We start from the raw sequence: 230,686 nt of genomic DNA, 5'->3' as shown, positions 1-230,686 counted from the left end.
CGTAGCCAACGCCCTGCATCATGCCCGAGAGGTGCGCGGCGGTGTGCCCGTCCCGGGTCCGGAGCATGATCAGGGTCAGCGCACAGGCGGTCAGGCTTCCCTGGCCCAGGCCCAGCAGCCCCGCCCAGACCCAGACCAGATCCAGCGGGCCCACAATGCTCAGCACGAACCCGCTCCCGGTCATCAACGCCACCACGGTATTGATGGCCCGCTGGTCGCGGAACCGCGCGGCCAACGCAGGGGCGAACAGGGACCCCAGCATCTGCAGCACGATGCACACGGCAACGATCAACCCAGCCGTGGCCCCGTCAACGCCTCTTTCCCGGAGGATGGGCGCCAGCCACGCAAAACCGCTGAAGGACATCATTGCCTGCAGCACCATAAAGATCGTCACCTGCCACGCCACCGGCGACCGCCACACGTTCACCCCGTCCCTGACCACCTGGTGCCGGACCGTCCCCTGCCGCACGGCAACGGGCAGGAACAGCAGGAGCACGACGGCGGCCGGCACCGCCCAGACCCACAGCGCCCTGGTCCACTCCCCCGTCGCCGTGTAGACCGGGTAGGTGAACCCGGCCCCGAGCGCCGCGGACGCGCAGATGGCGGTGGTGTACAGGCCGCCCATGAGGCCCAGGCGGTGCGGGAAGTCCCGCTTCACCAGGCCCGGCAGGAGCACGTTGCACAACGCGATCGCCGCACCGCACGCCGCCGTGCCGGCCAGGAGCGCAGGCAAATGCCCGGCCCCACCCACCCCAGCCCCGGCATCCACAGGCCGCAACAACAAGCCCGCCGTCAGCAAGGCCATGGCCCCCAACAGCACCCGCTCAGCACCAAACCGGCGCGCCAAAACCGGGGCCACCGGGGCAAAGACACCCAGCAACGTCACCGGAACAGTGGTTAACATCACCACGGACCAGCCAGGCAGCCCCGCCTGCGCGGTCACCTCCGGCAACACAGCAGACAGGCTGGAAAAGACACTCCGCAGGTTCAAGCCGATCAACACCAGGCACACACCCAGATAAGCCAAGTCGCGGCGGCCGCCCACACGGGTGGGCCCGGGCGCGGGGAGTTCGTCAACCTCCGCGTCCACCAACGTACCCGGATCCACCAGGCTGCTGCCCGTCCTGGGACGTCTTTGGCTTTCTTCGGAGACAGCCCCTCGCCGTTGCTTCCTTGCGTCGGCATTCGTTGCGTCCGTCATCCGCCCATTCTTGCAGGAGCGCGCTGCGCCGGGCTGCCCGAATGATGCCCTGACCGCCGTTCCCTTCGCGGCGCTATTCTGGAAGGGATGAGCGAATCCCCTGAAAACCCCCAGCAGCCGCATGTCCCCAGGCCCGTCACGCCCGGAACCCAAGCCTCCTTCGGTACCTACGGCGGCCGGCCGGTGAGTTTCGTGCGCCGCGGCACCCGGTTGCAGGGCCGCCGCCAGGCCGCCTGGGCCGAGCATGCGGAGCGGTGGGCCGTGGACGTTCCCCGGCACGTGGCCAACACCTCGGTCCACCCCGACTACACCTTCGACGCAGCGGCCGAGTTTGGCCGCGAGGCCCCGCTGGTCGTCGAGATCGGGTCCGGACTGGGCGATGCCATCTGCCACGCGGCAGAACAGAACCCGGACACGAACTTCCTGGCCGTCGAGGTCTACACGCCCGGGCTCGCCAACACCATCATCAAGATCAACAGCCGCGGCCTGACCAACGTCCGCGTGGTGGAGGCCAACGCCCCGGAGGTTTTGGCCACCATGCTTCCCGCAGGCTCCGTCAGCGAACTGTGGGTGTTCTTCCCGGACCCGTGGCACAAGTCGCGGCACCACAAGCGCCGCCTCATCCAGCCAGAGTTCGCCGCCCTGGCGGCAAAGGCGTTGAAACCAGGCGGCCTGTTCCGGATCGCCACCGACTGGTCCAATTACGCCATCCACGTCCGGGACGTCATGGCGGGCTCGGCGGACTTCGAAAACCTGCACACCGGCGAGCGCCGCGGACCTGAAAGCCCGCTCACCCAGGTGTGGCAGTCCGGCGTCGAATCACTGGTGGGCGGTGCACCGGTCAGGGAAGGACGGGCGCCCGTAAGCACTGGGCACACCGGCCCCAATGAAGGCGTGGACGAAACCGGCGGCTGGGCGCCACGGTTCGAAGGCAGGATCCGGACCAGCTTCGAGGCGAAGGCCCACGAGGCCGGCCGGCTGATCTTCGATCTTTGCTACCGCCGCCGCTGACACGCCGAACGGCAAGGCCCTCCCGGCTGCTGCGGCGCGGGCGCGTTATCCCACGTTGATGGCGGCCACGATCTCCTTGAGCATGTCCAGCCGGGGCTCCGCCTCAGCGCTCAGGTACGGCCAGATGACCACCACGCCGATGAACCGGCCGCCCTCCCACACGCCTACCGTGGCTGCCACCTTGGCCGCCCCTTCGGCGTCGTCATAACCCACCACCACGCCATACGCGGACTTGCCGGGGAGGTTCAGCTCGCCCTCGGCCAGCAGGGTGCCGCCGCGCTCCTCACGGTAGAAGTCGGACATCAGGTGGGCCCAGCCGTTGGCCTGCGGCGCATCCTGGACGGAGGTGTCGTCCTTGATCACGGTGACCAGGACGCCGCCCAGCAGGCCGTACTGCTCGCTGTTGGGCCCGGCGGTGGAGTCGTCCAGGACCTGGGTGTGCTCGGGGAAGTCTGCGGTGAAGCCCAGCGGGGATTCGATGTGCACTGACATGGTTTCAGAGCCTCTCGAGCTTGGTGTCGTTGGGGACTTTATAGTACGTGGAGACGTTGGTGGTGGCCTGGTTCTCGGTCTTCACTTCCACCTCGCCGAGCTTCACGTCGAACCCCGCCTCGTTGGTGGCGGTGACCACGGAGTTCACCTGGACGGTGGCGGAGCCGGCCTCGTACAACCTGGCGGCGTCCCGGGCAGCACCGGCCTCATTGCCGAGGGCAACGTTGCGAAGGTAGCTGTCGATGACGGGCCGGTTTTCCGGGGAGTAATCCACGTTGATCTTGACCGTTCCCTGGGTACCCGCGGTCACGGTCGAGTCGAACTTGGCGGCCTTCCCGTCCACGCCTTCGGTGACGCCCTGGGCCACGGTCCCGTCCATGGAGACGGACACCGAATCGATGTTGTTGCCCTTGTCCATATTGACCTGCAGGCCGCCCTTGCCGGAGGCCTCGAAGACACGGCCGTCCAGGTTGAGCTTGCCCTGTGCCGAGACCTCGCCGCTGGCCGTTGACGTTCCGTCCGTCAGGTTGCGCTCGTACGCGAGGTCGAGCTTCGCCGAGCCGGACGCCGGGCCGGATTCGCCCGAGGCCTCCAGCGAGAACGTTCCCTTGGCCTTGTCCGTCTGGCCGGTGGAGCCGTTGTCGTGGGCGGCATCGTTGATGGTGTCCAGGATGTAGCCGGGCGGGTTTCCGGCCACGTCCTTGATATCGCCGATGCTGTCCGGCGGCAGGTCCTTGTACATTTGCTCACGGGCCGCCATGGCTTCCTCCACGCTGGCGAACGTGTACTCACGGGATACTTCCCCGGTCAGGGTGGCTCCTGCCGTGCCGGTGGTGTCGTTCACGCCCAGGCCCATGTTTCCGTACACCTTCATGGTGGCGGAACCGTCGGCGTTCTCCACCACTTCGGTGCCCACTTCGGCGCCGCCGTGGACCCAGGCCACCCGGGCCTCGATGGAGGCCTTGCCCGTCTCCGAGTAGATCGGGATATCCGCCTTGGCAAGCTCCTGGAGGTGCTGCTTGGCCAACTGCTGGGCTGCGGCCGGGATGCCGCCGTCCATGCGCATCAGGTCCTCGGCGAAGGGCCCGTCGCTGCCTTCGCCTTCTATCAGGTATTTGCGGTCTGCCGCTGACAGGCTGTCCCACCACTTGGCCTGCTCTTCCGGGCTGGCGTTGACCATGCGCTCCAGCCCGGCTTCGAGTTCCTGGCGGTGCTCGGCTGCCGCCCTGGCCGCCTCGGCCTTCTCCTTCAGCCACTCCCGGGCCTGGGCGGCCAGCGAGGTCAGCCGGTCCCAGGTGCTGGTCCCGGAACCGCCGGAACCCGCGGTGGAGGCTTTTTCCTGCTCGTCGGCCTGCCGCATCAGGACCTTTGAGTTCTCCCGCAGGCTGGCCACCACCTTGTCCAGGCTGGGCCGGTGGCTTCCGCTCCACTCCTGGCGGAAGCGGTCACCGTCCCGTCCCTTCCACGGAGCGGACTGGATCTGGCTGTGCAGGGTGCCGGCCCGGCTGCTCAAAAGAGACGCCGCCTGGTCCGCTGCCTTGGCCAGAGCCCGCAACTGGCTGACGTCAGCGCCGTAAAAAGTCATGGTTTCCCCCGGAAAGTGTGCAGTGCGTGTGAATCGCTGGTCCTTATGGTTGCACAGGTGGCCGGGCCCGGCGATGGGGATCCCTCCCCATCCCCGTACTCGGGAGCAACGGCTGGGCCGTGCGGCGGCCGGCGGACGCTTGCGGGGCCGGCTGTTCCGGACCGGGCCGGCGTGGCACGATTGCCCTTGTAAGAAGGGCACGCACACCAGCGCACCACCGCGCTTGGCCAAAGGAACGACGATCAAAAAAGAATTGCAGCAGGCCGTTGACAAGGCCGAAGACGTCACGAATTCGCGTGTCCTGGAAATTCTTGCCCGGCTGGGTTTCGCGGTCAGCGGCATCCTGCACCTGCTGGTGGGGGCGATTGCCATCCGGCTCGCCGTGGGCGGTACCGGCAGCGCCGATTTCAGTGGGGCCGTGGCCGAGTTGGCCACCATGCCCGTTGGCCCCTTCCTGCTGTGGGGCAGCTTCGCCGCGTGCGCCGCCCTGTCGTTGTGGCAGACCAGCGATGCGATCTTCGACTTCAACCACCAGCCCACCAAGACCAAAGCGAAGAACAAGGCCAAAGCCGTCCTGCAGGCCATCGTCTACGCCGTGCTGGCCCTGACGTTGTGGCACTTCGTCACCGGCACCGGCTCCGGCGGCGACAACCGCAAGGCCACCAGCGACTTCACCGTTTCCATGATGGTGGCGCCCGGCGGTGTGGCGTTGCTGGTGCTGATCGGCGTGGCGGTGGCGGTCACGGGCGTGGTGTACGGCATCAGGGGACCCAAGAAGTCCTTCCAGAAACAGCTGCGGATGCCCGCTCCCGGCCCGGCCAGGACGGCGGTCACCGCGTTGGGTGTGACCGGCTACCTGGCGAAGGGAACGGTGCTGCTGCTCGCCGGCCTGCTGATCGTCGTGGCCACCGTGAAACAGCACCCGGAGGACTCCACGGGCCTCGATGGTGGCCTGCGCGCCCTCCGCGACCAGCCTCTGGGTCCGTACCTCCTCGCCGCGGTGGGGGCGGGCCTGATTTGCTACGGCGCGTACATGGTAATGCGCGCCCGGATGGCAAAAATGAGCAAGTAAACGGCGGTGCGGGTGGCTAGGGTTGGGGCATGCCCCAGGTACGAGCCGAACGTTTCATCCGCATCGACCCGGATACTGCCTTTGCCTTCTCCCAAACCACCGGGACCTTCCGGCTGAAGTGGGATCCCTTCATTTCCGCGCAGGGGTTCCTGGACGGCGCCCGGGCTCCCGGAAAAGGCGTCCGGACCCGCACAAGGTCGCGGCTGGGCCTGTCCATGGTCAGCCAGTATGTCTCGTTCGCGCCGCCGCGCAGCGTCGGGATGACCATGGTGTCCGGTCCGTGGTTCTTCGATAATTTCGGCGGCGGCTGGCGCTTCACCGCGGACGACGGCGGCACACGGGCGGTCTGGAAGTACACCTTTTCCTGCCGGCCGGCCGTCCTCCGGGCAGCAATGGAGCGGATCGGCAGCCGGCTGCTCGGGTACGAGATCGAACGGCGGATCGAGGCTTTCGCCCGCGCCTGCGAGGACGAGGCGCTGGTGGCAGAGTTCCGGGCGATGAACGCCGGGCAGGGTGGGCCTACGGAACCGTAATCACCGCCACCGCGTGCTGGGCGCCGTCGCGCAGTTCCACGCTGGAGATGCTGGCCAGCTGGATGGGCGTTGCCCCGGTGACCTTGACCTTCCCCGTGGGGGTGGCCGACCAGGCGCAGGCACGGTCCTCGCCCCCGGCGCGGTCGCGGACCCACAGCGAAAGCGTCCCGTCCGCGGGCAAGCTGCTGCCGCTCACGGCGAGCTCGGTCCCCCAGGCTTTGCGCGCCATGTCGATGTGGACCTGCAGCCCGTCCCCGGAAGCCACGGAGTAGGTGGCATCCGGCTGCGGCGGCCTGACCAGCAAGGGCCCCACCGCAAGGCCCACTGCCAGGCACGCGGCCGCAACGGCGCCCGCCAAAGCCACCCACCGCCGTCGTACATTCCGACGCCGGCGGGACAATTCCTCGAAAAGGCGGGCGGGAACGTTGCTTCCGGCATCCTCGCGCCCACCGGGTACCGCGGTGAGCGCCAGGGCGTCAGGGACGGGAAGGGCGTCCAGGAGCACAGGCACCTTTTCCAGCGATGCCAGCTCCTTGCGGCAGGCAGCGCAGTCCTGGAGGTGGCTTTCGAAGACGGCGACATCCTGGGGATCGAGCCCGCCCAGGACATAGGCGCCGAGCAGGTGGTGCGGGTTGGCGCTCACCGTTCCACCCCCATCTCGTCCAGGATGGTGCGCAGGGCCCGGAGCCCGTAGTACGCGCGGGACTTGACCGTGCCGCTGGGGATATTGAGCTGGGCGGCCGCCTCGTTGACCGTGAACCGGCGGTAGTGCAGGGCCACCAGGACCTCACGGTGTTCCTTGCTCAGCCTCAACAGCGCTTCCTCCATCAACACCCGGTTAAGCATGTCGTCGACGCGTCCCACCACCTCGACGGGATCTGCGAGGCCGCTACCGAGGGCCTCAGCCGGCCGGCGTTGGCTCCGGCGATAGTTGTCGATCATGACGTTCCTGGCTGTGCGGTACAGGTAGCTGCGGAAGCTGCCGTTGATGTCCGGGGCGTGCTGCCAGACGCGGAGCACAGTTTCCTGGACCACGTCCTCCGCCAGCTGCGGATCCCGGATTGCGCTGAGCACGAAGCGGCGCAGGGCGCTGCCGTGTTCGCGGTAGATTGCCTCCACCACGCCGTCATCGAGCGGCATCCCACCCTCCCGTCACCTGGCTTGTCGCCGAAACACTGCGCTTCCGGCTGTTACGACGCCCGCGGGGCGGAAAAGGTTCAATCGCGCGCAGCGTGTGAACCATTCTTCACCCGAAGGCGTCGTAGGGGTTAGCGTCCGGTGATCCGACGCCGGGCCTACCAAGGAAAGAACCAGCCAAGGGAGCACACCATGAAGCACCGTCTCGGGCCGGGCCTCGCCATCCTGGCCCTCGCCGCAGCCCTCAGCGGCTGCGGCAGCAGCTCCGGCACCGCGCCGGCTGCCACCAGCCCGGCAACAGGCACCGCGGCTTCCGCGTCCTCCGCCTCCTCGCCTTCGTCCTCCGCATCATCCTCGCCGGCCGGGGCCGCCGTCGAGCTTAAGACGGCGTCCTCCTCAGCCGCGGGCAGCATTGTGGTGGACGGAAAGGGAATGAGCCTCTACCTCTTCACGAAGGACACCAAGGATTCCGGCACCAGCGCGTGCACCGGCTCCTGCGCCGTCCAGTGGCCGCCGCTGACCACCACATCCGGGACGCCCACCGCGGAGGGGGTCACCGGCAAGCTGGGGACCATCACGGGCGCGGACGGAAAGAAGCAGGTGACCTTGAACGGCATGCCCCTGTACTACTTCACCAAGGACACCAAACCCGGAGACACCCTCGGCCAGGGCGTCGGCGGCGTATGGTTCCTGTCCGATCCGTCAGGTGCCATGGCCAAGGCGGCGGCGCAGGCCTACTGATTGGCCTTCGACGGCAGTCCGGCTTACTTCAGGGGAACGTCTGTGGCTTTGCCGGGAAGCGGGACCCCGGTGGGGACGGGGACGGGGAGTTTCGGTGCCTGCTCCAGGCCCTTCCTGACGTCCCCGGGGACCTCCGTGGGCAGTGACGGCTCCGCCTGCACCCCGGCCGGCTTCGGGGCCGGGGACGCGGACGATCCGTGGCTGGGGGTGCTGCCCGGCCGCGAGGCAGCCGACGACGACGCCCCGCCGGCGGGTGCCGGAGCGGTTGCAGGTGCCGCTGGAACGGCCTCCGGGCTGGCGGCCGCGGGCCGGGTCGGCGCGGGGCCAGGCACCGGCACTTCCCCGCCCTTGGTGCCAGCGGGTGCGGCGGTGGAACCGGTCACGAAGGAGGTGACTGCCTGGTTCAGCTGGCTGAACGAATCACGCAATCCCTGGTCGGAGGCGGCGGCGACCGCGCCGCCGGCCGCGAGGGACGCGGCAACGGAGAGCGTGGTGAGCGTAATACGGCGCTTGGCCCTGCGGCGGGCGGCCAGTTCATCTGCCGGTTTGGCCGCAGGAAGCGCCGCCGTTGCCGGGGCCACGGCGTGAAGCACGGTGGTGGCCGGGGCGGCGGTTGCCGCGCCGGCCATCAGGGCGGCGATTCCGGCTGAAGGCTCCGGGGTCCCGGCTGCCAGCGAACGCAGGTCGAGCAGGGCGTCACGGAGCTGGCCGTCGTCGTCGAGGCCTGCCTCCAGCAGGAGTTCGTCAACCACCCCGTCGTTGCGGGGTCCTGCGGTGTCACTCATGATTCGCCTGGTTTCTCTTGAGCGTTTGGGCCTTAAGGTTCTGCAGGGCGCGGCGCTGGAGCTGCTTGATGGCTCCGGCGCTCTTGCCCATGATGGCGGCCACCTGTTCGATGGACAGGTCAGCCACGACGCGAAGGGCCAGGACCTCCTGGTGTTCTTCGCTGAGTCCTTCCAGCATGGCGGCGGCTCCGCCGGTCAGTTCAACGGCGTGGTCCTCCGCGGACGGGGTTGTCCGGCCGTCGTGCTGGGGGTCGTACGGTGTCAGCTGGGGGCGCCGCTCCAGCCGGCGGTAGTGGTCCACCATGCGGGCGTGGGCGATGGAAAAGAGCAGCGACTTGGCGCCCTGCAGCCCGCCGGTGAGGTTGCCGATCCTGGGATAGAACGCCATGAAGACGTCCTGGGTGACGGCTTCGGGGTCATCAAGTCCGCGTGCTTTGAGGTAGCCCTGCACCGGCCCCGCAAAGGTTCTGTAGGCAGCAGCGAACAACGCGGCCGGATCCGTTCCGGCTGCGTTGTCGAATATGTCGGACTCTTCTTGGGCCAAAGTGTCTAGCACCAGCGGCTCCTCCATCCCGGGATCCGGTTCGCGGCTTTCCCGGTTTGCGGTATGGACTGCCAGTTTCCGTGGTCTTCCGGCTGCCTTGTTGCGGGTGGTTCAGGGGTGCTGTCCCAGGCATGCGCACCCCGCCCGGGTGCCCGGACTGCGGCCGCAGCCGCAGTCCAGACTAGCCAACTGCCTTAGCGGACCGAAACTGAAGGGGCGTGGGCGGTGTTGCCACCCACTGCCGGAACGGCCGGAACGGCGGGCACGGTGGTGTTGCCTTCGGCGCCCGGAACGGCAGGGACGGCGGGCACGGACGGAACCGCGGGCTTTTCGGCCTCAACCGAGGCTGAACCCTTGGCTGCGGCAGCAGCCTTGGCGGCAACGTCGGCCTTGGCCACGACGTCAGCGCAGTAGCTCTTGATGTTCGCGTCACCCTTGGCGGCGATGGACAGCGAGGAGAACGCCGTCGAGGACGCGTTCAGTCCGCCATTGGCGAAGGCGGTGCAGAGGCCCAGGGCAGCCGGACCGGCAGCGTCTACAGCGGTCTTGGCGTCGGCGGAGGCGGTGGTGGTGGCGGAGACCTTTTCGTCTCCGGCCGCAGCGGTGCCGGTGGCCTTGGCACCGGCGTCCGCGGAAGCGTCAGCGGTCTTCAGGGCGTCGGAAACGGCGGCGGTGGCGGCGGGCGCCGGGGTGGCCTGGCCGTTGGCCGCGGCGTCGGCGCCGAGCTTGGGGGCCGGTGCGCCGAAGACTTCATGGGCCGTCTGCTGGGCCTGGGCGGGCAGGACGCCCGAGATGGCGGCGGCGCCGGTTCCGCCAACGGCCAGGGTTCCTGCAGCCAGGACTCCGGCGGCGACTTTGCTGGTGGCGAGCACGGTGAACACAGACATTTAACTTCTCCAAACCTAGACAACACGTCCGATTGGGCCCGGCGGGCGGACCCATCAGTGACTACATCGCCGGGGACGTGGCGGAGGTTACGGGTGTCTGCTTTTTTATTTCCGGCCTCCCCGGGTGGCCGCGCCGGGAACGGAGCGGCCACCCGCGCTGCTAGGCCTCCACCAGGTCTGCGTCCTCGAATTCCACGGCGGCCACGATCTCCTGGGTCTCGGGATTGATCATGAAAGCCTCGTCCTCCTCTTCCACCATGAGGAAGTCGCCGTTGTCGGTGCTGAAGTGCCACGCCAGGGTCTTTTCGCCGTCGTGAATGTAGTTGGGGTCGCCCATGGTGATCTTCGTGAGCTCGACGCCGGCAATGTCGCACAGTTCGCGGATGACCACTTCGAAGTCCGGCGCGTCCTCGAGGGCTTCGGCATCGGCTTGGGCGCGGCGTTCCGGCAGGTCCGGGATGTGCGCAACCAGGCCCTGGATGTATGGCCCCACCTCCTCGTCGTCGAGCACCACGAGGTCTGCCTGGCGGCGGAGCCAGCCGGCGTTGAGCGCCGTGATGTTCTCCTGCTCCAGCAGCTCCTCGAATTCGCCGTCCAGCTCCTCCATCCGGAGGACGGCGTCGGGGACATCGCCGCTGTCATCGACGCTGCCGTCGAGGTAGAGCTCCGTTTCCTCCACGGACAGCGCGTCGTAGCATTCGACGGCGCGGTTGAACAGTTCCAGGTGCGCGGTGGCCCCCATGCCCGCCATGCCCTCGCGGATGAGCGTGTCCATGGCGGTGCGGTCGAGCGCCAGGAAGGCGTATTGCGCGAAGCCGCCTTCCAGCGCCTGCGTCAGGTAGAAATCGACGTAGTAGCTGCGGACAGCCACCGGCGCCATTTCCTCGGTGCGGAGCAGGGCCGTATGCATGGCGTCGATGACGGTGACGTTGGCCTGGACCGCTTCCTCATCGCTCGCTTCAATGCTGCTGCTGGTCAGGACGACGGGCTGGGGCGTGGTGATCATGGAATTCCTCGCTGCTGGGGTGGTGGTGCTCCGGACGCTGTTCACGCTACGGGGGCCAGTTCACGGCAGCATTGAGGAGGAAGTGAACGTCAAGCGAAGTTTTCGAGGCGGCCCAAGAAAGAGCGCGGGACATGGGCCTGCTGCCGGGAGAACTAAGATGGATCAGATAACCACCCACCGGACCCGGCTCCGCCGTGGCCTGCCGAAAGTAGCGCGCACCATGCCATCCCAACCGGACGAAAGTGCGGCACTGGCAATACAGACACCCGCCATCAACGACCGTTCCCTCGCGGCCGGGCTGGCGTATGCCATGGCCAGCAGGGTTTCGGGCATGTCGTTCGACGCCGGTACCGGGCTCATGCTGGGCAAGGTCCGGGGCGGCGCGGAAGTTCCGTATTCCACTACCGCCAAGCTGGTCCGCAAGGCGGGCGGCTGGAGCTGCACCGTTGGCGTCTGCAGCTGCCCCGTGCGCAAGGACTGCAAGCATGTGGCTGCCTTGCTCTTCGCGGCGGAGGACAACCCGGCCATCCGGATGCAGCTGTTGGCCCCGTCCACGGCCACGCAGGTCTCCCGCGCCCCCTCCGCGGCCCTCTCGGACTGGGAGCAGGCCCTCAGCCCGCTGATTTCCCAGCCCGGCGCCGCGCCTTCGACCAGCGGTGTTCCCCTGGCGCTGCAGTTCGAGGTTGAAGAGCCGCCGCCGCATTTCTCCTACACCGGCCGCCGCGACCCGGTGCGCGGCGTGCGCCAGCTCAAAGTCCGGCCCGTCATCATGGGGGCCAAGGGCAAGTGGATCCGCGGGGACGTTTCGTGGAACACGCTGAGCTACCTGAACTTCCGGCGCGAATCGAACCACGCGCACGTGGAATGGATGCAGGAGTTCCTGGCCGGGCACTCGCCGTCCGCCAGCCGGATGCACAATTCTTCCGGCCTGTGGCTGGGCCTGAACTCCTATGCCGGGAAGAACCTGTGGGGCCTGCTTTCCGATGCCCGCAAGATCGGGCTGGCCCTGGTCCACTCGCGCGGCGCTGAGCCGGTCCGGGTCGCGGAGGACCCCGCCGCCGTCGGGCTTTCCCTGAGCAGGTTCGGGGCGCCGGCGGATCCCGGCGGCTCCGGAAATCCAGTGTCCGACGCCGGGCTGGAGTTGTCGCCCACCATCACCGTGGCGGGGGAAGAGGTTGATCCGGCAGCGGTAGGCACCATCGGCCGGCCCGCGCACGGCCTCTTTTTCACCTCCGGTGAGGCCGCACTGCCGGGCGTCCCGGATCCGGACGGCGCCATAACGCTGGCGCCGCTGGAGAACGGGCTGAGCGAAGAGCTCCTGGCATTCGTCACGGCCGGCAGCACCCTCCACATTCCCGCCAAGGATGAATCGCGGTTCCTCACGGGTTTCTACCCCAAACTCAAGCAGGCTGCCCGGGTCACGGCGCGGGACGAGTCCGTGGAGCTCCCCGAGCTGGCCGTCCCCACCCTGTCCCTGCTGGCCAATTACGGGGCGGACCACCGGGTGCGGCTGCACTGGGAGTGGCACTACCGCACCGGAAAACTGGTCACGGCGCAGCCCCTGTGGCGGCACCCCGGCGATCAGGGTTACCGGGACGACACCGCCGAGTCCCGCATCCTGGAAGGAATCGGCCAACCCTGGGACACCGTGGCCGCCCTGGGCGAGTCCGCCACCGGCGGCTGGGGCACTCCGCGCCTGGCGGCGTCGGTGGAACTCAAGGGCCTGGATACGCTGGCGTTCACCGAAGAGGTGCTGCCCAGGCTGCGGGAAGCCCCGGACGTGGACGTGGAAACCGTGGGCGAGATCGCCGACTACCGCGAAGCGGAGGAGGCACCGGTGGTGTCGATCTCCACCAAGGCCACCGAACAGCGGGACTGGTTCGACCTCGGCATCCAGATCTCCCTGGAAGGCCAGCCCGTCTCCTTCGCAGCCGTGTTCTCCGCGCTCGCCTCCGGACAGACCAAGATGCTGCTGCCCAGCGGCGCCTACTTCTCGCTCGACCTGCCGGAACTGCACCAGCTGCGGGCACTGATCGAGGAAGCCCGTTCGCTGCAGGACAACAAGGATGCGCCGCTGCAGATCAGCCGCTTCCAGGCAGGGCTCTGGGACGAACTGGCGCAGCTGGGCATCGTGGACCAGCAGGCCGCCGCCTGGCGCTCGGCCGTGGGCGGGCTCCTGGAGGGCGGGGTGGACGGTTTGCCGCTGCCGGCGTCCCTGAACGCCGAGCTGCGCCCCTACCAGCTGGAAGGCTACAACTGGCTCAGCTTCCTGTACAAGCACGGGCTGGGAGGCGTCCTGGCCGACGATATGGGCTTGGGCAAGACCGTGCAGGCGCTGGCACTGATGTGCGCTGCCAAGGACCATGGGCTTGCGTCCGGGGAGCAGCCGTCCGGAGACCGGCACGACGGCGGAGCTGCCGCCGGCCCTGGAACCCAACCCGCCGGCGTCGCGCCCTTCCTGGTGGTGGCACCCACCAGCGTGGTGGGCAACTGGGCGCTCGAAGCCGCCCGCTTCGCGCCCGGCCTGACCGTGCGCACGGTGGGCGAGACGTTCGGGAAGAGCGGCCAGGACGTGGCCGAGGCCCTGGGCGGGGCCGACGTCGTCATCACCTCCTACGCCTTGTTCCGCATCGACTACGAGGCCTACGCCTCCCGGTCCTGGGCAGGGCTGGTCCTGGACGAGGCGCAGTTCGTGAAGAACCACCAGTCCAAGGCCTACCAGTGCGCCCGGAAGCTGCCGGCGGTCTTCAAGCTGGCCATCACCGGCACCCCGCTGGAGAACAACCTGATGGAGTTCTGGGCGTTGACGTCCATCGTGGCGCCCGGCCTGTTCTCCAGCCCCAAGCGCTTCGCGGAGTACTACCAGAAGCCGGTGGAAAAGAACGGCGACAAAGCGCAGCTGGAGAAGCTCCGGCGGCGGGTCCGGCCGCTGATGATGCGGCGCACCAAGGACCAGGTGATCAAGGACCTGCCGCCCAAGCAGGAACAGATCCTGGAAGTGGTGCTGAACCCGAGGCACCAGAAGGTCTACCAGACGCACCTGCAGCGCGAGCGGCAGAAGATCCTGGGGCTGATCGAGGACGTCAACAAGAACAGGTTCACCATCTTCCAGTCGCTGACGCTGCTGCGGCAGCTCAGCCTGGACGTCTCACTGGTGGATCCTGCCTTGTCCGCGGTGCGGTCCTCGAAGCTGGATGTCCTCTTCGAGCAGCTCGAGGACCTCGTGGCAGAGGGGCACCGGGCCCTGATCTTCAGCCAGTTCACCGGATTCCTGGGCAAGGTCCGGGATCGGCTGGACGAGGAAGGGATCGAGTACTGCTACCTCGATGGCGGCACCCGGAACCGCGCCGACGTGGTCAGCGAATTCAAGAACGGCAGCGCGCCGGTGTTCCTGATTTCGCTCAAGGCCGGCGGATTCGGGCTCAACCTCACCGAGGCCGACTACGTCTTCCTCCTCGATCCCTGGTGGAACCCTGCCTCGGAGGCGCAGGCCGTGGACCGGACCCACCGGATCGGGCAGGCGCGGAACGTGATGGTGTACCGGCTGGTGGCCAAGGACACCATCGAGGAGAAGGTCATGGCGCTGAAGACCCGGAAGTCCCAGCTGTTCGCCGACGTCATGGAGGGCGATGCCCTGGCCGGCGGCGCCATCACGGCGGAGGACCTGGCGGGGTTGTTCAACGAGTAGCACCCGGTTTTGACGCATATGATGGACTCCACCACAAACTACAACGTTGGAGAAGACTGTGCACCAGCAGCCGGCCGCCCAGGAAACCGTTGCCCTGACAGCACCGCCCCTGCGCGCGGACGCCTTCACCCTCCCGTACCGGGATCCGGTATGGGATGGACCCACGGACCCCATCCTCGTGGCCGACCACCTCAACGGTGAGTGGGTCCTCCTCTACACCCAGCGGCGCGCCACAGCGCCCGGGCTGACAGGCGTCGAGTGGGTTCATGGGACCGGCATCGGCGCTGCGAGGTCGTCCGACGGCGGCGCCACCTGGCGCTACCAGGGCACCGTTGAGGGACTCATCCCGCCCGGAACGGAACCACCGGCAACCCTCTGGGCTCCCGACGTCGTCCGCATCGGCAAACGGTGGATCATGTACCTGACGGTGCTGGGCGGGCGGCGGACGGACTGGAGCGGGAAAGCTGAATTCGTGCAGTTCGCCAGCCATGACCTGGCGAAGTGGGAGTACCTGGGCGCTGTGGACCTGGATTCACCGCGGGTCATTGACGCCGCCGTCGCCGGGTGCGGGGACGGCCGGTACCGGCTTTGGTACAAGGACGAAACCCGCGGCTCCAATACCTTCAGCGCGGTCAGCGACACCCCGGATGATCCGTCGTCGTGGGTCCTTGAAGGGGTGGCCATCCCGGGGCGGCCGCACGAAGGCCCCAAGGTCTTCGTGCTGGGCGGCTGGTACTGGATGATCGTGGACGAATGGCGCGGCCAGGCGGTGTACCGCTCGGTGGACGGCACCGGAAACTGGACCCGGCAGGAGCACCTGGGCGGGCTGATCCTCACGGCGCCGGAGTCCTGGGACGGACGGCCCGTCGTCGGACGCCACGCGGATGTGGTGCCGCTTGGCGGGGACCCGGGCGACGGCGGCGCGGAGCGGGCGCTGCTGGTCTACTTCACGCATCCCTGCTGGGGCGGGGAGGACATCGGCACCATGGCGCCCGGCCCGCGCACCCGCCTCAGCCACGTCCGTGCCGCTGTGCTCGAAGTGCGCGGCGGCGTCCTGGCCTGCACGGAACAGTAGGCACGCCGAAGGGCCAAACCCTGGAACTATAAGCCGGCGGCTGCCGGCACCGGTCCAAGGTTTGGCCCTGACTCGTGCGCTGGGACCCGCGACGCGGAAGCGTCCACCGGGCGCCGCCCCCAGCAGGCGGGCGCCCGGTGCGTTGCGGCGGTTACACCCGCTGCGGCGAGCCCAGTTCCACCGGGTCCTCATCCGTAAGGTAGGCGAGCTCGGAGTGGGCTGCGAGGTCGATGCCGCGCAATTCGTCCTCGGGCTTGATGCGCAGGCCCCCCATGGCCTTGTCCAGGATCTTGGCCAGGAGCCAGGTGATCCCGAAGGAGTAGGCCAGGACGCTGACGGTGGCGATCGCCTGGACGCCGAGCAGGTCGAAGCCGCCGCCGTAGAACAGGCCGCTGACGCCGTTCGGGGCCTTGTCGGTGGCGAAAAGGCCGATCAGCAGGGTGCCCAGGATGCCGCCGACCAGGTGGACGCCGACGACGTCGAGCGAGTCGTCGAAGCCGAGGCGGAACTTCCATTCGATGGCCAGCGAGCAGACGGCCCCGGCGATGGCGCCGATGGCCAGGGCGCCCAGCGGGCTGACGGCGCCACAGGCCGGGGTGATGGCCACCAGCGCGGCGATCAGGCCCGAGGCGGCGCCCATGCTGGTGGCGGCGCCGTGGCGGACCCGCTCCACGAGGGCCCAGGCAAGCAGGCCGGCGGAGGCGGCGACGGCGGTGTTGAGGAAGACGACGGCCGCGGACTGGCCGGCGGCGAGCGCGGAGCCTGCGTTGAAGCCGAACCAGCCCACCCACAGCAGGCCTGCGCCCACCAGGACCAAGGGGCGGCTGTGCGGCTTCGTGTGTTCCATTTTCGGCCAGCCGGAGCTCTTGCCCAGGACCAGGGCCAGGGCCAGGGCGGCAGCGCCGGCGTTCATGTGCACCGCGGTGCCGCCGGCGAAGTCGATGGCCTTGATCCCGTTGGCGATCCAGCCGCCCACCGTGCTGCCGTCCGCGGAGTCGAACGCGAACACCCAGTGCGCGATGGGGAAGTAGACCACAGTGGCCCAAATGCCGGCGAACACCATCCAGGCGCCGAACTTCATGCGCCCGGCGGCGGCTCCGGCAACCAGTGCGGTGGTGACGCAGGCGAAGAACAGCTGGAACGCTGCGAACAGGATGACGGGGATGGACGCGGAATCATCCTTGGCCAGCAGCTGCCCCATGCCGGGGAATTCGGTGACGTCACCGATCAGGCCCAGGCCGCCCACGGAGTTGCCGAAGGCCATCGAGTAGCCGAACAGGGCCCAGAGGACGGCCACCAGGCTGGCGCCGCCGAAGCACATCATCATCATGTTGAGAATGCGGCGCGACCCCACCATGCCCCCGTAAAACAGGGCCAGGGCGGGGATCATCATGCACACCAGCGCCGAGCTGGCCAAAATCCAAGCGACATTTCCCGAATCCATGGGAAACCCCTTTCGTGATGCGAAGAGAGAACGGTCGTTTGCCGTCAGAGCCGCTCTGCGGAGGGACGTGGCCGGAGAAACCACGTTCAGCGGGTGGGGCGGCTGTTGCCGTCTGATTCCAACTGTATGGCGGCAATTCCCGGGTGGGTTTCCGGTGTGTTAAATGGTGATTTCAGGCATCCACTCCCCCGTTTCAGGCGCCACGCCACGCGCAGGAGGCACGCGCGCGTCACGGCAGGCACGCTTTTGCGGGAACGTCCGACGGCGGAGGCCGGGTTTGCGCCGGACACGGCACCGCGGCGGGACGAAAGCGTGCTCCGCGTGACGCCGGGCACGCTGCCGGCGGCCGGCTGGCGGCTAAGCTGAAAAACACCCAAACAAGGCAGGACCCGGCCCCGGAAGGACACACTGGAATGGCTCGAGCGACCGTGCAGGACGTCGCCAAAACGGCGGGAGTATCCGTGGGCACGGTCTCCCGCGTCCTCAACGGCAGTCCCGCGGTGAGCGCCTCCAGCCGTGAGAAGGTGGCCGGGGCGATCCGGGAGCTCAACTACCGGCCGCTCGCCTCCGCCCGGGACCTGCGCCGCGACCGGACCATGCGCATCCTGGCCCTCGCCAAGAACCTTGAGTCCCCGGTCATCAGCGAAGCCTTCCGCGGGGTGGGCGACGCCGCGGCACAGTCCGGCTACGTGAGCCTCATTGCCCCAACCGCCGGAAGCCCGGATCGCGAACAGCAATTGGTGGACATGCTCCGGAACGGGTCCGTGGACGGGCTGGTCCTGTTTTCACCCACCATGCCCGACGACGATGTGGAAGCCCTTGCAACCTCGCTGAGCGTGGTCCAGTTGTGTGAAATAGCGGAGTCGGAAGCAGCCTTCGGCGTCTCGATCGACGACCGGCAGGCCGCCCGCGACATCACCCGGCACCTCATCGGAACCGGCGCCCGGCGGCTTGCCATGATCGGCAACCGGGCGGCCCGGTCCGGGCGGCTGCGCGAACAGGGGTTCCGCGAAGCCCTGTCCGCGGCAGGCCTGGAGGCGGCGCAGAGCCTCTTTGCCGCCGGGGACTTCGACTTCCACGCCGGCCGTCAGCTGACCCGCGAACTCCTCGCCGCGGACCACCTTCCCGACGCCGTATTCTGTGGCAGCGACACGGTGGCGGCCGGTTGCGTCCGGGAAATCACCGACGCCGGCCTCCGGGTTCCGGAGGACGTGGCGGTTGCCGGCTTCGACGATTCCATCCAGGCGGAGATGTGCGTTCCGGAACTGACCACCATCCGGCAGCCCGCCTATGAGATGGGCCGTGTGGCGTTTGGGGCGCTCCTGGAACGGATGACGGAGCCGGGGGTGCACCGCCGCGGCCGGATGTTCCTCCCGCACGAGCTGGTCATCAGGGACTCCACGAAGAACTGACCAGGGGGTTGACGTCCCCGCGCCGAACCTGACAAGCTTTTGGAATCGATTCCAAACGCCCCTTGGGTTCGTTGCGAACCGTTTTGGAATCGATTCCACAAACCCAGTCCAGCACCAGCCCGGCACCGAAAAGGAAGCACCCTTGAACTACCAGCAAAGCCCCGGCCCGAAGCCCCCGGAACCAGGAAAGGCCCCGGCCAAGGAGCTCCGCGTCGGCGTCGTCGGCATCGGCTGGGCCGGCCAGCAGCACCTGAAGGCCTACAGCGACCTGGAGGGCATCCGCATCGTCTCGCTGGCAGGAATGGAGCAGGAACTCCGGACGGACCTGCAAGCCGAATACGCCATTCCCAACGGTTTCGCCGACTGGCAGGACATGCTGGACCACGGCGGCCTGGACGCCGTGAGCGTGGCCGTTCCCACCTTCCTGCACGCCCCCATTGCCATCGCGGCCCTGGAGCGGGGAATCCATGTGCTGAGCGAAAAGCCGATCGCCCGCAACGCCGTGGAGGGCCAGGCCATGGTGGATGCTGCCCGCAAGGCCGGACGGGTCCTGGATGTGGCGTTCAACCACCGCCGCCGCGGCGACATCAAGGCCCTCAAGGACGTCATCGACGCCGGCGGCCTGGGCCGCCCCTACTACGCCAAGGCCTCCTGGCTCCGCCGCTCCGGCATCCCCACCCTGGGCAGCTGGTTCACCAACCCCGAGCTCGCAGGCGGCGGACCGCTGGCGGACATCGGCGTCCACGCACTGGATTACGCCCTGCACCTGCTCGGAGAACCGAAGGTGGTGGCCGTCTCTGCCGCCACCCACTCGGAGCTGGGCCCGCAGGGACGCGGCGGCGGCAGCAGGTACTCGGCCCAGGCCACGAGCCACGCCTTCGAAGTGGAGGACTTCGCCTCTGCGTTCCTCCGCCTTGAGGGCGGCGGAACGCTGCTGATCGAGGCCGGCTGGGCAACATACCGGGAAACGGACGATCTCCTCGACTTCACGGTCTACGGCACGGACGGCGGCGCCGAACTGAAGGTGCACGGGGCGCCGTTCCCGCCGGTGGGCCAGCTCCGGGTGTTCACGGACACGGACGGCGAGTCCGCCGACTACGTGCCGCCGGTGCTGCCCGGCCGTGCCCACGATGCCGTGGTGGAAGACTTCGTGGCCGCAGTCCGCGACGGCGAAGCGGCCTGGGCTGGGCATGACGGCTCCCTGGCGCTCTACCGGGCACAGGTCATCGACGCGTGCTACCAGTCGGCGCTCGAGCAGAGGGAGGTCAGGCTCTAATGAACGGAAAACTGAGGATCCGGGTCTGGAATGAGGGTGTCCACGAGGCCAACAACGAGCCCGCCCATATCGGCGATATCTACCCGGATGGTATCCACGGCGCCATCGCCGCGGGGCTCCGGCCCTACTACCCGGACGCGGACATTACGACGGCGGTGCTCGCCAGCAACGACGACCACGGCCTGGACGAGGAGGTGCTCGCGGAAACGGACGTCCTGCTCTGGTGGGGCCACATCGCCCACCACGAGGTGAGTGACGCCGTCGTCGAACGCGTCCACCGGCACGTGCTCGGCGGGATGGGACTGATCGTGCTCCATTCGGGGCACTTCGCGAAAATCTTCACCAGGCTGCTGGGCACCAGCTGCTCCCTCGCCTGGCGGAACGACGGCCAGCGCGAGCTGGTGTGGACGGTGAAGCCGTCGCATCCCATCGCGGAAGGCGTGGAGAGCCCCATCGTCATTCCCGAGCAGGAAATGTACGGCGAACTGTTCGACATCCCGGACCCTGACGACCTGATCTTCATCAGTTCCTTCGCCGGCGGCGAAGTGTTCCGTTCCGGCGTCACGTTCACCCGGGGCAAGGGCAGGATCTTCTACTTCAGCCCCGGCGACCAGGAGTACCCCGTGTACCACCATCCGCAGGTCCAGCGGGTGCTCGCCAACGGCGTGAGGTGGGTGGCGCAGCCGGGGCTGGACCGCTCGGCCCCCGCGGTGACCAACCCGGCCCGTGAGTGGTTCGAAGGGGCCGCCCGGCATTGACATCGCCTGCGCCGGAGAGCAGATTGAAATCGTTGCGATGCAAGGTCCGGCGGGTTCCGGACGGGCACTTCCTGCCCCGCCGGACTGTCATTCCCTGAGCGGCTCAGCGCCCGTGGGCGAATTTCATAACCACTCCCTTTCGAGGAGCCAGAAATGCCTGCAATAACGGTCAAGGACCTTGAAACCAAGTCCTTCAACGACGCCGACGAAAAGCGCCGTCCGCCCAAGACCCAGGTGGACGTAGTCAACATTGGCGGCGCCACCCTGGGCCGGCTTACCTTCGAGCCCGGCTGGCGCTGGTCCGAAACGGTCAAAACCGTGGTCCACACGGACAGCTGCCAAAACAACCACCTTGGCTTCTGCACCGCCGGGACCCTGACCGTCCAGCTGGACGACGGCACCCGCACCACCATCCACGCGGGGGACGCCTACTCCATTCCGGCCGGCCACGACGCCTGGGTGGAAAACGACGAGACGTTCGTTGGTTATGAAGTCATGAGCGCGGCCGAGTACGCCAAGCCCGCCTGACAACCGGACAAGCGCCAGGCCGCGCGCCGCCACCTTTCGCGGCACGCGGCCTGGCGTTTCTGCGCCGCCTACCGCCGGCGCAGCCTCGCCACCAGCGTGGCGGCCACCAGGGCGGTGGCCAGCTCCAGGCCGATGACCAGCAGCAGCCGGGCGCTGCCGCCGGACTCAGCACCAGTGAACGACGACGGCACTGCGCCGTGCGCGTGGCCGGCACCGCCGGCTCCCAGCAGGAGGCCCGCATGGACGGCGGCCATGGCCACGGCGGCCGCGGTGACCCGGTGGAGTGCGGCCACCCCGCCGTGCCGCCAGATATGGACGGCACATGGGATGCACACTGCGGCAAGGGCCAGCATGAGGGCGCTAAGCCAGGCACCGTGGGTGCCTGTGGCGGCCAGCCAGACGTGCGTGGCGCAGGAAACGGCGGTGACCACGGCCGCGAGCCGAGGGTGGACCACCCGACCGCCGGCACGGGCCCGGGCCGCCGCCGTCGTCCTTCCTGCTGCTGCCCTGCCTGCTGCCGGCGCCGGGGCAGGGGCGGCGCTAGTGGCAGCCACCGCTGCCGCCCTCGGTGTGGCAGGACGCGGCTTGCCGGTTCGGGTTGGCCGGGACATCCAGCACCGGACTGCGGTCGAAGAAACCTTCCGGCCGGAGCTTGAAGCCCACGGTGTCCACGGGCATGATGGGCCAGTCCTCCACCCGGGGGAAGTGGGTGAGGCCGAAGGTATGCCAGACCACGATGTCCTGGCCGTCGATGTCGCGGTCCTGCGCCACGTAGGCCGGCAGGCCCGCGCCGCCGGCGTGCTGGTTGACGAAGTCGCCCGTCGGGTAGCGTTCCCCGTCCGTGTGGCGGGTGACCCAGAGATCCTTGGTGGCGAAGGCTGCGCGGCGGGCGATCGAGGAGTCCGGATCGGCCAGGAGCGTGGGCTGATTGTGCGGGTGGAGCTTGTAGCCCACGGGCTCACCCAGCCGGTTGCGGGATTCGGGATTGGAGATGATCCAGGTGCGGCCTGCGCGGGCGTCGGCCTCGCGGACGGCCTCGGATTCCCGCGCCAGCACGGTGCGCTTGCGGGAGAAGGCGTTGCCGCGCTCGTTACCCGGCCCCATGGCCTGCCGGACCACGTCTTCCTCCTCCACCCGGTTGGTGAAGCCGTCGATCGCCATGTCCAGCCGGGCGCTGAAGAGGTGCTGGTGGAACGGGGCGCCAAGGCCCGGGGCCAGCTGGGAGATGTTGTCCGAGCCGCCCGCCGGGAACGCGGACGTGAAAACGACGCCGGTGGCCTTGGCTTCGAACTCGATGGTGCCGTCCAGGTAGAGGTACCAGTAGAAGCCGTAGTCGTAGTTGCCGATGGTGGTGAAGAAGGAGATCACCAGGCGGCGGTTGCGGCGGGTGTAGGTGACGCCGCTCCAGAGGTCCGAGTGCTTGGCGAGGATGCCCCAGTCTTCCTCGTGCATGCAGATGCCGTTGCGGATTTCGCGCGGGTTGCCGAACGCGTCGGAGATGACGGGGCTGAGGTAGGTGATCTCGCCCAGGCAGTCGCAGCCCAGTTCCAGGGAGTTGGCGTACTGGCCCACCAGGTATTCGCCGGTGTCGAAGTAGTTCTGCCATGACCGGACCGGCGACGGGTCGCCGTAGGGAACCACCATCTCGGCAATGGACGCCCGGTTGATGATGGGCCGCTTCCGGCCGCCGTCCCGGAAGGCGAGATTGTGCAGGACAACCCCTTCGCGGACATCGAAGCCAACGTCCACGCTCCACTTTTCCCATTCCACGTGGTTTCCGCCGGTGACAGTGAAGCTGGGGCCTTCGGGCTGGGTGATGCTGATGGGCTTTTGGGTGGTCCGCAGCGGGCCGGTCAACTCCGGGTCGGTGTAGTTGCCGTGCTCGGCCGGGACGGGCATCACGCCGAGGTCGACCACCTGGGTGACCTCCTTGCTGACCACATCCACATAGGCCACCAGGCCGTCCACCGGATGCGCCCAAGCACTGTCCTCCGGGAACTCCTGCACGAATGCCAGCCCGCGGAGGATCCGGCGGCCCTTCTCTTCGGCGTATTCGAAGACCCCGGCGGACAGCGGGGCCACCCGGACCTTCCCGACATCCAGCCCGCGGTCCGCGAGCGCTTTGAGCCACCGTTCGTCCGCGGCCAGCAGCGCCTCCACCACCTCGAACTCCTCCTCGAGGACCGGAAGCTCGCCGGTCACCGCGGTGTCCAGTTCGACGGCGGAGAGCACCTCGTGCCGGGTGGTGGAGACCACGACATCGCGCGGCGCAGCGCCTGAGACATCGTGGATGAAGATGCGGAAGCGCCGGTCGGCCGGCGCTGGATCGGTGCCGCGCGAAGGATCCAGCTGGCCCAGGTAGGCGATCCTGTGCTGCGGGCCGAGGTGGCCTTCCGACTGCAGGATGGAGCGCACGTCCAGGATTTCCTGCGCCGTGGCCAGCCGGTAGGCCGACGCAGAGGCTGATGCAGTGTCGGTGGGTGCAAGCGTCATGGAGCAAACCTTCGTCCGGGCCGTCGCCGGCCATTGGGTTTATTTTCTATAGTTGTAGAGAATAAACGTCCGTAACATGGCTCACAAGAGGTTGGGCAAAGAAATTTCCGGGGAGTGGCCGCCGTGCCGAAGATTGTTGACCATGACGAGCGCCGCCTGGAACTCGTGGATGCCACGTGGCGGATCATCGCCCGGCAGGGGCTTGAAAGTGCCACCATGCGCGAGATTGCCATGGAGGCCGGCTTCGCCAACGGCGCCCTGAAGCCATACTTCCCCACGAAGGACACGCTGCTTGAGTTCGCCTTCAGCCATGTGTTCAACCGGACCAATCAACGCATCGCCCAGGTGACGGCAGGCAAGGCCGGATTGGAGGCGCTGCGGTCCTTTTGCCTGGAGGTCCTCCCCCTCGATGAAGAGCGCATCAATGAAGCGCGCGTGGTCATCCCGTTCTGGCAGAAGGCCGTCAGCGATCCACGGAAGGCTGACATCCACCGCGAATCCATGGCCGAATGGCTGGCCACCATCCGCCGCTACCTCGGAGAGGCACGGAACAGCGGGGACGTCAACGCCGGCGTCGCCGACTCCGTCCTTGCCGGCCAGCTGCTGAACATGCTGCTGGGAGCCCAGGTCGAGGCCGCCCTTGCGCCGGAGGGCCAAGTGGAGTTCGGCCACGCCGCGCAGCTGGAAGGCTACCTCGCCCTGCTTGGCAAAATTCCAGGCAGCAAATGAGCCCTAAACTCGAAAGTATGCTTACTATTGACTGGTCAGGTTCTGGTGCAGACCGGAGCGAGCACGAATTGTTAGGAGCATCTCCATGGGTTTGGACGACAAGATCGGCAACGCTGCAGAGAAGCTTGGCGGCAAGGGCAAGGAAGCTGCCGGCAGCGCCACGGGCGATGAGAGCCTGAAGGCTGAGGGCCAGGGCGACCAGGCAAAAGCCGACCTCAAGCAGGCCGGCGAAAAAGTCAAGGATGCCTTCAAGAAGGATTAATTGACGCCTCCCACAATGGGTGCAGCTCCCGCAGGGGCTGCACCCATTGGCGTTAACGGAGCCAACCCGCTCACGCGGGCGTTTAGTGGATGAGGCCGGACACCAGGTTGATGGTGGTGGCCAGGACGATGGCCCCCAGCAGGTAGGACAGCAGGGCTTGCCGGAGGACCGTGGAGCGGATGGCGTTGGTCTTCAGGTCCGTATCCGATACCTGGAAGGTCATGCCAACGGTGAACGCCAGGTACGCGAAGTCCGCATAGCGGGGCTGGGTTTCCTCATTGAAATCGACGCCGGTCCCGTCGCGGTAGTAGATGGCCGCGTAGCGGAGCGTGAACAGGGTGTGGACCAGGAACCACGACAGGGCAATGCTGCCCAGGGCCATGGCCACCGTGGCATCCTTGCTCATGCCCTGCGAGTTGGAGGCATCCAGCAGGATCAGGGCCACTCCGGCAAAGCTGGCCACCGTGGCACTGAGGACCATCGTGTCCGAAAAGACCCGGCCCGGATCCTCCCGGCGGGCATGGGCGGCGGTTGCGCCGGGCCCCAGGTGCCGGATCACACTCCAGACCCAGACCAGGTACGTGGCCGAGGCGGCCGCCCAGCCGAGGGCGGGCGCATAGGTCCAGTGCCCCAGCGCACCCACGGCAAGTGCCACCACCACGCCTACAGCGAGCATCACCACCATCCGCAGCCGGGAATGATGCGCGGGGGAATTGAAGTTGCGGTGGCGGTCCTGCGAAGCGGCGACGGCGTTCATGCGCGGATCATGCCACGGGAAGCTTGGAAACGCCTGACAGGCAGCCGAGCCATTCTTTTTTCGCCAACCGTTGAAAAAAGATTCGGCCCGCGCTAGCCTGAACGTACTGTGTCGCAGGACACAGCCCGGGGGGACATCAGGTGGCCATCTGTCGCAAGGAACATCCATGCCAGCAACAGCTACAGCCGGAAAAGTTACCCGGCCCGAACGCCAGCACGTTACCGCGAGCGTTGCGGCATCCTTCGACCACTGGCGGCACCTGGTGGCGGAATCCTTCGTGCCCCTCACCGCACAGACAGCTGACGTGGACGGGTTCCAGGGCCGGATGCGCTCCCGGGTGCTGGACCGGATGTCCGTTGTTGAAGTGACCGCCACCTCGCACGAAGTGCACCGCACCCCCGCCCTGATCGCACAGGCCCACGAACGCTATTTCAAGCTCAACCTGCAACTGGAGGGCACCGGGCTGCTGATCCAGGACAACCGCGAAGCCGTGCTCCAGCCCGGCGACCTGGCCATTTACGACACCAACCGGCCGTACACCCTCGCCTTCGAGGACACGACCCGCATCATGGTGCTGATGTTCCCCTGCGACGCCGTGTCCCTGCCCACCGACTATGTGGGACAGTTGGCGGCAGTGCGGATGGGCAGCGGAGGCCTGAGCGGACTCGTGGGTCAGTTCATCCGCCAGTTGTCGGAAAACCTGGACGTCCTGAACGGCCCCAGCGGGTCCCGGCTGGCAACGAATGCCCTGGACCTGGTGTCCACCATGCTGCATGCCGAAATGGATATTAAGCCGGACCGGATGAAGCCGCAGGCGCTGCTGGCCGTCTCGGTCCGCGAGTACATCGAGGCGCACCTCTCGGACCCGCTGTTGTCCCCGGCGAGCATTGCAGCAGCACATTTCATCTCCACCAGGCACCTGCATAACGTCTTTCACGAGTCCGGGACCACGGTGGCCAGCTGGATCCGGACCCAACGGCTTGAGGGCGCCCGCCGCGAACTCCGCGACCCGCTGAACGCGGGGCAGTCCGTCGGCACGATTGCCGGCCGCTGGGGTTTCCTGGACGCAGCCCACTTCAGCCGCACCTTCCGCGACGCCTTCGGCGTCTCACCCAGCGAGTGGCGCAAAAGCGCCTAGGCCGCACCCGGCCGTCCCCACCAATTACGACCAGGGCCCGTTGGGCACCGCCCCTCCGCTTCCGCTAACGTCCGTCAGGTGACAAAGAAGTTCCGCCTTGCGTTAGTTTTCCGGGAAGAGGGCCGCTGATGCCTTTCATTTGCCTCCTGCTCTCCGGTGCCGCGCTGCTGGCCAACGGGCTGGCGACCCTCGGGCACGTTCCCCGCCGCGACGCCGCGGCCCTCAACCTGCTGGTGGGCGGCACCCAACTGGTGCTCGCCGTCGTCTATGTCTCTGCCGCCGGGGACGCTCCGGCGCCGCTCCTCACGGCCGCCGGCATGTTCCTGTTCGGAGCGACCTATCTGTACTCGGGGCTGGACGTGTTGCTGGGGCTCGGGTCACGCGGCCTGGGCTGGTTTTGCGGGTTGGTGGCGTTCTGCGGCATGCTGCTGGCCACCGCTTGGCTGGGCGCGGATCCGCTGCTCGCGGTGCTGTGGGTGTGCTGGTCCGTGCTGTGGGCCCTGCTGTTCGCCTGCCTGGCCCTGGGCGCGGTGCGGCTTGAACGTTTCACGGGCTGGGCCTTGGTGCTGGCTGCTCCGGCGTCGGCCACAATTCCGGCGCTCCTTGGCCTGGCAGGGCTCTGGCCCGCTTCTCCGGCCGCAGCGTGGGGTGGCGCGCTGATCGGGGCCATCCTGATCGTCGCGGCACGCGCACTGGCCCGGCGCGAACCAAAGGTTCCACGCCGGGCCAGTGCCGGAGATCCCGCGCCAGCTAGGTAAGCACGTGGCCCGGGGAAGCTGAATGGTGGCGCCGCTCGATGACCCATTCCACCAGCACCCCGGACAGGAAGACCGCCGGGACCGCTGCGAGCAGGGCCGTGGCCGTCTCGGCATTGCCGCCAATGAGGGCGGTGAAATTGCTGACCACCAGGTAGAGGACCCATGCCAGCAGGACTGCCGCCAGGGCCGGGGCAATCCGGGTCTGCCACAGCCCGGCGCCGGCATGTTCCCGTCGGAAGAACGCGACGACGGCGGCTGAGCAGAGCATGTACAGCACCAGGAGAGCTGCCACAGCAAGGCCGCTGAACCATGAGAACAGGGTCAGCACAGGGTCCATCGCCAGGATGGCGAACGGCACCACCAGGACGACGGCGGTGGCGGACTGGATCCAGGCGGCAACGGCAGGAGCCCGGTGCCGGTTGGTCCGGGCAAGGACGGCGGGCATGGAACCGCGCAGGGCCAGGGAGTGGAGGTAGCGGTTGATGCCGTTGTGGAAGGCGATGATGCCGGCGAGCAACGAGGTGACCAGCAGGATGCCGGCCACGATGCCCGCCCAGGGGCCGAACAGTTCCTTCAGCGGACCCAGCACGAAGGACGTCGCATCCCCCGACTCGAGGGCGGCGCCCGCGGCGTCCATGACGCTTGAGGGCCCGTAGTAGCTCACCAGCATCCAGGAGATGAAGGCGAAGAACACCGAGATCACCCCTACCGAGAGGTAAGTAGCCCTGGCGACGGTGCGGTGCGGGTCCTTGGCCTCGGCGGAGTAGATGGCGGTGGACTCGAAGCCGAACATGGACGCCACCGCGAACATGATGGCAACGCCGGGGGCACCTGCGCCTATCGCTTCGGGGGAAAAGGACGCCGCAACGCTGATGCCTTCCGGGCCGCCGCCGTGGAACAGTACGGTGAAGCCGAACATCAGCAGGATGGCCACCTCCAGGCCCACCAGCACTGCCAGGACGCGGGCGCCGATTTCGATGTTGAGGGAGCCCAGTACCTGGACTCCCGCCATGGTGGCCAGGGCCAGCAGCCACCAGGGAATGTCCAGGCCGGTCGAGGCCAGGAGCCCGGAGAAGGCCGCACCGTACAGCCCGTACATGGCGGCCTGAACGGTGCTGTAGGCCAGCAGGGCCAGCCAGGCCGCCCCGGCTCCGGTCCGCCTGCCAAAGGCTGCCGTCACGTAGGCGTAGAAGGCGCCGTTCGCTTGGATCTTGCGGCTCATGGCAACGAAGCCGACGGCGAAAACCACGATGACTATGCCCACGATCAGGTACGCGCCGGGGGCACCGGCGCCGTTGCCCAGGGCCGCCGCCAGCGGCGCCGCGCCCACGATCCCCGTCAGGGGCGCCTGGGCGGACAGGACGAAGAACAGGATGCCGAGCACGCCGATGCTGCCGGCGCGGAGGGCGGTGGAATGCTCCTTGGCCGGAGCGTCAGCGGTCCGGGTCTCGGAATTCGAAATACTCATTGGATCCTTCTTAACGGTCATGAGCTCGGGAAAATTGCTGTGGAATCCAGCTTGGCAGCGGCAGGGATTTCCGCTTTGTCCACCAGCGATCAGTTGTTGTCGGTCCGCGCAGCGCCGGTCCGGGCATCCTCCCGCCGCTGAATTTCCCCACCTTTCCGCCCGCATCACTCGCAGCCGGCGGCGTGTGGCGGGGACACGCCGTCGGGCGAGCCCAAACATGGGGAGAATCAGCCGGGCACAATAAAGCGCGGCCGGCCTCCCCTGGAAGGAAGCCGGCCACGCCGTCGTAATTCAGTTATCTGGGGTTACCGCAGCACCACGGTGCGGTTGCCCTGCAGCAGGACCCTGCCCTCGCAGTGCCATTTCACCGCGTTGGAGAGGGCCTTGCATTCGGTGTCGCGGCCGGCGGCCACCAGGTCCTCTGGCCCGTAGGTGTGGTCCACCTCCACCACCTGCTGGGCGATGATGGGTCCTTCGTCCAGTTCAGCGTTGACGTAGTGGGCTGTGGCGCCCACGGTCTTGACGCCACGCGCGTAGGCCTGGTGGTACGGCTTGGCGCCCTTGAAGCTGGGCAGGAATGAGTGGTGGATGTTGATGGCCCGGCAGTCCAGCTTGCGGGTCAGGTCGTCGCTGAGCACCTGCATGTACCGGGCCAGCACCACCAGTTCCACCTCCAGCCCGTCAACCAGGTCCATCAGCTGCGCCTCGGCCTCGGGCTTGGTGTCAGCCGTGACCGGGATGTGGTGGAACGGGATGCCGTGCCACTCGACCAACGCCTGGTGGTCACGGTGGTTGGACACCACGGCCACCACGTCAACGGGAAGTTCGCCGATCCGGGCACGGAACAGCAGGTCGTTGAGGCAGTGTCCGAACTTGGACACCATGATCAGCACCCTGCGCTTTGAACCGTGGCGTTCCAGCTGCCACCGCATGCCGAATTTGTCCGCCACGGGAGCAAACGAGTCCCGCAGGACTTCCACGGTGGAATCGTCGCCCTCGGAAACGAAGTGCACCCGCATGAAGAAGTGGCCTTCGGAGCGTTCACCGAACTGCTTGTTGTCAATGATGTCGCAGCCGTGTTCCAGCAGGAAGCCGGAGACGGCGTGCACGATGCCGGGGCCCTCGGCGCAGTCGAGGGTCAGGACGTGCTCCACGGTGGTGGGCGCCTTCGGGGCGGGCATCCGGGTCTCAGTAACAGTCATGGCTCAGCACTCGATCACATTCACGGCGAGGCCTCCTCGGGAGGTTTCCTTGTACTTGGTTTTCATGTCGGCTCCGGTGTCGCGCATGGTCTTGATGGCCTTGTCCAGCGAGACCTTGTGGCTGCCGTCCCCATGGAGGGCCAGCCGGGCTGCGTTGATCGCCTTTACGCTGGCGATCGCGTTCCGCTCGATGCAGGGGATCTGCACCAGGCCGCCCACGGGATCGCAGGTCAAGCCCAAGTTGTGCTCGATCCCCACCTCCGCGGCGTTTTCCACCTGCGCCGGTGTCCCGCCGAGCACTTCGCAGAGCCCGGCCGCGGCCATGGAGCAGGCGGAGCCCACCTCACCCTGGCAGCCCACTTCGGCGCCGGAGATGGACGCATTTGTCTTGAAAAGGATTCCGACGGCGGCCGCCGCCAGCAGGAAGCGGACCACGCCGTCGTCGTCTGCTCCCGGAACAAATTTCACGTAGTAGTGCAGGACGGCCGGCACGATCCCGGCCGCGCCGTTGGTGGGAGCCGTGACGATCCGCCCGCCGGCGGCGTTCTCCTCGTTCACGGCGAGTGCGAACAGGTTGACCCATTCCATGGCCAGCAGCGGGTCCGCCGGTGCCTGGACGGGCGACGGCGTTGCTGCCGCCGCCTGGGCGGAGGCCTCCGCCGATGCCGCAGCGGACGCCGTCAGGGTGCGGAACAGCGCCGGTGCGCGCCGGGGTACCTTCAGGCCGCCCGGCAGGATGCCCTCGGCGTTGCAGCCGTTCTCCACGCATTCGCGCATCACGGCCCAGAGCCCGAGCAGCTTCTCCCGGAGTTCTGCCTCGCTGTGCCAGGTGAGTTCGTTGGCCAGCATGACATCGGAAATGGACATGCCCTCGCGGCTGCAGATCTGCAGGAGCTCGTCCGCCGTGGCGAACGGGTAAGGCAGGACGGTGTCGTCCGCCACCACCTTGTCGGCCCCTTCGGCGTCGCCGTCCACCACGAAGCCGCCGCCAATGGAGTAGTAGCTGCGTTCGCTGAGCACGGCGCCGGTGTGGTCGAGGGCGCGGAAGGTCATGCCGTTGGGGTGCGCGGGAAGGGACTTGCGGCGGTGCAGCACCACGTCCTCTTCCCAGTTGAAGTCCACCCGGTGGCTGCCGGCGATGTGCAGCTCGGCGTTCAAGGCCGCTGCTGCCACTTGGTCGTCAGCGGTGAACGTGTTCACGGTTTCGGGCTCCAGGCCCTGCAGGCCCAGGACCACCGCCTTGTCGGAGCCGTGGCCGCGGCCCGTGGCGCCCAGGGAACCGAACAGTTCCGACTGGACACGCACGGTGGAGGCCAACTGGCCGTCGCCCTTCAGGCCGTCGGCGAAGAGCTTGGCAGCCCGCATCGGGCCCACCGTGTGTGAGGACGAGGGCCCGATGCCAACGGAGAACAGGTCAAGGACGCTGAGCGCCATCAGGGTACCTCGGGTGAGGCGTACTCCCGCATGGCGTCCAGGAGCCACCGGCCCAGGAACTCGGCGAACGATGCCCGGGGGAAGATCCGGAAGGAGTCCTCCCCGGTCTTCCAGAGGATCGCTGGGATGTTCGCGATTTCGGTGGAGAAGGCGGTACCGGCCTTGAACACCCGGGGGTGCAGGTCCAGCGAGCAGCCTTTTTCCAGGACGGCGCGGGCCCGGGGGCCCACCAGTTCGAACGTGGTGCGGTTGGCGGACAGGTCCACCACCTGGCCTGCGTCGTTGCCCAGCGCTTCGCGGAGGGCCGGGATCAGGTCCCCGCCAAGGGATTCGTGCGCCTCGGTGGGTGCCACCACCAGGAACTCGGAGGGCCCCAGCCACAGGACAGAGGTGTCCCCGGTGGTTGCCACAGCACCGGAGGCGGCGGGCAGTCCGCCGGTGGCGGCGGCCAGCCGCTGCGCCGTTTCCGAGCCGGCGTCTGCCCGCAGCCCCACCATGGTCAGGAAGGGGAGCTCGGACAGTTCGACGGTGCCGGCCAGGGAGCCTGCGGTGAAGGCTTCCGCCAGCTGGCGTGCCGGGCTGACGCGTGCCGAGAGGTTCTGCTCTGCGGAGCTCTGGGTGGGGGATGCTGCTGTTTCAGCCATCTTTACGGGTCCCTTCTGGGTCAAAAAGCACTGTTTCCGCAACAACCACGTCCACCAGCTGGTCGCCGGCGGCGGCCACCAGTGTTTCGCCGATGCGGTTGCGGCCGTTCTTGATCAGGGCCAGGCCGAAGGACCTGCCCAGCGCTGCGCTGTGGTAGCTGGAGGTGACGAAGCCTTCCATCGGAACCGGCCCGTAGGCCGGGTTGGTGGAGCGTCCCTTTTCCACCAGCTGGGTCCCTTCAGGCAGCCGGAGCGTTCCGTCGACGGGAAGGACGCTGACCAGGTGCTTGCGGTCCTCGCGGCTGGAATCGGCGCGGGAGTACGACCGCTTGCCAATGAAGTCCTTGGCCTTGGAAACGATCCACTCCATGCCGGCGTCCTGCGGGGTGACGGTGCCGTCCGTGTCCTGGCCGACGATCGGGTAGCCCTTTTCGGCGCGCAGCACGTGCATGGTTTCGGTGCCGTACGGGGTGATGTTGAACTCGGCTCCGGCGGCGGCCACGGCTTCCCAGGTGTTCAGCCCGTACCAGGCCGGGATGTTGATCTCGTAGGCCAGTTCGCCGGAGAACGAGATCCGGCAGATCCGGGCGCGGACGCCGGAGGCCAGGGTGGTTTCGCGGAAGGTCATGAACGGGAACGCCTCGGCGTCCAGGCCGCCGTTGGCAGCCAGTTCCGGTGCGACCCTGGCGATGACTTCACGGGACTTGGGGCCGACGACGGCGATGGTGCTCCACTGTTCCGTCACCGAGGTGCACTTGACGTCCAGTTCCGGCCACTCTGTCTGCAGCCACTCTTCCAGCCAGTCCAGGACCTTCGCGGCGCCGCCGGTGGTGGTGGTCATGAAGTAGGTGTCGTCGTCCACGCGGAGGGTCACGCCGTCGTCGAAAATCATTCCGTCCGGCGTGCACATCACGCCGTAGCGGGCCGAGCCCGGGGCGAGTTTCTTGAACGCGTTGGTGTAGACCCGGTTCAGGAACTCCCCCGCATCCTTGCCGCGGATCTCGATCTTGCCCAGCGTGGTGGCGTCCATGAAGCCCACGGACTCGCGGACAGCGGCACATTCGCGCAGCACTGCGGCGTCCATGTCCTCCCCGTCCTGCGGGTAGTACCAGGGGCGCTTCCACTGCCCGACGTCCTCGAAGAGCGCACCCTTGGCCACATGCCAGGGGTGGATGGAGGTGATGCGGGCGGGGTCGAAGAGTTCGCCGCGCTGGCGTCCGGCCAGTGCCGCGAAGGCCACCGGGGTGAACGGTGCACGGTAGGTGGTGGTTCCGATGTCGCCGATGCCGCGGGAGGCTTCGCCGGCCGTGCGGAGGGCCGCGGCGATCACGCCGATGGCGTTGACGCCGGAGGTCTTGCCCTGGTCGTTGGCGGTGCTGATGGAGGTGTACCGCTTGATGTGCTCGACGGAACGCATGCCGGCCCCGGTGGAGCGCAGTACGTCAGCCACGGACTGGTCGCGCTGGAAGTCCACGAAGTGGTGGTGCCAGTCGTCGGGGGTGCCGTTCTCGCCCGGCACCAGCCAGAGCTGGCGGGTGGGCGCGGCGGCCTTGGGCTCACCGAACGTTGACGGTTCGACGGCGGATTCGAAGCCCGCTGCGATGGCGGCCCGCGCGCCGGCGGAGACGCCCTCGGCAAGGCAGTCGGCGGTGGCGAAGGAGCCGCGGCCGGAGCCGATGGTCTGCTGGTTGGGCACTTCGGTGCTGGGGACGAAGGCTGCCAGTCCGTCGTCCCAGCGCAGCTTGCCCTGGCGCTGGGAGTGCAGGTGGACCAGCGGGCTCCAGCCGCCGGACACAGCCAGCAGGTCGCAGGCGATCTGTTCGACGCCGGAGGTGAGCTCGCCGTCGTCGTTGATGCTGCGGACGGTGACGCCGTCCAACCGGCCGTCGGCTGCGCCTTCTCCGGAGGAGGAAGTGTTGGCCACCGCGCTGCCGATCAGCACCCGGATTCCGGATTCGACGGCGGCAGTTGCCACGGCGGTCAGCGCGGGGCGGGCGTCCACGACTGCGGCAACCTTGACCCCGGCGGCGGCGAGATCGGCTGCGGCGGCGTAGGCACTGTCGTTGGTGGTGCCGATGACCACGCGCTTTCCGGCGGCCACGCCGTACCGGTTGAGGTAGGTGCGCACGGCCGATGCCAGCATGATTCCCGGGCGGTCGTTGTTCTCGAACACCAGGGGGCGTTCGTGGGCGCCGGGTGCCAGGACCACCTGATTGGCACGGATGTGCCAAATCCGCTGCCGGGACACCCCGGGGGCGGCGGGGCTGGAGAGGTGGTCGGTGCGGTTCTGGACGGCGATCACGTAGTTGGCGTCGTAGGCGCCGAATGCGGTGGTGCGGTTCAGGACGGTGGATTCGGCGCCGGACACCAGCTCGGCTTCAACGTCCGCCACCCACTCCAGGGCGGGCTTGCCCTCGATGGTCTCGGCCAGGCCGGGCGCGGTGGAACCGGAGAGCAGGGAGCCGCCCAGTTCGGGCTGGTCATCCAGGAGCATGACGCGGGCGCCGCTGCGGACGGCCTCGCGGGCTGCGGCAAGTCCGGCGGGGCCGCCGCCGATGACCAGGATGTCGGTGTGGACGTACTTCTTGTCGTATTCGGCGCGGTCATCTTCCGGGTCCAGCTTGCCCAGGCCGTTGAGCCGGGTAGCCTGGAGCCCGTCCACCAGGGAAACGGTTGTGGCAGGCAGCATGGATTCGGCGACGTGGCCGGGGAAACGGGCCTCGATGCGGACCAGGGCGTTGGCCTCTTCCACTCCGGCGGACATGATGCCGCGGGGCCGGTCCTCATAGAGCGAATTGCCGGCGGCGATGCGGCCGTTGGCGAGCAGGGCCGAGGCCAGCGTGTCGCCGGGGTGCCCGGTGAATTCCTCGCCGTCCACGCTGAAGCGCCAGGAGATGGTGCGGTCGATGCGGCCGCCGATTGCCAGGCGGGCGTTCTGCGAGGTCACTTGGTGGCTCCTTCCGGGGCGGTGCGGGTAGTGCTGGCGGCAAGGCTGGTTGCTGAGAGGCTGGGTGCCGCGGTACCGGTGGTGGTGCTGTCGGCGGCTGTACTGGCGGTGCCTGCCTCGACGGCCGGACCAGCGGCAAGGTCCGGCCGGCGCGTACCCATCGGGTAGACCGCCTGGATGTCGTAGCTGACGGTGTCGCGGAGCATGTTGAACCATTGGCGGCAGCCCGTGCTGTGGACCCAGCGTTCGGCGAAGATGCCTTTCGGGTTCTCCCGGTAGAAGAGGTAGCGGGACCATTCGGTGTCGGTCAGCTCGTTCGGGTTCTCCGGGTAGGGCACGTGGGCCTGTCCCCCGTAGTGGAATTCGGTTTCGTCCCGCGGGCCGCAGTTGGGGCATGGGATCAGCAGCATGTGCGTAAGTCCTTTTCTGGTGGCGGCGGCTAGTGGGCCACGGCGGCGGCGCCGTGTTCGTCGATGAGCGCGCCGGTTTCGAAGCGTTCCAGCGAGAACGGCTTGTTCAGCCGGTGCGGGGTGCCGGTGGCGATGGTGTGCGCGAAGGTCATGCCGGCGGCGGGGGTTCCCTTGAACCCGCCGGTCCCCCAGCCGCAGTTCACGAACATGTTCTCCACCGGGGTCAGGCCCACGATCGGGGAAGCGTCCAGGGTGGTGTCCACGATGCCGCCCCAGGTCCGGAGCACATGGGCCCGGGCAAAGATCGGGAAGAGCTCCACGGCGGCCGCCATCTGCTGCTCGATCACGTGGAAGGAGCCGCGCTGGCCGTAGCCGTTGTAGGAGTCGACGCCGGCGCCCATGACCAGTTCGCCCTTGTGGGCCTGGGAGACGTAGACGTGGACGTGGTTGGACATGACCACCGTGGGGTGGACCGGCTCGTGCAGTTCGGACACCAGTGCCTGCAGCGGGTGGGACTGGATGGGCAGCTGGAAGCCGGCCATTTCGGCCAGGACCGAGCTGTGGCCGGCGGCGCAGAGGCCCACCTTTTCGGTGTTGATGGTGCCGCGGTTGGTCTTGACGCCCACCACCCGGTCGCCGTCCTTGAGGAAGCCGGTGACTTCGCAGTTCTGGATGATGTCCACGCCCATTTCGTCGCACTTGCGGGCAAAGGCCCAGGCCACGTGGTCGTGCTTGGCGATGCCGGCGCGCGGCTGGTATGTGGCGCCCATGACGGGGTAGCGGATGTTGTCGCGGATGTTCAGGATGGGGCAGAGTTCCTTGACCTGCTGCGGATCCAGCCATTCGGCGTCCACGCCGTTGAGCTTGTTGGCGCCCACGCGGCGGATGCTTTCGCGGACGTCGCCCAGGGTGTGTGCCAGGTTCATCACGCCGCGCTGGCTGAACAGGAAGTCGTACTCGAGTTCCTCGGGCAGGATCTCCCAGAGCTTGAGGGCGTGCTCGTAGATGGCCGCACTCTCATCCCAGAGGTAGTTGGAGCGGATGATGGTGGTATTGCGGGCCATGTTGCCGCCGGCCAGCCAGCCCTTTTCCAGGACGGCGATGTTGGTCATCCCGTGGTTCTTGGCCAGGAAGTAGGCGGTGGCCAGGCCGTGCCCGCCGCCGCCAACGATCACTGCGTCGTAGGAGGACTTGGGTTCGGGGTTCCGCCAGAGGAAGTCCGGGTGTTCCGGAAGGTGCTGGGTGCTCACTGGGCGGCTCCAATCAGGTCTGCTTCAGCGTCGGCCAGGCCGGCATCGGCGGTGAGGTGCGGGTAGAGGGGGAAGGCGTTGGCAAGGGCCGTCACCCGTTCGCGGAGTTCGACGGCGGTGTCCCCGGGGAGGGTGCCCGTGCCGTTTGTGCCAGAAGCGGCAGCCGCGATCAGCGCGGCGGCGATGATGTCGGCCACCTCGGTGAACTCGGCGGCGCCGAAGCCGCGGGCGGCCAGGGCCGGGGTACCGATCCGGAGGCCGGAGGACACCATCGGCGGGCGGGGATCGAACGGGACGGCGTTGCGGTTGACGGTGATGCCGATCGTGTGGAGGGCGTCCTCACCCTGCTGGCCGTCCAGTTCGGAGTGGCGGAGGTCCACCAGGACCAGGTGGACGTCGGTGCCGCCGTTGACCACGGAGATGCCTGCGGCCCGGACGTCGGGCTGGAGGAGCCGTTCAGCCAGGAGTTTGGCGCCCTGCAGGACGCGTTCCTGGCGTTCCTTGAATTCAGGGGCGGCGGCGAGTTTGAAGGCCACGGCCTTGGCGGCGACGACGTGCTCCAGGGGTCCGCCCTGCTGGCCGGGGAACACGGCGCTGTTGATCTTCTTGGCGTATTCCTCCTTGGCCAGGATGACGCCGCCGCGGGGTCCGCCAAGGGTCTTGTGGGTGGTGGTGGTGACCACGTCGGCGTAGGGGACGGGGTTGGGGTGCAGGCCCGCGGCCACCAGCCCGGCGAAGTGGGCCATGTCCACCATCAGGTACGCGCCCACGAGGTCTGCGATGCGGCGGAATTCGGCGAAGTCCAGCTGGCGGGAGTAGGCGGACCAGCCGGCCACGATCAGCTTGGGCTTGTGTTCCAGCGCCAGTGCTTCCACCTCTGCCATATCAATGCGGAGGTCCGATTCGCGGACGTGGTAGGGCACCACGTTGTAGAGCTTGCCGGAGAAGTTGATTTTCATGCCGTGGGTGAGGTGGCCGCCATGGGCCAGGGACAGGCCCAGGATGGTGTCGCCGGGGTTGAGCAGGGCGAACATGGCGGCGGCGTTGGCCTGCGCGCCGGAGTGCGGCTGGACGTTGGCGAATTCGGCGCCGAACAGGGCTTTGACGCGGTCGATGGCGAGCTGTTCGATGACGTCCACGTGTTCGCAGCCGCCGTAGTAGCGCTTGCCCGGGTAGCCCTCGGCGTACTTGTTGGTCAGGACCGAGCCCTGGGCTTCCATCACGGAGGCCGGAGCAAAGTTCTCCGACGCAATCATTTCCAGGGTGGACTGCTGGCGGTGCAGTTCCTTCGCAACGGCGGCGGCGACGTCGGCGTCCACCGTGGCGAGCGAGGCGTTCAGTACGTCCTGCATTGTTCTCCTTCAAAGCCCTTCGGAGTTACTGATCCATAACTGATCTGTAACTGATATATTAGAACTGACGTAATAGTATGTTGTAGATCACGCGGCAGTCAATAGCTACCTTGGGAGAGCTCGCAATGAGCGTAATGACAGAGAACCAGCTGGCCGGCGAAGGCGACCTCTCGCTTGCGGAGCAGGCCTACCGGCACCTGCGGGACCGGCTCATCATGCTCGATATCAGGCCCGGGGAAGCCATCAACGACGGCAAACTGGCCGCGGAACTCGGGATCGGCCGCACGCCGGTGCGCGAAGCGCTCAAGCGCCTGGAAGGCGACCACCTGGTGGTCTCGTACCCCCGCCGCGGAACGTTCGCCACCGTCGTCGACATCACCGAACTTGCCGACGTCTCAGAGCTCCGCGAGTCCTTGGAGCCGCTGGCCGCGCGCCGCGCCGCCAAGCTGGCTTCCCCCGCACTGCGCAAGGAAATCCGCGACACCGCCGCCGCCATCGCCACCATGGGCGGCGCCGAGGACCCCTATGACCTCATGCGCTATGACATCAAGGTGCACCGCCTGATCTACCGCGCGGCCGCCAACACCCACCTCGAAGACGTCCTGATCCGCTACGACAACCTTGCCACCCGCATTTGGTGCATGGTGCTGGAAAAGGTCCCGTCCGTGGCGGAGCACATCGCCGAGCACGTGGAACTCCTTGAGGCAGTGGCCGACGGCGATTCCGACCGGGCGGGCAAGCTCGCCTTGGAGCACGTCACCAGCTTCGAGCAGGCCATCCGCAACGTGCTGTAGTCCACCCCGCTTCGCAGGTCCCATCCCGCACCAGCGGCGGGCCACCTTTCCTCGGCGCCACCAAACAAAACCCTCATTGCAGCGCCGCCCGCGAGCTTTCTCCGCCCCGCCTCTTGACAGATAAGAGCTGAACCGGTTTAGTGAATACAACAAAACCGGTTCAGTGATTCATATCACCAGGCATTTTGAGGCAAACATGACAGTAACCATCAACGACGTTGCGCAGGCTGCCGGCGTCAGCAAGGGAGCCGTCTCGTATGCCTTGAACGGCCAGCCGGGAGTCAGCCAGGAGACCCGTGACCGGATCCTCAGGGTGGCAAAGGAACTTGGGTGGACGCCAAACCTCCGGGCCAAGGGCTTGTCGTCGTCGAAGGCGTACGCGCTGGGCCTCGTTGTCGCCAGGGATCCGTTGCTGCTGGGAACGGACCCCTTCTTTCCGGCCTTCATAGCGGGCATCGAAACCGCCCTGGCCGAGCACGAGTATGCGCTCGTCCTCAGTGTCGCCACAGCACCCGGCGCGGAGGAACGCTGCTACCGGAAACTGGTCGATAACGGCAGGGTTGACGGCTTCATCCTTACGGACGTCCGCCACGACGACTCCCGGATCGCGCTGATGCTCGAACTCAAACTTCCCGCCGTCACGCTGAACCGGCCGGACGCGGCATCGCCGTTCCCGGCGGTATCTGTCGAAGAGTCGGAAGGGATCGTGGCCGCTGTCGAGCACTTGATGGAACTTGGCCACAGCCGCATAGCCCATGTGGGCGGGGCCCAGGAATATATCCACGGCCGGAGCCGCCGCCAAGCCTGGGAGGATGCCCTGAGGGGCGCCGGCCTCCAGCCGGACCTCTTTGCCGCTGCGGACTTCACCGCTGCAGGCGGCGTCGCGGCCACCGCTGACCTGCTGCGGAGGCCCGACCGGCCCACGGCCATCGTGTACGCCAATGACCTCATGGCCACAGCCGGGCAATCCTATGCGCAGTCCATGGGCCTCAGCGTGCCGGGCGATCTTTCCATCACCGGCTACGACAATGCGGAATTCACAAAGTACCTGAATCCGCCGCTGACCACGCTTGCAACAGATCCAATGCTGTGGGGCCGGGCTTCCGCCCAGCTCATGCTGAATCAGCTTGCCGCCCCGCGCGGCGTGGAGGACATCACGCTTCCTTCACCACGGCTGATCGTCAGGGCTTCCACCGGGCCGGTCCCTGCCACCCCCACGGAACCGCTCCGCAGTTCCTGACACCACAACATCCCACTACCCCGAACCCCATTAATCCCTCCCCAAGGAGTCGCAATGAAGCGCATCAATACTGCCACGCGCCTACTGTCCGTGGCCGCCCTCACCATCATGGGCGCCGGCCTGGCCGGCTGCGGCAGCCAGGCCGGCGGAAGCTCGGACGCGTCGTCGGCCACGACGGCCAAAGGCCCCATCAAGATCTGGTACTCCAACAACGAGTTCGAGGTGAAGTGGGGCAAGGAAATGGTGGCTGCGTGGAACGCGGCGCACCCGGACCAACAGGTGGATGCCCAGGAAATCCCGGCCGGCAAGAGCTCAGAGGAAACCATTGGGGCGGCCATCACGGCCGGAAACGCTCCCTGCCTGGTGTTCAACACGGCCCCTGTAGCGGTACCGCAGTTCCAGAAGCAAGGCGGACTCGTGCCGCTGGACTCCTTCCCGGACGGCGCCCAGTACATCAAGGACCGCACGGGCGACCTGGCCGACCAGTACAAGTCTTCTGACGGCAAGACCTACCAGTTGCCGTGGAAGTCCAACCCCGTGGTGCTCTTCTACAACAAGGACCTGTTCAAGAAGGCGGGCCTGGACCCGGAGAACCCGAAGCTGGGCACGCAACAGGAGTTGCTGGACGCCTCCCGTACGCTCGTGAAATCCGGCGCCGCACAGAAAGCCATCTGGCCGTCCCCGGCCAGCGACTACTTCCAGTCCTGGTTCGACTTCTACCCGTTCTACGCGGCCAACACGCAGGGCTCGCAGCTGATCAAGGACGGCAAATCCACCTTCGACAGCGATCAGGGCAAGCAAGTGGCCGGCATGTTCCAGAGCCTTTACAAGGAAGACCTGGCCTCCAAGGAGACCTACCAGGGAGACTCCTTCGCCGAGGGCAAGTCCGCCATGGCGCTGGCCGGTCCGTGGGCCATCGCCTCCTACAAGGACAAGGTGAACTGGGGAGCGGTGCCGATTCCGGGTGCCCAGCAGCAGGACAAGTCGTACACCTTCTCCGACGCGAAGAACGTCTCGATCTATTCGGCCTGCAAGAACCAGGGCACTGCCTGGGAGGTACTGAAGTTCGCCACCAGCAAGGACGAGGACGGCAAGCTCCTCTCGGAGACCGGCCAAATGCCGATGCGGAAGGACCTGACGACCGCCTACGCAGACTTCTTCACCAAGAACCCGCTCTACAAGAACTTCGCCGACCAGGCCGGCCGCACGGTGGAGGTCCCCAACGTCACCAACTCCGTGCAGATCTGGCAGACCTTCCGCGACGCGTGGAACAAGTCGGTCATCTTCGGCAACCAGAGCATCGATGACGCGTTCAAGTCCGCCTCGGACAAGATCAACCAACTGGCTGCCACCAAGTAACGGACTGTCCCATGTCACTCCGCTCCATCAAAGGCAGCCCGGCTGCGCAGCGGGACACGACGGCGGTCCGGCCGGCGGGCGGTGCCGGGAAGCGCAAGAACTTCCTGGGCCGCCAGCCGCTGGGCCTGCTGTTCAGCGCACCCTACGTGGTGTACGTCCTCGGCGTCCTGGCCTTCCCCCTGGGCTACGCCGTCTGGATCTCCTTCCACCAGTACTTCTTCACCGCCCCCGGCGTGCAGGTGGACCGGCCGTTCGTCGGGCTGGACAACTACATCACCGTCCTTTCGGACCCTGCGGTCCAGCGCTCGTTCGTCAGTATCGGCATCTTCCTGGTCATCAACGTCCCGCTCACCGTGGGCTTGTCCCTGGTCCTCGCGAACGCACTGAACCGGGTGCAGAAATTGCGGACCTTCTTCCGGGTCAGCTACTACGTCCCGTACGTGACCGCCAGCGTCGCCGTCGTCGGCGTTTGGCTGTTCCTGTTCCAGCAAGGCGGCCTGGTCAACTCCCTCTTGGGGCCACTGGCACCCAACCCGTCGTGGCTGGTCAACAACTGGCTGGCCATGCCAACGGTGGCCCTGTATGTGACATGGAAGCAGCTGGGATTCTTCATCCTGCTCTACCTTGCGGCGCTGCAAAACATCCCCGATGAGCTGTACGAATCAGCCTCGGTGGACGGCGGGAACAAGTGGGTCCAGTTCTGGAACATCACCGTGCCGGGTGTCCGCTCGGCCTCCGTGCTGGTCACCCTGCTCGCCACCATCACGGGCGCGAACCTCTTCACCGAGCCCTACCTGCTGACCGGCGGCGGCGGACCGGACGGGGCCTCCGCGTCCCCGGTGTTCCTGATGTACCAGAAGGGGATCCTGCAGGGAAGCCCGGACGTCGCCGCCGCCCTGGGCGTCGTGCTGGTGATCGGCGTCCTGCTGATTGCCCTGATCCAGAAGCGCCTCGTCGGCGGAAAGGAGGACTGAGATGTCCCTGGCAAAGCCACTGAAGACCCCGGACGACGGCGGGGCGCGGCCCGTGCGGGTCAGGAAGACCGGCGCGGGGGCCGTGGAAACGCGGCGGCACCTTGGCATGGGCAGCTTCCTGCTCCTCGCCGTCGGCGCGTTCGTCTTCCTGTTCCCCTTCTACTACATGTTCATCGGCTCGCTGCAGACCAACCCGGACACCTCGGTGGGCGGCGCATTCCCCAACCCGGGCAACCTGACCGGGGAAAATTACACCAACATCAACGGCTCCATCAACCTGTTGCAGGGGCTGGCCAACTCAGGCATCTTCACCGGCGGGGTCATCCTCTTCACCGTCATCTTTGGCCTGCTGGTGGGTTACGCACTGGCACAGATGCAGTTCCGCGGCCGCGGCGTCGTCTTCGGAATGATGCTGCTGGTGCAGATGGTTCCGTTCCAGCTCCTGCTGATCCCGCTGTACGTGATGATCGTCCGCGACTACGGCCTGGGCGACAACTACCTGGGGATGATCCTGCCGTTCGCCATCAACTCGACGGCTGTCTTCGTCTTCCGGCAGTACTTCATGCAGCTGCCTTCCACCTTGTTCGAGGCGGCGCGGATCGACGGGGCCAGCGAACTGCGGATCCTCTGGCAGATCGCCATCCCCCTGGTCCGGCCCGCGATCGTCACCGCGGTCCTGCTGACCTTCATTGGCCCCTGGAACGAGTTCCTCTGGCCGTTCCTGGTCACCAAAGACCAGGCGTTGCAGCCGCTGGCGGTCTCACTCGCGAACTACATCTCCAATATCGCCTCCACGGCTGCAAACCCGTTCGGCGCCATTCTCGCCGGCGCGTGCGTCCTCGCGGCACCTGCCGTCGCGCTCTTCATTTTCTTCCAACGCCAATTCATTTCCACCAATATCGGATCAAGCGTAAAGGGCTAATCACCTATGACTTCCTCTTCCCCCACACTGCCCTCCGTTCCGTTCACCCTCACCCGTGCCGGCGTCATCATGACCCCCGAGGCGGGCAATGCATTCGAAGCCGAGGGCGTGCTCAACCCGGCTTCCGGCCGGGGACCCGACGGTGAGCTCTACCTGTTGCCGCGGCTCGTCGCGAAGGGCAACGTCTCCCGGGTCGGAATTGCCCGGATCATCATCGAGGACGGCGTACCCACCGGCGTGGAACGCGAAGGCGTGGTCCTGGCTCCCGACGAAGGCTGGGAACGCGGCACGAACAACGCCGGCACGGAGGATCCCCGGACCACGTGGGTACCCTCGCTGGGCAAGCACCTCATGACCTACGTAGCCTATGGCCCGCTGGGCCCGCGCCTGGCCTTCGCCTGCTCCGGGGACCTGCGCGACTGGACACGCCTGGGGCCGTGCCACTTCGAGTACCAAGCCGATCTCTCCATGGACCTGAACCTTTTCGCGAACAAGGATGCCGTCTTCTTCCCGGAACCGATCAAGGATCCGGACGGCGTCCTTTCCTATGCGATGCTGCACCGCCCCATGTGGGACCTGGGCTGGATCCGGCAAGGGGAAGGGGAACACCTTCCGGCCGGCATCACGGACAACCGACCCGGCATCTGGATCTCCTACGTTCCCGTGGAGGACGTCGAAAAGGACATCCGAAACCTCGTGCACATGGCCAAGCACCGGCCCGTAGCGTACAGCGAGTTCCCGTTTGAGGAACTCAAAATCGGCGGCGGTCCGGCGCCCATCCGCGTCGATGAAGGCTGGCTGCTGATCCACCACGGCGTCTCCGGGAAAATGGAAAAGTCGGCCTTCGACCACCAGCAAAACGTCAACTACACCGCCGCTGCCATGATCCTCGACGCCGATGACCCCTCCAAAGTCATCGCCCGCAGCGACAAGCCGCTCCTGGCTCCGGAAACCCAGGAAGAAACGTCAGGCATCGTGCCCAACGTTGTGTTTCCCACCGCCATCGAGAAAATTGGCGACCAGTTGTTCGTCTTCTACGGCATGGCTGACTCGAAGATCGGCGTCGCCAGGCTGGACCGGGTCTAACCACCACCGCGCCCCCAGGCAATCCCGTCCACCCCGGCTACAGGAGTTAGACATGACCCGTCACGCCGTTAACGCCCGCCTCAAAACCGCTCCCGTGGCCGTCGTCGCGGCCCTGTCCGTGCTCCTGGCCGGGGCAGGGGTTGCCTCTGCCACTGAGCCAGCCCCCGCGCCGGCCCCGGCCGCGGCCTCCCCGGCGCCGCTGACCAATCTGGCCCATCTGGACTTCCTGCTGGACACCGTTCCGCTGAATCCGGTGGAGGGCCACACCACCTACCAGATCGGTGAGCGGCCCGCCGCCAAGGCGCCGTGGACCTACGCCAACAAGAACGCGGACGGAAGTTACAGCCGCGTCGGGGGCGGGACGCTGGACCCGGGGAGCGGGTACTGGAGCCAGGGCGCCTTCAACGCAGACGACATCGCGCGGACGGCGGTGGTCTATCTACGGCATTGGCAGCAGACCGGAGACACCTCGAGCAAGGACCGGGCCTTTGATGTGCTGCGCGAGCTGACGTTCCTGCAGACGTCAAGCGGCCCGAACGCGGGCAACGTGGTGCTCTGGCAGCAGCCGGACGGCTCGCTCACCCCGAGCGCCAAACCGGTGGAACTCCCGGACCCCAGTGATTCGGCCGAGTCATACTGGCTGGCGCGGACAGTGTGGGCGCTCGGCGAAGGGTACGCCGCCTTCAAATCCGCAGACCCGCAGTTTGCCGCGTTCCTGCAGTCCCGGCTGGACCTCGCCGTCGCGTCCCTGAACCGGCAGTCCCTGGCCAAATACGGACAGTACGACGTCGCCGAAGGCGCCAAGGTCCCGGCCTGGCTCATCACCGGCGGAGCAGACGCTTCGGCCGAGGCCGTACTGGGACTTGCGGCATACGCCAAGGCCGCACCCGCCGACGGGGCCGCCACCGCGGCGCTGCGGGAGCTCACCGAGGGCATCGCCGCCATGTCCTCGGGAGCTGCCCGGCAGTGGCCCTATGGCGCGATCCTTCCTTGGAGCCAGTCCAGGACCCTGTGGCACGCCTGGGGCGGCATGGCCCCGGCCGCCGTCGCCACGGCGTCGGCCCAACTGCAGCGGCCGGATCTCCTGGACGCGGCGGTGAAGGACTCCGCCCAGTTCACCCCCCAGCTGCTCGCGGCAGGCGGACCCAGCAATGCATGGAGCCCGGTGCCCGGCGAAGCGCAGATCGCCTACGGAGTGGATTCCCGGATCGAGGGGCTCGTGGCGACGGCGGAAGCCGCGGACGCCCCGGGGCTGCTCGACGTTGCAGCGGTGGCAGCCGGTTGGTACTTCGGTGCAAACCGCAGCGGCAAACCCGCCTACAACCCCGCGACCGGAACCGCCATCGACGGCATCGAAACCGACGGCCGCATCAACCCCAATTCCGGGGCCGAATCCACCATTCACACCCTGCTCTCGATGCTTGCCCTGGACGCCGATCCTGCGCTCAAGGCCAAGGCCCTTGGTATCAGCCACACCGTGGGCACCGACGGGCTCACGGTGGCCGAAGCCGAGGCGGGATCGTTCACCAACGGCGGCGTCGTCAAACCTGCGTCCGCGTGGACAGGGGAGGCGAACTGGTCCGGCGGGGCTTACGTAGCCCTCAAAGCCGGAGGAACCCTCACGATTCCCGTCCCGGCAGCGGACCAGGACAGGAACGTTTACCCCATCGTCAACCAACGGCCCGAAGCTGCCGGCACCACATCCTGGACCTCCGGGCGCGCACCGCTCGGCAGCACACCGAACGGCGGCGCCGGCGCACAGGGCATTACGGCGGCGCCCGGCATCCTCTTTCCGTTCTCCCTGGACCGGGTTCTTCCTGCGGGCGCCGGCAGCATCTCGGGGAAGACCGACGGCGACGTTGCGATCGACGGTGTCCTGCTCCAGCCCCAAATTTCCTCGGTGTCCGTATCCGGCCAAGGAGGTGCGTCGACGCTGTACGTCAGCGCGGCACCGAACACCGTGGAACGAAAAGTGGACCTGCCCCAAGGCTTCCACTTAAGCCAGCAGGCGTTTGACGCCGAGGGCCGGCCCGTTCCCCGGGACCCCAACTACAACGGCCAGGACCACTCCGGCCGTGTGACTGTCGCTCCGGGCGGCTTCACCTGGGTGACCCTGGTCCGCAACTAGTCCAGCACTGAAATACAGGAAGAAAGCAATGCAGAAAATCACCACGCAGGCTCTGGCCGACAGCTACCAGGGGGCGCTCACCTTCAGCAACCCCCTGACGGACACCATCTCCACCGACCAGTTTTCCGCCGCCTACCCTGAACATCCCGCCTGGGCCGTGGGTCCGTTCCGCAAAGACGATGCCCTGACCTTCCGGCAGGTCAACGATTGGGAGGACCCCACCGGCATCGGCTGGACCGCGGACTCCATCTTCAACCCCTCCGTCATCGAGCGGGACGGCAAGCTCTACCTGTTCTACCGGGCCTCCCCCCGCAAGGAGTCGGTCTCCAGCCGCATCGGCGTGGCGGTCTACGATCCGGAGGCCGGGTGGCAGGACAACCCGTCCAACCCCGTCATCTACCCCACCCAGGACAACGAAATCCTCGGCTGCGAGGACCCGAAGGTGTACCAGGCCAACGGCCGATACTACATGTTCTACAACGGGATCTGGACCATCGACAGCACCGATCAGATCGACGGCCAGGACCCCGCGGCCTACCCGCTCGGGGAGGTCGGGTGCGATATCAACGTGGCGGTATCCGACGATCTGCTCCACTGGGAGAAGCTTGGCCTGGCCGTACCGCACGAGGTATCCCGGTACTGGGCCAAGGGCGCCGTGATCCCCCGGAACGCCCGCGGCGAAGCCGTGAAGATTGACGGGTCCTACCTGATGTACCTGTCCGAGGGGTGCGGGGGCAAGACCCACGTCGGACGCTCCGACAACCTGGTGAACTGGGCCTTCGAGCCGCAGGAATACCTCGACCTGGGCCCGCTTGGCGGATCACTGCACGAAGTGGCGTGCGCAATCGTGGTGGAGGACGACGGCGCCGGGCCCAGGCTGGTCCTGGACTTCGTCTACGGCGATGTCGACGGTCAATTTTCCGCCGCGCAGGCGTTGTACGACCTGGACGCGCCATTCACCCAAAAAGAGGTGCACCGGGGTGGATCGTTGGCCTGGGGCGGCCTCACCCAGTACGCCGGAACATGGATGTTCGCCCAAGGCTGGGACGCCCCGTCCGGGTCCCGGGAGATGTACTTTTACCGGACGTCGACTGAATAGGCCACCCCCATGATCGAATCCACCGAGCTCACCAGCGGATGGACGGTTCGGCCGGCATCCCCGGCACCCGGCGCCCCGGCCGGAGCCAAGAAGTGGAAGCTGCCGGCAACCGTCCCCTCGGTCGTGCACACGGTTCTGCTGGAGAACGGGCGGATAGCCGACCCCTACGTGGGCCAGAACGAGGAGCTCCAGCACTGGGTGGGACGCAGCGAATGGGAGTACGCCACCACCTTCACGCATGACCCTGCCGATTCCCGGCGGACCGAGCTCGTGTTCGACGGACTGGACACGGTCGCCGTCGTGCGGGTGAATGGACAGGAAGTGGCTCGGACTTTCAACCAGCACCGCAGCTACGTCGTCGACGTGACGGACCGGATCCGGGCCGGCGCCAATGATCTCACCATCACCTTCTTGAACGTGCGCGACTACGCGGAGGGCATCCGGGCGGCGGCCGGGGTGCAGCCGAACGGGAACCCGGAGCCGTTCCAGTACGTGCGCAAATCAGCCTGCAACTTCGGCTGGGACTGGGGACCGAACCTGGTCACCGCCGGGCCTTGGCGGCCGGTGAGCATCAGGCGGTACGATACGGCACGCCTCCACACGGTTCGCCCGTCCATCACAACCACGGCAGCGCAAGAGCCCGACGGCGGCCTGCCGGCCCGAGGCGAAGCCCGCATCGAGGTCGACGTCGAGGTTGCGCGGGCCGCCGGGGCGGCGGCCCGCGAACTAACGCTCACGATTGAGTGCGGCGGGCGGTCCGCATCGGTTCTCCTGCACCCCGGGTCCACGACGGCCCGCGCCGTCGTCGAACTCTCCGACGTGGACTTGTGGTGGCCGCATGACATGGGCGAGCAGCCGCTGTTCCAACTCACGGTGACGTTGCAGGCTGACGGACGCCGCCTGGACGCGTGGTCCAAGAAGATCGGATTCCGCCAGTTCGAGCTGAAACCCGAACCGGACGAGGCCGGAAGCAGCTTTGTCTTCGCCATCAACGGCATCGACATCTTCGTCAAGGGTGCCAACTGGATCCCCGACGACTGCTTCCCCTCCCGCATCACCGAGGACCGGCTGCGCCAACGCCTCACCCAGGCAACGGCCGCGAACATGAACCTGCTGCGCGTCTGGGGCGGCGGCATCTACGAGTCGGATGCGTTCTATGAGCTCTGCGACAGCCTGGGGCTCCTCGTGTGGCAGGACTTCCTCTTCGCCTGCGCCGGATATCCCGAGGAAGGCCCGCTCTACGACGAGGTGGCCAGGGAGGCGCAGGACAACGTGGTACGCCTCATGCACCACCCAAGCCTGGTGCTCTGGAACGGGAACAACGAGTGCATCTGGGGCTTCTGGGACTGGAATTGGAAACAGGAACTGGACGGCCGGGGATGGGGCCGGCGTTATTACACGGACCTTTTGCCTGCTGTTGTCGCCGAGCTGGACCCAGCGCGGCCCTACTGGGCCGGCAGCCCATATTCCGGCGATCCGGAGCGGCACCCCAACGACCCGCGGCACGGAAATGTGCACATCTGGGACGTCTGGAACCAGGACGACTACGTGCGCTACGCCGACTGGAACCCGCGGTTCGTCTCCGAATTCGGCTACCAGGGTCCGCCCAACTGGTCCACCCTGACCCGGGCCCTGGAACCGGCCGAGCTGGACCTCGACGCCCCCGCCTTCCAACAGCATCAAAAGGCCGAGGACGGCGGGGCCAAGCTCCAGCGTGGGCTGTCAGCGCATCTGCCCATGCCGAGCGATTTCCAGGAATGGCACTTCCTCACCCAGGTCAACCAGGCCCGCGCCATCAAATTCGGCATTGAGCACTTCCGTGCCGGATGGCCCCGGTGTGCCGGCTCCATCGTCTGGCAGCTCAACGACTGCTGGCCGGTGGTCTCCTGGGCCGCCGTCGATGGCGACGGACGGCCAAAACCGCTGTGGTTTGCGATCCGGGAGGCCTACCGGCCGCGTCTTGCGACGGTCCAGCCCCGGGGTGGCTCGCTTGCCCTGGTACTGGTCAACGATTCTGCGCGGGCGTGGGAAGGGACTGTCGGCCTGGAGCTGCTCTCTGCTTGGCCGCCGGCGGCGGCCGACGGTCGGGCCCTGCCCGTCGAGGCGTCGGGTCAATTCGATTTCCGTGTCCCACCGCGGGGGACGGTTGAGGTTCCGGTGCCGCTGGAGATGCAGGAAACAGGCCTGCCCTCCGCGGCGGTGCTGGCGATCCGGGGCGCGGACATCAGCGGTTCGGGGCGGCTGCTGTATTTCTTCGGCGAAGACAAGGACCGGATCACGACGCCGGCCCGGGTCACCGCCCGGTCAATTCGGGTTCCGGACGGCATAGACGTGACGGTCACGGCCCTTACCGTCGTCCGTGACCTCGTCCTTCAAGCAGACCGGCTTGATCCTGCTGCAAGTGTGTCGGATCAGTGTGTGTCGTTGCTGCCCGGCGAGAGCCACACGTTCCGGATTACGACCGTCTGTGCCGGTGAAGACTCACCCGCACTCGAGGCTTGGTGCCGCCACCCCGTCCTGCAAGCGGTAGGCCTGAAGGAGGACGGGATCGGGGCACCGGCCCCGTACTACGGAAGCGGCGCACCAAGACAGTCCGTGCCCGGTCCCGTGTGACGTGGAATACTTCCGTACAGGTGCGCGGCCGGGACGTCCGGCGGAGTTGCGGAAGGGGCCGGTCACATGCAGGAACACGTCAACGAGGACGAAGAAGCGCGCCGGCAGGTGCTGTCCGCGGTGGCACGGGAACGGGAGCTTGGACTGCGCCCGGACCCGGACTTTGACCGGCGGCTCGATGAACACTTCCCCACCCTGCGCAGCCTGTTCCACTCCCTCTACGGTGCGCGCCGGGACTGGCTGGACCAGCTGGCCGCCCTGGTGGTCCAGAGTGCCCGGTCCTGGCAGGAGCGCTCCCCGGAACTGAAGGCCCTGGACGCCGGCCGCGAACAAGAGCCGGACTGGTTCCAGTCCAACCGCATGCTGGGCGGAGTGTGCTACGTGGACCGCTATGCGGAAAGCCTGGAAGGGGTACGCGCCCGCATCCCGTATTTCAAGGAGCTGGGCCTCACCTACCTGCACCTCATGCCCCTGTTCCTGGCACCCGAACCCCACTCGGATGGCGGTTACGCGGTGTCGAGCTACCGCGAGGTCAACCCGAAGCTGGGCACCATGGAGCAACTGCGCGGCCTGGCGGCCGAACTGAAGGCCAACGGGATCAGCCTGGTGGTGGACTTCATCTTCAACCACACCTCGGACGAACACGAGTGGGCGCGCAAAGCTGCCGCGGGGGACCCGGAGTTCAGCGACTACTACTGGATCTTCCCCGACCGGACCATGCCTGACGCCTTCGAGGCGAACGTCCGCGAGATCTTCCCCGAGAACCACCCGGGGTCCTTTATCCGGATGGATGACGGCCGGTGGGTCTGGGCCACCTTCCACACGTACCAGTGGGACCTGAACTACTCCAATCCCGAGGTCTTCCGGGCCATGGCGGGCGAGATGTTGTTCCTGGCCAACCAGGGTGTGGACATCCTGCGCATGGACGCCGTGGCTTTCATCTGGAAGCAGCTGGGCACCCCGTGCGAGAACCTGCCCCAGGCGCACACGCTGCTGCGGGCCTTCAACGCGGTGTGCCGGCTGGCGGCGCCTTCGCTGCTGTTCAAGTCCGAGGCGATCGTGCACCCGGACGAGGTGGCGCTGTACATCGACCCGGCAGAGTGCCAGCTGTCCTACAACCCGCTGCAGATGGCCCTGATCTGGGAGTCCCTGGCCACCAGGGACGTGTCCCTCCTGTCCCAGGCGTTGGAGCGCAGGCACAACATCCCGGACGGCACCGCCTGGGTGAACTATATCCGCAGCCATGACGACATCGGCTGGACCTTCGCCGACGAGGACGCCGCCGAACTGGGCATCAACGGCTTCGACCACCGCCGCTTCCTGAACTCCTTCTACGTCAACCGGTTCCCCGGCAGCTTCGCCCGCGGCGTCCCGTTCCAGGACAACCCCAAGACGGGTGACTGCAGGATTTCCGGCACGACGGCGTCCCTGTGCGGGATGGAGGTTGACCCGTCCCAGGCAGTGGAACGGATCCTCCTGGCCCACTCGGTGCCGTTCAGCACCGGCGGCGTGCCGCTGCTGTACCTGGGCGACGAGGTGGGGCAGCTCAACGACTATTCCTACGCCTCCGAACCGGGCCATGGCGAAGACAGCCGCTGGGTGCACCGCCCGCACTTCCCGGCGGAACAATACGGCCGCCGCCTCGATCCCGCCACACCGGAAGGGGCAATCTACGCGGGCCTCAGGCGGATGGTCGAGGTCCGCGCCGGCACCCCGGAATTTGCCGGAACCACGCTGGTCGATTTCCGCACGAACAACCGCTCGGTGCTCGGCTACCAGCGCCCAAGCGGTCCGGACGGCGGCAGCACGGTCCTGGCGCTCGCCAACTTCAGCGACTCACCCCAGGCGCTGCCCGGAGAAACCTTCGGCGGATTCTCCCCTGCCGCCGTCGACCTCTTCTCCGAAGCCGGCCTGCACCTGCACGACGGCGTCACGCTCCTCCCCCGGCAGTACCTCTGGCTGCGCGTTACGTCGCAGTAATTGGGAGCTGGCGCCGGGGCGTGAAACCATACGGATCATGGCCTCCAAGATTGCGTACCAGGGTGAGCCCGGCGCCAACTCCAATATCGCGTGTCAGCAGATGTTTCCCGACGTCGAAAGCGTGCCGTGCGCCAGCTTCGAGGACGCGTTCGAACTGGTGACCACCGGCGAAGCCGACCTGGCCATGATCCCGATCGAGAACTCCATCGCGGGCCGGGTGGCGGACATCCACATCCTGCTGCCGCAGTCCAACCTGCAGATCGTGGGCGAATACTTCCTGCCCATCCACTTCGACCTGCTGGGCATCCCCGGCAGCACCATCGAAGCGGCTACGGAAGTCCACAGCCACATCCACGCCCTGGGCCAGTGCCGGAAGCTGATCCGCGAGCACGGCCTCAAGCCCGTCATCGCCGGCGACACCGCCGGGTCCGCCCGGGAAGTTGCCGAGTGGAACGATCCCCGCAAGCTCTCCTTGGCTCCCCCGCTGGCGGCGCAGATCTACGGCCTTGAGGTGCTGGCCTCGCGCGTGGAGGACGACCCTTCCAACACCACCCGCTTCGTGGTCCTGGCCCGGGAAACGGCATTTCCGGCCAAGGACGAGCTGCCCGGACCGGCGGTGACCAGCTTCGTGTTCCGCGTCCGCAACGTCCCCTCCGCGCTGTACAAGGCGCTGGGCGGCTTCGCCACCAACGGCGTCAACATGACACGGCTCGAGAGCTACATGGTGGGCAACGAATTCGCGGCCACCATGTTCATGGCCGACGTGGAAGGCCACCCCGAGGACCTGCCGCTGAAGCTGGCCCTCGAGGAACTGGACTTCTTCACCACCGAGGTTCGGATCCTCGGCGTGTACCCGGCCGCGGACTACCGGGCCGCGGCAGCCACCGCCTGACGCGGTACCTGCGCGGGTGCCGGGCGGTTTAGCAAGGGCCCGAAGAACGCACCCAGCTCCGCCGTTGCGGTGAGCGGCAGGACGTTGGCCACGTACTGGTCGGGGCGGACCACCACCACGGCGCCGGCACGGTCGATGCCGCGCGCGTCGAAGATGTCCGCCTTGGGGTCCGTGGCGTACACCTTCTCGTAATCGGTCAGCTTGAAGGGGCCCACCAGGGGCTTGAACACGGCGGGCACGGCATTGATGTCGACGGCGGTGTGCGGCTGCTGGTAGATGACCTTCAGGTCGAACCACGCATCCAGGTCGGCGCCGGAAGGCGTGGCGGCCAGCGGGGACTCCGACGAGTTCGCGAACCACTCGGCGAGCAAGTCCGTGGCGGAACCGGTGCCGGGCAGCGCGGGATCGGCGAAAACGTAGATCCGCCACCGTCCATCCGCTGTGGCGTGGTGGCCCAGATGGATGGGGTTCGTGTCCCCCACGCGGACCACCGGTGCGGACTTGAAACGCTTGCCCACGGGGAAGCCTGTGGCCAGGTCTTGGTGGTCGGTGCCGCCAACAATCAGCGACGGCGCGTACTGGGTCATGAACCCGGCCGGGAACTCGGCGGTCTGGACGTAGAAGTCCTCAAGGTCGGAGGGGTGCTCGAACTCCTCCGGCTTCTTGGCCATCATGGTGGACCATTCCTTGTCGAAGTCGATGAGGTTCTTTGCCACCACCTGGCGCTCCTCCGAGTAGGTGGAGAGCAGGCTTTCCGGGCTGCGGCCCTCGAGGACGTGCCCCAGCTTCCAAGCGATGTTGAAGCCGTCCTGCATGGAAACGTTCATGCCCTGGCCGGCCTTGGCGCTGTGGGTGTGGCAGGCGTCGCCGGTGATAAAGACCCGCGGGGTTCGCGTGCCGCGGTCGGCCGGCAGGACGTCGTCGAACCGGTCCGTGAGGCGGTGCCCCACCTCGTACACGCTGTGCCACGCAACGTTCCGCACGTCCAGCGTGTACGGGTGCAGGATGGCGTTCGCCTTGGCGATGATCTCCTCGATGGTGGTGTTGCGGATGGAGTGCTGGCTGTTCGGGTCCACTTCCCCCAGGTCCACGTACATGCGGAAGAGGTGGCCTCCTTCGCGCGGAATGAGCAGGATGCTGCCCTCGGCGCCCTGGATGGCGCATTTGGTCCGGATGTCCGGGAAGTCGGTGACGGCGAGGGTGTCCATGACTCCCCAGGCGTGGTTGGCCTGGTCCCCGGCGAGCGTGCAGCCGATCGCCTGGCGGACCTTGCTGCGGGCGCCGTCGGCACCCACGACGTATTTGGCGCGGACTACCCGCTCCTGTCCCTCCTTGGGGCCGGAGGTGTGGACCAGCCGCACGGTGACCGGGTAGTCACCCTCGCCGGTGACCTCCAGTCCTTGGAAGTCGTAACCGTAGTCGGGCTTCATCCGGGTGGGTGCGTCGGCCATGTACTCGGCGAAGTAGTCCAGCACGCGCGCCTGGTTAACGATCAGGTGCGGGAACTCGCTGATGCCCATTTCGTCATCCACGGCGCGGGCGGTGCGGACGATGTTGGCGTGGTTGGCGGGGTCCGGCTTCCAGAAGGCCATCTCGGTGATCCGGTAGGCCTCGGCGATGATGCGCTCCGCGAACCCGAACGCCTGGAAGGTCTCCACGCTGCGGGCCTGGATTCCGTCCGCCTGGCCGATGGCGAGCCTGCCGGGGCGGCGTTCAATGATGCGGGTGCTCACGTTGGGGAACATGGAGAGCTGAGCGGCGGCGAGCATTCCCGCCGGGCCGGTGCCCACGATGAGAACGTCCACTTCCTCGGGGAGCTCCTCGGGGCGGTTCAGGCCGACGCCGGCCGCCGGTTGGACGCGGGGGTCGCCGGATACGTATCCGTGGTGGTGGAACTGCACGGGATGCCTCACTTCGTTGTGGATGATGATCTCCGCATGTGTTCTATATGAGAACTGGAGATTCGATAATAGAAAATCAGGAGCCTGGTTTCCACTGTACGCCGGATGTGACGCGGGCGACAAGTACCGCCGGGGACGCCCGCGTACCAGCGGAATTCCGGGGGTTGACGGATGCGGCAGCATGCGTGATAGTGATCGTATACGATTTCGTACCTGATGAGGAGAAGGCTTTGGAGCAGGTCAACGGCGACACCCTGGCAGCAGCCCGCAAGGTGGTCGCGGTGCACATCAACTACCCCAGCCGCGCTGCCCAGCGCGGCCGCACGCCGGCGCAGCCGTCCTACTTCCTCAAGCCTTCGAGCTCGCTGGCCCTGAGCGGAAGCCCCGTGGAGCGCCCGGCCGGCTGCGAACTGCTCGGCTACGAAGGCGAAATTGCGCTCATCATCGGCAAGGCCGCCCGCCGCGTTGCGATCGAGGACGCCTGGAGCCACGTTGCCGCCGTCACCGCCAGCAACGACCTCGGCGTCTATGACCTGCGCTGGGCGGACAAGGGCTCCAACCTCCGGTCCAAGGGCGGCGACGGGTTCACCCCCGTGGGCCCGGCACTTCTTCCGGCAGACGCCGTCGACCCTTCAAAACTTCGCATCCGCACCTGGCACAACGGTGAACTGGTCCAGGACGACACCACCGGGGACCTGCTCTTCCCCTTCGCCCGCCTGGTGGCGGACCTGTCCCAGCTGCTCACCCTCGAAGAAGGGGACCTCATCCTTACCGGCACCCCGGCAGGGGCGTCCGTGGCGACGCCGGGCGACGTCCTGGAAGTGGAAGTGGAGACTATCGACGGCAGCCTCAGCACCGGGCGGCTGGTCACCACCGTTGAAGAAGGCACGACGACGTTCGCCGACTTTGGTGCCCAGCCCAAGGTGGATGACCTGCAGCGGGAGGAAGCCTATGGCTCCCGCGAGGCCGCCGGGCTGGCACCCGTTGCTGAACAAGCCCAGGCTCCTGCCGCCGTCGCGCCGGCCCTGTCCCCGGAGCTGAAAGCCAAGCTCGAATCCGTTGCCACCGCCACGCTGTCCTCACAGTTGCGTAAGCGCGGCCTTAATAACGTCAGCATCGACGGCCTTCAGGGCACCCGACCGGACCGCCGCGTGGTGGGCCTGGCCCGGACCCTGCGCTATGTTCCCAACCGCGAGGACCTCTTCAAGATCCACGGTGGCGGCTTCAATGCCCAGAAACGCGCCATCGATTCCGTCAACGAGGGCGAAATCCTGGTGATGGAAGCCCGCGGCGAAAAAGGCACCGGCACGGTGGGCGACATCCTGGCCCTGCGTGCCCAGGTCCGCGGCGCCGCAGCCATCATCACCGACGGCGGCGTCCGCGACTACACCGCGGTAGCCGGCCTGGACATGCCCACCTGGTTCGCCAACCCGCACCCGGCCGTGCTGGGCCGCCGGCACATCCCGTGGGACACCGACATCACCATCGCCTGCGGCGGCGCCACTGTCCAGCCCGGCGACATCATCGTGGCCGATTCCGACGGCGTCCTGGTGATCCCGCCCGCCATCGCCGAAGAACTCGTTGAGGACTGCATCCAGCAGGAAAAGGAAGAAGCCTTCATCTTCGAGATGGTCAAGCAGGGCAACAGCGTTGACGGGCTCTACCCGATGAACAAAGAGTGGCAGGCAAAGTACAAGGCATGGGAAGGGCAGGCCAATGACTGACACGGCGACCGACCTCCCCGCTGCCACTCCCGGCAGCAAGTCCGAGCAGGCATACCAGGCCGTCAAGGCCCGCATCGTGGAAGGCACTTACACGCCGGGCTACCGCCTGGTCCTGGGTTCCATTGCGAAGGACCTCGGCGTCAGCGTGGTCCCGGTCCGGGAAGCCATCCGCCGGCTGGAGGCCGAGGGCCTGGTGACGTTCGAGCGAAACGTCGGCGCCACCGTGGCCGGCATCGACCCCACCGAATACCTCTACACGATGCAGACCCTGAGCATCGTCGAGGGTGCCGCCACAGCCCTCTCGGCCCCGCTGATCGACCCGGCGGCCATCGCCCGGGCCCGCGCCGTGAACCAGGAAATGCGCGAGTGCCTGGACCACTTCGACCCTGTCCGGTTCACCCGGCTGAACCAGGACTTCCACAGCGTCCTGTTCGAGCACTGCCCCAACCCGCACATCCTGGACCTGGTGCACCGCGGCTGGAACCGGCTCGCCTCGCTCCGGTCCTCCACCTTCCGCTTTGTCCCCGGCCGCGCCCGCGACTCCGTGGAGGAACACGAGAACCTGCTGAAGCTCATCGAAACAGGCGCGGACGCAGAACAGATCGAAAAGGCGGCCCGGCTCCACCGCTCCGCCACCCTGGACGCCTACCTCGCCCAGGCCAACAACCCCTGACCCCCAGATAGGACTTCAACGATGACGACCTCGGTAGAAACCAGCACGCACTACGTCCCTGAGGACCTGCCCACCCATATCCAGCACTTCATTAACGGGAAGTTCGTGGACTCCGTGGGCGGGGCGACCTTCGACGTCCTGGACCCGGTGTCCAACCGGAACTACGCCACCGCCGCCGCCGGCCAGAAAGAGGACATCGACCTCGCCGTCGCCGCGGCCCGCGAAGCCTTCAAGAACGGCCCATGGCCGAAGATGAAGCCCCGGGAACGCGCCCGCATCCTGAACCGGATCGCCGACGCCGTCGAGGCCCAGGAAGCCCGGCTCGCCGAACTGGAAACGTTCGACACCGGCCTGCCCATCACCCAGGCCAAGGGCCAGGCCCTCCGTGCGGCGGAGAACTTCCGGTTCTTCGCGGACCTGATCGTGGCCCAGTTCGACGACGCCATGAAGGTCCCCGGCTCGCAGATCAACTACGTCAACCGCAAGCCGATCGGCGTGGCCGGCCTCATCACCCCGTGGAACACGCCGTTCATGCTGGAGTCCTGGAAGCTCGCCCCGGCCCTGGCCACCGGCAACACCGTGGTCCTCAAACCGGCCGAGTTCACCCCGCTGTCCGCCTCCCTGTGGGCCACCATCTTCAAGGAGGCGGGCCTGCCGGACGGCGTCTTCAACCTGGTCAACGGGCTCGGCGAAGAAGCCGGCGACGCCTTGGTCAAGCACCCTGATGTTCCCCTGATTTCCTTCACCGGCGAGACCACCACGGGCCAGACCATCTTCCGCAACGCCGCCGCGAACCTGAAGGGCCTGTCCATGGAGCTCGGCGGCAAGTCCCCCTGCGTCGTCTTCGCCGACGCCGACCTGGACGCCGCGATCGACTCCGCCCTGTTCGGAGTCTTCTCCCTCAACGGCGAGCGCTGCACCGCCGGCTCACGCATCCTGGTGGAGCGCGCCATCTACGACGAATTCTGCGAGAAGTACGCCGCCCGGGCAAAGAACATCGTGGTGGGCGATCCGCACGACCCCAAGACCCAGGTGGGCGCCCTGGTCCACCCCGAGCACTACCAGAAGGTGGCCTCCTACGTGGAGATCGGCAGGTCCGAAGGCCGGCTCCTGGCCGGCGGCGGCCGCCCCGACCACCTGCCCGAAGGCAACTACATCGCACCCACGGTGTTCGCCGACGTCGCCCCTGACGCCCGGATCTTCCAGGAGGAGATCTTCGGACCCGTCGTGGCCATCACCCCGTTCGAGACCGACGAGGAGGCACTCGCCCTGGCGAACAACACCAAGTACGGGCTCGCCGCCTACATCTGGACCCAGAACCTGACCCGCGCCCACAACTTCTCGCAGAACGTCGAAGCCGGCATGGTGTGGCTGAACAGCCACAACGTCCGCGACCTGCGCACCCCCTTCGGCGGCGTCAAGGCCTCCGGCCTGGGCCACGAGGGCGGCTACCGCTCCATCGACTTCTACACCGACCAGCAGGCCGTGCACATCACCCTCGGCACCGTCCACACCCCCAAATTCGGCGCCTAGCCAGCCCCCTTTCAAAGAAGAGAGAATCCCATGACCAACTTCGTTCCCACCCCCACCGTCCCGGCACCGGACATTGTCCGCTGCGCCTACATGGAGATCGTGGTCACCGACCTCGCCAGGTCCCGCGAGTTCTATGTCGACGTCCTGGGCCTGCACGTCACCGAGGAAGACGACAACGCGATCTACCTGCGGTCCCTGGAGGAGTTCATCCACCACAACCTGGTGCTCCGCAAGGGACCCATCGCCGCCGTCGCCGCCTTCGCCTACCGGGTGAAGTCCCCCGCCGAGGTGGACGCCGCCGAGGCCTACTACCGCGAACTCGGCTGCCGGGTGGAACGCCGCAAGGACGGCTTCACCAAGGGCGTGGGCGACTCCGTGCGCGTGGAGGACCCGCTGGGCTTCCCGTACGAGTTCTTCTACGACGTGGAGCACGTGGAGCGGCTCACCCAGCGCTACGACCTCTACTCCGCCGGTGAACTGGTCCGCCTGGACCACTTCAACCAGGTCACCCCGGACGTCCCGCGCGGCCGGGCATACCTGGAGGACCTGGGCTTCCGCGTCTCCGAGGACATCAAGGATGCCGACGGCGTCACCTACGCCGCCTGGATGCACCGCAAGCAGACCGTCCATGACACCGCCCTGACCGGCGGCAACGGCCCGCGCATGCACCACGTCGCGTTCGCCACGCACGAGAAGCACAACATCATCCAAATCTGCGACAAGATGGGCGCCCTGCGCATCAGCGACCGGATCGAACGCGGCCCCGGCCGGCACGGCGTGTCCAACGCGTTCTACCTCTACATCCTGGACCCGGACGGCCACCGCATTGAGATCTACACCCAGGACTACTACACCGGCGACCCGGACAACCCCACCATCACCTGGGACGTCCACGACAACCAGCGCCGCGACTGGTGGGGCAACCCCGTGGTCCCCTCCTGGTACACCGAGGCCTCCCTGGTCCTGGACCTGGACGGCAACCCACAGCCGGTCATCATCCGCGAGGAAAAGTCCGAGATGGCGGTCACCGTGGGCGCCGACGGTTTCTCCTACACCCGCAAGGACGGCTCGCCCGAAGGCGACCGGACGGGCTTCAAGCTGGGAGTCCAGGTCTAGCCATGCTGGAGCCCACGACGATTGAGGCCATCGCGGACGAGCTGGTGGAAGCCGGCCGGACCCGCACCCCTGTCCCCCGCCTGACCGCCCGGTACCCGGAGATGACGGTGGAGGATTCCTACGCGGTGCAGCAGCTCTGGCGGCGCCGCAACGAGGACGCCGGCCGGACCCTGGTGGGGCGAAAGATCGGCCTCACGTCCAAGGCCATGCAGGCCGCCACGGGCATCACCGAACCGGACTACGGCGCCATCTTCGATGACATGGTGCTGGAGACCGGCTGCTCCGTTCGGTGGGACCAGTACACCCACCCGCGCGTGGAGGTGGAGCTGGCGTTCGTCCTCAAGGACGGACTCAAAGGCCCGGGCGTGACCATCTTCGATGTCCTGAAGGCCACGGACTACGTGGTTCCGGCCCTCGAAATCCTGGACTCCCGGATCGAGATGGAGGGCCGGACCATCGTGGACACCATCTCCGACAACGCCGCCATGGGCGCCATGGTAATCGGCGGCCGGCCCGTGAAGCCGGACGCCGTGGACCTCCGCTGGGTTTCCGCGATCCTCTACAAGAACCAGACCGTGGAGGAAACCGGTGTGGCCGCCGGCGTCCTGGACCACCCCGCCAACGGGGTCCACTGGCTGGCCAACAAGATCGCCGCGCACGGGGACTCGCTCAAGGCAGGCGACATCATCCTGGCCGGGTCCTTCACCCGTCCGCTCTGGGTCTACAAGGGCGATACGGTACACGCCGACTACGGACCCCTGGGAGCTGTGACATGCCGCTTCGAATAGAAGACACCTTCCGCTCCGCGCTGGCCGCGCAAAGGCAAAAGGGAAAGGCAGGCCGGCCACTGGCCGGGATGTGGGTGTGTTCCGGCAGCCCGCTGGTGGCCGAGCTCTGCGCGGGTGCGGGCCTGGACTGGCTCCTGGTGGACGCCGAGCACAGCCCCAACGGGCTCGAGTCCATCCTGGGGCAGCTGCAAGCCATCCACGGCTACCCGGTGCACACCATGGTCCGGCCGCCCGTGAACGACACTGTGGTGATCAAGCAGTACCTGGACCTCGGCGTGCAGAACCTGCTGATCCCCATGGTGAATTCGGTGGCGGAAGCGGAGGCGGCGGTGGCGGCCACCCGGTACCCGCCCCAGGGCGTCCGTGGGGTTGGCTCGGCCCTGGCCCGTGCCGCCCGTTGGAACCGGGTCCCGGACTACCTCGCCCGGGCCAGCGAGACCATCAGCGTCACCGTCCAGATTGAATCGACGGCGGCCGTCGAGGCTGTGGAGGACATCCTCAAAGTCGACGGCGTGGACGCCATCTTCGTCGGCCCCTCCGACCTCGCCGCCTCCATGGGCCTGCTGGGACAGCAGGAACACCCCGAGGTGCGCGCCGCCGTCGAACACTGCCTGTCCGTTGTCAAGGCGGCCGGGAAACCCGGGGGCGTCAACGCCTTCAACCCCGACACCGCCCAGCACTACCTGGCGTGTGGCGCGGACTTCATCCTGGTCGGCGCCGACGTCGCCCTCCTGGCCCGCGGCTCGGAAGCCCTCGCCGCCAACTACATCAAACCCGTCGACGGCGACACCCCTGCCAGCTACTGACGTCTGTTCCCCAAGGATTTCTTTCATGACAGTGGCTTCTGCGCTTCCCCGGTAGGTTGCGAGCCCGCCAACAACACCGAATACCGAAGGGGCGACGGCGTCACGCACGGCAGCCTTTAGGGCCAACTTCGGTGGCGGGACCCAGGAAACACGGGGTCGCGCCACTGTCTGTTGCGCAAAAACGTGCTTGGCGTGACATTGCGTTCGCTGCCGTCCAAGGGCTTTGCGCACACAGACAAGAGCGGGACGGGGCTCTCAACCAGACTGGGAGCAACCCGCTATGCCGCCCGGCTGGCGCCCTTGACTACTCGAAGTGGAGTACCCCTTGGAAACCTACGATGCGCTCCTCGCGTCCATTGCCCCCGCTGCCGGCGCCGGCCGGACCATCCTCGATCCGGCCACGGGCCAGCCGGTCGGCGAAGCTCCCGTCCACGGCCTCGAAGACCTTGAAAGCGCCGTGGCCGCGGCCGTCGCCGCGCAGCCGGCCTGGGCTGCGCTGGGCCATGAGGCCCGGTCCGCTGCGCTCCTGAAGGCAGCAGACGCCGTCGAGCGTTCCGCCGAGGAACTGGCCCGGTTGCTCTCCCGTGAGCAGGGCAAACCACTGAACGGCCCCAACGCCCGGTTCGAGGTGGGCGCCTGCGTGGCGTGGCTGCGTGCCACGGCCGGCCTGCCGCTGGAGCCGGAAACCATCGTGGACGACGGCGAAACCCGGGCTGAGCTGCATTACCGGCCCATCGGCGTGGTGGGCGCGATCGGGCCTTGGAACTGGCCCATGATGATCACCGTCTGGCAACTCGCGCCCGCACTGCGCATGGGCAACGCCATCGTGGTGAAGCCCTCCGAGTACACACCGCTTTCCGTCCTGGCGCTGGCCAAGGTCATTAATGAGGAACTCCCGGAAGGCCTCCTGACCGTGGTCTCCGGCGGCCGCGACGTCGGCGCCCGGCTGGCCGAACACCCGGCGATCGGCAAGGTCATGTTCACCGGCTCCACCGCCACCGGCCGGGCCATCATCAAGTCCTCCGCGGACACCGTCAAGCGGCTCACCCTGGAACTGGGTGGCAACGACGCCGGCATCGTCCTGCCCGACGCCGACCCCAAGGCCATCGCCCAGGACATCTTTTGGGGCGCCTTCATCAACACCGGCCAGACCTGCGCCGCCCTCAAGCGCCTTTACGTCCACAGCGACATCTACGACGCCGTCTGCGAGGAACTCACCGCCGCCGCCAAGGCCATGCCGATGGGCAACGGCCTGGACGAAAACAACGTGCTGGGCCCGCTGCAGAACAAGGCCCAGTACGACGTCGTCGCGAACCTCGTGGAGGCGGCAAAGGCTTCCGGCGCACGCATCCTGCTGGGCGGGAACCCGGACACCGGCCGGCCCGGGTACTTCTACCCCACCACCCTGGTGGCGGACATCGACAACGACAACCCGCTCGTCGCCGAAGAACAATTCGGCCCTGCCCTGCCAATCATCCGCTACAGCACCATCGACGAAGCAGTGGAGAAGGCCAACGCCCTCGACGTTGGACTGGGCGCCTCGGTCTGGTCCCGGGACCTGGCCGCCGCGCGCGAGGTGGCCGCCCGCATCCAGGCCGGGACCGTGTGGATCAACCGGCACGGTGCCGTGGATCCCCGCATCCCCTTCGGCGGGGCCAAGCAGTCCGGCTACGGCGTCGAATTCGGCGTGGAAGGGCTCAAAGCACTCGGGGTACCGCAGGTCATCAACGGCTGAGGTTGAAGCGGGAGCCCGGCACGCAGGTTGCCGATGCCGGGCTCCCGGGGCTTTGCGGGGCTTATCCCAGGGCCGGGGCGGCAGCGGTCCGGCCGGCGAACTGCCGGCGGGCCCAGCGGGCGAGCTTCCTACCCTTGCCTTTCCACCAGTTGTCCTCGTCCTGGTTGTGGTGGAACCGGAAGACGATGGCCACCAGCACGAACATGCCCATCACCACATCCACCCAGGAGGCCATCACCAGGGCCACGAAGACCGTTAGTGCGTTGGCGACGATGGACGGGATGGCCAGTGTCCGGAACACGGTACTGGCCACATAGCGGCGGTGCGACCTCGGGACGGACAGTTCGCGGACCATGTCGAAGCAGACGCAGACCACCACAATGGTCTGCCCCAGGGCCAGGAGCATCTGGCCCTGCATTGAGCCGCTGAATGCCGCGACGGACTCCATGCCCGGGCTCATGGCCGGGCCTTGCGGTTGACACCGTTGCTGACTGCACCAAACACGGAAAACCCCCAGAACTTGCGGAACCACCGCCGCTGATCCGGCGATGGTTCCATTCAAGGTTCGGGAGGCTTTGGGGTCACGAGTAGTGGGTACTCTAGTTTTCGCAGGGACCCAACCGCTGTACTTACTTGCCGATGGCGCGCGGCCGCCACAGCATGACGGCCTGCGACCGTGGCCGGGGCCGCTGCCCGCGGGAAAGGCTCACGACGTCGCCGGCGGCACCGGCCGCGAAGATGCGCGAGTCCACGGCCCGCGGCCGGCGCCCCAGTTCCTCGGTGAGTTCCGCGATCCGGCTCTGGAGGGCAGCCACCTGGTTTTCAAGTTCCAGGATGCGCTTGATGCCCTCCAGCGAGACCCCCTCCTGGGACAGCCGCTGCACCTCCCGCAGCATGTTGACGTCGCGCTGCGAGTAGCGCCGGGACTTCCCGGGGGCACGGCTCGGCTTGACGATGCCGAGCCGGTCGTATTGCCGCAGCGTCTGCGGGTGCATGTCTGCAAGCTCGGCCGCCACGGAGATCACGAAGATCGGCTGGTCAGCACTGATGTCCACGGCTCACCTCCGCTCCTAGAGCCGGGCCTTGGCTGCCAGGCCCTCACGGACGTCCGCCGACGACGTCGCCTCGGCGAACGCCTTGACCGCAGCTTCGGCGTCCTTGTTGAGATTCTTGGGAACGGCGACGTCGATGGTCACCAGCAGGTCACCGGTCGCCTTGGACGTCTTTACGCCTTTGCCCTTGACCCGCAGTGTGCGGCCCGACGGCGTTCCTGCCGGAACACGGACCTTGACCTTGTCGCCGTCAATGGTGGGAACTTCGATGTCCGCGCCCAAGGCAGCCTCGGGGAAGGTGACAGGGACGTGGATGCGGAGGTTGTCGCCGTCGCGCGTGTAGAACGCATGCGGCTGGACCGCGACGGACACCACCAGGTCACCGTTGCCGGCCGCACCCGGCTGGCCCTTGCCGCGGACGCGGACCTTCTGGCCGTCCTTGATGCCGGCGGGGACACGGACGTCGATCACCTCGCCGCTGGGCTCGCGCAGGCCGATAGTGGTCCCGCGGATGGAACCGGCAAACGAGATGCTGGTGGACGCGGTGCGGTCGGCACCCTTCTGCGGCGTGCGCTGGAAGCCGGGGGAACCACCGAAGCCGCCGAACAGGTCTGCGAACTCGGGCGGGATGCCGCCTGCGGACGGGTTGAACCCGCCCGAGTGGCGCCCGGTGTTGCCCGTGAAGAGGCCACCGAACATGTCCTCGAACCCGCCGTTGGGGGCGCCGGCGCCGCCGGGGGCAAAGCGGGCTCCGCTGCCCATGGCGCGGATGGCGTCATACTGCTGTCGCTCGTCCGGGTCCGAGAGCACCGAGTAGGCCTCGGAGATGTCCTTGAACTTCTTCTCGGAAGCAGCGTTCCCGGCGTTGGTATCAGGGTGGTGCTGCCGCGCAAGCTTCCGGTAGGCCTTTTTGATGTCGGCTTCGGAAGCGTCCTTGGCAACACCAAGGATCTTGTAAAAATCCTTGTCCACCCAATCCTGGCTAGCCAATGGCGTTTCCTTTCAAAGTACAAAAGCGTATAGCGAGATTACCGCTAAGCCGGAGCGGATGAGGGGGCCCGGGAGTGGCATCGGGCCTGCCGGAGCTGGGTGGCTAACGATCGTAGATCGTTAGCCACCCAGCGTAGGGGCGGGGCCCCCTCATCCGCGGAGGCGTTGGGGTAATGCTACGCAGGGACGGCGACGATGACCTGGGCGGCGCGGAGGACGCGGTCTCCTGATTTGTAGCCGGAGCGGAGGACCTGGCTGACGGTGTCAACCTCGATGTCCTCGCCGGGCTGCTGGATCAGGGCTTCGTGGATCGTGGGATCGAACTCCACGCCGGTCTCGTTGATCCGGACCAGGCCGTAGGTCTTCAGCGCGTTCTCCAGCTTGGTGGCGATCGCGGCGAAGGGCCCGTCGGTGAGGTCGCCGTGCTGCCGTGCGGCGTCGACGTCGTCCAGGACCGGGAGCAGGGAGTTCAGGACGCCGATGACGGCCATCTCCCCGGCCACGGCGCGGTCCCGTTCAACCCGCTTGCGGTAGTTGACGTACTCGGCCTGGAGGCGGAGCAGGTCGTTGCGCAGTTCGGCGGCCTCTGCGTTGCCGGCGGCGGCCGGAGCCCCCTGGGCCACGGATTCCTCCGCGGGCACGTCCACCCCGTTGAGGATTTCCTCTGCCTGGGCCAGTGCGTCGCCATCGGAATCGGCAGCGCCATGCTGGTGGCCGGCGCTTGGAGCGTGGCCGCCTTCGGGGTGCCGGGCCTGGCCGGTCACCGGGTCAACCTTACGGTTGTCCCGGATGACCGGTTCGCCGTTGCCCTGCCTGGCGTCATGGTTCGCGGATGAGTTGTGCTCTTCCTCGTTACCGTGGTGCGGCATGGCTACTTCTTCGCTTCGTCTTCGTCGATGATCTCGGCGTCGACGATGTCCTCATCGGCCTTGCTGCCCGCAGAGGCACCGGCGGCACCCTCGGCACCGGCAGCGCCGGCACCGTCCGGCGAACCGGCCTGCGAGTAGATGGCTTCGCCCAGCTTGGTCTGCGAGGCCTGCAGCTTCTCGAACGCGGCCTTCACGGCGGCGTCGTCCGTGCCTTCGAGGGCCTTCTTGAGGCTGTCGACGTCGCCCTGGACCTCGGTCTTGACCTCTTCGGGCAGCTTGTCCGCGTTGTCGGCGATCAGCTTGTCCACGGAGTAGGCGAGCTGCTCGGCCGTGTTGCGGGTGTCGGTTGCCTCGCGGCGGGCCTTGTCCTCGGCTGCGTGCTCCTCGGCGTCCTTGACCATGCGGTCAATGTCTTCCTTGGAGAGGCTGGAACCACCGGTGATGGTCATGGACTGTTCCTTGCCGGTGCCCTTGTCCTTCGCGGAGACGTGGACGATGCCGTTGGCGTCGATGTCGAAGGTGACCTCGACCTGGGGGACGCCGCGCGGAGCCGGCGCGATGCCGGTCAGTTCGAAGGTGCCCAGCGGCTTGTTGTCGCGGGTGAACTCGCGTTCGCCCTGAAAGACCTGGATGGCCACGGACGGCTGGTTGTCGTCCGCCGTGGTGAAGGTCTCGGACCGCTTGGTGGGGATGGCGGTGTTCCGCTCGATCAGGTGCGTCATGACGCCGCCCTTGGTTTCGATGCCGAGGGACAACGGGGTGACGTCGATCAGGAGGACGTCCTTGCGCTCACCCTTCAGCACACCGGCCTGCAGGGCTGCACCGACGGCGACGACCTCATCCGGGTTGACGCCCTTGTTGGGCTCCTTGCCGCCGGCCAGTTCCTTGACCAGTTCGGAGACGGCGGGCATACGGGTGGAGCCACCGACCAGCACGATGTGGTTGATGTCCGAAAGCTTGATGCCGGCTTCCTTGATGACGTCGTGGAACGGCTTCTTGGTGCGCTCCAGCAGGTCCTTGGTGAGGTCCTGGAACTTGGCGCGGGTCAGCTGCTCGTCCAGGTGGACCGGGCCGTCGGGGGTGACGGAGAGGTACTGGAGGGAGACGTTGGTGCTGGAGGAGGAGGAGAGTTCCTTCTTGGCCTGCTCGGCTGCCTCACGGAGGCGCTGGAGGGCGATCTTGTCCTTGGACAGGTCGATGCCCTTGACCTTGAGCTGGTTCAGCAGGTAGTCGACGACGCGCTGGTCCCAGTCGTCGCCGCCCAGGCGGTTGTCACCGGCGGTGGCGCGGACCTGGATGGTGGAGAAGTTGTCTTCGTCCTTGCCGACTTCCAGCAGGGAGACGTCGAAGGTGCCGCCGCCGAGGTCGAAGACGAGGATGAGTTCGTCTTCCTTGCCCTTGTCCAGGCCGTAGGCGAGGGCTGCGGCGGTGGGCTCGTTGACGATGCGCAGGACGTTCAGGCCTGCGATCTCGCCGGCTTCCTTGGTGGCCTGGCGCTCGGCGTCGTTGAAGTAGGCCGGGACGGTGATGACGGCGTCGGTGACCTTTTCACCCAGGTAGGACTCGGCGTCGTTCTTCAGCTTCATGAGGATACGCGCGGAGATTTCCTGCGGGGTGTACTTCTTGTCATCGATCGCGACGGTCCAGTCGGTGCCCATGTGGCGCTTGACGGATGCGATGGTGCGGTCGATGTTGTTGACGGCCTGGCGCTTGGCGATTTCGCCGACCAGGACTTCGCCGGACTTGGAGAATGCAACGACCGACGGCGTGGTGCGGCCACCCTCGGCGTTGGCAATAACGGTGGGCTCGCCACCTTCGAGAACGGAGACGACGGAGTTGGTGGTTCCGAGGTCGATACCTACTGCACGTGACATGTGTTGCTTCCTTCTTTCCTTGGAAACTGGGTGGCGCCCAATGATTGAGCGTTCTGGACTCAACTTTACTCAGGCACCACCAGATGTCAACACAACTTGAGCGAACTACGCTCAACTTTGCTCACGGCGTACAAGGAGGACGGACGACGGCGGCCCGTCGCCATCGGCGCGGAGGCTTCAGTCGCGGGCGGGCGCATCCAGCACCGCCGCAAGCAGTCCGGGGAACCGCGCCTCAAGATCCTCCGTGCGCAGGGTCAAACGGCGGCCGCGGCCGTTGGCCTCGTTGCGGATCACGCCGGCCTCGCGCAGCACCTTCATCAGGTGGGACTTGGTGGACTTGGGCATGTCCGGGTTGCTCAGGGCACACTCGGCCATGTCAAGGGGGCCGGCGCGAAGCTGGCGCGCGATCTCCAGCCGGTCCGGGTCACTCAGGGCAAAAAGCACACTGGGCAACTGGAGGTCCGCGCGTTCGGGATGGGGAAGGTTCGCCGGTGTAGCCACAGTTCGACTTTAGTTGAACCATTAGCGTCACTGCCAGTAGGCTGAGGTTTCGACTATTTTCGAACCAAATTCACCCTACGCGGAAGGCGGCACGTTTTGACGCACTCCCCCGCAGCCCGGCCCCAGGAGGCACGCCGGCGGCTGGGCTTTGCCCTGATCGCGGCTGCCACGGCAGCGATGATGGCCGGAGCCAGCGCGCCGTCGCCTTTCTACCCCACACTGCAGGAGCAGCTGCACCTGCCGCCCGTGGCAACCACCGGGATCTTTGCCGTGTACGCCGTGGCGCTGCTGGCAGCCCTGCTGGTCTTCGGCTCGATTTCGGACCACTTGGGCCGCAGGCCGGTGATCAGCGCAGCCTTCATCCTGCTCGCCTCCAGCGTCACGGCCTTCCTGGTTGCCGATTCGCTGGCCATGCTCCTGGTGGCCCGCGTACTGCAGGGCATCGCCAGCGGCATCCTGCTGACCACGCTCTCTGCCGCGATCACGGACCTGGAAGCAGAGGATGACCCGGGCTCCAGTGCGGCCTGGAACACCGTGGCGCCGCTGGGCGGCCTGGCACTGGGCGCCCTGGCATCCGGCCTGCTGCTGGACCTGCTGGCTGAGCCGCGCACGCTGGTGTTCGTTTCGCTGACCGTCCTGTACATGGTGTTCGCCGCACTGGTGTGGGCCGCCCCCGAAACCTCGCCCCGGACGCCCGGGGCAGCGGCCTCGCTCAAGCCGCACCTGACCCTGCCACCCGCCGCACGCCGCGGATTCGTCGCCGGCGCCCCGGCCGTCTTTGCCGGCTGGGCCACGGGCGGGCTGTACCTCTCGCTCGGCGCCGCGATAGTCCACGCCACATTCGGCATCCGGGAGCACCTGTGGCAAGGCATGGTGATCACCATCCTGGCAGGCACCGGAGCAGCCACCGCTGCAGTCCTGCACCGCTTCGGAGCCCGTACCATCACCATTTTCGGCACCTCGGCTTTGGCCTTGGGAACTGCGCTGTCCCTGCTGGCCATCGGCCTGGGCTCGTTTGGCCTGTTCCTGGCTGCCGTAGTGGTGGCCGGAGCAGGTTTTGGCACGGCGTTCATGGGCGTGATCCGGTCCATCAGCCCCCTGGTCGAGGACCACGAACGCGCCGGCACCTTCGCCTCGCTCTTCGTGGTGGCATATACGGCTTTCGGCGTTCCGGCAGTGCTGGCCGGCCTGCTGGCCCCCGTGCTGTCCCTCCCGGTCACCACCTACGCGTATGGCGGGCTGGTGACGGTCCTGGCCGCGGTGGCTGCGATCAGCCGCGCCCGCAGCAGCGACGCCGAACCGGCCGGGGACGCCACAGTGGCGGCACCGGACGCCGGGAACCACTCGGGCAGCACGGAAAACGTCGCCGCAGGAGCGGTTCCGGAATCCGCGGGCCGCTAGCCGCGCCGTTGCGATAAATGGGCGAAGCGGGCCGCACAGGAAGCGGCCCGGGAGGACTCCTTACCGGTCGGAGTCCGGGCGGCCGTGCAACGGTCCCCGGTCCTCCGCGGTCGACTGGACCTGGCCGTCGGTCAGGCCGTCTCGGATCGCTTCCTCCGTGCGCGCGCCTCCCGTGGTTCCGGCGTCGCCGTAGTTGCCTTCCTCGTATTCGCCGTCGGCTTCGCGTTCCGGCTCGTTGATGGTGCCCGCGGCGCCGTAGTCCCCGTCCACGTACTGACCACCTTCCCCTTCCAGGCCCGGGGCGCTGCTGCCCTTGCGTGGTTCCTCGGCTGCAACTTCAGGGTTCTCAGTCATGGTGCATCTCTCCTTCGAGGCTCCGCGTCCGTGCGGGCGCACTGGCAGTCTACCGAGGCCCCCTGGCCGCCAACAGGGCCAGGCCTACCCGTCATCACGGGACGCGCGCAGCTGCAGCCCCGCCACGCCGGCAAGGACGGCAAGATGGTGGTCGAAAAGTTCCGCCGGAACGCTGAAGGTATCCGGCCCGTACTGGTTGAAGGCCTCGAAGCTGACGGCGCCAAACAATGCGCTCCACACCAGGACTCCCCGGGCCACGAGTTCCTCGGGGACGGTAAGGCCGAACTGTGCCCGGATGGTGTCCAGGTCAGCTTGGAGCGCGGTGGGGATCTCTGCCCGCACGGCATCCGCCACGGCCAGCCGCCCGGCCCGGAAGGCAGACTCCAGGATGCCAATCAGGGCGACGATCACCCGGGTACCGGGGACCGTGGTCCGCTCGGCGGGCGCGTTGTAGCCGGGGACCGGGCTGCCGAACAGGAGCGCATAGCTTGCCGGCTCCCGCAGCGCCCAGGTCCGTACCGCGCGGCCCAAGGCCGTGAAGCGGCCGGCGTGGTCATCGACTGGAACCGCCCCGATGGCGGCGTCCACCTCGTCCCCCAGCTCATTGAAGGCATCTATCAGCAACAGCGTCAGCAGCTCATCCCGGCTTTCCACGTAGCGGTACACGGCTGAGGAAACCACTCCCAAGTCCCTGGCCACCGCCCTGAGGGACAGTGCCGCCGCCCCGTGCAGGGCCAGGTGGCGCCGTCCCAGCCGGATGATGTCGGCCACGGTCTGCGTCCGTGCCCGCTGCCTGGGCGTCAGGGCCCGGGCCGGTGCCGCCGTCGCGTCCGTTTTTTCTGTGTCCGTCACAGGCTCCAGCATGCCACAACCGAGAGCGGTGCCAACAGAGGAGAGCAGTGCTCTTGACAAGGTTGCGACACCCGGTCCATGCTGAAAGCGAGAGCACCGCTCTCGCTACAAACTTTCCCAGGAGGACTCATGGTCAAGAATTTCGTCGTCACCGGTGCGGGGCCGGTGGGCTGGACGGTTGCCGAGCAGCTCGCGGCCGATGGACACCGCGTCCGCGTAGTCACCCGGTCCGGCAGCGGGCCCGACCACCCCTTGGTTGAGCGGATCACGGGAGACGCCAAGGATCCCGAAACCCTGCGGCAGGTCTTCACCGGTGTCGATGCCGTCTTCCACTGCATCCACGGCTCGTCCTACACCGCCGCAGCTTGGGAGGCGGAATTGCCCGCAGCCGAGCAGGCGGTGTTGAACGCGGCACACGAGGCAGGCGCCGTCGTCGTCTTTCCGGAAAGCCTGTATTCATACAGCGAGCCGGACCGCGTGATGACCGAGGACAGCCCGCGCCGGGCGGCCGGCGGCAAGCGCGGCGTGCGCACCCGCCTGCTGCAGGCGAGGGAGGACGCAGCTGCGGCAACTGTCAGCGTGGTGGCCGGGGACTTCTTTGGTCCGCGGGTCCAGATGGCGCACGGCGGCGAGCGCATCGTGGTCCCCATCCTCGCCGGCCGGAATGTCAGCGTGGTGGGGAGCGCGAACCAGCCGCACTCCTTTACCTACGTTCCGGACCTGGCCGCAGCGATGGTCGCCGCAGCCGCCAACCCCGCCGCCTGGAACTCGGTCTGGCACGCCCCCACCGGCCCGGCCCTGACGCAGCGGGAGCTGGTTCGTGCTTTTGCCCGGGCCGCGGGCGTGCCGGCACCCAAGGTGCGCGTCCTGCCGGGCTGGGCTTTGCGGGCGGCGGCGTTTGTGTCCGCCGACATGCGGGAACTGGCGGAGCTCGGCTACCAGTTTGAGCACCCGTTCGTGATGGATTCGGCCCGTTCGGAGGCCATCCTTGGCGTACGGCCCACCCCGCTGGACGCGGCTGCCGCCGCCACCGTGGAATGGTGGCGGCGGCAGGGCTGAGCGTCAGCGGGTGGGTACCTCCGTGCGGGGCTCGAGGCCGGACTCCCGGGATCGGGTGCCGGATCCGGCCTGGGCGCGGGCCAGTTTTCCGGGCCACCAGATCTTTGGGCCGATGTCGTAGGCGAGCGCCGGAACCAGTAGCGAGCGCACCAGCACGGTGTCCAGCAGCACGCCGAACGCCACGATGAAGGCCAACTGCACCAGGAACATGATGGGGATGACGCCAAGGGCGGCAAACGTTGCGGCCAGCACCACACCCGCCGAGGTGATCACCCCGCCGGTCACGCTGAGGCCGCGCAGGATCCCGGGCCGGGTGCCGTGCTTGAGCGACTCCTCCCGGACCCGGCTCATCAGGAAGATGTTGTAGTCCACGCCCAGGGCCACCAGGAACACGAAGCCGAACAGCGGGACAGTGGCATCCGCTCCGGGGAACCCGAAGATGTTGTTGAAGACGAACGCGGACACGCCGAGCGCCGCCGCGTAGGACAGCACCACGGACAGCACCAGCAGGACCGGGGCAACGATGGAGCGCAGCAGCAGCATCAGGATGAAGAGGATCACCACGAGCACCACCGGGATGATGACCACGAGGTCATGCTGGGCGGTGGTGTTGGTGTCCAGGGCTGTGGCGGTCACGCCGCCCACCAGCGCGCCGGGATCCACGGCCTTGACCTCGCTGCGGAGGGCCTTGATGGTTTCTTCAGCCTGCAGGGAGTCGGCGGCGTCGTTCAGCGTGGCGTTGATCAGGACCTTCCCGTCCCTCACGTCCGGGGTGTTGGGAGCTCCCGGCGCTCCGGTGATGGGCACGCTGCCCGGCCCCAGGAGGTAGGCCTCGCCCACGCCGTCGTCCGCTTTGACCCGGTCCAGCACTTCGGCGGCCTTGGCCTGGTCCGCAACCACGACGGCGGGGCTTCCGCTGCCGGCGTCGAAGTGGCGCGCCAGCGCGTCCTGGCCGTCAACGGCGTTGGAGGCCGTGAGGATGACGTCCGTTTGCGGTACGCCGTTGGCTTTGAGCTGCAGCAGGCCGCCGGCCGCCACCAGGAGCAGCAGGACCGACGCGACCCATACGGTCCTGGGGCGCCGGGACACCAGGGAACCCGTGGCGCGCCACAGGCCTTTCTGTCCTTCCAGCCCGGTCACCAGCTCGGGTTCGCGCTGGTCGGCGGGGACGAGCTTGGGGCGGAACGGCCAGAACGCGGCCCGGCCCAGGAGCGCCATCAGTGCCGGCAGCAGGGTCAGCGCGGCGAACAGGGCGCACAGGATGCCGGCGGCGGCGACCGGGCCGAGGGCCTTGTTGGAGTTGAGGTCCGAGAACAGCAGGCACAGCAGGGCAATGATCACCGTGGCGCCGGAGGCCAGGATCGGCTCGAACGAGGCTTTCCAGGCGGTGAGGACTGCGGCGGTGCGGTTGGTGGTGTGGGTGAGGGCTTCGCGGAAGCGGGCCACGAAGAGAAGGGCGTAGTCCGTGGCCGCGCCGATCACCAGGATGGACAGGATGCCCTGGCTTTGGCCGTTGAGCTGGATCCAGCCTGCCTTGGCCATCCCGAACACCAGCAGGATGGCCGCGCAGAGGGCAAAGACGGAGGTCAGCAGCACCATGATGGGCAGCAGCAGGGAACGGTAGACGATCAGCAGGATCACGAAGACGGCGGACAGGGCCACGATCAGCAGGATGCCGTCAATGCCGCCGAACGCGGCGGCAAGGTCGGCGGCCAGCCCTGCCGGTCCGGTCACGAAGGTTTGGGTTCCCTGCGGCGCCGCCGCGGACACCGTGTCACGGAGCTCCTTGACGGCGTCCTTCAGTTCGGTGGAGGACCCGATGGGGACAACGAACTGGACGGCTTTGGCGTCTTTGGAGGGGATCGGGCCGATCACGGCGCTGCCCAGTTTGAGGCCTTCGAGGCTGGTCTTGAGCGTGGCCAACCCGCCCAGCTGCGCGGGGGTGAAGGCGGCGGTGTTTTCGATGACGATGATGCCGGGCACCTCGTCCGAGTCCCGGAACTTTGCCTGCCAGTCCTGCGCCTCGGTCGCTTCGGCGCTGGCGGGCAGGAAGGACGCCTGGTCATTGCTGGAGACTTCTTCGAGGCGGCCGAACGTGGGGCCGCCCACCCCGGCCAGTCCCAGCCAGGTCACGACCAGGACGACGGGGATGAGCCAGCGCAGCCAGAACGGGACGCGCTCTTTGGCAACTTTTGTTCGTTTCATGATGCCTTCCATCCAGGGTGCCGCGAGTAGGATTGATTCCAGCATAGATTATCTCCATCATGGAGATAAGTGCCAGTCGAGCTTTTTTCCGGTACCGCCGGTACGGATAGCGCGGACAGGGCCGGGCCTCGGGCTTCTGCAGTAATATCCGTCAGTACGGTCGGGCGGAAAAGGCCCGGCAGGAACGGTCCGGCACGAACGCAAACACGAATGGCTGAAGGGAGGCGGGCATGGCAGGACAGACTGCATCAGGTCCACCGTCCTTTCCCCAGGCCGGACCGGAATTCGGCCCGCCGAACCCCCTGCTTCGGCTTTTGCAGGAGTTCACCATCGAGGCGAACCGGTACGTGGACGCGGCCGGTGACCGCAAGGACATGCACCGGACAGACATGAATGCCCTGGCGGTGATCATGCGCCATACGGCAAGGGGCGAGGTGGTAACCCCCGGCGTCCTGCGGAAGGAGCTCAACCTGAGCTCCCCCGCCACCACGGCACTGATCGACCGGCTGGACAATTCCGGGCATGTGGTCCGTGAACGGCACGCCACGGACCGGCGCCAGGTCCAACTGAAGATGACGCCCAAGGCTTTCAGGGACGGCGGCGCCATCTTCGCCCCGCTGGCGCAGCACATGGACAGCGCCATGGCAGGGTTCTCCGCGGCGGAACTGGAAACAGTGACCCGTTTCATGACCGCCATGGTCGAGGCAACCGCCGCGGCCCGGGAAGAATCCGACGACGAAAAACCCAAGGGCGGCCACCCCGGATAAGCCCCGGGGCTTGTGGTGTTGGCCGCGAAGAGGCGCCAACCGCAGCCCGGTTGGGAGTAACGTTTGGTTATGAGTGCGCAGCAGCCAGGGGAAGACGTCTACACGCACGGCCACCACGAATCGGTGGTCCGCGCCCATGCCGCCCGGACCGCCGAAAATTCCGCGGCGTTCGTCCTCCCGCACCTTACGCCGGGAACAGCCCTGCTGGACGTCGGCTGCGGGCCCGGCAGCATCACCTGCGACTTTGCCGCGCTGGTCAACCCCGGGCACGTCACCGGCCTGGACCGCTCGCCGGACGTCATCGCCCAGGCACAGGTCCTCGCCGCCGAACGCGGCGTTCCCAATGTTGAATTTGTTGCCGGCAATATCTACGACCTTGACTTCGCGGACGAAACGTTCGACCTCGTCCACGCACACCAGGTGCTCCAGCACCTGACGGACCCGGTGGAGGCCTTGCGGGAGATGCGCCGGGTGGCCAAACCCGGCGGCATCGTGGCGGTCCGGGACGCGGACTTCCACGGGATGAGCTGGTATCCGGCCATCCCGGAACTGGACGAGTGGATGGACCTGTACCAGCGGATTGCCCGCCGCAACGGAGCAGAGCCCGACGCCGGGCGCCGGCTGGTCAGCTGGGCCCAGTCCGCGGGGTTCAGCGACGTCGCCCCCAGCAGCAGCAACTGGTTGTACGCCACGGCCCAGCAGCGCCGCTGGCAGGCGCGGGTGTGGGGCGAGCGGGTGCTGCATTCAGCCTTCGCGGAGCAGGCCCTGGAGTACGGGTTCGCCAACCCGGCGGACCTGGCCAGGATTTCCGCGGGCTGGCACCGGTGGGGTTCCACCGACGACGGCTGGTTCCTGATCCCCAATGGCGAAGTGATCGCCAGAGCCTAGCGCTGAACCCGAGGCGCGCCGCCCCTAGGATTGATGAGTGGAATTTTCCCTTTGGCTGGCCCTTGCAGGTGCCGGCGCCCTTATCAGCTTCACCCCGGGTGCCGGGGCCATCAACACCATGAGCAACTCGCTGAATGCGGGGTTCCGACGGTCCATTTGGGGAATCCTGGGCCAGCAGGCGGCCCTGGTGGTGCATGTGCTGATTGTTGCCCTGGGTGTAGGGGTGCTGGTGGCGAGCTCGCCCGTGGCCTTCAACGTGATCCGATACGCCGGCGCCGCGTACCTGGTGTACCTGGGTATCCGCCAGTTCCTGAGCAAGCCCACGGCCGCCCGGGAGGAGGCCGCCGCCCTGCGCGATGAACCGGCGTGGTCCATCTTCCGGCGCGGCTTCTGGGTCAACCTGCTGAATCCGAAGGCGATCGTGTTCTTCCTGGCGTTCACACCGCAGTTCATCCGGCCTGAGCAACCCTTGTTCACGCAATACGCGGTGCTCACGGCCACCATCGTGGTCATCGACATCCTGGTGATGTGGTTCTTCTTCGCCGCGGCCGCCAGGTCCTTCCAGCGCTTCACCAGCACCGAGCCGGGCCAAATCGTCCTCAGCAGGGTCTTCGGCACCCTGTTCGTGGGCGTTGGCATCCTGCTGGCCCTGATCCACTAGCGGCCGGGCGGAGGGCACAGCCACACGGAAGCCATCCCCATATGACAGCCAGTAATTCATCTTTACAAACCCGTAAAACATTGTGAACAGCCCGCTAGCCAAGACGGGCAACCAGCGCGCATGCTTAGCTTCATGAACTCAACGTCGAGCCCATACCGTGTCATCACCGTCTGCACCGGCAACATCTGCAGGTCCCCCATGGCCGAGCTCATGCTCGCGGCAGCGCTGGAACGGGAAGGGCTGGACGGGCTGGTGGAGGTGGACTCCGCCGGCACCACCGGCTACGAGGCCGGCAGGCCCATCGATCCCCGGGCCGCCCGCCGGCTCGCGGCAGCACAGTTGGCCTCCGAAAACCATGTCGCCCGGGAGTGGGACCCGCGGTGGTTCAGCGAGCGCGACCTGATCCTGGCCCTGGACATCGACCATTACGCCTGGCTCACCGAGGCAGCACCGGGCCGGGATGCCTTGAACAAGATCCGGATGCTCCGCAGCTTCGACCCGGCCATGGCCGGCCGCGACCGGCTGGACCAGGGCATCGAGGATCCCTGGTACGGCGGCCACGCCGATTTCGATGCCGTCTGGCACCAGATCCACTCCGCCCTTCCCGGGATCGTGGACCACATCAAGTCGGAGGCCCTGCGGGACACGGGACTGCAGCGGCAGGCACGCTGAAAACGGTACGCTCTAGTCCATGAGCCCAGCCCCCGTCATCATCGCCATCGACGGGCGCTCCGGCGCAGGCAAGACCACCTTGGCAGTCGAACTCGCGGCGCTGCTCCGCGCCCACCACAAGGTGTCCTTGTTCCACCTCGAGGACATCTACCCGGGCTGGGACGGGCTCGCGGCCGGCGTCGAACGCTATGTGTCCACGGTCCTCACGCCGCTGAGCCTGGGCGAGGCCGCCACCTGGACCAGCTGGGACTGGGCCAACCATTACGACGGCGATGCCCGGGTAACACTGCCGGCCGAGATCGTCATCGTGGAGGGCGTGGGCGCAGCGTCCGAGCCTGCCCGCCCGTTCCTGAACGCCGTGATCTGGGCGGAGGCACCGGACGACGTCCGACGGACCCGGGCCCTGGACCGCGACGGCGACACCTACAGGCCGTTCTGGGACCAGTGGGCGGCCCAGGAGGAAGAATGGCTGGGCCGCGACAACGTCCCCGGCCGGGCGGACCTGCGCGTCAACAACCGCGCTGACGGCTCCGCGCCCGCAGACCTGTTGCGGCTCCTCCCCTACCTGCCTGCGCTGGCACCGGTGCTCGCCCCGGAATTGTCCGCCCGCCGCGGCCTCCGCCTGCACGCCGAGCGCCTGGACCTGGCACCGGACGCACCGGCCCTGTTCGAATCCCTGTACGGCCGCTCCCCCAACGCCGTTTGGCTGGACTCCTCCAACCACCGGGACGCACCGGCCGCCGAACGCAGCCGGTTCAGCATCATGGCGGACGACGCCGGCACGTTCGGGCAGTATGTCACGCACCGCGCGGGGATGGGCTTCATCAGCGCGGGTTCGTCCGTGGCGAAGGTTCCGGGCCCGTTCTTCCGCTGGCTGAATACCGTCTGGGGCCGGCGGGCGGTCCGGACTCCCGAGGGCTATCCGGGCGAGTTCACCCTGGGGTGGCTTGGCTGCCTGGGTTACGAACTCAAGCGCGAAACCGGCGGCAGCGACCTTTCCGCCCCCACACCGGACGCCGCCCTGATCTTCGCCGGCCGGGCCGTGGTGCTTGACCATGCCGAAGGCACCGCCTGGCTCCTGGCGCTTGCGGCACCTGACGCCGATGAATGGCTGGACCGCGCACGGGCAGCCGTGCAGGCCGCCGCTTCAGCCTCCACGACCCCCGCGGGCCCCGCCGGAGCGGTGGGCACAAGAGCGGTGGGCGCCGGGGATGCCGGCGGCAGCACCGGCGTCGGACGCCCCGGCCCGCCCGTTTTCCGCAGCCGGGACACGGGCGCCCGCTACCGGGCGAAAATTGCGGCCGCCCAGCACGAGATTGCGCAGGGAAACACCTACGAAGTCTGCCTGACCACCACCCTGGAAGCCCGGATGTCGGCGGAGACCCTGGATCCCTGGGCCATCTACCTCGCGCTGCGCCGCCGCAACCCGGCCCCGTTCGCCAGTTACCTGCGGCTGGGCGGCCTTTCCGTCGCCAGCACCTCGCCCGAACGGTTCCTGAAGATAGCAGCCGACGGCGGCATGCGCGCCGAACCGATCAAGGGCACCCGCCGCCGGGCTGCCGATCCGCAGGAAGACTTGCAACTGCGCGCCGACCTGGCCACGTCCGTGAAGGACCGCGCCGAGAACATCATGATCGTTGACCTGCTGCGCAACGATCTCAGCCACTTTGCGGTGCCCGGCTCCGTGACGGTCAGCCGGCTGTGCGCGATCGAAAGTTACGCCACCGTCCACCAGATGGTCAGCACCATCGACGCCCGGCTCCTCCCCGGGGCGGCCCGGGCCGAGGCAGTGGCGGCCTGCTTCCCGGCAGGGTCCATGACCGGCGCGCCCAAGATCAGCACCATGGCCATCCTGGACCGGCTGGAGGCCGGGCCCCGCGGGTTCTACTCGGGGGCCATCGGGTACTTCTCGCTCAACTCGGCGACCGACCTCGCCGTCGCCATCCGGACCCTGGTGATCGACGCCTCCGGCGACGGAGCCGCGGACCTGACGCTCGGCGTCGGCGGTGCCATCACGTCGGACTCCGACCCGGACGACGAGTACGACGAGATCCGCACCAAGGCCTTTGGCGTGCTCTCCACCCTCGGCTCGGACTTCCCGGAGGACTGACCCTGGCTTAGCGGAACACGGCGGTCCTACTGCACCGTGGCCGTCAGCCGGGCCACGTTGTCCACATACCGGGCGGCCAGCGGCCGGTTCAGCCAGTCCGCCAGCTTCAACTCGTGGGAGATGTCCCGGTAGGTGTCCTCCACCGCGCGCATCTTGTTGACGATCTCCTCGCCCAGGAGCATCACGGAAACCTCAAGGTTCAGCGAGAAGGAACGCATGTCCATGTTGCTCGATCCCAGGACGGCCACTTCGTCGTCGATGGTGAAGTGCTTGGCGTGCAGCACGAACGGCGCCTTGTACAGGTAGATGCGTACGCCTGCCTCGAGGAGTGCTTCGTAGTAGGACCGCTGCGCGTGGTGGACCAGGAACTGGTCGCCCTTTTCGGAGACGAACAGTTCCACATCGACGCCGCGCTGCGCCGCGGTGGTGATGGCATACAGCAGGGAGTCGTCCGGGACGAAATAGGGGCTGCAGATGGAAATCCGGTGCTGCGCGGAGTAGATGAGCGTGTTGAAGAGCCGGAGGTTGTTTTCCGTGATGAACCCGGGGCCGCTGGGCACCACCTGGGCCGTGACATCTCCGGGCTCGGGATTCGCCGGCAGTTGCAGCTGGTGTTCCAGGGATTCGTCGGTCTCGCTCAGCCAGTCGGTGGCGAAGACGACGTTAAGGGTGGTCACGATCGGCCCCCGCAGGCAGGCCATCAGTTCCACCCATTCGCGGCCGGCCTTGCGGTGCCGCGGGTTGTTGTAGGAGGGCTCGATCAGGTTCTGCGACCCAGTGAAGGCGATTTCGCCGTCCACCACCATGATCTTGCGGTGGTTGCGCAGGTCCGGCCGGCGCCATTGGCCACGGATGGGCAGTAAGGGGAGCATCCGCTTCCACTGGATCTTGCCGGCCCGCAGGCGCTTGAGCAGCTTCCGGTAGCCCTTGATGCGCAACGTGCCGATGTGGTCGAACAGGAGCCGCACTTCCACGCCCCGTTCGGCCGCCTCTTCCATGGCCGTGAGCAGGTCGTTGGTGACGTGGTCCGAGCTCATGATGTAGAACTCGGCGTTGACGAAGGTCTTCGCCTTCCGCACCGCGTTGGTCATGGCCAGGATGGAGTCCGGGTAGCCGGGGATGAGCTCAACGGAGTTGCCGTCCACCATGGGAAGCGAACCCAGGGTGCGGTTGAGCTCCGCCGCGGACTTCACCCATTCCGGCCCGGGGTAGTCGCTCTCGACGTCCGACAAGGCAGTGATGCCGGCCCGCACGCGGTCGTTAACCTGCTCCTGCTGCGCGCGGCGGCGGCTGGACAGCTGGAAGTTGCCGAAGAGCAGGAACAGGACGATGCCCAGGAACGGGATGAAGAAGATCCCCAGCAGCCACGCCATGGCTGTGGTGGGGCGCCTGTTGCCGGGGATGATGCCCAGTGCGAGGACCCTGATCACCAGGTCGGCAAAGCCCAGGAGCACCACAACCCACGTCGGCGCGGTGCCGGCAAGCGAAAAAGGCCACAACACGTCAATATCTCCCGGGGAGGTCGGGCTCCGGGGACGGTTCCGGCCGGCGCACTCCGCCCAGCTTAGCGGCGCCGCCGCACTAAGCTGGTGCCATGAGCTCTCCAGCCCCCGTTGTCCTCGTTTTCCTTGACCCTGCCTACCCCGACGGCAGGGTAGCCGACGCCGCCAAACCGCAGCTCCTGGTCACGGACCTGGGCGTCACCCGGGGTGACGGGATCTTCGAAACCATGCTGGCCGTCGGCGGGACAGTCCGGAAAATGCAGGCCCACCTGGACCGGCTTGCAGGCTCCGCCCGCGCGCTGGACCTCGACATTCCGGGGCAGGACGTGTGGCAGCGCGCCATCGCGGCCGCCGTTGCCCGGCACCGCGCCGGGAACCCGCCGTCGGACGCTGCCGCCGACGAACTGGTGGTCAAGCTGGTGGTGACCCGCGGCGTCGAGGGCGCCCCGGCCCCCACCGCCTGGGTGCAGGTCTCACCTGCCGGAGCGGCGGGCCGCCGCCAGCGGGAAACCGGCATCGACGTAATCCTGCTGGACCGCGGCTATGACAGTGACGTGGCCGAACGGGCCCCGTGGCTGCTCCTGGGTGCCAAGACGCTGTCCTACGCGGTGAACATGGCGGCCCTCCGGCACGCCCACAAGCAGGGCGCGGACGACGTCATCTTCACCTCATCCGACGGCCGCGTCCTGGAAGGGCCCACCTCCACCGTGCTGCTGGCCCACGTGGAAAAGTCCGACGACGGCACTGCGGTCAAGCGCCTCATCACGCCGCAGCTGGACAGCGGCATCCTGCCCGGAACGTCCCAGGGCGCGCTTTTCGCGGCGGCCAAGGCGGCGGGCTGGGAGCTGGGGTACGGCCCGCTGGAGCCCCGCGACCTGCTGGATGCGGATGCCGTCTGGCTGATCTCCAGCGTCCGGCTGCTGGCCCCCGTGAACCGTATCGACGGCAAGGAAATCGGCACGCCGGCCGTGCAGAAGGAACTGACAGCGGAGTTGAGCGGACTTTTCGCCGGGATCCAGTAGCCGCGCAACAGGGCCACCGGCCCCTTTTGCCCTCCCGGCTTCACCCGTAAGGTGTGGACCATGGACTCGCACAAGCTGCCGATCGAAAACCTCTCCTTTGACGACTGCTGGGAACTCCTCGCCAATGACACCGTGGGCAGGCTGGCCATCGTGGTGGACGAGCATCCCGAAATCTTTCCCGTGAACTACATCGTCCACCTGCGCAGCATCGTCTTCCGGACAGCGCCCGGTTCCAAGCTCTGGGGCGCCAAAATGGAGCGGCCGGCGGCGCTGGAGATCGACGGCTACGACCCCGCCACCGAAATGGCATGGAGCGTGGTGGTGCGCGGCGATACCGGGATCATCGAGGACCAGGCGGTAAAGGACCAAGTGGACGGCCTCGGTCTGGAACCGTGGCAGCCCGGCGAAAAGGCCAACTACGTCCGGCTGAACGCGAAGGCCCTGACCGGCCGCAGGTTCCAGGTCAACCGGCCGGATGTCTGGAACACCCGCGTGCAGGACCGGCGCAGGGCCTCGTTCGAATAATGCCCCGCCGCCCGCTTCCGTTCTAGCCGAGCGCTGCTGCCGCCTGCCGGGACAGCTGTGCTTCCAGTCCGGACAAGAGGATGGTGAGCCCCTGGTCAAGCTCGCTGGCGCCGTCGTAATCTGCCAAGGCCGGGGCCAACGCCCGCAGGTTGGGAAATTCCTTGGCGGGCAGGCGGTGGAGCCCCAGCCGCAGCAGCACCTCGTTCTCTTCGGGGTCCACTACGAACTCCTGCAGTTCGTTGAGGATGTGGCCGTAGAGGAAGCCGTAGTACACGCGGTAGACGTGCAGCGCGTCTGAGGGATCGAATCCGGCCGACACCAGCAGGGAAAGGATCTTCTCCAGCGGCCGCAGCGTGCCCAGCGGGCGCAAGCCGAGGGGCGTGGAGAGTGGCCTGGTCACCAACAGGGGCACCACGTTGGGATGCTGGAGCGCCAGGGTCCGCAGGTTGTGGGCGATCGCCCGCAACTGCGCCTTCCAGTCAGGGTCATCCTGCTGGATGGTGAGCTGGTCCAGCACCAGTTCCGAAACCCCGTCGAGCAAGGCAGCCCGATTCTCCGCATAGCGGTAAAGGCTCATCGGGTCCCTGCCGAGCTCCTGGCCCAGGCGGCGCATGGTCAATGCTTCGAGGCCTTCCGCATCCACCATTTCCAGCGCTTTGGCCAGCACGATGTCCCGGCTGAGCCTGGCCTTGGCCTTGCCGGTGCCGGATGGTTTGGGGGAAGTCATGAATTTGTCCTCGCTGCGGACAACTGACCCGAGATCATTCGAGAGGGTTGCCTCATATGTAGTCTACGGGTAAAGTCTACAGTGTAGACAGGCGTTGACGGCGCTCATGATCCCGGTTTCTTTCACAGGATTAATCTATGGACCCGATTGCCACCAGTGCAGGGCATCGAGGTTCGCTGCTGTAGCCGAACGGCGGCGCCACGCACTTAGCGAAGGGACGCCCTCATGGCACATTCCCAGTTTGATCTCTTTCTCCAAGACGCCACCTACTTCGACCAGACCTCCGAGTCCACCCTGGAACGCGACCGCTTCTACGGCCTGTACATGAGCTGGTGCTTCATCAACCAGCACCTGCCGGGTACGGAGACGACCTTCTGGTCAGCGATGAAGACGCGGTTGCCGGGCAGCCGCAAGGGCCTGCGCATGAAAGGTCCGGCTGCCGCCGACTACATCGTGTCCTCGTATCCCGAGCTGGTCTAGGACACATACCCTCCAAGGGATTCCCAGTCCTTACCTGGCACGTGATCGAAATGCTGTGGCACCCACCGTGCCGCAGCATTTTTCATGCCCGGGCCATGGTTCCCCGGTGGAAGATGGGGCCTAGGTGGGAATGATCCGGAACAGGAACCTGGTGCGGACCATCACCCACAGCAGGCCCAGCACCACGGCGTACGCCACGGTGTTGAGGAAGATACTCTCCTGCTGGAGGGCGGGGATGTTGGCCACGACGGCGATCAGCACCACGTGCATGATGAAGACATAGAGCGTTGCGCGGCCCAGCGGGATCAGGAACCAGCCCAGCGCCCGCTCAACCGGTTTCCAGTAGGCGCTGAGGAACGCATACGCCGCCACCACCAGCAAGACGACGTTGAGCAGGCGGCCCGGAGCCAGGTAGGTCCGGCCAAAGAGGGCGTCATACATGGCCCGGTAGGTGGCGTCCGGCATCAGCGCCAGCCGGACGTCGTAGTTGTTGGCCAAGTAGGGGTTGCCCCAGGATAGGAAGGCCAGGGCGACTGCAGCCACCGTACAGGCGGCCACCACCCAGGCATGGGCCGACAACCACGCGATAATGCTGCGCCGGTGGTATCCCACCACGAGCCCCAGCACGAACAGCACCTGCCACACCAGCAGCGGAAAAGAGTCCTCGAACTGCGACGGCAAAATCCGGAACCTGGTTCCGGCCCCCACGGCGTACACCGCCAGCGATACCACCAGGACCCATACGGCCTTTCCGCGGTTCAACAGGGCCAGGATCAAGGGGCTGGCCAGGAGCAGCACCACGTACAGGCCCATCACGTTGAACTGCCAGGGCCCGAACTGCAACAGCAGGATGGCCGGCAGGACCTGGGGCGGCACCGGGAACTGGAACAGCGACGACATCCCGGCGTAGAGGTCGTACGTCCGGCCGGCACCGTTATGCCCGGCCCCGCCGGTCCCCTGGTCCACGAACGTGGTCAAGGCCTCGGTGTGGAAGAACGGAAGCTGCGCGATGAGGAAGACGCCGATCAGCACCGACAGCGCGGTCACATAGAGCTTCCCCGCCCGGCGGGAGGTGAGGTCCACAACCTTGCCGAAGTCTTCCCTGGCCTTCGGCCCGTAGACCATGCCCACCACCAGGCCGGAGAACAGCACGAAGAGTTCGGCACCCGATACGAAGCCCACGGCCTCCTGGGTGAGCAGCTGGAACAGCGAGACCAGGCCCAGGTGGTTGACCACCACGAAGACAATGGCCATCCCGCGCAGCAGATCCACGCGCGAGTCCCTGTTTCCCGGCTCCTGGTAGCTCCATGCGGTGGCGGCGTTGACCCGGCGGGGAATCTGCCACAGCGCCGCCAGGAGGATGGCCATCGCCACGGCCACGGTCCAGACCGCAGCCCCGGACAGGGTGTTGGCCCGGACATACGATCCGTCCGCGGCCACATCGGTGACCGGCCCGGTGACCACGGCAGAGGACTTCAGCCGGTCCAGCGCAGCTTTGGCGATGGCGGGATTTCCGGTGAGCAGCCAGTCGATGCTGGCCACGCCGGTATCCCTGGTGCTGGTGCGCTCGTCCCACACCACCGCCGCCGTCCTGGCGAAAGCCGGCGAGGTGGCGGTACCCACCACCTGGTCCCACCAGGCCGTCTTGATATCCGCCTCCGGCGGTCCGCCCGCGGCAGGGCTGTAGAACGCCGACGTCTGGAGCAGTAGCGGCTTCCTGCGGACCTCCGCGTAGGCACTGTAGAAGTTCTCGCTGCCCGCGCCGGTCAGCATCTCCTGGAGTTCACCGGCACGCGGCACGGTGTTAACGGCAGCGGCGCCGGCAGTGTCGTCATGGTAGGCAGTCAGGCCCACCCAGTCCACGGCGTCGTCCCCCGGATAGTAGGGGGCGTAGGCGGCGTCGGAGCCGTTCCAGGCGCCGTCGCCGTTGGTGTCCAGGAGGGCGAAGCCGTCACTTCCAGGCTGCGGGGCATTCCTGCTCCGGTCAAAGGGGTAGTCCTTGCCCAGGTACGGCGCCCAGACCATGGCGGCCCGGCCGCCGTCGTCCTTTTTGACCGCTGCCGCGACCGCCTTGAAGGCCTCCCGGTAGGCGGCCGGCTGCTGCCCCCAGGCCACCCAGCTCGAGTTCATGTCCGGCGCAAACCGGATCAACAGCCGGCCCTTGAACCCGGAGGCCAGGTCGCGGACCTTGCCGGCGAAGGCTTCCGCTTCGGAGGCGCCGATCTGGTCCAGCGGCACCGTGGGCTTCACGGTGAGCATGGCGTGGGCGCCCTTGGCCGAGGCCTGCTGCAGGAACCCCTCGATGTTGTTCCGGTCCGAGTCGCGGAACGGCAGGCCGATGTCGTGGCCAAACACGGCCGGGCTCGCACCCAGCCGGTCGGAGAATCCAGCGGCGGTATCCTCGCCCCATTCAAGGACGGCACCCAGCCACGGCTTGCCTTGGTCCGGTTCCGCGGAGGCCGCCTGCGCAGCACCGGCGGGCGCCAGCAGCGCCAGGAGCACGACGACGGCGGCGGCCAGGAACGCCCCGGGGGAACGGTGACGGGCACGACGACGGCCGGCCTGGTGGTGCGATGTTGCTGCTCGCATGCTGGCAAGACCCCCCGGTACTCCCACTGTGACGGCAGGGCGGCGCCCCCGGTAGAAACTTTATCGGCCCGGCCGCCTTGCCGCGTTCCCGTGACGCGGTGGTCGCGGGCTCTCAATTACGGAACATGACGACGGCGGCCGTGCGGCTTGGCGGCGCAGGTGTTACGTTTTTGGGGAGTAATGAGTACCGGTGTTAAGCCCTGACTGGCCGGTCGGCAACCCTCCTCTCGCGGCGGGGTGCCTCAGGTGAATACTTGGCATATCGACCGATTCGAGCTGCAAGCGTGAAAGAAGGAGATCCGTCGTGTCTGACGCACCCGCCCCTGACGAAAAATTGTCCTACCGCCTGATTACGGGCCCGGACGACCGCTCCTTTTGTGAGCGGATCTCGGCTGCGCTTGCGGACGGTTACGTCCTGCACGGCAGCCCGGCGGCCACTTTCAACGGCAGCAGCGTCATCGTGGCCCAGGCCGTTGTCCTCCCGGCCGCCATCGCGTCGGCTGACGCCGCGGTGGCCACGGCTGTTGACGACCTGGAAGGCGAGTTCGACGGCGAGGGCCACGCATGAGCTACGCGGGAGACCTGACGCCGCAGGAAGCGTGGGCCAAGCTGGAGCAGGGCGCCATCCTGGTGGACGTCCGCACCGAGGGCGAATGGGCCCACATTGGCATTCCGGATACCAAGGCAACGGACAACGATCCGCTCTTCATCCAGTGGACCTTCCCCGGCGGCATCCCCAACCCCGATTTCGTGAAGGACCTCAAGGAGCAGGCGCCTGAGGACCCGGGCGCTGAGCTCGTGTTCCTTTGCCGTTCGGGCCAGCGATCCATCGCCGCGGCCGTGGCGGCCACCCAGGCCGGCTTCACTTCCTACAACGTCCTGGAGGGCTTCGAGGGGGAACCTGACCGCTACGGCGAACGGACCGTCAACGGCTGGAAGAACCGCGGCCTGCCCACCAACCTCGGAAAGAACTAAGTGACTTTCAATCAAGATGCCCCCGGCTGGAGCCCCGACACCCAGGCTGTCCGCGGCGGGCTGGACCGCACCAACTTCCAGGAAACCTCAGAGGCCGTCTTCCTGAATTCCGGGTTCGTCTACGAATCCGCGGCCGCGGCCGAACGCGCCTTCACCGGCGAGGACGAGCGCTTTGTGTACTCGCGCTACGGCAACCCGTCCGTGGCCACCTTCCAGGAACGGCTCAGGCTGCTGGAAGGCACCGAGGCCTGCTTCGCGACGGCGTCGGGCATGTCCGCGGTGTTCACGGCCCTGGGCGCGCTCCTTGCAGCCGGTGACCGCGTGGTGGCCGCCCGCTCACTGTTCGGGTCATGCTTCGTGATCCTGAACGAGATCCTGCCGCGGTGGGGAGTGGAAACGGTCTTCGTCGATGGCCCGGACCTGGACCAGTGGCGCGAGGCCCTGTCCAAGCCCACCACCGCCGTCTTCTTCGAATCCCCGTCCAACCCGATGCAGGAAATCGTGGACATCGCCGCGGTGAGCGAACTTGCCCATGCCGCCGGCGCCACGGTAGTTGCGGACAATGTCTTCGCCACTCCCCTGCTGCAGCGCTGCGGGGACCTGGGCGCGGACGTCATCGTGTACTCCGGCACCAAGCACATCGACGGGCAGGGCCGGGTCCTGGGCGGTGCCATCCTGGGCACCAAGGAGTTCATCGACGGCCCGGTGAAGCAGCTGATGCGCCACACAGGTCCGGCGCTTTCGGCGTTCAACGCCTGGGTCCTGACCAAGGGCCTGGAAACCATGAGCCTGCGCGTCCGGCACTCCTCGGCCACCGCCCTGCGGCTCGCTGAATGGCTCGAGGAGCAGCCTGCAGTGAGCTGGGTGAAGTACCCGCTGCTGACATCGCACCCGCAGTATGAGCTGGCGGCGAAGCAGATGAGCGCCGGCGGCACGGTCCTCACCCTTGAGCTGGCGCCCTCGGGCGGGCGCTCCGGCAAGGAGGCGGCCTTCGCCCTGTTGGACGGGCTGCGGATCATCGACATCTCCAACAACCTGGGCGATTCGAAATCCCTGATCACCCACCCCGCCACCACCACGCACCGCGCCATGGGGCCGGAGGGGCGGGCCGCCATTGGCTTGAGTGACGGCGTGGTCCGGCTCTCCGTGGGGCTCGAGGACGCGGACGACCTCATCCGCGACCTGGAACAGGCCCTGAAGCAGATCTAAGGCGTCAGGCCTGGCGGACCCGCAGCAGTTCCGGGGTGTCTTCCACGCCGGAAAGATCCAGGGCGCCGCGCATGGTGGCGTCTACGGCGTGCCGGACCACTGCACCGAAGCCCATATCCTCGGGAGGCGGTCCGGCCAGCGCCCTGTCGCGGGCCCGGCGCTGCTCGGCGGCCCCTGTCCCGCGGGCGATGATGTGCTCCACGCCCTGGCGGGCCATGGCCAGTTCGCCCTGTTCCTGGAGGACAGGCGCCAGGTAATCCACCAGGGAACGGGCTACGTCCGCGGCCGGGGCCGGGCGGAAGTTCCCAAAGTCCAGGAGCTCGCCGCCGAGTCCCGAACTGCTGGCCTGCCAGGAGGCCATCCGCAGCAGGACAGTGGGCACGGGGGCCGGGTCCACCCCCTCGCGCCATTCCCTGCCGGCCGATTCCACCAGGGCGCGGACCAGCACGGCGATCAAGGCTGCATCCTCGGCGCGGAGGCAGACGTCCGCCACCCGCACCTCAACCGTCGGGTGGTTCCGGGAGAGCCGCGCGTCGAAATACAGCATCCCTTCATCGAGCATCACGCCGGTGTCCAGCAGCCGGGTGACCACCCTCCGGTAGGCGGGGTACGTCCCGTAGATCGCGGCCGGGCCGGACGTCGGCCACCGGTTCCAGGCCTGGGTACGGTAGCTTTCGAACCCGGTGGGGACGCCGTTCCAGTACGGCGAGTTGGCGCTCAACGCCGTCAGCACCGCCAGCTTGTCGCGGATCCGGTCCAGGACCGCCACGCCCTCTTCCGGCGATTCGATGTAGGTGTGCACGTGGAAACCGCAGGTCAGCTGTTCCTGCGCCGTGAGGCCAAAGCGCTCCAGCATCCTGGCGTAGCGAGGGTCCGGCGTGGTGTGGCTGGCGGATGCCAGCGGAGACGTGGCCAGCGCAGCCACCCTGGCTCCGTTCTTGGCGGCCGCCTGATTGGCCATGGCGCGGCCGGCCCTGATCTGCTCGAGCAGGGCCCCGGACTCCAGGCAGGGCTTTGTCTGCGTCTCGATCTGCTCAAGCTTCAGCTCGGCACTGAGGCCCATCTCGTCGTCGTGATCCGCCTGCTTCCCGGAGTGGTGGAGGTCCGGGTCCACCGGGAGATCGTCCGCAGCGACACGGTGTCCGGCGAGGAGGGCGTCCGCCAGGGCAAGCGGCTCCCCGGACTCCGGATCAACAATCAGGAGTTCTTCCTCGACGCCGAAAGTACGCATACGAACATTCTGCGTCAGGGCCAGGAAATTCCGGGCGCAGCTGCTGATCATGACGAAGCATGAACGCCTAGTCCTGGAAGTACTCCACCTTGGCGCCGATGGTGTTGAGGCGTTCCGCCAGGTCCTCGTAGCCGCGTTCGATCACGTAGATGTTGCGCAGCTCGGAGACGCCCCGTGCGGCGAGCATGGCCAGCAGCAGGCAGGCAGCGGGGCGGAGCGCCGGCGGGCAGCCCACCTCCGCGGCACGCCACTTGGTGGGTCCGTTGACGTAGATCCGGTGCGGGTCCAGCAGCTGCACCTGTGCACCGAGCCGGTTCAGCTCTGTCAGGTAGATGGCACGGTTTTCGTACACCCAGTCGTGGATCATGGTCTGCCCGTGGGCGTTCGCGGCGATCACGGCAAAGAAAGGCAGGTTGTCGATGTTCAGCCCGGGGAACGGCATGGGGTGGATCTTGTCCTCGGGCGCGCGCAGCTCCGACGGTTTGGTGGTCACGTCCACCAGCCGGGTGCGCCCGTTGCGGGCCATGTATTCGCCGGAGATTTCGAGCTTCTGCCCCATCTGGCCCAGGGTGGCCAACTCGATTTCCATGAATTCGATGGGTACCCGGCGGACCGTGACCTCGGAATTGGTGACGATGCCGGCCGTAATCAGGCTCATGGCCTCAATCGGGTCCTCGGACGGGAAATACTCGATCTCGGCGTCGATCACGGGCCGGCCGGTGATCCGGAGCGTGGTGGTTCCCACGCCCTCGATGGCCACCCCGAGCATCTGCAAGTAGAAGCAGAGGTCCTGCACCATGTAGTTGGGGCTGGCGTTGCGGATCACGGTTGTTCCCGGCCGGTGGGCCGCCGCCATGATCGCATTCTCGGTAACGGTGTCCCCCCGTTCGGTGAGGACGAAGGAACGGTCCCTGGTGTCCGCGGGAGGCGCCTGGACCGTGTAGAAACCGGCGGTGGCTTCCACCGAGAGCCCGAATTCGCGCAGTGCCTGCATGTGGGGTTCCACCGTGCGGGTGCCGAGGTCGCAGCCGCCGGCGTAGGGCAGCCGGTACTCCCGTGACTCGTCCAGGAGGGGGCCCAGCAGCATGATGACGCTGCGGGTTCGCCGGGCCGCGTCAACGTCCATCCCTTCCAGGTCCAAGACGGCCGGGCGGCGCAGGCGCAGATCAGTGTCGTTGAGCCAGGTGCATTCCACGCCGATGCTGGTCAGCACTTCAACGATGCGGTTGACTTCTTCGATCCGGGCGAGGCGGCGGAGCACGGTGGTGCCCCGGTTGATCAGGCTGGCGCACAGCAGCGCCACGCCGGCGTTCTTGCTGCTGTTGACGTCCACCGCGCCGGAGAGGGTGCGGCCGCCCTCCACCCGCAGGTGCGTCATCCTGGGCTTGCCCACGTTGACGATGCTCCGGTCGAAGATGGTCTCCAGCCGCTGGATCATCTTGAGGCTCAGGTTCTGCTTGCCTTGTTCCATCCGGGCGACGGCGCTTTGGCTGGTTCCGAGTTCGGAAGCCAACTGGCCTTGGGTCCAGCCCTTCTCAGTCCGGGCGTTTCTCAACATGGCGGCGACGTGGCCGGCGGTCTCCTGAGTCATGACGCGAATATATCATAAATGAGATAGAAGGTCGCGGTATGGCCATCCGAGGGAGTATCCGGGGTGACCTACCCGCTACATGCGATAGTACCGGCAGGTAACCCTGCTAGCTGCCCAGCCACACCATGTTCCAACGGCCCGCGGCAAGCGCCGCACCGAGGGCGCACCCGGAGATCAAGACGCCACCGCCTACCACCCACAGGTCCAGCACACTGAACGTCGATTCGCGGGCCCAGGTTCGCTGCCCGCCGCCGAAACCCCGCGCTTCCATGGTCACGGCAAGCCTCGACGCGCGGCGGATCGCCTGCACCAGGAGCCCGAAACTTTGGCCCAGGGTCGCCTTCACCCGCTGGACCACGTTGCCGCGCGACCCCACGCCGCGGGCACGCCGGGCCATCCCGATGGTCTGCCATTCCTCGGCCATGAGCCCCACCAGGCGCATCGCCGCCAGGGTTCCCAGGACGAACCGGTGCGGCAGGCGCGCCTTCTGTGCCAGCGCATCGGCAAGGTCCGTCGGATCGGTGCAGCTCATCAGGAGCACCGCCGGAAGGGCGATCGCGAAGCCCCGCAGCAGGAAGCCGATGCCCAGCTGGAGGGAGCCTTCGCTCATGGTCCAGATGCCGGCGTCGAGCAGGATCCTCCCGCTGTCCGGCGCCAGGATGGACGTGCTCCAGCCGCCGATGGCGGCGGCGAGGATCAGCGGCCAGCCCCGCTGCCAGAGCAGGGACACGGTGAGGCCGGCCAGGGGAAAAAGGATCAGTTCGAAGACCAGCACCACGGACGCGGAAACCCAGTCGATGGACAGCGCCAGGACCGCGGTGATCAGCACGACGGCGGCAAATTTGCTCAGCGGGTTGGCCCGGGCAAGGAGGGCGCGGTTGCCGTCCAGGGTCAGCTGCTGCCTCATGGCGCCACCGGTTCCGTGGCGGCCATCCGCAGCTCGGCCCCGGCCAGAGCCCGGGTGAATTCGGCGTCGTGGGTCACGGACACCACGGCCGTGCCGGCGTCCAGGAGTTCGGAGAGGAACGAGGCCAACTCCGCCCAGGTGTTGGCGTCCTGCCCGAACGTCGGCTCGTCCAGGACCAGCACCTGCGGGCTGGCGGCCAGGACCGTGGCCACGGACAGCCGACGCTTCTCACCGCCGGACAATGTGTAGGGATTGGCGTCCACCAGCTGGGTGAGCCGCAGCCGCTCCAGCAGCTCCTCCACCCGGTCCTCGCCGTGGCCCAGGTGCCGCGGCCCGAACAGCAGCTCGTCCAACACCTTGCCCGTCACGAACTGGTGCTCCGGTTCCTGGAACACGGTGCCCACCCGTGAGATCAACTGCTCTGCCTTCCACGCGTAGGGGTCGATCCCGGCACCGCGGCTAAGGTCCACGGCGGCCGACACCTTTCCGGACACCGGTTCAAGGAGCCCGGCAAGGGTCAGTGCGAACGTTGATTTTCCGGCGCCGTTCGGGCCGGTGACGGCCAGCGCCTGGCCGGCCCGGACCTGCGCGGCAACACCCTCCTGGACAGGAACCGGCGGAATCTTGCGGAAGCCTTTGCGGCGGGGACGCTCGCGGGAGACCGCCAGGTCTTCGGCTGCAAGCAGGAGGTTGCCGGTTACGGCGGCCGGGATGCCGGACCGGCGGCGGGTGGCCGGCACATACCCCGGCACCCAGACTCCGGCCGCCGTCAGCATGGCCCGGGCCTCGCTGAGCACCCGGTCCGGAGGTCCGTCCAGGAGCACGGCGGGATCCGAGGCGGAGCCCGGCTGCAGGACCACGATCCGGTCCACCAGGTCCTTCCAGACGGAAACCCGGTGCTCCACCACCACCAAAGTGGCCCCGGTCTTGTCGAGGCAGCGTGCCACGGCGTCCCGGACCTCCAGGACGCCGTCCGGGTCGAGGTTGGCGGTGGGCTCGTCCAGCAGGATCAGCCCGGGACGCATCGCAAGGATGCCCGCCAGCGCCAGGCGCTGTTTCTGACCGCCGGAGAGGGCCGACGTCGGGTGGTCCAGCGGGAGCTGGGAGAGTCCGACGTCGGCAAGCGCCTCGTGCACGCGCGCCCAGATGGCGTCGCGGGGCACGGCAAGGTTCTCGGCGCCGAAGGCGACGTCGTCCCCCACCCGGGAGAGGACCACCTGCGTCTCCGGGTCCTGCTGCATCAGGCCGGAGCGGCCGCGACGCTCGCGGGGAGGGGCGCCGTCAACCAGCAACGAACCGGACTCGTCCGCATCGCCGGCCTCGCCGTCGTCGTTGATGTCGCCCAGGACCCCGGCGAGGGCATGCAGGAGCGTCGACTTCCCGGCACCCGAGGGACCGAGCAGGAGTACCCGCTCGCCGGGGCGGATATCCAGGTCGAGGGCGTGGACGGCAGGTTTGGCCCTGCCTGCATGCCGCCAGCCCCAGCCGCGGGCCGTGACGGCGGCAGGGCGCACGCCTCCTGCGGCGTCCTGGGAAGGTGCCATCAGGAGAAAACTGGCTCCGTTGCAGCCTTGCGGGACGCGAAGGAACTCAGCACCCCGGTGCGGGCCAGGCCGCGGGTGGCGAGCCAGGACAACGCGCCCGCCAGCACGGCGCCGGACACCGTGGTCAGGACGATATAGGCGAGCTTGTCCGCCCCGGAGTAGGCAATGTTCCAGCCCCACGGTGCGAGTGAGTCATTCAGGCCGCAGAAGAAGCCCGCGGCCGCCCCCGCCACGAGGGAGACGGGCAGGTTGAACTTGCGGTAGACGAAGACCGCGAAGATGATTTCCGCGCCCAACCCCTGGATGAAACCGGAGAAAAGGACGGAGGCGCCATACTGGGAACCCATCAGGAGCTCGCCCGTTGCGGCCACAGTTTCGCAGAACAGGGCGGCTCCGGGCTTGCGGATGATGAGCATTCCCAGCACGCCCGGAATCATCCAGCCGCCGGCCAGGATCCCGGTCAAGGGCGGGTAGGCGGCGTTCATGGGGGCCGACAGGGCGGCGGCGCCCTGGTCCCAGGCCCAGAAAATGACCCCGCCGGCGATGGCCACCAAGGCCGCCACCACGATGTCGACGACGCGCCAGGACTTACTGGTGGTCTTCTTGATTGCAGCAGTACTCATGTGATCCTCCTGGGTAACAGGAGGGGAAAGTGGCTCCGGCTGGCGGACCGTTGCCGGTCCGGCCGGACACTTTGAGAACTCGACTCCCTTGCGCCGGTACTAACCGGATCAGGTTCGAGGGTCTGCGGCTGTCCCGCACTCTCAGCGCCCACCTGCGGTGCCCGGCATGGCCAGGTTGTCCGACGGCGGCGCTCCCCTGTCGTTTTTGAATGTTGATGTTCGCGTGTAAATACTGCCCGGTTTGGGCGTGGTCAAGTTTACACCTGGCGGGGGCTGGGCGGCGGCCATGCCGGCTGTTGAACCGGATGTGACCGCGGACCGCCGTCAGCGGGCCCGAGAGGATGCCGGCCATGCCCTTGCCCGGACCGGTCCGGGTGTACGGCTAGGCTGGAGGCAGTCCGTTTTCCGCCCGCAAGGAGTACTAGGAATGAACCTCTTCATCAAGCTGCTCGGTACCGCGGTGAGCCTGGGCGCAGGCCTGGTCGGCACCAAGCTCGTCAACACCATCTGGGAAAAGACCACCGGGCAGAAGCCGCCCAGCGGCAAGGGCGAGGACGTGCCCACCAGCCTGCGTTCGGCCTTGACTTTCGCACTGATCTCCGCGTCCGTCAGCGCCATCATCCAGGTCCTGGCCAACCGGGGCACCCAGCGCGCCATCACCCGCTTCGCCAAGACGCAGGACATCGTCTAGCTACTGGCGGTTTTCGCCGTCGTCGCGGTTGTCCGTCAGGGCAGCCTCGGCGGCGGCTTTTTGCACTACGGCCTCAAGCTCATCGGCGGCGAGCAGCTCCCGGTGCAGGTGCTTGGTGCGGTAGCCGGCCCGGCCCACCATGTGCGCGGACACCGGCACCGTGAGCAGCTGGAAGATCCAGGCCACCACCAGGACCGGCCAAACCCACCAGCTGCGCATCTGCAGCCCAATGGCTGCCAGCAGCAGGAACAGGCCCAGGACCTGCGGCTTGGTGGCGGCGTGCATGCGGCTCATCAGGTCCGGGAAGCGGAGCAGCCCGATGGCGGCGCCCAGGGACAGGAGCGCACCCGCCACCATGAACACCGCGGAGGCAAGGTCGATCCACGCGTCCGCGCCGGAAAAGTCAGGATTCATGGGGGTTCACCCTCCGGTCGGCGACGAACCGGGCCACCGTGACCGACCCGATGAACCCAATGATGGAGATGGCCACCACCAGCATCAGGTTGTTCAGGTGCCGGTTCACGGCCATGTCCACGCACAGGGCCCCGCCCAGGATGGCGAGCAGGACATCGGCCGCAAGCACCCGGTCCAGCAGCGAAGGGCCGCGGGCAATCCTGATGATGGCCCCGCCCGCGGCGAGGGAGAAGATGACGGCCGTGACCGCCAGGACAACGGGCATCATGCGGACGCCTCCATTCGGACGGCTTCAAGTTCTTCGGCGGACCCCATGATGCGGATCAGGCCCGCTTCGATGGACCGGACCTCGTTCCGCAGGCCCTCGATGTCCTGCTTGGAGGTGATGTTGAGTGCGTGCAGGTACAGGGTGGAGGCCGGGCGGTCCACCTCCACCACCAGGGAGCCGGGAATCAGGGAGATCACGTGCCCGGTGGCGGTGACGATCAGGTCCTGGTGGCTCCGGAGCTTCACCGCGACGACGGCGTTGGTCACCTTGGGTCCGCGGACGGTGGCCAGGTACAGGACCTGGCCGCTGGCGACCACCACTTTCGCCAGGAAGGCAAAGGCGAAGGGCACGGCGTACAGGATGTTGAACCGGCCGCTGAGTTCCACCGGCGGAAGGTAGAACAGCCTGGCAACGCCTACCGCCAGCAGGGCACCGAAGAGCAGGTTCCCGGGGCTGAAGTCCTGCCACAGGGCACCCCACACGATTACCAGCCACACCAGGAGGGGAAGCTCCTGCCGCAGCGAAATCCGTTTGCGGCTCATCGTCCTCCTCCCGTCACGGTGGCCGGAACGGCGGTATTGCTGCCGAGGACCGACTGGATGTAGGGGGCCCGGTCCAGCATGTCCCGCGCAGCCTGGTCGGAGAGCCCGAACAGCGGCCCGGCGAACACGGTGAGCGCGACGCCGAGCACCACCAGGCCAAGGGTTGATCCCACCATGGTGCGCGGCAGGAGCGTGACCGTGTTGAGTTTGGCGCCCGGACCGGCGGCGCGCCCCGAGGGGCCGGCCAGCAACACGGGGTCCGGATGTTCGGCGTCCTCCGGCTTCCGCCAGAACGCCCGGTTCCATACGCGGGCAATGGCCAGCAGCGTCAGCAGGCTGGTCAGCACCCCGCCGATCACCAGTGCGTAGGCCAGCGGGGTCCCCAGCTCAATACCGGCCTGCAGCAGCCCCACCTTGCCGAGGAACCCGGAGAACGGGGGGATGCCGGCCAGGTTCATGCCGGGGATGAAGAACAGCATTGCCAGCAGGGGCGAGAGCTTGGCCAGGCCGCCCAGCCGGTCAACGGAGGAGCTGCCGCCGCGGCGTTCGATCAGGCCGGTCACCAGGAACAGGCTGGTCTGGATGGTGATGTGGTGGGCCACGTAGAAGACCGCAGCCGCCAGCCCGGCCACGGAGGACATGGCCAGCCCGAACACCATGTACCCGATGTGGCTGACCAGGGTGAACGAGAGCAGACGTTTGATGTCGCTTTGCGCCAGCGCACCAAGGATGCCCACCACCATGGTCAGCAGCGCCACCACCATCAGTGGCGTGTTCAGGGTGTCGCCGGGGAACAACAGCGTCTCGGTCCTGACCATGGCGTACACGCCCACCTTGGTCAACAGGCCGGCGAACACGGCGGTGACGGGTGCCGGCGCCGTGGGGTAGGAGTCGGGGAGCCAGAAGGACAGCGGGAAGACGGCGGCCTTGATGCCGAACGCCACCAGCAGCATGACGTGCAGCAGGGTCCTGGTGCCTTGGTCCAGGTCGCCCAGCTTGAGGGCGAGGTCAGCCATGTTGACGGTGCCGGTTGCGCCGTACACCATGGCGATGGCGATCAGGAACAGCACGGAGGACACCACCGACACCACCACGTAGGTGACGCCGGCGCGGATCCGGGGCCCGGTGCCGCCCAGGGTCATCAGCACGTAGCTTGCGGTCAGCAGGATCTCGAAGCCGACGTAGAGGTTGAAGAGGTCGCCGGAGAGGAACGCGTTGGACACCCCCGCCACCAGGATCAGGTAGGTGGGGTGGAAGATCGAGACCGGGGCGTCTTCGTCGCCGTCGGCCATGCCTTGCCCGGTGGCGTACACCAGCACGGCGAGGCTCACTGCCGAGGAGACCACCAGCATCAGCGAGGAGAACTGGTCCACCACCATCACGATGCCCCAGGGCGGCAGCCAGCCGCCGATGGTCACCGCGGCGGTTCCGCTGTTCCACGCGGACGCCAACAGGAGGCATTCGAGGGCCAGGGTGAGTGACAACAGTCCGATGCTGACCGCCCGCTGGGCCCGGGAGTGCCGGATCAGGAGGAAGGTCAGTGCGGCGCCCAGGATGGGAAGGACGACGGCGAGCGGGGCCAGGCTGGCGATGTTCACTTTTTGCCGCCTTCCGGGCCGGATTCGATGGTGAGCGAGCCGGGCTGTTCTTCCGCGGCTGCCTGTTCGGCCGGCAATTCCCGGCCTCCCGCCGTGACGGTGGCGAGCGGAAACTCGGATGTTTCGGCCGGGATTTCGGCGTCGTCCTCCGCGTCGAAGCTCGGTGTTTCCGCCACCCGGAGGTCCTCCACGTCGTCCTGGATATCGTCCTGGCGGGCCAGGACCCACGTGCGGTAGATGATGCCCAGCATGAACGCCGTGACGGCGAAGGAGATCACGATCGAGGTCAGGATCAAGGCTTGCGGCAGGGGGTCGTTGTAGTCACCGGCGGGGGTGTCCTTGGTGAAGAACGGAGCCAAGCCGGCGTATCCCCCGGTGGAGAGGATCAGCAGGTTGGTGGCGTTGGCCAGCAGCATCAGCCCCAGCAGGACGCGGGTGAGGCTGCGTTCGAGGATCAGGTAGATGCCGCAGGCATAGAGGGCGCCCATGACGATCAGCAGGGTCAGGTTGACGCTCATGCGTTGCCCTTTGCGGTGGTCTCGGCAGGAAAACGGTCCGGTTCTTGGTCCTGCTGTGCCGGTTCAGGCCCGGCCGCAGCGGACCGTTCTTCCATGTGTTCATCGATCTCGGCACCCAGGCTGCGCAGCACGTCGAGCACCAGGCCCACCACCACCACGTACACGCCGATATCGAAGATGGTGGAGGTGACGAACTTGATGTCGCCGAAGACGGGCAGCCACACCTCGATGATGGCGGACTGGAACACCTGTCCGCCCAACAGCAGGGGCGTCACGCCGGAGGCAGCGGCCAGGGCCAGGCCGGTGCCCAGCAACGCACCGGCGCTCAGCGGTGCGGCTTCCCGCAGTTCGAACCGCCCGCCGGCCAGGTAGCGGATGGTCAGGGCCAGGCCGGCGGTCAGGCCGCCGGCGAAACCGCCGCCGGGCAGGTTGTGGCCGGCCAGCAGCAGGTAGAGCGAGAAGATGATCATCGAGTGGAACATCAGGCGGGTGACCACCTCGAAGATGATGGAGCGGCGTTCCGGGGCGAGGGTCCTGCCCGCCACGATCCAGGCGTCCCGTGCCGAGGCGGCGAACTTCCGGCTGATGGCCAGCGCCGCACCGTCGCGGGAACCGGGGTCCACGCCGTGGTACCGCCCCACGGTGCCCTCGGCAACGGAGGCGGACCGTTGCAGGCGGTCGCCGCGGCCGCGGACGAAAATCAGGCTGGCCACGCCGGTGGCGGCCAGGGCCAGGACGCTGATCTCGCCGAAGGTGTCCCACGCCCGGATGTCCACGAGCGTCACGTTCACCACGTTCAGGCCGCCGCCGCCCTCGTAGGCGAGCTGCGGGAACTGCAGGGACACCGGGATGGCGGTCCTGGCTCCCATGGCGAAGATCGCGGCGAACACCATGGTCACGCCGAAGCCCAACCCGATGATGACGCGCAGCACCCGGTACTTTCCGCCGGTGCGGTCACGAAGCTCAGGAGGAAGGCTGCGCATGGCCAGGACGAACGCCACCAGGATGATGGTTTCCACCAGCATCTGGGTCAGGGCAAGGTCGGGGGCGCCCTGCAGGGCGAACATGAGGGCGATGCCGTACCCGGTGACGGAGACCATCAGCACCGCCAGGAAGCGCTTGTTGGCCTTGACGGCGGCAAGGGCGCCAATCACGATGCCCGCGCCGGCCACGAGCTGCAGCGGCGAGTGCGGGTCCACGAGGTAGATGTCCTGCGGCAGGGCATTGCCGCTGAGCAGGATGGCGGTGAGCGGCAGGACGAACGCCACACTGAGGATTACGGCGAGGTAGAAGTAGAGGGAACCGCGCTGGGTCCGGCCCGTGATCCAGACGGCGGCGTCGTCCAGGGCGCCGATGGTGAGCTGGTAGCCCCGGTCGCCGTCCACCCAGCCCGGAACCCGTGCCTGCGCCCTGGCCACGGCGTTGCGGCCGACGTACATCGCCAGGCCCAGCACGAACGTGACGGCCGTCAGCCCCAGTGCCGGGGTGAAACCGTGCCACAGCGCCAGGTGGCCGGCCTGCTCAGCCGGCGTTCCGGCGTCGGGCGCCGTGGAGGCGAACAGAGCCGCGTAAGGCTGGATCCAGGCGTCAACCGGTACCGGCCAGAGCCCGTAGGCGATGGTCAGGAGGCTCAGGACCGCGGGCGCGGCGAGGAAGGAGGGCCGGATGGCTTTGAACGGGGTGGGCTCCACGCCGGGCTTCGCCGCGAAGGCACCCCACATGAACCTGGCGCTGTAGGCGAAGGTCAGGATGGATCCCACCACCAGGCCGGCCAGCACCACCATGCCCCACGGACCGGCATGCGGGCCGGTGGCGTGGTGCACGAACGCTTCGAGTACCGATTCCTTGGCCACAAACCCGGCCAGCAGCGGCACCCCGGCCATGGAGGCCGCACCAATGCCCGCCACGATGCCCAGGGCCCGCGAGGACCGGAAGACGCCGGAGAGTTTCCGCACATCACGGGTCCCGGACTGGTGGTCGATGATGCCCACCACCAGGAACAGCGTGGCCTTGAACAGGCCGTGGGCCAGCAGCATTGCAAGCCCGGCCAGGGCGGCGTCCGGTGTCCCCAGGCCCACCACCATGGTGAGGAAGCCGAGCTGGCTGACGGTGCCGTAGGCAAGGATCAGCTTGATGTCGGTCTGCCGGAGCGCCCGGTAGCCTCCCACCAGCATCGTGGCCAGGCCCAGGCCCAGGACCACGGGCTGCCAGTACGCCGTCTCCGCAAAGCCCGGCGCAAGGCGGGCCACCAGGTAGATTCCCGCCTTGACCATCGCCGCCGCGTGCAGGTAGGCACTGACGGGGGTCGGCGCAGCCATGGCACCCGGGAGCCAGAAATGGAACGGGACCAGCGCGGACTTGGTGATGGCACCCACCAGGATGAGCACGACGGCGGCGCCCACCGTGGCGCCTGACGGTCCGGAGACCAGCGCGGCCGCTTGCTCAAGGATGCTGGAGATGCGGTAGGTCCCTGCGGTGTAGCCCAGCATGATCAGGCCCACCAGCATGGCCAGGCCGCCGGCCGTGGTGACCATGAGCGCCTGCAGGGCGGACCGGCGGGCCGCGAGCCGGGTCCTGGCGAACCCGATCAGGAGGTAGGACAGGATGGTGGTGAGTTCCCAGAAGATGAACAACAGCAGCAGGTCATCGGCCAGCACCAGGCCGAACATGGCGCCGGCGAAGGCAAGCAACTGCGCGCCGAACGCACCGAGGTCCTGGTCTTTCCGTTTGAAATACCGGGCGCAATAAAGCAGCACCAGCGCGCCGACACCCAGCACCAGCAGTGACATCACCCAAGCCAGCGCGTCCATCCGGAACGCAAACTCAAGGTGGAGGCCGGGAATCCATTCAAAGACTTCGGATACTGCGCCGGACCCGGAATAGACGGCGTCGTGCTGGAAGGCCAACCAGGCGAAGGAAACAGCCGGGACGGCCGCCAACGCGTAGAACGCATTCCGGCCCCAGGCCCTGAAGAGGAAAGGCGCCAGGACAGCCACCGAAAAGTGCACGGCAAGGACTGTTATCACTGGTATCTCCGCAACGTCAGGGATTCGATTGTCAAAAGTTGGAGCAGGCGGCAAGAAAGTTAGATCCGGGAGGCTCCAGTTTACCAAGGCCCCGGCACCACCTTTTCTTGTGCGGGGTGGGCAGGGCGGCGAATTCCCCCACGTCGCAGGGCTGTGCTCCGCCGGGTGTTCGCCACGGGCGGATACGATTCAACGTATGAACAGCGCCAGCGCTCAGGGGGCAATGCGGCCTGCCTCGGAACTTGAGTCCGGAACCCGGACTTCCACCAAGCGCCGCATCCTGGCGTGGGCCTCCTGGGACTGGGGTTCGGCGGCCTTCAACGCGGTCATGACCACGTTCGTCTTCACCGTCTACCTGACGTCCAACGCCTTCGGCGGGGAGGACAGTGCTTCCGCGGTCCTGGGCTCCGCCCTGGCTGTTGCCGGATTGGCCATCGCGCTCCTGGCTCCGGTCACCGGCCAGCGCTCGGACGCGGGCGGCCGCCGCAAGCTGTGGCTGGGAGTGAACTCGGCCGCCGTCGCCATCCTTACCGCCCTGTGCTTCTTCGTGTTTCCGCACCCGGAATTCCTGCTTCCCGGCGCCTGCCTGATTGCACTGGGCAATGTGTTCTTCGAGTTCGCCGGCGTGAACTACAACGCCATGCTGGCCCAGGTTTCCACGCCGCAGAACATCGGGAGGGTCAGCGGGTTCGGCTGGGGCGCGGGCTACGTCGGCGGAATCGTGGCCCTCCTGATCGTCCTGCAACTGTTCGTCCAACCGGCTTTCGACTGGATCGGGGCGTCCACCACGGACAGCCTGAACATCCGGTTGGTAGCTGTCTTCTCCGCGCTCTGGTTTTTCGTCTTCGCCCTTCCGGTGTTGTTCGCCGTTCCCGAACTGCCCCGCGGCACCAATACCGCCCGCCTGGGCTTCCTGGCCAGCTACGGGCTGCTGTTCCGGCGCATCAAGGCCATCTACGCCACCAGTCCGCACACCATCTACTTCCTGCTGGCCAGTGCCGTCTTCCGGGATGGGCTGGCCGCCGTCTTCACCTTTGGCGGCATCATCGCGGCCGGGACCTTCGGCTTCGCTCTGTCGCAGGTCATCTTCTTCGCCATCTTCGGGAACGTGGTGGCGGCCATCGGTGCCGTAATCGGCGGCTTCCTGGATGACAAAGTGGGCCCCAAGGCCGTCATTACGGGTTCCTTGGTGGGGCTCCTGGCCGCCGGGACCGCCATCCTGGTGCTGGGCAACGGAAACTATTCCTTCTTCGGCATGGATTGGGCGGGGAGCACCACGTTCTGGGTGTTCGGACTGTTCCTCTGCCTGTTCGTCGGCCCGGCCCAGTCCTCATCCCGCGCCTACCTGGCCCGCCTGGCGCCGCACGGGGAATCGGGAGAGCTCTTCGGGCTGTACGCCACCACCGGACGCGCCGTCAGCTTCCTGGCCCCCGCCCTCTTCACCCTGTGCATCACCGTGGCCACCCCGCTGGTGCCAGCCGGGCAGGCCCAGCGTTGGGGCATCCTGGGCATCATGGTGGTGCTCCTGGCCGGGCTTCTGGTCCTGCTGCCGGTGAAGTCACCGGACAAGGCCCCCATCGCCGTGGTCCCCACTGCCTGAGCCTGCCTCAGGCACCCGGCCAGGGCCCGGGCCCGGTGTTGCCAGGCAGACTAGGCTGGAACCATGAACGTGGACGAGACCAACCTGCCCGGCCTGGGCCGCCGGAGGGATTTCATGACCGCCTCGGGGCGCCGCATTGGCGTCGTGGAGCTGCGGGAAGGCCAGACCGAACTCATCGTCTCCACCTGGGACGATCCTGATACCTGCCAGGCGTCGATTCCGCTCACCAGCGACGAAGCCGCCACGTTGGGCAACCTCCTGGGCGGCACCCACCTGGCCATGAAGCTCGCCGAGGAACACAAGGACGTCCCGGGCATCGTTACCCGCCAGTTCTCCATCGCCGCTGACTCCCCGTTCCAGAACCAGCCGATGGGCAAGGCCTGCATCCGTACCAGGTGCGGCGTCTCCATTGTGGCCATCATGCGCGAAGGAGAGGTGCTGCCCTCGCCCGGGCCCGACGTCGTCCTCCACCCTGGCGACCTGCTGGTGGCGGTGGGCACCCAGGAAGGCCTGGACTCGGCGGCCAATATCCTGCGCCACGGCTAAGCCGAATGGACCCGTTGGCCCAGACCCTCATTGAGCTGGGGGCCGTTGTGTTCTGCCTCGGCCTGCTGGCCAGGCTGGCCGGCCGGATTGGAATGTCCCCCATCCCGTTCTACCTGCTGGGCGGACTCGCGTTCGGGGCAGGCGGCATCGTCAAGCTGGAGGGAATGCACGAGTTTGCGCACCTTTCCGGCGAAATTGGCGTCATCCTCCTCCTGCTTATGCTCGGATTGGAATATACGGCTGCCGAGCTTTTCACCGGGCTGCGCCGTTCGTGGCAGGCCGGCGTCCTGGACCTGGTCCTGAACTTCATTCCCGGCGCAGGCCTGGCGCTGGTCCTGGGCTGGGGCGGCGTCGGTGCCATGGTCATGGGCGGGGTCACGTATATTTCGTCGTCCGGCATTGCTGCCAAGGTCATTACGGACCTGGGCCGGCTGGGAAACCGTGAAACACCGGTAGTGCTGTCCATCCTGGTCTTCGAGGACCTCGCGATGGCCGTGTACCTGCCCATCCTCACCGCCACGCTCGCAGGTGTGAGTTTCCTGGGCGGCCTCACCACGGTGGGAATCGCCCTGGCGGTGGTGAGCCTGGTCCTGATGGTGGCGCTGCGGCACGGGCACCACGTCTCCAAAGCCGTCCACAGCGAGAATTCCGAGGTCTTCCTGCTCAACGTCCTGGGTGCCGCGTTGCTGGTGGCCGGCGCGGCGTCGGCCATGCAGGTGTCCGCTGCGGTGGGCGCCTTCATGCTGGGCATCGCCATCTCCGGCGCCACGGCACACAGCGCCACCCGCATCCTCGAGCCGCTGCGCGACCTCTTCGCCGCTATCTTCTTCGTGGCCTTCGGGCTGAACACGGATCCCACGTCCATCCCCCCGGTTTTGGGCTGGGCCCTGGTGTTGGCGGCAGTCACTGCGGGCACCAAAATGCTGACCGGTATCTGGGCGGCGAAACGCGCCGGAATCGCCCGCCCGGGCCGCTTCCGCGCCGGCGCCGCGCTCATCGCACGCGGCGAATTCTCCATCGTGATCGCGGGGCTGGCGGTCGCGTCCGGGGCGGTTCCGCACCAGCTGGCGGCGCTGGCCACGGCCTATGTGCTGCTCATGGCGGTGCTGGGCCCGTTGGCGGCGCGCTACGTGGAACCCCTGGCAAAGGCTGCCATCCGGCGGCCCGTGATCGCGCCGCGGGTTTAGGGCTGCCGCGCCGCCGGATCCAGCGCTGCCGGAGCTAGATGCTGGTGCGGTGGAAGTTCAGGTGGCTGCGGCTGGCCGTGGGACCGCGCTGGCCCTGGTACCGGTTGCCGTACTCCCCCTGGCCGTAGGGGAACTCCGCGGCGGAGCTGAGCCGGAAAAAGCAGAGCTGGCCGATCTTCATGCCGGGCCAGAGCTTAATCGGCAGGGTGGCCATGTTGGACAGCTCCAGCGTGACGTGCCCGGAGAAACCAGGATCGATGAAGCCTGCAGTGGAGTGTGTCAGGAGGCCAAGCCGGCCCAAGGATGACTTGCCTTCCAGGCGGGCGGCGATGTCATCGGGCAGGGTGACGGTTTCGTACGTGGACCCCAGGACGAACTCCCCAGGGTGGAGGATGAACGCTTCGTCCTGCTCCACTTCCACCAGCCGCGTCAGTTCGGGCTGCTCCAGCGCTGGGTCGATGTGCGCGTACTTGTGGTTGTCGAACAACCTGAAGAATTTGTCGATCCGCACATCCACGGACGATGGCTGGACCATCGCGGGGTCGTAAGGTTCCAGCACGATCCGCTGGGAATCAATTTCGGCACGAATGTCGCGGTCAGAGATCAGCACGGCTCCCAAATTACCGTATCGGTTATCCACACCCGCACTTTCCCGTTGTTGCTGTGGCCCCGTGGGGCTAATGTTGCGAATGAAAGCCGCCGGAATGGTCTCCCGGGTAGGCATGACAGAGCTGGGGATGTTGTGAATAAATTGGTGGCACCGTCTTTTATTGCCGTGCTCTGCGCGTTGGCGCTGGTCTCATCGTCCGCCACTGCTCCTCCTGCGCCGCCGTTTGGCCAGGCTTCGGGCACGGCGAGCATCACCCTCGCTGCTCCCTTGGTGCGCGACGCCGGCCGGTCCGCTGCGGCGAACACAGGCGTCGGAAACCTCAGGCCGGCCGTGGACCCGGACATCCGGGCCTCTTCACCTGTGCCCGCCTCCACCCCGCCCGCCGCTGCGTCCGCGCCCGCCACGTCATCAACGGCTGCGGCATCCTCCCCGTCCACCGCGCCGTCCACCGGGGCGCTCCCCGCCACCTCCGCAGCGACGACATCCGACGTGCCGTCCATCCCTCCGCTCTGGGCGCCCGACCACGAACTCGCCGCCCCGGCCCAGCTGGCCGCACCCGAATCGACCACCGCGCTGCCCTCCACCGAGGCGCTGGTCCCGGACAGCAACGCCGCCGCCATCCTCACGGTCTTCACCAAGATCAATGAGTACCGGGTGGCCAACGGCCTGAACAAGGTGAAATACCACCCCACCGTGGCCGGCCTGTCCCAGGAATGGTCGGACAACATCGCCACCCGGGAGGTAGTGGAACACCGGGCCTCCTTCTGGACCGACCCCCGCGCGATGAGCCCCAACAACGGGGCCGGTGAGATCATCGCCATCCGCACGGACCGCGACGCCGCCCAGCTCGTGGAATGGTGGAAGGGCTCCCCCGGGCACAACGCCATGCTCCTGGATCCCAGGTTCAACGTCATGGGAGCCGGCATCTCCTACACCAACTCCACCTACCAGATCTGGGGAGTGGTGAACTTCTTCGGGTACACCACGCTGCCCGCCGGCACCCTCGATTCCCCGGGCGGCGCCGGCTCCGGCGGGCCCTTCCCGGCACCCCCGCCAAGCCTCTGCGATGCCCCGGTACGGCACATGCCGCCCACCCTGAACCTTTCCGCCGCCGCCATCACCGGTCCGGCTGACCTCGTGTCGGTCGACTCCGCGGGGCAACTGTTGAACAGGGCAGCCACCGGCCCCCGTACCTACGCCGCAGCGAAAGTGATCGGCTCAGGGTTCGCCGGCGCCAAGGAAGTCTTCGTGACGGACTGGGACCGCGACGGCACCTACGACGTCCTGGTCCAGTGGACCACGGGCAACCTGGCCCTCTACCGGGGTATCGCCACCGGCGGCTTCCAGGCGCCCATCACGCTCGGCACCGGCGGCTGGAACACCTTGACCCTGGCGGTGGGAGGCTGGTGCGCCAACAACAGGATGCCCCAGATCCTCGCCCTCGACGGCTCCGGAAACCTGTTCCTCTACCCGAACAAGGGCACCGGCGACATTGCCGACCGCGTCACCATTGCCACCGGCATCACCGCCTCCCGGCTGGCCATGGTGGACTTCGACGGTGACGGCTTCCAGGACATCCTGGCGCTCAAGGCCGACGGCAGTGCCACGCTGTACCGCGGGTGGGGTACCACCACGCTTCGCGCTGAGGCACGGCCCACCGTAGCCACGGGATGGACGGACGTCACCGGGATCCGCGCGCTGCGCAACGTCACCGCGCTGAACTCCCGGGGGGTGGCACTGCGCCGGGCAAACGACACCGTGCAGTACTGGGACCTGGGCTCCGGAAGCCTCGCGTCGCCGTCGAACATTGCCGGGCCCTGGACCGGCCAGCGGCTGGCGCAGTAGTCCCGGGAGGTGGGGCCGCCGGCCCTGCAGGGTTCAGAGGGCGGGCTGGAGTTCCAGGACGTCCTTCAGCCGATCGAGCTGGCCGACGTCGGAGCTGACGCGGCGCTGCAGCATCCCGTCCAGGAGCCCCAACCGGTTGAAGATGCTGAACCGGCCTTCGCGTTTGGCCTCCACGGCGAACCTGACGCGGGTGCCGGAGCCTTCGGTGCTGAGGTAGTACCCGCCCCAACGGGTGGCGGGCCCGGAAACGATGTGGAACTCGATTTCAGCCCCGGGCCGGATATTGGTGATTTCCAGCTCCGCCGGAATGCTTAGCCCGGAACGGCCGGCCACCATCTTGCGGTAAACGGCGCCCTTGCTGTCGGCCGGACCCTGCACGAGCTTGACACTGCGGACGTCGTGCCGCCAGGAGGGGAGGTTGGTGGCGTCAAGGAGGTACTGGTAGACGGCCATGGCGTCACGCTCAATGAGGACCTCGTTTTCTGCGCTTGCCATGAAGATATTTCCTGTGGTTGACGTCGGCTGCCGCAGTAGTTGCCTCCCCCAACGTGGCCGCTACCCGGATCAGGTTAGCCAGCGCCCGTCCGCCGGACCTAGCCGGCAGGGCCGACGTTATTGAAGAGTTACTGGATGACGCCGCAGGGTTGGAGGACACGCAACGCCCCGCTTGCCGGGTTGGCGGGGAGCCCCTCGATCTGCGCTAAGCTAAGTTCTGCCCCGCGCGAATGGGGGGCACTGCGGCTGTAGCTCAATGGTAGAGCGCTAGCTTCCCAAGCTTGATACGCGGGTTCGATTCCCGTCAGCCGCTCTGAAACCTCCCTCCCCGCATGTTGCAGCCACCCCGGTGCCCATTAGGTGCAGGGGTGTAGGGTCGGTAGTCAGGAACCCTTTCGGTTCCGCTACAGGAGCAACCATGGCTGACAAGTCCCCGCGTCAATCGGCATCAAAAAAGTCCGGCAAGTCCATCAAGGAAAAGCGCGCAGACAAGAAGGCCGCCGCAGCGCCGGCCAGCTCCCTGGACATCACGTCCACCAAGGCCGCAAAAAAGAAGTGAGCGGCCACGAACCCCGGCTGAGCCTGGGCGTCCTGGCCTCCACGCGAAAACCGGACGAGCGCCGCGTACCCATCCACCCCCTGCACGTCGAACGGATCGCCCCCGCACTGCGGCAGCGCATCATCCTGGAGCAGGGCTACGGCGAGCGCTTCGGCGTCCCGGACAGCCACCTCTCCACGCTGGTGGGACGCATGGCGGCCCGGGAAGAACTGCTGGCCGCGGCCGACGTCGTCCTCCTGCCCAAACCGCAGCCGGAAGACCTGGCGGAGATGCGGGACGGGCAGGTCCTCTGGGGATGGCCGCACTGCGTCCAGGACCGGGCCATCACCCAGCTGGCGATTGACAAGAAACTGACCCTCATCGCGTTTGAGGCGATGAACCACTGGGCCAGCGACGGCGGGTTCGGCCTGCACGTGTTCCACAAGAACAATGAGCTGGCCGGCTACTGCTCGGTCCTGCACGCCCTTGCGCTGACGGGTTCCACCGGGGACTACGGGCGCCGGCTAAGCGCCGTCGTGATTGGCTTCGGCGCCACGGCGCGCGGGGCGGTGACGGCGCTGAACGCGCACGGCATCCACGATGTCCAGGTGCTGACCAACCGCGGCGTAGCAGCGGTGGGCGCCCCCATCCATTCAGTGAACATCGTGCAGTTCGACCACGACGACGAGGCTCCCTTCCTGAGCCAGGTCATCACCGAACGGGGCAGGGTTCCGCTGGCACCGTTCCTCGCCGAGAGCGACATCGTGGTCAACTGCACGCTGCAGGACCCGAACAACCCGCTCACGTACCTGCGGACCGAGGACCTGGCAGCATTCAGCCCCGGCAGCCTTATCGTTGATGTTTCCTGCGATGATGGCATGGGCTTCAGCTGGGCCAAGTCCACCACGTTTGCGGCTCCGATGATCACGGTCGGCGACCACATCAACTACTACGCGGTGGACCACAGCCCGTCCTACCTCTGGAACTCCTCAAGCTGGGAGATCAGCCAGGCGCTTCAACCGTTCCTCGAAACAGTCATGGGCGGACCGGCAGCGTGGGACGCGAACGACACAATAGCGCGGGCCATCGAGATCCGCGACGGCGTCATTCGAAACGAGGCTGTGCTGCAATTCCAGGAACGCGCCGCGGAGTACCCGCACCCGGCGTTGCAGCTGGCAGCCCTCTAGGCAGCTCCCCCCGAAGGGCAACCGGGCACGGCGCCGACCCCGGTTGCCCCAGTAGCGCCTGCGGCCCCTATTAGGCGCCGGGTTTTTGGGGCGCCGGGGTTTTAGGCGCCGGCGTGCCGGCTGACGATCCGCAACGGGTGGCGCCCCTTCAGGTCCATCCGGAGCTGCAGGCCGCCCTTGCGGGCCAGCACGGACCCCACCGACAACGCGGCCAGCGCGGGTACGCCACCGGACACCAGCAGCGCGGCGTGCGGGTTCACATGCTCGGCGATCCAGCCCAGCATGGGCCCGCCCAGCGCCTGGCCGCCGATCAGCACCATGATGTACAGGCTCATGACCCGGCCGCGAATGGCCATGTTGGAACTGACCTGCACCAGCTGGTTGGACCCGGTGAGGAACATCAGGCACCAGAACCCGGACAGGACCATGACCGCGCCGAACCACACCATGGACGGGGCAAGGGCAGCCAGGCAGAGCATCAGTCCGTACATCCCGGCGCAGAACACCACGGACCGCAGGCGCAGCTGCCGACGCCGGGTGGACGCCACGGCGCCGAACAGTGCCCCGAGTGCCACCAGGGCGTTGAGGAGGCCATACCCGCCGGCCCCCACCTGGTAGACGTGGTCCGCGAACGCTGCAAGCAGCACCGGCAGGCTCATGGCGAACACCGCGATGAACCCGGCCATGAGCCATGGCCAGTAAATGGTGGGCTTGCTCAGGGCGTAGCGCAGCCCCTCCCGGAGCATGCCCTTGCTTTTGGGCGTCGGGGCGCTGACGAAAAGCTGGTCCTTGCGCAGGAGCAGGAGCATGGTCACCGTGGAGCAGCAGGCCAGCGCGTTCGCCGCGAACGCCCAGCCGGCCCCCACCGCCGTCAGGAGCAGCCCCGCGATGGCCGGCCCGATCAGGCCGCCCAGCTGGAAGGTGGTGGAGTTGACGCTGATGGCGTTCCGCAAGTACTTGGGGCCCACGAGCTCGTTGACGAACACCTGGCGGGCGGGCTGGTCAAGGACGGTCACCAGGCCCAGGACAAACGCGATGACGTAGACGTGCCACACCATGATCACGCCGGTCAGGGCCAGGACGGCCAGCGCCGCCGCAAGGACGGCGGCCACGCTCTGGCACAGGATCAGGATCTTCCGTTTGGCGAACCTGTCCGCGATCATCCCGCCCCAGGGGCCAAGCACCAGAGACGGCATGAACTGCAGGGCCACCGTGAACCCCACGGCCGTCACGGATCCCGAGAGCTGCAGCACCAGCCAGTCCTGGGCGATGCGCTGCATCCAGATGGCGATGACGGCGATGAAGTGGCCCACGGCGAAGATCCGGAAGTTGGGCACTTTCAGCGAGATGAAGGTGTGCCGCCAAGGCAGCTTTTCAGGGACGACGGCGAGCGGCTGGGTCTGGTTATCCGGCGGCGCTGAGCCCGCCGCGTCGATAACTGGCTGGGTGACGGAGGCCGACGAAGGCGGTGGGGGTGCCACAGGTGTGTCCTCAAAATTGCGGGCGGTCTGGGATGTCTTTAACGCTAGGCTGGCGGAGCCAATTATGGAGCGGTATGGTCCCTATAACTCGTATTGCAAAACGCAATACACGCCGACTGTGAATGCCGCGGGAGTCCCTAGATGTTTGAACCAGCCCAACTGCGATCCTTCCTTGCGGTGGCCGATACCCTGAGCTTCACCAAGGCCGCCGAACGCCTGGGGCTGGCCCAGCCCACCATCAGCCAGCACATCCGCAAGCTTGAAACGGCCGCCAAGCGCAGCTTGATCGCCAGGGACACCAGGGACGTGCGGCTCACCGACAACGGCGACGCCATGGCCGGATTTGCCCGGAATATCCTCGCGGCCCACGATGCCGCCGCACGCTACTTTTCCGGGTCCGCAATGCGCGGGCGGCTGCGGTTCGGCACGGCGGATGATCTCGCCATCACCGGGCTGCCGCGGATCCTGCGCGAATTCCGGCAGATCTATCCGCAGATCAACCTGGAACTCACGGTGGGCCAAAGTGACCAGCTCTACCGAAAACTCAACGCCGGCCAACTGGACCTGGTCTTCGTGAAGTGGGTGGCCGGGGCGAAGGACGGCACGGTGGTCCAGCACGATTCGTTCTCGTGGGTGGGCCTTGAACAAACGTCACTGGAACCCGGAACGCCCGTGCCGTTGATCGCCTACCCGTCCCCCAGCCTCAGCCGGAAACTTGCCATCGATGCCTTGGAAGCCCACGGCCGGACTTGGCGGATCACCTGCACCACCCGCCAGATCAGCGGGGTGCTCGCGGCCGTCCGGGCGGGCATCGGCGTTGCCGTCATGCCCACGTCACTGGTCCCGGATGACCTGAAGATCATCACCCGGCGCTTCGACCTGCCCGCGGTGGGAGATGTGGACTTCACCTTGATCCGCAATCCGCTGGCAAACTCAGAGGTAATTGACGCCCTCACCCAATCGATCGTTGGCCGGACCATTAACCGCCAAACTTAACCCCGTGGCAGCCCGAATTCCAGCATTTGGCGGGATTAGGGGGACCGTGTCCATTGATAGGGGAGGTGCCATCCCCTATGCTCTATTATCAAGGTCAAGCAGCAGGCCGCGTTCACTAACACAGACGCGCGTCCGCATGCCGGCCGCGTTTGGGACAGGCAGCCAATGACGACAGCCAGGAACACCCATCTCAACTCCGCGCACGCACGCCCGTACGCCGAGGCACGGCCTTCCACCCGCCAGAGCACCCTCGGCAGCGGACGGGCTTCGGTTGATACCGGATACGTCGGCAAACCCACCTGCGACAAGTGCCGGACCGACGAATTCGTCTACCTTGAGTCCTATATTCCCCCCACGTACCGTCGCGACGGCAGCGTGGCCGCACTGGGCGAAGTGGCCTACACCTGCACCCACTGCGAGGAATTCTCGGCCCACAACGTCCCAGTGACCTGGACGCCGCCCGGCTGGTACTTGGGCTAAAGAAACCGGCCAGACACACTGCATTAGAGACAAGGCCGGGCAGCCACCGTTCAGTGGCTGCCCGGCCTTTCCTTGCGCCTGGCTGCGGCGCGCGGGTTTCCAGGGATCAGAGCCTCAACGGCTCAGATCAGTGCGTCGGAGAGGTGGTTCGGGGTTCCGAACCGGTGGGCGGTGATGCTGACGGCCTGCTCGTGCAGGAACGGCAGCAGCTCCACCCGCCCGGCCTCCGTGACCGGATGGGCGTACACCGCAAGGTCGGGCCGTCCGCCGGTCGCCTCGGCAAGGGCGGATGCATCGCCGCCGATCAGGCGGATGCGGCCGCCGGACAGCTTGCCCGCGGAGGCGAGGCGTCCTGCCGAAGCCAGCCAGCCGGCGTCGGACTCCACCGTCACTTCAATATCCTGTGCGGTGAGCACGGCACGCAGCTGGGCCGGAAGTTCGACGGCGGTGGAAACGGTGAGCGCGGAGCCCGCCAGCACGCCGGCCGCCACGGTCCGTACGAGGTGCGACAGCGGAGCACCTTCGGACAGGCGGATCGTGACGGGGAGGTTCCGGTAGCGGAAGACGTTGCGTTCCGCGCTCAAGCCCGAGACGTCCTTGGCGGTGCCGAACTCCCCGGCCCAGGCCTCGGCGTCGGACGCCAGTGCCCGCTGGACCGATTCCAGCGCTGCGGCGCCAAGAACCGGTGCGGCTGCGTCCAGGACCCGGCGGACACCCGCGTGGGTCACCGGGGCGGTGGCGGTGCTGGTGGCAGGAACCCAGTCGCCCAGGCCTGCCAGGTAGTTCGGGCCGCCCGCCTTGGTGCCGGCTCCGACGGCTGACTTCTTCCAACCGCCGAAGGGCTGGCGCTGCACGATGGCGCCGGTGATGCCGCGGTTCACATAGAGGTTGCCGGCCTGGATGGTGTCCAGCCAGATGCCGAGTTCCTCCGTGTTGAGCGAGTGCAGGCCCGCCGTGAGTCCGTATTCGATCTGGTTCTGGATGGCGATGGCTTCTTCCAGCGTCGCAGCGGTCATCACACCCAGGACCGGGCCGAAGAACTCGGTCAGGTGGAAGTAGGAGCCGCGCTTGACGCCGTACCGCACGCCGGGGCTCCACAGCCGCCCGGTGCCATCCAGCTTCTTCGGTTCCACGGCCCAGCTTTCGCCCTCGCCCAGCGTGGTGAGCGCGTTGAGGAGCTTGCCGTTGGCGGGCTCGATGATGGGGCCCATCTGGCTGGTGGGATCCTGCGGGTAGCCCACCTTGAGTGAGGTGACGGCGTCGATCAGCTGGTTGTGGAACCGCTTGGACGTGGCCACGGAGCCCACCAGGATCACCAGCGAGGCCGCGGAGCATTTCTGGCCGGCGTGGCCGAACGCGGAGTAGGCCACGTCCTTGGCTGCCAGGTCCAGGTCGGCGCTGGGGGTGACGATGATGGCGTTCTTGCCGCTGGTTTCGGCCAGCAGCGGCAGGTCCTTGCGGAACGAGCGGAACAGTTCGGCGGTCTCGTAGCCGCCGGTGAGGATCACGCGGTCCACGGCCGGGTGGCTGATCAGCTGCCGGCCGAGCTCCCGCTCCCCCAGCTGCACCATGGTCAGGACATCCTTGGGGACGCCGGCTTCCCACAGGGCTTCGACCATCACGGCACCGCTGCGGGCGGCCTGCTTGGCGGGCTTGATCACGACGGCGGACCCGGCGGCGAGCGCCGCAAGCGTGGAGCCTGCGGGGATGGCGACCGGGAAGTTCCACGGCGGCGTGACGACGGTGAGCTTGGCTGGGACGAACGTGGCGCCGTCGACCGTGTCCAGCTTGCGTGCGGACTCGGCGTAGTAGTGCGCGAAGTCGATGGCCTCGCTGACCTCGGGATCGCCCTGGTCGATCGTCTTGCCAGTCTCGCTGGCCATCACCTCGAGGAGATCGGCGCGGCGGGCCTCGAGGATGTCGCCGGCGCGGTGCAGGATCTCGGCGCGCTCGTTGCCGGAAAGCTTGCCCCAGGCTTTGCCCTTTTCCACGGCGGTTTCGATGGCGGTGTTGAGCGCGGCTTCGCCGTTGATGAAGGCGGCCTCAACAGCGGCGTTGCCCAGGGTGGAGGACGGGACGCGTTCCAGGATGGCCCGGCCCCAGGTGCGATTGGCCGGCAGCGCGGGGTCGGTATCGGGGGTGTTCCGGAATCCGGTGTGCGGCAGGGCCTCCGGGGCCTGGTTCCGGTCCTGCCTGCGGTTGGGCAGCGGAACGGTGTTGTCCAGGGCGTCCAGCGAGGACAGGAACCGCTGCTTTTCCCGCTCGAACAGTCCCTCGTTCTCGCTGAGCTCGAACACTGCCGACATGAAGTTTTCCTGGCTGGCGCCCTCTTCGAGGCGGCGGATCAGGTAGGCGATGGCGACGTCGAACTCGGCCGGGTGCACCACCGGGGTGTAGAGCAGCAGGGAGCCGACGTCCTTTTTGACGGCTTCGGCCTGGCCCTGCGCCATGCCCAGCAGCATCTCGAATTCGATACCCTGTTCTGCGGTATCCGCGATGCCGCGCTGCTTGGCCAGCAGCCAGGCGAAGGCGATGTCGAAGAGGTTGTGGCCGGCCACGCCGATCCGGATGTTCTTGATCCGGTCCGGGTGCAGCGCATAGTTGATGACCCGCTTGTAGCTGGTATCGGAGTCCTGCTTGGAGCCCCAGGTGGCCAGCGGCCAGTCGTGCAGCGAGGATTCCACCTGCTCCATGGGGAGGTTGGCGCCCTTGACCACGCGGACCTTGATGCCGGCCCCGCCGTTGGCGCGGCGCGCGGCGGCCCAGTCCTGCAGCCGGATCATGGCGGACAGTGCGTCCGGGAGGTAGGCCTGGAGCACGATGCCGGCTTCGAGGTCCTTGAACTCCGGATTGTCCAGGATCCTGGTGAAGACCGCGATGGTCATATCCAGGTCCTTGTACTCCTCCATGTCCAGGTTGATGAACTTGGCCTTCCTGCCGGGGCCCGCGAAGGAGGCAGCGCGCCGGAACAGCGGGGTGAGCTTGTCGACGACGTGCTCCACGGCTTCCTCGAAGGCCCAGGCCGAGTGCGGGGCCACGGTGGAGGAGACCTTGATGGAAACGTAGTCGACGTCGGGGCGGGCCAGCAGGGTGTGCGTGCCTTCCAGCCGGCGGGAGGCCTCGTGCTCGCCGAGGACTGCCTCGCCGAGCAGGTTGACGTTGAGCTTGATGCCGTCCTTCTTGATCTTTGCGATGGCCGGACCCAGCTTGGCATCGGTGGCGTCAACGATCAGGTGGCCCACCATTTCGCGCAGGACCTTGCGGGCCACGGGGATGACAACCCGGGGCAGGACGGGGGCCATGGTCCCGCCGAGAGCCACGGCGCGGCGCATGTACCAGGGCAGGAAGGCCGGAACCTTGGGGGCCAGTGCGGCCAGGTTGCGGGCGGCGACGTTCAGGTCCTCGGGGCGGACCACGCCGTCCACGAATCCAACGGTGAACTCCAGGCCGTTGGGGTCTTTCAGCACGCCGGCGAGCTGTTGGGCGGAGGCGTCGACCGGAACCTTCGACGCTTCGGTGAGCCAGCGGCGGACCAAGGCGACCGCTTCGTCGGCGAGTGCCTTCGCCTGGGGGACGTCGACGTCGACCGTCTGCGCCGTGGCAGCGACGGGGGCTGCCGGTTCCATTGCAACGTGGGTCATGGTTTTCCCGTTCTTTCCTGGGGTTGGGAGGAGGTCTTTCCACCAGTATGAGCTTCGAATCACATAAGATAAAGCGATCTTTTCCAACCAATACAGGTTAGGAAAACCAATCTTTTAGCCCCTCCCCCAACCCCCGCTCACCTTTGACACTCAAAACCCCAACCCCCGCTCAGATCCTGCGAATAAATTCCAAACGCCCGCTCACATTCTGCGACTAAACAGCGAAACCCTCCTGCACGTGATGCGCAAGAGGGTCCCCTGTTCTTGCAAGATGTGAGCGGGCGTTTCAGGAACCGCCGCCAGATGTGAGCGGGCGTTTCAGGAATAACGGTCGGATGTGAGCGGGCGTCGGGAAGGGGTCAGGACAGGGGGCGGTGCGTGTCCGCGAGCTCCTCGTGGCGCGGGCTGTTGGGGTTCATCAGCGAGTGCTTGCGTCCGTAGCCGAAGTAGATCACCAGGCCGATGATGAGCCACACCACAAACCGCAGCCAGGTTTCCCAGTGCAGCTGCAGCATCAGGAAGGCCGAGGCGAGCACGCCGAAGGCCGGGATCACGGGCATCAGGGGCAGGCGGAAGGTACGGGGCGCGTCCGGCCGCTTGTAACGGAAGATGATCACGGACAGGCAGACGACGACGAACGCGGCCAGGATGCCGATATTGGTCAGGTCCGCGACCGCCTTGATGGGGAAGACGCCGGCCAGGAAGGCGGACGCGATGCCGCCGATCCAGGTGACGCGCTGGGGGGTACCGTTGCGGTCCGTCTTGGCGAACCAGCCCGGCAGCAGGCCGTCGCGGCTCATGGAGAACCACACGCGGGTCACGCCCAGGAGGAAGGTGAGCATCACGGTGAGGATGGACAGCACGGCGAACACCGAAATGATGGTGGCAATAACCGGCAGCCCAACGGACGTGAACGCGGAGGCGAAGCCCGCCTTGGGGTCGATGTCCTTGTAGTTCTGCATGCCGGTGAGGACAAGCGTGGCGGCAACGTACAGCAGCATGGCAATGATGAGTGAGAGCACGATGGCCTTGGGCATGTGCTTTTTGCCGTCCTTGGCTTCCTCGGCCGCGGTGCTCATGGCGTCGTAGCCGAATACAGCGAAGAAGACGGTGGCGGAGCCGGCAACCACGGGGCCGAAGCCGCTGGGCATGAACGGGTTGTAGTTGTTGGTGTCGATGTAGAAGACGCCCAGCCCGATGATGAAGAGGATCAGGACCACCTTGATGCCCACCGCCACGAGTTCAAACCGGCCGAACGCCTTGGTGCCGCGGGAGAGGATCCAGGTGACCAGGAGGCAGACCAGGATGGCGGGAATGTTGACGATGCCGCCCTTGCCTTCGTCAAAGGTGGAGGTGACCGCGGCCGGCAGGTGGATGCCGATGCCGGCGAGGAAGGCGTCAAGGTAGCCGGAGATGCCGATGGCCACCACGGCGACGATGGCAATGTATTCCAGCAGCAGGTCCCAGCCGATGAACCAGCCGATCACCTCGCCGAGCGCTACGTAGCCATAGGTGTAGGCGGAACCGGCACGCGGGATCATGCCCGCGAATTCGGCGTAGGAGAGGGCGGCGGCCGCTGAGGCGAGGCCTGCGATCAGGAACGAGATCAGCACCGCGGGCCCCACCCCGGGAGTTCCGTCGCTGCCGGCCGCCACCAGTCCCGCGAGGGAGAAGATGCCGACGCCGATGATGCCGCCAACACCGATGGCGGTGAGCTGCCACAGCCCGAGGGACTTGAAAAGGCCGCTGTGTTTGCTTTCTTCTTCGATGTCGTCGATGGGCTTGCGCCGCATGATCGACTGGGTCATGTCTCTACTCATCAGGAACTCCTGCTGTGGGGTGCGACCCCGCCGCGGCACGCCAGGGGATGGCTGTGACGGGGGTAACTCGGTTCCAACAGTATGCGTGGGCGCTTGCATTAGATAAAGTGAATCCTTCTAACCAATATTCGTTAGTTTCAGTTAGGAATCCGCTATGCTTGACGTCCGCCGGCTGCGGCTCCTGCGAGAATTGAGCATCCGTGGAACGCTCGCGGAGGTGGCGGAGGCACTCCAGTACAGCCCGTCGTCCGTCTCGCAGCAGCTCGCGCTCCTGGAGAAGGAAGTCGGCGTCGAATTGCTCCGCAAAACCGGCCGCCGGGTGCAGCTCACGCCCCAGGCCGAGGTGCTCGTGGCGCACACCGCGCAACTGCTCGAAACCATGGAACAAGCCGAGGCGGACCTGGCCGCATCCCTGACCACGGTGACCGGCACGGTGCGGATTGCGGTCTTCCAGTCGGCCGCGCTGGCGCTGATGCCGGACACCCTGACGCGCATGGCCGCCGCCTACCCCGAGGTGCGGATCGAGATGATCCAGCGGGAGCCCGAAACGGCACTGCACGAGACGTGGGCGCGGGACTTCGACCTGGTGATCGCGGAGCAGTACCCGGGCCACGCCGCCCCGCGCTACCCCGAGCTGGACCGGGTTAAGCTGACCACCGACGCCATCCGGCTTGCGGTTCCCCCGGCGTCCGACGACGGCCCGGCCATCCGGTCGCTGGCGGACACCGCGGACCTTGCCTGGGTCATGGAACCGCGGGGTGCCGCGTCCCGGCACTGGGCGGAGCAGGCCTGCCGCAGTGCCGGGTTCGAGCCCGATGTCCGCTTTGAAACCGCTGACCTGCAGGCCCAGGCCCGCCTGATCGAGTCCGGCAACGCGGTGGCGCTGATGCCGGACCTGGTGTGGACCGGCCGCGGCACCACAGCGCAGCTCCTGGAGCTTCCCGGCACGCCGCACCGCACCATCTTCACCTCGGTCCGGCGCTCCAGCGTCCAGCGCCCGGCAATCCTCGCGGCCCGCGAGACGCTCGCCGCAGCCGCCGCAGCCGTGGCGGGAAACGACGCCGGGTGACCGGCCGCCGTCGTCCGTGACCAATGTGTTTCCTGCGTCACTGCGGGCAACGGAGCACAGGTCTAGACTGGATCCGTTATGAATCGAACAATGTTCAAGTCCAAAATCCACCGGGCCACCGTCACGCACGCCGACCTTCACTACGTCGGTTCGGTCACCGTTGACCTTGACCTGCTCGAGGCTGCGGACATCCTTCCCGGCGAGCTGGTGTCCATCGTGGACGTCACCAACGGGGCACGGCTGGAGACGTACACCATCGCCGGTGAACGTGGCTCCGGCGTGATCGGCATCAACGGTGCAGCGGCGCACCTCATGCACGAGAACGACATTGTCATCCTGATTACTTACGCCCAGATGACCACCGAGGAAGCGAAGGCGTACGAGCCCCGGGTGGTCCACGTGGACCAGGGCAACCGGATCATCCAGCTGGGCAACGACCCCGCCGAGGGCCTCACCGCCGGCACGATGCGTCCGCCGTTCGCGCTGAACAACGCCACCCTCTGAACCCGGAGCGTGAAGTCCGGTAGACGCTCCCGCCGCGGCCGCGGAGGGATCCCGTGCTAGGGGTCCTGGCAGGATTCTTCGTGGTCTGGTGCATCATCCTGGTGGGATGGTTCGTGGGCCGGCAAAAGATCCTCGGCGAGAACGCCCGGCCGGTGCTGAGCGGACTGACTTTCTTCGTGGCAAGCCCGGCGCTGCTCTTTGAAACGCTGAGCAAGGCACGGCTCCATGAAGTCTTTGCCCAGCCGCTGCTGGTGACGGCGGTGGCCGCAATCACCACCGCGTCGATCTTTTTCCTGATCGCGCGGTTCTGGCTGAAGCGGGCCCTGCCGGAATCATTGATGTCCGCCATGTCCGCTTCGCTGGCGAACTCGGCCAACCTGGGTATTCCCATTGCGGTATATGTCCTGGGGGACGCCAGCTACGTGGCACCCTTGTTGATCTTCCAGCTGGCGTTCTTCACTCCCATGTTCCTCATGGTCCTCGATTCAAGCACCAGCGCCCACCGCACCACTCCCCTGCGGTTCGTGCTCATGATCCTGCGGAACCCGATGATCGTCGGCTCCGCCCTGGGCCTGGTGGTGGCGGGTACCGGTTTCCAGGTCCCGGCGCTGGTGATGGAACCCATCCACCTGATCGGCGGCGCCGCGATTCCCGCCATGCTGATCGCGTTCGGGATGAGCCTGAACGGTACCCGCCCCTTGCAGGCTTCCGCCGGGCGCCGGGTGGACACCCTGCTGGCGAGTGGCTTTAAGCTCGCTGTCCAGCCGGCCCTTGCGTACGTTTTCGCCCGCTTCGTGCTGGGAATGGACGGCCATGCCCTCTTCGCGGTGGTGGTCACCTCGGCGCTGCCCACAGCCCAGAACGTCTTCGTTGCCGCCAGCCGGTACAAGACCGGGCTCACCGTGGCGAAGGATACCGTGCTGATCACCACGGTGGTGGCCGTGCCGGCGATGATCGGCGTCGCGCTCCTGTTGGCCTAGCTTCTTGACCGCACCACCCCAGCTTGGAGGGCTGATGAATACCAATTTTGACACCGTGGTGATCGGCGGCGGCGCCATGGGCTCCGCGGCCGCCTGGGCGCTCTCCCGCCGCGGCCGCCAGGTGACGCTGGTGGAGCAGTTTGGCCCCGGGCACACGATCGGCGCGTCGCACGGCGCCACCCGGAACCTGAATCCGGGCTACCACCAGCCGGACTACGTGGCCATGCTGGCCGAGGGCTTGTCGCTGTGGGAGGAGCTGGAGCAGGAGAGCGGCGTCCGGTTGCTGGCGCGTACGGGCATCGTCAACCACGGGCCCGGCTTCGACCCGCAGCAGGTGGCCGCGGCGCTGGGTTCGGCCGGGATCCGCGCCGAGTTTTTGGCGCCGGCGGAAGCCGGTGAGCGGTGGCGCGGCATCCGGTTCGACCGGCAGGTGCTGCACATGCCCGACGGCGGGCAGCTCAATCCGGAGGCCGCGCTTCCGGTGTTCCAGCAGCTGGCGGCGGCCCGGGGCGCCGAGATCCGGCACCACACCAAGGTGGTGGACTTCAAGGTGTTCGACGACGGCGTCCGGCTGACGCTCGAATCCGCCGGAGGCACCGAGGTGGTCACCGCAGCCCAGGCCGTCGTGACGGCGGGCGGCTGGACGGAGAAGCTGCTGGCCTCCGCCGCCGGGAACGATGCGGCTGGCATGCGGATCCCGAAATTGCGGGTCACGCAGGAGCAGCCGGCGCATTTCCGGGTGGCAGACGCCGGGGCAGTGTGGCCCGGGTTCAACCACTACCCGGACCCGGAGTACCAGGGCTGGTACTCCCCCGTGTACGGCATGCAGACCCCCGGTGAAGGCATCAAGGCCGGCTGGCACGGTGTTGGGCCCGTGGTGGATCCGGACCACCGGGATTTCCTGCCGGAGCCGGCCCAGCTCGCCGCCCTGCAGGCGTACGCGCGGGACTGGCTGCCCGGCGTCGACCCCGAGCAGTTCGAGGCCATCAGCTGCACCTACACCACCACCCCGGATGAGGATTTCGTCCTGGACCGGCTGGGCCCGGTGGTGATTGGCGCAGGGTTCTCCGGCCACGGCTTCAAGTTCACGCCCGTGATCGGCCGGATCCTCGCGGACCTTGCCACCGGGACGCGGGACGCACCTGCCATCTTCCGGGCATCCCGCTAGCCGCGGCTTCCAACTGGCCGCGGCACCCCGCCAGCCGCGGGTTTACGCTAGGTGGCGCTGCCCTCCGCGCTGCTGGGGACCGGCTGCCCGTCGGCCTTTCCGGCATCGTCAGCCTTCACTGCCGGCATGGCCAGGACCGCTGCCACGGTAAGCAGCCCGGCCACCAGTGCCGCCAGGAACACGGCTCCGGACGCGGCCACCACCGTGGCGGGGTCGGTATCGCCGCCGCTGCTGCCGCCGTAGATGGCATTGGCCACGGCGCCGAAGACGGCCACGCCCAGGGCGCTGCCGATGGACCGGGCAAACATGTTGGTGCTGGTCACCACGCCGCGTTCGTGCCAGGGGACGCTGGACTGGGCGGCGATCAGGGTTGGCGTGGCCAGCAGGCCCAGGCCGAGCCCGACGACGAAGCAGCTGATGGCGATCAGCGCCACGTTGGGCGATGAGGCAGTCAGCGACAGGATGAGCAGGCCCGCCACGGAAATGGCGATGCCGATCAGGGCCGTGGATTTGAAGCCGATCCGCAGGTAGAACTTGCCGGCCTGCGAGGCACTCAGGGGCCAGCCGAGGGTCAGCGCGGCGAGCGCCAGGCCGGCCACCAGCGGCGAGGAGTACAGCGCACCCTCCAGGTAGGTGGGCACGTAGGAAGTCAGGCCGATCATGACGGACCCGACCCCGAAGGACACCAGGGTGGTGGCGGCCAGCAGGCGGCGCGACACCACCCAGGAAGGCAGGATGGGCTCCGCCGCACGCCGCTCCACCAGGAGGAACGCGACCAGCAGCACGGCACCCACCGCGAACACGCCAATGCTGATGGGCGAGTTCCACGCCCACGCCTGGCCGCCTTGGAGGGCGCCGAGGATCAACAGGCCCAGGGATCCCGCCAGCAGCACGGCACCGGCAAAATCCACCTTGTGCTTGGCCCGCTCCACGTCCTCGTGCAGGGTGCGGACCAGCATCCAGCCGGCCAGCAGGCATAGCGGAACGTTGACCAGGAAGATACCGCGCCAGATACCCAGTGCGGAGAAGATGCCGCCCAGGCTGGGACCCACCACCGAGGAAACCGCCCACACGCTGGCCAGGTAGCCCTGGACCTTGGCGCGTTCCTGCAGGGTGTAGATGTCGCCGGCGATGGTCACGGACACCGGCAGCACAGCCCCGGCGCCGAGTCCCTGCAGGGCCCGGAAGGCAATCAGGGAGGGCATGCTCCATGCCAGGCCGCAGAGGACCGAGCCAAGCAGGAACAGCCCAATGCCGGTGAGGATGATGGGCTTGCGGCCGGTCATGTCGGACAGCTTGCCGTAGATGGGCACCGAGACCGCCTGGGCCAGCAGGTAGGCGGAGAAGAGCCAGGGGAAGGAGGAGAACCCGCCCACATCGCGGACGATCGACGGTACGGCGGTGGCGACGATGGTGGAGTCGATGGCCACCAGTCCGGTGGACAGCATCAAGGCGATGAGAATCGGGCCCCGCTCGGAACGGAACCCCACTCCCTGGGCGCGGGCAGTCATCATCAGTCTCGTTTCAGTCTTTTCGGGTCCCTGCTACCTCCACTCTAGGTACCCACGACGGAAGCGGACTACCGCCTGCCCTGGTGTGCGTCCAGGAGCCGGGCGCAGCGGATGAAGCCCAGGTGCGAGTACGCCTGCGGGTGGTTGCCGAGGTGGGTTTCGGTGCCGGGATCGTATTCCTCCGGGAGCAGTCCGGTGGGCCCGAAGAGGTTCACCAACTGGTCGAACAGATCCCAGGCCTCGTCGATGCGGCCCACGGCCACGTAGGCCTCGATCAGCCACGTGGTGCAGATGTGGAACCCGCCCTCCAGGCCCGGCAGGCCGTCGTCGTACCGGTAACGGAACACGGTGGGACCCACCCTGAGTTCGCGTTCGACGGCGGTGACGGTGTCCAGGAAGCGCTGGTCCGTGACGTCCAGCAGGCCCGAGAGCCCGATGTGCAGGACGGCGGCGTCGAGGTCCGGGCTGTCGTATGCCACGGTGTAGGACCTGGCCGATTCGTCCCATCCCTCGCGCAGGACCTCGTCGCGGATGGTTGCCGCCGCCGGCGCCCATGCCGGATCAGGCCGGCGGCCGTGGCGGGCCGCTGTCCGCAGGGCCCGGTCCAGGGTGACCCAGCACATCACCTTCGAGTAGACGTGATGGCGGGCCGCGCGCCGGGCCTCCCAGATCCCGTGGTCCGGTTCGTGCCAGCGGGCCAGGACGGCCGATGCCATCTGCACCATCAGCTCCCAATGGGCGTCCTCCAGCGACCCCTCCCGCCCGCTCAGCGCATGGATCAGTTCGGCAACCGGCCCAAAAACGTCCAGCTGGACCTGGTGGTCCGCCGCGTTGCCGATCCGCACCGGGCGGGATCCCGCGTAGCCCGGCAGGCTGTCGACGACGGCTTCCGTGGAGAGCGGTGCGCCCGTCACCGAGTACAGGGGGTGCAGCCATTCGGGGCCGGGTGCGTGTTCGAGGATGCGGCCCAGCCAGTCCAGGAAACCCGCGGCCTCGGCGGTGGAGCCCAGGTCCACGAGCGCGTTGACCGTCATGGAGCCGTCGCGCAGCCAGCAGTAGCGGTAGTCCCAGTTCCGTGTCCCGCCGATGCCCTCGGGCAGGGACGTGGTGGGTGCGGCGAGGACGGCGCCCGTGGGCTCGTGGACCAGGGCGCGGAGCACCAGGGCTGAACGCCGCACCAGGGAAGGCTTGACGGAGGGCAGGGCGAGGTCCTGCACCCACTGGCGCGATTGCAGGGCCACCCCGGCCCGGCGCTCCGTCTCACCGTCGGGATCCGCAGGCTGCGGATCGGTATCGCCACAGCGCAGGTTCAACACCACGGGGCCGTCCTGCAGGTTCACCGACGCCGTGGCCGTGGCGTGGATGCCGTCCGAGGCGATGCTGAAGCTCACCCCCGGCGCGAACAGGATGATGGGATCCGACGTCCCCACCACATGCAGTTCCTCTCCGCGCGATTCCATGCTGAACGGGGCGTTGGCATAGTCCGGCCTGGGCGCGAAGGTGATCCTCGCGGCGCCGTGGCCGGAGAGCACCCGCACCAGGCTGGTGATGCCGTCCGGGGCGGGCTCCAGGTAGTCGGTTACCGTCACGTCCGCCCACCGGGTTTCGACGATCATGGTGCTGTCCACATAGCGCTGGCCCAGCACCTGGGAGGCTTTGACCGGTTCCACGGAAAAGTGGCCGGCGGCGTCGCCGCCCAGGATATGGGCAAACAGGGATCCGGAGTCCGGCAGCGGGTGGCTCATCCAGCAGATCTTCGCGTCCGGGGTCAGCAGCGCGGTGGAGGAGCCGTTGCCGATCATCGAGTGCCGTTCCAGGCCGACGGCGTCCTCACCGAACAGCCAGGCCCGGCGCAGTTCGAAGAGGAGGGCCAGGACGCGGGCGAAGGCTTCGGGGTCGCGGACGCGGTGCGCGGCGGCGGTCTCCCCGGGCCCGACCCGCAGCCCCAGGTCCGGACCGCGGAGGGTGGCGATGGCCAGTTCGTCGCTGTAGGCGTCACCGGCGAACATGGCGGCGCTGGCGCCGAGCCGGGAGCGGAGGCTTTCCAGTGCCTCCGCCTTGGACGGTTCCACCACGGAGAGGTCCAGCACGGACCCGTCCACGATGAAGAACAGGCCATGGAGGCGGGCGATTTCCCGAGCGGTTTCCGTGACCGATTCCACCACCTCCGGCGGCGCGGGCCGGGTGTGGACGGAAACGGCCACGGGCTTGCGTTCGATCCAGATGCCCTCCTGGAAGCCCACGGCCTCGTTGAGCGCGGCGTTGACCTTGAGCAGGACGGATTCGGTGGCCAGGCTCTGGGCATGTGCGAAGCCCATGTCCGTCTCCGCACCGTGCGACCCGATCAGGTGGACCTCCACGGGCAGCCGGGACACCGCCGCCAGGTCGCGCAGGGACCGGCCGGAAATAATCGCTGCATGCGTGTTCGGCAGGGCCGCCAGGGCGCGGAGGGCGATCGCCGCGTTGCCCAGGGGCAGGATCTCCGTGGAGATGCCCTCAGCCTCGCAGAGCGTCCCGCCGTAGTTGCAGGCCACCAGCAGGGACGGAACCCGGGCAAGCACCTTGAGTTCGGCCAGCAGCGCGGGGGTGAGCCCGTTGTCCGCGGCATCGGACTGGATGAAGGCGCGGAGCATGTCCAACGGGAGCGAGCGGGTGAGCAGCGCGGATTCCGCCACGCTTTGGTTCAACGGCGTAGGCATCCAGGTACCCCTTCAAGGCAGAACCAGGCCGGGAACTCAGCCGCTGGATCGCCTGCGGACTACCGGTTGGTGCCCCGCCCGGAAATCCCAGCAATCCCTGACGGGGCAGTACCCATCTTCAGCCGCGGGGGTTTCCCCGGGGAGTCGCTTTCATTGCGTCCGTGTAAAAGCAGCGGACAGGACCTTCGGGCATCGTGCCCGGCGAAACCTCAGGCGCCCACCCGGGCCAGTCCGGCGGCCTCGGCCAGCAGCTCGACGGAGCGCAGCCGCGCCTCGGTGCCGGTGCTCTGGTGCGCCACGATAAGTTCGTCGGCGTCGGCGTGCTTGCCGAAATCTGCCAGGTAGTCCACCACGGCGTCCGGGGTGCCCACGGCGGAGTAGCGCATCATCTGGGCCACATGCTGTCCTTGCGGGGAGTCCAGGACCATGTCCGCCTCGTCGTCGGTGAACTCCCGGCCGCCGCCGAAGAACAGCGAGACGCGGGCGCGCTTGGTGGCCTGGAACATGGCCTGGGCCTCGGCGGCGGAGTCGGCGGCGATCACGTTGACGCCGGCGATCACGTGCGGCGCGTCCAGCTGCGCGGAGGGCTTGAACTCGCGGCGGTAAATGGCCACGGCATCCCGCAGGGCGGCGGGGGCAAAGTGCGAGGCAAACGCGTACGGGAGGCCCAGCTGCGCGGCCAGGCGGGCGCCGAACAGGGAGGAGCCCAGGATGTACAGCGGGACGTTGGTTCCCTTGCCAGGGGTGGCTTCGACGCCCTGGATGCGGGTGGGGCCGGTCAGGTAGCCCTGCAGTTCCAGGACGTCCTGCGGGAAGCTGTCCGCGGACATCGGGTCCCGGCGCAGGGCGCGCATGGTGTTCTGGTCACTGCCCGGTGCCCGCCCCAGGCCCAGGTCGATCCGGCCGGGGTGAAGGGTTTCCAGGGTTCCGAACTGCTCCGCGATGGTCAGCGGCGAGTGGTTGGGCAGCATGATGCCGCCGGCGCCCAGCCGGATGCTTTCGGTGTGGGCGGCCACGTGCGCGATCAGCACGCTGGTGGCGGAGGAGGCGATGGAGGACATGTTGTGGTGCTCGGCGTACCAGACCCGCCGGTAGCCCAGCTTCTCCGCGCTCTGCGCCATGGCCACGCTGCCCGCGAAGCTCTCCGCCGCCGTCTGGCCTTTGCCGATGGTTGCCAGGTCAAGGATGGAGAGGGGAAGAGTCACGTCAGGTGCCGGCCTTTCAAAAAAACGTTTCGTGGGGCGTGCCCCCGGATGGCGGCGGGCACTTGATGCATAACGACGGCGGGCCCCGGCTTATTTCTGTGAGTTGCGGAATACTCAGCACGCTGATGATGTTGCCGCCCCTATGAGCCAAGATTCAACGAAGCAGCTGGAACTGTCCGCAACGATCGACCTCAAGGACCTGGGAACCGTGCACCGGCTCGGGTTTGGCGCCATGCGCATCGTCGGCGACGGGGTGTGGGGTGAGCCCGCAGACCGCGCCGCCGCCGTGGCCGTGGTGCGCCGCGCCGTCGAGCTCGGCGTGGATTTCATCGACACCGCCGACTCCTACGGCCCCAACATCAGCGAGGAAATCATCGCGGAGGCCCTGCACCCGTACAAGGAGGGCCTGAAGGTGGCCACCAAGGTGGGCTTCACCCGCACCGGGCCCAACAAGTGGATCCCGGTGGGGCGTCCTGAATACCTGCGCCAGCAGACGGAACTGAGCCTGCGGAAGCTGAAGGTGGACACCCTGGACCTGCTGCAGCTGCACAGGATCGACCCCAAGGTGGACGCCGAGGAGCAGTTCGGTGTGCTGCGTGAGCTCCAGGACGAGGGCAAGGTCCGCGCCCTGGGCCTGTCGCAGGTGAGCGTGGCGGAGCTGGAGGCAGCCGGAAAGCACTTCACCGTCTCCACGGTCCAGAACCGCTACAACCTGACCGACCGGTCCTCGGAGGACGTGCTGCGGTACTCGGAGGAGAACGGCATCGGGTTCATCCCGTGGGCGCCGATCTCCGCGGGCGAGCTCGCCAAGCCGGGCGGACCGCTCGATGAAGCCGCCAAGCGCCTCGGCGCCACCACCTCCCAGGTGGCCCTCGCCTGGCTGCTGCGCCGTTCCCCGGTGATGATGCCCATCCCCGGCACCGGTTCCGTGGCCCACCTCGAAGAAAACCTGGCCGCCGCCGGCCTCACGCTCGACGATGAGTCGTACGCCGGGCTCGAAGCCGCCGGCAAGTAGAAACCCAACGACAGGAGAAACACCATGGCAAACATCCTGATGATCGTCTCGGCCGCCGATTCCCTCACCATGAAGGACGGCAGCGAACACCCCACCGGCTACTGGGCGGAGGAGCTGGTGGTCTCCCACCAGACCTTGACCGATGCCGGCAACACCGTCCACATCGCCACCCCCGGCGGCAGGAAGCCAACAGTGGACCAGGTGAGCCTTGCCCCCGAATCGGCCGGCGGCGAGGACCGTGCGCAGGGCTTCCGCGACTACCTGGCCAAGATCGACGGCGAGCTGGCGCACCCGCTGGTCCTCGCCGACGTCGACATCAACGGCTATGACGCCGTGGTGATGCCCGGCGGCCACGGCCCCATGGCCGACCTGTTCAAGGACGCGGACCTGGGCCGCCTGCTGGTGGCAGCCAACAAGGACGGGAAGGTCATCGCGCCGTTCTGCCACGGTCCCGCGGGGCTGCTCAGTGCAACGGACGACGACGGCGGGTTCGCTTTCAAGGGCAGGCGCCTGACGGTCTTCACCAACGAGGAAGAACTCGGCGGCGGCACCGGCGAGAACACCCCGTGGCTGGTGGAGGACGCGCTCAAGGACAAGGGCGCCGTGGTGGAGAACGGGGCCGCCTGGTCCTCCAACGTGGTGCGGGACGGCAACCTCATCAGCGGGCAGAACCCGCAGTCCAGCGAGGACGTGGCCAAGGAAGTCCTGGCCGCGCTCAGCTAACGCCCGGCTGGCAGCGCAGGGCAAGGGGGACCGGTTCGCCGCTCCCCCTTTTGCGTGCCGCGGCACCTCGATGGTGCGTGCCGCGGAGTCCGGGAGCGGCCCGTAATGTGACCGCCGCGGTCCTCCGGTTAACCGCCGTTACGCCCTGTATCTCCGGGTTTCGCGGCCTTTGGTTCCCCTGGCGGGGCTGCCGGATAGTTGCTGCAACGCGAACATTCCGCCGCATCCCCACCCACCTCCAAGGAGGAACCATTGGCCATCAAATCCACGCCGTCCGCCGTCGTGGCGCTCACCGTCGCAGCACTGCTGGGGCTGTCCGCCTGCGCCGATCCGGGCGCCTCGGCGGCGACAGCACCGTCGTCGTCATCAACCGCCAGCGCCGCGGGCAGGACCTTCAACCTGTCGCCGCAGCAGGACCGCTTCCTGGTGAGCAAGGACGCCGCCGCGGCGGCCCTGGTGCCTGAGGCGGTCAAGGCCGACGGCAAGCTCACCGTAGTGACCACGGGCGGCGCGGCGCCGCTGAGCCTGTTCGCCACGGACAACAAGACCCTGATCGGCAGCGAGGTGGACATCGCCTACGCCGTGGGCGGGGCCCTGGGACTGGACGTCGAGGTCCTGCCCGTCGCCTGGGCGGACTGGCCGCTGGGCATCGAATCGTCCAAGTACGAGGCCGTGCTGTCCAACGTGACCGTCACCGAGGCGCGCAAGGAAAAGTTCGACTTCGCCACCTACCGCAACGACTTGCTGGGCTTCTACGCCAAGAGCGACTCCGGCATCGGGGAGGTCAAGGAAGCCAAGGACGTGGCGGGCAAGCGGATCATCGTGGGCTCGGGCACCAACCAGGAAGCGATCCTGGTGCGCTGGGACGAGGAGAACAAGAAGAACGGCCTGGCGCCGGTCCAGTTCCAGTATTACGACGACGATTCCGCCTCAAGCCTGGCCCTCCAGTCCGGACGTGCGGACCTGACCTTCGGACCCAACGCCGCCGCGGCGTACAAGTCCGCGCAGGACGGCAAGACCAAGCAGGTGGGCACGCTGAACGGCGGCTGGCCGCTGACCGCGCAGATCGCCTTCACCACCAAGAAGGGCAACGGCCTGGCGGTTGCCGCGCAGGCCGCGCTGAACCACCTGATTGACGACGGCACCTACGCCAGGATCCTGGACCGCTGGGGCCTCTCTTCCGAGGCGATCCAGAAGTCCGAGCTGAACCCGGCGGGCCTGCCCAAGAAGTAGGCGGCCCGCCGACGAATGGATCCCCGCCGGGTTGTGAGCATGCCGCTTGCGCCCGGCGGGGATTCTTCTGTTTTGGCGGGTATCCGGGAAAGTGCGCTCCGCGCCGGGAGGCAATAGTCTGGCCAGATGGGGACGAATGCCGTGAACTCCGGCGAACAGGTGGACAGGCAATCGCGCATCCTCGAGGCGGCGATGGACCTGCTGTCCCGTCATGGCATCGCCGGGGTGAGCATGCGGTCCGTGGCCCGCGAAGCAGGCGTGGCGCTGGGCCTGGTGAACTATTACTACGATGACAAGACCACGCTGATCCGGGCTGCCCTGCGGCGCGTGGACGAGCACGACCTCCTGCTGGTCGCGCCGGACCCGTCGCTGCCCCCGGACGAGCAACTCCGCAAGGCGCTGCGGCGGGTGGCGGCCAAGGATTTGCTGACCACCCGCTACCTGTCCCTCCGCCTGCACCTGTGGGCCCTGGCCCAGGCCGACGAGGACTACGCCCAGATCAACGCAGTGGCCTTTGACCGTTACATCGACGGCGTCGCCGCGCTGGTGTCCGCCGCCCAGCCCGCACTGTCCTGGGAGGCCTGCAGGGACCGGGCGGCGGACATCGTGGTGATCCAGAACGGCGTGTGGCTGACGGCGCTGCTCGGCGTCGACACGGCCGCCATCCAGCGGAGCATCGAGCGGACGGAGCAGATCGCGTTCGCTCCCGTCCATGACGGAAGCACGGGCAGCGCGGAACTCCGCCCGCACTGAACGACGGGCCGCGGTCACGCCGGCAGCCCCTCAGTAACATTGAACGAGCGTTCAAAAAAGTATTGAACACTCGTTCAAGGTGCATTACTGTCCTTCCTATGACTTACGCCACACCAGCGCGGGAAGCCGCCCAGAGCACTGCACCCGAGGCAGCAGCCACCCTGTTCATCAACGGCGCGTGGGAGCCGGCCGCGTCCGGCGCTGTCCGTGAAATCCGCAACCCGGCCGACGGCGAACTGGTCGCCACGGTCTCCGAGGCCGGCCGCGAAGACGCCGAACAAGCCATTGCCGCGGCCCGCGCCGCATTCGACGCCGGCGTTTGGTCCTCGGTTCCGGCCCCGGAGCGCGGGACCTTCCTGTTGAAGGTGGCCGCCGGGCTCCGTGAACGCCGGGAAAAATTCGCCCGCGCCGAGTCCCTGGACACCGGCAAGCGGATGGTCGAAAGCCGTATCGACATGGACGACATCGCCGCCTGCTTCGAGTACTTTGGCAGGCTGGCCGGGCAGCAGGCGGGCCGGATTGTCGACGCCGGGAACGCCGCCGTGGTCAGCAGGATCGCTTACGAACCCGTGGGCGTCTGCGGCCTGATCACCCCGTGGAACTACCCCCTGCTCCAGGCGGCGTGGAAGATCGCGCCCGCGCTGGCGGCCGGGTGCACGTTCGTCCTCAAACCCTCCGAGCTGACCCCGTCCACCGCCATCCTGGCCATGCAGCTGCTGCAGGACCTTGGCCTGCCGGACGGCGTCGCCAACCTCGTCACCGGGGCAGGCGCTGAGGCAGGCGCACCGCTCTCGGAACATCCCGACGTCGACCTCGTCTCCTTCACCGGCGGCCTGGAAACGGGCAGGCGGATCGCGGCGGCGGCCGCGGGCACCGTCAAGAAGGTGGCCCTGGAGCTCGGCGGCAAGAACCCCAACGTCATTTTCGCGGACGCCGACTTCGACGCCGCCGTGGACAATGCCCTGAACGGCGCCTTCGTCCACTCCGGGCAGGTCTGCTCCGCCGGGGCGCGGCTGGTGGTGGAGGAATCCATCGCAGAACGCTTCGTGGACGAGCTGGTCCGCCGCGCCCGGGAGATCCGGCTGGGCGGCCCGTTCGACGACGACGCCGAGACCGGCCCCTTGATCTCCGCTGCCCACCGGGACAAAGTCAGCGCCTACGTCCAGCGCGGTATCCAGGAAGGCGCACGGCTCCGGACCGGCGGCGAGGCACCTTCCGGAGGGAAGTACGACGCCGGGTTCTACTACCAGCCCACCATCCTGGACCAAGTGAAGCGCGGCATGTCCGTGGTCACCGACGAGGCATTCGGCCCGGTGGTCACGGTCGAAACGTTCCGCACCGAAGACGAGGCCGTGGCCACCGCCAACGACACCATCTACGGGCTGGCCGGCGCGGTGTGGACCCAGGACGCCGGCAAAGCGCAGCGGGTGGCGTCCCGTCTGCGGCACGGCACCATCTGGATCAACGACTACCACCCCTATCTCCCGCAGGCCGAGTGGGGCGGCTTCGGCCAGTCCGGCGTGGGCCGCGAGCTGGGCCCCACCGGCCTCGCCGAGTACCAGGAAGCCAAGCACATCTACCAGAACACCAGCCCCCAGGTCACCGGCTGGTTCGCTGACCACGGCAAGGAGAACTAGATGCACTACGACAACATCGAGGACCTCACCGACCGCGGGTTCGACTACGTCGTCATCGGCGGCGGATCCGCGGGAGCGGCGGTGGCCGCACGGCTGAGCGAGGATCCGGACGTGACCGTGGCCCTCGTCGAAGCCGGCCCGGATGACCGCAATATCCCGGAGATCCTGCGGCTGGACCGGTGGATGGAACTGCTCGAATCCGGCTACGACTGGGACTACCCCATCGAACCGCAGGAAAACGGCAACTCCTTCATGCGCCACGCCCGCGCCAAAGTGATGGGCGGATGTTCCAGCCACAACTCCTGCATCGCCTTCTGGGCGCCGCGTGAGGACCTGGACGAGTGGGAAGCCAAGTACGGCGCCACCGGCTGGAACGCCGACGCAGCCTGGCCGCTGTACCAGCGGCTGGAGACCAACGAGGACGCCGGCCCGGACGCACCCCACCACGGCGACTCCGGCCCCGTGCACCTGATGAACGTTCCCCCGGCGGATCCTGCCGGCGTCGCGCTTTTGGACGCCTGTGAGCAGGCCGGCATCCCCCGCGCGAAGTTCAACACGGGCACCACCGTGGTCAACGGAGCGGGTTTCTTCCAGATCAACCGGCGCGCGGACGGCACCCGTTCCTCCAGCTCCGTCTCCTACATCCACCCCATCGTGGACCGGCCCAACTTCACCCTGCTGACCGGCCTGCGCGCCCGCCAGCTGGTGTTCGACGCGGACAAGCGCTGCACCGGCGTGGACGTGGTGGACGGGGCGTTCGGCCGCACCCACCGGCTCAACGCCCACCGGGAAGTCATTGTGTCCACCGGCGCCATCGACTCCCCCAAGCTGCTCATGCTCTCCGGCATCGGCCCGGCAGCGCACCTGGCCCAGCACGGCATCGACGTCGTCGTGGACTCCCCCGGCGTCGGCGAGAACCTGCAGGACCACCCTGAAGGCGTGGTGCAGTTCGAGGCCAGGCAGCCCATGGTGCAGACCTCCACGCAGTGGTGGGAGATCGGCATCTTCACCCCCACCGAGGACGGCCTGGACCGCCCCGACCTGATGATGCACTACGGTTCGGTTCCGTTCGACATGAACACGCTGCGGCACGGCTACCCCACCACGGAGAACGGCTTCAGCCTGACCCCCAACGTCACCCACGCACGCTCCCGCGGCACCGTCCGGCTGCGCAGCCGCGACTTCCGCGACAAGCCCATGGTGGACCCGCGCTACTTCACCGATCCGGAAGGCCACGACATGCGCGTCATGGTGGCCGGCATCCGCAAGGCCCGCGACATCGCCGCCCAGCCTGCCATGGCGGGGTGGACCGGCCGCGAACTCTCGCCCGGCATCGAGGCGCAGACGGACGAGGAGCTGCAGGACTACATCCGCAAGACCCACAACACCGTGTACCACCCGGTGGGCACCGTGCGCATGGGCGCAGCCGACGACGACATGTCGCCGCTGGACCCCGAGCTGCGGGTCAAGGGCGTCACAGGCCTCCGCGTGGCCGATGCGTCCGTCATGCCCGAACACGTCACCGTCAACCCCAACATCACCGTGATGATGATCGGCGAGCGCTGCGCCGATCTGATCCGGGCCGCCCAAACGGCCGCGGACCGCACGGCCGAAGAGGCCATGGAAGAGAAGGAGCTCACCACGTCCCTCGCCTGAGCGGCAGGACCTCAGGGGGCCGTCTCCCCAACGGCAACGGCCCCCGCCAACGTCATTCCGCCGCACCCCAGGGCGGCCGGTCCAATCGTGCTTTCTGATCCAGGAGTCCATAGTGGAACCCAGCAAGAGTATTGATTCAAGCGGCATGGACGAATTCGGCTACACCCAGACCCTTGACCGGAGCATCGGCAAATTTGCCAGCTTCGCCGCAGGTGTCAGCTACATCTCCATCCTCACCGGTGTTTTCCAACTGTTCTATTTCGGTTTTTCCATGGCCGGCCCGGCGTACGCCTGGTCCTGGCCCATCGTGTTCGTCGGCCAGCTGATGGTGGCCCTGTGCTTCGCCGAACTGGCCGGCCGCTACCCGGTGGCCGGTTCCGTGTACAACTGGGCCAAGCGGCTCGCGTCGGGGACCTCGTCCTGGCTGGCCGGCTGGCTGCTGCTGCTCTCCTCCATCATGGCCTTGGGCTCGGTGGCGCTGGCCCTGCAGATCACGCTGCCGCAGCTCTGGTCCGGCTTCCAGTTCGTCGGTGACGGCACCGGCCCGTACGACTTCGCCATGAACGGCGTGGTGCTGGCCACCATCATGATCACCATCTCCACCCTGATCAACGCGTTCGGCGTGAAGCTGATGACCCGGATCAACAGCATCGGCGTGTTCGTGGAACTGGTGGCCGCCGTGCTGCTGATCCTGGCCCTGGGCTGGCATGTGGTGCGCGGCCCTGAGGTTTTCTTCCAGACCAACGGCTTCGGCGAAGGCCACGACCTTGGCTTCTTCGGCGTCTTCCTGATCGGCGCCATGGCTTCCGGCTACGTCATGTACGGCTTCGACACCGCCAGCTCCCTCGGCGAGGAAACCAAGGACCCCAAGAAGACCGCTCCCAAGGCCATCCTGCGCGCCGTCACGGCATCGTTCCTGCTGGGCGGCGGGATCCTGCTGTTCGGCATCCTGGCCGCACCAGACCTCACCGACCCGCAGGTGGGGTCTCCCGACGGCGGCCTGCAGCACATCGTGCTCTCCGTCCTGGGCGGCCCGTTCGGCAAGGCCTTCCTGGCCTGCATCGTGGTGGCCGTGGTGGTGTGCACCCTGGCCGTCCACGCCGCCGCCATCCGGATGATGTTCGCCATGGCGCGGGACAACAACCTGCCGTTCAGCCGGCAGCTCAGCAAGGTGGATCCCGTCCGCAGGACCCCCACGGTCGCGGCGATCGTCATCGGCGTCCTGGCCGTCCTGCCGCTCCTGGTCAACGTCACGCAGCCGGCCATCTTCACCATCCTGTCCAGCATCAGCATCGTCCTGATCTACCTCTCCTACCTCCTGGTGACGGTTCCCCTGCTCCGCAAACGGTTCCTGAAGAAATGGCCGCTGGCCGACGACAGTTCCGAGCCAGGGTTCTGCCTGGGCAAGTGGGGAGTTCCGGTGAACATCCTGGCGGTCCTGTGGGGTGCCGCCATGACAGTGAACCTGGTGTGGCCGCGCCCGGAGATCTATAACTCGGTGCCGCCGTTCGAGTGGTACCTGCAGTGGGGCGGCGTGATCTTCGTGGCCGCGGTGGTGGTTGGCGGGACCCTGCTGTACCGGCTGAAGATCCGCCACCAGACCGGGGTGCTGGCCGAGCATGCTGCGTCCGTTGCCGCCCATCCGTCGTCCAATGACCCGCGGTACGACGCGCCGGAGGACGCGGTGCCGGCCAACGCGGTCCTGGCAACCGAAAGCTAACAGCACTGAAACAGAACGGCCGACGACGGCGCCCACCCGGGTGCCGTCGTCGGCCGTTGCGCGGGGCCGGGTGCGCGCCGGGCCGAGACGTTGCGTCACACAAGGCGACCGCCTCCGGTTCCCGGCCCGGCACGCCCTACCCTTGACAAGTGACATTGACTAAGACCCGCACCGCCGCCGCGAGCTCCCTCGCCGCCGCCGGCCTCCTGCTGACCCTTGCCGCCTGCTCCACGCCGGCCGCCACCCAGTCCGCTCCCTCCGCATCCGCTTCCACCTCGGCATCGGCGAGCGCCTCTGCCTCCGCCGGGCCCTGCACCGGGGTGAAGGTAGTGGTGGATTCCGCCTCCCTGAAGCAGTCCGCCGCCGACACCTCCGCCTGCGTGCCCGCGGACGGACCCACTCCGGCATCGGACGTGCTGGCCAAGGCCAACGTGAAGATCGAGGGCACCGCCAAGTACCCCACGAGCTTCGCGTGCCGCGTCAACGGCGTGCCCGCTGCGGACTTCGACATCAAGCACAAGGGCGGCAGCACCCGCGAAGCGTGCGATGACAAAAACACGGTCTCTTATTGGGCCCTCTGGGTGAAGCCCGCCGCCGGCGCATGGGCCTACGCGCAGGAAGGCCTGGACACCCTCAAGCTCAGCCCCGGCGAGAGCCTTGAACTGCTCTACACCGTGGACAACGAACCGGCTGCACCCGCGGCATGACCTTCCGGCCCGCGCCGTTGCGCGCAGCAGCGGTTCTCGCTGCTGTGTTCATTGCGGCGCGGGTTCTCTACCGGGTCCTCTTTAACGGGGCGGGTATTGGGGAGCCGCTACTGCTGGCCCTGCCGCCGCTGCGGCTTCCGGCTCCGTACGCCCACGTGGTGTTCCTGGGCCCGGTCACCGCCCCGGGGCTGTGGGCGGCGGTCCTGTCCGCGCTGCCCATTGCCGGGCTGATCCTGGGCTTCGGCCTGCTCAATGCGTGGGTGGATGTGTCCCGCGGATTCGTCCGGCTGGCCCGGGGCGGCCCGCTGCAGGGCGTGGCCCGGATGCTGGTGGTGGCGTGGGCGGCGCTCCCGGCACTCGCCGACGCTGCGGCTTCGGTGCGACTGGCGTTCCGGTTGCGTGGCGAACGCTTTGGGCCGCGGGCCTTGGTGCCCGTCCTGGAGCGCACCCTCGAACATGCCGGCCGGGTTGCGGCGGCCCTGGAGCTGCGCGGCTTCGCGGGCCGGCCCGTACCGCCACCGGCCTCCGGAAGCGACGCGCCGGTGGTGGTCCGGGACGCGCTGTTCCGGGTGGGCGGGGCGCAGGTGCACGCGGCCGGGTTCGCGCCCGCCGGCGGATCCCTCACCGTGATCACCGGGCCCACGGGGTCCGGCAAGTCCACCGTCCTGCGCGGCATCGCGGGGTTGCTCTCCCACGTCGACGGCGGTGGCATCTCCGGCACGGTGCAGGTGGCCGGCCTTGACCGCGCTGCCGTACCGCCGCGGGACACCGCGCGCCTGATCGGCGTGGTCCTGCAGAATCCCCGCGCCGCCTTTGCCAGTACACGGGTCCGGGACGAGATTGGCCTGGCCCTGGAGCTGCGTGGCGTGGGCCGGCCGGCCGCCAAAGCCCGGGTGCTGGAGGTGGCGGAGCGGGTTGGGGTTTCGGCGCTGCTGGATCGGGATCTCAGCACCCTCTCGGCGGGTGAGGCAACGCTGGTGGCCATCGCGGCCGCCGTCGTGGACCATCCCGTCCTGCTCCTGGTGGACGAGCCGCTGGCCGACCTGGATTCCACCGCCAGGGCCCGCGTGACCGCCGTGCTCGGCAGCCTTGCGCACCACTCCGGGGTGTGCGTGATCGTGGCGGAGCACCGTGCGGAAGCGCTGGTCACCGTCGCCGATTCCTGGTGGTCCCTTGAGGGCTGCGTGCTGGTGGCGGGTACGGCCCCAACGCCCGCGCCCCTGCGTCCCTTTGTTGGTCCAGCCACGGCGCCGCCGGCCTCCGCGCCCGTGCTGGCGGCCGTAAACCTGGCCGTGCACCGCGGCGGCACGCCCGTGGTGCGGGAGGCTTCCCTTGCTCTGCATCCCGGCGAGATTGTGGCGCTGGTGGGCCCGAACGGTGCCGGGAAGTCCTCCCTCCTGGTGGCGCTGGCCCTCGGTGAGGGGACCAGCGGTGCCAGGACGGACGACGGCGGCCGGGTGGCGTTGGTGCCGGACGCCTCGGACGACCTCTTCACCAGGGACACCGTCGCCGCCGAGTTGCGGGCGGCGGAGAGGCGCCTGGCACGGGGAAAGCCGGGCCAGCCTGCGGAGCCCGGCTTTGCGGCGTCCCGGCTGGCCCTCCTGCGGGGCAACGCCAGCATGCCGATCGGGCATGAGCATCCCCGGGACCTGTCCGCCGGCGAGCGCAGGATCCTTGCCATGACGTTGCAGACCATGGACCGGCCGCAGGTGCTCCTGATTGACGAGCCCACCCGCGGGCTGGATCCCGCGGCGCGGACGGCGGTGGCTGCGGCGTTGCGGGCGGCCGCGGATGACGGCGCCGCAGTCCTGTTCGCCACCCACGATCTGGAGTTTGCGCACCGGCTTGGGGCCCGGGTCCTGCCGATGCGGGACGGGGTGGCGCCGGCCGCCGTGACAACCGGTGCAGCCGTGACAACAGAAGCTGCCGTTCCCGCGGCACTACCCGTGGCCTCGGCCCGGGCCGCCGGGCGCCGGCCTGACCTGCCTGCCGCGAAGCCGGCCCGCCGCCCTCGAATGCCGCGGGGCGCCGAGCTGGCCGTCCTGGCGGCAGCAAACCTGCTGGCGTTGGCGGCGTTCTGCTGGCCGCTGCTGGCCGCGGCACTGCCGCAGGATGCCGCTGCGGCCACCCCGTACGCTGCCCTGGCCATCGCACCCCTGGCGGCGGCCGCCGTCGTGGTGTCCCTGGACGGCACGGTCCGCTCGTCACACACCGTGGCGCTGCTCGGCGTCCTCGCCGCGGTAGGTTCCGCGGTCCGGGTGGCGAGTACCGGCGTCGGCGGCGTGGAGGCCGTGTTCATCCTGCTGGTCCTGGCGGGCCGCGCGTTCGGTCCGCGGTTTGGCCTGCTCCTCGGCGCCGCCACCATCGCCGTCTCCAGCGTGCTGTGGGGCGGAATCGGGCCGTGGACACCGTTCCAGATGTTCGCCTGCGCCTGGGTGGGTGCGGGAGCCGGGCTGCTCCCCCGCCGGGTGCGCGGCAGGGCAGAGCTGTGGATGCTTGCCGGGTACGGCGTGGTGGCGTCCTATGTGTTCGGCCTGCTGCTCAACCTGTGGTTCTGGCCCTTCGCCGTGGGCAGCGGCACCGGGATTTCCTATGTTCCGGGCGCACCGCTGGGCACCAACCTCGGCAGCTTCCTGCTCTACTCACTGCTGACGTCGACGGCGGGCTGGGACACCCTGCGCGCCGTCACCACGGTCATCGGCATCGCCGTGGTGGGGCGCGCCGTCCTGGTCTCGCTCCGCCGGGTGAAGCCGGTGGCCGGCGCCGCTTCCGGCGCGGACGGCCCCCGGGCCCATGCCTCGTCAGCACACGCCCGGGACCGGCGCCAGCTCACACCGTGACGCAGGAAGGTTGCCTCCAGCCAACGAATTTGTGACACTGTTGTCCTCTGTTCCCCAGTGTTAGGCAGTGTTTTGACGGGCATTTCAGGTTTCGCGACGCAGTCCGCGCGCTGACACTTCCCTGACGCCCCAAGGGCCGGCAAGTTCAGCGCTTCACCCGCTGAAACCACCCGGAGCCCGATGCCGATCCACGGCTTTCTTTCCCCTGCACTGATTTCCTGCCCCGCAGCATACGCCTGCCCATTCCCCGGGCCGCCGTGGCCGCCCACCGCCACGTCCCGTCCGCCTTAGGACCCGCTCCTTTTCGGACCTGACCTTGGCGAACCGCGGCCCAGCCGCCCAACACCCTGTTTTGGGAGCACCATGCCTGCAACAAAAAATCCATCCATCGTCCTCACGGACGTGCATTTCCGGTGGCCGGACGGCTCGCCGGCGTTGTCCGGGATCTCCGGGAGCTTCGGGCCCGGGAAAACCGGGCTCGTCGGAACGAATGGCTCCGGGAAGTCAACGCTGCTGCGACTCGTGGCCGGGACCCTCACACCGACGGCCGGCAGTATCAGCACGGGAGCCGACGTCGGCTACCTTCCGCAGACCCTAACGCTGCACGACGATGCCACCCTGATGGAGCTGCTCGGGATTAGGGACAAAGTCCGTGCCCTGCGGGCTATCGAATCCGGCGACGCGGCGGTGGAGCACTTCGATGTGCTGGGCGACGACTGGGACATCGAGGCCCGTGCGGACGAGGCGCTGGAGGGGATCGGCCTGACCGGCGTCGGACTGGACCGGCGCGTGGGCGAACTGTCCGGCGGGGAAGCCATGCTGGCCGCCATCTCCGGGCTCCGGATCCGGCGCACCCCCATCACCTTGCTGGATGAACCGACGAACAACCTGGACCGCGGGGCACGCTCGGCGCTCGGAGGGATGCTGGCTGACTGGCCGGGCAGCCTGGTGGTGGTCAGCCACGACCTGGCACTGCTGGAACTCATGGACAGCACGGCCGAACTGTACGAGGGAGGGCTCACGGTATTCGGCGGCCCGTACAGCGAGTGGCAGGCGTACCTGGACAGCCAACAAGCCGCAGCGGCACAAGCAACCCGTGCCGCTGAACAACTGGTGAAGAAGGAAAAACGGCAAAAGCAGGAGGCGGAATCGAAGCTCGCCCAACGGGCCAGGACGGGCAAGGCCAGCTACGACAATAAGAAGGGATCCAAGATCCTGATGAACCAGCGGGCCTCTGATGCCCAGGTCTCAGCCGGACGAATGCGTTCCGGCATGGACGCCAAAGTGCAGGCCGCGCAAGCGGCCCTGGACACCGCCGTATCAAGGGTGCGGGACCAGGACCGGATATCCCTGAACCTTCCCGACCCGGACGTTCCGCGCGGCCGGCGGATCGCGGAACTGCGGGGCACCAACCGCTCCTTCGTGGTGCAGGGCCCGGAGAAGGTGGCCATCACCGGACCCAACGGCGCCGGCAAGACCACACTGCTGGAACGCTTGATGGGCGGTGTCCCGTGCATGGAGGGCCAAGCCGGTGGAAGCCTGCTGACGGACCGCGCCGGCTACCTGCGTCAACGCCTCGACGGGCTGCGGGAAGAGGCCACAACCCTCGAAAACGTGCAGGACGCCGCGCCGGACGTGCCTGCGGGCGATATCCGCAACCAGCTGGCCCGGTTCCTCCTCCGCGGCGACAGCGTGAACCGGCCGGTGCAAACGCTCTCGGGCGGTGAGCGGTTCAGGGTTTCCCTGGCCCGGCTGCTTTTCGCCGACCCGCCGCCTCAAGTCCTGATCCTGGATGAGCCAACCAACAACCTGGACATCCGGAGCGTTGACCAGCTGGTGGAGTCGCTCGGGGCCTACGGCGGCGCCGTCATCGTGGTCAGCCACGATGACGCCTTCCTGGACCGGTTGGACCTGGACCTCATCCTCGGCATGGGACGCGATGGGTCGTTGACGGAGCTGGCCTCGCTGCCTGGCGCGGAATGACAAGAGCCCGGCGCCGCTTCCGGCGCGGACGGCCGGGCCGGCGCCGGCTCACACCTTGAAGTACTTGGCCTCCGGGTGGTGGAACACGAACGCATCGGTGGACTGTTCCGGGTGCAGCATGAGCTCATCGCTCAGGACCACGCCCATACGCTCGGGTTTCAACAACTCGGTGACCTTGCGGCGGTCCTCCATGTCAGGGCAGGCGGGGTAGCCCAGGGAGAACCGGGCGCCGCGGTAGTCGAGCTTGAAATACCCTGCCGTGTCCTTGGGCTCCTCGGCCGCGAAGCCGAGCTCCTTGCGGATCCGGGCGTGCCAGAACTCCGCGAGCGCCTCGGTGAGCTGCATGACCAGGCCGTTGAGCTCGTAGTAGTCGCGGTACTGGTTGGCCGCGAACATCTTGGACGTGAACTCTTCGATCTTGGAGCCGGCGGTGACCAGCTGTACAGGCAGCACGTCGATCTGTCCCGATTCGCGGGACTTCACGAAGTCGGCCAGGCACAGGTGCCGGTCGCGACGCTGGCGCGGGAAATCGAACCGCAGCCGGTCGCTGCCGATGGGACCGCCTGAACCACCGTCCGGGGCGAGCAGGCCCGCCTGGCCCAGGACGCCGTCGGGATCCTCGCCGTGGTGCAGCACCACCACCTGTTCGCCTTCGGAGACCACGGGGAAGTAGCCGTAGGCGACCGACGCGTCCAGCATGCCCTCGCCCAGGATGCGGTCCAGCCAGTAGCGCAGGCGCGGCCGGCCTTCGCGTTCCACCAGTTCCTCGTAGGAGGCGCCGTCCTCGCCGCGGCCGGGCTTGAGGCCCCACTGCCCCATGAAGGTGGCGCGCTCGTCGAGGAAGGCGGAGTAGTCGTGCAGCGAGACGCCGCGGACAATCCGGGTGCCCCAGAACGGCGGCGCAGGAACGGGGTTGTCGGTGGCGACGTCGGACCGGCCGGGCATGGCCTCGGGCTCGGTGATGGTGAACTTCGGGCCGCCCTTGTGGATGCGCTTCTTCAGCGGCGGCAGGCCCACGGAGTCCGGGTCCTCGCCGCGGGCCACGCGGACCAGCGGTTCCATGAGGGCAAGGCCCTCGAAGGCGTCCTTGGCGTACCTGACGGTGCCCTCGAACTGTTCGGCCAGGTCCTGCTCCACGTAGGCGCGGGTGAGGGCGGCGCCGCCCAGGATGACCGGCCACCTCTTGGCCAGGCCGCGGGTCTGCAGTTCGGCGAGGTTTTCCTTCATCACCACGGTGGATTTCACCAGCAGCCCGGACATGCCGATCACGTCGGCGTCGTGTTCCTCCGCGGCAGCGATGATCTCGGCAATGCCCTGCTTGATGCCGATGTTGACTACCTTGTAGCCGTTGTTGGTGAGGATGATGTCCACCAGGTTCTTGCCGATGTCGTGCACGTCGCCGCGGACGGTGGCGATCACCATGGTGCCCTTGCCGGAGGAGTCGGCCTTTTCCATGTGCGGTTCGAGGAGCGCCACGGCGTTCTTCATGACCTCGGCGGACTGCAGCACGAACGGCAGCTGCATTTCGCCGGCGCCGAAGCGTTCGCCCACCACTTTCATGCCCTCAAGCAGGTGGTCGTTGATGATGCCGAGCGGGGTCATGCCTTCGCCGCGGGCCAGGTCCAGGTCCTCTTCGAGGCCCTTGCCTTCGCCGTCGATGATGCGCCGTTCCAGGCGGGCGCCGGTGGGCAGGGCGGCGAGTTCGGCGGCGCGCTGGTCCTTGAGCGCTGCGGTGTCGACGCCGGCGAAGAGGTCCAGCATGCTGGCGAGGGGGTCGTAGGTGGTGTTGCCGTCGGCGTCGTATTCGCGGCGGTCGTAGACGAGGTCCAGGGCCACCTTGCGCTGCTCTTCCGGGAGGGAGGCGAGCGGGACGATTTTGGCGGCGTCGATGATGCCACTGGTCAGGCCGGCCTGGACGGCTTCGTGCAGGAACACGGAGTTCAGGACCATGCGGGCGGCCGGGTTGAGGCCGAAGGAGACGTTGGAGACGCCGAGCGTGGTGTTGATGCCGGGGTACTTGGCGGTGATCTGGCGGATGGCCTCGATGGTTTCGATGCCGTCGCGGCGGGTTTCCTCCTGGCCGGTGGCCACGGGGAAGGTGAGGCAGTCGACGATGATGTCCTCCACCCGCATGCCCCATTCGCCCACCAGGGCGTCCACCAGGCGGGAGGCGATGGCCACCTTGCCCTCGGTGGTGCGGGCCTGGCCCTCTTCGTTGATGGTCAGGGCGATGACGGCGGTGCCGTGTTCCTTCACCAGCGGCATGATGCGGGCGAAGCGGCTGTTGGGGCCGTCGCCGTCCTCGTAGTTGACGGAGTTGACCACCGGGCGGCCGCCGATGAGTTCCAGGCCGGCCTGCAGGACTGGCGGCTCGGTGGAGTCGATGACCAGCGGGAGGGTCGAGGCGGACGCGAATCGGGAGACGACCTCTTTGATGTCGGCGACGCCGTCGCGGCCCACGTAGTCCACGCAGACGTCCAGCAGGTGGGCGCCGACGCGGATCTGTTCGCGGGCGATGTCCACGCAGTCGTCCCAGCGTTCTTCAAGCATGGCCTGGCGGAAAGCCTTGGAGCCGTTGGCGTTGGTGCGTTCGCCGATGGCCAGGTAGGCGGATTCCTGGTCGAAGTTCACGTGCTGGTAGAGGGAGGCGACGCCGGCCTCGCGCTCGGTGGGGATTCGCGCCGGTGCGTTGCTTGCCTTGGCATCCACGGCTTTGGTGCGGAAGGGGGCAAGGCGTTCGACGACGGCGGCCATGTGCTCCGGCGTCGTACCGCAGCAGCCGCCGACCAGGCCCAGGCCGAATTCGCGCACGAATTGTTCGTGCGCGGTGGCGAGTTCGGTGGGAGTGAGCGGGTAGTGCGCGCCGTTGGCGCCGAGGATGGGCAGGCCGGCGTTGGGCATGCAGGCGATGGCCACGGAGGACTGCTTGGAGAGGTGGCGGAGGTGCTCGCTCATCTCGTCGGGGCCGGTGGCGCAGTTCAGGCCAATGGCGTCGACGCCGAGCGGTTCGAGGGCGGTGAGGGCGGCGCCGATTTCGGAGCCCATGAGCATGGTTCCGGTAGTTTCGACCGTCACCTCGACGAAGATGGGGAGCCGGACGCCTTTGGCGACGATGGCCTGTTTGCAGCCGTTGACGGCGGCTTTGGTCTGCAGGAGGTCCTGGCTGGTTTCGATGAGGAAGGCGTCCGCGCCGCCGTCGATCAGGCCCTCGGCCTGCAGGGCGAAGGTCTGCTTGAGGTAGTCGTAGCTGGTGTGGCCCAGGCTGGGGAGCTTGGTGCCGGGGCCCATAGAGCCGAGGACCCAGCGCATGCGGCCGTCTGTTTCTTCCGCGGCTTCGGCGCGTTCGCGGGCGATCTCCGCACCCTTTCGGGCGAGCTCCTCGATCCGGTCGTCAATGCCGTAGTCGGAGAGGTTGGACCAGTTGGCGCCGAAGGTGTTGGTCTCGACGGCGTCGATGCCGGTGGCGAAGTAGGCGTCATGGATATCCGCGATGACGTCCGGGCGGGTGTCGTTGAGGATCTCGTTGCAGCCCTCGAGGTTCTGGAAGTCCGTGTCGAGCTGGAGGTCCCGGCCCTGGAGCATGGTGCCCATGGCGCCGTCGGCAATGACCACCCGGTGGTTCACTGCGTCCAGGAGTTCCTGGGAACGGGCGGGGCGGGGGACGGACTCGATGTCCAGTGCGAAACGAGGCATTTAATCAGGTTACGTGTGGGGGCGCCAACGTTGCGCTGTGTGTCCGGATGCTACGGCGGGAAGGAAGGTCCTAAGTTGGCCCAGGATCGGAGTCGGCCGGACACCGGCCGGAACCGATAACCGACGTTATGTAAAGCTGTGGCTGAGTGGGGTACTCCCCGAAGGCTTCCGGCGACACCCTCGAACGGCTCTGAAGGACTGCGTCAACCGCAGCAATCGGGTGCGCCCTCAGCCCTGCCTGCAATTGGCGAAGCTACAGTCGAATAGCGGTTGACCGGAGCTTCGGTCCATTTTGCGCCGGCGAACCTGAATATTCCCTGTGAACCGGGCAACGTCGGTTCTGACAGGGGACGTTATGAACGCTAGGGTCCTGCGGAAACACCTGCACGATGAGCTCATCAGAGATGATTTCACCGCCCAGGTGTCAGTCCTTCGTCGAGGGCGTCGGGCCTCGTCCAGCTGGGTGACGACGCTGCGGGCATCAAGGGCGTTCGCAGACTGCAAATCATCCAGGGAACGGTCCTGGGATTCCTTGACGTCGGAACGGGACTTCGTCATAGTCGGCTGCCACGTAAGTGCTTCATCCTGCACAATACCGGTGCGTGATGCGCTGTTGACTAAAGGGCAGAGTGCAGTGCCGCCATAAATGTTTTTCCATTCGGGGTCGGCGACAGCATCCACCGAGTCAAAACGTCAACGAAATGGTTCAGGTGCCTCACGACTCGATCAGACACGGCATCGGGGTCCTGCCCGGTGTAGGCGCGGATTGCGTCGTCAATAGTGCTGCCGGTTCTGAGGTTCTTGGCGATGTCCTGGAGGCCGAGGTGAATCAGTCCATTCCGCAGCTTCGACTGTCCCAGAACCCATACCGATTCAGGATCATCGAGAAACGCCAGGACCTCTTCGGAGTGCAAGGTGGTGGTGCCATCTGCCCTCATATTTGCCACAGCAGTCAGGGCCTGAAATAGGGCGACGAACCGATGCTTGCGTGCAGCAGCCTCGCACCAAGGGCAGAGTGACCGGGCCGCGCTCATCAGCGCGGAGCAGGAAATGCTGTGAGCCGTCAGGAGGGCTGCTGCCAGAGCCGGCTCGAGTTCACCACCGAACAATCGCGGCAGCGCTACCGAGCTCTTACCGTCGAACCACTGAAAAGCCTGCACCGGACCAGGCTCATGAAATTCAATGCCGGAGCCGCGAAGCAGGACACCAGCGATGTTACCGAGCCCGGTGCTCAACTCCCGTACCGCCGGACCGACAGTTTCGAGGTCACTGACCTGCTCAGGTCCGAGACCGGTCAGATAATGTGCGCTCACAAGACTGGTGTACGGCCTGCCATCGAGGAACACGACTGACAGATCGTCCCGGAGAAAGTCGAACAGCCGGCCCCGTCGACCAGGAGGGAAAAAGGCGCCGCGGTTCGCCTGGAGAAGCTGATCGAAGTGCGCGACAACGCCAGGGAGATTCCGCTGTTTGTCCGCGAAGAATTTGCCACTCATCCTTGCTGCCTTCGCCGTCTCCGCGTCCCAATCCGCGTCCAGTTTCCAACCCAGAGTCCTGCCGAAGTAAAGCTGCGCCTCGTAGGCCGCCATGGTGCCGTACTGAAGTAGGGCTATCTCGGCGGCGATAGCGGAATGCGGAAGCTTCCGTAAAGAACCAGCCACGTAGTGCATGTCAGCACGTGCTATCTCGAGGGCGATGACCTCAATGGGGTCGAGTTCTGGGAGGGTCATGGTTCCTTTTCTCATTGCCCACAGTGAAACGAAAGCATTTGGATGAAACGGGCAGTCTTCACAACAGTGCCAACTTGTACGTCTACTGCACTACAACTGCGGGCCTTTGCGAACACCCTCCTGCGCTCATTACATCTGCTGACCTTCCCGGGCGGATCGCCACTGGCCGCAATAGCTAGCTAAAGGCCATCCGCCAAGGGGATCCGTCGGTCCAGCCGATGCCCTCTAGGAAGATGTCTTCAGCAGCTTCTATGGCATCGTCCAGCAAAGGATCGTCCGGACTGGTCTCGGCGAATAAATAATCCGTCCAGTTGCGCTCCTTCCGGGACCATTTGGACAGCAACCCGGGATACCAATAGACCCACAGGTAGTCCAGAGCTACATGTTCGTCCAAGGCGGGCAGCAGATGCCCGATGACCGGTCCCCCGCTGACGAGCTCCAGCGCCAATCCGTCCATGGGATGAATGATCAAAAAGGCATTTCGGGACATGTTGGAGGATCCAACTTTCTGCTGCAGGGCCTCCGAAGCCTCCTTGACCTTCTTCGAGCCCAGTTCAAGAATCTCAAGGGCATTCTGTATTTTGACCTGGTACGTGTCGCCCAGCCTCACGTTGTACTCGTGCTTGCGCCATTTGCCTGGAAGCGACTTGACCTCAACAGCTGCCCGGAGCGATCCGCCGAAAGGCCAGGCACTTCGAGAGCCGAAACGCTCGAACACAAGGTCGACGCCGCCATCTTCGTCTACCTCCACGGGCAGGGAATACAGGGCTGTCATGAGAATCGCCGCAATATGCTCCCCGGATCGCACCTTCAGCTTGTCCGCCCCAGGCATCTGAACCAACACCTGCGCGGCATTGATCAGGGCCGCGGCAGACGTGGCCACCACAGCAAGCCCTTTCGGTCCGCGTTCCGGCGGAGGTTCTCCCCAAATACTTGTTTCGCTGCGCATACACGCCTTTTTAGCGCTTCAACGAGGTCCGGTCTCCTTGGTCTGCAGTGCCCGTATGAGGGCTCTCGGTCAGCGAACCAGCGTCAGCCTAGGCCGCTCGTCCACAAGCCCCAGTACTTGGCGAACCCTTTCCGGAGCCCATCTGAGCTCATTTGCCAGATCGGCCACAGAGAATCCGAACTTGTCAGCAACTTTCATTGCTTCGGTCAGCAGCATCGGGACCTCTCCCGGGTAGTTGGCCACGGACGCTTCCTGCCGGTTGCCGGACCTTAGCTTTTGATATCCACGTCGAACGGAAACGTCTGAAGCGCCCTTGAGTTCTTGCATGCGAAACACCAGAGCCTCCGGCGACACACCCCACGTCTGGCTGATTTGGCCAAGCCGTGGAAGGTTCATGGTGGTGGGGAGAACCGGCTCTATTTCTGCCCGAGGCATCAGGAATTCGGCAGCAAAAGCGTCAGCCTCGCGTTCTTGCCGCGGGTCCCCGACAGCGAGTTCACGATGGAGGATGAGATGGCCGAGTTCGTGGGCGCATGTAAACCTGTGCCGGTAGACAGAACGGGCCCTTTCCGGGGTCACGACGACGATGGGGCGGTTGAGTGCTGCCGTAGAGAATGCGTCCACTCGCGCGGTTTCATCTTCGTCGCCACGGAGAGTGAGAACCGAAACCACGATGCCATTGCGCTCCATGAGTTCCACCAGGTTGGGAACCGGGCCGCTGGGCATCTCCCAGTAGGCTCTGAGGGCTCTGGCCGCTTCTACGGCGGACATGCTGCTGTCCGCTTCGTTGAACGGGACATTCACGTCCGGGAAAGCGACCCGCTTTTCAAGTGCGAAAGTTACCTCCCACACCTGTTCGACAAAGGACGTGGCCTTGAGCCTCTCCGACGCTCGTGTCGAGCGAAGACTGCGGAAGTGGGCCTGAGAAACGTCCAGTTTTCCAATCGGCCGGCCCATCGCAAAGAAGGCAACGGGCTGCCCTAATTCCTTGGCCAGCAGACCCAGTATTTCTGGACGTGGTGTCACGCCGGCCTCGTATTGGCCGATAGCCGCTCCCGAGACACCAACCGCGTCGCCAAGTGCTTGCTTGGTAATTCCTGCCAACCGCCGCGCCTGCGTCAGCCTGGCAGGATCAAAGTAATCTCTGACAGCCTGGGCCGACATCAGTTCTTCGGTTGAAAACAGGGTGAGCTGCTTCGTCATGATCCCGATGCTTCCTTAGGCATCAGGTTGAGGCCACGGCGAGGCTCGGAATCGAAGCCCCTCGGCTCCGCCTTTGCTGCTGCATCCACTGAATCCGCATGGAACAGCTCCTGGGCGTTTTGCAGGATAAGCGTGCCGTCCTCATCCAACTGAGCATCAGCCCACACTGCATGATGCAGTGCCTGATGGCTGCTGGCATAGGCAACGACTACTACTGGGTGATGCTTAAGCGACTCAGAACCGTCCAGTTCCTGGAGAGCGTCAACGAGTTCGATTTCCTCGCGCGTCAGGGTGGCGCGGGCGCCGTCCCCGAGGTCAAGCATGCCCTGTGATGGACCCACCGGCATTGAGAAGGTGCCGATCCGGGAATCCGAAGTTCCATACTTCTGCTGACTCAGGTCGGCCGTCGCCACCCTGGAGTACCGCCAGGCAACGAGAGCCGTGCCGTTGACTACGAGTACTTTGGGCTTGCCGCGGCCAGGGCGCTTGAACTCAACTCCCTCGAGTCCCGCCACCGCCTCCTCGAGCCTCTCCTGGACGGTGTAACTCACCTGACCGTAGGACCGCTTATGCTTCGACTTGATCAGCGCCTGGCCGTCGGCATGCTCATTGTGGCAGTCCGAAAGAGTGCTACGGATGATCTCAGGAAGGCTCTTTCCGTGGGCACCAAAGCGACGAAACGACCATTCGACGTCGACCGCGTTCTTCAAAGCAACCTCCTGTAGTTTTGTACCTGAAAGCTACATGATCACTTTAGAAATATCCAAGAACGCGACACTTTCCGCGTGTCGTCCGCTCGGATGGCTCAGAGCTGGCAGCACTGTTCAGCCCGCGGCCCCGGTTCAGTCACGCTGGAGAAATGCCAGCATTTCTGGAGTAGTCAGCAGAACGCGTGGTGAGGAGGCCTTGCTCTGGATAATGATGCCGTCCAGCTCCTGGCTAGCATCCAGTAGCTTTGCGACCCAGGTGGCCCGCTGCTTGTTCACGTAGCCGATCTTCTTCGCAGGCGGCCCGGCGTAGATGGCGACTGCATTGGAGTCGTGTTCGTTGGCTGGTTCGCGGACGGCTCGGACGCGCTGCCCGTTACGGAACCTGAAGGGCTTCTCCGGGTCTTCGTAAAAGCCCATGCCAACCACGCGGAACGCGAAAATCCGGAAGTGCCGCAGGGCAAGAATGTTGTAATCAATCAGCTCCCCATTGGGCAGAGCCAAGTCGAGGCCGTTGTTGGAGGGTACCAACCTCAGCGGCGGCATCCCGTCAGGACCGGCCACCAGCTGGCTCGTCGCGGCTGCCGACGGGACGTATCCCGCGCGATAGCTCTTGACACTTTGGCCCGCGGCGGCGGCCCTAATCTTTTCCGCTTCGTAGTTGCGCACAGCGCGCGGCCGCCCGGACTGCGTGACGGGTTCAACTGGCAATGCTTCCACGGCGACGACCGGTGCCTGTGCAGGTCGCGGCCTGACTGCGGGCGGATCTGGCTCCGGGACGTTCGCTGATTCTGCATGCCCGGCGAAGGCCGCCTTTACTTTGTCCCATATCCCCATGGGCTGACTCTATCGAGTGCGGGAAACGAGCGCGTGTCCGAACCGCAGGAAGCAGCTCAATCCCGGAAGGGAACTGACTTTCCCAGCTTCAGACAAGGCCAAACTGCGGGGCTACTGCATGCTGACTGCATTACAGCTGCAGATTCGCGTCGCGGATGGTGTTACAGACGTGATCCGGTGCACTCGTCATCGGCCTGGGGAATGACCTGCGCAACTAGCGCTCTTCAGCAATGAACTCACCCCCGGGAGTCAGGCCGTCCAGTGTGTCCGCCTCGTCGAGCTCCTACTGGTAAGCGTGCATATTCGATTTCGAACTATTCGCACCAATTGAAGACGCCATTCCTCGGGTCGGAGCACACCCCAACCAGACGATCGGGACACCTTGTCCTGGCTTTCTTTTGAGAGGAGCCTAGGACTCAACCTGACAGGACGACGGTTGGAGGCGGCGGTGGCAGGACAACGGATCGGGTACGTCCGAGTAAGCACTCTTGACCAGAATGAGAAACGCCAGCTCGAAGGCCAGGTTCTGGACCGGGTCTTCACGGACAAGGCCTCCGGCCGCGACACTTCCAGACCGGAGCTTACGGAGTTGCTGCGGTTCGCCCGGGATGGGGACACCGTGGTCGTGCACAGCATGGACCGGCTCGCCCGGAACCTCGATGACCTGCGGGCCCTTGTCCAGGGCCTCACGCGTAAAGGTGTGCGGGTGGAGTTCGTCAAGGAGAGCCTGGTCTTCACCGGCGAGGACTCCCCCATGGCCAACCTCATGCTGTCCGTCATGGGTGCCTTCGCCGAGTTCGAACGCTCCCTCATCAGGGAACGCCAGCGGGAAGGCATTGCCTTGGCCAAGCAGCGCGGCGCCTACAAAGGACGGAAGAAGACCCTGACACCGGACCGGGCAGCCGAACTCGTCCAACGCGCCGGCACCGGTGTTCCGAAAGCACTTCTTGCCCGTGACTATGGGATCAGCAGGGAGACCGTCTATCAGTACCTCCGCAACGCAAAGTTGGAGTGATCCGCTCCCCTGCCTGGCCGTCAATGTGCCCTTGGAGCGCACAGCCTTTAGCTTTACAGAATCTTCATTATCGGCGTTAAAACAGGAGTTCCTGGGCGGCGTGAAGGCTTAGTCGGCAGTCGTCGTTGATTCCCGAGGCGGGTTGATGGAATTGCTCTTGCGGTTTTCGTTTAGGACTGCCGGTCTACGTTTCGTCCGTCTTTGCTCTGCACAGGTCGCAGGGGCGTTGTGAGCCATACTTGTTCGCGTCGCTGCCCCGGGATGCGACCAAGGTCGCGCATCCGCCGATCACCTACAACGATGAGTGCGGCGTGATGTTGTCCCGCATGTTTGATTACCGCATCGGCCGGTGCACTTTTAAGGCAGGCCGCCTCAGGAATTACCTTTGCAGGAGTCGTCACCAGGGCGGACGCTCGACGTGCAGCGGCGTCTTCGGCATGGGATGTTTGGCGATGGAGGGGGGTGGAACCTGCTGCCCCCGGCGCCGTAACCAACAAGGCCGAGACGAAGATCTGCCCTCCCGGTTGTCGGCCCATCATCGAGGTCGAGCGCGGTTCTTGAGGTAACACTCTTTTAGTCCCTTTCGGTGTGCGTCTGCAGAAGTCCTCCGCTCCGCGGGATTGGGTATGAGGACGATTCTCGCCGCGCTCCGGAGGCCGCGTTCCTTTCCTGATGAGGGATGTCTACGGTGCCAGCGGTGCGGTGGTTCCGCGGCTAACGATGGCGGGTTGGACAAGGGTGCGTTGGGGTGGACGGCCGGGGTCGGCTATGCGTGACATCAGAGCCTGGGCAGTGAGAAGGCCTACTTCTTCGCTCTTGTCGTCAATGGATGTTATGTCCAGGTACCGCGACTTGGCGAGAGGTGAGTTGTCATAGCCAAGTACCGATATGTCACCGGGGACGCTGAGTCCCCGGGCTTTTATCGCCGCCAGAGCCCCTACGGCCATGGTGTCGTTCGCTGCGAAAATCGCGGTCGTGTCGGGGAAGTGCTCCAGGAGGGCAACAGCGGCTTGATAACCGTCTTCTTCGGTGGTTCCGTGGCCCATTCCCCACAGGCGCAACGGGATGCCGGCTTCTGCAGTACGGGTATGGAACCCGGACCTTCTGTGGGCCGCGGCGCCCCCGGAACCGGTGAGATGACCAATCTTGGTGTGCCCGAGCTCCAGCAGCGTGTTGGCAGCGAGCCTGCCTCCGGCTTCGTCATCGTTGGCAATAAGGTCGGAGGCTTCCGGGATTTTGTCCCGCCAGCCGGCCACGACGGTGGGCGTCCAGGGAGTGTGAAGCATTGATTCCCGTGGTTCCATCGCGATAACGAGGCCCGCTATGTGCATGGATAAGAGTCTCTCCACGGTGCCTTCGCCTGCGACTACCTCTTCAGCTGAATCAGCGACCGTGACTTGATAGCCGAGTGGTCCCAGTTCCTGCTGCATCCCCCTGAGCAAACCGACAAACCAGAGATTCCGGTAATCATCGATTACCAATCCAATGCTTTTGGTTTCGCGGCTGGCAAGAGTGGTTGCTGCGCGACTTGGCCGGTAGCCGAGCTCCTGAATTGCTGCCAGCACAGCGGCCCGTTTAGCGGGGCGAACCGATGCTGAATTGGTGAGCACCAAGGAGACGAGGGACTTTGACACGCCTGCCCTGGTGGCAACGTCGTAGATCGTCGGACGGCGGCTCCTCGAGGCATCGGCGGTCATGGCATACAGCCTTTCATTTAAGGTTACTCATGACGAAATGCGCTCAATGCTCGTTGGAATCGCCGCGGTAAAACAATCGGCGGCAGCTCCCAGCGCCAGGCGTGCGGCTTTTTCCGGTTCAAGTCGGCGGTGATCGATCGACATCATTTCCACTCCCCATGGTCCTGTGTACCCGAGGGCGCGCACAGTCTTGATGAAGGCGACGACGTCAAAGTCTCCGTGTCCGCAAAGTTTCCTATGGTCGAAGGTATCCTCGTAGAGATTCTCCGAGGGCAGGGCCAAGCCGTCATCAAGTTCGACGGCAAAAATTGAACCAGGGGAAACTATATCGCCGAGCGCCCCGTAGGGGGTACCTCCTCGATAGATGTGCCAGATGTCCAGCAGAAGACCGGCGTTGGGATGGTCAACTGCACGGACCAGTTCCGCGGCACGTTGGATGTTGGGCAACATCGAGAAAGCGGCTGCTTCAAGGGCTATTTTGACTCCCGCCCTCGCGGCTTGTTCGGCCAGTGCATGGAGCCGTTCCTGCAGGGAGCCTTTGTCTACTATTTGCCCTAGAAGGCCGGCACCGACTTTTATGTGATGGGCGCCGAGCGCCGAGGAAGCTTCTAATAGTGCAGTACGTGTTGCTGTGGCTTCCGGGGTATCAGTCCACCAGCTGTCTAGGTATTCCAGTTCCAAATGGTTCAGTCCGTGGTCCAACAGCATGGCCTCGATTTGCCGGTAGCCGTGTTCATCCCGGGCTGACACTACGTCCTCGATGCCGAAGCCGATTCCCGTGTAGCCAGCCTCCGCCGCTGCCTGGATTCTCTGGCGAAGAGGTATCGGGCTCAGGGGACCTGTCCGCAGCGGCATGACGTCTCCGGCCGTAGTCCAGCAGGTTGCCAGGAAACCAGGTGCTGGATTCTTCTGTTCCATCCGATTCCTCTCGCAGGTAAGTGGTGCTGATAGGTCATCAGCGGGCCACCATCCGTGCTTTCACACAGGCGGTGACCCGCTTCAGGTCGGCTTTTAGGCTCATTACCGGCGTGTTCCGTCTGCCCCCAGCCGGTGCCCAACTTTCCGGGGCGTTCGGTGCGCCGGAGGGCGCAGGTTCACGGGTCCCCTTCCTAGGAGGAGGTCATTGCCTGGCTGCGGCTCTTCTTTTGGAATGGTGCCAGGACGGTGTTGCGTACCTCTGCGCTGCCGATGAGGAGCGCGCCGAGGATGATCGCACCGTAGGTTGCGTCGATCCAGAAGGACGGAACGTTGGAGAGCACGAGGATGTTGTTGATCATGCCGAGCAGGAGAACACCGGTTGCAGCGCCGATGATGGAGCCCTTGCCGCCGTCGAGGCTGATGCCGCCGATGACGGCTGCTGCGAAAACGGTGAAGATCAGGTTCTCACCCTGGTTGGCGGTGACGGATGCGATGCGGGTTGACAGGAGGACGCCGGCGAAGCCGGCCATGACGCCGCCGAAGACGAACAGGCCGACGGTCATCCGAAGCGTCCGGACGCCCGCAGCTTTTGCGGCCTTTTCATTGCCGCCCATGGCGTATATACGGCGTCCAGTGGGGACGTAGCGCATGAAAACGGCGGCGACGATAACGACGATGACGAGGATCCACACGTCCAGTGGAATGCCGAGCGGGGAGGTCGTACCGATGAACGCCATGCTTTCGGGAAGGTTCGAGAAGGTCTGGCCCTTGGAGATACCCAGGGTGAATCCCTGAAGGAGAATCAGCATGGCCAGGGTGACGATGAAGGCGTTCAGCCGGAGTTTGCCGACGAGGAACCCGTTGACGAGCCCGACGGCGGCCCCAAGGCCGAGGACGATCAGCGGCGCGGCCCAGGAGGGCAGGTTTGCACCTGAGCCGCCATCGGCGGCCGGGGCGATCAGCCACACGGCGAGCATGGGTGCCAGGCCGACGACGGACTGCATGGACAGATCGAAGTAGCCGCTGATGAGAATGATGCTCTGGGCGATCACCATGACACCGAGGACCGCTGAGGTCGACAGGATGTTGTTGATGACGTTATCCACCGAAGCGAAGTAGGGCACGAAGACGGTGCCGGCGATCGCGACGACGATGATGACCGGGATGAGGGCCAGTTCGCGCAGGCTGCCGCCAAAGGCCGTCCAGCGCCGCCGGGTATGCCCGGCCGAAGGGGCCGGTGTCGTTGCCGACCCGGAGATTGGGGGTGTTGCTGTGCTCATTGTGTTCTCGACTTTCAAGTTTTGCTGGGGGCGTTTCATGCAAGTGCGACGTCGCCCTGGACTGCGGCTGCGAGGTCGCTTTCTGTCCAGGGAGCGGTAAGTTCGCCTACGAGACGGCCACGGAACATGACCAGCAGGCGGGAGCAGCCGGAGAATTCGCTTTCATCCGAGGAGACGATGAGACCGGCGCGGTCATTTCCGCGCACGGCGTTGGTCACCGATGCCACGATCGATCCCTTGGCTGCGACGTCGACGCCTGCAGTCGGGTTGACCAGGATGAGCACTTTCGGATCGGAAGCGAAGGTCCGCGCCAGTGCGACTTTTTGTTGGTTGCCGCCGCTGAGTTCGATCGTCGCCTGGGAGCCGGACCGTGCCTTGATCTCCCATTTCTTCGCCAAATCCCCGTAAACGTTCCGCCGCTGTCCCCCATTGATCAACCGCAAGGAGTTCCGGAGCCTCCCCAGGATAGTAAGGGTGGCGTTCTCTTCGTTGGCCATCTCCGGGATGAACCCGGCGTCATGCCGGTCGCCGGGCAGGTACCCGATCCCGGAGTTAATGGCTTTGCCGACATTGCCGGTTGAAACGCTGCGACCAGCCACCTCTACTGTTCCCGAGGTGGCCGGAAGCAGGCCGGCGAGGGCGTCAGCGACCTGGAAGATTCCCGAGCCGTCCAGCCCGACCAGGCCAACGCACTCCCCCGGCCGGATGGAGACGTTGAAGTCCTTGACGATGTCCCCGATTTCGAGGCCGGTCACGGTCAGGATGGGCTGTGCGCCCAGCGTGGAGGGGTCGACGGGGGTTCCGCTGGTCTCGGCCGCGGCATCGACCGCACCACCGACCATGGCCTCAACGATGTCCCGGACGGTCAGGCCTTCGAGATTCCGGGTGTGAACGACGCGCCCGTCACGGAGGACGGTCACCGAATCGCAGACTTCGAAGATTTCCTCGAGGTAGTGCGATACGTAGACCACGGTGATGCCGCGGTCGCGCATTTCTCCCAGTCTTTCGAAGAGGGTTCGGGTGGCGTCCCCGTCCAAGCCTGCGGTGGGTTCATCGAGGAGGAGGATGCGTGCGCCGCTGCTGACGGCCCGGCAGATCTCGACGATTTTGCGGTGGAGCGGGTCGAGTTCGGCGACGGGCATGTCCGTTATTTCCCCGATTCCCCATTCCTCGAGGAGCCTCGTGGCTTTGAGGCGCATTGCCTGCCAGTTGACCAGACCCGCCTTGGTGGTCGGGTAGGTGCCGAGGGAGATGTTTTCTGCGGCGGTGAGGTCCGGGACGAGGGTGCTGTGCTGGTACACGCAGGCGACGTTGTCCTGCACTCCGCCGGCGTCGACACTGCCGGGGAATCCGATGGTTCCTCCGTCAGGGGTCAGCAGGCCGGTGATCATGGAGATGAGGGTGGATTTTCCAGCACCGTTGCGGCCCAGAAGGGCACGTACTTCTCCGCGGTCAATGATGAGAGATACGTCGTCCAGTGCCAGCGTTGTTCCGAAGCGTTTGCTGACCCCGTCGATCCGCAGAGCGGGTTGTGTCGTCGTGCTCATTGGTTGGCCCACAGGGTCTTGTCGTCAACGTTGGCCTTGGTCACCACCGGGGAGGGCAACGAGTCGGCCAGCTGACCGGCGGAGTTCTTGGAAATGGTGCTGCCGTGATCGGTGGCCCCTTCGCTGAACGTCTTGCCTGAGGCTGCTTCATTGGCGTACTTCACGCTGTACTTGGCGTAGTCGTTCAAGGGCTGGGCGATGGTGGCGTCCTGGTAGCCCTTGCGGATCATGTCCAGTGCATCCGAGGTTCCGTCGATGCCGACCAGGGTAACGTGGTTGGCCGATCCTGCCGGCTGGAGGCGATTCAGGTCCTGCAGCACCTTCTGGATGCCGGGGACGAAGAAGTCGCTGGCCATGAAGATGCCGTTGACGCTGGAGGAGCTCAATAGCGTCTGGGCGGCGTTGGTTGCCTTGTCCATCTCCCAGTTGGTGGGCTTTGAAACGACGGTGATGCCGGGGAATGAGGACTTCATGCAGTCGCCGAAGCCGGTGCTACGGTCGCGTCCGTTGGCAGAGCTGAGGTCACCCTGAAGTTCAAGAACGGTCCCCTGCCCCGAGAGTGCTTTGCCCATCTGCTCGCAGGCCTGTTTGCCCATGGCGACGTTGTCAGCGCGCACAATCATCGCCACGTTGCCGCTGTCCGGGGCCTGGTCGACCGTAACTACCGGGACCTTCTGATTGTTGGCCTTCTGAATCGCCGGGACAATCGCCTTGGCATCGACCGGGTTGACGATCAAGGCCTTGGGGCTCTTCGACAAAGTTGTCTGCACATCGCTGACCTGCTTGGCAGGATCGGAGTTGGCGTTCGTCGGGGGCAGCAGGTTCACGCCCTGCTTCGACGCTTCATCCTGCGTCGCCTTCGTCAGCGCAATCTGGAACGGGTCGGTGAGCTTGGAACCGGCGTACCCAATGGTCGTGCCGCCACCGCTGCTGTTGCTTCCCGGAGTGGAAGTTGATGCACAGGCCGTGAAGCTGAGGGCGGCAGCGACTCCGAGCGCAGTCACGGTGCCGAGGCGGCCAATCGAGATTGAAGAGGTCATTGGTTTTTTCCTTTGGTTATGGGGCGTCAATGCCCCGGAGGAGAGAGGGTGATGTTGCTGAACCTGATGCTGACAGGAGTGGTATTAGGACGGCTTGATGAGGTATTTCACGGCCGACGGCGAGGACCGCATATTGGTGAATGCGTCGATCGCGCCTGGCAGATCGACGATCCCGCTGATGAGCGGGCTAACGTCGACGACGCCGCGGGCAAGGAGGTCGATCGCCATCGCGAATTCCTCGACATAGATGAAGCTGCCGCGGATCTCGATTTCCTTGAACAGGAGGTCGGCTGCCTGGTAGGAGGGAGGCTTACGGGCGAACCCGGTCACGGTGAGCCGACCGTGGGGACGCAGGACCCGGATTGCCGTGTCCGTCACTTGGGCGACGCCGGTGCACTCGAACGCGAAGCGGGGGGCTGATGCCGGGTTGGAAAAATACTCCACAGGATCTACTTCGGTGGGGTTGAGAACATGTGTAGCTCCGACCTCCAGGGCCTTTGCTCGGCGTTCGAGGGAGGTCTCCACGACGGTGACCTCTGAGAGGCCGGCAGCGCGAAGCAGCATGGTCACGAGCAGGCCGATCGGGCCGGCACCGAACACGACGGCCTGGTCGCCCACGGAAGCTTCCGAGCGGCGTACTGTCCGCAAGGCAACCGCAAGTGGTTCTACCCATGCACCCATTTCCAACGAGACGGTTTCCGGAAGCCGGTGGACCATTCGCGCCGGGACGGACACCTTGCTTGCCAGGCCTCCAGGCTGGGCCAGGCCAATGACGTTCACCCAAATGGCACGGCACATGGTCAGTTCCCCGGCCATGCAGAAGGTGCACTGGCCGCACCAGCCGCCATTCGGGTTGACGCAGACGCGTTCGCCGATTGACCAGCCCTCCACTTCAGGGCCGACACCGCTAACAATGGCTGAGAACTCGTGGCCCATCACGGTGCCGGAGTGGAAGTCCGGTTCGGCGGCATGGAGGTCACTGCCGCAGATGCCGCAAAAGGCCACGTCGAGCAGCAGGTGTCCGGCTTCGAGTCCAGGTTCGGCAACCTCTGTGAACTGCTCACAGCCGGCACCGAAGACGATGGCTTTCATCAGGTTTCCTGCTTTGCAGCGGCCGCGTTGTTTTCCGGCAGGCCGCTTGTCCACACACGGTCCTCGATTGCCGGCCGGAATGCGAGCAGCTCCTGAAGGAGCTCGTCGTTGATTTCAGCGTCTGTAGCTTCAACGGCAGAGCGGAGGTGCGAGATCTTGCCGGTTCCGATCAGCGTGGTGACGCAACCGGAACGCTGGGTGGCGTACTGGTTGGCGATGAAGGCGATGTCGGCGCCACGGCTGGCCGCATGGGCGACCATTTTTGCTGCGGCTTCACGGATCGTCGAACTTGCCGGATGCTCTATTGCGATGCTGGAGCCTCTCGGGGTCAGCAGGCCCAGGGCTACAGCTGCGGCATTGATAAGTCCGACGCCGCGTTCTGCAGCGATGGGTGACAGCTCGCGTTCCAGAGTGTCATCCAAGAGTGTGGCGTGGGAGTAGGTCAGGAGAACGTCGAGCTCGGTTTCCCTCATGGCGCGGCCCATGGTGGACGGCGGGTATCCGGTCATGCCGATGTAGCGGCACTTGCCTTCCTCCCGGAGGTTCACCAGTTCTGCGTAAGAATCCTCGAAGAGTGGCCCCAGAGGGACGAACTCGATGTCGTGGAACTGAAGAATATCGACATAGTCGGTGCGCAGAAGCTCCAGGCTCTGCTCGACGCTTCGACGGATACGGGCAGGCGAAAAGTCGAAATCGTCGAACCCGTACCGCCCGGCCTTAGTTCCCAGGATGATCTCTGACCTTCTGCCGGCCAGGGCCTTTCCCAACCGCTCTTCGGCGCTTCCGTAGTACGGGGAGGTGTCGATGAAGTTGATGCCGAGGTCGAGGGCTTCGTGGACGACCTTGAGGGCGTCTGCTTCGCTCAGGGGCCCGAACAGCTCCCCCAGTGGGCCGGTTCCGAACGCCAGTTGTGAGACCGTGAGGTCCGTCTGGCCAAGTTGGCTATATTTCATCGTTCAACTTCCTTGTCAACGATGGACGCGCTGCGCGTCCCGCGGTTTGTGGCGCCTTTTAGGAGCGCTCCAAACTTATTGACCAGAATCCTTGCATCCGCTGCGCCGCTTTGTCTATAGGTCCTGACAAATTCTTTCTGGGTCCTTATCGCACCAACGGAACGTTGACGTCATGAAACATTTGCCGCCCCATTGACAGGACAAAGTACCAGTCCTAGTGTTTTCTGGAGCGCTCCAAGGAGGGCACCAGGGCTGGACGATCTGCCTTCCGGCCCCTCAATGGATTTCAAGGGAGAATCACATGACAAAGGACATTGGAGTCGCCGTTATCGGTGCGGGCATGGCGGGCAAGGCCCACGCCGCAGCCTTCCGGACCGCCTCCGCACTCTACAACCCGGTACTGCCGCCCGTGCGGCTGGTATCCATCGGCGACGTCAACGCTGAATTTGGGTCGCTTGCGGCGCGCCGCTTCGGCTACGAACGTAACGACACCTCCTGGCAGGCCATCGCCGAAGCCGACGATATTGACGTGGTCAGCGTGGTCATTGCCAACTCTCTGCACCGCGAAGTCGTCGAAGGCCTCCTGGCTGCCGGTAAGCACGTGCTGTGTGAGAAGCCGCTGAGCGACACCCTCAAGGACGCCCGGGCCATGGCGGATGCAGCCCGCAACGCCAAATCGATCGCACGCATTGGATTCACCTTCCGCCGCACGCCCGGCATCGCCTACATCCGCGACCTCATCCGTAACGGCACCCTGGGCAAGGTCCTCCACTTCAGCGGCCGCTACTGGACCGATTACGGCTTCAGCCCCGAAGCGCCTATGAGCTGGCGCTACAGGGGCGGTCCGGGCTCCGGCGCCCTTGCTGACGTCGGAAGCCACCTGGCTTACGTCTCCGAGTTCCTCTGCGGTGACATCAAATCCATCAGCGGTGGCCGCCTGACCACCGCCATCGACAAGCGGCCGCTGCCGCTGGGCGCCGTGATCGGCCACGATCACGGCGCCGTCAGTGACGTCTTTGAAGCCGTCGAAAACGACGACTACGCCGCGTTCAACGCTGAGTTCGAGCAGGGCGCCGGAAGCTTTGAAGTCTCCCGCGTCGCAGCAGGCCACGCCAACAGCCTCAACTTCGAAGTTTTCTGCGAGAACGGTTCCGCGAAGTTCGACCAGCGCCGCCCAGCCGAAATCCAGCTTTTCCTCAACGACGGCTCCGGCACCGAAAGCGGCTACCGCCAGGTCATCCTCGGACCCGGCCACCCCTACATCGGCGGCGGCTTGGCCATGGACGCCCCGGAAGTCGGATTCGGCCAGAACGACGCCTTCGCTTACCAGTCCCGCGCATTCCTCGAGGAAGTCGCGGGCCTGAGCGAGGCAGAATCACTGCCGCGCTGCGCCACCTTTGACGAAGGTGTCCGCAACATGGAACTGCTCGCCGCCGTAACCGAGTCCGCCCTCAATTCAGGAAAGACGGTGACTCTGTGAAGCTCGGCGTCTACAACGCAATCCTGCACGACCGTCCGCTGCCCGAAGCCCTGAAAGTCATCGCCGACCTCGGCCTGACCGGCATCGAAATCAACTCCGGCGGCTTCCTGGCCCCGGTGCACATCCCCACCTTCGACGACATCCTGGAAAGCGACGCCGCCCGCGACGACTACCTCGCCATTTTCGAAGGCACCGGCGTCTCGATCGCCGGCCTGAACTGCAACGGCAACCCGCTGCACCCCAACCGGGCGATCGGCGACAAGCACGCCGAAGACATTCGTCGTTCCATCAAACTCGCCAACCGGCTCGGACAAAACAGTGTCGTCACCATGTCCGGCCTGCCCGGCGGCGAGCCGGGAGCAACCGTCCCGAACTGGATCGTCAACGCGTGGAACTCAGCCGCGCTCGATGTCCTGGACTACCAGTGGGGCGTCGCCGCCGAGTTCTGGAAGGAAACCGACAAGCTGGCCCGTGACCTCAATGTCAAGGTCGCCTTGGAACTGCACCCGCAGAACCTCGTGTTCAACCCGGCCGACGTCTACAAACTCATCGAACTCACCGGAGCCACTAACGTGGGCGTCGAGCTCGACGCATCCCACCTCTTCTGGCAGCAGATGGATCCGGTAGCAGTCGTCCACGAACTTGGCCCGCTGGTCTTCCACGCGGCAGCCAAAGACGTGCGCGTCAACAAGGAAACGGCCGCCGTCTACGGTGTCCTCGACAACCGCTTCCGTCGGCTCTCCCCCGACGAGAACCGCACCAACCTTGGGGGTGACGAATGGGCTAACGAATGGCCCAAACCTGCTGCCTGGGACTTCGTCGCCCTCGGCAAGGGACACGACACCGCCTACTGGACCGAATTCCTGCGCGCCCTCCACGAAGTCGACCCTGACATGCTCATCAACATTGAGCACGAAGACGTCGAGCTGGGCCGCATCGAAGGCCTGAAAGTCGCAGCCAAGGTCCTGAAAGACGCAGACGCGGCACTGACCGTTTCGGCCTAGCACCCGGGGGCTCGCCACCAGGGCACACCGTCCAGCACCACCCCACACAAGTCCTGCCGGTCTTGCTGGCTTCCTTCCAGCAAGACCGGCAGCCCTCAAAGGAGACATATGCCTCTCGTCCGCATCGACGTCAACGAAGGCCGGAACGCGCAACAACTCCGCGACCTGAGCCAAGCCGTCCACGACGCCATCCTTGCCGAGTACGGCATCCCTGAACGGGACTATTTCCACATCCTCACCGAACACCCGCTCGGGCAGATCTTCGCCCAGGACGCCGGTCTGGGATTTGAACGCACAAAGGATGTGGTGATGATCCAGATTTTCACCCAAGGCGGCCGGTCGCAGCAGGCCAAACAATCCCTCTTCGCCACAGTCGCCGCCAAGCTGTCCGACGTCGGGGTCGGCGGCGAAAACGTCTTCATTGGTTACGTCGAAAACACCCCCGGCGACTGGTCCTTCGGATTCGGCCGCGCCCAATACGTCACCGGCGAACTATCCATCCCGAAGAAATAGCACTAAGCACCCAGCCGCAGGGCCACTCATGCCCCGGACAGCCGACCCACGGCTCCTCAGCACAAGAGCTGGGCATACCTCTTACCACCACATCTCCTCATTCCATGGTTTCCACCCCAGAAAGGTCCGCGATTGCCGTGACCCATGAGCTTCTTACGATCGGGCGCATCAGCGTTGATATCTACCCGAATGACATCGGTGTGGGCCTGGAGGACGTGTCGTCCTTCGGCAAGTACCTGGGCGGTTCACCGTCCAACGTCGCTGTTGCCGGCGCCCGCCACGGGCGTCGGACCGGCGTCATCACCCGCACTGGGGACGACCCCTTCGGCACGTATCTGCACCGGGAACTGCGCAAGTTCAACGTCGACGATTCCTTTGTAGCACCGGTCGTCGGGCTGCAGACCCCGGCGACGTTCTGCGCCATCAAGCCGGAGACCGACGAGTTCCCCCTTTACTTTTATGGCCGCTTTCCCACCGCCCCGGACCTGCAGATCAAGGCTGAAGAGCTGGACCTGGACGCCATCCGCGAGGCGCGCATTTTCTGGTCCACGGTCACCGGGCTGTCACAGGAACCGTCCCGCAGCGCCCATATCGCCGCCCATGAGGCCCGCGACAGGGACCGGCTGCGTATCGGGCAGTTCACCATCCTGGACCTGGACTACCGGCCGATGTTCTGGGCCTCCGAAGAGGAAGCCCGCGCCGAGGTAGCCAAGATCCTCCCGCACGTCACCGTTGCCATCGGCAACGACAAGGAATGTGCCGTGGCGGTTGGCGAGGGCACCCCGGACGAGCAGGCCGACCGGCTCCTGGCCGCCGGCGTGGAAATCGCCGTCGTCAAGCTCGGCCCGGAAGGCGTGATGGCCAAGACCCGCACCGAGCGCGTGGTCTCCGCCCCCGTCCCGGTCGAGACCCTGAACGGTCTGGGGGCAGGCGACTCCTTCGGCGGAGCCTTCTGCCACGGCCTGCTGTCCGGCTGGCCGCTGGCCCAGGTCCTGGACTACGCCAACGCCGCCGGTGCCATTGTCGCCTCCCGCCTGTCCTGTGCCGATGCCATGCCGACGCCGGATGAGGTCACCTCTCTGCTGGCCGAACGCGGCCGTATTGTCCCCGGCACATCCATTCCCGAAGGAGCAGCACTGTGACCCTCACACCCCTCGCCTCAAACAACGCCGTGGACGATGACCCCCGCCGCTACGAGCACCTGAGCACCATTCGGCTTCAAGATCCTTCGGCCGTTGCCCGGGCCGCTAAGTCCCGCCGCCGGCACCCCGGCCTGAAGTATGGCCAGCAGAACTTCATCGTCGCGGCAGACCACCCGGCCCGGGGCGCCCTGGCCGTCGGGGATGACCCCGCCGCCATGGCGGACCGCCGGCAGTTGCTGGATCGGCTGCAGATTGCCCTGGCCAACCCCCACGTCGATGGCGTTCTGGCCTCTCCGGACGTCATGGACGACCTGCTGCTGCTGGGCGCCCTTGAGGGCAAGCTCGTATTTGGTTCTATGAACCGCGGTGGGCTGTCCGGGCTGGTCAATGAGTTCGATGACAGGTTCACCGGCCACACCGCTGCCGCGCTGGAGGCCCTGGGTGCGGACGGCGGGAAGATGCTGACGCGGATTTGCCTGGGCGACCCGGACACCGTGGTGACCCTGGAAGCGTCTGCCAAGGCCATCGACTCGCTTGCCGAGCGGAAGCTCATCGCCATGGTGGAGCCCTTTTTGTCCAAGTGGGAAAACGGCAAGGTCAAAAATGACCTGTCAACGGATGCGGTGATCAAGTCGATCGGCATCGCTGAAGGCCTGGGGTCCACCAGCGCCTACACCTGGATGAAGCTTCCCGTGGTGGCGGAGATGGAACGCGTCATGGCCGCCACCACCATGCCCACAGTCCTGCTGGGCGGTGACCCGGCAGGTTCCCAGGATGAGGTGTTCGCCTCGTGGCAGGCGGCCCTCGCGCTGCCCGGTGTTCAAGGTCTCACGGTCGGCAGGACCCTGCTGTATCCAAAGGACGGCGACGTCGCCGGTGCTGTCGCGACAGCAGCATCTCTTCTCAACCGTCCCAACGAAGTAACGGAGTAGCCTCCCATGGGACACACCACAGGAACGCGCAGAATGACGGTGGCGCAGGCCGTCGTCGAATACCTTTCCCGGCAGTACACCGTGGACTCCGTGGGCGGTGTTGAGTACCGGGAGCGGCTCATTCCGGGGATGTTCGGGATTTTCGGGCACGGCAACGTGGCCGGCGTGGGCCAGGCCCTGAAGCAGTACCAGCAGCAGGACCCGGCCATCATGCCGTACTACCAGGGCCGGAACGAACAGGCCCAGGTCCACCAGGCCGTCGGGTACGCCCGGCACACCCGCCGCCGCCAGACCTACGCCATCAGCACCTCGATCGGCCCGGGATCCTCCAACCTGCTGACCGGTGCCGCGCTGGCCACCACCAACCGGCTGCCCGTCCTGCTGCTGCCGAGCGATACGTTCGCCACCCGCGCGGCCGACCCCGTGCTGCAGCAGCTCGAACAGCCCTACGCCTACGACCTGACGGTCAACGACGCGTTCCGGCCGCTGTCCAAGTTCTTCGACCGCGTCAACCGGCCCGAGCAGCTGTTCTCCGCGTTCCACCACGGCCTGCGGGTCCTGACCGACCCGGCCGAGACCGGCGCTGTCACGATTTCGCTGCCGCAGGACGTCCAGGCCGAAGCCTTCGACGTCCCCGCCGAGTTCCTGGCGGAGCGGGAATGGCGGATCCGCCGCCCCGACGCCGACGACGAAGACATCGCCCGCGCCGCCGCAGCCATCCGCGCCGCGAAGCGTCCGCTGATCATCGCCGGCGGCGGCGTCCTCTACGCCTACGCCAACGACGAACTCGCCAAGTTCGCCGAGCTGACCGGCATCCCGGTGGGCAACACCCAGGCCGGCGTCGGCGTCCTCCCGTGGGACCACCAGCACTCCCTGGGCGCCATCGGCTCCACGGGCACGACGGCCGCTAACGCCATCGCCGCCGAGGCGGACCTCATCATCGGCATCGGCACCCGCTACGAGGACTTCACCACAGCCTCCCGGACCGCGTTCCAGAACCCCGACGTGCGCTTCGTGAACATCAACGTCGCCCCGATCGACGCCTACAAGCACGGCACCGCGCTGCCGATCGTTGCGGACGCCCGCAAGGCGCTGGTGAAGCTGAACGCAGCCCTGGACGGTTACCGGGTCGGGGCGGACCTGGAGCAAAAGGTCGCGGCGGAGAAGAAGCGCTGGGACGCCACCGTGGACGAGGCCTTCGACACCCGGTACACCCCGCTGCCGGCCCAGAACGAGATCATCGGCGCCACCAACCGGGCCATGGACGCCCGCGACGTGGTCATCTGCGCCGCCGGGTCCCTGCCCGGTGACCTGCACAAGATGTGGCGCGTCCGGGACCCGTTCGGCTACCACGTCGAATACGCCTACTCCTGCATGGGCTACGAGATCCCCGGCGGTCTGGGCGTCAAGCGCGCAGCGATCGCCGAAGCAGCACGTACGACGGCGGCAGGCGCGTCAGGCGGACAGGTGCGGGACGTCGTCGTGATGGTGGGGGACGGCTCCTACCTCATGATGCACACCGAACTGGTCACCGCCGTCGCCGAACGCATCAAGCTGATCGTGGTCCTGATCCAGAACCACGGCTACGCCTCCATCGGCTCCCTGTCCGAATCCCTCGGCTCACAGCGGTTCGGTACCCAGTACCGGGCCCTGAATGAGGAACAGCACAGCTTCGACGACGGCGAGACCCTGCCCGTGGACCTGGCCCTTAACGCCGAGTCCCTGGGCGTGAAGGTCATCCGGATCGAACCCGGCGAGAAGGTGATCGCCGAACTCGAGCAGGCCATCCGCGACGCCAAGGCCGCCCCCGAGGGCAGCGGACCCATCCTGATCCACATCGAATCCGACCCCCTCCTGGACGCACCGTCCTCTGAGTCCTGGTGGGACGTCCCCGTCTCCCAAATCTCCGAACTGGAATCCACCAAACAGGCCTTCCAAACCTACGTCGACCACAAGAACCGCCAGCGCAAACTGCTGGGCTGAGCACACCCGCCGGGTGAGCCCGGCATAACCGTCCAAGAACCCAAGTCAAAGGAAAGACATCATGTCGACGACGACCAACGTCATCAACCACTACATCAACGGCGTCGAGACGCCGGGCACCGGAACCGGCACCAAGCCCATTTACAACCCCGCTACCGGTCAGGTCACGGCAGAGCTGCGCCTTGCAGACAAGGCCGACCTGGACAACACCGTCGCCATCGCCCGGGCCGCCGCCGACACCTGGGGTGACATCTCCCTGGCCAAGCGCACCGCCGTCCTGTTCAAGTTCCGCGAACTCGTCGCTTCCCACATCGAGGAACTGGCGCAGTTGATCACCGCCGAGCACGGCAAAGTCCTCGCCGACGCCAAGGGCGAGATTGGCCGCGGCCTGGAAGTCATCGAATACGCCTGCGGCATCCCCACCCTGCTCAAGGGCGAATACTCGGACCAGGTCTCCACCGGCATCGACGTCTTCTCCTTCCGCGAGCCCATCGGAGTCGTTGCAGGCATTACACCGTTCAACTTCCCCGTGATGGTGCCGCTGTGGATGGCGCCCATGGCCATCGCCACCGGCAACGCCTTCATCCTCAAGCCTTCCCACCGGGTGCCGTCAGCTGCCATGCTGCTGGCCAAGCTCTTCAAGGAAGCCGGCCTGCCCGACGGCGTGTTCCAGGTCCTGCACGGGGACCGGGAAGTCGTGTCCGGGCTGCTGACCCACCCGGGCGTGGACGGCATCTCCTTCGTCGGTTCCACGCCCGTCGCCAAGCACGTCCTGGAGACCGCCACCGCACACGGCAAGCGCGTCCAGGCCCTGGGCGGGGCGAAGAACCACGCCATCGTCCTGCCCGACGCCGACCTGGACAACGCTGCCGACCACCTCGCCGCCGCCGCGTTCGGCTCCGCCGGCCAGCGTTGCATGGCCATCTCCGTCGCAGTCGCCGTCGGAGACGCTGCGGATCTGCTGGTCAAGAAGGTCGAAGAACGCGCCTTGGATGTTAAGGTCAACAACGGCACGGCACCGGACGCTGAAATGGGCCCGGTTATCAGCCCGGAATCGCGAGACTTCATCGTCAAGACCATTAACGAAGCCGAAGCGGGGGGCGCCGCTATGGTCGTCGATGGCCGCGACCTGGTCATCCCGGGCCATGAAGAAGGCTTCTGGGTCGGCCCCACCGTGATTGACCACGTCAAGACCGAAATGAGCGCCTACCAGGAGGAAATCTTCGGCCCCGTCCTGGTGGTGGTACGGGTGGACAGCCTCGAAGACGGCATCAAGCTCATCAACGCCAACCCCTACGGCAACGGCACCGCCATCTTCACCTCCTCCGGCGCCGCTGCGCGGAAGTTCCAGCGTTCGGTGGACGTGGGCATGATCGGCATCAACGTACCCCTGCCCGTCCCGGTGGCGTACTACTCCTTCGGCGGCTGGAAGGCATCACTGTTCGGTGACAAGCACATCTACGGTCCCGAAGGTGTTTCCTTCTACACCCGCGGCAAGGTCATCACCTCCCGCTGGCCCGAAACCCACCACGCCTCCGGCGCCTCCTACAACTTCCCCTCCCACGCCGACGAGAGCCACAACGTCCGTCACCACGGCATTGTCGAAGGTCTCCCTGATGAACTGGCAGAAGGAGAAGACGCCGTTCCCGGCCGCGCCGATGACGACAGCGAAGGCCGTGGCCGCCGGGACTAGATCCCGGTGCGGGCTGGTTTCGTCAGCCCGCGGCAACTGTGAGGAGGCGGCGGCGTTCGCCCCGCCTCCTCACCCCGACTTCTGTCCCTACAGACCCAGTGGAGTTCCCGTGAAAATAGCGCTTGACCCTACACCGTTCCATCACAGCCACACCCTGCTTGAATTCCCCCGCCTTGCCGCTGACCTGGGGTACAAGTACCTGCAGCTCACGCCGCACAAGGACATGATCCCGTTCTTCACCCACCCCAAGGCCGACGACGACTTGGTGGCGAAGTTCCGTAAAGCATGCGCGGACGCGGACGTTGAAGTAGCCTCTGTCCTGCCCGTCCTGCGTTGGTCTGGCCCTGACGAAACAATGCGGCAGGCGGCGGTCCGGTACTGGAAACGGGCCATTCAGATCACCGTGGACCTGGGAGCGACCCAGATGAACACGGAGTTCAGCGGACGTCCCGAGCTTCCCGAAGAATCAGAAGCCGCTTTCTACAAGTCCATGGAAGAGCTACTGCCGATCTTCGAACGTGAAGGCGTGCACGTGGCCATCGACCCGCACCCGGACGATTTTGTCGAGGAAGGCCTCGCCGCTCTGCGCGTCATCCGGGGTCTCAACTCCCCCAGCGTCGGCATGACATACGTCGCCTCACACACCTTCCACATGAAGGATGACCCGCTGGCGATCATGCAGGCTGCCGGCGACAAGATCCGTGTCGTGCACGTCTCCGACACCATGAACCACCATGCCTCCCACGGCCTGCGCTACATCACCAATCCTCCGGGCAACCCGGTCCGGGTGCACCAGCACCTGAAGATCGGTGACGGCGACGTGAACTGGGACGAGTTCTTCGGTGGCCTGGGCGAGATCGGCTTCATCGACCGGGACGACACGGTCATGGTCTCCAGCGTCTTCGCGGAGGATGAGAACGCCCTTGACGTGTCCCGGTTCCAGCTCCACACTATGCAGGAGTTCGCAGCCAGCGTCTCCAGTGGAAGAGCCACGATAGGAGCCACCGCATGACGTCGAAGGCGACCTCTACCGAAGCAGCCGCAACCCGAAAGTTCATGCGCAAGATCGCCGTCTTCTCGACCTTCGGCGGGCTCCTGTTCGGCTACGACACCGGTGTCATCAATGGCGCCTTGCCGTTCATGCGGGAAGACCTGGCACTGAATGCCCTCCAGGAAGGGCTGGTGACCTCCGCTCTGCTGCTGGGTGCCGCGTTCGGCGCCATGTACACCGGCCGGCTGTCGGACCGCAATGGCCGGAAACGTACCATCCGGTGGCTCGCCGTCGCGTTCTTCCTGACCACCGCCTGTGCCGCCATCGCGCCCACCACCGAGATTCTGGTCGTTGCCAGGTTCCTCCTGGGCCTGTGCGTCGGCGGGGCGTCCGTGACCGTTCCGGTCTATCTGGCCGAGATGGCGTCCAGCAAGGACCGAGGCCGGATCGTCACCCAGAACGAGGTGATGATCGTCTCCGGCCAGCTCATCGCCTACGTTTCCAACGCCATGCTCGGAACCTTTTTCGCGGGCGACCACATCTGGCGGTGGATGGTGGCTCTGGCCACGCTTCCCGCCGTCGTCCTCTGGTTCGGCACCCTAATCCTGCCGGAATCACCCCGGTGGCTGGCCGCAGGCGGACGCAATGCCGAAGCCTTCGACGTGCTCCGCAGGGTCCGGCCGGAGCACGAACTGCAGCGTGAATTCGACGACGTCATCAAGATGGCCCGCGAGGACTACGAATCCAGCAAAGGCGGGTGGCGTGAACTCGTCGCCCACTCCTGGACGAAGCGCATCCTCATCGTGGGGCTCGGGATCGCCGTCATTCAACAGATCAGTGGCGTCAACGCGATCATGTACTACAGCACGACCATCCTGGCCGACGCCGGCTTCGGCACCACCGGGGCGCTGTGGGCGACCATCGCCAACGGTGTCGTATCCGTCGCAGCGGCATCCACCGGCATGATGCTGCTCGGGAAGGTACGCCGCCGCCCCATGCTGCTCACCGGGCTCGCGGGCACCTCCGCCTCGCTGCTCCTCATCGGCCTCGTATCGCTGGCGACCGAACCCGGGATGCTCCGCGCAATCCTTTTCCTGGCTTTGATGACCACCTTCCTGGCCTTCATGCAGGGCTCCATCGGCCCGGTCACTTGGCTCATGCTGTCCGAGATGTTCCCGCTGACCCTGCGCGGCGCCGGAATGGGTGTCTGCGTCTTCGTACTCTGGATCGTAAACTTCCTGATCGGACTGTTCTTCCCGGTCCTCGTCAGCCTGATCGGAATCTCCGGAACATTCTTCATTTTTGTGGTTCTAGGCGGCGCCGGCCTGGTCTTCCTGAAGGTCTACATGCCCGAGACAAAGGCCAAGTCCCTCGAAGAACTTGAAGAGGAGTTCAAGACCGGCGACAAGTCCGACCTCTTCAAAGAAGGCGCAGCCACGGGCCACGTTTCCACACCCGAAACACGTTCCCCAACGTCCTGACAATTGCCGCACTAAACTGCCCCGCCCGGTTTCCGTGCATCGAAAAGGTCAGTTGCGGCCGCAGCCGCGGCGGTGTTCTGCTCGCCGCCGCGGCTTCGCTCTAGCACGAGGAAACTATGACCAACCTGACCCATTACCTTTACCGACCTTCCCACGGTGAAGACGGTGCTTGCCTCGGCCGGACAGATGCTCATCATCCCGTGCAGTGGCGAGGCCAGAGACCTGTTGGAAGCGTCGCACCGCTGACCGCCCTGATGCCCGCAGGGACAACGACTTGCCCCTTCCTATCCGGTCAGGCCGACGCAGAACCGTTTTGGACTTATGGTCACGGGGCGGCTGACCAGTGAACTTCGCAGTAAGTGACACGTCGCCTGTGCCTCTGTATCACCAAGTTGCCACTGCCATCCGAACAGCGGTTGCCTCCAAGTCACTGGCAGAAGGAGCACCGGTAGGGCCTGATCATCGTCTTGCCCAGGACTTTCGGGTATCCGTGCCTACCATACGAAAAGCAATGGACCTCCTCGAAGAGGAAGGCGTCATTGTCCGAAAGCGTGGCGTTGGGACGTTCGTGGCTTCATCGTTCCGTAAGCAACCCCTTACCGTAACATTTCTTGGGAACGCTGAACTACTCGCCGAGGAGACCGCCAGACCGGTCAAAGTCGTGGCGGCCCCTTCCATGCAGAAGGCGTTTGGCTTGGGCGAAGACGCCTACATCTGGCGGGCAAGACGAAGGCAAATGTTTGAGAATCAGCCTGTGGCATTGCTGGACGACTTCTACCCGGATGAACCTTCCATGCACGATGCAGATCGACTGTTTTCTACCGACACAGCCATAGCGGCCACGAGTCCCCAAGAAAAAGTCCGACTTGTGCAGCACCAGATCACGGCCGAGGTAGCGGACCAGGCACTGTCACTGTTGCTCGAGGTTCCTCAAAAGACTCCCATGCTGGTCAAGGCCTGCACCGCCTTCGCATGGAACGACAAACCCATACGCTTCTCGAAACATGTTTTCCTCGCCAGCGCATATTTGTGCCAAGCAACGTTCTGAAGCGGCGGGTCACCGTTTCCCGAATCTGCATTTGATGAACGGGCGGCGCGCACGTGTCTGCTGGCGACGGACCTGAAGCCCGTCATGACTGTTCTGCCGCATGGACAGTTTTTGGCTGCAAGTCCTGCCGAAGCCGACCCAAATCTGTACGGCGGCTCCGACGAGACCTTGACCCGGTGTCGTTTCAGCAGCTTCTACGGCAGCCCGCGGCCCCCTCGTTTCCAACCTGGCCGTCAATGAACACAGACCTACCCTGCGATAGCTCCCCTGACGGCCAGCCTTCCAAAGCTTTGAAATGACACTCATACAGCGATAATCCAAGGAGCCAACTCCATGACCAACTGGGTCTACCCCCTGGGCACCGCCACAGACGGCAAATGGGACGTCTCGATCGGAACCTCCGATTCCTCCCTCACCGTGGACGGCTGGGCCCATACCGGACTTAAGGTAGCCAGCCTCGCTGCGGGCGCCACCGTCGAACTTCCCGCCGCGGACGAGGAACGCATTGTGGTTCCCCTCAACGGGTCCTTTACCGTGACCGTGGACAGCACGGACTACCCGCTTGCGGGACGCGCTTCGGTATTCTCCGGCCCTTCCGACGTCCTCTACTCGGGCGCCGGGCGTGCCGTGCGCATCAGTTCGGCCGACGGCGGACGCGGGGCCGTGGCAACCGCGCCCGCCAAGGCTTCGTACCCCACCCGCCTGGTGTCCGCCGCGGAAACCCCGGTGGAACTGCGCGGGGCCGGCAACTGCTCACGCCAGGTCCACAACTTCGGCACTCCGGCCGCCCTGGAAGCAGACCGATTTATCGTCTGCGAAGTCCTCACGCCCGCCGGGAACTGGTCCTCCTACCCTCCGCACAAGCACGACGAGGAGAAGGACGGCGAGACCTCCCTCGAGGAGATCTACTACTTCGAGACCCAGGTGGCAGCTGCGTCCGGCGCGCCAGCCGACGCGGATGCCATCGGCTACCAACGCGTCTATGCCTCCGACGAGCGGCCCATCGACGTCGCGGCTGAGGTGCGCACCGGAGACGTCGTCCTGGTCCCCTACGGCTGGCACGGCCCGGCCATGGCAGCACCGGGTTACGACCTCTACTACCTGAACGTAATGGCGGGCCCAGGACCGGTGCGCGAGTGGTTGATCAGCGACGACCGCCACCACGGTTGGGTCCGGCAAACCTGGGAAAACCAGGACATCGACCCCAGGCTGCCCTTTGTACATGGCAAATGATCGACGCATGAACACCTCCAACATCACCTTCAGAACCCGAAAATGGGTTCGCCCAGAAGACCTGAACGCTAACGGCACCCTATTCGGTGGGAGCCTGTTGAAATGGATCGATGAGGAGGCGGCAATCTACGCCATCCTTCAATTGGGCAACGGTCGAGCCGTTACCAAATACATTTCGGAGATTAACTTTGTCAGTTCCGCCCGGCAGGGAGACCTCTTGGAAATGGGGCTGACGGCCACGCGTTTCGGTCGAACTTCCTTAACCATGCGGGCCGAAGTCCGTAACATGATCACACGTCGGAGCATCCTCACGATCGAAGAAATAGTGTTCGTGAATCTAGGCACTTCAGGTCGACCTGAGCCCCACGGCTACACCTCCATCACCTACGACCGAGACAGAGTCCCAAGGCATCAGCCCACACAAACCGACGTATAGGTCCGAGGCCGCCCGAGACCAGTGCAATCACCTGATCCAAACGTCACTTCGTGCAAATGTGGAGCACACTCCAACCTGACGTCGTGGGGGCCTGATCAGGGAGGATTCGGCTTGTCTACCGACTGTCGTCTTGTCTCAGGACGCCCGTTGAGTCGAAAGGAGTCTCAGCGCGGCCCCTGTGGCAGACGCGGCCTTATCAAATCCGCTTTTTCGGGCTACTCGACGATTCTCGAGCTATAGATTCCGATTCCACGACTCTGCCATTGTCAGCATGAGATCTGAGAGCGTCGCGGGCCACTGTCGGTAAAACAGAGTTCCTCGTTATTCTGACGCCGAGTAAGGTCTTGACAGTAGTCATCACAAGAGCAGTGAGTCCCGTCGCCATTTTCGTCGCACCTCTTCCTCTGTCTGGCAGCAGGCCTGAGGTTCATCATTTCGGTGTTCTGTTGTCTATGGATTGCTGTTGTCCTTGGCTCACATGTCGCGGCCGCAAATAGAGACCGTATCGACCATCTGATCGCCCTGGTCGGGTCCTCGCGGCACACCTAGGACATATCGCCCCCGGCCAAAGATGCGAGGGTGATCAGGATCCGTGCATCGCGCCTCATCACCAACGCGGGGGCCGCGAATCTGCACGTTCAAAGTTCTCCTTGACATCACCTTCGTGCGCCCCTACATTTGTTGCAACCGATCTCAGCAACCGATCTCACTGCTAATCGTATAAATGCAACCGATCTCAAAGGAGAGACTCGATGATTCAGTGGCTTCTCCCACCCATCGGCGGCCCTCGCTTAGTAGGCGTCGAGTGAGCACGGCATGCTCCCGCATCAGCAACCCAGTTCACAGGAGAAATTCATGATCAAAAAGCGATGGGGCCTGGCGCTCTTCACAGCCGTCGTAGCCAGCCTTGCCCTCAGCGGCTGCGCCCCTTCAACTCCGCAGTCTGAGGGCCCGGTGACGCTTAACTACTGGGACTTCCTCGATCCCAGCCAGAACAACCCGCGCTCAAAGGCCCTAAAGGAAAACGTTGCCAATTTCGAGGCGGCAAACCCTAACATCAAGATCAATCTTTCCGTCGTGTCACTAGGCGATATGTTGAACAGGCTGCCTCAAGCCGCGGCAGCAGGCCAGGCCCCCGATGTCTTCAAGATGTACACTCCCGTCGTTCCTCAAATGGCCGCTGCCGGCGTCTACTCACCGCTTCCTGATGCTGCCTCCAAGGTGACTGACTGGCTGCGCCCAACCAACGCTCTTGCCGGTCCTGACGGCAAGCAGGTGGCCGTGCCCTATGAGTACCGGACCTGTGCCCTCTACTACAACCAAAAGATTCTTTCTCAAATCGGCGCGACCGTTCCTACCACTTACGACCAGGTAGTCGACGTTGCACGAAAAGCGGCCACTGCTGGTTTCACCGGCTTCGGAACGGGCTTCTCGGACAGTGACAATTCAGCCATCATCGGCACCTTCTTCGACTGCTTCATGACACAGGTTGGCCAAGAGCTGTGGAACAAGGATGGGCAGGCAGATTTCGCGACTTCAAAGGGAGAGGACTTTGGCAACTTCCTTACCAAGCTCAGGGACGCAAAAGCCCTTGGCAGCAACGTCGTTTCGGATACTTACGGCACCGTAGCTGACGGAATGGCAAGCGGCACGGTCGCGATGGCGGTCATGGGCACGGAACGGGCCGTCTCCTATGCCTCACAGAATCCGGACCTTAAGTGGACCGCGTTGCCGAAAGCAAACACGGGCGACACGACAGGCACCACCATTGGATGGACCTTGGGCATAGGCAACGGCAGCAAACACGCCGAGGCGGCCTGGAAGTTTATCGAGTACATGACCGGGCCTGAAGCCGGCGCGAAAATGGCCACCGGAGGCGAGGTACCCACGCGTGCCGGCACCTACCAGCAGCCGTTCTTCTCCTCGCCTGAGTCCAAAACTGTGAATGACATCGCCGCTTACGTCAAGAGCAATAGCAAACCACGCACCTACTCCAGCAACTGGACTTCCCTCGCCAGAGGGCTTTCCCAGAGCGGGCAGAAACTGATCCTCAACGGCTCGTCGGGGAGCGATTTTATCCGTTCCGCGCAGGATGCTGCCAACAAGAAGTAGCAGCCCGATAGCAGGGGATCCTGAGACATCAGGCTCCCCTCGGAAGGGACAGATAATGTCAACAAAAAGCCCCACCCGCAGCACACACAGGACCGGAGCTGCGCCCTCAGCCACCCAGGCTTTCCGCCGGGTCCGAAGGGACCGCATGGTCTGGCTCTACGTCGTCCCAGTCAGCACCATCTTCCTCTTTGTTTTTGTAGGGCCGCTCATCTACACAGTATGGACCGCCCTCCACGAGACGACTTACTACCAGATCGGTAAATTCTCGGGTCTCAACTCCTTTGTCCGACTATTCGCGGACGCCGACCTGCCCAGCAGCATCCGGACAACCCTGGTGTTCTCGCTGGGGGCCTTGGTTATCGCCCTGCCGGCGGGGCTGTTGTCTGCGATCGTGCTCAACAACCTTCACCGCTTCAAACGCTCCGTCCGAAGCCTCTTTTTGTTGCCCTGGCTGATGTCACAGGCCACTGCAGGAACAATCTGGCTGTGGTTCCTCAACCCCAACTACGGTCCAGCATCAGCCATTACCAAATCCCTCGGATTCGGTCCCACTGATGTCTTCTCGTCCCCGACCAGCGCCCTTGTTGCCGTAACCCTAATGACGGCCTGGTGGTCCTATCCGCAGGCAATGCTCCTCTTCCTGGGCGCCCTCCAAACGATTCCGGAAGAGCTCCGCGAAAGCCTCAAGGTCGATGGCGGCGGCATCTGGCACGCATTCGTGAACATCACCCTCCCCTACCTGCGCAACACGATTGTCTCCGTCGTAGTCGTTCTTCTCATGCTCTACGTACAGATGGTCACCATCATCCTGGTCACCACAAGAGGAGGTCCGATCGGCTCCACGGAGACGCTGTCCATGCGGGTCTACAACCAAATGTTCGACAAGTTCGACCTCTCCGGAGCCTCAGCCACGGCCATCCTGCTTTTTGCAGTCAACATCGTCCTGACACTCGTCGCCATTCGCTTCCGACGGAAGGAAAGCCTGTGAGCACCACCGCCCCGCGCCGACAGCGACCCGTCACCGCCGTCATCAAGGCCGTTCCGGCCTGGGCGTACATCATCCTCTCAGCGGCGGTCGTGCTGCCGCCCGTTGCGTGGATCGTATCCACATCGCTGAAAACCGCCTCGGACACCCTGGAGTTCCCGCCAAGGTGGATCCCGGACCCCTTCTCATCCGAGGGCTACGTTGGTCTGCTGACATCGACCAACATCCGCTTCTTCGTCAACTCGCTCATCTATGCCGGCGGCTCCATCGTGCTTGCCCTGGCCATCTGTATCCCGGCCGCTTATGTTGCCACGAGGTACCGGAGCCGGCGCATGGAAACCCTGATGACCGGGATACTGGTGCTGTCCATGGTCCCGGCGATCGTGGTCTTCATCGCGCTGTATTCCATGTTCGTCAAGACCGCCCTGATCAACACCTACCCCATGATGATCATCGTCTACACGGCCATTATCTGTGGACAGACCATCCTGTTCCTGCGCAACTTCATCGAGAACATCCCCGTTGAAATCGAGGAAGCGGCGGCAATTGATGGCTGCTCCCGGATACAGATCCTATGGCGCATCATCCTCCCGCTCATCCGTCCCGGCATCGCTGCCGTAGCCATCTTCATCTTCGTATTCGTGTGGAACGACTTCCTTGTCGGCACCGTCCTCGCCACGACGGAAGACATGAAGACCGTGCAGAACGGCATCGTGCGATATATAACCACTGGCTTCGGTAGCTTCTGGGGACTCTTTGCCGCATTCATCGTCGTTGCCTTCATCCCCGTGCTCTCCATCTTCCTGGCTTTTCAGCGCTGGTTCGTAGCCGGCATGACATCCGGTGGCGTCAAGGGCTAGCCGCCACAACAGTTCAGCCACCAGCAACAAGGGCCCCGTGACCGTATTTGATTGACGCTCACGGGGCCCACATGCGCTCAAGAGCTGCACGTGCCATGAGAGGGCATCCGGTTCGCCAAGTGCGTTCTCGGACCTGACACCTACAGAAAGGCTTTCCTCCGTCCGTCCTTGTCCGAATGAACTGCCGACGTGCCGACGGCTCATCCAAGACTTGTGGCCAAAGACAGTGGTGCCATGAACGTTGCCAGCGAACTGCCTGGAGACAATATCCGATGCGCCGGTGCTGGAAGCCCGGAGCCAACCCGGCAGACAAATGGTTGCGGCGCTCCCCCCACTTCTGAACCAGCGGCCGAATGCCGGATCTGCCAGGGACGTGGTTTCCGGTCTGCTCTCCCGCGTTAGGGGCGCCAGCCTCAGCCGCCAGTCCGTTCAGGGCAGAGCTGACGATTCTCGATTCTGCGGGAGCCGGCCGTGTCTCGTCGCTTTGGCTGGCGGCCGCTGTTGCAGAGCGACGATCATGGCGGATTCTGGCTGTCATTGGAGACCTTCGCCGGACAGGCAAGCTCTCGAGCGTGAGACCTGGTCCGGCTACTGCCGGGGAAACAAGCTTTGAGGGCACTGATGCTCCACGCCGGCGTCGTACGCAGGTTAAATGCAGCGTGGGCGGGCATGATACCCACCCACACTCCATCCAGAAGACTTAGACCAAAATGCGTTCTACCGGAATTTTGGCCGGACGCGCCCTGTATCTTGTCCCGAAACGATAAGGACTGACTAGGCACGACCTTCAGCGAGTGGCCTATGAGTCCTCGCCCGGCCGCCAGTCTGGCGGCTGAATCAGCTCCACACGGTTTCCGTCAGGATCGAGGAGGTAAACCAGCCACCCTCCCGCAATAGGGCCTGAGGTTGGGGCAATGGGTTCGGATACCGCGCTGTAACCAAGCGCTGTCATTCTTGCGTAAACCTGTCGCACATCGATATCCGTAAAGGCCACGTGAGCCGTCCCAGGCTGCGCCTCAGAGGGATCGACGGCTGGCAGTAGCGGCTCTGCGTGGGCGAGTTCCAGCCGAAAGGACCCGTCACTGGTAGCTAGAAGTATGGCTCTGACCTTGACGTTGGGACGGCCGTAAAGATCTCCGACGTATGGCCCCGAGGTCCAGGCATCCAAACGTGTCAGTCCAAGGCCATCCACGTAGAATCGCTCGCTGCGGTCCATATCGGTAACGTGCAGCGCGGTGTGATGATGTTGCATTGGGTTTCTCCTTAGTAGAGCAAGCTCTCCCCCAGTTGCTGAATTGCTTCTCAGGAGGGGGTAGCCCTGAAGCCTTGATGGTGGGTCGCTGCGACATTAGGCACAGCGGCACGAAAAGACCTGGCGGGTTTTTTAGGTTCCGATTCCCAGATGCGCTCCGCCTGCCACGTCGAGAGACACTCCGGTGATGTAGCGGTTGTCGGGGTCAGAAAGGAACAGGATGGCCCGGGCAATTTCATCGGCCTCGGCGAACCGGCGCATCGGCAGTTGCGCTGCCCTCTTCGCCCGGTTGGCTGCTGCGTCGGGTCCGGAGTCCCGCGCAAATTGCGCCCACATGGGGGTGTTGACCGGCCCTGGTGCGATCGCGTTCACTGAAATACCGTTGGGTCCAAGCAGTTCGGCGAAGGACCACATGATGTGGAGGACCGCAAGCTTGCTCGCGTTGTAGGGCAGGTAATTGAGGCGCGCTTCTTTGGCCGCAACCGAGGACAGGACCACGATGGCGCCGGCTGTGCCGGTCTCAATCATCGATTTGGCGGTCTCCCGGACCAGCGTGAAGGTACCGGTGGCATTGATCCTCAGGATGGAGTCGAACTCTTCGGACGTTGTTTCCATGATGTCCGGGGTGGGGCCAAGCACTCCTGCTGCATGCACAAGGACATCGATCCCACCGTGTTTGGCTTGGATTTCCTGTATGACCGTTGCGCATTGTTGTTCCGAGGTGATGTCGAGGGAGTAAAACGACTCCAAGGACTGGTCCTCTTTTGGGGACCGGTCGGCGCCGACGACGATGGCTCCCGCGGCTATGAATGCCGTGACTGCAGCGGCACCGATCCCTCCACTTGACCCCGTTACCAAAACCACCTGTTCTTTGAGGCTCATCGGCTCGCTCCGCTCTGCGCGAAGCCTGACTGCAGTGCTCCTGTGGTCGGAGCGTGAGGTGCATGCTTCATGTTCGTTTTCCTTAGTTGAAGTTGCTCGGCCGGTGTAGATAGTTCAGGTTTCATCGGTGCTAAGGGGTTGGCACCTTCCGGGCTTCGAAGGCCGCGCCTTTCGGATTGCATCGGCGATTTGCGTTGCTCGGAGCGCCTGGGCGAAAGTGACCGCGGGCATTCCACCCGCGCAGAATCTCAGGGCCGCTTCTGCCTGACGCAAGAAGAGGTCGGATGGTTCAAAATCTTGCTCGTGTTGGCTACCGTCGCGGTCCCAGAAGCGAAGGGAATCGTTGGACCACAACATCCTGCCGTCAGTGGCCAGAACATCGATGGTGAGGCTCCAATCTCCCTGATTGAGCCCTTGGGGTTCCTGCCAGGGAGACCAATAGCTCTGCAAGCTGAACACCGGTCCACGGGGAAATTCGAGAATGGACAGAACGTGTTCTGGTACTGCAGACCCGTAAAGGCTGCTGCTCGCGCTGGCGGCCAGGACATCCGGATCACCCTCGAACCACGAAGAGACCAGTTCTATGGCGTGGATCCCGTTTACCACGGCAACGCCGCCCTCTTTCGGATCAGAACGCCATAAGTCAATGTTGTCCTTATGGGCGACCGAACGAACATTTACAGCGATCACGTCGTTGTCTCGTACCCACTGTGAGAGGATTTCGACGGCGGGATGCTGGTGGAGTGTGTACCCAACCATGAGCCGTTCGTTTACTCCCGAAGCGGTAGCCAAGACGGCCGCACCTTCGGCATCCGCCGCAACCGGCTTTTCCGTCAGCACCCGAATTCCCCTGTTCAGCAGATCAGCGCAGATGGCGGGTTGCAAAGTAGTGGGCAGTGCCACGACGGCCAGGTCCAGGTCATCGGAAGGGAGCTCCTGAACGGTGGGCACCACCTGGGCTCCCAGTTCCGGAGCCAACAGGGCGGCCCGCTCGTCTTTCTCCACAAGGTGGGTGACACTGGCACCCGCCTTGGCGAATGCTCTGGCATGCCGAGATCCTGCCCATCCGGCCGCGCCGACCACTGCCACCCGCAGGGGCCGTGCCGACCGCGTCACGATGCTGGCCCCACGACAATTAGGGCAACGGTGCAAAGGGTGTGCATGAAGTCTCTCCTTCGAGTTAATTTCAAGAAATCGATGGGATTGGTTACGGACATTCGTGGCGCAGTACTCCATGTCTTCATGTGCCGTTATGGACCTTGTCCTTTCAGTGCCTGCCGCGGGACCGGCGTGTGATTTTCAAGCATCCGTGCCTTGTTGACCATGATGGCTCCCGTCACCAGCACCAAAAGCCAGGCACCGAGCATGGCGAACGAGGGCAGCCAGCCCTCCCCTGGACGGTGCAGGAGCCCGAACATGAATGGTCCGGTGCTTGCCAGGGCGTAGCCAGTTCCCTGGGCAAAGGCAGACAAGCTCCCGGAGCCGGATTGCGTTCGAGTTCGCATATTGATCATGGCGAACGCAAAGGAATAGGCACCTTGGCCCAGCCCCGCAATGATGACCCAAACCGCTGCGGTAGCTGGTGGAGCGAAGATGATGCCTCCGTAACCTATGGCGAAGGCGGCGACAAATAGGACGGCCACAGGCAGCGGGCGGGACATTCTTTGAACCACCACGGGCACAATCAGAGCGAATGGTAAGGCCAGGATTGAATAGACCGCCAGCATGGATCCAGCAGTTTCCTGTCTCATTCCTCTATCGACGAGGACAGCCGGGAGCCAAGTGAGCGCCGCGAAAGTATTGCTGGAAAATCCGGCGAATATCAAAGCCATGCCCCATCCGATTGATGATTTCCAAGGCCTGACAGCGTTCGCCCGGGACGGCAGTCCATCCTTGGTTGGAGGGGTTCCGGCGCGCCCAACCGCTCGTTTGACGCCAAGAAGGCTCAGCCATGGGATCGTGGCCACCGCGCTGAGGGAAGCCCAGATACCAATGGAGAATCGCCAGCCATAAAGAGTGCCCAGAGGTATGGCCAATTGGGCGGCCACAGCCGTGCTGACCCCCAGGAGAGTGACATGGAGCGCTCCGACCATCCCGATCCTGTCGGGAAAATACTTCATCAGGAGAGGCGGCGCGACGACATTGCCCAGACCAATCCCGAGCATGGCGACACACGTGAAGACCAAGAATGTCAGGACGCCCCCCACTGCGCGGCCGAGCTGCCCCAATGTTGTTAGCAGGAGGGCAACCAGCAGGAGGTGTTCCAGGCGCATGCGCCGCAGGAGCGGCAGCGCAAGGAAGCCCATCACTGCGAAGCTGGCGGTCGGCAGCATCCCGAGGATCCCTGTGGTCAGGGCGTCGAAGGGAAGGTCCGCGCCTATTTGACGTAAAAGCGGGGACGCCGCCGAGACCGCTTCCCTGGCGCTGAAGGCAACCAGCAGGATGCCAACAAGCGCGGTGAAACGCCCCCGAAGCGGCCGCTTCCCCGCTCCCCTGGCTTTTGGCGCACTCTGACGCAGACGAAGGAGAGCGATGTTGGCACCTCCATGTGTCCGTCGGAATTTAGCTTGCGTTGACTGCGTGGCTTGCCCATTCGCGCCCGGTTTGCTCCTCTGTGGGCAGTCCGGCGGCGGCGAGGATCTGGTCCAGCAGGCGCTGGGTGCGTACAGCTTCGCGGCCGGAAGTAAGGGGCTGAGCCCTGTCTGCGACCCGGTCCAGGAAGTGATGAACGGCGGCAGAAAATCCGAGGGTGTCGGTGGCGGTAGCCCAGCCATATGCTTCGGCGCTCAGTTCCCGTGACGTGGTGATGCCGCTGATGGTGGTGGAGACCGTTTCCGGCGCTCTGACTTCGACGGTCTTTCCGTCCCCGTAGGCGTCCAGTTTCTCATTCCACGCTCCCGCTGTGCGGGCTGCCATCAGGACACCGGTATTTCCGGTGCTGAAGCGGATGGTTGCGGCGAGGCCGTCTTCTTCCCAGGGGTCCTCGCCCGCGGCGTGGGCGGCCACATCCACGGGCTCACCGCCGCAGTACCAGCGGAGGAGATCCACCATATGGATCGCGTTCTCGAATGTCGCACGATATTCAGAACCCGGGCGGTTCTTCTGGGCGACGCAGAAGGTGGCACCTTTGTCACCGAAAACTTCCCGGCCGGCCGTATAGACGGGCGCGTACCGGCGGTTGAAATCAACCATCAGTATTCGCCCCCGCTCGTCAGCGAGATCGGCCAGACGTTCTGCCTCATCGGTTGCCGGGGCAAGCGGCTTCTCGCAGAACACGTCGACATCACGGCTGAGGCACAGCTGCACGGCGTGGGCGTGCTCGGAGCGTGGCGTCAGGACGAAGACTGCATCCAATTCCTGCGCGGCCAGCATGTCCTCTGGCGTCCTGTAGGCGGCGTTGAAGCCCCAGCGCCGGACCAGGTTGCTGGGGTCCTCGCGCCGGGACACAAGCGCGGCCAGTTCGACGTCGTTGCGTTGCACTAGGGTGGGCAATTGGGCGATGCTAGCGATGTTGCCGGCGCCGATGACGCCGACGCGGAGGCGGTTGTTGGTCATCATACATTCCTTACTTCGGCCAGCTCAGTGAGCATAGAGCGCAGGACGGTGGCGGATTGGCGGAATCCGTCCTCGGGTACGGGGAGATCCTGGGGGTGCCAGCGGTACTCGAGCTCGATGCTCAGCACGTCGTCGTAGCCGTGACGGAGCAACGCACCCAGGACTTGGGACCACGGTACGACGCCGCTTCCGACGACGCGGGAGCGGACGGCGCGTTCGGAGGCGTTGACCCGGGCTGTTTCGGTCGCGCGGAAGGCCGCATTGGGGTCCGTGAAGATGAGGTCTTTGACGTGGACGTGGCCGATCAGGTCCCCTTGAACTGCGAAGGCTTGTTCGTAGTTTTCGTCGTGTGTGAAGGTCAGGTTCGCCTGGTCATACAGGACGCGGACCGATGGTTGGGCAATTTCCCGGACCAGCGCGGCGGTGTCTGCAGCGGTCTGTGTCATGGTGCCGAAGTGGTTTTCCACGCAAAGGCTTACACCGGCCTGGTCCGCTTCCGGGGCAAGGGTTTCCAATGCTTTTCGCAGTTGTGCCCACCGTGCCGCGTGGTCGGTGTCTCCGGGGTGCCAGGATCCGGCGTAAACACGGACCCGGTCAGCGCCCAGCAGGTGAGCGGTCTCGATGGCGCCGCGGAATTCATCGACTGCAGTGCGCCATTCCGTGCCGTCCAGGGAGTTGATGGCGGTCGTGTAGGGCGTCAGACCTACGATGGGTATCCCGGTGTTTTCGGCGGCCTTGAGGGCCTCCATCGCGGCTTGCCGGTCGCCCAGTGGCAATCCGGATTTGTAGTCATTCTGATAGATGACTTCGGCGGCGTCGAGCCCTGCGGCCCGGAATAGATCAAGTGCCTGGGGAACCGTGTGGTCCGGGGTGCCTAGCGTGTGACCGGCAAGCCGCATGTTCATGTCCTTTCTGAAGTGTTTGGGGATGCTGCCCAGTCCGCGGGACCGACCAGCCGGGGCGGGGCTGCGACGCGGGACCGATCCACGATTTCCATCAGCAATCCCCACGGGGTGATGAAGTAGGTCCAACGATTGCCCGCTACCCGGGGGCTGTCGCCGGCGACTTCTTTGCGCTCACCGAGCACACGCACCCCAGGTATGTCCCGCAGCACTGCGATCGCTTCATCGACGTCGTCCACGACGAAGCACAGGTGGTGACCGCCGGCGTCGCAGTGTCGCGGCGGCGTCGTACGCCGCTCAGTGCTGCTCCATTCGAAGAGCTCGATGTTGAGGTTAGGCGGCAGGCGCAACATGGCTAGCGTGAGCTTGGCATCTGCCGGGACTTCGAAGTTTGTCGGCATGAAGTCTTCATCGGGCCCGCGTTCGGAGCGGTAGAGCTCTTCGGCTCCAAGGACGTCGATGAAGAAGCGGATACCTTCCTCAAGGTTGGGGACGGTCAGGCCAACGTGGTCCGTGTGCTGGAGCCCGGGCAAACGCCGGAGCGTCGACTCCTGCGCCCCGCTCATTGGCGCGGTCATGCTCGTGGTCCTGAGGTGGAGGCACGGACCAGGAGCTCCGGTTCGAGGACGATGTGGTCCACGGAGCCGTCCGCGTTCTGCTTCTCAGCCAGTTCGATGGCAATGTGTCCCATATCGGCGATGGGCTGCCGGATCGTGGTCAGGGCCGGGTTAAACCGGGCACCCAGGGCCAGGCCGTCGAAACCGATGACCGACACGTCCTCCGGCACCCGCACACCGCTTCGGCCGAGGGCCGAGATGACCGCAAAGGCCACCATGTCATTGGCCGCGATGATGGCCGTTGGGGGGTTGTCCATCGCGAGGTAATGTTCTGCCCCACGTGTGCCCGCATCGAGGTCCGATCCGCTGTCCAGCACGACAGGTGCGCTGCCGCTCTCGGCAGACAGCTCCAAATAGGCGTCCATACGGTCCTGGGCGGTGTGCGTGCCGGCGATGCCGGAGACGTAGCCGATCGAGGTGTGCCCCAAAGAATGCAGGTGATCCAAGGCCAGCATGATGCCGCGGCGGCTGTCGACGGTTACCGTTGGGACGGCGTCGTCCCCTTCCACACGGTCGATCACGACGACCTTGTGGCCGAAGTCGAAGCGTTTGAGGGCCTCCGTATCGACCTTCGTGGACGGTGCGACGATACCGAAGGGGGCATACATGGCCTGCATGGCGGTGAAGTAGCCGTCGGTCTTGGCCGGGTCGCCGTTGGTGACGCAGAGCAGCAGCTGGTAGCCGCGCTCGTCCGCCGCTTGCGTCATTGTCTTGGCAAGTTCTGCAAAGAACGGGTTGGTGATGTCAGGGACGATCAGCGGGATGAAGGTACTGGTTTTCCGGCGGAGCGCCTGGGCGAGTGGGCTCATCGTGTAGCCGAGTCCCTCGGCGACGCGAAGGATGTGCTCGCGTGTTTCACGCTTTACGGCTTCGGGGCGCGAGAATGCACGGGACACCGTTGACCGGTGAACACCGGCAGCTTTTGCAACGACGTCGATACTCAAATCAGGCATGTTCTCTTCCTCCGTGCTGGTTGTCATAGGCCCGCCAAATGGGGCGCATGACGTTTTCGAGCTGGGCCAGCGTAGTCAGGCCCCGGAATCCATCTTCCAGCGTTCGGGCGACGCTCCGCACGAAGGGATCGTAGAGAGGGTCGCTGTCCACGTTGATCTTGTCGACCTCGGTGGTGCCGTCCACCGCGGTGAAGGTAGCCGAACCGTCGGAGTCCACTGTCGCGAATCCTGCCTCGCCGACCGAGGTGAAGCTGCAGTAACGCTTCAGTGGGGAGTTGGGGAAGGCGTAGCCAACTTCGACGATTGCTTCGCGTCCTTCCGGTGTGGTGATGATGAGGCTGGCGTGATCCTCGACGCTCTGGTGGTGAAGAGCCGATGAGAGTCGGGAATCCACGTGGGTTTCTGTCTCACCTGTGCCCCTGAGGAACATGTCGATAAAATGCGGTCCCAGATTTGCCAGGCAGCCTCCGCCCGCCTTGACCGGGTCGAGCATCCAGGGATTGGCATTGCCGAGATACCGGTCCGGTGGGCCGGCAATAAACGACGCTCTTTGGTAGGTGGGCCGGCCGGCCTTGGCAAGCCATTGCTCTGTGGGTCCGCCGCGCTGAACCAGCGGGACGGTGGCAGGCACGCCAGCTGCCTCTGCGGCCTGACGCACGACAGAAAGCCCGTCCAGGGAAGTGCCCAACGGCTTTTCCACGACGAACGGAATGCCGCGCTGGATCAGGGCAAGACACTTTTCGGCCATACCGTCGTGGGGGCCGAAGACATAGGCGAGTCCGACGTCGGGCAGATCCACCAGCTTCCGCCAGTCTGCTTCAACCGGGGCACCCCATGCTTTCGCCAGGTCCTGCACCTGCACGCGGGATACATCGTCGTCACCGACTCCGACCATGTCGTGCTCTTCGGCCATTGCTGGCGCGCATAACGGAACATGCCAATGGGAAGCACCAAGAATGATTGTGCGTACTTTAGTCAACCGCAATACCCCCTTGTATGAGATCGGTTGCTGAGATCGGTTGCAATAACAGTATGGATGGTGGGAAAGTTTGTCAACGAACACTTCAACTGCGGCCCGCCAGCGGTGGAGGAAATTTCACTAGCCCGGGCCGGAAGAAAGGCAAGCATGTACAAGAAACTTCGCACCCTGCAGACCATCAATGAATCCGGGGCCGTCCTGATCGTCCGCCTCGAAAACGCTGAGGTGGCAGAACAAGTTGCGGAAGCAGCCATCGCCGGAGGCTTCCGGGCCCTGGAAATCACCCTGTCCATTCCCGGCGCCGTTGAGGTGATCCGCCGGCTCTCGGCCAAACATGGAGCCAACGGAGTTGCGATTGGCGCCGGAACGGTGCTGGACGAGCATTCGGCCTACGAATGCATCCGCGCCGGAGCGGAATTTTTGGTCAGCCCCCAATTGAACCCGGACATGATCCGGACCGCGAACCGGTACCAGGTACCGACCGTCAGCGGGGCTTACACGCCGACCGAGCTTGTTAATTCCGCGGAGGCGGGCGCCGACATCCTCAAGCTCTTTCCCACCGAGGCAGGCGGCATTCCCTACGCCAAATCAATCCTCGCCCCGCTCGCCCACCTGCCGATCATGCCGGCAGGCGGCGTGACTGTTCAGAACGTAGGCGAATGGTTCGCGGCCGGCGTGGCCGGTGTCGGCGTCGGCAGTTACGTGACCAAAGCATGGCAGCAAGATGGCGACTTCAACCGCGTCACCAATGCAGCCAAGGAGTTCCTGTCGGCAGTGGCAGAGGCCCGCCGATGACGGTCCCCAGCGTCTTCGTTGTTATTGGCCCGGCCGGCTCAGGCAAAACGACTGTCGCCCAAAAAACAGCAAGAGAAAACAACGCCGCATACCTCGACAAGGACCGGGTCTGCGGACGCTTTGTCGAGTTCGCCCTGAAGGCAACCGGGCACGACCCCGCCGACCGTGAATCCAACGACTACTACCGCGAGAACCTGCTCCCCCTCGAGTACGACACCCTCATGGACGTGGCCAGCGCCAACCTGCGCCTCGGCCGCTCCGTGGTGCTCGATGCCCCTTTCGGCGCCTACTTCGACGTACCGGACTTCCTGACGCAAGCGGCAGAAAAATTTCATTGGCCACCATCCGAAACCACGGTGGTCCGGGTAAGAGTCCCACAGGACCTTCTGCGGGAACGGCTCACCCGCCGCGGCCTGGAGCGGGACCAATGGAAGCTTGCCCACTGGGACGAGTACTGGTCCGTCTACGGCAGCATGGAATGCGCATGGTCCGGGGTGCGGTACCAGGACTTCAACAACGAAACACCGCTTCCTGCAGAAGGATATTGACTGAGCCGGTTGCCCAACTCGGTAGAGCCGGTTCTGGGCGTATCGTTTACGCAACTCGCCGCACGGATAGGCCGTGCCCGCCACTGAACTGACTGGCGGCAGGCGTCTGCCTCCACTGTACGAATCGGATCGCTCGTAGGCGGGGCCAGCAATGCCGGAAGCTGAGACGCGGCTCACAAGGAGACGTTGACAAGCTCCTTTTGTCGCCCGTAGGGTTGTTGCAACCGATCTCAGCAACCGATCTCACTGGTCCTGGTGATCTTAGAGACCCGGCGGTAACAGCAACTGCAAAAGGCATGAATTGCCCGGCATTCCGTTACCCCTACTCAACAAACGTGAAAATATGGAGAGTTCAATGAAGACCTCAAAGGAAGCGCTCGACAGCCCAGGCCCTTCGGCAGTGCGCGAGGAGCCCCGCCGCCACATCAACATGGTCGCAGGGACCATCGGCCACTTCGTCGAGTGGTATGACTGGTACATCTACGGCCTGCTCGCGGCAGTATTCTCAACACAGATTTTCCCCAGCGACTCCCCATTCGCATCCCTGGTCGCAGCCCTGTTGACCTATGCCGTCGGGTTTGTCGTACGCCCGCTCAGCGGAATCATCATCTCCCCCCTGGCCGACCGCTTCGGACGCCGGCTCGTCCTGACGCTCTCCATCTCCGGAATGGCGCTCGGCGCGCTGATCATCGGCCTCACACCGTCATTTGCAACCATCGGCTATGCGGCACCAATTCTCTTCCTGGTTGCCCGGATCCTTCAGGGGATCTCTGCCGGCAGTGAGGCGCAGAGCGCAATCGCGTTCATGGTCGAACACGCTCCCGCAAACCGAAGGGGCCTGTTCGGTTCGTTCTCCAACATGGCCAGTGGCCTCGCGACCCTGGCGGCGACCGGCGCCGCCGCAATCGTCACATCATCCTTCACGCCTGCTGACCTCGCCGCATGGGGGTGGCGCATCCCGTTCATCGCAGGCGGCATCCTCGGCGTCGTCGGCCTGATCTTGAGGGCACGTGCGGAGGAGACCCCCGAATTTGAGGCTGGCGCCCTCGTCGATCAAAAGTCCGCTGCGGCCCGCCTGTGGGACCTGCTTCGCGAACACCCGAAGGCTTTGCTCCAGGCGGCGGCTCTCTCCGCCCCGGCCGTGGCGTACTATACCTGGGCCACATTCCTTCCCACCTACGCCAAGTTGACCTCCGGTCGGGACCTGTCCTCCACCCTGGCCGGCAGCGTTATCGGGCTGGCCTTGCTCGTAGTCATCGTTCCGGTCTGTGGTGCTCTCTCTGATCGACTCGGCCGGCGCAAAATCTTCCCCATCATCGGCGCCATCGGCATGATCGTTCTCTTCTACCCCTTGCTCCTGCTGCTGAACCAGCCGGGCTTTGGCGTATACGTTCTGGTATCGGCGTCCGGGTGGGTGGTTCTGGGTATCTGGCAGTCGATCTACCCGACCATCCAGGCCGAACTGTTCCCGGCATCAGTCCGAGTATCCGGTATTGGCTTCGCACATCAGATCGTGATTGCCGTCTTCGGCGGTACCGCGCCGCTGGTCGCCGCCGCCTTCGTCGGTGCCGGACAGCCGATGCTCGTCGCGGTCTACATGATTGTCATCGTCGCCCTCTGCCTCGTCGTCTACTTCACGTTGCCCGAGACCGGTACCCGCGGTGACCGAGCCACCGTGGCGCTGGCTGACCCTGAGGTCCTTGAAGGCGAACACCTGGTTGCCAGCACTTCCCCAGCCACCCAACAGCCAAAGCGTTCCCTGTAGGCACGTGGGTACCAGGGGGCGCGGGCGGCTCGACAAGGCAAGAAGGCATACCTGCCAAAGGCCGTCGGGCCACCTGGCCCGCGCTTATACGATCCCTTCCCAGGATCCAATCTCCTGGCGCGCTAAATAGGCAAAGAGCAGAAAGATGTCTTCAATGAACCAAATGATTATTAATACGTTTTCCTACCTATGGTCGGCTACGGCCATCGATGCCATAGCTGAACTGGTCGACAGTGGGTACAAAACCTTCGAAGTTCCCATCAGCTCCCCGCATTGCTGGCCCGATGAAATATCCGTCCAGGAACGTTCGGCAAGTCGCGCAAGGCTCGACGAATACGGTGCGACCATCAGGTCACTGAACGCCGGCGGATACGACATCAACCTGGCCAGCCCCGGCGCCAACATGCGTCGTAAGAGCATCGATCACATCAAACAGGTGATCGAGCTGGCCGAAGCATGGAGTGTCACTGACGTGGTGATATCCCCCGGCACAAGACGCCCAATGATTTCGCCCTCACTCGAACAGACGTACGGGTGGATGTACGAAAGCCTGGAGGCGCTCATCCCACTGGCCAAGCAGGCCGGCGCACGCTTGCTCTTTGAAAACACTCCCTACTGCTTCACTCCTACCATCGAGGACCTGGCAGGCGTCGTGAGCACTATCAACGACGAAGCAGTCAAAATCGTGTACGACGTCGCGAACGCTGCCTACATCGGAGAAGATCCCGTACAGGGCCTGCGCTCCCACCACGAATCGATCGGACTTGTGCACATCTCGGATACGGGCACGGACACGTGGGGCCATGATCCCATCGGCACCGGAGTGATCGACTGGAAGGAACTGGGCAATGCCGTAAGAGACACTTGCGGCGTCAACAACGTAGTCCTTGAGATCATCCGCGAAGAGAACCCGGTACAGGAATTCAACAAGGCGATGCAGGACCTTGAGAATCAAGGCTGGGATCTGGGACATTAGCCGAGCGCTCAAGGTATGTAACCCCCACGCAAGCTAAGACACGGGGTATCCGATCGGCGCGGGTTAACCTCCAAAACAAACCCGCTTCACCGCCCCCCTGGCAGCTATAACCGCGGGCAGTCGAAACGATTTCTATTGGAATCACTAGTAAAAGGAAATGTGTGCAATGAGAGCTTTGGTGACTGGTGGAAGCAGCGGCATAGGCGCCGCTACCTGCGTGAGAATCGCAGAGGCGGCTCTGGCCCGGGGTGTGCACCCCATGATTGCCGTAGGTGGACACGAACCGAACAGCAGCCAAGACCAAATCGTTCGTTCAATCCAGTCCATGGGCGGCACTGCCATCGCGCTGGCGGGTGATTTGGGTGACCCCGACGTGCCAGAGCAACTGGTTAAGGCTGCTGTAGCTGAGTTCGGCGGCCTGGACGCCTTGGTGGCAAACGCAGGAATCGCTAACCCGGGTGCCATCTGTGACCTGTCCCTTGAGGACTGGGACAACATGTTCTCCGTTAACCTACGCGGCGCCTGGCTTCTTGCCAAAGCAAGCTACCCGCACCTAAAGCAGAGCCACGGCGCCGCCTGTTTTACCTCCTCCATGTCCGGCCAACTACCGCACGCCGGATCAGGCGCCTACAGCCCCAGCAAGGCTGCCTTGACGATGCTGGCCCAAACACTCGCACTGGAATGGGCACCTGACGGAATCCGTGCAAACGTCGTATCCCCGGGCATGACGCACACCAGGATGACCGAAAAAATGTATGAAGATCCCCAAATCAAAAAGGCTAGGGAAGACATCATCCCGCTGGCACGAATCGGCGACCCCATGGAGATAGCCAATGTCATCGAATTCCTGATAAGCCCGCTATCCAGTTACGTCACCGGCCAAGACATCTGCGTCGATGGCGGATTCTCAAAATCCATTCTTAGCCACATCCCCGGTCGACCCAGCTCCAAATCCTAACGACCGGTCTGTGCAGGCCAATTGGAAAGCGACGTAGGCACTCGTACAACAACGGCAGCGCGCCACCGCATCGCTCCCCCGCCGACGCCGGACGACAGCAAATAACTTTGCCCGACAGCAGGGGACAGCGCCGTTGCGCTCGGCGGCGCCGCCCCCTGCTGGAGGTCCCGTCGTCCGCACCGGCTCGACGGTGCGGACGCCCGTCCCGCACCGCCAGCGAATGCAGACGGCGCGAGGCTCCTCTGTCCCCCGAATGTTCCCGTCCTAGCGCCCCGGGTGGCCAGCCCCGTCGAACCTAGAGCGAGCCTGATAATGCGGGGAGTGTCCCGGATCACCGGGTCTCGGGTGATCAGTGCTATTGGTTAGGGAGTTGTTTGTCGCTGCCGACGGGTTGGAAAGGCCGAAGCGGCCCTCGCGTAGGCGAGCGTGCGCAAAAAGGATCCCGACTTGAATCAAACAGCTAGACCTCTCATCCCGGAGCAACGCCATCAGGAAATTTTGAGGCTCCTGCAGCGAGAGGGCGTGCTCAGCATCCGCAGCCTCACCGACTACATGAACGTTTCCCATATGACGGTTCGGCGCGATATCACGGCTCTGGAAGACACGGGACAAGTCGTCTCCGTACAGGGCGGAGTCCGTCTGGCGAAACGGACAGGCCAGACTTCTCTCAAGGGACGGGAGCTGAAAGCACGTCGCGAACTGCCCCGCAAACAAGCCATAGCCGAACTGGCTGCGCAGTTCGTCGAGGACGACATGGTGGTCTTCCTGGACTCGGGGACCACCTGCCAGTCCCTGGTACCCCACCTCGGCCCACGCAGGAATCTCACGGTCGTCACTAACAACTTTTACGTAGTGAACGGCCTCTTCACCCACCCCCACATCGAGGTCATCCACACCGGGGGTGCCGTAGACCCAAACAGCGGTTCCAGCGAGGGACGCCTTGCAGCCGACGCAATCAAAAGCGTCAATATCGACCGGTCCTTTCTCAGCACCGAAACCTGGGACATATCCCGAGGCGTCACAAGCTCGTCGATGGACAAAGTTGAAGTCAAACTCGCCACCCTGCAGGCCTCCACCTCCTGTTTCCTACTGGCAGACAGCACAAAGTTTGGAACGATCTCGAAATTCCGTGTCGCTGCGATCGACCAACTAGACGCGGTCGTCACAGACGAACAACTTTCCCACCACATGCAGGAGAACATCCGGGACCGAGGTGTTGCGGTCTATGTGGCCGCACTCCGCAAGCGCACCTCTACTGGATTCTGATCCGTCGAAAAAGGCCGTCTATATAGGGCACACCCCAACCTGACGTCAGATTCCGGATGAGATATGCGTCAGAATAGGGCCTATAAGGGGCCAATAGCACAGGTACGACGAACTGTCTTAGACCTAATCTGACAGTTCTCCTTTGACGGACTTATGGCATCGGTCCGCCGCCGTTAACTGGCACCCGCGGTCATGCGGTCCTTTGCTAGGGCTCTTGCTACCCGGCTTTTCCCGGAGCCCAGCCCAAAGCCGGCCCGAGCTTCCCCGCCATGTCCCTCAGGATCTGCACGTTGTCCTCGTGGTCAAAGCTAAACGGCAATGCGAACGCCACCTCATCCACCTCCCGGAACCCGGCGTGGGCGTACAGCTGCTCGGCTATCTTCTCGCTGCTGCCAATGAGATCAGCAGCGAACATCATCCCCCGTGGCCCCTGCGGAGCAGCAGTGCGCGGCGTGCGTTCGTCAGCGTACCGCTGGTACTTCTCCCGCTGGGCCGCAGTCGCCGAGTCAGTCGGGATCACCACCAGGCCCTGCGAGACCCGGGCGCCAGCATGCCCGGCAGCATCAGCCGCTTCACGGAACGCCCGGATCTGTGACTGCTGGACCAAAGCGAAGTCAGGCTCCTGGTCCTTGTCGGGGAAGATCACGCTGCTGGAGAGCAGGTTGAACCCACTCGAACCTGCCCACACCGCTGACTTCGTACTCCCGGCCCCGTACCACAGCCGGTCCCGCAAACCAGGCGAATGCGGCTCCACCCGGTTGGAGAACTCCTCCACCACCCCTTGCTTGCCCGAGAACTCCCGCACCGGCTCCCCCGCCACCAAGCGCGCAAACCGCTCCACCCGGGCGTAGCTGAAGTCCTCCACGTCCGCGGTGTCCGGGTACAACTCATGCTTCACCGTGTCATACTGCATCGGCTCCCCCACACTCACCCCGGGGTTGATGCGTCCCCCGGCGAGTAGATCAACGGTGGCCAAATCCTCCGCCAGGCGCAGCGGGTTCTCCCAGCCCAGCGGCGTCACGGCAGTGCCCAGCTCAATCCGCGAGGTGCGCTGGCTCGCCGCGGCCATCACCGCTACGGGGGAAGAGATCCCGAACTGCAGATGCCGGTGGCGCAGCCAGGCACTGTCGAACCCCAGCTGCTCGCCCAACTCGATGATCTGCAACGTGGACTCGTGGCCCGCAGCCGGATTGGCCGGATCAAACAAACCAATGGTCAGAAACCCCAGCTTGCGCAGGGGACGGTCGGGATGCGGCATCGGCTTCCTTCCGGAGCAGGCTACGTGGCTGGTTTCAGACTAGGCGGCAGGTCCTCACATAAACGAACAATCATTGACGCACATGACGGCAATGTGGTTAGGCTCACCACGGGCAGGCGACGGCGCCGCCACAGGAGGAATACATGTCACTGCAGGAAATCGAATTCACGTCCGCAAACGGCCGCGACACCATCCAGGCCTGGGTCTACGAACCCATCGGCCAACCCAAGGCAATCGTGCAGCTGATCCACGGGCTCGGCGAGCACTCCCGCCGCTACCTCCACCTCATCTCCACCCTGGTGGACGCCGGATTCATCGTGGTGGCAGGTGACCACGCCGGGCACGGCCGCACCGCCATGCAGCAGGGCACCTGGGGCGACGCCGGCGAGGACGCCGCCAAGGTGGTGGTCGCGGACGAGGTCACCCTCCAGGCCAAAGCCAGGGAAGCACTCCCCCAGCTTCCCTACGTGGTGTTCGGCCACAGCTGGGGCTCCATGATCGCGCGCGGCATGGCAGTGGACCCACAGGCTCAGCTGTCCGGCCTGATCCTCTGCGGAATCGCCGCCCAAATGAGCGGCATCGAAACAACGATCAACCGGCCGGAACTGGCGCGGCTTGCCGCCGGCGCCGGCGCAGCGGACGCCGCACCGCAGGACCTCGTGGGCCAGCTGTTCGACGGCTTCCTAGGCCGCTTCGGCGACAATCCCGGCCCCACGGCCTGGGTGGCGCTGGACGCCGACGTGGTGGCCGACCACGCCAGGGACCCCTTCAACAACTTCGGCGCACCCCTGAGCGCCCGGTTCCTGCAAGGCTTCGTTGACCTCTACGACCACGTCAATTCCGACGACTGGTACAAACAGCTCCCCGCGGACCTCCCCGTCCTCATCCTCGCCGGCGACCAGGACCCCGTGACCAACTACGGCGAAGGCGCCTACCACGTGGCCAACCGCCTCACCGATTCGGGCCACGCGGACGTCCGCACCCGCGTCTTCCCCGGCGTCCGGCACGAGGTGCACAACGAACCCACCACCCGCGCCGAAACCGAGCGCGAAACGGTCGAATTCATCCAGCGCGTCACCCAGCGGCAGGATTCCCCAGCCCCGTAGGCAGCAGGCTGGCCGTCCCGGAGGAAAGCACCCCTGCGGAAAGGTACGACGACGGCACCCGCCCCGCCGCCGTCGTCGAACCTTCCAGCCAAGGCAGTCCGGTACGTCAGGCCTGCCGTGCCTTCCCCGGCCAGCGGGGCAGCCGTGAAAAGGTGGGCCCCGCGGGCGCCGGAATCTTGGCAGGGTCGGCGCCCGGCCGCCGTCGCCGCAGCTCCAACGCCAGCGCCTCTTGCCCACGCGCCATCGCCCACCGGTGGTTCGCGGCAAAGGCCGGCTTGAGCAGCCAACTCAGCCGCCGCAGCAGCGGTTTCGCGGCACTGACCCGCCACTCATAGGAGACCACCGTTTCGGGCCCGTCCTGCTCAAAAGTCCAGCGGCCGGCGCCGTTAAGGTCGCCCCGAGCCGAGATGGCGAATCCGTGTTCCGTGACGGGCTCGGTGACGGTGAGCTGCCACGTGAGCGTGTACGGCAGCCAGCCTTTGGTGTGTAGGTAGAACGCCTTCCCGGTACCGTCCGGGTTGCCCGGATCCAGCTGCTCAACAGTCAGATACACCGACGGCCACCAGCGGGGAAGCGTGCCGGCATCGCCCAGGATGTCCGTGACCTCCCGCGGGGTTCCTGCCACCCGCCAGACAGTCAGGAATTCGTAGTCAGTGCTGCTGGTCGAAGTGCCGGCCATAGGTGCCTCCACGGCGAGGATGAATAGGCGGCCCACAGTACTCACGCCGCTGTTTGCGGTCAACGGGTGGCTGTAAACCGCCTACTGGCGCACGGGCCGGGACCTGTACACATGGCCCGGGACCAAGGGCGTTCCCTCGAAGAGCTGCGGGACGGACACCAGCTGGTAGCCCTGGGCCTGCAGGGTGGACATCAGCTCCTGTTGCCCGGCGATCGTCGTCGGCTGGACGTCATGCATGAGCACCACCGCGCCGGGCGTGATCTCCTTGAGCACTTTGGGCACGAACACTGCCGGGTTCTTGCTCTGCCAGTCCAGTGAGTCCACGGCCCAGATGATGAGCGGCTTGCCCACAGCGCCCTGCACCGCGGCATCTGCCGCGCCGTAGGGCGGCCGCATCATGGCCGGGGTGGAGCCGGTCGCGGCCAGGATGGCGGCGTCCGTACGCTCCATCTCCTTCTTGACTGCGGGGATGGGCAGCTTGGTCAGGTAAGGGTGGCTGAACGTGTGGTTGCCGATCGCGAAGCCGGCGTCCGCCACCTGCTTCGCGGTTGCCGGGTTGGCGGCCGTATTGGACCCGGTCATGAAGAACGTGGCCTGGGCCTTCCGCTCTGCCAGGATGGCCAAAAGCTGCGGCGTGGTGCGGGCGTCCGGCCCGTCGTCGTACGTCAAGGCGGCGCACGGGACGATGTCGCAGTTCACGTGCCTGGCTGCCGGTGCTGTCGCGGGACGCGGGACGGCGGCGGCGTTCAGCTGCCCCAGGACCTGCCGGCCGTAGTCGCTGAGCACCGCGCCGGCATCGGCGGCGTTCATGGTCAAGGTCACGTTGCCCCCGGGGTTTCCCGGAACCTCCGCGGACACCGCCAGCTCCCCGGACGGTTTCAGGACCAGGTCGCCTACCGGGATGTCCTGCCGGACGGGGGTGGCGATCTGCGCTGGAACGCCCACCATGCGCGACTGGATGCCCGGAACCGCCTCCGGCCGCACCAGCTCCGCGCCGCCACGGACAGCCCCGGAAACCGTGTCAACATAGACGGTTTCGGATCGCTCTGAGGCGGTCCCGCCCGTCCCGGACGTCCTCACTTTTTGGCGGACAACTATCACTGTTCCCGCAGCCTGAACGGGCGCCGCGGACGCCGTCAGCTCCTGGCCCGTGGGCTGCTGTGCGTTCAGCGCCATCGCGGGCCGGTACCGGCCGCCCGCCGGGGCAGCGGCATCGAGGAGTCCCAGCAGCCAGGAGTCAACGTGCGTGTTCAACCCCGGCACCCCGTCAACGTAGGTCCAGGACGCATGCACGTGGTGCTCCCCCACGCGGGCCGTCAAGGCCATCCCGTATCCGCCCGGCACCTGTACCGGCCCGTCCAGCGCATCAGAGAGCGGCTGGGGCAACGCCACGGTCTCCGGTTGGCTGGAAACCCGTTCGTGGGGGTGCAACGCCGGGTACGGCGCACCGGCCATGCTGTCACCACTGCAGACGAGAGCCGCTACGCAAATCGCCGCCAGGAGGACATGCAGGCAGGCGGCAGCTACGCTCCCGCGGGTGCGCCCCATCCCCAGCCCCATCGATCCGCACGCTCCTCAGGTGTTGACCCTTCGATTGTCCCTTACTGAAGAGCCCGGATGGTGAAACCCGGGGGGCGTTGCCTGGAACCGGGGGTGCTGGCGCGCTAGATGGTCACGTTGAGCCCCGCCGTGTAGCCGGCCGCCGCCGAGCCGGTCATGGTCGCCAGCTGGTAGATGCCGCCGTCGTCACCGAACACGTTGTCCGACTGCAGGGTGGTGCGGGTCATGTTGGTGACGCTCTTTTCGTATCCGGGGGTGGCATAGACGTCGTCGCAGGCCGCCTTGGGCAGGGCGATCTGGGAGACGGCCAGCACCTGTCCGGCAGAGGTGGCATTGTTCATGGACTCGAAGACCTCAAAGTGGATGTGCGGCCAGCGCCCGGAGTAGGCGGCCGGAAAAATGGACGTAAAGGTGACCTGCCCGTTGGCGTCCGCTTCCTGCACGCCGCGGAGGTAGTTCTCGTTCTTCAGGCTGGAGTCGTACATCGAGTACTTCCCGTCCCGGTCACAGTGCCAGGCGTACACCGCGGCGCCGGCCATCGGGGTGCAGCCGTTGGCGTTGTCCAGCAGGGTGAGCGTGAACGTCAGAGGCACACCCTCCGCCGTCGCTGACGCGCTGCCGAAGCTTGAGGTGATGTCCCGGCGCACCACGCCGGAGGCTTCCAGGACGTTCGGCCCGTTGGAGCCGTCGCCTGGGTAGGGGCCCGCGGTTTCCTCCGGAATCTCCACCCCGCATTCGGCGATGGCCCGCGTCAGCGTTGGCGTGGCGGCGGCGGCAGCGGAGCCCGTGGATGCTGCGGCGGAACCTGAGGACGCCGCCGAAGAAGTGGCTGACGACGTAGCCGACGACGTGGACCCCGTGGTTCCGGCAGGGGTGCAGGCGGCGAGCGCGGCGGCCGCCCCGCCCGCACCCAGGAACAGCCCCAGGGTGCGGCGGCTCATCAGTGTGGTCAGATCGAACTCCAGCCCGCGGTCATGGTTGGGATGGGGCTGGTCGACGTCGGGCTGATCGGGTGTGCGTGAAGTGGTCATGGTCCAAGGAAACCGCATGCGGCTATGCCGGGGGCTGGTGGTATCTGTGCCCTTGCTGTGCGTCCTGGCAGGCTTCATGCTGCCGGAGCCTGCCCCACGGAAGGCTCGACGACGGCACCCACCCCGCCGCCGTCGTCGTCCGTTCCAGCAAAAGCAGCCCGGCGCACGAGGCGCCGGAAAAAGCGAGGCGGGGCAGGCCCTTGGGAGCCTGCCCCGCCTCTTTGCACCGGCTGATGACCTGCGCCCGACTTTCGGGTTTCCTGTTGCGATGGAGTATGCAGGAACATCTGCCGGCGGGTCTTTGTGCGGAACGCCCGCGGCCGTCGGTGCGGCCTAGAGCGTCCTTGGATCTTCGGCGTACATCTTCAACCTGATGTTCAAGGCGTCGGACATGTGGCGGGCCGCGATCTCCCCGGCGAGGGCGGAATTGCCGTCCCCTATGGCGGCCAGCAGGTCGGCGTAATCCGCCAGCACCACCGGCCACCGCCCCGGGTAGGTCAGGGTGGTGAGCGTGTACCGGCGGACCTGTTGGTCCAGGCGTTCCAGCAGTCCGATCAGCGACGGGCTGTGGGTGGCGCGCCACAGCTGGGTGTGGAAGGCGCGGTTGGTTTCCGCGAGCGTCCGGCCGTCGCTGGGGTCCAGCTGCTGCATCTGCGTCAGCAGCCCCGTGAGCAGCTGCCGGTCCAGGGCGGTTGCCTTGACGGCGGCCTTGGCCGCGGCGGCCTGCTCCAGGATGATCCTCGACTCGTAGATGTCGATGATTTCCTCGGCTGAATGCGTTCGGACCACCACCGCCTTGCCGCGCCGTTCCACCAGTCCGTCCTGTTCCAGCCGCTGCAGCGCCTCCCGCACCGGTGTCCGGGAGGCCCCGTACCGCTCGGTGAGCTTGGCCTCCGTGAGCGGCTCGTCAGGCGCAAAGACGCTTGCGAGGACATCCTCGCGAAGCCGCTGGTGGATGGGAATGGCCACTTTTTCCTCTTTCCGTTGCTGGTGGGGTTGCTGGGCTGCCTAGGCGATGGAGCCTGCGCGGCGGCCGAAGACGGCTCCCGCCGCAAGCCCGGAGCCGCCGGGGTAGTTTCCGCTGAACAAACCACCCAGGGCTTCACCACAGGCATAGAGCCCATCAAGCGGCCCTGCGTCTTCGGTCAGCACACGTCCCCAGGTGTCTGTCTTGAGGCCGCCGAATGTGAAGGTGATGCCGCAGGTTACCGGGAACGCGTAGTACGGGCCGGTGGCGATGCTTCGGGCCCAGTTGCTCTTCGGCGGCTGGGTATCCGCCCGGCGCCCGTCCTTGACGTTGGGGTCAAACGGGGCGCCCTCGGTGATCGAATCATTAAAGCTCTTCACCGTCTCCTCCAGCCCCTCAGGGCTGATGCCGGCCTTCTGTGCCAGCTCGGCAAGACTCGGCGCAGTGACCACCGAAACCCCCGGCATGTCGTACTCCTCCGCTCGCAGCATGGGACGGGAGGAAGCGTCAAAGATCTGGAAGGCGGCGGAGCCCGGCTGGGCAAGGATGTCCCGGCCGTACTTCGCATAGGTGTAGTTGCGGTAGTCGGCGCCCTCGTCCACGAACCGCTTCCCGTCGCTGTTCACCACGATGCCCAGCGGGTACCCGCCGCGGGTGAGCTGGTTGGTGAGTTCCAGGTTGCCCTCGTTCTCCGGGTGCCAGGCGTCCCAGGCGACGCTGTGGCAGGTTGACCAGTCGCCGCCCCTGGCCGCGCCGGCGTCCAATGCGGCGACGATCATCTCACCCGTGTTGCCCGGTGTGCCGCGGACCTTCGCGTTCTGCCAGCCCTCCCCCAGGTGTTGGCGGCGCAGTTCAGGTGATGCTTCAAAACCTCCCGAGGCGAGGATGACCGACTCGGCCCGGAGCTCACCTTCTCCGGATGAGGTGCGGTACCGGACTCCGCGGACGCGGCCGTCCTCCTGGATCAGTCCGGTGGCTGCGCAGTCATAGATGACCTCAACGCCCATGCGCTCCGCGGCTGCCCGGTGGTCGGTCATGAGCCCCTTTCCGCCTGCCACGTTGCCCACGTGCAGCCCGCCCCAGAACAGATACCCACCGTCCTGGGTCCGGTACGCCTGGCGCTCATACATCAGCCGGTATTTGAGTCCCATGCCGTGAAGCCAACGCAATGTCGGGTTGCTTTCGCTGACCAGGACCGCGGACAGTTCGGGGTCGTTGCGCCCTTCAGAGACCTTGGACAGATCGGCAAGGTACTCGGCAGCGGTATAGGCGGGGACTTCACTGACGGCGTGCCGCTCGTCAGGCTCCACGAATTCGGTAAGCTCCTGGAGCCCGTCATGGGAGATGCGGGTGGCGCCGGCGGTGTAGAAGCTGTTGCCGCCCGATGCGGCTTCCCGCGCCTTTTCGAGCAGGACGACTTTCCGTCCGCGCTCTGCGGCTGCAAGTGCTGCCGCAAATCCGGCGTTGCCGCCGCCAACCACCAATACGTCGCTCTTGATCATCATCAATCTCCTCAGCTCCATCGCTGTACACGATTGTATACATAAGTATGCCGTCGCATGCAATGACGTCTTGGCGCAGGCTTAACGCGGCTCGGCGGGAGCGGTTTAATGCCGGGATTTGTGGCTACCCCAGGCGTGGGTGGCTGATTTCCTGGGCGTCGATGTACATCTGGATGCGGATGTTCTTTGCCTCGTCCATGTGGGCGCTGGCGATGCGGCCGGCCTCCTCCGCGTTCCGTGCGCGGATGGCCACCAACAGCTCCTCATGCTCCTTCAGTACGCGGTCCCAGCGCTCCTTGGTGGAGAGCGTGGTGCCGGGGTAGCGGATGAAGTGGACCAGGATCCGGTCCAGCAGGTCAAGGAGGGCGGCGCTGTGGCTGGCGGCCCAGATGCGCTCATGGAAGGTGCGGTTGGCTGCGGCCAGTTCAGCCGGAGTGGCAGCATCGAAATCAAGGGTGACCATGGCCTGGTGGGCGCGGTCGATCAGCATCAGGTCCATGTCGGTGTGCCGGAGAGCCGCTGTTTTTGCGGCCGCCTCCTCCAGGAAGGTCCGCACCTCGTAGAGGTCCAGCATCTCCTCCGGGCGGTACTCCCGCACCTGCATTCGCGAACCGTAGCGCTCCACGAGCCCCTCGGTTTCGAGGCGCCGCAAGGCTTCCCTGATGGGCGTCCGGGAGACGTTGTACTTCTTGGCCAGGGCGCTTTCAACGAGCTGGGCACGGGGAGGCAGCTCCTGCGAGATGATGGCGTTCCTGATCATCAGGTAGGGGCTTGTCTCTGGTTGCGACGCCACGGGCGGCCTCCGGTCTTCATGCAAACAAGCGGCAGGACGCGCCGGCGCCATACCTTTAGCCGCAATTCTATCGCACTGCATACCGTTTCGGCGCGCTGTGAACACCGTGCCGATTTTCGGCACACCCGCTGCAGCAGGAAGCTCGTTAAACCACCTTCCCGGTATTCATATTCGAGGGACTGTTGCTTAAGTCATACCAACGGTATACCGTTTGTGACCAACGCCATACAGCAGGGCATGTACCGGATTCTGGTTTGCTCAGCTTTGAACATTCACCCGGCGGCTGCACACGGTGGCACGGGTATTTTCAGGAGAACCAATGACGCTTCTATCCAGGGAAGAGCCGCAGGCCGGCACCCTCCCCGTCACCCCGGTGCCGGCCACCCTCGTCCGTGGCGGCACCAGCAAATGCTGGATATTCCGGGACGAGGACCTTCCGTCTGACGCCCTGGAGACGGACCGCCTCCTTATCCGCACCTTCGGTTCGCCGGACCTCCGCCAAATCGACGGAGTCGGCGGCGCCTCGTCAACCACCAGCAAGGCCATCACCGTGGCCGGCACCGACCCGGACGGAACGGTCCGCTACAGGTTCGCCCAGGTGGCCATCGACAAGCCGGCAGTCGAGTGGGCCAGCAACTGCGGCAACTGCGCAACGGCGCTGGGTCTGTACGCGCTCCACGCCGGGCTGGTCGCTCCCACAGGGGAAGTCACCCGGGTACCCATCCTGAACACCGTGACCGGGCTGCGCCTGATTTGCGAGATCCCCACACCAGGGGCCAAGGTGCCAGCCTACGGCGGGCGGCGACTTGACGGCCAGCATTACCCCGGCGTCCCCATCGATGTCATCTTCCAGAAAACCTCATGGTCCACTTACGGAGCACAGTTCCCTACAGGCAACGCCATCGATGACATCGAGGTCGACGGGCAGCGGTACCAGGCGACACTGATCGACGCAGGCGCCCCGGCTGCACTCTTTGCCGCACAGGACCTGGGGCTGGACGCAACCGGCAGCGAGGACGCTTTGGAGGCGCTGGTCCGGATCGCTCCGCAGCTGCGCGCTGCGGCCGCCCGCAGGATGGGCCTGCCGCAGGACCTCAGCTCCATTCCGAAGGTAGGCATCGTGGGGCCTCCGCCTGCAGGCGCGACCGGCGTCTCGGCCCGGATGATCTCGATGACCGCACTGCACCCAGCCATCGGCCTCACCAGCGCGGTCGCCGTCGCTGCCGCCTCAGGAACAGCAGGCAGCGTGGTGCAGCGCAGCGTAGTTCCGGCGGCGGAGGCCGGACTCTTTATCCACTTGCTGAAAGGCAAGACGGCGCTGGCATTGGATGCAGCCGATCCCACCGAAGTCTCCTTTCAACGCTCGGCCCGCGTCATCAGCGAAAGCACCATCCTGGTGCCCAGTGACTGAAGAAACCCCTACCGGAAAAACCCAGCCAAGGAATCAGCCATGAAAATCAGCATTCAAAACCTGCAGCTGAAGTACGGAAGCTTCACTGCCATCGAAAACCTCAACCTCGACATCGAAGACGGCGAGGCCCTCGTCCTGCTGGGCCAGTCCGGTTGCGGCAAGACCAGCACCATGCGCTGCATCGCCGGCCTGGAGGAACCCACGTCGGGGCGGATCATCATCGACGACGTGGTGGTCTTCGACTCCGAAAAGGGCATCAACCTGCCCCCGAACAAGCGCAACGTCGGCATGGTCTTCCAGTCCTACGCGGTATGGCCGCACATGACGGTGGCCCAGAACGTTGCCTACTCGCTCAAGCAGAAGAAGCTGTCCAAGAGCGAAATCGATGAGCGCGTCATGGAGGCCCTCACGCTGGTGGGCCTGGAGCCCTACGCGGACCGCGGCGCCAGCCTGCTCAGCGGCGGCCAGATGCAGCGCGTCGCCCTGGCGCGCAGCTTGGTCATGCGGCCCAGCGTGCTCATGCTCGACGAACCGCTCTCCAACCTTGACGCCCGCCTGCGTGACCGGCTCCGCGTTGAACTGCGTGAAATCCAGCTCCAGCTGGGGCTCACCTGTGTGTACGTCACCCACGACCAGCACGAAGCCTTCGCCCTGGCAGACCGCATCGCCCTGCTCCAGGGCGGCCGGATTGTGCAGATGGGAGCCCCGCAGCACATGTACGAGGCACCCGCCAGCGCCTCGATCGCCCACTTCCTCGGCGTCTCCAACATTATGGACTGCACCCCGGAGGGCACCGCCACCGGGTCCACCACCGCACGCATCACCAACAGCGAGCTCACCATCCAGTCGGCGCAGCAGGCCAGCGACGCCGGCACATCCCCCAAGGTATGCATCCGGGCCGAGGACCTGCAGATCACCGCCATGCCCACCGAACACCCCAACTCATGGCCGGGAACGGTCCGCGTGGCGGGCTTCCAGGGCAACGACATCCGGTACGCCATCCAGCTGGAATCCGGGCCCGAGCTGGACGCGCTGGGGGGACTGCGCCGCGGCGAACAGCACAAAGTGGGGGACCGCGTGTGGGTGACCGTCAACCCCCGCGAAGTCCAGATCCTGCCGGCTGAGGTCCTCGCATGAGCCTCAAGACCACCGAGGCGGCCACCCGCGCCGACGCCCGCCTCGCACCCACGCCGGCGCCCCGGGACTACCGTGCAGCCCGGACCCTTTCGGGCCTCCGAAAGAACACGCCGGGCCTGATCGTCCTGGTCATCCTCGGCGTCCTCATCGTTCTTCCTCTTGCCCTCGTCCTGCTCGCCGCCTTTTCGGACAGCGTTCCCCGGCCCGGCAGCATCTCGCTGGGCGGCCTGACACTGTCCAACCTGGCACTGCTGGCCACCCCGGAAGCACTCGGGGCCCTGGTCAACTCGCTCATGGTCGGTGCCGGCTCAGCGATCGTCGCCCTGCTGATCGGGGCATTCCTGGCCTTCGTGTGTGCCCGCTCCGATGCGCCGTTGCGGAAGTTCATTTTCTTCATCGGGATGGCGCCGATGTTCATCCCCGCTTTGGTGGGCGCATTGGCCTGGTCCCTCCTGTGCTCGCCCAGCGCCGGGTACATCAACATCTTCCTCCGCGACCTGGGCATTGATGCCGCCATCAACATCTACAGCCTGCCGGGCCTGGTGTTCGTGCTGGGAATCTTTTACGCCCCGTACGCTTTCCTGCTGCTGCACAGCTCGCTGTCCATGATGAACGCCGACCTCGAAGAGGCCGCCACCGTCCACGGGGCCCCACTGCGCACCATGCTGCGGACCGTCACCCTGCCCCTGGCCCTGCCGGCCATCCTGGGCTCCGCCGTCCTGGTCTTCGCCTTGACCATGGAGAACTTCCCCGTGGCCCAGGTCATCGGCAACCCCGCCGGCGTGGACACCCTGCCCACCTACATCTACCGCCTCATGAGCGCCACGCCCGCCAAGAGCAACCAGGCGGCGAGTGTCGCCGTGATCCTGACCGTTGCGCTGATGGCCGTGACCCTTATCCAGCAGCGCATCATCAACAAGCGCAAATTCACCACCATGACCGGCAAGGGCAACCGTCCCCGCCAGGTGCCGCTTCGCAAGATGCGCTGGCCGTTCACCATCCTGGCCCTGGCCTACTTCGCCGTTTCGGTGGTCCTGCCGATGCTGGCCCTGCTGGCCGCTTCGATGCAGGCCACCCCGTTCGTGTCCTCGATGTCGCAGCTGCTCGAAGCCAACTCCCTTAGCTTCGCGAAGCTGATCGAGGTCCTGGGATCCAACGACTTCCAGCTCGCCCTGAAGAACAGTGTCCTGGTGGCCCTGATCGCAGCCTTCGCCGGCACCACCCTCAGCTTCATCGCCTCCTACATCCGGTACCGCACCAAGTCCAAGGTGGGACGCCTGATCGAGCTGGTGGCCATGACCCCTCTCGCCGTCCCCGCCATCGTCATGGGCATCGGACTGCTCTGGACCTGGCTGCTGCTGCCCCTGCCCATCTACGGCACCCTGGCGATCCTCGCCGTCGCCTGCGTGGCCGTGTTCATGCCGCAGGGATACCGCGGTGTCTCCGCGTCAATGCTCCAGATGGACCAGGACCTCGAAGACAGCGCCGTGATGCTCGGCGCCGGGCGGACCCGGTCCGTCCTGGATGTCACCCTGCCCCTGATGCGCGTGGGCATCATGTCCTCGTTCCTGCTGTTCCTCATGCTCTCCATGCGTGAGCTCAGCGCCTCCATCTTCCTCTTCACCTCGAACACCCGGATCCTGTCCATCCTCGTCTTCGACAACTTCGACAACGGCCAGAGCCAGGCGGCTGCCGCCGTCAGCGTCCTGTACTGCCTCGTCATCGGAATCCTCGCCGTCATCGCCCAAAAAGTCGGCGGCGAACGCAAGACCAAGAACTGACCTCCCACCCACCTTTGAAGGGACACCACAATGAAGTTAGCGTCCAAACTGCCCGCTTTCACCGCAGCCGGAGTGTTGCTCGCCCTCAGCCTTGCCGGCTGCGGAAGCCCCGCCCAGAGCGCCGGCGTGGTCACGGCCACAGCCACCGTAAGCACCGATGACGGACTGGTGATCAACGGCGAGTCCATCGCTGACAAGGCCACGTACGAGAAGGCGAAATCGCAAACACTGTCCCTGTACTCCGGCTACACCGACTCCTCCGAAAGCGCACTGGTGGACGCCTTCACCAAGGACACCGGCATCAAGGTCAACGTCGTCCGGCTCACCCCGAACAAGCTCTCCGAGCGCGTACTGTCCGAGCAGGGTGCCGGCAAGCTCAGCGCAGACGTCATCCGCACGTCCGACTACCGGATTGCCAAGTCCATGGAGGACGCCAAGGTCTGGAGAGCCTATGACGTACCCGGCGCCTCGGCCCTCAAGGACGTTTCCGTGGACGGCGGCCAGTTCACCCGCATGTTCAACTCCGTCTACACCCTGGGCTACAACACCCAGTTGGTGAAGGAAGCCGATGCCCCCAAGTCATGGGCGGATGCCGTCGGCGGGAAATGGCAGGGCAAGCTGGGCATCGTCCAGGGCGGCTCGGGCGGGAGCACAGCTGCGCTGAACAGGTTCATGGAAACCAAGATGGGCGGCAACTACTTCGCCAAGTACGCTGCGCAGAAGCCCAAAATCTATGACTCCCTGGGCGCTGAAGCCACGGCGCTGGCCCGCGGTGAAGTGGCCGTAGGCACGGTCACCATCAGCGGCACCAACATCTCGGCCGTCCAGGACAAGGCTCCGGTCAAGTTCATCGTCCCCGAGGAAGGACTCGTCTCGTACGACTACTACCTGGGCATGACGGGCACCGCCACAAACGTGGAAGCCGCGAAGGTCTTCATGAACTACAACCTTTCCAAGCAGGGCCAGCAGGTCTTCGCGCAGATCGGTGAATACCCGGTCCGCGCCGACGTGGCACCGCCCACCATCATGGGCGTGACGCTCCCCGCCGTCGATTCCGGCAAGGTCTACCGCATGCAGAACACCGACGCCGCGACCTACGGCAAGGACGACCTTGCCAAGTGGAACCAGGTCTTCGGCTACACCAAGTAACCCCGAAATCCCACGCCCGGGGACCCGGCCTCCGCCGGGTCCCCGGGCTTCTTGTTTCACACCACCATCAGGAGCCCTGTGACCGCCGTCCACGCCGCCGCACTTCCGGTACCCCGGAACACCTCGTCCCTGCTGGTCCTCCAGGACGGCAGGACCGTCGTCGAACTGGGCGACACCACCCGCGCCAGCTACGTCGCCTCTATGCGCAAGAGCCTGCTCTCGGTCCTTTTCGGCATCCAGGTGGACGCCGGCACGGTCAGCCTCGACGCCACCCTTGGTGAGCTCGGTGTTGACGATGTGGGCGGCCTGCTGCCCATCGAGCGGACGGCCCGGCTCCGTGACCTGTTGACGTCGCGGTCGGGGGTCTACCACCCGCCGTCCAGCCCGGGCAGTGACGAGGATGCTTTCCCTGCACGTGGCACAAAGGCGCCCGGGCAATATTTCGTCTACAACAACTGGGATTTCAACGCCGCCGGCGCCATCTTCGAGAAGGCCAGCGGCCTGGCCGTCTTCGATGCGTTCGAGAAGCACCTGGCCGGTCCGCTGGGGTTCGACGACTACGTCCCCACACGCCAGCAGATGCTCGGGGACGACCAAAAGTCCGCCTTCCGGGCTTACCACTTCTTCCTCTCCGCCCGGGACCTGGCGAAGATCGGGCTGCTGATGGCTGCCGGCGGCCAGTGGCAGGGCCGGCAGCATGTCCCCCGGGAATGGGTCAGGGAGAGCGTGGCCACCCATGTGAGGCGCGCAGACATGGCGCCGGCCACCGGTTTTGGCACCTGCGACTACGGCTACCTTTGGTGGCTCCCCCGGGAATCCGGCCCGCAGTGGGAAGGGGCGTTCCTGGCTGCGGGCAACTACGGCCAGTTCCTGCTGGTCCTGCCGGCGATCGGGAGCGTCATTGTGCACCGGCGCGTCGTCAGCGACAGCTTCGCCATCGCACGGAACACCCGCACGGCAACTGCCTCGACGGCAGGCCCTGCTCCGGTGAACCACTCCGAATTCATGGACCTTGCCAGGGCGCTGGTTGCCGGGCCCCTGGCCCGGTAGGCGTCAGGAAAGGCACGGTACGACGGCGGCCCCATCCATTGTCAGGAAGCCGCGCCCTTGGCGACGGAACGGAACACCTTGGTTGCCTGCTGCGCGGCGGGGCTGAGCCTCCGGTTTGCCAGGTGCGCAAGAAGGATGCGGCGCTTCGGAGCCCCCGCGAGCGGGACTGCAACGACGTCGGGGCGCAGGGCCGTCAGCGCCAGCCTTGGTGCCAGCGCGATCCCGATACCGGCCGCCACCATGCCCTGCGTCTCCTGGTAATCATTGGCCGCGAAGGCGATCCGCGGCTCGAACCCGGCGTCGCGGCATACCCGGCTGAGGACATCGGCCACGGGGTGCTCATCGCGCACCACCCATTCCTGGTCGCTCAATGCGCCGATGCGGACCGAGCGCAGTTTCGCAATGGGGTGCTCACGCGGGACCAGCAGCATTGTTGGATCGTTCATCAGCGTGGCCAGGGTCAAGTCAGGATCCTGGATCTGCTGCCAGGGGTAGTCCCACAGCAGCGTCAGCTCGATTTCCCGCCGCCGCAACCGTTCCAGCAAACCGTCCCGCCGGGCGCTCACCACCGTTACCGCCACCTCCGGATGGCGGGCGCGGAACGCCAGCACCACATCCGGCATCAGGGAGGCCCCGCCGGTGGGAAAGGTCCCGAGCCGCAGTTGGCCGCGCCGAAGGCCCGCGAACTCCCCCATTTCGGCACGGGCAGCTTCCACGGTCCTGTCGATCTCGTCGGCGTAGTGCAGCAGGGCGTGCCCCGCCTCGGTCAGGACCACGCCCCGCGGGTGGCGCTCGATCAGGACCACACCCATCTCCTGCTCGAGTTTGGCGATCTGCTGCGACACCGCTGACGTGGTGAAGGAGAGTGCGGCGGCAGCGGAGGTCAGGGAGCCGGAGCGGCCCACCTCGCGGAGCACGTGGAGCCGGTGGAGGTCAAGGATTGCCATGCATTGAGTTTAGCAAAAGTAGATAGTCGTCCATTTATTTGCGATTGTGCTGAAGGCTGCCATCCCGGATCGTAGAAGGACAAGGTGCTGTGAAGTAGGGCACCTGCAAGTTACGAGGGAGAAATACAGTGGGACTCAAAGGACATTGGTACCGGGGCGGCACCAGCAAGTGCTGGCTCTTCGATGCCAGGGACGTGGCCCTCCACGCCCCCACCCGCGAGGAAATCCCCGCACTGCTGTCCGCCGCATTCGGCGCAGCGGATGCGCGGCAGCTGGACGGCGTCGGGGGCGGAACGTCCACCACGTCGAAGGCCGCGGTCATCTGGGCCACCCCTGGCGCGGAGGCAGACCTCGACTACCTTTTCGCCCAGGTGGGGATCGGCGACCCCACCGTTGAGCTGGGTTCCAACTGCGGCAACTGCGCCACCGCCATTGCCCTGTTCGCAGTCCAGACGGGCATCGTTCCCGCCGGAGACGGCATGACCAAGGTCCGCATGCGCCACGTCACCTCCGGCGCCGTGCTCAGCGGAGCGGTTCCAACTCCCGGCGGCCACATTCCCAAATCGGGCCTGGCACGGGTTCCGGGCAGCAGCGCCGCCGGTGTTCCCGTCAGCCTCTCGTTCCACGGCCCCTGGGGCCAGAACACCGGCGCACTCCTGCCCACCGGCAACACGATGGACCAGCTTGAGGTCAACGGCAGGAACCTGGACGCAACGATGGTGGACGCCGGCGCCCCTGCCGTGCTCCTCGCAGCCGACCAGGCCGGCGTCGACCTTTCCTCGATGACGGACAACCTCTCCGCGCAGCTGCCCACCCTCATTGCGGCACGGGCATCAGCAGGCCTGGTCATGGGGCTGCGCAAGCCTGAGGATCCGCCGCAGAACGCGGTCCCGAAAGTCGGGGTTGTGGCGCCTGCCGGGGACTACATCGCCGCGGACGGAACCACCATCACCGCCGGAAGCCACGACGTGCGGGTGCGGATGCTGTCCATGCTCGCGCCCCACCCGGCCATCGGCCTCACCTCAGCCGTGGCAGTGGCCCTCGCAGCCTCGCAGCCGTCGTCGGTGGTAGCCAACGCAGCAGCCCAATCATCCTCCGCCGGCACCGGAACTCCCCGCTTGCTGCGGATCGGGACACCTGCCGGCGTGATCACCGCCGAAATCATCACCGATGACACCGGCACCGTCAGCGAAGTGGCCCTCCACCGGGCAGCCCGCCACATCGCCACCGCAGATATCGACGTGGCCCCGGCCGCCGAGCTGTCTGCCTAACACCCCTATCTCTTTGCCCCATCATTAAGGGGCCGCACCAACCAGGAAGTTGTTCAATGAAGATCAAATCCATCCTCGGACACCTGTATGTCCAGGTACTCATCGGAGTCGCCCTCGGCGTCGTTGTGGGCGCGCTGTGGCCGGACCTCGGTTCGTCCCTCAAGCCCATCGGCGACGGCTTCGTGAAACTCGTGAAGTTCATGATCGCCCCCATCGTGTTCTGCACCATCGTCGGAGGCATCACGTCGCTGAGGGACACCAAGAAGGTGGGCCCCACCCTGATCCGTTCGCTGGGCCTCTTCTACGCGCTGACGGCACTCGCCCTGGCCCTGGGCCTGGCCGCGGTGACGCTGTTCCAGCCCGGCGCCGGGATGCACATCGATCCCACGCATCTGGACTCCTCGGTGGCGCAGAAGTACACCACGCAGCTGCCCAGCAGCAACCCCGTGGACTTCATCCTCAGCATCATCCCCACCACCTTCGTTGGCGCCTTCGCCGATGGTGAAGTCCTGCCCGTGCTGGTCATTGCACTGCTGTGCGGCTTCGCCTTCAGCAAGCTCGGCGCACCGGGCCAGCTGGCCCTGAACGTGGTCAACAGCTTCAACAAGCTGCTCTTCATCATGTTTGGCTACATCATGAAGGTGGCTCCGCTGGGAGCCTTTGGGGCCATGGCCTTCACGGTGGGCAAGTACGGCGCCCACTCCATCGGCAACCTCGGCATGCTGATCCTTGCCTTCTACGCCGCCTGCATCGTCTTCGTGGTGGTCGGCCTGGGCATCCTGGCCAAGGTGACCGGCTTCAGCCTGTGGCAGATCCTGCGCTACTTCAAGGACGAATTCCTGATCGTCCTTGCCACGTCCTCCAGCGAACCGGTCCTGCCGCGCCTGCTGTCCAAGCTCGAGCGGATCGGCTGCGACCGCAGCGTTGTAGGACTCGTGGTCCCCACCGGTTACTCCTTCAACCTCACCGGCACGGCCATCTACCTCACCCTGGCCTCCCTGTTCATCGCCCAGGCCTGCGACATCCACCTGAGCTGGGGCCAGATCCTGCTGATGCTCGGCATGATGCTGCTGACCTCCAAGGGCGCGGCGGGCGTCACCGGCAGCGGCTTCGTGGCCCTGGTGGCCACCCTGACAGTCATGCCCACCCTGCCGGTGGCCGGCGTGGCCCTCATCGTTGGCATCGACCGGTTCATGAGCGAGGCCCGCGCCCTCACCAGCACGGTCTGCAACATCGTCTCCTGCGTGGCAATCGCCAAGTGGCAGGGTGAGCTGGACATGGTCAAGCTCCGCTCCGAGCTCCAGGCGGGCTTCGTGCCCACCGAGGCGGAGAAGGTTCAGCTGGCCGAACCGGCCCTGGCCCACTAACCGGCCGCCAAGCCACCACCCCAGGGTTTGCCCGGGACCCCGGAACGGGTCCCGGGCAGATCCCTGAGCGGGGTACTACTGCACAAACCCACACGGAAAGGACCCGCCAATGAGCCAGCGCCAAACGGAGCAGGACATTGCAGAAGACTGCGATGAAGGCACCTGCTTCTACTGCCAGAGCCCGGAAACCGACTAGCGGCCCAGCTGTCGGGCCCTACACCCACTGCTCCCATACCGTCAGCTGCAGGGTGACGCTCCCGGACGAACCAGCCACCACAGCACCAGCCCCCACGGAAGGTTCGACGGCGGCACCTACCCTGCCGCCGTCGTCGTCCCGTCCGGCAAAACCAGCCTTCCAATTAAAGCCAGCCCCGCGGGCAAAACCGGCCCAGCGCATCACGCCCGGACCGCCTCAGCAGCCTCATCGGCGGTACGCACCGGCGTTTCCAGCCCCAGGTGCTCGCGGAGCGTGTTCCCGCGGTACTCCGTGGGGTACACGCCGCGTTCCTGGAGTTCCGGGACCAGATGGTTCACGATGTCATCCAGGCCGGTGGGGATCAGCCACGGGGAAATGTTGAATCCGTCCACGGCGCCCACCCGCGCGTACTCGGCCAGCTGGTCCGCCACCTCAACGTACGAACCGGTGAAGGTGGAATCGATCCGCGCGGTCTTCGAGGTGACGAACTGCCGGATGGACAGCCCCTTGTCCTTGGCTTCCGCCCGCCACTGGTCCGCCAGCTGCCGGGCCTTGGCGCCGTGGAAACCGCTGCCCCGGGTTTCGGACGTTTCCTCCACCACCGGATCGATCTCCGGCAGGGCGCCGTCCGGATCGTAAGAGGACAGCTCGCGGCCCCAGAACTGCTCCAGGTAGGCAATGGCCTGCTGCGGGCCGATCTGCAAGCTGCGCACCCACTCCTTCTTCTCAGCGGCTTCGGCGGCAGTAGGCGCCAGGATGAACTCGCTGGCCGGCATGATCTGCACGGCGTTGGCGCCACGACCGGCGGCCACGGACCGCTCCACGAGGTCCTTCCGGAAGTCCACGGCGTCGTCGAACTTCGGGTGGGCAGAGAAGATCACGTCCGCCTGCCGGGCTGCGAAATTGCGGCCCTCGGGCGAGTCGCCGGCCTGGAACAGCACCGGCCGGTACTGGGCGCTGCGCGGCAGCCGCGGCGTGACGTCCACCGTGTAGTGCTGCCCCTGATGCAGCACCCGGCGGGCAGGGCCGTTCGGCGTCTCCCAGGAATCCCAGATCCGTTTGGCTGTCTCCACGAATGCTTCGGCGTGCTTGTACCGGTCGGCGTGGTCCAGGTAGCCGCCGCGGCGGAAGTTCGCACCGGTCCAGGCGTTGTCAGTGGTCACGATGTTCCACGCCGCGCGGCCGCCCGAGATCAGGTCCAGGGAGGCGAGCCGGTGCGCCAAATCGGCGGGATCGTTGTAGGTGGTGTTCTGGGTGGCCACCAGGCCGATGTTCTTCGTCACCGACGCCAGGGCGGCGAGCATGGTTTGTGCATCCGGCCTGCCCACCACGTCCAGCGCGTGCGGGCGGCCCAGGTGCTCCCGCAGGCGCAGCCCCTCGCCCAGGAAGAACGCGGCGAACAGGCCCCGCTCCGCGGTCTGGGCGATCCGGCGGAACGATTCGAAGTCCGTCTGCGAGCCCGATTCGGCGGCCTTCCAGATGGTGCCCGAGTTGACGCCCTGGAAGAAGACCCCAAACTGGATCTGGCCGCTCGGGGTGAAGATCTCGGATTTAGCACGGGTGTGCTGTGTCATGTTTTTCCCTTACTTTCCGGCGCCGGCAGGCGCAGCAGCGGCGGCGGTTGCATAGCGGCTGGCCGGGCGCTCCAGGCCGAGCAGGTCGCGGAAGGTTCCGTCCTGCGCCACCGGGCGGAGTGCTCCGCGGCGCCGCAGTTCCGGAAGGACCAGCCGGCCCAGTTCCTCCACGTCAACAAAGAGCGACGCCGGGTGCAGCCGCACGCCGTCGGCCTCCTTTAGAAGGTCGGCGAGGAAGTCGGTGAGGCCGGCCGCAGAACCTGCGAAAGCCGCCCGGCCGCCGTCGAACGATGCGTCCCGCGCCGCCGCGTCCTGGCCGCGGGCGTCCAGGACGACGTCGAGCTCGGCGATCACGGCAACGGACGCCCCCACCCGGGTCCGGACGTCGCGGACCTCAGCCGCCAACAGTTCCGCTGCGGGCGCGGACACCAGCACGGCATCCACCGCGTCCGCCCGGACTTCGCCGAGCAGGGACGCGGGAACCAGCACCGGCAACTGCCCCTGGAGCGGCCGCGGAATGATGGATGGCCCCTTCACCGAGTACCCAACACCGGCAAACCCGGCAGGCGTCTGGAAATCAACGTAGTGCAGCTTGTCCACGTCGATATACCGGCCGGTGGCAACATCGCGGATCACGGCGTCGTCCTCCCATGAATCCCACAGCCGGCGGGACACCTCGATGGAGGCGGCCGCTTCCTGCCCCAGCGCCTCGCCGGTCACGGCGGAACGGCCGACGGCGGCAGCCGCTTCAGGTGCGTCGGCGGCGGTGGCGATCCACCCGGCCCGGCCGCGGGACACGTAATCCAGGCTGGCCAGCTGGGTGGAGACGTGGAAGGGCTCGGTGTAGACGGTGTCCACCTCCGGGACCAGCGCAATGGTATGCGTCACCGGCCCCGCGAAGGCTGCCCGCTGCAGGGCGTTGGCCCGGCCGGGAACCGGTGCGTCGGTGAAGGTGGCGGCGTGGAAGCCGGCCGACTCCGCTGCCAGCACGGCGCGGGCAAGGTCCGCACCGTCCCAGCCGGCGCCGTCGAGCTCGATCGCCAGGAAGCCCGGCTTTTCAAAGTTGCTCACTGCTGGTCCTGACGTTCGTAGGGAATCTTTTCGCCGGCTTCGATGGCCACGGGCAGGCGGTTTTCGGCTGGCGGCAGCGGGCAGGTGGCCAGGTCCGTGTAGGCGCACGGCAGGTTCACGGCCCGGTTGAAGTCCAGCAGCACGGACCCGTCCGCGGCGGGCACCACCGAGAGGGAGCGGTTGGCCGCGTAGGTGGTTTTGCCGGAGGTCTGGTCGGTGAACAGCACGGACAGGGAGCCGGGCGCGTGGCCGTTGAACGCGGTCAGCGCCAGCTCCTGGCCGGCCAGCTTGAAGCGGATTTCCCCGGGTGCCTCGTAGACATGCTGGATGCCTTCCACGGCTGCACCCACGGTGGTGGGGCGCGGCGCCTCGAACGGCACGAAGGTTCCGCGGACGGCATAGGCAGCGTCCGGGGAGTAGGTGGGCGTGCCTTGGTAGGCCTGCAGGAGCGGGTTTTCGGGGTGACGCGGCCGCACGATGTATTCGCCGCCCCGCTTGGCCAGTTCAATGACGGTCTCGCCGGAGACCAGGTTGATGCCGCCGCGTTCTTCGACAGGCCCGAACTCCAGCGATGCGCCGGATTCGGTGTTCAGCTCCGTGCCGTCCTGCTGCAGGCTGTCACCCGGTTCCAAAAGGACGCGGACGACGTCGGCCGCCACGCTCCAGGTGCCCGGCGCACCCTCCAGCCGCGCGGGTTCGCTGCCCAGCCAGTGCAGGTGGGTCACCGCCAGGAAGCCGTGCGGGTGGGCGCGCTGCTGTTCGTGGGCGGCGTGCCATTCCTGCCAGTCGGCGTCGAAGGACTCGAGGGCGGTTTCAGTGTGTACGGCGTTCATGAGGCCTTCCCGGACGGTGCGGAGGTAGCCGTTGCCTGGGTGGCCGCGAAATTCTCATCGGTGATGGTCTTGGATTCGGGCAGGGCTTCCTCGGACAGGCCCCAGCGCTCCAGGACCTTGCCGTAGGAGCCGTCCTTGATGGCCGAGTTGAGGGCCTCGGAGATGACCGGCGCCAGGCCGTTGCCGCGCAGGGTGGTGGCTGCCACCAGGGTTTCGGACGGCCAGCCTGCGTTCACTTTGCCCACCACCTTCAGGTCGTCCCGGGTGTTTTCCCGGTACACGGTGGACGGGTAGGGGGCGATGTTAAGGTCCGTCCGGCCGGAGGAGAGCGCCAGGATGGTGTCGGCGTCGGACGAGTAGTACTGCAGCGTTGCCGGGGCCTTCCCCTTGGCCTCCAGTTCCTTGTTCCAGGCCAGCAGGATCTTCTCCTGGTTGGTGCCGGACCCAACGGAGACCTTCAGGCCGGAGATGTCGTCCGCGCCCTTGATGTCATAGGTGGCCGACTTCTTGGCCTCGAAGCCCATGTAGGCGGCGCGGTAGCTGGCGAAGTCGAACAGTTTCACCCGGTCCTTGTTCACGCCCACGTTGGAGAAGACGGCCTCAAAATCGCCGGACTGGGTCTTCAGCGGCCAGTTCTCCCAGGACGTGACCTGCACGTCCAGCTCCAGGCCCAGTTTGTCCGCCACCAGCTGGGCGATGTCCAGCTCGGAGCCGATCGGCGTCTTGTCGTCCGTGGCGTGGAAGGACAGCGGGATGGAACCGGCCGTGGTGGCCACCGTCAGCTTGCCGTCCTTGCTGATCAGGGCGGGAACCTTGGCGGCGAGCGCCGGGTCCTTCTCCGCGCGGATCCGCTGCTGGTCCGGGGACGTGTTGTAGACCACGCCGTTGCGGGCCGCCGTCGTCTGCGCGCCGCCGCTGGGGTTGCCGGCGGCCGAGGCGCCGGGATCGGCGCACCCTGCCAGCGCAGCGGTGCCAAGGAGGACGACGGCGGGAAGCACCGCGAGCGCGCGGCTGCGGCGGAGGCCGCGGGTGGAGAAAGCCATGGGAGGTCCTTAGATGTTGAAGGCCGGTTCCAGCACCTTGGAGAAGAAGCTCCGGGTGCGCGGTTCCTGGGGGTTGCTGAAAATTTCCTTGGGGGTGCCCTGTTCCACGATCTGGCCCTGGTCCATGAACACCACGGTGTCCGCCACGTCGCGGGCGAAGCCCATCTCATGGGTGACGATGATCAGCGTGGTACCGGACGTGGCGAGTTCGCGGATGACGTCCAGCACTTCGTTGACCAGCTCGGGGTCCAGTGCGGAGGTGGGCTCGTCGAACAGCAGGATCTTGGGATCCAGGGCCAGGGCACGGGCAATGGCGACTCGCTGCTGCTGGCCACCGGAGAGCTGGCGGGGATAGGCACCGGCCCGGTCCTTGAGCCCCACCCGGTCCAGGAGTTCCAGGCCGCGGCGGCGGGCCTCCTCCTTGGACCGCCCCTGCGCCACGACCGGGGCTTCCGCCACGTTCTCCAGGGCAGTGAGGTGCGGGAACAGGTTGAAGTTCTGGAACACCATGCCGATGTCGGTGCGCTGTTTCAGGATCTCCTTTTCCCGCAGCTCGTGCAGCCGGTCGCCGCGGAGTTTGTAGCCCACCAGCTGTCCGTCGATGGTGATGTGGCCACCGTCCACCTTTTCCAGGTGGTTGATGGTGCGCAGCAGGGTGGATTTGCCGGAGCCGGAGGGGCCCACGATCACGGCCACCCCGCCCGGTTCCACGGTGAGACTGACGCCTTTGAGGACTTCCGTGGGGCCGAAGGATTTGCGCACGCCGGTAATTTCCACCAGGCCGCGGGTGGCTGTGGGGGCGGTGAGGGTGTCAGTCATCAGGGGTTCCTCCGGTTGGGCACTGCCGCGTGGGTGGCGAAGAATTTGCGGGCCTTCTGCAGGGGCGTCAGCGGCAGGTTCCGCACCGCGCCCTTGGAGTAGTGGCGTTCGATGTAGTACTGGAAGACGCTCAGCACGGAGGTGATCACGATGTACCAGAGCGTGGCCACCAGCAGCAGCGGCAGGACCTGCTGGGTGCGGTTGTAGATGACCTGGACCGTGTAGAACAGCTCCGAGTAGGCCAGGACGTAGACGATCGAGGTGCCCTTGACCAGGCCGATAATCTCGTTGAAGGCGGTGGGCAGGATGGCGCGCATGGCCTGCGGCAGCACGATCCGGGTGGAGCGGCGCCAGGCGGGGATGCCCAGTGCGGCCGCCGCCTCCAGCTGGCCCTGGTCCACGGACAGGATGCCGCCGCGGATGATCTCCGCGGAGTAGGCGGCCTGGTTCAGGGTCAGGCCCAGGACGGCTGCGGCGAACTGGCTGATCAGCGTGGTGGTCTGCACTTCGAAGAACCGGACATCGGTGAACGGGACACCTAAGCTGATCTTTTCGTACAGGTAGCCCAGGTTGTACCAGAGGAGCATCTGGACCAGCAGCGGCGTGGACCGGAAGATCCAGGAGAACGTCCAGGACACCGAGACCAGCAGCGGCGAGGCCGAGAGCCGCATCAGCGCCAGGATGAAGCCCAGCACGAACCCGAGGACACCTGAGATCGCAGTGAGCTTCAGTGTTTCCACCAGGCCGTTGACCACGGACTGGGCGGTGAACCACTGGGCCACAACCCCCCACTCCCAGCGCGGGTTGGTGGCCAGCGACCATGCCACGGCCAGGACACCGAGCGCGATGACGGCAGTCCCCACCCAGCGCCACGGATGCTTGGCGGCCACCACCCGGTAGGACGAGTAGTCCTTTGCCACCCGGGGCGCCGCCTCCATGGCGGAGCCGCCGGCGCCGGACGTGCCTGTTCCTGCCGGCGGCGCTTCCGCCGCCGGTACCGGCTGCGACTGTTGGGACTGCGCCACCCCTGTTGCTGAACTCATGCGCCACCTCGCTTCTCGTGCTGGGTTTTCCTTGTGTGCCGCTGCCCGTCGATACGGGGCGTGGCGGCCGGTGCTGGCTGCAAATCTAGGACCGGCCGGAACGGGCCAGCAAGGCGGCAGGTTGCAATACTTCACGGGACTTCGCACGGCGTCATGCGTCGGTTTTTTGCGTCCCTTAACGCGCTGTGACGCGGCGTTAACGGCCGTGACCAGGCGCTCGACCGGCGTCGTCACGGCTGCCTAGCATGGGCAATCAACCCAGCCCCGGCCGTCAGGAGTACCCATGCCAGCCACCATCCCGGCCATCGTCTTCATTGGCGGCGGACCGCGCACGGCGGGCGTGCTCGAACGGATCGCGGCCAACCGGCCGGACGTCTTCGCCGGCCCGCTGCAGCTCCATGTGGTGGAACCGCACATCCCGGGTTCCGGCCGCATCTGGCGGTACGACCAGGACCCGGGCCTCCTGCTTAACTCCATGGCCGCGGACATCACCATGTTCACCGACGATTCCGTGGACTGCGCCGGACCCGCGGCCCCCGGTCCTGGCCTGGCCAAATGGGCAGCGGGGGTGCTGGATGCCTCCATCATCGACGTCCCGGACTTTCCGCAGCCCCTGTGGGACCAGCTCAGGGCCCTCACCGGCACCACGTTTCCCACCCGCCGGCTGCAGAGCCAGTACCTCGAATGGTTCTTCCGCCGCGCCGCCAAATCGCTGGGCCGCAGCGTCACCGTGCACCGCACCACGGCCGTTGGCATCACGCCCCGGCCAGGCGGCGGGCACGACGTCGAGCTGGGCAACGGCCGCACCCTGCACGCGGACATCGTGGTGACGGCGCTGGGCCACACGGATTCCCGCCCGGACGCCGTGTCCGCGGGGTTCTCGGACTTCGCCGACCGGCACGGCGGCTACCACGCGGCACCCAGCTACACCACCGACGTCGACTACTCCCCCATCAGCCCGGGGCAGGACGTGATCGTCTCCGGGATGGGCCTGGCCTTCGTGGACCTGCTGGTCCTGCTCATGGAGGGCCGCGGCGGCAGGTTCCAGGAAACGTCCGACGGCGGGCTGCGCTACCTTCCGTCCGGGCGCGAACCACGGCTGTGGGCCGGCTCCCGCCGGGGCGTGCCCTACCACTCCAAGATTTCCGCAGCCCTGCGCGGACAGGCGCCGGGGCCGCTGCAGTTCTTCACGGCCGCTGCTGTGGATGCCCTGCTGGAGCAGCACGGAGAACTGGACTTCCGCCGGGACCTGTGGCCCCTCATCGCCAAGGAAACCGGCTACTGCTATTACCGCGAGCTCCTGACGGGCACTCCCGAACGTGCCGCCATGGGGTGGAGCGAGTTCGCCGCCCGGTACGCGGAGCTGGACTGGTACAGCGGCGGGCGCGAATCGCTGGTTGCCGCCGCGGTCCCCGACCCAGAACTGCATCTGGACCTGGAGCGGCTGGACCGGCCCTTCGACGGCCGGGCCTTCACGGGCCACCAGGACGTGCAGGACGCCGTGGCCGGCTACATCGAACACGACCTTGCCCTGCGTGACAGCCCGGACCATCCGGAGACGCTCGCGCTGTTCCTGGCCCTGCTGCACGTATATATGGAAGTGGGCCGGGTGGTTCCTCCGGAGCGGTTGAACGCGCGCTCCCAGCACGTGGTCCACGGCTGGTGGCACGGCTTCTTCAGCTTCGTCGATTCCGGACCCCCGCCGCACCGTATGCGCCAGATGCTCGCACTGCACCGGGCCGGCCTGCTGCAGTTCCTGGGCCCGGGCCTGGACGTGACCGCCGACGAGACCACAGGGACCTTCGTCGCCACATCGCGGCAGTCCGGGGTCACGGTGTCAGCGACGGCACTGATCGAGGCACGGCTCCCGGCCACATCCGTGGCCCGCTCGCTCAACCCGGTGCTCACCTCGCTGCACCGAACCGGGTTGGGCAGCGAACAGCAGCTGCTGACCTCGGACGGCATCCACTCCACCGGAAAACTGCTGGTCTCGGCCCGGCACCAGCTGGTGGACTCCGGCGGCGCAGCCCAGCCCACCCTCTTCGCCGTGGGCCCGGGAACCTCCGGGTGGGGCGCCGGCGCCTTCGCCCGCCCGCACACCAACGCCGCACCGTTCCGCGAAAATGACGCCTTGGCCCGGACCGTCCTCGCAGCTGCCCGGGACCTGGCCGGCGCGTCCGCCCCGGTCCCCGAAGAACCGATAGTTTCAGAACCAGCAACTCCCCAGCCAGCCGCCGTCGGAAAGACCTGATCCGTGACAAGGAATGACCAGTGACCGCAGAACCCGGCCTCCGTCCCAGGCCCCTGGACCCCAACGCCCTGACGGTCCTCAGCCTGCCCATGCACGATCCCCGTGTCCGCCCGCTCCTGGACGAGCTCGCCGTCGAATACGACACCCGCTACGGGAACCTGTTTGGCCGCGGCGCCGCGGCCGAGGAACTGAACCGCTACCCGGCGGCCGAATTCGAAGGCCCCCATGGCGCCCTCCTGGTGATCCAGGAAAATGGCGAGTCGATCGCCGGCGGCGCGTTCCGCCGGTACGACCCCGCCACGGCGGAACTGAAACGGATCTGGACCCACTCGGCCCACCGCCGTCGTGGGCTGGCCCGCGTGGTGCTCGCCGAACTCGAGGCCCTGGCGGCCGCCCGAGGCTACACCAGGCTGCACCTCACCACCGGGCCACGGCAGCCGGAGGCCAAGCACCTCTACCTGAACACCGGTTACCAGGCGCAGTTCGACCTTGCGGCGGACCCGGAAACCATCGGGCCCCTGGCGTTCACCAAGGACCTGCCCACAAGGCCGCTGAACTGACCGGCCGGTACCGTCCCATCCGGGGCAGCCCGCCGCTAAGCTAACGCCATGGCCACGAAAACCACAGCAGAGAAGCTTGCCACCATCCAGCAGGGCTACACGCTGGAAGGTGCCACCATCGAGCTGGGGGCCGCCATCATCGACGGCGAACTCCACAAGGACGCGCCGGTTCGGCTGCCGCTGGCCATGATGAACAGGCACGGACTGGTGGCCGGCGCCACCGGTACGGGCAAGACCGTCACGCTGCACATGATGGCCGAACAGCTGTCCACCGCCGGCGTCCCCGTCTTCCTGGCCGACATCAAAGGCGACCTCTCCGGGTTGGCGACAGCCGCCGTCGGGAGCGACAAACTGACCGCCCGCACCCAAAGCATCGGCCAGCCCTGGGCGGGGAAGGCGTTTCCGGTGGAATTCCTGGCGCTCGGCGGGGACGGCAACGGTGTCCCGGTCCGCGCCACGGTCACCTCCTTCGGTCCGGTCCTGCTCGCCCGGATCATGGAGCTGAACGACACCCAGGAATCCAGCCTGCAGCTGGTCTTCTATTTCGCGGACAAGAACGGCCTGGAGCTCATCGACCTGAAGGACCTGCGTGCCGTCATCCAGTTCCTCACCTCGGACGAGGGCAAGGACAAGCTGGAGGAACTTGGTGGCCTGTCCAAGGCCACTGCCGGGGTGATCCTGCGCGAACTCGTGAACCTGGAGGCGCAGGGGCTGGAGAAGTTCTTCGGTGAGCCGGAATTCAATACCGCCGAGCTCCTCCGCACTGCTCCGGACGGCCGCGGTGTGGTCACCTGCCTGGAACTGCCCACCCTGCAGACCAAGCCCATGCTGTTCTCCACCTTCCTGATGTGGCTGCTGGCGGACCTGTTCGAGGACCTGCCCGAGGCCGGCGACCTGGACAAACCCAAGCTCGTGTTCTTCCTCGACGAGGCACACCTGCTCTTCAACGGCGCCTCCAAAGCTTTCCTGGACGCCATCACCACCACGGTCCGGCTGATCCGGTCCAAAGGCGTGGGGATCTTCTTCGTCACCCAGACCCCCAAGGACGTGCCCGCCGACGTCCTGGGCCAGCTGGCCAACCGGGTCCAGCATGCCCTGCGCGCCTTCACCCCCGAGGACGCCAAGGCGCTCAAGGCCACGGTGTCCACCTTCCCGGTCAGCGACTACGACCTTGAGGAAATCCTGACCTCGGCCGGAATCGGCGAGGCCGTTATCACCGTCATGAATGAGAAGGGGGCGCCCACGCCCGTTGCCCTCACCCGGCTCCGCGCGCCGGAATCCGTGATGGGTCCTGCCGAGGACGCGCTGGTGCGGAGCACGGTGGCCGGCTCGGCGCTGCTGGGCAAGTACGGGACGGCCGTGGACAACCCCTCCGCCTACGAAAAGCTCACCGGCAAAGGGGCGGCACCCACCGGCCCGGCCGCGCCGGAACCGTCCGCCGCGATGCCGGGGGGCCAGTCCGCGCCGGCGGCCTACGACGTTGACGCCGAGGCCCGCCGGATCGAGGAGGAGATCCTGGGCCGGCCCAGCAGCCGGCCCGCGCCAACCCCGGCCCCAGCAACCCGCGCTCCCCGGCCGCCCGCCGAGCCCCAGCCTCAACCCGAGCCCGGCGGCATGATGGGTGATTTGGGCGGCGTGCTCGGCGGCGCCCTGGGTGGCGGCCTGAAGAGTATGGCGCGGTCCATGGGCACCCAGTTGGGACGCGAACTGCTCCGCGGCGTGTTCGGCACCTCTTCCACCCGGCGCCGCCGCCGCTGACTCCCCCGGCTCCGCTGAGTCCGGTGCTCTGCTGCCGCCTGGCCGCCGGTACGTGCTGCGCGCCGACGTCAGGCCCCACCCGCTGACCCTGCCGGCCACCCGCCGTCGGGCCTTATCGGTGTCCCGGACGCCGGATTAGGGGGGACACCAACTTTAGAGTGCGTCCGCACTGCCGTTACTGTAAGAAACGTGCAGATGAGTCAAGCGTTGGTGAGGATCGCGGCCGGATGGCTGCTGGGCCTCATGCTTGCCATCGCCGGAGCCGTCGTGGCCATTAATATCGTCAACAACACCGTGGCCAGGCCGCAGCAGCCGGTCAGGGAGTACCTGGACGCACTCAGGAGCGGTGACGGCGGACGGGCGCTGGGCATCCTGCGCGCCACTGTCCCGCCCGGCAACGCCGCGATGCTTGACGGCACCGGGCTGCAGACGGCCGCGTCCCGGCTGTCCAACGTCGACGTCGGCGATCCCGAGGAACGCCCCGGCAACCAGGTGATGGTGCCCCTGGAGTACACGATCGACGGCAGCCGGCTCCGCACCGAATTCCTGCTGCAGAAGACCGGCACCGAGTGGCTTTTCTTCAACACCTGGGCTTTTGTCCCGTCCCGGCTGCCAACCGTGGACATGACCGTGGTTAACGGCAACGAGGCCACCGTCAACGGCGTTCCGGTGAACATGCCGGGCGGCCGCAACTCCTTTGCCGTCTTCTATCCCGGCGAGTACGAGGCATCCCTGAACGGGCAGTACTTCTCGGCGCCCGCCACCCGCGCCACCGTCACCTCCAAGGACTCCCCGGTGGCTCCGCTGAACCTGTTGACCCAGGCCACGGACAAGCTGAAGAACGATGTTGCGGCCAAGGTCCGTGAATTCCTTGACGGCTGCGCGGCAGAGGCGGTCAAGGAACAGAAGCTCCAGCCGGATTGCCCCTTCTACTACGCCAGCAACAACAGGGTCCAGGACGGCAGCATCAAGTGGACCGTGACCGAGTACCCGGGCGTATCGGTGGAACCGTTCGACGGCCGCTGGGTGGTGGCACCGCTGGACGGCAAGGCCAAGGTGGAGGCGCTCCAGCAGAATGCCTTTACCGGGGCCTGGTATCCCTTGGACGCGGAGGTGGACTTCAGCTTCACCACCCGTCTGGACGTAGCCGGTGACACCGTCAAGGTCACCCCGATGCTGAGCTTCTAGGCCCCTCCCCTACCCGTGCCAGACTGGCCCGGTTTTAAAGCCCTCACTGCCTTAGTCTTGGCAGCATTAGACCCAATAACGGCGAAAACTGGGCTGGTTTGGCTGCGGCCAGCGGAGGGAACCCCGCGCCAGCACCTCTTGCACCTGCAAAAGGACAGATTCCGGGGCGTGGACCACGTCATCGTAGAAGAACCTGAGTACAGGCAGGCCGCAGCGCACCGCCATGTTGTCCCGGCGGCGGTCCTTTTTGAATTGCCGTGGTTCAAGATGGAAGGCAATTCCGTCGATCTCCACGATGAGGAATCCCTCCAGCAGAAAGTCCACACGGCCAATGCCGTCAATCCAGACTTGGGTTTCGGTGGCTATGCCCGCGTCCCTAAACAGCACCCGAGCCAGCGTCTCCAGCAGCGAGTCTGCGCCGCGCTCCACTTTGGACACAACGGTCCGTGCCTTGCCGCACCGCTTCCCGTCCAGATGCCGGAGAAGGTACGACAGCTCGATATCGCCGCGGTTGAAGGCACACTCCACCATCACGAGCGACTCAAGCTCGGGCAGGCACAGCAGCGCATGGAGGAGAACATCCGGAAGTGCCGCCAGGGTCCGGTGGGGTGGCGGCTGTGTCAGGGGCAGGCGGTGGCTGATGCAGCGGACTGCACTTCGCCCGTTGCTTTGCCAACAGTGGGGCCGTGTGGCGGGCCGCAGCTGCCACAGGCCGTACTTAGGCGCGGCCGAGGCACACGTCAACAGACCACGTACACGGCCGGCGGCCACAAACTCCGGGTCAGCGCCCGGCACGGCCAGCAGCCCTTGCCCCAGCCGGACCACGGAGCCGCTGCGGATCGCCCGCCGGAGCCCTGTCTCTGTGCCGCCTTCCGCCAGCACATCGCGCCGCAGCAGGACTCCGCCGGCTGACGTGATGATTTCCGTGACGTCCATCCGACAACACTGCTGGGAGTCGGGCGCTGACGGGAGGAGAAAGTCAGCCTATGTGGATACTGGCCCAGTTCTTGGCACGGCAGGAAGAGAACTGGCCCGGTTTTCAGGTTTCGAAGGCCGAAAACCGGGCCAGTTCAGCAAACCAGAGGCAGTATCAGTCCATTCCGCGGAGGTCCAGGACCAGCTCGGTGTCGCCGTCGGCCTGCAGGACCACCGGGATACCCCAGTCCTGCTGGTAGAGGTGGCAGGCTGCGTGGTCGGGGATCTCGCCGTCCTCGGTCTCGGGTCCGTCGCAGGCTGCGGCACGGGCGGTAATGTGCAGCACGCCTTCCGGGACGTCGGGCGACAACTCAAGGGTGCGCAGCAGCCCCACGGACGTCCCGCCGCCGGAGACCAACAGCTCGGGCGGGGTGGAGGAAATCTTCAGCTGGGTGGGGTCTCCCCACCTGTCATCGAGCTTCTGCCCGGTGGGAGCCGTGAAGCGGACCGTCAGTTCCAGCGGGCCCGAGGCCACGGGGCTCTTGGGCCGCTGGGTCTGGGATGCGCCTTCATCCACCTGCTGCGCTTCCTTGGGAATGGGAACGTACACCAGCTGGTGCTTGTTGGCCTCCACCACCACCAGCAGCGGCTCCGAGCCGGCGGACTGCGTGTGGTCCACGATCACGTCGGAGGGCTCAGCGAGGCCACGTGCCAGCGTGGACACCGTGCCGGACGCGGGGTCGTACCGGCGCACGGCCCCGTTGTAGGTATCCGCAATGGCCACGGAACCGTCGGGCAGGACGGTCACGCCCAGCGGGTGCTGCAGCCGGGCCTCGGCGGCGGGACCGTCGCGGAAACCGAAATCGAACAGGCCCTTGCCGACGGCGGATTCAACCGTCACCGAGCCGTCCTCGCCAACGACCAGCTTGCGGATCGCGGACGTTTCGGAGTCCGCAACCCAGATGTTGCCGTCGGCGTCCTCGGCCAGGCCGGAGGACTGGGCGAACCAGGCTTCGTGGGCCGGACCATCCAGCAGTCCTTCCAGCCCATTGCCCGCCACGATGGAGACGGCACCGGTCAGGGGATCGAAGCTGAAGATCTGGTGGGTTCCGGCCATCGCCACCACCACCGCGTTCAGTTTGCGCGACCAGACAACGTCCCACGGTGAGCTCAGCGAGACCTCAAGGGGGTGTCCGCCCAGGCGTCCGGTGAAGCCGGCTGCCTCTTCGTCCACCCGCGCGGGTCCGGTCTCCAGCAGGCGCTGGATGCCGTTCCCGGCCAGCGTGGAGGCTTTGCCTGAACTGAGGGACAGCCCGCGGAGGCGGTGGTTCACTGAGTCTGCAATGACGACGTCGTACCCGGCTTTGGCTGCCACATCTTCCGGGAGGAGCACCAGGCCCTGCGGCTCGTTGAACCGGGCGGTGGCATCGTCACCGGCGGCCGGACCGTCGGCGTGGCCCTTGTTGCCGGAGCCGAAGGTGGCCAGGACAGTCGTGAAGTCCGTACCGAGCTCCACCAGGCGGTGATGCCCGGTGTCGGTGACCAGCCAGGAACCTTTGGCGGCGGCATCCGGGGAGCTGCCGGCGTCGGACGTTCCCGCCACAACCGTGGAGCCGCGGCCCGGCGGCAGGAACAACGCCTTGCCCGGGAAGCGCAGCGTGCCGGAGGTCGCCTCGGGCGCCACGTACGGGCCGGAACCCCGGTGAAGGGTGCCCTTGGCCTCGTGTTCGGCGATGAGTTCGGGGATCAGCACCGCCAGCCCGTCCGCGTGGCCCTCGCCGGACAGGTGCGCCACGATGTAGCCCTCGGGGTCGATGACCACCAGGGTGGGCCAGGCGCGGGCAGTGTAGGCCTTCCAGGTGTCCAGCTCGGGATCGTCCAGGACGGGGTGGTGGATCTCGTACCGCTCCACGGCGGCGGCCAGCGCCACCGGATCCGCTTCATGCTCGAACTTGGGCGAGTGGACCCCCACGGTGACCAGGACATCCGAGTACTGCTCTTCCAGCGGCCGCAGCTCATCCAGGACGTGCAGGCAGTTGATGCAGCAGAAGGTCCAGAAGTCCAACAGCACGATCTTGCCGCGCAGGGCTTCGAGGTCCAGGCTCTTGCCGCCGGTGTTCAACCAGTTGCGGCCCACCAGTTCGGAGGCCCTGACCCGGGCGTGCGTGCGTACGGTTTCGCTCATCAGCGTCCTTCCAGCTTGTTGCGGTCAGCCAGCTTGGCGTCGCGTTCAGCCAATTTGGCAAACATATCGTTGTAAGCGGCCAGATCGGCGTCGTTATTCCTGTCCGCCGCCCGGTCCACGCGTTTTGTCTCCCGCTGGTCCGACCTTGACCACATAATGGCGACGCCGATCGCCACCAGGAGCGTGGGCACCTCGCCGATGCCCCAGGCCACAGCCCCGCCTGCTTGCTGGTCACCGAGGGCGGAGGGCCCCCAGGCGCGCCCGAGGTTGCCGAAGTAGTCGGCCGCCAGCAGACCGGTGCCACCCATGATGGAGACGCCGAAGAAGGCATGGAACCCCATGGTTGCCAGGAGCAGGAGGAGGCGCATGGGGTAGGGCGCCCTGCGCGGCAGCGGGTCCGTACCGATCATGGTCAGCACGAAAATGTAGCCGGTGAGCAGGAAGTGCAGGTTCATCAATTCGTGGCCCACATGCTCGCGCATTGCATACCCGAACAGGTCCGAGTAGTAGAACAGCACGATCGAGCCGGCAAAGTTGGCGGCCGCGAACAACGGATGCGTCACCAGCTGGGAAAACTTCGAATGCACGAAAACCATCAGCCACTCGCGCGCACCCCGGGAGCCGTCACTGCGGGCGGGCAGTGCCCGCAAGGCAAGTGTCACCGGCGCTCCGAGCACCAGGAAGATCGGCGCCACCATGGTCAGTGCCATATGGTCCACCATGTGCGCGGAGAAGAGGACTCGGCCGTAGACCGACGGCGGCCCGGACGTTATGTACGTCAGGACAACCAGGCCGATGACCCAGTTCACGGAACGGAACCACTGCCAGCTGTCGCCCCGGCGGCGGACCTTTGCCACGCCCAGGAAATAGGACACCAGGCCGAAGAGGGCAACGGCGACCCAGAGCCAGTCCAGGCGCCACTCAGTGAGCCAGCGTTCCGGCGTGAGTTCCGGGGGGAGTTCATAGCCGCTGAGGATGAAGGCCGGCGAAGCATCCGGCGCCAGCGTGGTGGGCTGCGGCGGGGCGGACCGGCCCAGCGCCACCGCGATGCCGGAGGTGGCACCCATAACCAGCAGCTCGGCCAGGATCAGCTGCCACAGCACCCGCCGGGAGGACATGGCGGCGCCCTTGCGGCCAAGCTGCGGAATGACCCACTGGCGGTGCATGAAGCCAATGCCGCCCAGCACCACGGCCCCGGCCGTCTTGGCAAGGATCAGCTGGCCGTACGCCGATCCGAAGAGGTCTGCCCAGCTGGTGACGCGGATGCTGGCGTTGATGATGCCGGAGGCGAAAACCAGCACGAAGGCGAAGCCTGCCAGTGTGGAGAAGCGGCGGAGGGTCGGTTCGGTGATATCAGCTGCCGTGCCGGCCTTGGGTCCGGTGAGGATGCCGGACAGCATGGCCAGGATAATGATGCCGCCCACCCAAGTGCTCACGCCCACCAAGTGCAGGCCCAGAGAGTTGATGGCCCCTTCGTGGTCTGAGGAACTTGACGAGTGCCCGATCAGGGCTGCCGGGACCAGGCCGACGAGGGCCAGGATGAGGGTGAGGAACAGGCCGCCGGTGGACCTTACGCCAAAGAGCGCGGTTGTCACTACGGCGGCGATGATGGTGACGGCGAGCCACGCCCGGCCCGTTTCGATATCCGTCATGAAGTACACCAGGGCTTGGGTGAACGCGGGGTCCCCGGAGAGCCCCTGGCCCGCAACATCGGCGTAGGTGAGGACCAGGACAGCAATGGCGGATAGCGTCCACACTGCGCCCGCTGCGGCTGCCACGGCCAGGACACGGGTGAAGGCCGGGTGCTCGGGGCCTGCATCCCGGGATGTTTCCCGGTCGCGGCTGCGGGCGTTGAGGTTCTTGGGGAGGATGCCGACGGCGAAAATCAGGCCGCCGACGACGGTGGCCAGGGACACGTTGTGTATGGCCTTGCTGATGGGAAGGCCCCACCGGACCAGGGCGCCGGGATCCGCGACGCTGCGGGCTGCTGCCGCGCCGGAGAAGAGCAGTGCTGCCGTGAGGCCCAGGATGAGGGCTGCCAGTCCCGCCAGCTGCCAGGGCAACGGGATTCCCCTGATCCCGGCGTCCCGGACCGGGGCTCCCTTGCCAGGTTCGGACTGGGGCGCGGTGGAACGGGGTTTTGCGGCAGAAGACACCATTCCATTGTCCGCTACGCCTGCCCGGGCGGCGAATCCGGATTAAAGCCAAGGAGCGGCAACCCATGGGGTTGCCGCTCCTTTCCAGCCGGCTGCGCGCCGGACAGGGAGAATGCTCTACTTCTTGGAGACAGCAGCCTTCAGCTTGGAGCCGGCGGTCAGCTTGACGCTGTGGCCCGCTGCGATCTGGATGGTTTCGCCGGTCTGCGGGTTGCGGCCGGTGCGAGCGGCACGGTCGGTACGCTCCACGGCGAGCCAGCCCGGGATGGTGATCTTCTCGCCGGCGGCGACAGAAGTCTCGAAAACCTCGAACAGAGCGTCGAGGACGGAGTTGACGGCAGCCTGGCTGGTGCCGGCCTTGCCAGCTACCTCTGCAACAAGTTCACTACGGTTCTTAGCCATTTATGTCCTCCTGGACGATTCTTGATTCTGAAGCCTGCACGCGGCATGCGCGCAAGCCACTGTTCGAAAACTTACCAGCTTGGGACGTTCCGATCCGCAAATTCCGCGTGTTTCCGCGACTTTTTGAGGTTAATCACCGAATTCGGAGGCTATGTCCACCCCTTCACGGTGGGGGGTGGTGGTGTTTTTAAATGTGGGAGGCCCCAACCGTGTGGTTGGGGCCTCGACCAATG

The 230,686-nt window shown here is 66.2% G+C and carries 195 protein-coding genes, 1 tRNA gene, 2 pseudogenes and 2 riboswitches (1 of these 200 cut by a window edge); of the genes and pseudogenes, 103 read left to right on the top strand and 95 right to left on the bottom strand.

The window, feature by feature from the left end:
- On the bottom strand, positions 1–1,201 hold the 5' portion of the coding sequence (locus DC347_RS11765; RefSeq protein WP_206073926.1) for an MFS transporter. 155 nt of this gene lie to the left of the window's left edge; the window shows 1,201 of its 1,356 coding nt (coding positions 1–1,201); its start codon is at positions 1,199–1,201; the stop codon falls past the left edge of the window.
- Between the two features lie 87 nt (positions 1,202–1,288).
- Between DC347_RS11765 and trmB the strand changes: the two genes are divergently transcribed.
- Positions 1,289–2,212, top strand: coding sequence for a tRNA (guanosine(46)-N7)-methyltransferase TrmB (gene trmB, locus DC347_RS11760; protein WP_109045562.1), 924 nt, complete (start codon positions 1,289–1,291; stop codon positions 2,210–2,212).
- 45 nt (positions 2,213–2,257) lie between these two features.
- Here the strand turns inward: trmB and DC347_RS11755 are convergent, their stop codons facing one another.
- Positions 2,258–2,704 (bottom strand): hypothetical protein, encoded by a 447-nt coding sequence (locus DC347_RS11755; protein WP_109045561.1) that lies wholly within the window; start codon positions 2,702–2,704, stop codon positions 2,258–2,260.
- Between the two features lie 4 nt (positions 2,705–2,708).
- Positions 2,709–4,289: a hypothetical protein gene (locus tag DC347_RS11750; RefSeq protein WP_109045560.1), complete on the bottom strand. Its 1,581-nt coding sequence runs from the start codon at positions 4,287–4,289 to the stop codon at positions 2,709–2,711.
- A 253-nt stretch (positions 4,290–4,542) separates the two neighbouring features.
- Here DC347_RS11750 and DC347_RS11745 point away from each other — a divergent pair, with 253 nt between their 5' ends.
- Positions 4,543–5,361 carry a DUF1206 domain-containing protein gene (locus DC347_RS11745; RefSeq protein ID WP_018760800.1) on the top strand — a complete coding sequence of 273 codons (819 nt, stop codon included), beginning with the start codon at positions 4,543–4,545 and terminating at the stop codon, positions 5,359–5,361.
- Between the two features lie 29 nt (positions 5,362–5,390).
- Positions 5,391–5,894, top strand: coding sequence for an SRPBCC family protein (locus DC347_RS11740; protein WP_018760799.1), 504 nt, complete (start codon positions 5,391–5,393; stop codon positions 5,892–5,894).
- Here DC347_RS11740 and DC347_RS11735 read toward each other — a convergent pair.
- Together DC347_RS11735 and DC347_RS11730 are read right to left on the bottom strand one after the other, a co-directional pair.
- Positions 5,881–6,537, bottom strand: coding sequence for an anti-sigma factor (locus DC347_RS11735; protein ID WP_018760798.1), 657 nt, complete (start codon positions 6,535–6,537; stop codon positions 5,881–5,883). The two genes, DC347_RS11740 and DC347_RS11735, sit on opposite strands and share 14 nt — an antisense overlap.
- Positions 6,534–7,034 carry a sigma-70 family RNA polymerase sigma factor gene (locus DC347_RS11730; protein ID WP_018760797.1) on the bottom strand — a complete coding sequence of 167 codons (501 nt, stop codon included), beginning with the start codon at positions 7,032–7,034 and terminating at the stop codon, positions 6,534–6,536. Before DC347_RS11730 ends, DC347_RS11735 begins: the two co-directional genes overlap by 4 nt.
- Before the next feature lie 189 nt (positions 7,035–7,223).
- Between DC347_RS11730 and DC347_RS11725 the strand changes: the two genes are divergently transcribed.
- A complete protein-coding gene (locus DC347_RS11725; RefSeq protein WP_109045559.1) occupies positions 7,224–7,772 on the top strand; it encodes a hypothetical protein in 549 nt (182 codons plus the stop codon).
- A gap of 23 nt (positions 7,773–7,795) precedes the next feature.
- Here DC347_RS11725 and DC347_RS11720 read toward each other — a convergent pair whose 3' ends face one another.
- The 4 genes from DC347_RS11720 to DC347_RS11700 form a co-directional block, all read right to left on the bottom strand.
- Entirely contained in the window at positions 7,796–8,557 is a 762-nt protein-coding gene (locus DC347_RS11720) for a hypothetical protein (RefSeq protein ID WP_109045558.1), read from the bottom strand.
- Positions 8,550–9,128, bottom strand: a complete 579-nt coding sequence (locus DC347_RS11715; RefSeq protein WP_109045557.1) for an RNA polymerase sigma factor — start codon at positions 9,126–9,128, stop codon at positions 8,550–8,552. The genes DC347_RS11720 and DC347_RS11715 overlap by 8 nt, the downstream gene beginning before the upstream one ends.
- A 167-nt stretch (positions 9,129–9,295) precedes the next feature.
- Positions 9,296–9,988 carry a protein tyrosine phosphatase gene (locus DC347_RS21690; protein ID WP_165838027.1) on the bottom strand — a complete coding sequence of 231 codons (693 nt, stop codon included), beginning with the start codon at positions 9,986–9,988 and terminating at the stop codon, positions 9,296–9,298.
- 160 nt (positions 9,989–10,148) lie between these two features.
- Complete coding sequence (locus tag DC347_RS11700; protein WP_109045554.1) at positions 10,149–10,994, bottom strand: hypothetical protein; 846 nt, start codon at positions 10,992–10,994, stop codon at positions 10,149–10,151.
- Between the two features lie 220 nt (positions 10,995–11,214).
- On the opposite strand from DC347_RS11700, the gene DC347_RS11695 reads away from it, so the two are divergent.
- Both DC347_RS11695 and DC347_RS11690 read left to right on the top strand, forming a co-directional pair.
- Entirely contained in the window at positions 11,215–14,682 is a 3,468-nt protein-coding gene (locus DC347_RS11695; RefSeq protein ID WP_109045750.1) for a DEAD/DEAH box helicase, read from the top strand.
- 46 nt (positions 14,683–14,728) lie between these two features.
- Positions 14,729–15,757, top strand: coding sequence for a glycoside hydrolase (locus DC347_RS11690; RefSeq protein WP_240617773.1), 1,029 nt, complete (start codon positions 14,729–14,731; stop codon positions 15,755–15,757).
- Positions 15,758–15,908: 151 nt separating this feature from the next.
- Here DC347_RS11690 and DC347_RS11685 read toward each other — a convergent pair whose 3' ends face one another.
- Positions 15,909–17,201, bottom strand: coding sequence for an ammonium transporter (locus DC347_RS11685; protein ID WP_018760789.1), 1,293 nt, complete (start codon positions 17,199–17,201; stop codon positions 15,909–15,911).
- Between the two features lie 413 nt (positions 17,202–17,614).
- Between DC347_RS11685 and DC347_RS11680 the strand changes: the two genes are divergently transcribed.
- The 4 genes from DC347_RS11680 to DC347_RS11665 all read left to right on the top strand — a co-directional run bounded on the left by DC347_RS11680 (position 17,615) and on the right by DC347_RS11665 (position 21,175).
- A complete protein-coding gene (locus tag DC347_RS11680) occupies positions 17,615–18,613 on the top strand; it encodes a LacI family DNA-binding transcriptional regulator (protein WP_109045552.1) in 999 nt (332 codons plus the stop codon).
- Between the two features lie 142 nt (positions 18,614–18,755).
- Positions 18,756–19,889: a Gfo/Idh/MocA family protein gene (locus DC347_RS11675; RefSeq protein ID WP_109045551.1), complete on the top strand. Its 1,134-nt coding sequence runs from the start codon at positions 18,756–18,758 to the stop codon at positions 19,887–19,889.
- The gene (locus DC347_RS11670; RefSeq protein WP_109045550.1) at positions 19,889–20,647 is read left to right on the top strand and encodes a ThuA domain-containing protein; all 759 of its coding nucleotides are present in this window, start codon (positions 19,889–19,891) and stop codon (positions 20,645–20,647) included. Before DC347_RS11675 ends, DC347_RS11670 begins: the two co-directional genes overlap by 1 nt.
- 153 nt (positions 20,648–20,800) lie before the next feature.
- Positions 20,801–21,175: a cupin domain-containing protein gene (locus tag DC347_RS11665; RefSeq protein ID WP_018760785.1), complete on the top strand. Its 375-nt coding sequence runs from the start codon at positions 20,801–20,803 to the stop codon at positions 21,173–21,175.
- Between the two features lie 68 nt (positions 21,176–21,243).
- Here the strand turns inward: DC347_RS11665 and DC347_RS11660 are convergent, their stop codons facing one another.
- Together DC347_RS11660 and DC347_RS11655 are read right to left on the bottom strand one after the other, a co-directional pair.
- Positions 21,244–21,729, bottom strand: a complete 486-nt coding sequence (locus tag DC347_RS11660) for a hypothetical protein (RefSeq protein ID WP_240617772.1) — start codon at positions 21,727–21,729, stop codon at positions 21,244–21,246.
- A complete protein-coding gene (locus DC347_RS11655) occupies positions 21,716–23,668 on the bottom strand; it encodes a primary-amine oxidase (RefSeq protein WP_109045548.1) in 1,953 nt (650 codons plus the stop codon). Before DC347_RS11655 ends, DC347_RS11660 begins: the two co-directional genes overlap by 14 nt.
- A 123-nt stretch (positions 23,669–23,791) precedes the next feature.
- Between DC347_RS11655 and DC347_RS11650 the strand changes: the two genes are divergently transcribed.
- Both DC347_RS11650 and DC347_RS11645 read left to right on the top strand, forming a co-directional pair.
- On the top strand, positions 23,792–24,397 hold the full coding sequence (locus DC347_RS11650) for a TetR/AcrR family transcriptional regulator (protein WP_165838026.1): 606 nt from the start codon (positions 23,792–23,794) through the stop codon (positions 24,395–24,397).
- A gap of 85 nt (positions 24,398–24,482) precedes the next feature.
- A complete protein-coding gene (locus DC347_RS11645) occupies positions 24,483–24,659 on the top strand; it encodes a CsbD family protein (protein ID WP_018760781.1) in 177 nt (58 codons plus the stop codon).
- An 82-nt stretch (positions 24,660–24,741) separates the two neighbouring features.
- Here the strand turns inward: DC347_RS11645 and DC347_RS11640 are convergent, their stop codons facing one another.
- Positions 24,742–25,416: a DUF1345 domain-containing protein gene (locus DC347_RS11640; RefSeq protein ID WP_109045546.1), complete on the bottom strand. Its 675-nt coding sequence runs from the start codon at positions 25,414–25,416 to the stop codon at positions 24,742–24,744.
- Between the two features lie 166 nt (positions 25,417–25,582).
- On the opposite strand from DC347_RS11640, the gene DC347_RS11635 reads away from it, so the two are divergent.
- Entirely contained in the window at positions 25,583–26,554 is a 972-nt protein-coding gene (locus DC347_RS11635) for a helix-turn-helix domain-containing protein (protein WP_109045545.1), read from the top strand.
- Positions 26,555–26,682: 128 nt separating this feature from the next.
- Entirely contained in the window at positions 26,683–27,312 is a 630-nt protein-coding gene (locus DC347_RS11630; protein WP_109045544.1) for an AmiS/UreI family transporter, read from the top strand.
- Here the strand turns inward: DC347_RS11630 and DC347_RS11625 are convergent.
- The 8 genes from DC347_RS11625 to glyA all read right to left on the bottom strand — a co-directional run bounded on the left by DC347_RS11625 (position 27,305) and on the right by glyA (position 38,019).
- Positions 27,305–28,780 (bottom strand): APC family permease, encoded by a 1,476-nt coding sequence (locus DC347_RS11625; RefSeq protein ID WP_109045543.1) that lies wholly within the window; start codon positions 28,778–28,780, stop codon positions 27,305–27,307. The genes DC347_RS11630 and DC347_RS11625 overlap by 8 nt on opposite strands.
- 305 nt (positions 28,781–29,085) lie before the next feature.
- Positions 29,086–29,982, bottom strand: a complete 897-nt coding sequence (gene purU / locus DC347_RS11620; protein ID WP_109045542.1) for a formyltetrahydrofolate deformylase — start codon at positions 29,980–29,982, stop codon at positions 29,086–29,088.
- A gap of 3 nt (positions 29,983–29,985) precedes the next feature.
- Positions 29,986–31,416, bottom strand: a complete 1,431-nt coding sequence (locus DC347_RS11615) for an L-serine ammonia-lyase (protein ID WP_109045541.1) — start codon at positions 31,414–31,416, stop codon at positions 29,986–29,988.
- Positions 31,416–32,060: a sarcosine oxidase subunit gamma gene (locus tag DC347_RS11610; protein ID WP_109045540.1), complete on the bottom strand. Its 645-nt coding sequence runs from the start codon at positions 32,058–32,060 to the stop codon at positions 31,416–31,418. Before DC347_RS11610 ends, DC347_RS11615 begins: the two co-directional genes overlap by 1 nt.
- Positions 32,053–35,007: a sarcosine oxidase subunit alpha family protein gene (locus DC347_RS11605; protein ID WP_109045539.1), complete on the bottom strand. Its 2,955-nt coding sequence runs from the start codon at positions 35,005–35,007 to the stop codon at positions 32,053–32,055. Before DC347_RS11605 ends, DC347_RS11610 begins: the two co-directional genes overlap by 8 nt.
- Positions 35,004–35,417, bottom strand: coding sequence for a sarcosine oxidase subunit delta (locus tag DC347_RS11600; protein ID WP_109045538.1), 414 nt, complete (start codon positions 35,415–35,417; stop codon positions 35,004–35,006). Before DC347_RS11600 ends, DC347_RS11605 begins: the two co-directional genes overlap by 4 nt.
- 29 nt (positions 35,418–35,446) lie before the next feature.
- Complete coding sequence (locus DC347_RS11595; protein ID WP_018760771.1) at positions 35,447–36,667, bottom strand: sarcosine oxidase subunit beta family protein; 1,221 nt, start codon at positions 36,665–36,667, stop codon at positions 35,447–35,449.
- Positions 36,664–38,019 (bottom strand): serine hydroxymethyltransferase, encoded by a 1,356-nt coding sequence (gene glyA, locus DC347_RS11590; RefSeq protein WP_109045537.1) that lies wholly within the window; start codon positions 38,017–38,019, stop codon positions 36,664–36,666. The genes DC347_RS11595 and glyA overlap by 4 nt, the downstream gene beginning before the upstream one ends.
- 134 nt (positions 38,020–38,153) lie before the next feature.
- Between glyA and DC347_RS11585 the strand changes: the two genes are divergently transcribed.
- From DC347_RS11585 to DC347_RS11535, 11 genes are all read left to right on the top strand, one after another.
- Positions 38,154–38,813 carry a GntR family transcriptional regulator gene (locus DC347_RS11585; RefSeq protein ID WP_109045536.1) on the top strand — a complete coding sequence of 220 codons (660 nt, stop codon included), beginning with the start codon at positions 38,154–38,156 and terminating at the stop codon, positions 38,811–38,813.
- 196 nt (positions 38,814–39,009) lie between these two features.
- On the top strand, positions 39,010–40,053 hold the full coding sequence (locus DC347_RS11580) for a LacI family DNA-binding transcriptional regulator (protein ID WP_109045535.1): 1,044 nt from the start codon (positions 39,010–39,012) through the stop codon (positions 40,051–40,053).
- Between the two features lie 54 nt (positions 40,054–40,107).
- A complete protein-coding gene (locus DC347_RS11575) occupies positions 40,108–41,412 on the top strand; it encodes an extracellular solute-binding protein (RefSeq protein WP_109045534.1) in 1,305 nt (434 codons plus the stop codon).
- Positions 41,413–41,423: 11 nt separating this feature from the next.
- Positions 41,424–42,386 (top strand): carbohydrate ABC transporter permease, encoded by a 963-nt coding sequence (locus tag DC347_RS11570; RefSeq protein WP_109045533.1) that lies wholly within the window; start codon positions 41,424–41,426, stop codon positions 42,384–42,386.
- A gap of 106 nt (positions 42,387–42,492) precedes the next feature.
- Entirely contained in the window at positions 42,493–43,308 is an 816-nt protein-coding gene (locus DC347_RS11565) for a carbohydrate ABC transporter permease (RefSeq protein ID WP_109045749.1), read from the top strand.
- 6 nt (positions 43,309–43,314) lie between these two features.
- A complete protein-coding gene (locus DC347_RS11560; RefSeq protein WP_109045532.1) occupies positions 43,315–44,394 on the top strand; it encodes a glycosidase in 1,080 nt (359 codons plus the stop codon).
- Between the two features lie 52 nt (positions 44,395–44,446).
- Entirely contained in the window at positions 44,447–46,522 is a 2,076-nt protein-coding gene (locus tag DC347_RS11555; RefSeq protein WP_109045531.1) for a hypothetical protein, read from the top strand.
- Positions 46,523–46,550: 28 nt separating this feature from the next.
- Positions 46,551–47,621 carry a family 43 glycosylhydrolase gene (locus tag DC347_RS11550; RefSeq protein WP_109045530.1) on the top strand — a complete coding sequence of 357 codons (1,071 nt, stop codon included), beginning with the start codon at positions 46,551–46,553 and terminating at the stop codon, positions 47,619–47,621.
- 9 nt (positions 47,622–47,630) lie between these two features.
- A complete protein-coding gene (locus DC347_RS11545) occupies positions 47,631–50,234 on the top strand; it encodes a glycoside hydrolase family 2 protein (RefSeq protein WP_109045529.1) in 2,604 nt (867 codons plus the stop codon).
- Between the two features lie 66 nt (positions 50,235–50,300).
- Entirely contained in the window at positions 50,301–52,214 is a 1,914-nt protein-coding gene (locus DC347_RS11540) for an amylosucrase (RefSeq protein WP_109045528.1), read from the top strand.
- A 37-nt stretch (positions 52,215–52,251) separates the two neighbouring features.
- The gene (locus tag DC347_RS11535) at positions 52,252–53,106 is read left to right on the top strand and encodes a prephenate dehydratase (RefSeq protein WP_109045527.1); all 855 of its coding nucleotides are present in this window, start codon (positions 52,252–52,254) and stop codon (positions 53,104–53,106) included.
- Here DC347_RS11535 and DC347_RS11530 read toward each other — a convergent pair.
- Positions 53,079–55,007: an FAD-binding monooxygenase gene (locus DC347_RS11530; protein WP_109045526.1), complete on the bottom strand. Its 1,929-nt coding sequence runs from the start codon at positions 55,005–55,007 to the stop codon at positions 53,079–53,081. The genes DC347_RS11535 and DC347_RS11530 overlap by 28 nt on opposite strands.
- Before the next feature lie 230 nt (positions 55,008–55,237).
- On the opposite strand from DC347_RS11530, the gene DC347_RS11525 reads away from it, so the two are divergent.
- The 7 genes from DC347_RS11525 to DC347_RS11495 all read left to right on the top strand — a co-directional run bounded on the left by DC347_RS11525 (position 55,238) and on the right by DC347_RS11495 (position 63,382).
- A complete protein-coding gene (locus DC347_RS11525; protein ID WP_109045748.1) occupies positions 55,238–56,731 on the top strand; it encodes a fumarylacetoacetate hydrolase family protein in 1,494 nt (497 codons plus the stop codon).
- Entirely contained in the window at positions 56,724–57,404 is a 681-nt protein-coding gene (locus DC347_RS11520; protein ID WP_018760764.1) for a GntR family transcriptional regulator, read from the top strand. The genes DC347_RS11525 and DC347_RS11520 overlap by 8 nt, the downstream gene beginning before the upstream one ends.
- A gap of 21 nt (positions 57,405–57,425) precedes the next feature.
- Positions 57,426–58,937: a 5-carboxymethyl-2-hydroxymuconate semialdehyde dehydrogenase gene (gene hpaE / locus DC347_RS11515; protein WP_109045525.1), complete on the top strand. Its 1,512-nt coding sequence runs from the start codon at positions 57,426–57,428 to the stop codon at positions 58,935–58,937.
- Positions 58,938–58,967: 30 nt separating this feature from the next.
- Positions 58,968–60,053 carry a 3,4-dihydroxyphenylacetate 2,3-dioxygenase gene (gene hpaD / locus DC347_RS11510; RefSeq protein WP_018760762.1) on the top strand — a complete coding sequence of 362 codons (1,086 nt, stop codon included), beginning with the start codon at positions 58,968–58,970 and terminating at the stop codon, positions 60,051–60,053.
- A 2-nt stretch (positions 60,054–60,055) separates the two neighbouring features.
- A complete protein-coding gene (gene hpaH, locus DC347_RS11505) occupies positions 60,056–60,841 on the top strand; it encodes a 2-oxo-hept-4-ene-1,7-dioate hydratase (protein WP_109045524.1) in 786 nt (261 codons plus the stop codon).
- Positions 60,826–61,647, top strand: coding sequence for an HpcH/HpaI aldolase/citrate lyase family protein (locus DC347_RS11500; protein WP_206073925.1), 822 nt, complete (start codon positions 60,826–60,828; stop codon positions 61,645–61,647). The genes hpaH and DC347_RS11500 overlap by 16 nt, the downstream gene beginning before the upstream one ends.
- A 325-nt stretch (positions 61,648–61,972) precedes the next feature.
- Positions 61,973–63,382: an aldehyde dehydrogenase family protein gene (locus DC347_RS11495; RefSeq protein ID WP_109045522.1), complete on the top strand. Its 1,410-nt coding sequence runs from the start codon at positions 61,973–61,975 to the stop codon at positions 63,380–63,382.
- 61 nt (positions 63,383–63,443) lie between these two features.
- On the opposite strand, the gene DC347_RS11490 is transcribed toward DC347_RS11495, so the two are convergent.
- The 6 genes from DC347_RS11490 to DC347_RS11465 all read right to left on the bottom strand — a co-directional run bounded on the left by DC347_RS11490 (position 63,444) and on the right by DC347_RS11465 (position 68,668).
- Positions 63,444–63,842 carry a hypothetical protein gene (locus DC347_RS11490; protein WP_231369837.1) on the bottom strand — a complete coding sequence of 133 codons (399 nt, stop codon included), beginning with the start codon at positions 63,840–63,842 and terminating at the stop codon, positions 63,444–63,446.
- A gap of 169 nt (positions 63,843–64,011) precedes the next feature.
- Complete coding sequence (locus DC347_RS11485) at positions 64,012–64,437, bottom strand: heat shock protein transcriptional repressor HspR (protein ID WP_018760757.1); 426 nt, start codon at positions 64,435–64,437, stop codon at positions 64,012–64,014.
- Between the two features lie 15 nt (positions 64,438–64,452).
- Positions 64,453–65,424: a DnaJ C-terminal domain-containing protein gene (locus tag DC347_RS11480; RefSeq protein ID WP_206073924.1), complete on the bottom strand. Its 972-nt coding sequence runs from the start codon at positions 65,422–65,424 to the stop codon at positions 64,453–64,455.
- 176 nt (positions 65,425–65,600) lie between these two features.
- Complete coding sequence (locus DC347_RS11475; protein WP_109045520.1) at positions 65,601–66,293, bottom strand: nucleotide exchange factor GrpE; 693 nt, start codon at positions 66,291–66,293, stop codon at positions 65,601–65,603.
- Between the two features lie 2 nt (positions 66,294–66,295).
- Positions 66,296–68,167, bottom strand: a complete 1,872-nt coding sequence (gene dnaK / locus DC347_RS11470) for a molecular chaperone DnaK (RefSeq protein WP_018760754.1) — start codon at positions 68,165–68,167, stop codon at positions 66,296–66,298.
- Between the two features lie 177 nt (positions 68,168–68,344).
- Entirely contained in the window at positions 68,345–68,668 is a 324-nt protein-coding gene (locus DC347_RS11465) for a helix-turn-helix transcriptional regulator (RefSeq protein ID WP_109045519.1), read from the bottom strand.
- 96 nt (positions 68,669–68,764) lie between these two features.
- Between DC347_RS11465 and DC347_RS11460 the strand changes: the two genes are divergently transcribed.
- Positions 68,765–70,069 (top strand): MFS transporter, encoded by a 1,305-nt coding sequence (locus DC347_RS11460; RefSeq protein ID WP_109045518.1) that lies wholly within the window; start codon positions 68,765–68,767, stop codon positions 70,067–70,069.
- Positions 70,070–70,129: 60 nt separating this feature from the next.
- On the opposite strand, the gene DC347_RS11455 is transcribed toward DC347_RS11460, so the two are convergent.
- Both DC347_RS11455 and DC347_RS11450 read right to left on the bottom strand, forming a co-directional pair.
- Positions 70,130–70,423: a hypothetical protein gene (locus tag DC347_RS11455; RefSeq protein ID WP_018760751.1), complete on the bottom strand. Its 294-nt coding sequence runs from the start codon at positions 70,421–70,423 to the stop codon at positions 70,130–70,132.
- An 84-nt stretch (positions 70,424–70,507) separates the two neighbouring features.
- Entirely contained in the window at positions 70,508–71,275 is a 768-nt protein-coding gene (locus tag DC347_RS11450; RefSeq protein WP_206073923.1) for a TetR/AcrR family transcriptional regulator, read from the bottom strand.
- Positions 71,276–71,404: 129 nt separating this feature from the next.
- Between DC347_RS11450 and DC347_RS11445 the strand changes: the two genes are divergently transcribed.
- Positions 71,405–72,334 (top strand): NAD-dependent epimerase/dehydratase family protein, encoded by a 930-nt coding sequence (locus tag DC347_RS11445; protein ID WP_109045516.1) that lies wholly within the window; start codon positions 71,405–71,407, stop codon positions 72,332–72,334.
- Between the two features lie 3 nt (positions 72,335–72,337).
- On the opposite strand, the gene DC347_RS11440 is transcribed toward DC347_RS11445, so the two are convergent.
- Positions 72,338–74,539 carry an efflux RND transporter permease subunit gene (locus DC347_RS11440; RefSeq protein ID WP_109045747.1) on the bottom strand — a complete coding sequence of 734 codons (2,202 nt, stop codon included), beginning with the start codon at positions 74,537–74,539 and terminating at the stop codon, positions 72,338–72,340.
- A gap of 230 nt (positions 74,540–74,769) precedes the next feature.
- Between DC347_RS11440 and DC347_RS11435 the strand changes: the two genes are divergently transcribed.
- The 5 genes from DC347_RS11435 (at position 74,770) to pabB (ending at position 79,637) form a co-directional block, all read left to right on the top strand.
- Positions 74,770–75,306, top strand: a complete 537-nt coding sequence (locus tag DC347_RS11435; protein WP_026264352.1) for a MarR family winged helix-turn-helix transcriptional regulator — start codon at positions 74,770–74,772, stop codon at positions 75,304–75,306.
- A gap of 69 nt (positions 75,307–75,375) precedes the next feature.
- Positions 75,376–76,194 (top strand): methyltransferase domain-containing protein, encoded by an 819-nt coding sequence (locus tag DC347_RS11430; protein ID WP_109045515.1) that lies wholly within the window; start codon positions 75,376–75,378, stop codon positions 76,192–76,194.
- Positions 76,195–76,231: 37 nt separating this feature from the next.
- Positions 76,232–76,855, top strand: a complete 624-nt coding sequence (locus DC347_RS11425; protein WP_018760745.1) for a LysE family transporter — start codon at positions 76,232–76,234, stop codon at positions 76,853–76,855.
- 132 nt (positions 76,856–76,987) lie between these two features.
- Positions 76,988–77,527, top strand: coding sequence for a low molecular weight protein-tyrosine-phosphatase (locus tag DC347_RS11420; protein WP_109045514.1), 540 nt, complete (start codon positions 76,988–76,990; stop codon positions 77,525–77,527).
- Positions 77,528–77,546: 19 nt separating this feature from the next.
- On the top strand, positions 77,547–79,637 hold the full coding sequence (gene pabB / locus DC347_RS11415) for an aminodeoxychorismate synthase component I (protein ID WP_109045513.1): 2,091 nt from the start codon (positions 77,547–77,549) through the stop codon (positions 79,635–79,637).
- Between the two features lie 26 nt (positions 79,638–79,663).
- Here pabB and cls read toward each other — a convergent pair whose 3' ends face one another.
- Positions 79,664–81,136 carry a cardiolipin synthase gene (gene cls / locus DC347_RS11410; protein WP_109045746.1) on the bottom strand — a complete coding sequence of 491 codons (1,473 nt, stop codon included), beginning with the start codon at positions 81,134–81,136 and terminating at the stop codon, positions 79,664–79,666.
- Between the two features lie 95 nt (positions 81,137–81,231).
- Here cls and DC347_RS11405 point away from each other — a divergent pair, with 95 nt between their 5' ends.
- Both DC347_RS11405 and DC347_RS11400 read left to right on the top strand, forming a co-directional pair.
- Complete coding sequence (locus DC347_RS11405; RefSeq protein ID WP_109045512.1) at positions 81,232–82,161, top strand: aminodeoxychorismate lyase; 930 nt, start codon at positions 81,232–81,234, stop codon at positions 82,159–82,161.
- Between the two features lie 60 nt (positions 82,162–82,221).
- Positions 82,222–82,686, top strand: coding sequence for a pyridoxamine 5'-phosphate oxidase family protein (locus DC347_RS11400; RefSeq protein WP_109045511.1), 465 nt, complete (start codon positions 82,222–82,224; stop codon positions 82,684–82,686).
- A gap of 22 nt (positions 82,687–82,708) precedes the next feature.
- On the opposite strand, the gene DC347_RS11395 is transcribed toward DC347_RS11400, so the two are convergent.
- Positions 82,709–83,413 carry a TetR/AcrR family transcriptional regulator C-terminal domain-containing protein gene (locus DC347_RS11395; protein WP_109045510.1) on the bottom strand — a complete coding sequence of 235 codons (705 nt, stop codon included), beginning with the start codon at positions 83,411–83,413 and terminating at the stop codon, positions 82,709–82,711.
- 225 nt (positions 83,414–83,638) lie between these two features.
- On the opposite strand from DC347_RS11395, the gene DC347_RS11390 reads away from it, so the two are divergent.
- Positions 83,639–83,893, top strand: a complete 255-nt coding sequence (locus DC347_RS11390) for a hypothetical protein (RefSeq protein WP_018760737.1) — start codon at positions 83,639–83,641, stop codon at positions 83,891–83,893.
- Positions 83,894–84,013: 120 nt separating this feature from the next.
- Here DC347_RS11390 and opgC read toward each other — a convergent pair whose 3' ends face one another.
- The gene (gene opgC / locus DC347_RS11385) at positions 84,014–86,482 is read right to left on the bottom strand and encodes an OpgC domain-containing protein (protein WP_240617771.1); all 2,469 of its coding nucleotides are present in this window, start codon (positions 86,480–86,482) and stop codon (positions 84,014–84,016) included.
- A 176-nt stretch (positions 86,483–86,658) separates the two neighbouring features.
- Positions 86,659–86,773, top strand: a riboswitch (SAM riboswitch).
- A 13-nt stretch (positions 86,774–86,786) separates the two neighbouring features.
- On the opposite strand from opgC, the gene DC347_RS11380 reads away from it, so the two are divergent.
- The 3 genes from DC347_RS11380 to DC347_RS11370 are packed head-to-tail and all read left to right on the top strand — an operon-like array spanning position 86,787 to position 88,666.
- Complete coding sequence (locus tag DC347_RS11380) at positions 86,787–87,050, top strand: DUF1737 domain-containing protein (protein WP_018760735.1); 264 nt, start codon at positions 86,787–86,789, stop codon at positions 87,048–87,050.
- Positions 87,047–87,457 carry a rhodanese-like domain-containing protein gene (locus DC347_RS11375; protein ID WP_018760734.1) on the top strand — a complete coding sequence of 137 codons (411 nt, stop codon included), beginning with the start codon at positions 87,047–87,049 and terminating at the stop codon, positions 87,455–87,457. Before DC347_RS11380 ends, DC347_RS11375 begins: the two co-directional genes overlap by 4 nt.
- The gene (locus DC347_RS11370; protein WP_018760733.1) at positions 87,458–88,666 is read left to right on the top strand and encodes an O-succinylhomoserine sulfhydrylase; all 1,209 of its coding nucleotides are present in this window, start codon (positions 87,458–87,460) and stop codon (positions 88,664–88,666) included.
- Between the two features lie 4 nt (positions 88,667–88,670).
- On the opposite strand, the gene DC347_RS11365 is transcribed toward DC347_RS11370, so the two are convergent.
- From DC347_RS11365 to DC347_RS11345, 5 genes are all read right to left on the bottom strand, one after another.
- Positions 88,671–89,897 (bottom strand): glutamate--cysteine ligase, encoded by a 1,227-nt coding sequence (locus DC347_RS11365; protein WP_109045745.1) that lies wholly within the window; start codon positions 89,895–89,897, stop codon positions 88,671–88,673.
- A 67-nt stretch (positions 89,898–89,964) separates the two neighbouring features.
- The gene (locus tag DC347_RS11360) at positions 89,965–91,488 is read right to left on the bottom strand and encodes a UDP-N-acetylglucosamine 1-carboxyvinyltransferase (protein WP_018760731.1); all 1,524 of its coding nucleotides are present in this window, start codon (positions 91,486–91,488) and stop codon (positions 89,965–89,967) included.
- Positions 91,489–91,594: 106 nt separating this feature from the next.
- Positions 91,595–92,395, bottom strand: a complete 801-nt coding sequence (locus tag DC347_RS11355) for an energy-coupling factor transporter transmembrane protein EcfT (protein WP_109045508.1) — start codon at positions 92,393–92,395, stop codon at positions 91,595–91,597.
- Positions 92,392–93,939, bottom strand: a complete 1,548-nt coding sequence (locus tag DC347_RS11350; RefSeq protein ID WP_109045507.1) for an ABC transporter ATP-binding protein — start codon at positions 93,937–93,939, stop codon at positions 92,392–92,394. Before DC347_RS11350 ends, DC347_RS11355 begins: the two co-directional genes overlap by 4 nt.
- Entirely contained in the window at positions 93,939–94,562 is a 624-nt protein-coding gene (locus DC347_RS11345) for an ECF transporter S component (RefSeq protein ID WP_109045506.1), read from the bottom strand. Before DC347_RS11345 ends, DC347_RS11350 begins: the two co-directional genes overlap by 1 nt.
- 67 nt (positions 94,563–94,629) lie before the next feature.
- A riboswitch (TPP riboswitch) is annotated at positions 94,630–94,770 on the bottom strand.
- A gap of 219 nt (positions 94,771–94,989) precedes the next feature.
- Between DC347_RS11345 and DC347_RS11340 the strand changes: the two genes are divergently transcribed.
- Entirely contained in the window at positions 94,990–95,253 is a 264-nt protein-coding gene (locus DC347_RS11340; protein ID WP_018760727.1) for a DUF4235 domain-containing protein, read from the top strand.
- On the opposite strand, the gene mnhG is transcribed toward DC347_RS11340, so the two are convergent.
- Genes mnhG through DC347_RS11310 form a run of 6 tightly spaced genes read right to left on the bottom strand, consistent with a single transcriptional unit; the run spans position 95,254 to position 101,619 of the window.
- Positions 95,254–95,667 (bottom strand): monovalent cation/H(+) antiporter subunit G, encoded by a 414-nt coding sequence (mnhG, locus tag DC347_RS11335; RefSeq protein ID WP_018760726.1) that lies wholly within the window; start codon positions 95,665–95,667, stop codon positions 95,254–95,256.
- The gene (locus DC347_RS11330; protein ID WP_018760725.1) at positions 95,657–95,935 is read right to left on the bottom strand and encodes a monovalent cation/H+ antiporter complex subunit F; all 279 of its coding nucleotides are present in this window, start codon (positions 95,933–95,935) and stop codon (positions 95,657–95,659) included. Before DC347_RS11330 ends, mnhG begins: the two co-directional genes overlap by 11 nt.
- The gene (locus DC347_RS11325; protein WP_018760724.1) at positions 95,932–96,477 is read right to left on the bottom strand and encodes a Na+/H+ antiporter subunit E; all 546 of its coding nucleotides are present in this window, start codon (positions 96,475–96,477) and stop codon (positions 95,932–95,934) included. The genes DC347_RS11330 and DC347_RS11325 overlap by 4 nt, the downstream gene beginning before the upstream one ends.
- Positions 96,474–98,075 carry a Na+/H+ antiporter subunit D gene (locus DC347_RS11320; RefSeq protein ID WP_018760723.1) on the bottom strand — a complete coding sequence of 534 codons (1,602 nt, stop codon included), beginning with the start codon at positions 98,073–98,075 and terminating at the stop codon, positions 96,474–96,476. The genes DC347_RS11325 and DC347_RS11320 overlap by 4 nt, the downstream gene beginning before the upstream one ends.
- Positions 98,072–98,593, bottom strand: a complete 522-nt coding sequence (locus DC347_RS11315) for a Na(+)/H(+) antiporter subunit C (protein ID WP_109045505.1) — start codon at positions 98,591–98,593, stop codon at positions 98,072–98,074. The genes DC347_RS11320 and DC347_RS11315 overlap by 4 nt, the downstream gene beginning before the upstream one ends.
- On the bottom strand, positions 98,590–101,619 hold the full coding sequence (locus DC347_RS11310) for a Na+/H+ antiporter subunit A (RefSeq protein ID WP_109045504.1): 3,030 nt from the start codon (positions 101,617–101,619) through the stop codon (positions 98,590–98,592). The genes DC347_RS11315 and DC347_RS11310 overlap by 4 nt, the downstream gene beginning before the upstream one ends.
- 196 nt (positions 101,620–101,815) lie before the next feature.
- Between DC347_RS11310 and DC347_RS11305 the strand changes: the two genes are divergently transcribed.
- The 3 genes from DC347_RS11305 to DC347_RS11295 all read left to right on the top strand — a co-directional run bounded on the left by DC347_RS11305 (position 101,816) and on the right by DC347_RS11295 (position 104,952).
- Entirely contained in the window at positions 101,816–103,219 is a 1,404-nt protein-coding gene (locus DC347_RS11305) for an MFS transporter (protein WP_109045503.1), read from the top strand.
- A 63-nt stretch (positions 103,220–103,282) separates the two neighbouring features.
- Complete coding sequence (locus DC347_RS11300; RefSeq protein WP_018760719.1) at positions 103,283–103,765, top strand: cation:proton antiporter regulatory subunit; 483 nt, start codon at positions 103,283–103,285, stop codon at positions 103,763–103,765.
- A gap of 5 nt (positions 103,766–103,770) precedes the next feature.
- On the top strand, positions 103,771–104,952 hold the full coding sequence (locus DC347_RS11295; protein WP_018760718.1) for a cation:proton antiporter: 1,182 nt from the start codon (positions 103,771–103,773) through the stop codon (positions 104,950–104,952).
- 34 nt (positions 104,953–104,986) lie between these two features.
- On the opposite strand, the gene dcd is transcribed toward DC347_RS11295, so the two are convergent.
- Positions 104,987–105,562, bottom strand: coding sequence for a dCTP deaminase (gene dcd, locus DC347_RS11290; protein ID WP_018760717.1), 576 nt, complete (start codon positions 105,560–105,562; stop codon positions 104,987–104,989).
- A gap of 144 nt (positions 105,563–105,706) precedes the next feature.
- Between dcd and DC347_RS11285 the strand changes: the two genes are divergently transcribed.
- Positions 105,707–107,407: a CAP domain-containing protein gene (locus DC347_RS11285; RefSeq protein WP_240617770.1), complete on the top strand. Its 1,701-nt coding sequence runs from the start codon at positions 105,707–105,709 to the stop codon at positions 107,405–107,407.
- Positions 107,408–107,440: 33 nt separating this feature from the next.
- On the opposite strand, the gene DC347_RS11280 is transcribed toward DC347_RS11285, so the two are convergent.
- Entirely contained in the window at positions 107,441–107,902 is a 462-nt protein-coding gene (locus DC347_RS11280; protein WP_109045501.1) for an SRPBCC family protein, read from the bottom strand.
- A 242-nt stretch (positions 107,903–108,144) separates the two neighbouring features.
- Between DC347_RS11280 and DC347_RS11275 the strand changes: the two genes are divergently transcribed.
- From DC347_RS11275 to DC347_RS11270, 3 genes are all read left to right on the top strand, one after another.
- Positions 108,145–108,215: transfer RNA gene (locus DC347_RS11275), tRNA-Gly, on the top strand.
- A gap of 105 nt (positions 108,216–108,320) precedes the next feature.
- A complete protein-coding gene (locus DC347_RS21685) occupies positions 108,321–108,461 on the top strand; it encodes a hypothetical protein (RefSeq protein ID WP_018760714.1) in 141 nt (46 codons plus the stop codon).
- Positions 108,458–109,627, top strand: a complete 1,170-nt coding sequence (locus DC347_RS11270; protein WP_109045500.1) for a N(5)-(carboxyethyl)ornithine synthase — start codon at positions 108,458–108,460, stop codon at positions 109,625–109,627. Before DC347_RS21685 ends, DC347_RS11270 begins: the two co-directional genes overlap by 4 nt.
- A gap of 101 nt (positions 109,628–109,728) precedes the next feature.
- Here the strand turns inward: DC347_RS11270 and DC347_RS11265 are convergent, their stop codons facing one another.
- Complete coding sequence (locus DC347_RS11265) at positions 109,729–111,108, bottom strand: MFS transporter (RefSeq protein ID WP_109045499.1); 1,380 nt, start codon at positions 111,106–111,108, stop codon at positions 109,729–109,731.
- A 141-nt stretch (positions 111,109–111,249) separates the two neighbouring features.
- Here DC347_RS11265 and DC347_RS11260 point away from each other — a divergent pair, with 141 nt between their 5' ends.
- Together DC347_RS11260 and DC347_RS11255 are read left to right on the top strand one after the other, a co-directional pair.
- Complete coding sequence (locus DC347_RS11260; protein ID WP_018760711.1) at positions 111,250–112,104, top strand: LysR substrate-binding domain-containing protein; 855 nt, start codon at positions 111,250–111,252, stop codon at positions 112,102–112,104.
- Positions 112,105–112,269: 165 nt separating this feature from the next.
- Positions 112,270–112,584 carry a hypothetical protein gene (locus DC347_RS11255; protein WP_018760710.1) on the top strand — a complete coding sequence of 105 codons (315 nt, stop codon included), beginning with the start codon at positions 112,270–112,272 and terminating at the stop codon, positions 112,582–112,584.
- Between the two features lie 122 nt (positions 112,585–112,706).
- Here the strand turns inward: DC347_RS11255 and DC347_RS11250 are convergent, their stop codons facing one another.
- Both DC347_RS11250 and DC347_RS11245 read right to left on the bottom strand, forming a co-directional pair.
- The gene (locus DC347_RS11250) at positions 112,707–116,225 is read right to left on the bottom strand and encodes a bifunctional proline dehydrogenase/L-glutamate gamma-semialdehyde dehydrogenase (RefSeq protein ID WP_109045498.1); all 3,519 of its coding nucleotides are present in this window, start codon (positions 116,223–116,225) and stop codon (positions 112,707–112,709) included.
- A 359-nt stretch (positions 116,226–116,584) separates the two neighbouring features.
- Positions 116,585–118,033: an amino acid permease gene (locus tag DC347_RS11245; RefSeq protein WP_206073932.1), complete on the bottom strand. Its 1,449-nt coding sequence runs from the start codon at positions 118,031–118,033 to the stop codon at positions 116,585–116,587.
- Positions 118,034–118,199: 166 nt separating this feature from the next.
- Here DC347_RS11245 and DC347_RS11240 point away from each other — a divergent pair, with 166 nt between their 5' ends.
- From DC347_RS11240 to DC347_RS11225, 4 genes are all read left to right on the top strand, one after another.
- The gene (locus tag DC347_RS11240) at positions 118,200–119,114 is read left to right on the top strand and encodes a LysR substrate-binding domain-containing protein (protein WP_018760707.1); all 915 of its coding nucleotides are present in this window, start codon (positions 118,200–118,202) and stop codon (positions 119,112–119,114) included.
- A 78-nt stretch (positions 119,115–119,192) separates the two neighbouring features.
- Positions 119,193–119,618: an aspartate 1-decarboxylase gene (gene panD / locus DC347_RS11235; RefSeq protein ID WP_026264347.1), complete on the top strand. Its 426-nt coding sequence runs from the start codon at positions 119,193–119,195 to the stop codon at positions 119,616–119,618.
- A 53-nt stretch (positions 119,619–119,671) separates the two neighbouring features.
- Complete coding sequence (locus tag DC347_RS11230; RefSeq protein ID WP_109045497.1) at positions 119,672–120,598, top strand: AEC family transporter; 927 nt, start codon at positions 119,672–119,674, stop codon at positions 120,596–120,598.
- A 34-nt stretch (positions 120,599–120,632) separates the two neighbouring features.
- Positions 120,633–121,766 (top strand): FAD-dependent oxidoreductase, encoded by a 1,134-nt coding sequence (locus tag DC347_RS11225; protein ID WP_109045496.1) that lies wholly within the window; start codon positions 120,633–120,635, stop codon positions 121,764–121,766.
- Positions 121,767–121,813: 47 nt separating this feature from the next.
- Here DC347_RS11225 and DC347_RS11220 read toward each other — a convergent pair whose 3' ends face one another.
- From DC347_RS11220 to DC347_RS11210, 3 genes are all read right to left on the bottom strand, one after another.
- Entirely contained in the window at positions 121,814–123,280 is a 1,467-nt protein-coding gene (locus DC347_RS11220; protein WP_109045495.1) for an MFS transporter, read from the bottom strand.
- A gap of 65 nt (positions 123,281–123,345) precedes the next feature.
- Positions 123,346–125,976 (bottom strand): trehalase-like domain-containing protein, encoded by a 2,631-nt coding sequence (locus tag DC347_RS11215; RefSeq protein WP_109045494.1) that lies wholly within the window; start codon positions 125,974–125,976, stop codon positions 123,346–123,348.
- A 209-nt stretch (positions 125,977–126,185) separates the two neighbouring features.
- On the bottom strand, positions 126,186–127,181 hold the full coding sequence (locus DC347_RS11210; RefSeq protein WP_018760701.1) for an LLM class flavin-dependent oxidoreductase: 996 nt from the start codon (positions 127,179–127,181) through the stop codon (positions 126,186–126,188).
- Positions 127,182–127,323: 142 nt separating this feature from the next.
- Between DC347_RS11210 and DC347_RS11205 the strand changes: the two genes are divergently transcribed.
- From DC347_RS11205 to DC347_RS11160, 10 genes are all read left to right on the top strand, one after another.
- On the top strand, positions 127,324–128,196 hold the full coding sequence (locus tag DC347_RS11205) for an aldo/keto reductase (RefSeq protein ID WP_109045493.1): 873 nt from the start codon (positions 127,324–127,326) through the stop codon (positions 128,194–128,196).
- Positions 128,197–128,220: 24 nt separating this feature from the next.
- Positions 128,221–128,919 carry a type 1 glutamine amidotransferase domain-containing protein gene (locus tag DC347_RS11200; protein WP_109045492.1) on the top strand — a complete coding sequence of 233 codons (699 nt, stop codon included), beginning with the start codon at positions 128,221–128,223 and terminating at the stop codon, positions 128,917–128,919.
- A 252-nt stretch (positions 128,920–129,171) separates the two neighbouring features.
- On the top strand, positions 129,172–130,152 hold the full coding sequence (locus DC347_RS11195; RefSeq protein WP_109045491.1) for an ABC transporter substrate-binding protein: 981 nt from the start codon (positions 129,172–129,174) through the stop codon (positions 130,150–130,152).
- Between the two features lie 126 nt (positions 130,153–130,278).
- Complete coding sequence (locus DC347_RS11190) at positions 130,279–130,905, top strand: TetR/AcrR family transcriptional regulator (RefSeq protein WP_109045490.1); 627 nt, start codon at positions 130,279–130,281, stop codon at positions 130,903–130,905.
- A gap of 98 nt (positions 130,906–131,003) precedes the next feature.
- Positions 131,004–132,542, top strand: a complete 1,539-nt coding sequence (locus tag DC347_RS11185; RefSeq protein WP_109045489.1) for an aldehyde dehydrogenase family protein — start codon at positions 131,004–131,006, stop codon at positions 132,540–132,542.
- Positions 132,543–134,198 carry a GMC family oxidoreductase gene (locus DC347_RS11180; RefSeq protein ID WP_109045488.1) on the top strand — a complete coding sequence of 552 codons (1,656 nt, stop codon included), beginning with the start codon at positions 132,543–132,545 and terminating at the stop codon, positions 134,196–134,198.
- Positions 134,199–134,343: 145 nt separating this feature from the next.
- Positions 134,344–135,918 carry an APC family permease gene (locus DC347_RS11175; RefSeq protein ID WP_081624114.1) on the top strand — a complete coding sequence of 525 codons (1,575 nt, stop codon included), beginning with the start codon at positions 134,344–134,346 and terminating at the stop codon, positions 135,916–135,918.
- Between the two features lie 149 nt (positions 135,919–136,067).
- Positions 136,068–136,625 (top strand): hypothetical protein, encoded by a 558-nt coding sequence (locus tag DC347_RS11170; protein WP_051083402.1) that lies wholly within the window; start codon positions 136,068–136,070, stop codon positions 136,623–136,625.
- Positions 136,622–139,465: an ATP-binding cassette domain-containing protein gene (locus DC347_RS11165; protein ID WP_109045487.1), complete on the top strand. Its 2,844-nt coding sequence runs from the start codon at positions 136,622–136,624 to the stop codon at positions 139,463–139,465. Before DC347_RS11170 ends, DC347_RS11165 begins: the two co-directional genes overlap by 4 nt.
- A gap of 363 nt (positions 139,466–139,828) precedes the next feature.
- Positions 139,829–141,448 (top strand): ABC-F family ATP-binding cassette domain-containing protein, encoded by a 1,620-nt coding sequence (locus DC347_RS11160; protein WP_109045486.1) that lies wholly within the window; start codon positions 139,829–139,831, stop codon positions 141,446–141,448.
- A 48-nt stretch (positions 141,449–141,496) separates the two neighbouring features.
- Here the strand turns inward: DC347_RS11160 and metH are convergent, their stop codons facing one another.
- From metH to DC347_RS11125, 7 genes and pseudogenes are all read right to left on the bottom strand, one after another.
- The gene (metH, locus tag DC347_RS11155) at positions 141,497–145,141 is read right to left on the bottom strand and encodes a methionine synthase (RefSeq protein ID WP_109045485.1); all 3,645 of its coding nucleotides are present in this window, start codon (positions 145,139–145,141) and stop codon (positions 141,497–141,499) included.
- A 370-nt stretch (positions 145,142–145,511) separates the two neighbouring features.
- A pseudogene (locus DC347_RS21940) lies at positions 145,512–145,712 on the bottom strand (DUF4193 family protein); the annotation flags it as partial.
- Positions 145,713–145,758: 46 nt separating this feature from the next.
- Positions 145,759–146,871 (bottom strand): hypothetical protein, encoded by a 1,113-nt coding sequence (locus tag DC347_RS11145; RefSeq protein WP_109045484.1) that lies wholly within the window; start codon positions 146,869–146,871, stop codon positions 145,759–145,761.
- A 175-nt stretch (positions 146,872–147,046) separates the two neighbouring features.
- On the bottom strand, positions 147,047–147,820 hold the full coding sequence (locus DC347_RS11140; protein WP_133247086.1) for a hypothetical protein: 774 nt from the start codon (positions 147,818–147,820) through the stop codon (positions 147,047–147,049).
- A 69-nt stretch (positions 147,821–147,889) separates the two neighbouring features.
- The gene (locus tag DC347_RS11135) at positions 147,890–149,023 is read right to left on the bottom strand and encodes an ImmA/IrrE family metallo-endopeptidase (protein ID WP_109045482.1); all 1,134 of its coding nucleotides are present in this window, start codon (positions 149,021–149,023) and stop codon (positions 147,890–147,892) included.
- On the bottom strand, positions 149,020–149,733 hold the full coding sequence (locus DC347_RS11130; RefSeq protein ID WP_109045481.1) for a hypothetical protein: 714 nt from the start codon (positions 149,731–149,733) through the stop codon (positions 149,020–149,022). The genes DC347_RS11135 and DC347_RS11130 overlap by 4 nt, the downstream gene beginning before the upstream one ends.
- Before the next feature lie 132 nt (positions 149,734–149,865).
- Entirely contained in the window at positions 149,866–150,567 is a 702-nt protein-coding gene (locus tag DC347_RS11125) for an HIRAN domain-containing protein (RefSeq protein WP_109045480.1), read from the bottom strand.
- A gap of 448 nt (positions 150,568–151,015) precedes the next feature.
- Between DC347_RS11125 and DC347_RS11120 the strand changes: the two genes are divergently transcribed.
- Positions 151,016–151,582 carry a recombinase family protein gene (locus tag DC347_RS11120; RefSeq protein ID WP_109045743.1) on the top strand — a complete coding sequence of 189 codons (567 nt, stop codon included), beginning with the start codon at positions 151,016–151,018 and terminating at the stop codon, positions 151,580–151,582.
- 683 nt (positions 151,583–152,265) lie between these two features.
- Here the strand turns inward: DC347_RS11120 and DC347_RS11115 are convergent.
- The 7 genes from DC347_RS11115 to DC347_RS11085 form a co-directional block, all read right to left on the bottom strand.
- The gene (locus tag DC347_RS11115) at positions 152,266–153,279 is read right to left on the bottom strand and encodes a LacI family DNA-binding transcriptional regulator (protein WP_109045479.1); all 1,014 of its coding nucleotides are present in this window, start codon (positions 153,277–153,279) and stop codon (positions 152,266–152,268) included.
- 27 nt (positions 153,280–153,306) lie between these two features.
- Positions 153,307–154,197: a sugar phosphate isomerase/epimerase gene (locus DC347_RS11110; RefSeq protein WP_109045478.1), complete on the bottom strand. Its 891-nt coding sequence runs from the start codon at positions 154,195–154,197 to the stop codon at positions 153,307–153,309.
- Between the two features lie 191 nt (positions 154,198–154,388).
- Positions 154,389–155,477 (bottom strand): ABC transporter permease, encoded by a 1,089-nt coding sequence (locus tag DC347_RS11105; RefSeq protein ID WP_109045477.1) that lies wholly within the window; start codon positions 155,475–155,477, stop codon positions 154,389–154,391.
- Positions 155,478–155,512: 35 nt separating this feature from the next.
- Positions 155,513–157,024 (bottom strand): sugar ABC transporter ATP-binding protein, encoded by a 1,512-nt coding sequence (locus tag DC347_RS11100; protein WP_109045476.1) that lies wholly within the window; start codon positions 157,022–157,024, stop codon positions 155,513–155,515.
- Positions 157,021–158,064, bottom strand: coding sequence for a sugar ABC transporter substrate-binding protein (locus DC347_RS11095; RefSeq protein WP_109045475.1), 1,044 nt, complete (start codon positions 158,062–158,064; stop codon positions 157,021–157,023). The genes DC347_RS11100 and DC347_RS11095 overlap by 4 nt, the downstream gene beginning before the upstream one ends.
- 84 nt (positions 158,065–158,148) lie before the next feature.
- On the bottom strand, positions 158,149–159,156 hold the full coding sequence (locus tag DC347_RS11090) for a zinc-binding dehydrogenase (protein ID WP_109045474.1): 1,008 nt from the start codon (positions 159,154–159,156) through the stop codon (positions 158,149–158,151).
- Positions 159,156–160,109 (bottom strand): aldo/keto reductase, encoded by a 954-nt coding sequence (locus DC347_RS11085; RefSeq protein ID WP_109045473.1) that lies wholly within the window; start codon positions 160,107–160,109, stop codon positions 159,156–159,158. The genes DC347_RS11090 and DC347_RS11085 overlap by 1 nt, the downstream gene beginning before the upstream one ends.
- A gap of 301 nt (positions 160,110–160,410) precedes the next feature.
- Here DC347_RS11085 and DC347_RS11080 point away from each other — a divergent pair, with 301 nt between their 5' ends.
- The 15 genes and pseudogenes from DC347_RS11080 (at position 160,411) to DC347_RS11010 (ending at position 178,002) form a co-directional block, all read left to right on the top strand.
- On the top strand, positions 160,411–161,589 hold the full coding sequence (locus DC347_RS11080; protein WP_109045472.1) for a Gfo/Idh/MocA family protein: 1,179 nt from the start codon (positions 160,411–160,413) through the stop codon (positions 161,587–161,589).
- On the top strand, positions 161,586–162,593 hold the full coding sequence (locus DC347_RS11075; protein WP_109045471.1) for a sugar phosphate isomerase/epimerase: 1,008 nt from the start codon (positions 161,586–161,588) through the stop codon (positions 162,591–162,593). Before DC347_RS11080 ends, DC347_RS11075 begins: the two co-directional genes overlap by 4 nt.
- A gap of 108 nt (positions 162,594–162,701) precedes the next feature.
- Positions 162,702–163,106 carry a tautomerase family protein gene (locus DC347_RS11070; protein ID WP_109045470.1) on the top strand — a complete coding sequence of 135 codons (405 nt, stop codon included), beginning with the start codon at positions 162,702–162,704 and terminating at the stop codon, positions 163,104–163,106.
- 137 nt (positions 163,107–163,243) lie between these two features.
- Positions 163,244–164,248 carry a 5-dehydro-2-deoxygluconokinase gene (gene iolC, locus DC347_RS11065; RefSeq protein WP_109045469.1) on the top strand — a complete coding sequence of 335 codons (1,005 nt, stop codon included), beginning with the start codon at positions 163,244–163,246 and terminating at the stop codon, positions 164,246–164,248.
- Complete coding sequence (locus tag DC347_RS11060) at positions 164,245–165,180, top strand: deoxyribose-phosphate aldolase (protein WP_109045468.1); 936 nt, start codon at positions 164,245–164,247, stop codon at positions 165,178–165,180. The genes iolC and DC347_RS11060 overlap by 4 nt, the downstream gene beginning before the upstream one ends.
- Positions 165,181–165,213: 33 nt before the next feature.
- Complete coding sequence (iolD, locus tag DC347_RS11055; protein ID WP_109045467.1) at positions 165,214–167,163, top strand: 3D-(3,5/4)-trihydroxycyclohexane-1,2-dione acylhydrolase (decyclizing); 1,950 nt, start codon at positions 165,214–165,216, stop codon at positions 167,161–167,163.
- Between the two features lie 61 nt (positions 167,164–167,224).
- A pseudogene (locus DC347_RS11050) lies at positions 167,225–168,727 on the top strand (CoA-acylating methylmalonate-semialdehyde dehydrogenase); the annotation flags it as partial.
- A gap of 238 nt (positions 168,728–168,965) precedes the next feature.
- Complete coding sequence (locus DC347_RS11045; protein WP_109045466.1) at positions 168,966–169,868, top strand: sugar phosphate isomerase/epimerase; 903 nt, start codon at positions 168,966–168,968, stop codon at positions 169,866–169,868.
- Positions 169,865–171,328, top strand: a complete 1,464-nt coding sequence (locus DC347_RS11040) for a sugar porter family MFS transporter (protein WP_109045465.1) — start codon at positions 169,865–169,867, stop codon at positions 171,326–171,328. The genes DC347_RS11045 and DC347_RS11040 overlap by 4 nt, the downstream gene beginning before the upstream one ends.
- 343 nt (positions 171,329–171,671) lie before the next feature.
- Positions 171,672–172,376, top strand: coding sequence for a GntR family transcriptional regulator (locus DC347_RS11035; protein WP_109045464.1), 705 nt, complete (start codon positions 171,672–171,674; stop codon positions 172,374–172,376).
- Positions 172,377–172,709: 333 nt separating this feature from the next.
- The gene (gene iolB / locus DC347_RS11030; RefSeq protein WP_109045463.1) at positions 172,710–173,609 is read left to right on the top strand and encodes a 5-deoxy-glucuronate isomerase; all 900 of its coding nucleotides are present in this window, start codon (positions 172,710–172,712) and stop codon (positions 173,607–173,609) included.
- Between the two features lie 7 nt (positions 173,610–173,616).
- Positions 173,617–174,045 carry an acyl-CoA thioesterase gene (locus DC347_RS11025; RefSeq protein WP_109045462.1) on the top strand — a complete coding sequence of 143 codons (429 nt, stop codon included), beginning with the start codon at positions 173,617–173,619 and terminating at the stop codon, positions 174,043–174,045.
- 855 nt (positions 174,046–174,900) lie between these two features.
- Positions 174,901–176,157 (top strand): ABC transporter substrate-binding protein, encoded by a 1,257-nt coding sequence (locus DC347_RS11020; RefSeq protein ID WP_240617767.1) that lies wholly within the window; start codon positions 174,901–174,903, stop codon positions 176,155–176,157.
- Between the two features lie 55 nt (positions 176,158–176,212).
- Complete coding sequence (locus tag DC347_RS11015) at positions 176,213–177,145, top strand: carbohydrate ABC transporter permease (RefSeq protein ID WP_240617766.1); 933 nt, start codon at positions 176,213–176,215, stop codon at positions 177,143–177,145.
- Entirely contained in the window at positions 177,142–178,002 is an 861-nt protein-coding gene (locus DC347_RS11010) for a carbohydrate ABC transporter permease (RefSeq protein ID WP_109045459.1), read from the top strand. Before DC347_RS11015 ends, DC347_RS11010 begins: the two co-directional genes overlap by 4 nt.
- Positions 178,003–178,801: 799 nt before the next feature.
- Here DC347_RS11010 and DC347_RS22175 read toward each other — a convergent pair.
- From DC347_RS22175 to DC347_RS10965, 9 genes are all read right to left on the bottom strand, one after another.
- Entirely contained in the window at positions 178,802–179,254 is a 453-nt protein-coding gene (locus DC347_RS22175) for a VOC family protein (RefSeq protein WP_109045458.1), read from the bottom strand.
- 132 nt (positions 179,255–179,386) lie between these two features.
- On the bottom strand, positions 179,387–180,136 hold the full coding sequence (locus DC347_RS11000; RefSeq protein ID WP_109045457.1) for an SDR family NAD(P)-dependent oxidoreductase: 750 nt from the start codon (positions 180,134–180,136) through the stop codon (positions 179,387–179,389).
- 114 nt (positions 180,137–180,250) lie between these two features.
- Positions 180,251–181,219 carry a Gfo/Idh/MocA family protein gene (locus tag DC347_RS10995; protein ID WP_240617788.1) on the bottom strand — a complete coding sequence of 323 codons (969 nt, stop codon included), beginning with the start codon at positions 181,217–181,219 and terminating at the stop codon, positions 180,251–180,253.
- Between the two features lie 167 nt (positions 181,220–181,386).
- Positions 181,387–182,574 carry an MFS transporter gene (locus DC347_RS10990; RefSeq protein ID WP_240617787.1) on the bottom strand — a complete coding sequence of 396 codons (1,188 nt, stop codon included), beginning with the start codon at positions 182,572–182,574 and terminating at the stop codon, positions 181,387–181,389.
- 124 nt (positions 182,575–182,698) lie between these two features.
- On the bottom strand, positions 182,699–183,691 hold the full coding sequence (locus DC347_RS10985) for a Gfo/Idh/MocA family protein (RefSeq protein WP_109045456.1): 993 nt from the start codon (positions 183,689–183,691) through the stop codon (positions 182,699–182,701).
- Positions 183,691–184,590, bottom strand: a complete 900-nt coding sequence (locus DC347_RS10980; RefSeq protein ID WP_109045455.1) for a sugar phosphate isomerase/epimerase — start codon at positions 184,588–184,590, stop codon at positions 183,691–183,693. Before DC347_RS10980 ends, DC347_RS10985 begins: the two co-directional genes overlap by 1 nt.
- Before the next feature lie 2 nt (positions 184,591–184,592).
- A complete protein-coding gene (locus DC347_RS10975; RefSeq protein ID WP_240617765.1) occupies positions 184,593–185,171 on the bottom strand; it encodes a VOC family protein in 579 nt (192 codons plus the stop codon).
- Positions 185,168–186,163, bottom strand: a complete 996-nt coding sequence (locus DC347_RS10970; protein ID WP_109045454.1) for a LacI family DNA-binding transcriptional regulator — start codon at positions 186,161–186,163, stop codon at positions 185,168–185,170. The genes DC347_RS10975 and DC347_RS10970 overlap by 4 nt, the downstream gene beginning before the upstream one ends.
- Positions 186,156–187,076 (bottom strand): Gfo/Idh/MocA family protein, encoded by a 921-nt coding sequence (locus DC347_RS10965; protein ID WP_109045453.1) that lies wholly within the window; start codon positions 187,074–187,076, stop codon positions 186,156–186,158. The genes DC347_RS10970 and DC347_RS10965 overlap by 8 nt, the downstream gene beginning before the upstream one ends.
- Positions 187,077–187,289: 213 nt before the next feature.
- On the opposite strand from DC347_RS10965, the gene DC347_RS10960 reads away from it, so the two are divergent.
- The 6 genes from DC347_RS10960 to DC347_RS10935 all read left to right on the top strand — a co-directional run bounded on the left by DC347_RS10960 (position 187,290) and on the right by DC347_RS10935 (position 193,450).
- Complete coding sequence (locus tag DC347_RS10960; protein ID WP_109045452.1) at positions 187,290–187,937, top strand: bifunctional 4-hydroxy-2-oxoglutarate aldolase/2-dehydro-3-deoxy-phosphogluconate aldolase; 648 nt, start codon at positions 187,290–187,292, stop codon at positions 187,935–187,937.
- A complete protein-coding gene (locus tag DC347_RS10955) occupies positions 187,934–188,485 on the top strand; it encodes an ATP-binding protein (RefSeq protein ID WP_109045451.1) in 552 nt (183 codons plus the stop codon). Before DC347_RS10960 ends, DC347_RS10955 begins: the two co-directional genes overlap by 4 nt.
- A gap of 355 nt (positions 188,486–188,840) precedes the next feature.
- Positions 188,841–190,250 (top strand): MFS transporter, encoded by a 1,410-nt coding sequence (locus tag DC347_RS10950; RefSeq protein WP_109045450.1) that lies wholly within the window; start codon positions 188,841–188,843, stop codon positions 190,248–190,250.
- Positions 190,251–190,404: 154 nt separating this feature from the next.
- A complete protein-coding gene (locus tag DC347_RS10945; protein ID WP_206073921.1) occupies positions 190,405–191,226 on the top strand; it encodes a sugar phosphate isomerase/epimerase in 822 nt (273 codons plus the stop codon).
- A gap of 157 nt (positions 191,227–191,383) precedes the next feature.
- On the top strand, positions 191,384–192,184 hold the full coding sequence (locus tag DC347_RS10940) for an SDR family NAD(P)-dependent oxidoreductase (RefSeq protein ID WP_368665751.1): 801 nt from the start codon (positions 191,384–191,386) through the stop codon (positions 192,182–192,184).
- 447 nt (positions 192,185–192,631) lie between these two features.
- Positions 192,632–193,450: a DeoR/GlpR family DNA-binding transcription regulator gene (locus DC347_RS10935; protein ID WP_206073920.1), complete on the top strand. Its 819-nt coding sequence runs from the start codon at positions 192,632–192,634 to the stop codon at positions 193,448–193,450.
- A 217-nt stretch (positions 193,451–193,667) separates the two neighbouring features.
- Here the strand turns inward: DC347_RS10935 and DC347_RS10930 are convergent, their stop codons facing one another.
- Complete coding sequence (locus DC347_RS10930) at positions 193,668–194,708, bottom strand: LLM class flavin-dependent oxidoreductase (protein ID WP_109045447.1); 1,041 nt, start codon at positions 194,706–194,708, stop codon at positions 193,668–193,670.
- Between the two features lie 143 nt (positions 194,709–194,851).
- Between DC347_RS10930 and DC347_RS10925 the strand changes: the two genes are divergently transcribed.
- Positions 194,852–195,814, top strand: a complete 963-nt coding sequence (locus DC347_RS10925) for an alpha/beta fold hydrolase (RefSeq protein ID WP_109045446.1) — start codon at positions 194,852–194,854, stop codon at positions 195,812–195,814.
- A gap of 106 nt (positions 195,815–195,920) precedes the next feature.
- Here DC347_RS10925 and DC347_RS10920 read toward each other — a convergent pair whose 3' ends face one another.
- The 6 genes from DC347_RS10920 to DC347_RS10895 form a co-directional block, all read right to left on the bottom strand.
- Entirely contained in the window at positions 195,921–196,493 is a 573-nt protein-coding gene (locus tag DC347_RS10920) for an SRPBCC family protein (RefSeq protein WP_109045445.1), read from the bottom strand.
- An 81-nt stretch (positions 196,494–196,574) separates the two neighbouring features.
- On the bottom strand, positions 196,575–198,041 hold the full coding sequence (locus DC347_RS10915; RefSeq protein WP_240617764.1) for a polysaccharide deacetylase family protein: 1,467 nt from the start codon (positions 198,039–198,041) through the stop codon (positions 196,575–196,577).
- A gap of 116 nt (positions 198,042–198,157) precedes the next feature.
- Positions 198,158–199,084, bottom strand: a complete 927-nt coding sequence (locus tag DC347_RS10910) for an intradiol ring-cleavage dioxygenase (protein WP_109045739.1) — start codon at positions 199,082–199,084, stop codon at positions 198,158–198,160.
- A gap of 333 nt (positions 199,085–199,417) precedes the next feature.
- Positions 199,418–200,053 carry a GntR family transcriptional regulator gene (locus DC347_RS10905; protein WP_109045443.1) on the bottom strand — a complete coding sequence of 212 codons (636 nt, stop codon included), beginning with the start codon at positions 200,051–200,053 and terminating at the stop codon, positions 199,418–199,420.
- A gap of 39 nt (positions 200,054–200,092) precedes the next feature.
- Entirely contained in the window at positions 200,093–201,556 is a 1,464-nt protein-coding gene (gene tcuA / locus DC347_RS10900) for an FAD-dependent tricarballylate dehydrogenase TcuA (protein ID WP_018763867.1), read from the bottom strand.
- A gap of 121 nt (positions 201,557–201,677) precedes the next feature.
- Complete coding sequence (locus tag DC347_RS10895) at positions 201,678–202,346, bottom strand: GntR family transcriptional regulator (RefSeq protein ID WP_223992974.1); 669 nt, start codon at positions 202,344–202,346, stop codon at positions 201,678–201,680.
- Positions 202,347–202,665: 319 nt separating this feature from the next.
- Between DC347_RS10895 and DC347_RS10890 the strand changes: the two genes are divergently transcribed.
- The 5 genes from DC347_RS10890 to DC347_RS10870 all read left to right on the top strand — a co-directional run bounded on the left by DC347_RS10890 (position 202,666) and on the right by DC347_RS10870 (position 208,874).
- Positions 202,666–203,757: a PrpF domain-containing protein gene (locus DC347_RS10890; RefSeq protein WP_109045442.1), complete on the top strand. Its 1,092-nt coding sequence runs from the start codon at positions 202,666–202,668 to the stop codon at positions 203,755–203,757.
- A 39-nt stretch (positions 203,758–203,796) separates the two neighbouring features.
- The gene (locus tag DC347_RS10885; RefSeq protein WP_109045441.1) at positions 203,797–204,894 is read left to right on the top strand and encodes an ABC transporter ATP-binding protein; all 1,098 of its coding nucleotides are present in this window, start codon (positions 203,797–203,799) and stop codon (positions 204,892–204,894) included.
- On the top strand, positions 204,891–206,675 hold the full coding sequence (locus DC347_RS10880) for an iron ABC transporter permease (RefSeq protein ID WP_018763863.1): 1,785 nt from the start codon (positions 204,891–204,893) through the stop codon (positions 206,673–206,675). Before DC347_RS10885 ends, DC347_RS10880 begins: the two co-directional genes overlap by 4 nt.
- A gap of 30 nt (positions 206,676–206,705) precedes the next feature.
- Positions 206,706–207,824: an ABC transporter substrate-binding protein gene (locus DC347_RS10875; protein WP_109045440.1), complete on the top strand. Its 1,119-nt coding sequence runs from the start codon at positions 206,706–206,708 to the stop codon at positions 207,822–207,824.
- Between the two features lie 78 nt (positions 207,825–207,902).
- The gene (locus DC347_RS10870; RefSeq protein WP_109045439.1) at positions 207,903–208,874 is read left to right on the top strand and encodes a serine hydrolase; all 972 of its coding nucleotides are present in this window, start codon (positions 207,903–207,905) and stop codon (positions 208,872–208,874) included.
- A gap of 41 nt (positions 208,875–208,915) precedes the next feature.
- Here DC347_RS10870 and DC347_RS10865 read toward each other — a convergent pair whose 3' ends face one another.
- A complete protein-coding gene (locus tag DC347_RS10865) occupies positions 208,916–209,821 on the bottom strand; it encodes a LysR family transcriptional regulator (protein WP_109045438.1) in 906 nt (301 codons plus the stop codon).
- A 128-nt stretch (positions 209,822–209,949) separates the two neighbouring features.
- On the opposite strand from DC347_RS10865, the gene DC347_RS10860 reads away from it, so the two are divergent.
- Together DC347_RS10860 and dctA are read left to right on the top strand one after the other, a co-directional pair.
- On the top strand, positions 209,950–211,092 hold the full coding sequence (locus tag DC347_RS10860; protein WP_109045437.1) for a PrpF domain-containing protein: 1,143 nt from the start codon (positions 209,950–209,952) through the stop codon (positions 211,090–211,092).
- 56 nt (positions 211,093–211,148) lie between these two features.
- Positions 211,149–212,459 (top strand): C4-dicarboxylate transporter DctA, encoded by a 1,311-nt coding sequence (dctA, locus tag DC347_RS10855; RefSeq protein WP_109045436.1) that lies wholly within the window; start codon positions 211,149–211,151, stop codon positions 212,457–212,459.
- A 214-nt stretch (positions 212,460–212,673) separates the two neighbouring features.
- Here dctA and DC347_RS10850 read toward each other — a convergent pair whose 3' ends face one another.
- The 7 genes from DC347_RS10850 to DC347_RS10820 are packed head-to-tail and all read right to left on the bottom strand — an operon-like array spanning position 212,674 to position 218,933.
- On the bottom strand, positions 212,674–212,856 hold the full coding sequence (locus DC347_RS10850) for a hypothetical protein (RefSeq protein ID WP_018763857.1): 183 nt from the start codon (positions 212,854–212,856) through the stop codon (positions 212,674–212,676).
- Positions 212,856–214,229: an NtaA/DmoA family FMN-dependent monooxygenase gene (locus tag DC347_RS10845; RefSeq protein WP_109045435.1), complete on the bottom strand. Its 1,374-nt coding sequence runs from the start codon at positions 214,227–214,229 to the stop codon at positions 212,856–212,858. The genes DC347_RS10850 and DC347_RS10845 overlap by 1 nt, the downstream gene beginning before the upstream one ends.
- A 9-nt stretch (positions 214,230–214,238) precedes the next feature.
- Positions 214,239–215,300, bottom strand: coding sequence for an LLM class flavin-dependent oxidoreductase (locus DC347_RS10840; protein WP_109045434.1), 1,062 nt, complete (start codon positions 215,298–215,300; stop codon positions 214,239–214,241).
- On the bottom strand, positions 215,297–216,133 hold the full coding sequence (locus tag DC347_RS10835) for a DUF1684 domain-containing protein (RefSeq protein ID WP_109045433.1): 837 nt from the start codon (positions 216,131–216,133) through the stop codon (positions 215,297–215,299). The genes DC347_RS10840 and DC347_RS10835 overlap by 4 nt, the downstream gene beginning before the upstream one ends.
- Positions 216,130–217,176: a transporter substrate-binding domain-containing protein gene (locus DC347_RS10830; RefSeq protein ID WP_109045432.1), complete on the bottom strand. Its 1,047-nt coding sequence runs from the start codon at positions 217,174–217,176 to the stop codon at positions 216,130–216,132. Before DC347_RS10830 ends, DC347_RS10835 begins: the two co-directional genes overlap by 4 nt.
- Positions 217,177–217,185: 9 nt before the next feature.
- On the bottom strand, positions 217,186–217,995 hold the full coding sequence (locus DC347_RS10825; RefSeq protein WP_109045431.1) for an amino acid ABC transporter ATP-binding protein: 810 nt from the start codon (positions 217,993–217,995) through the stop codon (positions 217,186–217,188).
- Positions 217,995–218,933 carry an amino acid ABC transporter permease gene (locus tag DC347_RS10820; RefSeq protein WP_109045738.1) on the bottom strand — a complete coding sequence of 313 codons (939 nt, stop codon included), beginning with the start codon at positions 218,931–218,933 and terminating at the stop codon, positions 217,995–217,997. Before DC347_RS10820 ends, DC347_RS10825 begins: the two co-directional genes overlap by 1 nt.
- A gap of 388 nt (positions 218,934–219,321) precedes the next feature.
- Between DC347_RS10820 and DC347_RS10815 the strand changes: the two genes are divergently transcribed.
- The 4 genes from DC347_RS10815 to DC347_RS10800 all read left to right on the top strand — a co-directional run bounded on the left by DC347_RS10815 (position 219,322) and on the right by DC347_RS10800 (position 224,795).
- Positions 219,322–221,289 (top strand): FAD/NAD(P)-binding domain-containing protein, encoded by a 1,968-nt coding sequence (locus tag DC347_RS10815; protein ID WP_109045430.1) that lies wholly within the window; start codon positions 219,322–219,324, stop codon positions 221,287–221,289.
- A gap of 20 nt (positions 221,290–221,309) precedes the next feature.
- The gene (locus tag DC347_RS10810; RefSeq protein ID WP_109045429.1) at positions 221,310–221,849 is read left to right on the top strand and encodes a GNAT family N-acetyltransferase; all 540 of its coding nucleotides are present in this window, start codon (positions 221,310–221,312) and stop codon (positions 221,847–221,849) included.
- Between the two features lie 48 nt (positions 221,850–221,897).
- Positions 221,898–223,607, top strand: coding sequence for a helicase HerA-like domain-containing protein (locus DC347_RS10805; protein WP_109045428.1), 1,710 nt, complete (start codon positions 221,898–221,900; stop codon positions 223,605–223,607).
- Positions 223,608–223,802: 195 nt separating this feature from the next.
- Positions 223,803–224,795, top strand: a complete 993-nt coding sequence (locus DC347_RS10800; protein WP_206073917.1) for a hypothetical protein — start codon at positions 223,803–223,805, stop codon at positions 224,793–224,795.
- Between the two features lie 66 nt (positions 224,796–224,861).
- Here the strand turns inward: DC347_RS10800 and DC347_RS10795 are convergent, their stop codons facing one another.
- The 4 genes from DC347_RS10795 to DC347_RS10780 all read right to left on the bottom strand — a co-directional run bounded on the left by DC347_RS10795 (position 224,862) and on the right by DC347_RS10780 (position 230,453).
- Complete coding sequence (locus DC347_RS10795; RefSeq protein WP_109045426.1) at positions 224,862–225,731, bottom strand: DUF559 domain-containing protein; 870 nt, start codon at positions 225,729–225,731, stop codon at positions 224,862–224,864.
- Between the two features lie 154 nt (positions 225,732–225,885).
- Positions 225,886–227,895 (bottom strand): NHL domain-containing thioredoxin family protein, encoded by a 2,010-nt coding sequence (locus tag DC347_RS10790; RefSeq protein ID WP_109045425.1) that lies wholly within the window; start codon positions 227,893–227,895, stop codon positions 225,886–225,888.
- Positions 227,895–230,054 carry a cytochrome c oxidase assembly protein gene (locus DC347_RS10785; RefSeq protein ID WP_109045424.1) on the bottom strand — a complete coding sequence of 720 codons (2,160 nt, stop codon included), beginning with the start codon at positions 230,052–230,054 and terminating at the stop codon, positions 227,895–227,897. The genes DC347_RS10790 and DC347_RS10785 overlap by 1 nt, the downstream gene beginning before the upstream one ends.
- A gap of 114 nt (positions 230,055–230,168) precedes the next feature.
- Positions 230,169–230,453 (bottom strand): HU family DNA-binding protein, encoded by a 285-nt coding sequence (locus DC347_RS10780; protein WP_011693739.1) that lies wholly within the window; start codon positions 230,451–230,453, stop codon positions 230,169–230,171.
- Positions 230,454–230,686: the final 233 nt, after the last annotated feature.

The sequence above is a fragment of the Pseudarthrobacter sp. AG30 genome (assembly GCF_003116525.1).
Lineage (GTDB): Bacteria > Actinomycetota > Actinomycetes > Actinomycetales > Micrococcaceae > Arthrobacter.
The sequence above is the reverse complement of the archived record's forward strand: the minus strand, read 5'-3'. Positions and strand labels throughout refer to the sequence as shown.

What these genes read in the sequence shown, in the direction of transcription:
- DC347_RS11600 (WP_109045538.1), bottom strand. Translation starts at nt 35,417, where the DNA reads ATGCTGCTGATCCCATGCCCCAACTGCGGCCCGCGGGACGAAACCGAA.
- DC347_RS11535 (WP_109045527.1), top strand. Translation starts at nt 52,252, where the DNA reads ATGGCCTCCAAGATTGCGTACCAGGGTGAGCCCGGCGCCAACTCCAAT.
- DC347_RS11610 (WP_109045540.1), bottom strand. Translation starts at nt 32,060, where the DNA reads ATGGCTGAAACAGCAGCATCCCCCACCCAGAGCTCCGCAGAGCAGAAC.
- DC347_RS11365 (WP_109045745.1), bottom strand. Translation starts at nt 89,897, where the DNA reads ATGCGTACTTTCGGCGTCGAGGAAGAACTCCTGATTGTTGATCCGGAG.
- DC347_RS11095 (WP_109045475.1), bottom strand. Translation starts at nt 158,064, where the DNA reads ATGACCTCTTCAATCTCGATTGGCCGCCTCGGCACCGTGACTGCGCTC.
- DC347_RS11325 (WP_018760724.1), bottom strand. Translation starts at nt 96,477, where the DNA reads ATGAGCCGCAAACGGATTTCGCTGCGGCAGGAGCTTCCCCTCCTGGTG.
- DC347_RS11040 (WP_109045465.1), top strand. Translation starts at nt 169,865, where the DNA reads ATGACGTCGAAGGCGACCTCTACCGAAGCAGCCGCAACCCGAAAGTTC.
- DC347_RS11445 (WP_109045516.1), top strand. Translation starts at nt 71,405, where the DNA reads ATGGTCAAGAATTTCGTCGTCACCGGTGCGGGGCCGGTGGGCTGGACG.
- DC347_RS10805 (WP_109045428.1), top strand. Translation starts at nt 221,898, where the DNA reads ATGGCCACGAAAACCACAGCAGAGAAGCTTGCCACCATCCAGCAGGGC.
- DC347_RS11685 (WP_018760789.1), bottom strand. Translation starts at nt 17,201, where the DNA reads ATGGATTCGGGAAATGTCGCTTGGATTTTGGCCAGCTCGGCGCTGGTG.
- DC347_RS11190 (WP_109045490.1), top strand. Translation starts at nt 130,279, where the DNA reads ATGGGGACGAATGCCGTGAACTCCGGCGAACAGGTGGACAGGCAATCG.
- DC347_RS10880 (WP_018763863.1), top strand. Translation starts at nt 204,891, where the DNA reads ATGAGCCTCAAGACCACCGAGGCGGCCACCCGCGCCGACGCCCGCCTC.
- DC347_RS11580 (WP_109045535.1), top strand. Translation starts at nt 39,010, where the DNA reads ATGACAGTAACCATCAACGACGTTGCGCAGGCTGCCGGCGTCAGCAAG.
- DC347_RS10975 (WP_240617765.1), bottom strand. Translation starts at nt 185,171, where the DNA reads ATGACCGCGCCAATGAGCGGGGCGCAGGAGTCGACGCTCCGGCGTTTG.
- panD (WP_026264347.1), top strand. Translation starts at nt 119,193, where the DNA reads ATGAATCGAACAATGTTCAAGTCCAAAATCCACCGGGCCACCGTCACG.
- DC347_RS11545 (WP_109045529.1), top strand. Translation starts at nt 47,631, where the DNA reads ATGATCGAATCCACCGAGCTCACCAGCGGATGGACGGTTCGGCCGGCA.
- DC347_RS11625 (WP_109045543.1), bottom strand. Translation starts at nt 28,780, where the DNA reads ATGAGTATTTCGAATTCCGAGACCCGGACCGCTGACGCTCCGGCCAAG.
- DC347_RS11715 (WP_109045557.1), bottom strand. Translation starts at nt 9,128, where the DNA reads ATGGAGGAGCCGCTGGTGCTAGACACTTTGGCCCAAGAAGAGTCCGAC.
- DC347_RS10925 (WP_109045446.1), top strand. Translation starts at nt 194,852, where the DNA reads ATGTCACTGCAGGAAATCGAATTCACGTCCGCAAACGGCCGCGACACC.
- DC347_RS10955 (WP_109045451.1), top strand. Translation starts at nt 187,934, where the DNA reads ATGACGGTCCCCAGCGTCTTCGTTGTTATTGGCCCGGCCGGCTCAGGC.
- DC347_RS10910 (WP_109045739.1), bottom strand. Translation starts at nt 199,084, where the DNA reads ATGACCACTTCACGCACACCCGATCAGCCCGACGTCGACCAGCCCCAT.
- pabB (WP_109045513.1), top strand. Translation starts at nt 77,547, where the DNA reads ATGAGCCCAGCCCCCGTCATCATCGCCATCGACGGGCGCTCCGGCGCA.
- hpaD (WP_018760762.1), top strand. Translation starts at nt 58,968, where the DNA reads ATGACCAACTTCGTTCCCACCCCCACCGTCCCGGCACCGGACATTGTC.
- DC347_RS11080 (WP_109045472.1), top strand. Translation starts at nt 160,411, where the DNA reads ATGACAAAGGACATTGGAGTCGCCGTTATCGGTGCGGGCATGGCGGGC.
- DC347_RS11440 (WP_109045747.1), bottom strand. Translation starts at nt 74,539, where the DNA reads ATGAAACGAACAAAAGTTGCCAAAGAGCGCGTCCCGTTCTGGCTGCGC.
- DC347_RS10980 (WP_109045455.1), bottom strand. Translation starts at nt 184,590, where the DNA reads ATGCGGCTTGCCGGTCACACGCTAGGCACCCCGGACCACACGGTTCCC.
- DC347_RS10820 (WP_109045738.1), bottom strand. Translation starts at nt 218,933, where the DNA reads ATGGAGGCGGCGCCCCGGGTGGCAAAGGACTACTCGTCCTACCGGGTG.
- DC347_RS11180 (WP_109045488.1), top strand. Translation starts at nt 132,543, where the DNA reads ATGCACTACGACAACATCGAGGACCTCACCGACCGCGGGTTCGACTAC.
- DC347_RS10850 (WP_018763857.1), bottom strand. Translation starts at nt 212,856, where the DNA reads ATGCGCTGGGCCGGTTTTGCCCGCGGGGCTGGCTTTAATTGGAAGGCT.
- DC347_RS10940 (WP_368665751.1), top strand. Translation starts at nt 191,384, where the DNA reads ATGTGTGCAATGAGAGCTTTGGTGACTGGTGGAAGCAGCGGCATAGGC.
- DC347_RS10950 (WP_109045450.1), top strand. Translation starts at nt 188,841, where the DNA reads ATGAAGACCTCAAAGGAAGCGCTCGACAGCCCAGGCCCTTCGGCAGTG.
- iolB (WP_109045463.1), top strand. Translation starts at nt 172,710, where the DNA reads ATGACCAACTGGGTCTACCCCCTGGGCACCGCCACAGACGGCAAATGG.
- DC347_RS10945 (WP_206073921.1), top strand. Translation starts at nt 190,405, where the DNA reads ATGAACCAAATGATTATTAATACGTTTTCCTACCTATGGTCGGCTACG.
- DC347_RS11420 (WP_109045514.1), top strand. Translation starts at nt 76,988, where the DNA reads ATGAACTCAACGTCGAGCCCATACCGTGTCATCACCGTCTGCACCGGC.
- DC347_RS11680 (WP_109045552.1), top strand. Translation starts at nt 17,615, where the DNA reads ATGGCTCGAGCGACCGTGCAGGACGTCGCCAAAACGGCGGGAGTATCC.
- DC347_RS11070 (WP_109045470.1), top strand. Translation starts at nt 162,702, where the DNA reads ATGCCTCTCGTCCGCATCGACGTCAACGAAGGCCGGAACGCGCAACAA.
- DC347_RS11085 (WP_109045473.1), bottom strand. Translation starts at nt 160,109, where the DNA reads ATGAAATATAGCCAACTTGGCCAGACGGACCTCACGGTCTCACAACTG.
- DC347_RS11490 (WP_231369837.1), bottom strand. Translation starts at nt 63,842, where the DNA reads ATGAGCCCGGGCATGGAGTCCGTCGCGGCATTCAGCGGCTCAATGCAG.
- DC347_RS11540 (WP_109045528.1), top strand. Translation starts at nt 50,301, where the DNA reads ATGCAGGAACACGTCAACGAGGACGAAGAAGCGCGCCGGCAGGTGCTG.
- DC347_RS11125 (WP_109045480.1), bottom strand. Translation starts at nt 150,567, where the DNA reads ATGGGGATATGGGACAAAGTAAAGGCGGCCTTCGCCGGGCATGCAGAA.
- DC347_RS11315 (WP_109045505.1), bottom strand. Translation starts at nt 98,593, where the DNA reads ATGAGCGTCAACCTGACCCTGCTGATCGTCATGGGCGCCCTCTATGCC.
- DC347_RS11110 (WP_109045478.1), bottom strand. Translation starts at nt 154,197, where the DNA reads ATGGAACAGAAGAATCCAGCACCTGGTTTCCTGGCAACCTGCTGGACT.
- DC347_RS11585 (WP_109045536.1), top strand. Translation starts at nt 38,154, where the DNA reads ATGACAGAGAACCAGCTGGCCGGCGAAGGCGACCTCTCGCTTGCGGAG.
- DC347_RS11115 (WP_109045479.1), bottom strand. Translation starts at nt 153,279, where the DNA reads ATGACCGCCGATGCCTCGAGGAGCCGCCGTCCGACGATCTACGACGTT.
- DC347_RS11565 (WP_109045749.1), top strand. Translation starts at nt 42,493, where the DNA reads ATGGGCAGCTTCCTGCTCCTCGCCGTCGGCGCGTTCGTCTTCCTGTTC.
- DC347_RS11340 (WP_018760727.1), top strand. Translation starts at nt 94,990, where the DNA reads ATGAACCTCTTCATCAAGCTGCTCGGTACCGCGGTGAGCCTGGGCGCA.
- DC347_RS11720 (WP_109045558.1), bottom strand. Translation starts at nt 8,557, where the DNA reads ATGAGTGACACCGCAGGACCCCGCAACGACGGGGTGGTTGACGAACTC.
- DC347_RS11435 (WP_026264352.1), top strand. Translation starts at nt 74,770, where the DNA reads ATGGCAGGACAGACTGCATCAGGTCCACCGTCCTTTCCCCAGGCCGGA.
- DC347_RS11255 (WP_018760710.1), top strand. Translation starts at nt 112,270, where the DNA reads ATGACGACAGCCAGGAACACCCATCTCAACTCCGCGCACGCACGCCCG.
- DC347_RS11355 (WP_109045508.1), bottom strand. Translation starts at nt 92,395, where the DNA reads ATGAGGCAGCAGCTGACCCTGGACGGCAACCGCGCCCTCCTTGCCCGG.
- DC347_RS11725 (WP_109045559.1), top strand. Translation starts at nt 7,224, where the DNA reads ATGAAGCACCGTCTCGGGCCGGGCCTCGCCATCCTGGCCCTCGCCGCA.
- DC347_RS11630 (WP_109045544.1), top strand. Translation starts at nt 26,683, where the DNA reads ATGCCTTTCATTTGCCTCCTGCTCTCCGGTGCCGCGCTGCTGGCCAAC.
- dctA (WP_109045436.1), top strand. Translation starts at nt 211,149, where the DNA reads ATGAAGATCAAATCCATCCTCGGACACCTGTATGTCCAGGTACTCATC.
- DC347_RS10890 (WP_109045442.1), top strand. Translation starts at nt 202,666, where the DNA reads ATGACGCTTCTATCCAGGGAAGAGCCGCAGGCCGGCACCCTCCCCGTC.
- purU (WP_109045542.1), bottom strand. Translation starts at nt 29,982, where the DNA reads ATGACTGTTACTGAGACCCGGATGCCCGCCCCGAAGGCGCCCACCACC.
- DC347_RS10790 (WP_109045425.1), bottom strand. Translation starts at nt 227,895, where the DNA reads ATGAGCGAAACCGTACGCACGCACGCCCGGGTCAGGGCCTCCGAACTG.
- DC347_RS11555 (WP_109045531.1), top strand. Translation starts at nt 44,447, where the DNA reads ATGACCCGTCACGCCGTTAACGCCCGCCTCAAAACCGCTCCCGTGGCC.
- DC347_RS21690 (WP_165838027.1), bottom strand. Translation starts at nt 9,988, where the DNA reads ATGTCTGTGTTCACCGTGCTCGCCACCAGCAAAGTCGCCGCCGGAGTC.
- DC347_RS11700 (WP_109045554.1), bottom strand. Translation starts at nt 10,994, where the DNA reads ATGATCACCACGCCCCAGCCCGTCGTCCTGACCAGCAGCAGCATTGAA.
- DC347_RS11165 (WP_109045487.1), top strand. Translation starts at nt 136,622, where the DNA reads ATGACCTTCCGGCCCGCGCCGTTGCGCGCAGCAGCGGTTCTCGCTGCT.
- DC347_RS21685 (WP_018760714.1), top strand. Translation starts at nt 108,321, where the DNA reads ATGGCTGACAAGTCCCCGCGTCAATCGGCATCAAAAAAGTCCGGCAAG.
- iolD (WP_109045467.1), top strand. Translation starts at nt 165,214, where the DNA reads ATGACGGTGGCGCAGGCCGTCGTCGAATACCTTTCCCGGCAGTACACC.
- DC347_RS11730 (WP_018760797.1), bottom strand. Translation starts at nt 7,034, where the DNA reads ATGCCGCTCGATGACGGCGTGGTGGAGGCAATCTACCGCGAACACGGC.
- DC347_RS10885 (WP_109045441.1), top strand. Translation starts at nt 203,797, where the DNA reads ATGAAAATCAGCATTCAAAACCTGCAGCTGAAGTACGGAAGCTTCACT.
- DC347_RS11250 (WP_109045498.1), bottom strand. Translation starts at nt 116,225, where the DNA reads ATGACCCACGTTGCAATGGAACCGGCAGCCCCCGTCGCTGCCACGGCG.
- DC347_RS11350 (WP_109045507.1), bottom strand. Translation starts at nt 93,939, where the DNA reads ATGGCACCTTCCCAGGACGCCGCAGGAGGCGTGCGCCCTGCCGCCGTC.
- DC347_RS11575 (WP_109045534.1), top strand. Translation starts at nt 40,108, where the DNA reads ATGAAGCGCATCAATACTGCCACGCGCCTACTGTCCGTGGCCGCCCTC.
- DC347_RS10915 (WP_240617764.1), bottom strand. Translation starts at nt 198,041, where the DNA reads ATGGGGCGCACCCGCGGGAGCGTAGCTGCCGCCTGCCTGCATGTCCTC.
- DC347_RS10930 (WP_109045447.1), bottom strand. Translation starts at nt 194,708, where the DNA reads ATGCCGCATCCCGACCGTCCCCTGCGCAAGCTGGGGTTTCTGACCATT.
- DC347_RS11475 (WP_109045520.1), bottom strand. Translation starts at nt 66,293, where the DNA reads ATGCCGCACCACGGTAACGAGGAAGAGCACAACTCATCCGCGAACCAT.
- DC347_RS11245 (WP_206073932.1), bottom strand. Translation starts at nt 118,033, where the DNA reads ATGACCCAGTCGATCATGCGGCGCAAGCCCATCGACGACATCGAAGAA.
- DC347_RS11240 (WP_018760707.1), top strand. Translation starts at nt 118,200, where the DNA reads ATGCTTGACGTCCGCCGGCTGCGGCTCCTGCGAGAATTGAGCATCCGT.
- DC347_RS11000 (WP_109045457.1), bottom strand. Translation starts at nt 180,136, where the DNA reads ATGAGCCTCAAAGAACAGGTGGTTTTGGTAACGGGGTCAAGTGGAGGG.
- DC347_RS11755 (WP_109045561.1), bottom strand. Translation starts at nt 2,704, where the DNA reads ATGTCAGTGCACATCGAATCCCCGCTGGGCTTCACCGCAGACTTCCCC.
- DC347_RS10780 (WP_011693739.1), bottom strand. Translation starts at nt 230,453, where the DNA reads ATGGCTAAGAACCGTAGTGAACTTGTTGCAGAGGTAGCTGGCAAGGCC.
- hpaE (WP_109045525.1), top strand. Translation starts at nt 57,426, where the DNA reads ATGACGACCTCGGTAGAAACCAGCACGCACTACGTCCCTGAGGACCTG.
- DC347_RS10865 (WP_109045438.1), bottom strand. Translation starts at nt 209,821, where the DNA reads ATGGCAATCCTTGACCTCCACCGGCTCCACGTGCTCCGCGAGGTGGGC.
- DC347_RS10845 (WP_109045435.1), bottom strand. Translation starts at nt 214,229, where the DNA reads ATGACACAGCACACCCGTGCTAAATCCGAGATCTTCACCCCGAGCGGC.
- DC347_RS11305 (WP_109045503.1), top strand. Translation starts at nt 101,816, where the DNA reads ATGAACAGCGCCAGCGCTCAGGGGGCAATGCGGCCTGCCTCGGAACTT.
- DC347_RS10960 (WP_109045452.1), top strand. Translation starts at nt 187,290, where the DNA reads ATGTACAAGAAACTTCGCACCCTGCAGACCATCAATGAATCCGGGGCC.
- tcuA (WP_018763867.1), bottom strand. Translation starts at nt 201,556, where the DNA reads ATGATGATCAAGAGCGACGTATTGGTGGTTGGCGGCGGCAACGCCGGA.
- DC347_RS11390 (WP_018760737.1), top strand. Translation starts at nt 83,639, where the DNA reads ATGGCACATTCCCAGTTTGATCTCTTTCTCCAAGACGCCACCTACTTC.
- opgC (WP_240617771.1), bottom strand. Translation starts at nt 86,482, where the DNA reads ATGCGAGCAGCAACATCGCACCACCAGGCCGGCCGTCGTCGTGCCCGT.
- DC347_RS10835 (WP_109045433.1), bottom strand. Translation starts at nt 216,133, where the DNA reads ATGAACGCCGTACACACTGAAACCGCCCTCGAGTCCTTCGACGCCGAC.
- DC347_RS10920 (WP_109045445.1), bottom strand. Translation starts at nt 196,493, where the DNA reads ATGGCCGGCACTTCGACCAGCAGCACTGACTACGAATTCCTGACTGTC.
- DC347_RS10985 (WP_109045456.1), bottom strand. Translation starts at nt 183,691, where the DNA reads ATGACCAACAACCGCCTCCGCGTCGGCGTCATCGGCGCCGGCAACATC.
- DC347_RS11020 (WP_240617767.1), top strand. Translation starts at nt 174,901, where the DNA reads ATGATCAAAAAGCGATGGGGCCTGGCGCTCTTCACAGCCGTCGTAGCC.
- DC347_RS11015 (WP_240617766.1), top strand. Translation starts at nt 176,213, where the DNA reads ATGTCAACAAAAAGCCCCACCCGCAGCACACACAGGACCGGAGCTGCG.
- DC347_RS11570 (WP_109045533.1), top strand. Translation starts at nt 41,424, where the DNA reads ATGTCACTCCGCTCCATCAAAGGCAGCCCGGCTGCGCAGCGGGACACG.
- DC347_RS11295 (WP_018760718.1), top strand. Translation starts at nt 103,771, where the DNA reads ATGGACCCGTTGGCCCAGACCCTCATTGAGCTGGGGGCCGTTGTGTTC.
- DC347_RS11205 (WP_109045493.1), top strand. Translation starts at nt 127,324, where the DNA reads ATGAGCCAAGATTCAACGAAGCAGCTGGAACTGTCCGCAACGATCGAC.
- metH (WP_109045485.1), bottom strand. Translation starts at nt 145,141, where the DNA reads ATGCCTCGTTTCGCACTGGACATCGAGTCCGTCCCCCGCCCCGCCCGT.
- mnhG (WP_018760726.1), bottom strand. Translation starts at nt 95,667, where the DNA reads ATGAATCCTGACTTTTCCGGCGCGGACGCGTGGATCGACCTTGCCTCC.
- DC347_RS11345 (WP_109045506.1), bottom strand. Translation starts at nt 94,562, where the DNA reads ATGAGTACTGCTGCAATCAAGAAGACCACCAGTAAGTCCTGGCGCGTC.
- DC347_RS11695 (WP_109045750.1), top strand. Translation starts at nt 11,215, where the DNA reads ATGCCATCCCAACCGGACGAAAGTGCGGCACTGGCAATACAGACACCC.
- DC347_RS10825 (WP_109045431.1), bottom strand. Translation starts at nt 217,995, where the DNA reads ATGACTGACACCCTCACCGCCCCCACAGCCACCCGCGGCCTGGTGGAA.
- DC347_RS11145 (WP_109045484.1), bottom strand. Translation starts at nt 146,871, where the DNA reads ATGACCCTCCCAGAACTCGACCCCATTGAGGTCATCGCCCTCGAGATA.
- DC347_RS11375 (WP_018760734.1), top strand. Translation starts at nt 87,047, where the DNA reads ATGAGCTACGCGGGAGACCTGACGCCGCAGGAAGCGTGGGCCAAGCTG.
- DC347_RS10970 (WP_109045454.1), bottom strand. Translation starts at nt 186,163, where the DNA reads ATGCCTGATTTGAGTATCGACGTCGTTGCAAAAGCTGCCGGTGTTCAC.
- DC347_RS11100 (WP_109045476.1), bottom strand. Translation starts at nt 157,024, where the DNA reads ATGAGCACGACGACACAACCCGCTCTGCGGATCGACGGGGTCAGCAAA.
- trmB (WP_109045562.1), top strand. Translation starts at nt 1,289, where the DNA reads ATGAGCGAATCCCCTGAAAACCCCCAGCAGCCGCATGTCCCCAGGCCC.
- DC347_RS10815 (WP_109045430.1), top strand. Translation starts at nt 219,322, where the DNA reads ATGCCAGCCACCATCCCGGCCATCGTCTTCATTGGCGGCGGACCGCGC.
- DC347_RS11455 (WP_018760751.1), bottom strand. Translation starts at nt 70,423, where the DNA reads ATGACTGAGAACCCTGAAGTTGCAGCCGAGGAACCACGCAAGGGCAGC.
- DC347_RS11215 (WP_109045494.1), bottom strand. Translation starts at nt 125,976, where the DNA reads ATGCCTACGCCGTTGAACCAAAGCGTGGCGGAATCCGCGCTGCTCACC.
- DC347_RS11430 (WP_109045515.1), top strand. Translation starts at nt 75,376, where the DNA reads ATGAGTGCGCAGCAGCCAGGGGAAGACGTCTACACGCACGGCCACCAC.
- DC347_RS11185 (WP_109045489.1), top strand. Translation starts at nt 131,004, where the DNA reads ATGACTTACGCCACACCAGCGCGGGAAGCCGCCCAGAGCACTGCACCC.
- DC347_RS11640 (WP_109045546.1), bottom strand. Translation starts at nt 25,416, where the DNA reads ATGAACGCCGTCGCCGCTTCGCAGGACCGCCACCGCAACTTCAATTCC.
- DC347_RS11090 (WP_109045474.1), bottom strand. Translation starts at nt 159,156, where the DNA reads ATGAAAGCCATCGTCTTCGGTGCCGGCTGTGAGCAGTTCACAGAGGTT.
- DC347_RS11645 (WP_018760781.1), top strand. Translation starts at nt 24,483, where the DNA reads ATGGGTTTGGACGACAAGATCGGCAACGCTGCAGAGAAGCTTGGCGGC.
- DC347_RS11750 (WP_109045560.1), bottom strand. Translation starts at nt 4,289, where the DNA reads ATGACTTTTTACGGCGCTGACGTCAGCCAGTTGCGGGCTCTGGCCAAG.
- DC347_RS11330 (WP_018760725.1), bottom strand. Translation starts at nt 95,935, where the DNA reads ATGATGCCCGTTGTCCTGGCGGTCACGGCCGTCATCTTCTCCCTCGCC.
- DC347_RS11175 (WP_081624114.1), top strand. Translation starts at nt 134,344, where the DNA reads ATGGACGAATTCGGCTACACCCAGACCCTTGACCGGAGCATCGGCAAA.
- DC347_RS11665 (WP_018760785.1), top strand. Translation starts at nt 20,801, where the DNA reads ATGCCTGCAATAACGGTCAAGGACCTTGAAACCAAGTCCTTCAACGAC.
- DC347_RS11500 (WP_206073925.1), top strand. Translation starts at nt 60,826, where the DNA reads ATGCCGCTTCGAATAGAAGACACCTTCCGCTCCGCGCTGGCCGCGCAA.
- glyA (WP_109045537.1), bottom strand. Translation starts at nt 38,019, where the DNA reads ATGCAGGACGTACTGAACGCCTCGCTCGCCACGGTGGACGCCGACGTC.
- DC347_RS22175 (WP_109045458.1), bottom strand. Translation starts at nt 179,254, where the DNA reads ATGCAACATCATCACACCGCGCTGCACGTTACCGATATGGACCGCAGC.
- DC347_RS11635 (WP_109045545.1), top strand. Translation starts at nt 25,583, where the DNA reads ATGCCAGCAACAGCTACAGCCGGAAAAGTTACCCGGCCCGAACGCCAG.
- DC347_RS11140 (WP_133247086.1), bottom strand. Translation starts at nt 147,820, where the DNA reads ATGCGCAGCGAAACAAGTATTTGGGGAGAACCTCCGCCGGAACGCGGA.
- DC347_RS10795 (WP_109045426.1), bottom strand. Translation starts at nt 225,731, where the DNA reads ATGGACGTCACGGAAATCATCACGTCAGCCGGCGGAGTCCTGCTGCGG.
- DC347_RS11360 (WP_018760731.1), bottom strand. Translation starts at nt 91,488, where the DNA reads ATGACTCAGGAGACCGCCGGCCACGTCGCCGCCATGTTGAGAAACGCC.
- DC347_RS11135 (WP_109045482.1), bottom strand. Translation starts at nt 149,023, where the DNA reads ATGACGAAGCAGCTCACCCTGTTTTCAACCGAAGAACTGATGTCGGCC.
- DC347_RS10830 (WP_109045432.1), bottom strand. Translation starts at nt 217,176, where the DNA reads ATGGCTTTCTCCACCCGCGGCCTCCGCCGCAGCCGCGCGCTCGCGGTG.
- DC347_RS11740 (WP_018760799.1), top strand. Translation starts at nt 5,391, where the DNA reads ATGCCCCAGGTACGAGCCGAACGTTTCATCCGCATCGACCCGGATACT.
- DC347_RS10965 (WP_109045453.1), bottom strand. Translation starts at nt 187,076, where the DNA reads ATGGCCGAAGAGCACGACATGGTCGGAGTCGGTGACGACGATGTATCC.
- DC347_RS11395 (WP_109045510.1), bottom strand. Translation starts at nt 83,413, where the DNA reads ATGACTTCCCCCAAACCATCCGGCACCGGCAAGGCCAAGGCCAGGCTC.
- DC347_RS11400 (WP_109045511.1), top strand. Translation starts at nt 82,222, where the DNA reads ATGGACTCGCACAAGCTGCCGATCGAAAACCTCTCCTTTGACGACTGC.
- DC347_RS11615 (WP_109045541.1), bottom strand. Translation starts at nt 31,416, where the DNA reads ATGGCGCTCAGCGTCCTTGACCTGTTCTCCGTTGGCATCGGGCCCTCG.
- DC347_RS11655 (WP_109045548.1), bottom strand. Translation starts at nt 23,668, where the DNA reads ATGACGCTTGCACCCACCGACACTGCATCAGCCTCTGCGTCGGCCTAC.
- DC347_RS10785 (WP_109045424.1), bottom strand. Translation starts at nt 230,054, where the DNA reads ATGGTGTCTTCTGCCGCAAAACCCCGTTCCACCGCGCCCCAGTCCGAA.
- DC347_RS11550 (WP_109045530.1), top strand. Translation starts at nt 46,551, where the DNA reads ATGCAGAAAATCACCACGCAGGCTCTGGCCGACAGCTACCAGGGGGCG.
- DC347_RS10875 (WP_109045440.1), top strand. Translation starts at nt 206,706, where the DNA reads ATGAAGTTAGCGTCCAAACTGCCCGCTTTCACCGCAGCCGGAGTGTTG.
- DC347_RS11280 (WP_109045501.1), bottom strand. Translation starts at nt 107,902, where the DNA reads ATGGCAAGCGCAGAAAACGAGGTCCTCATTGAGCGTGACGCCATGGCC.
- DC347_RS11300 (WP_018760719.1), top strand. Translation starts at nt 103,283, where the DNA reads ATGAACGTGGACGAGACCAACCTGCCCGGCCTGGGCCGCCGGAGGGAT.
- DC347_RS11520 (WP_018760764.1), top strand. Translation starts at nt 56,724, where the DNA reads ATGACTGACACGGCGACCGACCTCCCCGCTGCCACTCCCGGCAGCAAG.
- DC347_RS11405 (WP_109045512.1), top strand. Translation starts at nt 81,232, where the DNA reads ATGAGCTCTCCAGCCCCCGTTGTCCTCGTTTTCCTTGACCCTGCCTAC.
- DC347_RS10800 (WP_206073917.1), top strand. Translation starts at nt 223,803, where the DNA reads ATGAGTCAAGCGTTGGTGAGGATCGCGGCCGGATGGCTGCTGGGCCTC.
- dnaK (WP_018760754.1), bottom strand. Translation starts at nt 68,167, where the DNA reads ATGTCACGTGCAGTAGGTATCGACCTCGGAACCACCAACTCCGTCGTC.
- DC347_RS11260 (WP_018760711.1), top strand. Translation starts at nt 111,250, where the DNA reads ATGTTTGAACCAGCCCAACTGCGATCCTTCCTTGCGGTGGCCGATACC.
- DC347_RS11160 (WP_109045486.1), top strand. Translation starts at nt 139,829, where the DNA reads ATGCCTGCAACAAAAAATCCATCCATCGTCCTCACGGACGTGCATTTC.
- DC347_RS11200 (WP_109045492.1), top strand. Translation starts at nt 128,221, where the DNA reads ATGGCAAACATCCTGATGATCGTCTCGGCCGCCGATTCCCTCACCATG.
- DC347_RS11670 (WP_109045550.1), top strand. Translation starts at nt 19,889, where the DNA reads ATGAACGGAAAACTGAGGATCCGGGTCTGGAATGAGGGTGTCCACGAG.
- DC347_RS11225 (WP_109045496.1), top strand. Translation starts at nt 120,633, where the DNA reads ATGAATACCAATTTTGACACCGTGGTGATCGGCGGCGGCGCCATGGGC.
- DC347_RS11105 (WP_109045477.1), bottom strand. Translation starts at nt 155,477, where the DNA reads ATGAGCACAGCAACACCCCCAATCTCCGGGTCGGCAACGACACCGGCC.
- DC347_RS11025 (WP_109045462.1), top strand. Translation starts at nt 173,617, where the DNA reads ATGAACACCTCCAACATCACCTTCAGAACCCGAAAATGGGTTCGCCCA.
- hpaH (WP_109045524.1), top strand. Translation starts at nt 60,056, where the DNA reads ATGCTGGAGCCCACGACGATTGAGGCCATCGCGGACGAGCTGGTGGAA.
- DC347_RS11220 (WP_109045495.1), bottom strand. Translation starts at nt 123,280, where the DNA reads ATGATGACTGCCCGCGCCCAGGGAGTGGGGTTCCGTTCCGAGCGGGGC.
- DC347_RS11560 (WP_109045532.1), top strand. Translation starts at nt 43,315, where the DNA reads ATGACTTCCTCTTCCCCCACACTGCCCTCCGTTCCGTTCACCCTCACC.